Below are 226,297 nucleotides of genomic sequence, written 5' to 3' on the forward strand. Positions count from 1 at the left end.
GCGGGGTGGAGCAGCCCGGTAGCTCGTCAGGCTCATAACCTGAAGGTCGCAGGTTCAAATCCTGCCCCCGCAACCAAATCAAAAAAAGCCCCACTGCGAAAACGGTGGGGCTTTTGCGTGTGTGTGGAAACGGCTGGTCGGGGGGCATCCATGTTTGCACCAAAGAGGCAGGGGACGGAGGGTCAGTTCCTCATATGAGCCGCAGAGACCGTGACAGGGTCGTTGCCAGTGACATCCATATTTGTACCGGGAGATGGTGACCGATCGCAATCTGCTCTGCCGTAGTGATTTCGTCGCCAGAGCCGGAATAAACACGCGTGGTCCCTTCACTGTCGTTACAAGAAAAGCATCGGGATGAGAACTGCGGCAGGGTTCGTTGCTGTGGTGATCGAAATGCGCGGATGCGGGTCTTTTTTGAGCAGGCGATGGATTTCCCTTTCCATCAATTCAACAGCGTTGGTTTTCACATGGACATAGCTGCCCCAGTTCAAGTTGCTCTCGCCTGCAAAGCGTCCCATGAAGCAGGCAAACTGGCATCCGGTATACGGATTGATGGCGCCGTCTGCGCTTGGCACCTTGGTGCTGGCGACAATGGATTTTGCAATCGCTTCACGAATTTGCAGCACATGAAACTTGTCCCGTCGATTGGGTGGTGCCCAGCCCATGTCTGGGCTGGGATATACTTTGTGTTGGAGCACTAGAATTTTCCAGAGTTGTTCCACTCTTCAGGCGCCAGTATCTTCTCTTCCACGTCCCAGTGCTCGACGATCTTGCCCTTTTCAACCCGGAAAATGTCAAACACAGCAAAGTGACTTTGTCCGCGCTGAACATGGCTGAAACCAACCCCGAAATTCCCCTGGCCTATGATCTTGTGCACCTTGTGGTATTTCGGCTCAATACCCTGTTTTTTGAACTCTTCGACATGTTCAACAAGGCCTTGAATGCCGTCTTTCATGTTCGGTGTGTGTTGAAGGTAGGTCTCGGTCGAAATGAATTCCGGCACCCGTTCGAATCTGCGACCGACCAGTACTTCTTGCATGAAGGTCTCGATATGAGCTTTGTTGGCATCGGTCTTGTCGAGATCCTGAACCTCGGTAGGACCGTCGATCATAGTGCGGCCCGCCGGGTTTGCGCTTTCATAGGGCGCGATCACATCCCAGTGTTCGATCATGCGCCCCTGATCGTCTGTATCGAACAGATCAGCCGTGACCCACTGAGCCTCTCCATCGTTGAGATTTTGATAGACGTGAAGGAACACGTTTGACCCATCTTCGATCGCCCGAATAATCTGAATATCGCGAACCGGATTTCGCTCAAGAAACAGCCTGAAGAACTTTATGAACCCTTCCTTGCCATCGCCCACACCGGTTGAGTGCTGCGTGTAACGAGCGCCTGTATGCTTATCGAGGGCCTCTTGCGCATTTCCATCTCGAATGCCTTCGAGATAAAGCCCCTTAGCATGGGCGATTTTCTTGCTTTCAGCCATTCTGGCCCTCCTGACAGTATGGGGGATAAATCCGTCCGCCACATTAGAGTTTAGTCATTATGTAACCGTTCTATCCACCAATGCCTTTCAGTATTTTGTGTGATTGTCCTGAGAAGAAAATTAAACGGATTACATGGATATTGATTGATAAAGACCTATCAATAGTGGCGGTATGCTATGGAAGGATTGTTGCCAAAAAATAACATCGGGAAGCCTTTTGGTTTCATTCCATGACTTCATTTCAGATCCGGGTTTTGAGGTTCCCGTTCTTTGGGAAACGCCTGGTATTCTGGAAAATATGACATTGCTGAAAGAGGCGTATCCTGAACTGTCTGCTCCGGTACGTGATACCTGGCCAGGAGGGATGCTCAGTTCCTTATACCAAGCAGAGGGAGCGGGACAGGTCATTGCCTGCAAGCCTGAATGGAAAGACTGTTTCAGGGGGAGGATATGGGAAACAGACAGAAGTATTTGTTTCTCAGGAAATCAGGCCTTTGATTTGTGCTTCAAGCATGCCCCTGAGTTCTTTTTGAAAATCAAAAGCAAGAGTTTCAAGGCCCTTCAGTTTGGCAATTTGCCGAAGTTTGGCTTGCGGGCTGGCCATGGGCCACAAGCCCATGACGATAACTCCGGAAACGAAAGCAATCTGTCTTGCGATGTTATCGTCTGCGTCTTTTAAGGATGCCGCAATGGCGTCGACGATCATTTGGCTCTGCTCTAAACCGGACAGTTTGATGTCCCTGATGACTTCAAGATCAGTGTTCTGTTCAAGAATTGTCACGGATATGCTCAAGAGGTCACACAAGAGAGGATTTTGCTGATAGGCGGCACTCATTGCCTCGCAGAATTCGGGAATGGAAAGGGTTCTGCCCTCAATCCTGTTTTTAAATGCCTGTACGAACTGCTCAATCTCTTCGTGCATCAGGACCATCAGAATTTCTTCACGGCTGCTGAAATAACGATAGAGATTGGATTTGGTGATGTCAGCTCTGCGGCCCAGTTCATTGAGAGACCATCCCATAACACCAGACTCTGAACAGAGTTCGCGTGCTCTTGTCAGGATGTTGGCGCGGCGTTCAGCTTTTTGTTGGTCTTGACGCGCTCTTTGAAAGGCCATGCTGTATCTCTTGCGTTTGTTTCGCCATTTTATTCCGGTATCGAATGCTTTCCTAAAATACGTTCAGAATCAATCCTGGCAAGTTGATTTAAGCCGGTTTCATTGCGCTTTTGTTGTCCGGGTTAATCCGGTTAGCTCGCGACTGATGTCCATTAACCGGGCGACTTTCGAATCATCCAGTGCCAGTGGGTTCGGTGCCAGCAGCATATCTTCATAGATGAAGCATCCCGAACTGTTCCGGTATGCTTTGTCCAGTGAGGCGGTGACAATGCGTTCTGCGCCAACCCATGTTGGAGCCGCCAGGCCGCCAAAGAGCTGCATGAAAAGACGCTCAGGCCCTTTGGTGTAACGACCGATATTGCTTCGGATATAACCCGGATTCAAGCAGTTGATCGTGGCTGAGCTGTTGTGAAGGCGCCTTGCGACATCACGCCCGTGCATAATGAGACAAAGTTTTGCTTGGGCATAGGATGTAAGCAGTGACCATTTTTGCTTGAGTTGCAGGTCATCAAAATTGAGGTGGGCGACTTCTTGCGTTGCTGATGCCACGTGAAGAATGCAGGCTGAGGGGGTCATTTTGATACGGTCGAGTAACAGTTCAGTCAGAAGGAAAGGACCGAGGTAATTGACTGCGAAGTTCATCTCGTATCCATCAGAAGACATTGTGCGCTCTGGTGCATTGATGCCGGCACAATTGATGAGGTAGTCAATTTTTTCAAACTGATCCAGAGTTCTGTCTGCTGCCCGACGAACCTGGCTGAGTGAGTTCATGTCACAGCCCAGAAGGGACAGCTGCCCCTTGTAACCTTTGTCCGAAAGGGTATCTATGACGCCTTGTGTTTTTTCCGGGTTGCGTCCGAACAGACAGATATTTGCCCCCATTTCTGCAAAGCGTTCGACCGCTATTTTACCCATCCCGTCAGTGCCGCCTGTGAACAGCACGGTTTTTCCTGTCAGATCCTGATTGGGGAACCTGTCCGTTGTTTTGCGGGCAAGGAATGTATCCGGCAAGAATTTTCCGAAGGGGCGCTTCATGGGATTTCTCCAGGTCTTTGTTGTTTCCTGTAATCCTATATAAAACCATCGGTTCCTAATTAAAAGACCATTGGTTTATTAATGTGAAGACTGATTGTGAAAGATCAAACTTTTGGAAACGATTTCAAAGGGTAAGAGAAAAACAAAAAAGCTCTGTGATCATCAAATCGCAGAGCTTTTCACAGACAAACGGCAGAATGTGGAAAGATCAGTGTTGCAGGATCTGGCTCAGGAAGAGCCGGGTGCGTTCATGCCGGGGATTGTCGAAGAACTCTGCCGGTGTGTTCTCCTCGATCACCTGTCCGGCGTCCATGAAGATCACGCGATCCGCGACAGAGCGTGCGAAACCCATCTCGTGGGTCACACAGACCATGGTCATGCCGTCGTTGGCCAGTTCAATCATGGTGTCGAGCACTTCGGAGACCATTTCCGGATCAAGGGCAGAGGTCGGCTCGTCAAAGAGCATGACCCGGGGCTTCATGCAAAGGGACCGTGCAATGGCAACACGCTGCTGTTGACCGCCCGAGAGCTGTCCGGGGTACTTGTCGGCCTGTTCGGGGATGCGCACGCGTTCCAGATAGGTCATGGCGTTGGCGCGGGCTTCTGCCTCGGGGATGCCGCGGACCCAGACGGGGCCTGCCATGAGGTTCTGCAGAACGGTCATGTGCGGGAAAAGATTGAAGTGCTGGAAGACCATGCCGACATCCATGCGGACTTCGGCAATGTTCCTCATCTGGCGGTGCAGGCGGATGCCGTTGACGAGAATGTCGCCTTCCTGGTGGGCCTCCAGCCAGTTGAGTGTGCGGATCATGGTGGACTTGCCCGAACCGGAAGGACCACAGACCACGATCTTCTCGCCTTCGTAGACGGAGAGGTTTACATCGGTCAGCGCGCGATAGCTTCCGTACCACTTGCTGACATTCTTCATCTCGATAATCGGTGCAGCGCTGTTCATGATCAGTGACTCTTTGTGCGATAGAAACGTTCAATACGGCTCTGGATCAATTCCAGACAGATCGAGAGCAGCCAGTAGATCAGGGCGGCTGTGATCAGCATCTCCATGTGACGGAAGTCCTTGTTGCCGAGCGTCCGGGCCAGGAACATCAGCTCCCACACGCCGATGACAGAGACAAGTGAACTGTCCTTGAGCATGGCAATGAACTGGTTGCCGGTGGGCGGGATGATCAGCGGCATGGATTGCGGCAGGATCACGCGACGCATGGTCAGGCCGAAGCCGAAGCCCATGGAGCGCGCAGCCTCCCACTGTCCGCGGGAGATGGACTGGATGCCGGCGCGGAAGATTTCTGTCATGTAGGCGCCATAACAGAGTGTCAGCGCCAGAATGCCGGCAGGGACGGCATCAATGACATAGCCCAGTTGCGGCAATCCCAGATAGATCAGGTAAACCTGCATCAGCAGGGGAAGCCCGCGGAAGAAAGAGGTATAGAAGCTTGCAATACCGAAGGCAAAACCGTTGGAGGAGAGCTTGGCCACTGCGCCGATAATGGCAACGACGGAGGCCAGTGTGATCGAGATGGCCGAGACATAGAGCGTGGTGAAGACGCCCTGTGTGATCATGAACCAGACCTTGGAGCGGATGAACTCGAAGTTCAGATCAAAGCTGTAGAAGAAACCAAGGAACAGGAGGAACAGTTCGATCCACACGATCAGGATCTGGACAGGCAGCCGCAAAAAGGCAATGCCGGAAATGTTGGCGGTCAGCAGCACAGCCAGAACAAGGCCGGTGGCGAAATCGCCATAGAAACCTGCGGTTTCCGGATCTCCGATAACAGGGGACATGAAGTGGCCAACAAGCGTGTTGCCCAGGCCAAAAAAGGTCAGGAGCGCCGTGAAGCCCAGAAGCATCGCAAGGATGACAGGCGGGCGGTGTACGGCTGCTCCCGATTCAACGGTATCAGCATAAAGCATTTGAAAACCTGCAAAAAACGGTCCCGGTAGTCCTGCGACCACCGGGATCCCTATGGAACGAAGCCTTAATTGATCGAGGTATAGTCAATACCATACCATTTTTCGGACAGGGCCTTGAGGACGCCCTCGTCACGCATGTCGGCTACGATCCCGGCAAGTTTTTCGTTGAGTTCTGCATCACCCTTGTCGATCGCCAGAGCCAGCGGCTCGTAGAAAACAGGTGCTCCCAGAATTTCGATCGGATAGCCGGACTTCCGGGCTGCAAGGATCGCGGGCAGGGAGCCGACCATGGCATCCAGACGGACACCGTTGCCCAGGCGCAGATCGTCCAGTGCTGCAGTGCTGTCCTTGTAGGAGTTGATTTTCCCGTCAACCTGGTATTCGAAGGCAGGAACGCCCTGGGCATCGATTTGCAGGTCTTTCTGGAGGTAAAGCTCGAAGACAGAGGCTGTTGTTGCGCCGATGCGCTTGCCTGTCAGATCATCAAAGCTTTTGGCATCGCTGTCCTTGTGAATGGCGACAGCCGCAGGCGTGTAGTAGTAGACTGCCGGGAAGTCGAGGACTTCCGCACGGGTTGATGTGGGTGTCATGGAGCCCACGGACAGGTCCCAGCGGCCTCTCCAGTTTCCGGCCGTGATAATGTCCCAGGCCGGGGTGACAAACTCGACCTCGACGCCGAGGCGTTTGCCGATTTCACGGGCAACATCAACATCGAAACCGTCCATTTCGTTGTTGTCGTTCAAAAAGGACTGCGGTGCCCAGTTGGCATCGGTTGCAACGCGCAGAACGCCGTCGTCTGTGATGCGATCCAGTGTTTCACCGGCTGTAGCCGCACCGGAAAATGCTGTGGAAACAGCAACCGCCAAACCCGCAAGTGCGAACGTAATGGATTTCATTTGGACCTCCCTTCGTTTTTCTTTTCATCACAGTTTTTTTGTGTCTGTGTCCCCAAAGGCTAGGAGGCCTGTATGGATGTCGATAGACCAATTTGCGAATAGGTTGATGCTCTGAAGTGATCAACTTTCAAAAGCTTTTGTTGATTCATGCTCTTAGCCGGAAACGGGGTCGTGCTTTAATTTCACATCATTATGCATTTTTGTCATTGATTTTGTATCAGGCTTTGTCTGTGCTCTGTAGTGCTCCATTCGAAAATTCTGTTTTGTCCTGTCTGCAACCGGAATGATGTGATCCGGTTGTGCCGTACAGTATGCATGGTGCTTTGCGCTTTGAAAGCTTTTCTGATCCGGTGGGAAGCTGTTGTCATTTTAAAAAGGGTCGTCTTTTTCCGGCAAGGAGTCGTTCGGGCAAATTGATGATGAAATTCGATTGTGCTAGCGTTTGCGGACAGACAGGAAAACGGATGATCCATGCGCAGACGTATCCCCTCCATTACAGCATTGCTGTGCTTTGAAGCGGCTGCCCGAACCGAGAATTTCGGTCAGGCGGCCGAGCAGCTCAACATCACCCAGAGCGCATTGAGCCGACAGATCCAGACACTGGAAGGCTTTGTCGGGCAATCGCTTTTTACCCGTTCCAAGCAGCGGGTTCATCTGACAGCAACGGGATCGCTGCTCTTGTCAGAGCTTTCTCCGGTGCTGGAAACGCTGGAGATGACCATGCTGCGTGCGCAGACCCATGACAGTATGAAGGGGGCGCTGAACCTGGGAATCTATCCCACGCTGGGCAGCCGCTGGCTGATGCCGCGCCTGATGCGTTTACAGCATGATCAGACCGAGCTGACGATCAACACCATCACCTTTTTGAACAATGAACTGATCGATCCCAATCTGGTGGACATTGCCATTGCGCAGGGGGATCCGCCTTTCAAGGGGTTCGAGCACGAGCTTCTGATGCCTGAAAAGCTTGTGGTTGTGGGCAGTCCAACCCTCATGGACAGTGCGCTTGAGGACCCGATGGAGCTGTTGAACCACCGGATCCTTCAGCACAGTACCCGTCCTCTGTCCTGGGAAATCTGGATGGCCCAGCTGGGCATCACCCTGCCGCGCAAGATCATTGGCCCGATTTTCACCCAGTTCGAGATGTTGATTGATGCGGTTCGCGGGGGATATGGCATTGCCATTGTTCCCAAGGTCCTGATCCGCAGGGAGCTGGAGAGCGGGGAGCTGATCAGGGTGCACGATTTCGAGTGCCAGACCGAAAGCGCCTATTTTCTGCTGACCCCCAAGGTCAAGGCCGGAATTCCCCGTCTGGAACGCCTGAAACGCTGGCTTGTCTCCTCTGTTGAAGGAGACTGGCACTAGACCCGTGTGAGAGAGCTCCGGAGGGGACAGAAAAGGCTGAAGACAAGACCGGGGCAAAGAAAGGGCTTCCTGTCGCAGAAACAACAGGAAGCCAGTATCCCCGGAAAGGGAACAGGGAAACCTTCAGCGATAGAAATCCTCGAAGGCTTCTGTCGCAATCTGTAATCCGGCATCTGTCACGTCCCGGTGAAAGACCATGCGGATGGCAGGTTGCTGTCCGCCGATCAGGACGCCGCGTTCAGCCAGAGCCTGACGCAGAGGAGCATGTGTTCCCGGTTCGGGTGTGAAAAAGATCATGTTGGTCGCCTGCCTGACCTCTCCGCAGTCCAGTTCGCGCAGTCTTTGCGCCAGCTGTTCGGCGCGGCTGTGATCCTGTGCAAGGCTTGCAACATTGTGCTCCAGGGCATGGAGACCGGCGGCGGCGAGAATGCCGGACTGGCGCATGGCGCCCCCCAGGATTTTCCGGTTGCGGCGCGCCTTTTTCATCAGGACAGCCGGGCCGAGCAGAACAGAGCCCGCCGGTGTTCCCAGTCCCTTGGAGAGGCAGATTGAAAGCGTATCCGCAATCCCTGCCAGCTCCCGCTCGGGGCAGCCGAGGGCCGTAACTGCATTGAAGAAGCGCGCCCCGTCCAGATGCACAGCCAGGCCACCTGCGCGGGCGGCTTCTGCAGAGGCAGCAATCTGGTCCAGTGGAATGACCTGACCGCCGACGGTGTTTTCCAGACAGAGCAGGCGGCTGATGGCGTAGTGGGGATCGTCTTCCCGGATGCCGGCCCGGACGTCTTCGGCCCTGATGGCGCCATTGTCCTGAACAGCTGCGGGCACCATTGAAATTCCTGCCAGCACGGAGGCACCGGCGGCTTCATCGCAGTAGATATGGTAGTTCTGCCCGACGATCACTTCATCCCCGCGACCACAATGGGCCATCAGGGCTGCGAGATTGCTTTGCGTCCCCGTAGGAAAGAAAACAGCGGCTTCCTTGCCGAGGCGCGTGGCAAGCTGCTGTTCCAGAAGGTTGACGACGGGGTCTTCGCCATAGACGTCGTCCCCGACAGGCGCAGCAGCCATGGCTTCGCGCATGGCTGCATCAGGACGGGTCATGGTGTCGCTGCGCAGATCACAGTGAACCTCGGCCGCGCCCTGCGCTGACATCTGCCCGTAAAGGCTCATTATTCGGTGACCTGGTCGTAGGCCAGCGCGGCGACAATGTGGACGCGGCGTGTTTCGCCACCGTTGAGCGCTGTGTGATAGCCGCGGGTGTCCGTAAAGTAGACCGAGCCGTCAGCAGGCAGGTGTGTCACGTGGTGATTCACGATGAAGAGGGAACCGGGGTTGGAGATAACCGGAATGTGCAGGCGCGGCTCCGGGTCGCGGTGCCAGGAGTTGCAGTTGTACAGTCCCTTGGAAAGAACCCGTGTCCGGCCGATGGGAAAGCGCTTTGTCAGTTCCTCGTGGACATATTCGAAATAGGTTCCCTTGAATTTCGGATTGAATTCGGAAAAGTTGATTTCCGGGACAAGATCCTCGCGGGGTTCCTCGACATAGCGGTCATCCGCACGCAACCAGTAACGGCCGGAGAGATCGTTGGAGGTCCATTCGGTCTGTCCGGGGCGCTGGGTCAGGGGGAGCGCGGCAAAGCCGATATCCTGCAGGTCGCCCATAAAGGCTTCACGCTCCAGACATTCATCCAGAGCCTTGCGCAGCTCGTTGATGTCGAACTTCAGTTCCAGTTTCTGGATGCCGGGGCCGGGTACAAACTTTGAAACGGATTGGGAATCGACCTGTGTGTCCATCCATTTCTGCATGGCCAGAACATCAGGATCGTCGAGCAGTTCAGGGGTAAAGTCAGTGGCTTGCATGTTTGATCATCCCATTCGTTGAGCGCTGTTCAAGGCAGGAGCTTTTTGATGCTCCCGTGAGGAGGTCGCCCTTGTTTCCGGTCTTCCGGCCGGAATGCGGCCTTGTTGGAAACGAGGATAATCCCGTGACTTCCGGCGAGAAAAACGCTCATTACGCATTGCGTGATGAGCTCAGCGCATCAAGTGAGGGCTGTCTCTCCGGTGAAGATTTGGGGCGGGTCCGAAAGGAACTGACGGAGCGTTGTGGTCATGCGACACGGCAACAGGCATCACCTGCCCGAAAAAGAGCTTGCCTGTCGGGAGGATATCTTTTGGGATCAATGCCTTGAGATCGACAGGATCAGACTGCAGACTTCTGAATGATCTGTACTTGGTGCGTTCCGGCTTTTATCCTGTGAGCTGTTTTCCGGAAGTCAAAACAGGATCACTGCTCAAGAGGAGCGCGTATGTTCATTAAAAGAAAAGCATCGAAATGGCTTGAAGCCGGTTTGCTGACCAGTGAACAGGCCGCCCGGATTGTTGAATTCGAGAAAAACCGGGGATCGAACTATTTCACGCGGGGGCTTTATGCGCTCGGCGCCTTTTCCATTCTGGTTGGTGTCCTGTCTATTGTCGCAGCCAATTGGCAGGACATTCCGGCTGAGGCAAAGCTTTCCGTTCATCTTCTCGTGAACGCTGTTGTGGCAGGCTCTATCCCCTTTTTTGACAGACGGGGAAAGAGGCTGTCAGCGGAGCTGGCTGTGCTGGGGTTGACGGGGCTGACGCTGACACTGATTGCACTTATTTCCCAGGTCTTCCATCTGGATGGCCCAATGGCTTCAGCACTGCTGTTGTGGATGGGGATATCGACTCCTTTTGTGCTTGTTTACGGGCAAACCAGAGTCTCTTTGTTGCCATGGATCATCGGCTTTGTCGCAAGCCTGTTTGCAGGACTGGATGCCTATCTTCTGGAGGAGCTTGATCCATCCGGACAGCTTGTTGCAATGGTGGCAGTTGCAGGTTTTCTGCCTCTGGCTTTTCTTCAGTGCTCTGCTCTTCTTCCGGAAGGGAAACGCCCTGTCCTGTCGAATCTTCTGTCCATGACCGGGGTTTTGTTTGCCATTGCGATCCCGACAGTCGCCAGTGGCTGGTGGTATGAATACAGCCCCAGAGACGATATTGATTCCCTTGCAACGCAGCTTCTGGCTTTGGGTGCTCTGGGATTGGCCGGGCTGGCTGTGCTGTTTGTGCGGCTTTCTTCCAATGTGCGTCTGTTGCTTGCAGGCGGGTTGATTGTGGAGGCCCTGCCTCTGGTTTTCACCGGGTTTGAATCCGGTGTTTTCAGCGCCTTCTTTTTTGTCCTGTTCTGGATGTTCCTTGCTTTTCTTGCCAACAGGATCAGGAGCCATCTTCTGGTTCTGCTGGCTGTCGTTGTCATCGCGATCCGGATTTACGTGGTTTATCTGGAAGTGTTTGGCTCCCTGCTTGAAACAGGGTTCGGGCTTGTCCTCAGCGGTGTTCTTTTGCTGGTCATGGTCTGGGTTGTCTGCAAAGTCGGCAAAAGCATGTCCGGGCGTGGCAAGGAAGGGGAAGCGTCATGAAAGCGGTATTGAAAATCGTTACCCTGATCCTTCCGGTTCTGGTTCCGGGACTTTTGATCGGGGTTCACACCAGCAACAGGGAAGCGGGTCAGAACTGGCGCATTGCTGTGGAGGGATACGACCCGAGAGACCTGCTGCGGGGGCATTACCTGCAGTTCCGTTATGACTGGAACTGGGATGAAGTGCCGGGGAGCTCTTGCGAAGGCGATCACTGTGCCATTTGTCTGGAGGCTTCAAACGCTTCGGACAACAGAAATCCCAGAGCCTCCATGATGACGCTCGCTGAGGCGGAGCAGCAGTGCAAAAGTTTTGTTGCAGGGGCCTATCGCGAGGGAACCGGCTTCAGGATTGGCAACGGGCCGGGCCATGGTCTGAGGCGCTATTACATTCCCGAGGCCCGGGCAGAAGAACTCGATGAACTCCTGAGAAATGCAGAGGGCAGCTTTCATTCCTTCGAGGTTGGTCTGACGCTCGACGGGTCGGGACAGGCCGTTATGGACCAAATGTATCTCGACGGAATTCCGCTGGAAGAGTGGCTGGAACTCAATCCCTGAGCTTTGGGTAAATTCCGGGATCTGTTCCGGAATCTGTCCTCCGGGCAGGCTGTCGGGTGTGCCCGGAGGACAAACCTGCTTCATCAATGCTGTTTTTCTTCCTTCGGCACGTAAAAAGGGAAATAAAATCACATAAAATCCAAAAGCGACAAGTAAAACAAAGGCTTTTGTCCGGAATTACGGCCTGAATTTGCCGTTTATGTTCATTTTTATGACGCACAGAGAGAAGAAATTCGAAAAATCTGTCGCTGGTGTCAATAAAAGTGACGCAACAGCGGTGCGGTAACACGACGCAGATATAGACAATCCCCTCACTCTGAAACGAGCGAAAAGAACAAGGAGTGACTTTATGTCTGGTAATGCAGGGACAGCGATCCCAAAGCCGGGTTTTGGTCTGGCAATGGTCCCGATTGTGTTGACTTTGATCGTGCTGGGTATCCAGCTTTTCTATTTTGGTGACTTTACACCACATATTCCTTTGGCAATCGGTATTGCCATCACAGGCCTTGTCGGTCTGAAGCTGGGTCACAAGTGGCCCAACATTGAAGAAGGCGTTTTCCACGTCGTCTATGTGTCGCTGCAGTCGATCGGTATTCTGATCACTGTGGGGATGATCATCGGCGTGTGGATTGCCAGCGGAACCGTCCCGGCGCTGATCTACTACGGGCTGAAGCTGCTTTCACCGGAACTGTTCCTGGCCGCTGCGATGCTGATCTGTTCTGTTGTGTCGGTTTCTCTCGGGACATCCTGGGGCACTGTGGGAACGGTTGGTCTTGCGTTGATGGGGATTGGAGCAGGTTTTGACATTCCGATGTACTGGACTGCGGGTGCCGTTGTGTCCGGTGCTTTCTTCGGTGACAAGATTTCTCCCCTGTCCGATACGACAAACCTGGCGCCTGCTGTGACCGGAACCAATCTTTTCGATCACATCCGCAACATGCTGCCGACCACTGTGCCGTCCATGCTGATTGCCTTTGTGATCTATCTGGTTGTGGGCTTCACACTGATCGATGGCGATGGTGTGTCCTTCGAGCGGATCGAGGCCATTACCTCCAGCCTTGAAAACGAGTTCTGGATTTCACCGGTCATGCTGCTTCCGGCCCTGCTGGTGATTGTGCTGGCGGTCAGGAAACAGCCTCCGATCCCGTCGCTTTTTGCCGGTGCTGTCTTTGGCGGTATTCTGGCGATGGCTGCACAGGGTGCAACCCTGCACGAGACCTTCACCTATGCCAACAGCGGCTATTCCATCGAAACCGGTGTTTCCGAAATCGACAGCCTGCTGAATCGTGGTGGAATCCAGTCCATGATGTGGACCATTTCCCTGGTTCTGCTGGCTCTGGGTTTCGGTGGTGCCCTGGAACGCACACGCTGTCTGGAAGCGATCATCGAGGTGATCATGAAGCGCGTCCGCTCCTTTGCCGGTTTGCAGACCTCTGCCATCATGACCTCGGTTGCGACCAACACTGTTGCGGGTGATCCCTATCTCTCGATTGCCCTGCCGGGCCGCATGTTCGTGCCAATCTATCGCGGCAGCGGTTATTCACCCCTGAACCTGTCCCGTGCCATCGAGGAGGGGGGAACGCTTGTGTCTCCGCTGATCCCGTGGAATGCGGGCGGTGCCTTCGTGATCTCCGCGCTGGCACTGGGTGTGAGTGACGGCAATCTGGAAAACCTGCTGTACATCCCGCTGGCCTTTGCCTGCTGGCTGTCTCCGGTCATCGGTATCTTCTATGCCATGATCGGGGCCTTCTCCCCGAAGGCTTCCGAACAGGAAGTGAAGGACTGGGAAGAAGCAGGCGAGCCTGTCATCAAAATGGGTTAGGCTTTCAGGGCCTGATGTGAAAACTCTGTGCCGGGTGTGAAGGCATCCGGCACAGGGCAACAAAATATAAAAGATCTTTTCGGTATAGTGGACAGATGGAAGAGCGTAACTTCATAGCAAAGGGTGCGGCCTATTTTGCGGTGGACTATGATGGTCAGCCGCGGGATGTCTATTTCCTGCTGTTGCCCAAGCTCACCATGCTGGCGCTCAGCTCGGCTGTGGAGCCGTTGCGTGTGGCCAACCAGATCACCAACAAGGAGCTCTATCGCTGGTATCTCATGAGTGAGGACGGTGCGCCTGTAACCTGTTCCAACGGGATTTCCATTGCGCCTGATTCAGAGCTTCAGAACATTCCCAAGGACAGCAAGGCCTTCATCTGTTCCGGGGTCGAACCCTTTGAGAACATCAGCCCCCGCGTGATGGGCTGGGTCAACCGCCAGTATGTCTTTGGCCGGACGGTCGGCAGTATCTGTACCGGAGCCTTTACGCTCGCCAAGGCGGGTCTGCTGAACGACAAAACTTTCACCCTGCACTGGGAAAACCAGCCATCGTTCATGGAGTATTTTCCCGAGCTTCAGCCCACGGGAAGCCTCTATGAGATTGATGGCGAACTGATGACCTGTGGCGGGGGAAATGCGGCGCTGGACATGATGCTCCATATGATCGAGCAGGACCACGGCAAGGATCTGGCGACGGTGGTGTCCGACATGTGTATCCACTTCGGCAGCAGTGATCGCGAAACCTCCCAGCAGTCGGCCTATTCTGTGGCGATCAAGAGCGGCAACCAGCATCTGATCGGCGCGATGCAGTACATGCTCACCTCGATCGAGGACCCGGTGGAGATTCACGAAATTGCCGAACAGATTGATCTCTCCCGCCGCCAGATGGAGCGACTCTTCAAGCGCTATGTCGGCGTCTCGCCTGTGAAGTTCTATATCAAGCTGCGGGTCGAGCGGGCCTATGCCCTGCTGAACGAGACCTCCATGCCGATCCCCGAGATTGCCGCCGCGACCGGTTTCAACAGTGCTTCCCAGTTGGCCTTCCAGTTCAAGAAGCGCTTCGGCCTCTCCCCGACCCAGCTGCGTAAGGGGTGAGGGGTGTCGCTTTAACAGTTGAGTTTTGAGTGGTTACAGGTTTGAATTTGCATGTCTTTGCAATCAAACCGAAGAAATCCTCATGACTTCTGTTTCTCCTCGTATTCGTGATCTGGGTGTGGCGCTGGGCTTTTTGCCGACGGGACCGTTCAATGCCATTACCGATGTGCCGGGTGTTTCTGTCGGGCATGTTTCCCTGCGCGGAGAAGGCGTCTGCACGGGTGTGACCTCCATTCTGCACGGCCCGAGGGAGGAGCTGTGGCTCAGGGCCTGTTTCGGGGGTTCCCATGTTCTGAACGGTTATGGGCAGGTGGTGGGTCGCGACTGGCTGAGTGAAAGCGGCCTGGTCAACGGTCCGATCCTTCTGACCTCCTATTTCGGGGTGGGGGCGCTGCTGCAGGGGCTGAACGCGATCTGCCCGGATACTGCGGCGCATGGCTACACGCATCATCTGGTGGCGGAAACCTGGGATGGCTGGCTGAATGACCCTGCCTCCGGTGCCCTGCGCCCTGAACATGCGCCGGAGGTCATCGAGGCCGCAACGGCGGGTCCGGTTGCCGAGGGCTGTGTCGGTGGCGGTTCGGGCATGTGCACCTATGATTTCAAGGCGGGAATCGGAACCGCGTCCAGACGGGTGAGCCTGCTGGGGCAGGACTATACGCTGGGCGTTCTGGTGCAGTCGAATTTCGGGGACCGCCGCAATCTGGTGGTGGACGGCCTGCCGCTGGGGCGGGAGATCGGGGCTGATGCTGTTCCTGTTCCCGAACGCAAGAAGGTGCTGCCCAACGAGGATGGATCCATCATTATCGTGGTGGCGACTGACGCACCACTTTTGCCACAGCAGTGCACTGCGCTCAGCCGCCGTGCGACGCTTGGCCTGGCCCGCACCGGCGCCATGGCAAACAACGGCAGCGGTGATTTTGCCCTGGCCTTTTCAACAGGCAACAGGGTTGATGTTCTGGCAGAACAGCCCTGGCAGGATTTGCAGGCTTTGCCGCAACGCCAGCTTGATCCCCTGTTCCATGCGACCGTGGAAGCCACCGAGGAAGCCATTCTCAATGCCCTCTGCGCTGCAACTATAACCACAGGTTATAAAAATCGTACAGTCTATAACCTGCCGCATGATCTGGTGCGTGATGCCGTGGAGCGGCGGGGACAGGCTTTGCCCAGGTGATGGTTCGCCGGGACTGCAAGGTCTGCCCGCTGTACAGAACGATGCGCTTGAAACCGGTCTGGCCGCTGCGGATGTAACCCGTTCCATGTGTCTGGGTGAAGGCCAGTTCGAAGGAAAGGCCCATCCGAAGCTTCGCATTGTGACGAACCTCTATCCGGAAGGCCGGACCTTGTCCTGCTGGTGAGGTCAACAGGATTCTCGTGATGCTATCCTTCTGAAAAACAGACAGGAATCAACTGTACTTGAAAATGGAATATTATTCGAATAATATTCCATTTCTTCGAAACAGAGAGGGAACCATCATGGCTGTCAGGGAAAAAATGGCTGACCGGGAAGAGCGTTTGCTGGTCTCCGCCCGTGAGATGATCAGCCGGGACGGACTGTCCACATTGCGCATGCCGGATCTGGCCCGTGAATCCGGTGTTCCTGTTGGCACCCTCTATCGTCACTTTGCCAATCGGGATGATGTGGTCGCCGCGCTGGCTGATGCGGCTTTGAGCGTCCGGTTGCGGAAGCTGATGGCTGTTTGCGCGCTCTTTGAAAGGCCCGATGAGAGACTGCTGGCCGTGCTGCTGCTCGATTTCCTGTTCAATGTCTGGCACCCCGAGGCCTTTCACACGGAAGTGGCCTGTATGAATCCGGCCCTGTGGGAAGAGGCCTCGGCTTTGCGAAAGCGTCTCCATGAGGACAACAGTTCAAGGGTCAGTTCGCTCGTTCAGCAGAAGGTGGCTGATTTTCTGAGCTTTGAGGCAAGCCCGGAAGACACGCGCGAACAGGATGTCAGAGCGCTTTCGACCGGTGTCTGGGCCATGATCAGTGGTCTTTCACTCATCTGGTTGAGCGATCGTGTCAACAGCAGTCGGCCGGTTGGTGAAGCAGTTGCCTTCTGTCGCCCGCAACTGCTCGGTTTCCTGCGGGGCCATGCGCCTGACAGCGCGGCGCTGGCGGTTCCCTTTTTCGACACTGTTGCGAACACCATCCTGGACAGGCAGACGGAATGGAAATGGAAGGACTAGATGAAAATGAGAAAACTGATTGCAATTGTTGCTGTTTGCCTTGGATGGACCGGAGTTTTTCAAATGTCACTTGCTGCAGAAAACGGGCAGCCGAAAATCTACATGATGACGCTGCACACCGCCCAGTTTGACAGGATGAAGGACTTCTTTAACCGGACAATGGAAATGGACGTGATCTTTGAAAACGGAGAGTTTGCAGAGTTTTCGTCGCAAGGTCTCAGGCTTTCACTGGTGAGCCACAGCAGCCTGTCATCCTTTCTGAAGGCGGACGGCCTTTCGGGAAAGCGCGTCGGGTCAGGTGTAGGCATCGGCTTCGAGTATGAAACGGTTGAGGCCGTTGATGAAGCCTATGCAAGACTGATCGAAAGGGGAGCCGTTGCTGTTGCAGCACCGGAAGCCCAGGACTGGGGTGAGTACACGGCCTTTTTTGCCGATCCGGATGGGAACGTCCATGAGCTGGTTACGCCGTTGAAGTAGGCGCAATCCGACAGGGTTTCGAGTGCTCAGGCCTCGTGACGATTGCGCCAGAGTTCCCAGAGGAAGCGTGTTCTGACGCCGAGATCAAGGAAGGGTCTGGGGGGAAGGGAAGAAGGTTCTCCCAGGCTTTCCATGTCGGGGATCAGGGGATTGTCCTGTCCACAGGCGAGATCGGCAGCAAGGGTCCCGCCAAAGGTGCCTTTGGTGACACCGACTGCATTCTGACACACGGCGCTCCAGACGTTGTCTGCAATTTTGCCGAAGCCGGGTGCAGAATTTCGGGACAGGCAGACAAAACCGGCCCAGCTGTGTTCGATATCGACTGCGTTCAGCATGGGGAAGCGCTGGTCGAAAAGATGCTTGTGGCGGGCTTTGACAACGGCCTGCTGTTCTGCGGGAAAGCGTTGGGACGGGCAATAATCCAGTCCCTGTCTGATGACGATACGATAGTCGTTGGTGTAGCGCATGGTGATGCCGGCAAAGGCATTGGCGGGGGTCAGTCCCCAGGGTTTCTCAACGCCGAAGACGGCGCGCTCTGCTTCTGTCAGGGGGCGGGTGATGCTGGCGGTTGCAACGAGGTGAAGGAAGCGACTGGGGTAATAGCCAAAGCGTTCTGCAAAGCCGTTGGCAGCCATGATCATGCGCGGGGCACGCAGCTGGCCTTCTGCTGTTTCCAGACGGATGCCGTTGCTGTTTTCAAAGCGGATAACCGGCGAGTTTTCAAAGACCCTGACATTTTCCGGAAGACTGTCGGTCAAACCGCGGGTCAGGGCGGCGGGGTTCATCAGCCGTCCACCGGGCGTATAGACTGCTGCGGTGAAATGGGGGCTGCCCAGACGGCGGAGCAGTGCGTTGCCTTCAACCCATTCGTAAGGTTCGCCAAGGGCTTCAAGCTCGGCCACAAAGGGGCGGAGGACCTCTTCCACTCCCCTGGGGGAAACGGCGGTGTGATACTTGCCGTCTGCGGACCAGTCGCAGGCGATGCCGTGTGTCGAGACAGCCTTGTCCAGATCCGCAATGGCAGAGCGTGCGAGGCGCATAAAGCGGTGTGAGCCGTCCAGCTCATCCAGAGAGGACCCGACGTTGTGCGGCAGATCAATGGCAAAGCCGGAGTTGCGACCCGATGCATTTTCTCCGGCTGTTCCGGCGTCTATCAGGGCAATGCTCTGATGGGGGTTGAGGTCGGCCAGACGGCGTGCTGCTGCCAGACCGGCATAGCCTCCTCCCAGGACAATCCAGTCTGCTGACACCTGACCGCTCAAGGCGGGGTTGGGGCGGCGTTCCTCAAGGATGCGGCTCCAGCCATTGGTTCTGTCGTCCCTGGGCAGGCGATTGATTTTCATCTGTCCGGCTCTTTCCAGTTGGCGGGATGGATCGCATAGAACACCAGTGCCTCTTCTGACCGGTAGCGCAGCTCTGTTCCCCTGGGCAACCAGATGCAGTCCCCGCTTCCTGCAGTCAGTCTGTCCTCTCCGCAAAGCACTGTGAGCTGGCCTTCCAGTACCAGCAACATCTCGTCATAGCGGACAGTCCAGGGGATATCTGCACATTTGAACCGCGCGAAGCCCGACCCGAGTTCTGTTTTTTCTCCCGTGCCGCAGAGCTCTGCAATACGGGCCTGATCCCCGTATTCAAAGCGGGGCCGGAAGTCCAGATCGGCGAAGGAGAGAACTTTGGGACTGGTGTGAGACATCGATAATCCAGATAGGGTTTGACCAGAACCATACAGAGCTGTATTGAACAATACAACCCTGTATGGAGAATCGAAAATGCCAACACCGCGTAAAGCCAGACCCGTCCAGCTGACCAGGGAAGACTGGGTTGATGCCGCGATCGAGATGCTGATCCATGACGGGGTCGATGCCGTTCAGATCACAGGCCTGGCGCGTGCGCTGAAGATCACCCGCGGGAGTTTCTACTGGCACTTTGAAGCACGCGATGACCTTCTGGATGCGGTTGTCGAGGAGTGGCAGCGGCGCAACACGGGCGTGATACTCAGGGCACTGGAGAAGGCGGGAGATCTTGATGAAGGTCTGCTGGCCCTGTTTCAGATCTGGGTGGACCGGACAGACTTTGATCCAACCCTTGATCAGGCTGTGCGCGAGTGGGCGCGGCGTTCGGAGGCCCTGCTGGAAAAGGTCCGTATCGAAGACGACAACCGTGTTTCCGGCATGGCCGCCTTTCTGGAACAGCACGGCTTTGAGGCAACAGAAGCCTTTGTCAGGGCGCGGATTATCTACTTCACACAGGTGAGCTATTACGCACTGGGTGTCAGGGAACCCATGGCTGTGCGTTTGAGCTATCTGGATGCCTATTTCAAATCCTTTATCGGGCGGGCTCCCGCGGCGACTGCTGCGGAGGCTTTCATCAAAATGCAGGAGGGCAGGACGGAATGAGTGGCGCACGCAGAGGGGGCCGTCGCCTCCGACAGAAGAGCCAGACTGTCGCAGCCTTTGACAGCGCCTGGCGGCACTGGAAGAACATCTATCCTCCGATCTGCCAGTTTTCCGATGACGAGATCGAGGCCATTCATCGGGCTTCTTTGAAGGTGCTGTCCGATATCGGGATCAAGGTGCTTTCTCCGCTGGCACGGGACTTTTACGCCAGAGCCGGCATGACAGTCAGGGAAGAGATCGTCCACTTTGATCCTGATCTGGTTATGGAACTGATCGGGAAGGCGCCCGGACAGGTCACCATGAAAGCCCGTGGAGAGGACCGTGATGTTACCATTGGCCGGGGTCATGTCGGGGTCTGTACCACGGGCGGGACACCCAACTTTTCCGATCTGCAGCAGGGGCGCCAGCCGGGAACCCTGGCGGCTTTGGATGACTTTTGCAGGCTGGCGCAGTCCTTTGATGTGATTCACGTGATTGGCCCCTTTGTCGAAGCCCAGGATGTGCCCACGCATTTGCGTCACTATCACATGACGCGCTCTGTGGTGCGCTATACCGACAAGGTGCCCTTTGTCTTTTTCCGCGGGACCGAGGCCGTTGCGGATGCCTACGAAATCATCCGCCTGGCGAACGGCCTGTCACAGGAGGAGTTCAAGAACGCTCCGCGCAGCTACTCCATTGCCAACTCCAACTCGCCCCTGATTCTGGATGATCTGATGTGCAAGGGGATTATCGATGCGGCAAGGGCCGGGCAGTTGATGGTTCTGACACCCTTTACCCTGTCGGGGGCCATGGCACCTGTGTCAATCGCAGGTGCGCTGGTGCAGCAGAATGCCGAAGCTCTGGCAGGGCTCTGCCTGTCCCAGATTGTTTCACCGGGGGCGCCGGTCTGTTATGGCAGCTTTACCAGCAATGTCGATATGCGCACGGGATCACCGGCCTTTGGAACACCCGAATACACCAAGGCGGCCTTTGCCTCCGGTCAGCTGGCGCGGCGATATGATTTGCCTCTGCGCTCTTCCGGAGTAACGGCTTCCAATGCGCCGGATGCACAGGCGGCCTATGAAATGCAGATGTCCCTGTGGGGCGCTCTGATGGGGGGAACCAATCTTCTGATGCACGGGGCCGGATGGCTGGAAGGCGGGCTGACGGCTTCGGCAGAGAAGTTTGTGATGGATATCGAGATGCTCCAGATGTTTGCAGAGTTGTTCAAGCCCTTGAGTGCCTCCGTCGACGAACTGGCTCTGGATGCCATTCGCGACGTTGGCCACGGGGGGCATTTCTTTGGAACAGAACACACGCTGGCGCGCTTTGAAACGGCCTTTTACTCGCCCCTGCTGTCCGACTGGAGCAACTTTGAAAACTGGCAGGACAGGGGATCGGTGGATGCAACACAACGGGCGAACAGGATTTATCGGGAGACGCTTGAACGTTACGGGAACCCTGCCTTGCCCGAAGACCGTCTGGAGGCCATAGATGCCTTTATCGCAAAACGGACAGAGGAAGGTGGAGCCGATGTCCTGAAGTGATATCCGGACAGGATTCGCAAAAGAGGGCCCTGAAGCCGGAAATGAAACAGTGACTTGAAACAAAAGGGAAAAAGAGCGGTTATTTTGTGCCGGAATTGCGCTGTGTCATAGTTTTTGGACCAAGGTAAACAGGGGACAGAGCGATGGCGAAATCTGCAACAGAGCGGTTGAATGCCAAAAAGGACCACAAGGTTGTTGTTCTTGAAAATGACTTTGCCGGTGTGAAAAAGGGGCAGAAGCTCTTTGTGGCGACGCCGGGTATCATTGACAGCTACATTCGCAAAATTCCACGCGGGCAGACCCGGACGATTGAGCGGATGCGCAACGAGCTGGCCCGGAGATGGTCCTGCAGCGCAACCTGTCCTGTTTCTACCGCGATCTTTGTGCGCATTGCCGCACAGGCGGCGCTGGAGAAGCTGGAAGCGGGCTCACCCGAAAGCGGGATCACGCCCTTCTGGCGTCTGGTCGAGCCGGACAGCAAGATCGCCGGGAAGCTGGACGTTGACAGCGCATGGATTGCCATGAAGCGCGAGGCTGAACAAGGCTGAGAGCCTGTCAGTCTTCATGTTCAACGGGGTTTGCGTTCAGTTCGGTGAGCAGCTGCAGGATCTCTTCCTTCCAGCCATTGAGGACCTTCTGGCCCAGCTGGGACATGGGACGATAGGCCGGGGTCAGAATGCTGTAGGTGTAGGGCATGTCAAAGGCCAGGGGCCTGAAGACAACGTTGTCCCGGACGCTGTAAACATCCTGTGCGGCCACGACGGTGAGGGGATCAACAAGCGAAAAGCAGTGCCCTGCAGCCACAAACTGCAATAGAGGGACGAAGAACTGGGCGTCAATGGTCTTGTTGAAACGGGCCTGCTCTGTCTGAAAGACCTCCTGCGTTTTTACAAAAATCGGGTGCTGCGTTTTGAGAACCCCCATGGGCAGATTGTCGAGATCCCTGCAGGAGATTTCTGCTTTCCCGGCAAGGGGATGCTGTGCCGGAACAGCGCAGAAGCACTGCCCTGAAATCCTGTACTGTTTGTAGGAGGGGGCATCAGCCGCTTCACCAAAGTAGTCTGCAAAGCCGAAATCAATGCTCTGTGTGCTGGCAAGCTCCCTGATCTGGGGTGAGCCGCGGGAGGACAGGGAAATGCGGATGTCCGGGTTCTCGCTGATGACCTTGCTGACATAGCGGGGAAAGAGCGAGAAGGAAGGCCCCGGCATGGCGGCCAGATTCAGGGAACCCGACCGGGCATCCCGAAGGCTTTTCATTGTGTAGGACACGGCTGTCAGGCGGTCGAGAATCTCGTCGGCCTCGCTGAGCAGATAATGTGCTTCGGGAACGGGGATCAGTTGCCTGCCCTGTCTTTCAAACAGCTTGAGCCCAAGGTCCTCTTCCAGACCGCGGATGGCCAGACTGACGGCAGGTTGGGTTCTGTTGAGACTGTTCGCGGCCTGGGAAATCGATCCAGTGTTCATCACTTCTCTGAAGGCCATGAGCTGGTTGAGGTTCATCACACTTACCTATAAGAAAAACTTTAGTAATGGAAAAATAAATTAAATTGTTCTTATAATCAAATTCATTAAGCTGTCAGAAACGCTTTAAAAACGGGCGTCTTCAAACAGGGAGAAAAAACAATGAAATTCACATCAATTGCAGCCGCAGCTCTGGCTGCAACCATGCTCAGCGGTTCTGCTTTTGCGCAGGACCCGACCTTTTTCCGTATCGGGACGGGTGGTGCCGGGGGGACTTACTTCCCGATTGGCGGAACCATTGCCAACGGGATTTCTGCACCGCCCGGTTCCCGCCCCTGTGATCAGGGCGGCCAGTGTGGTGTACCCGGTCTGATTGCGATTGCGCAGTCCACGACAGCGTCCGTTTTCAACAATGCTGCCGTTCAGAACGGTGAGCTTGAAGCCGGTCTGGCCGCTGCGGATGTAACCCGTTCCATGTATCTGGGCGAGGGCAAGTTCGAAGGAAAGGCCCATCCGAAGCTTCGCATTGTGGCGAACCTCTATCCGGAAGACCTGCACCTTGTTCTGCCCAAGGGGAAAACGATCAGTGATCTCGGTGATCTGGAAGACAAGCGTGTGGGGATTGCCCAGGCCGGTTCCGGAACACAGGTTGCCGTGTTGCAGATGCTCGAAAAATGGGGCGTCACCCGTGACAACATGGACGAGGCCGAGCTGAACAACAGCCAGTCTGCAGAACGTCTGGCTGACGGTCAGCTGGATGCCTATTTCTATGCTGCGGGCTGGCCGGTTGCGGCCATGGTGCAACTGGCGTCCACGAAGGGGATGAACCTGCACTCCTTCTCTGACGAGGATCTGAAGAAAATCAACGAAGCTGTTCCGGCCTACATTCCATCCACGATCCCGGGTGGCGTTTATGAAGGCGTTGACCAGGACATCAGGACACCGGCTGTCAGTGCACTGCTGGTTGTGAGCTCCGATCTGTCCGAAGATCTGGTCTATGGCATCACCAAGGCCATGTGGAATGGCAATACACGCAAGCTGCTGGACAACGGCCATGCCAAAGGCAAGCAGATCACCGTTGAAACCGCACTGGATGGTGTGGGAGCCCTCGGTGTTCCCCTGCACCCGGGTGCAGAGCGCTTCTATCGTGAAGAAGGCCTCCTGAAATGATCCTTGTGAAGAAGACTTGTCTTCTTTGACTCGATGCGGTGCCTCCCTTGAGGCACCGCGTTCTCTTGCATGATGATGAAACAGGGATGTTCCCGATGAGCAGTGAGCCGAATTCCGGGCAGCGCGAGTTGTCTGCCGAAGAGCTTTCAGCAATTGAAGAAAAGTATGATGAAGGGGCTGCAACCCGGAAGGTTTCTCCGGCGCTGGGGCGCTTCCTGCGCTATGTCGCCCTGACCTTTGCGGCCTATCATTACCTGACGGCCGGCTTTTCCCTGCCTCCGGATCACTGGCACATGGGCTGGCATCTGACCGGGCTCTTTATCCTGACCTATGCTCTTTTCCCTGCCATCAAAACCAGAACGGCCTTTGATCTGAACACCGGGGCCCTGCGATTGGGAGGTGTTCCCTTTCTTGATCTGATCCTGATGATTCTGGGTGTCAGTGCCTCGCTCTATCTGGGACTGGCCTGGAATGGTCTTCCGGCTCTCGGGATCGAGGAACAGACCTTCCGGATGGGGAACCCCAACGGGTCCGATCTGATCTTTGGCTGTATCCTGATTCTGCTGGTGCTGGATATTGCGCGCCGGACGCTGGGCTGGGTGCTGCCGGGGATCATCTGCATCTTTATCGCCTATGCGCTGCTGGGACCGCTGTTTCCGGGTGTGCTGCAGCATCCGGGTGTGAAGTTCCGCACCTTTGTTTCCTCCATGTACTTCCCGCAGGAAGGCATCTTCGGGGTGACACTCTGGGTGGTGTCCACGATTGTCTTCCACTTCGTCCTGTTCGGGGTTGTTGCGCAGCGCACCGGGCTGGGACAGCTCTTTATCGACAACGCGACCATTCTTGCCGGGCGCTACACGGGCGGACCGGCCAAGGTTTCCGTTGTGTCGTCTGCCTTTTTCGGCACCATCTCCGGTTCCTCTGTGGCCAACACGGTCTCGACAGGAGCGCTGACCATCCCGAACATGAAGCGTCTGGGCTATCCGGGACACTTTGCGGGCGGGGTTGAGGCAGCGGCCTCTGCCGGTGGACAGATCACACCGCCGATCATGGGGGCAGCGGCCTTTATCATGGCCGAGTTTCTCGAGGTGCCTTACACCACCATTGTCATTGCCGCGATCTTTCCGGCCCTGCTGCACTACACAGGCGTTTTTGCCGTGGTGCATCTGATGGCGCGTCGTCTGGATCTCAAAGGAATTTCGAAGGAGATGCTGCCGCAGTTCCGGGAAGTCTGGAGCCAGGGCTGGGCCAACATCATCCCGCTGATCGGACTGCTGGTGGTGCTGTTCTCGGGCTACACGCCTTTCATGTCGGCCTTTTGCGGAATCTCGCTGGCAATTATCACGGGGATGGCGCGCATCAGAACGTCGGCGACGCTGGTCTATCCTGCGCTCTTTGCTGCCTTTGTGATCTGGAAATATCTCGGTGAGGGCTTTGATCTGCCGATGTCGCTTGTCCTGATTACAGGGGCTGTTCTGGCAACCTTTAACCCGCAGGAGCGGATCAGGCTGCCGGAAATGGCTGATGCCTTCGAGACAGGGGTGAAATACGCACTGGCCGTCGGCGCTGCCTCTGCTGCTGTCGGGATTGTCGTCGGGGTGATCAACACGACCGGCGTCGGTTTCCGGATCGGCTTCATGGTGACGCAGGGAGCGGCTGCGCTGGGTGGTGATCTGCACGGGCTCTTCAGCTTCGGCGGTTTTGAGCTTTTTGCCCTTGATGAACTGACGCTGTTCATCAGCCTGATCTTTATTGCCGTGGCCTGCATTCTGATGGGAGCAGGCATCCCGACAACCGCGCTTTACATCATGCTGGTTTCCGTTGCCCAGCCGGCGCTGGCCCAGTTGGGCATCCCCGCTATCGCGAGCCATATGTTTGTTCTCTATTACGGGGTTGTCGCAGAGATCACGCCACCGGTTTGTACCTCGGCCTATGCGGCCGCTGCCATTGCCAATTCCAACCCGTTCCGGACGGGCATTTCCGCCTTTACGCTCGGATTGGGCAAGGTCGTGGCTCCCATGGCCTTTGTCTACGCGCCTGTCCTGCTGTTTGTCTCGTCCACAGGTTTTGATCTGTGGGAGTTCACCTATGCTGCAACCAGCAGCATTCTGGGGGTGATTGCCCTGTCAGCAGCAGTCGTGGGGTACTGGCTGGCGCCGATGGGTCTTTTGTCGCGCATTCTGATGGGGCTGTCCGGTCTGATCTTTATTGCGCCATCGCTCGAAGCGGATCTTGTGGCCCTGCTTGTGGCTTCTCCCGTGATCCTCTTGCAGCTGATCTCCCGTTACAAAAACAGCGAGGCCCGTGTGGCGTAATCGCTTATCTGGAGAACGATTGTTATGACTGCTGATCGGGAACCGGACGTCATTGTTGTTGGCGGCGGTATCGTCGGAATCTGTTCTGCGCTCTCACTGGCGGAGGCTGGCCAGTCCGTTTTGCTTCTGGATCGGGACGAGCCGGGACAGGGGGCATCCTTTGGCAATGCCGGAGTGATTTCGCCCTGGTCTGTTGTGCCCCAGGGAATGCCGGGTCTGTGGAAAAGCATACCGGGAATGTTGCTCAACCCGGACGGGGCAGCCTCCATTGCCCCGCGGCATGCCCTGAATTACCTGCCCTGGCTGATGCGCTTTTTGAAGGATTCCGCGCCGGATCGCGTCCGGGAAATTTCCCGGGCCATGTTTCTGCTTTGCGGAGACAGCGTTGCCCTCTATCGGCACCATCTGCAGGGAACGGGACAGGAGCATCTGTTGCAGGACAGCATGTATGTTCATGCCTATCGCAATGTTGAAAGCGCCACGCTGAACAGTTTGGGGGCGCGCCTGCGTCAGGACAAGGGTGCCGAGCTGGAGGTCGTTGACGGGGCTGCCTTGCGGGAGATCGAACCGGCGATTTCTCCCGATTTCAGGGCGGCTGTTCTGATCAAGGGGCAGGCGAGAAGCCTTGATTCGGGACTGATCGGGAAAACTCTTGCCCGCAAACTGTCTGAAATGGGCGGAGAAATCAGACAGGTGAGCGTCGAGACCATTCAGCCGTCGGGTGAGGGCTGGCAGGTGATCACCAAGGGGGAAATCCTGAGTGCGGCAAAGGTTGTGGTCTCGGCCGGGGCCTGGTCGGCAAAACTGCTGGAGCCTCTTGGCATGAGACTGCCGCTGGCCTTTGAGCGCGGCTATCATGTTTCCTTTGAAGGGGCAGGTGTTGTGGTCAACAACACGGTGATGGATGCGGAAAGTCATGTTGTGGCGAATGACATGGCGTGTGGCCTTCGTCTGGCCGGGATTGCCGAGTTTGCGGGACCGGACACACCGCCGAATGAACGACGCATCAAAACCCTGGTCAGGAAGGCCCGCGCGCTCTTTCCGGCCATTCGAACCGAAAAAATGAGTGAGTGGATGGGTGTGCGTCCGTCTTTTCCGGACAGCTTGCCTGTGCTGGAACACTGCCCCGGTCACAAGGGGCTGTTTGCTGCCTTCGGTCACAGTCACTACGGCATGATGATGGCGCCGAGAACGGGTCAGCTGGTGGCCAATCTGGTGACAGGGAAAATCCCGAACGAGGATCTTTCCCCCTTTTCCAGCAGCCGGTTTTAAAAGGACCGACTGCTGATTTTCGGATGTGCCGAAATGGTCCGGAGCTGAGGAGGACCGGTTTTAGTAGGGCATAAAACCCTGAAACGGACGGCGAACACAGACGTCATGGGCCATGGTCGCCAGTGTTGTCAGATCAAAAACAGGACGTTTGACCAGGGCCTGGATCTTGTCAGCGAAGGGTGGCAGGTCGGTGCATTCCAGAACAATGGAACGGACTTCGGGCGTCTGATCGACAAGTTTCCTGGCGGCTTCAAGAACCTCGCTTTCGACCTTTGCCAGATCCATGGATGTGCGTTCGTTGCGAAGGATGACCGTCGCAAATTCCTCTGTATCATCCAGTCCCTGCACGGCGATGGGAATGCCCTGGGCTCCAACACCGGCGAGATGTTTTTCGGTCAGTGCATTGGCGCTGGCTGTCAGAACCCCGACCGGGGCAACGCCCCCCGACATGTGAAAGGCAAGAGGAACCTGAATCAGGCTCGATGAAAAAACCGGAATGTTCACTGCAGCGGCCAGTTCTTTCTGGAACATTGCAAGGAAGCCACAACTTCCGGTAATGGCACGGACGCCTTCTGATTCAAGGTGTCGTGCTGCTGCCAGAAAGGGCTCCAGCATATCCGGGGTCGGGTTGTTCAGAAGCTTTGGGACAGTGATGCCCCTGACCATTTCATAGAGGACAGAAAAGGGGAGGCTGGAGGGGTTCTTTATGTGCCCCGGTGGTTTGGGGAAATAACTCTCCAGACAGAGCACACCGATTGATGCGCCACAGATGTTTTGTCCTCCGGCCAGAATCATTTCAAATCTCCCGTTTTTTCAATCTTTCCATCGCAGGATTCGCCTGTCGAAACCTTGTAAAAATATCCTAGGACACGGGGCGGTTTTGACAAGGAAAAAGCCTCTGAAACCCGGTGCTTTTTGCCTGTTTTTTTCCTCTCCGCACAATTCCGGAAAAGAGGGGCAAGAGGACGTGTTTTTCAGTGCTGCTTTTCCTTCTGAAATTCCATGGAGAAAATCATCACTGACCCTGGTTTGAAGGTCTGTGAAAGAGTGAAAACGCTCCGGATTTTTCTGCGATTTAAAAGGAAAATACACGTTTTGCGTGTTATGTTTTGGGCAGTGTGACACGCACTCTCAGGCCCTGGGGTGTCTCGTTGATCAGCTCGATGCTGCCTTGCATGGAATGCACGATGGACTGTGCAATGCTCAGGCCGAGACCGCTGCCTCCCGTTTCCCTGTTTCGGGATTTTTCCAGTCTGAAGAAGGGTTTGAAAACCTCTTCCATGCTGTCTTCGGGGATGCCGGGTCCGCGATCTGTAATGTCGATTTCAATGCGGTCTGTTTCGATACTGACAAGGACCTTGGCCTGAAACCCGTACTTGATGGCGTTGGAAATCAGGTTGTCCAGGGCGCGCTTCAGGGCCTTGGGCCGTCCGATCATATGCCCCCGGAAGAGCTGGTCCAGTGGCAGGGATGACTGGTTTGCGCTGAAAACAGTCCCGGTGGTGTGCAGGGAGGGATACTTGACAGGCAGAAGGGTGACAGGTTCTCCGACATCGGAAAAATCATCGCAAATGCTCTCGATCAACGACAAAAGGTCATATGACTCGAGCGGTTCATCGGTCACATTCCCCCGCAGGAAATCGATGGACTCATTGAGCATTCCGAGCATGAGATCCAGATCCCCGAGGATCTTGTGGCGCAGGGTTCTGTCCTCGATCATCTCTGCACGCAGGCGCAGTTTGGTGGCCGGTGTGCGCAGGTCGTGAGAGATGGCTGTGAGCATGCGTGTCCGGTCTGCGACTGTTTCTGCCTTTTCCTGCTCCTGCCTGCGCAGCTGTGTGATGATGTTTCGGGCTTCGCGGGAAACAAGGGGAAGTTCGTCGGGGTCATCCGGACGAATGCCTTCGCCAAGCAGGCGGAAGGATCTTAAAAACCAGCGCGTGACAGTCAGATAGCTGGCCCCGATGGTGATCAGACCGATAAAGAGGATCAGGAACCACTCGACCTCGGTTGTCCGCTCGGTCCAGTGTGTCGGGCTTGAAATGCTGAGTGCCCGGCCATTGACCAGAACAATCAGATGTCCTTCAGAATCCTGTCTGACCAGGGCTGCAGAGAGGTGAGAGAGGGCGGAATGAAAGTTGGAGAGATCGTCCGAAGCCCGAAAAAGCGCTGTGCGCACCGGAGTGGCCGCGCTTGCAACCATGATGACGGGCAGGTCGGGCCGGAACTGGAAGCTCAAGAGTGCGTAGTCGGATTCAAAGGCCGTACGGACGGCCTTTTCATTCTCCAGATAGCGATAGCGAAGAGCATCACTGCCATTCCGGTTGAGAGCCTTGACCGTTTCGATGGGCGTTTGCGAATTGCGCAGCAGCAGCACAGCCCTTTCAATCGAAGAGGCAAAACTCCTGGCTTCAATGATATCCAGTCGGCGCTCCCCGATGGAGACAATGGCCAGAACGGTCAGCAGGAGAGCTGCTGTTCCGCAGATCAGCCCGAAGCTGACGACCCGTATGCGGATACGTGCGGGAAGGACAAGCAACAGAAGTTTTTGCAGGGGGGTGGGCTTTTTCATTTTGTGTAACGACTGATTGCAACTTTTTCCGTGAAGATGTAGCCCTGTCCCCGGACTGTCTTGATCAACTGCGGATTGCCCTTGTGGCCTTCCAGCTTCCTGCGCAGGCGGCTGATCTGGATATCAATGCTGCGATCAAAGGCAATGGCCTGTACGCCCCGGGTTGCGGATACGAGATCGTCGCGGGACAGCACCGTTTGGGGATGCTTGAGAAAGCTGCGCAGCAATGCAAATTCACCGGACGAGAGATTGACGATCACCTTTTCGGGGGAGCGCAATTCCATCCGGGCCTCGCTCAGTTGCCAGCCTGCAAAGCTGTAGGTCTGGTTCTGCTCGGGTTCCAGTTTTTCGGATGGTGCTGTCTGGGCATTGCCGGAAGCCCTGCGGAAAATGGCCTTGATCCGTGCCAGCAGCTCTCTGGGGTTGAAGGGTTTTTCGACATAGTCGTCTGCACCGACTTCCAGACCTGCAATCTTGTCGGCATCGTTTGTCACGGCTGTCAGCATGATCACGGGAGTATCGGAGGTTTCACGCAGCCTGCGACAGAGGGAAAGGCCGTCTTCTCCGGGAAGAATAACGTCGAGGATCACAAGGTCGATTGATGGAGTCTGTTCCAGAACGGAAAACATCTCGGACCCCGATCCGGCCACGGAAACCCGGTAGCCTCTCTGGGTGAGAAAGTCGGTCAAAAGCTCCCTGATGTCTGTGTCGTCATCCACGACAAGCAAGTGCGTCATTCTTTGGTCCCTAAAAAACAAACCTTTTCAAAGGATTGATTCTTTTTATCTTTTTTGTACTAATGTTTCAGAATTGTAACAGAAATCTCTGGTGAAATAATCTGTTACCCTATAGTTCTCGCTTTCTGTCTTCTTCCAATATTTAATTACATCGTCCGGGCGAATAAAAACAATAGCCCAAGTGCAGATTGATTTCTTGTCTGCGAAAGCTGATCCGTCTGCGACAGCTTTACATAAGATAATCTCAGGGAGACTTGGTAAAATGACCTCCAAGATCAAAGTACTTTCCGCTTCCACAGCGATCGCTGGAAGCCTGATGTTGTTTGCAGGCGCTGCGACAGCGCAGCCGCAGGCAGAGATCCTTCACTACTGGACGTCCGGCGGCGAGGCCAAGGCGGTTCAGGCGCTGAAGGAAGATTTCGAATCAAAGGGTGGCAAGTGGATTGACGCCCCTGTCGCCGGTGGTGGCGGTGATGCACAGGCGGCTGTTCTGCGCTCCCGCGTGCTGTCCGGCAACCCGCCGGCTGCTGTCCAGATCAAGGGGCCGAACATTCAGGAATGGGCCGAGGCCGGTGCCCTGGGTGATCTGACCGCTGTTGGTGAGGAGCAGAAGTGGGACGAGGTTCTGCCTCCGCTCCTGCAGGATATCGTCAAGCACGACGGCAAATATGTTGCGGTTCCTGTCAACATCCACCGCGTGGACTGGATCTGGGCAAATCCGAAAGCCCTGGAACAGGTTGGCGCAGAGCCACCAAAAACCTGGGACGAGTTCAATGCTGTTGCTGAAAAGCTGAAGGCAGCCGGTATCGTTCCGCTGGCGCATGGCGGTCAGCCATGGCAGGACGCGACGGTGTTTGAGACGGTTGCACTGGGCCTCGGCGGCGCAGAGTTCTTTAACGGTGCCTTTGTCGGGAAGGATCTGGATCTTGTCCGCTCTGACAAGATGAAGGAAATCTTTGACCAGATGCGCAAGATCCGCGGCTATGTTGATCCGGACTTCCCGGGACGCGACTGGAACCTTGCGACAGGCATGGTTGCAAGGGGCGAGGCCGGCATGCAGATCATGGGTGACTGGGCCAAGGGCGAGTTTGTTGCTGCAGGTCTGGAGCCGGGCAAGGACTTCCTGTGTTTCCCGACACCGTCCAACGGCGGTTACATTCTGAACTCCGACAGCTTTGCAATGTTCGAGGTTTCCGGTGAGGACAACGAAGCCGGACAGAAACTCCTGGCCGAGCTGATCCTCGGTGAGGACTTCCAGGAAACCTTCAATCTCTACAAGGGTTCCATCCCGGCGCGTCTGGGTGTGGATCGTACAAACTTCGATGCCTGTGCCATCAGGTCCATGGATGATTTGAAAGCCGCTTCGGATTCCGGAGAACTGGTTGGCTCTGTTGCCCACGAAATTGCTGCTGCGGGTGCCATTCGCGGTGCGGTTCTGGATGTGGTGACCGAGCACTTCAACTCTGACATGTCTTCAGACGATGCCGTTGAGCGTCTGGCCGAAGCGCTGGAACTGGCAGAGTAATATCCTCCTGAAAAATCGGGGAGGGCTTTTTGAGGCCCTCCCTTCTTCTTATCCGGCCTCAATTCCGATCTGCTGTTCTGTCTTGTGTCCATCCGATCCTGCTGCAGATCGGCATGAAAGGTGTGTCTCATGTCTGAAACGTCCAAGGAAACCGGCAAAGGCCTGTCCGACTGGCTGCGCTGGCAAATCCCCAAGATGGTCGTGGCGCCAACCTTTGCCCTGATTGTCTTCTTCGTTTACGGCTTTATTGCCTGGACGGGCTATGTGTCCCTGACCAAATCACGGATGCTGCCGAACTATTCCTTTGAAGGCTTCTACCAGTATATCCGCCTCTGGAAGATCTCCACCTGGTCGGTGGCGATGGAAAACCTGCTGATCTTTGGCGGGCTTTTTATCGGTATCTCCATTGTTCTGGGATGCCTGCTGGCTGTTGCGCTGGATCAGAAAATCCGCGCCGAGGGGGCCTTGCGGACGGTTTATCTCTATCCGATGGCCATTTCCCTGATTGTGACAGGGACAGCCTGGAAATGGATCCTCAATCCGGGGCTCGGACTTGAGCGTCTGGTGCAGTCCTGGGGCTGGGAGAGCTTTGAATTCAACTGGCTGATCAGCAATGAACTGGCGATCTATACCCTTGTGATTGCAGCGGTCTGGCAGTCGTCGGGCTTTGTGATGGCACTTTTCCTTGCGGCCTTGCGCGGGGTGGACAGCGAAATCATCAAGGCGGCCTATCTGGACGGGGCATCCCTGTCGCGGATCTATCTTGTGATTATTCTGCCAACCCTGCGCCCTGTTTTTCTGAGCAGCCTGTTCATTCTGGCGCATATGGCGGTCAAGAGCTTTGATCTCGTGGTTGCGCTGACAGGTGGCGGTCCCGGGAACAGCTCGATCCTGCCGGCGAATTTCATGTACGAAATGACCTTCCGGCGCAATCAGCTCGGCCTTGGCGCTGCCTCGGCCATGATGATGCTGGCAACGGTGATGGCGATTGTCATTCCCTATCTCTATTCCGAACTGAGGGAGCGTAAAAATGGCTGATATCAATGCGCTTCCCGGCTCGGGTTCCCTCTGGCGCACCCTTGGACGCGTCGGCCTCTACAGCCTTCTCTTCCTCTTTGCAGCCTACTATATCCTGCCCCTGATCGTGGTGGTCTCCACCTCGTTCAAGGATCTGGAGGAAATCCAGTCCGGTACACTCCTGTCCCTGCCGGCGGAAATCAATCTGGCAGCCTGGAGCTATGCCTGGAGCGAGGCCTGCATCGGGGTTTCCTGCGATGGTCTGAAGCCCTACTTCCTGAACTCGATCCAGATGACCATTCCGGCGGTTCTGATCTCGACCCTGATGGGGGCTCTGACAGGCTATGCCCTGACAAAGTTCCGCTTTCGCGGGGCCAACCTGGTCTTTGCACTGATTCTCTTCGGCTGTTTCATTCCCTTTCAGGTGGTGCTGCTGCCAATGGCGCAGTCCCTCGGGGTTCTGGGAATTGCCAACACGGTTCCGGGTCTGGTGCTGGTTCATATTGTTTACGGCCTGCCCTTTACCGTTCTGTTTTTCCGGAACTACTACATCAACATACCGGATGATCTGATCAAGGCCGCAACGATTGACGGAGCCGGGTTCTTCACGATCTTCTGGCGCATTCTGCTGCCCCTGTCGCCGCCCATCATTGTGGTGACAATCATCTGGCAGTTCACCCAGATCTGGAACGACTTCCTGTTCGGGGCGTCCTTTACAACAGGCGGCGGTCAGCCTGTGACCGTTGCGCTGAACAATCTGGTGAACACAACGACAGGTGTGAAGCGCTACAACGTGGATATGGCTGCAGCGCTGATCACAGCAATTCCGACACTGGTCGTCTATGTACTGGCCGGACGGTACTTTGTTCGGGGCCTGACAGCAGGCTCTGTGAAAGGGTAAGGAGTGGGAACATGGCGACCCTGACTATTCGCAATGCACAAAAATCCTACGGGAATATCGAGATTCTCAAAGGTATCGATCTGGATCTGGATGATGGTGAGTTTCTGGTGCTTCTGGGCCCGTCCGGCTGCGGAAAATCCACTCTGCTCAACATGATTGCAGGTCTGGAAACCATTTCCGGCGGAGAGGTTCTGATCAATGACCGGGTGGTGAACAATGTCCATCCCAAGGATCGCGATATTGCCATGGTGTTCCAGAGTTACGCGCTCTATCCCAACATGACGGTCGGGCGGAACATCGGCTTTGGCCTCGAGATGCGGAAGATGGAAAAGGAGGAGCGCAACCGTCGCATCGATGAAGCTGCGAAGATGCTCCAGATCGATCACCTGATGGATCGCAAACCTGCACAGCTTTCCGGTGGTCAGCGCCAGCGCGTGGCCATGGGGCGAGCCCTTGTGCGGGATCCCGAAATCTTCCTGTTTGACGAACCGCTGTCCAACCTTGATGCAAAGCTGCGTGTCGAGATGCGCACGGAGATCAAGAAACTGCACCAGCGGTTGAAGACGACAATGGTCTATGTGACACACGACCAGATCGAAGCCATGACCCTGGCGAGCCGTATTGCCATCCTGCGCAATGGTGAGGTCCAGCAGTTTGCATCCCCGCAGGAGGTCTATGAGCGTCCGGCCAATATCTATGTTGCGGGTTTTGTCGGCTCTCCGGCGATGAACTTTATCCCGGCAACCGTGGTCAATGAAGAGGGACGCTTTGGCGTGTCCTTCGAGCGTACAGCCCACGGCAATCGGGGTTCGGTCTATCTGCCCCTGCCGGAAGAGCACCAGGCCCTGGATGAGTGGGTGGGGCGCGAGGTGGTTCTGGGCATTCGCCCGGAAACGCTGACGCACCGCTCGGATGCAGAGATTGCCCTGAATCCCTGTCTGCAACCCTTTGAATGCCAGGTCGAGGTGCTTGAGCCAACGGGAGCGGATACCCTGACCTATATCGAGATGGGGGGAGAGGAAGTGATCGCGCGGGTAAACCCCTACAACGCATCCAGTCCGGGCGAAACCATGTCCTTTATGGTGGATATGGGCAAGGCGAGCCTCTTTGATCCGCGCACGGAGCAGCGGATCAACTGAAGTCCGAACAAAGGGAAGTCCGGTTCATTTCAGCCAGAGGCAATCCTGATAGTCGGTCACCATGTGCCACAGCAGGCCGATCGCGATCAGGCGGGTCGGTCTGAAGAACAGAAGAACGACATAGAGGCCTATGGCAATTTCGCTGTGCAGGGGATGAAAACCGATGCTGCAGCGGTTGGGATCAAACAGCGGGGTTGCCAGCAGGTGGTCAAGATCGACCAGCATGGTGGCGAGCAGGATCAGCCAGGCCTTTTTCCAGCTGTCCCGATAGAAGATCCATGCAAAGAGGCCGGGTACAAGAAAGTGCATGCCGTAATGCAGGGTTGGTCGAAGAAGATCTGCGAAATCCATGTGTTGTGTCAGTCCTGTGGACGGGGCTCCCCCGGAGGGAGCCCCGTTTCCTGTTATTTCACGCGCTTGAGTGTTTCGTATTCACCCCAGACTTCAAGGGTAATGTTCAGGGCTTCACCTGTACGATTACGCCAGAACCAGCCATGGCTGCCATCAAAATCAGCCTGAATGGTGCCTTCCTTGACCTTTACAGAGCCTTTTTCATAGTTGTGGTAGTCAATGGCCAGTGGCTGGGAATCGCCGTGGACATCAAAGTTGGTCTTGCCACCGTCGCTGACCCATTTGTAGGTGAGCTGCTCTCCTTCCTTCATGATGGCTTTGATTTCCACACCCTGATTGGGAGCCAGGCTGAAGGTCACTGTGTCGCGAACAGCCGGTTTCGCGGGGGCTTCAGGCTCTGCCGTTGCGGCCTGTGCTTTTGAGAGAAGTGATTCAACCTGTGCCGGCTGCGGGTTTTCCACGGTTGATGCCGGGGCTGTCGTCACTGGCAGAACCGGAGCCGTCCCCGCTGTGGCCGCAGCCTGTTCTGCGGCCTGATCGGCAGCCAGTTCCTCTGCGAGGGACACCTTGATTTCACCCATTTTCTTGAGACCAAGTACAGAGCCGACACCTGTTGGATCAATGCCGTATTCGGACGGCATGACAACGGTGACCAGCAGGACAAGCGATGTAACTGCTGCGATGATTGTGGATTTGATCAGGCTCTGGCTGGAGGGCAGGTCCTGATGAGATGGAATGTTGGAATTGTGCATTGTTTTGTTCCTGAAAAATCGTTTCTGTCTAGGAGATGATGTAGCCGGTGATCTGATAGCCCATCAGCAGGAAGCCCAGCATCATCATGAAGCTGTTGGCCGCGTAGGCATGACGGAGAAAGGTTCCGGATTTGCGCCAGTAGGTGATGGCGATCAGAATGACGGACAGGGCCAGAACCTGACCGATCTCAACACCGATGTTGAAGAAGATCAGATTGCCCAGCAGGCCATCGGGGGACAGCTCGTATTCGAGGATTTTTGTCGCCAGACCAAAGCCGTGGAACAGCCCGAAAACGAAAGTTGCCACACGGGTATCTGGCTGATAGCCAAACCAGCGCTGAAAGGCGCCCATGTTGTCGAGTGCCTTGTAGACAACCGAAAAGCCGATGATGGCGTCAATGATGTAGGCACTGATGCTGATATCCATCAGAACGCCTGACAGCAGGGTGATCACGTGCCCGACGGCAAAGAGCGTCACATAAAGGCCGACATCCCTGAGACGATAGAGGAAAAAGATAACGCCAAAGAGAAAGAGCAGGTGGTCATACCCGGTCATCATGTGTTTGGCACCAAGATAGATGAAGGGAATGGGCAGAACGCCTGTGACTTCCTGAATGTAGCCCTTGTCACCGGCTGTAACGCCGTGTGCAAAGGCCTCTGGTGAAAAGCCGAAGAAGACGGCCAGAGCGGCAAGCAGGACCGGCAGCAGCCATCCTGATCGCCTGAAAAGACGAGTGGTCATTGAAACCTCGATTTGAAACGTTGAGAAAGCCTGTAACCCGGCGCCTTTGTGTGAGAGGCGTCGAAGCTGTCAGGCAGAACGCATGCGGGGATGCGTAAGGGATCAAGCCTGACGGCTTAAATCCGCAATCTCTGCGTTTTCAGATAGAGGTCCTGTTGGGAGGGAAGAGAGGCAGACTCTTCAAAGACCGGATGTCCGGCCTGTGCCTGGCTGCCCGGGGCCGAAGAAAGCAGGGTTCCCAGAAGCAGGAGCTGCAGCTTGAAGACATCGGACTGGGATGTCTTGGAGCTTTTCTGGCTCTGAGCGGCGCTTTTTGAACTGAAGGTGTCCGAATAGAAAGCTTCGGCCACATTGACAATCGGATGGGGTTTTCCCTGTTCGGAAAAGACCGGGCTCAGATCGTGGCTGTGTTCGCCGTGAACATGGCCTGTGTTGCCAAGATGCTGGTCGTAAATGTTGTGCAGTGCATGATTCAGAGTGTGGTTGCCCATTGCTTCCGCACTGAGCGGAAACAGAAAGGCAAGCGCAATCAGAAGGTTCAGCAACTTTTTAAACATGCGGCCACTATGCATTCCTGAAAAAATTTTTCAAGAAGGATCTAGGCTGATTCTTTTGGCAAATTTAAGGCAAGGGCAGACACAAATCCCAGCAGGGCAGCAAAGAGCAGGGCGTCGGTATAGTTCCCCTGCATGTCAAAGAGAAAACCGGCCAGTGCCGGTCCTGCGAAGCCTGCGACGGCCCAGGCTGTAAAAACCTTTCCGAAGATCGCGGCGCTGTCCCTGCTGTTGTGTTCCCGGGACAAAAAGGCAGGGTAGCTGGTAACAGTTCCACCATAGACAAACCCTGCGAAAGACAGAACGGCGAGGGTCAGCAGGGGATCGGGAACGATGATCATGATGATCAGGGCTACTGAATTCAGCAGGGCGAGTGTTGCAGGGACACAGCGACCTTTCAGTCTGTCCTGAAGAATGCCGCAAAGAAAACTGCCTGCCAGATTGCTGCCTGCAACCAGCATGGGAACCGCCATGAACCACTCTTCTGCCAGTCCCAGACTCGCCGAAAGACCAACGGCGTGTCCCATGACCATCAAGCCGCTGGTCACAGCACAGCCAAAGGCAATCCACAGGAAGGCGATCTTTCTCAGACCAGCCGGAGTTCTGCAGGCTTCTGTTGTGCCTTGCTCTTTTGCATAGGCGAAGGACAGTGCACTTTCCTTCAACAGAAGGCAGGCCAGCAGGCCGGTGCACAGCAGCAGGGCCGCCGAGACCAGTTGCGCACTTTGCCAGCCGCCCAGTGAAAGGGCATGGGCAAACAGGGGCGGTGAAAGCAATGCACCTGTTGCGTAGACAGCGGTGATCATCCCCATGGCACTTCCCCCCTTGTTCGGGAACAGCTGTGCCGAGAATTGCAGGGCGAAGCCGTAGCCCAGACCGTTTGCAGCTCCGAAGAGCAGCCCGTAACCCAGCCAGACAGCCAAAAGATCGGAGGCAAGGGCCGCAAGCAGGCAACCGAGTGAAGCTGTGATCCCTGTGATCAGAGCAAGCACAGAAGAAGGCAGTGCATCATAAAACCGGGGGCCGAGAAGGACCGTTGCAGCCAGAACCACAAGGGCAAGGGAATAGCTCATGCTGGCCATTCCCCGGCTTGTGTTCATGCTCTCTTCCAGAGCAGGGAGCAGCACCGAGAAGGAATGAAGGGAACCCAGGGACAGGGAAAGCAGCAGCAGTGCGGTCATGGCGACCAGAGGCTTCCCCGTTTTTTCCTCTTCGGGATGCATGTTGCGGGCCTCGTTCATTTCCTTTTTCGGGAATCAATGAAGGCCTTGAGAGCGGCCTGTGTCTCTTCTGATCTGAAACAATCGGAGTCATAGGCTTCTTCCAGTGTCAGCACCGTGCTGAAATCGGCATCGGCAGCGGCGAGGAAGGAGCGCTTGATGTTGCGCAGCCCTGTTTTGGGGAAGGAAGCCATGCGCTCGGCCAGTTCCTGTGCTGTCGGGAGCAGGTCTCCGTCTTCGACGACACGGCTGACCAGTCCTACCCGCAGGCTTTCCCCTGCATCCAGCATATCGGTTGTCAGGGCCATATCCATGGCAACAGACAATCCGACCATGCGGGTCAGGAGCCATGTCAGTCCACCCGTCGGGCTGAAACCCATGTAGGCATCAGGCAGTCCAAGCTTCGCGGCCTTGCCTGCAATCCGCAGATCACACATCAGGGCGATTTCCAGTCCGCCTCCCAGAGCGAACCCGTTAATCGCTGCAATCATCGGCTTGTCCAGATCCTGGCTGATGCGCGCCAGCTCCTGATAGAGGGAGGCTGCGCGGGCGAAGTCCTCTTCGGACATCTGCTCCATGGCCTTGATATCTGCACCGGCGCTGAAGGCGCGCCCTGTCCCGGTGATGGTAACCGCACGGACCTCCGGGTTGCTTTTGGCGTCGGTCAGGATCCCGGCCAGCTTCTGCAGGTCGGGAATGTCAAAGGCATTCAGGGCTTCAGGACGGTTCAGGGTGATCCGGAGAACAGCATTGTGGATGTCTGTTTGAATGGTCATGGTTCTACTCCTGGGACTGATAGTTTCTGATAACGCGTTTTGTCTTGTGCTCGGATGCGATGGTTCCCTGTTCCACCAGTTCAACCCTGGTCGCAAAGCCTGCCTTGCGGGCAATGAGGATCTCGGTTTCGTGGGTGAGGTTCTGGTGACGTTCGCCCGGTGTCTCACGGCTGACTTCAACCTGCAGGCGCGGGGCGTAGTCGAAGGGTGGAGGGTTGTCGAGAATGATCCGGAACTCCCCGCTGAGCTCCGGGACGTCATGAAGGATTGTCTGAATGGAAGTCGGGAAGATATTGACTCCCTTGACCACGAACATGTCGTCACTGCGTCCGCGCGTGTGGAAGCGGAAGGAGGTCCGCCCGCAGGCGCATTTTTCGTTTTGGACCTCGACAAAGTCGTGACTGCGCAGGCGCAGCAGCGGCGAAGCTTTCCGGCGAATGGAGGTGTAGACCAGTTCACCCTTTTCACCATCGCGCATTGTTTTGACGGCGCCGGTATCGGGGTCGATCAGCTCGGCAATGACATAGCCGCCTCCGCAAAAGTGCATCCCGTTGTGATGCTCGCATTCGGCGCTCTGGCATCCCAGTTCGGCAATGCCGTAAAGATCGTGCGTGCTCATGCCCCAGGTCTGCTCGATCTTCTGGCGGTATCCCGGAACCTGAAGTCCGGCCTCGCCCGAGAAAAAGCCTTTCCTGATTCCGAGATCGCGTGGATTGATCCCGGCCTCGGCAGCGACCTCGGCAAGACGTACGGCGTAGGAGGGTGTGGAGTAGAGGCACTTGTCACCGGGCAGGTCTGCATACATCTCCAGCAGGGCGCGTGATTTCCCGACACTGTAAGCCATGATCGAGGCTCCCAGATGTTCAAAGGACATGTGATCCATAACGCCACCGGCATAGATCGAATAGTTGAAGCAGTTCAGGACCAGATCGCCGGGGCGGCATCCCAAAATCCAGAGAGCCCTTGCCCCCATTTCGTTGTAGGCGTGGATATCCTCGCGTGTCCAGCCGATGCGCATGGGTTTCCCGCTTGTTCCGCCTGTGCCGACAAGACGGACGATATCCTCCCTCGGCGCACACTGGTGCGGACCGATGAGAGCACCTGCCAGCTGTGTCTGTGCCAGATCCCGCTTTTCTGTGAAGGGAAGGGTCTCCAGCGCTTCGTGGCAGGTGATCCTGTCCGGAGAGATGCCTGCCTGATCGAATCTTTCGCGGTAAAAGGGCGAACTGTTGTAAAGGTAGGACATCTGTTCAGCCAGCAGAGGCGCCTCGAAGCGCTTCAGTTCTTCCGGCGGGAGTGTTTCGAGTTCTTCATCCCAGTAGAGGCGGTTCATCTGCAGGACTCTTTCAATCGTGTCAGGGGGCTTTCCTGCTTTCATTGTTGAAAGAAAAACCTTCCTTTGTGCAGATTGAAAAAAATCATGTTTTGCATACAATCAGCTTATGCAAAATCTTGTCCGTACTCTTCCTCCGCTCCGTTCCCTGCTGGCTTTTGAAGCCGCTGCACGCCTGGGCAGCTTTACCCGCGCAGCCCGCGAACTGCAGGTCAGCCAGCCGGCAATCAGCCGTCAGGTTCGCATGCTTGAGGATGATCTGAAAATCACGCTGTTCAGGCGCGAGCATCGCAAGGTCATTCTGACCGAAGCCGGACAGCACTATTACGAGGCCGTGGTCACAGGGTTCGATCTGATTGCCACCACCGGGCGGCAGCTGTCGGGTGCCGAAACCGCGAAAACGATCACCCTTTATGCGAACTACGGACTTGCGGCCTACTGGTTGATGCCGAAACTGGAAACACTGCAGGGAGCGCAACCTGATCTGTCACTGGCGGTTCAGACACTGGAGGATCAGAAAACCCTGTCGGACCAGGAGCCTGAAATTGCGATCCGCTTCGGAAACGGCAAGTGGAAAGACGGCGAGGCGCGTCTGCTTTTCGGGGAAAGGTGCTTTGCTGTCTGCAGCCCGGACTATCTGGAACGAAGCGCTCCCCTGACCTCTGCACAGGATTTGCTGCAGCATCGTCTGCTGCATGTTGCATCCGGCACTCAGCAATGGATGAGCTGGGAAAACTTCCTGAAGCATTGTGGTGTGGAAGGAGGGCAGCCAAAGGTTCTGTGGTTCAACAACTACACGCTGGCCTTGCAGGCTGCTCTGGCGGGACAGGGAATTGCCATTGGCTGGCAGAACATTGTTGACGAGTTTCTGGAGCGCGGCTGGCTGGTTGCACCGGTCCCGGATGAAATCGAGACCGGCAGCGGATACTATTCCGTGGTCAATCGCGATGTCTGGGAGTCGGAAGATCTGGAGTCTGTCATAAGCTGGCTGCATGGATAATCCCGTTATCCCAGCAGCCTTCCCTTGAGGTGAAATGCCGTGGCTCCGGCTTCGTAGAACAGTTCTTTTGCTTCCGGAAAACTTTCCCGATAGGGCGTCGCGCCGGCGGGCAGGGGCAGTGTGCTCTCATCACCGGAGAGAAGGGCTTCGGCCATAGCCTTGCCAAAGACAGTGCCCGGAGAAATGCCGCGACCGGAATAACCGTGAGCCATCAGGGCCCCGGGACCGATACGGGTGATTTTGGGAATGTGATCTCCCGTCATGGCGATCCGTCCACACCAGCCCTGTTCAAACGGGGTATCGGCAAGCATGGGATAGAGCTGTTTCAGCTTGTGCTGTGCCCAGCTTCTGTGGACGGTGCCTGTCGAACTGTCGAGATTGCCGATCCCGCCAAGGAGCAGACGTCCGGCAGCATCCAGCCTGAACGAGGACATGACTGTTGCCGTGTCCCAGCATCCTTCGCCGCCGGCCATGATCTGGCCTCTGAGGTTGTCACTCAGGGGGGCGGTCGCCATCTGGAAATAGTGAACCGGGCTGAAGGAGGGTGCCGGGATGTCGCCCTGTGCGGGGCTGTGATAGGCATTGGTCGCCATGATCAGTCTGTCTGCCCTGACAGACCCTTTTGCGCTTCGGGCAATCCAGTGGTTTCCATCGTGACGGATCGAGCTTGCCGGGCTGTCCTGATAGAGTTTTGCGCCCTTTGCCATTGCGGCCCTGGCCAGTCCGCGTACGAATCCCAGTGGCTGGATTGTGCCGGCGCGGGCGTCAAACAAGGCGCCATGGACAGCAGGCGAGCCTGTGCGTGCCCGTGCTTCCTCTCTGTTCAGAAGCCTGACGGGAGCCCCCATCTCCTGCAACTGGCTGAAGCGTTTTTCGAGATCCGTCATGCCCGAAGGCGCATGGGCGCAGTGCAGGGAGCCTGCCCGTGTTGCCTCACAGAGGATGGAGTTATCCTCTATAAGGTTGAAAACCAGATCGGGCCCTTGGCCCAGCGCTGTGTTGAGCTTCGTCCCGACCTCTTCCCCGAGGCTTTTGCGCACATCCTGCGGCGGCAGCCACAATCCCGCGTTGACGAGCCCGACATTGCGTCCCGACCCGCCAAAGCCAATGGACCGGGCTTCCAGCAGGGCAACCGAGGCTCCCTGACAGGTTGCGTGCCAGGCTGCGGACACACCGGTAAAGCCTCCGCCGACAATCAGAAGATTGACAGAAAGGTCATCGCAAAGTGCAGGCGCGGCAACCTGTTCCTGACAGCTCTCGTGCCAGAGATTGCCGTGGTTGCTGTCCTTGCTGTTTGGATTCGGGGAAAGCGTCATGTCAAAAGAGGGAGCACAGGCTCCCTCTCCCGGTTCATCAGGTGGTCAGATGTCGAACTTGATGCCCTGAGCCAGAGGCAGCTCGCGGGAATAGTTCACCGTGTTGGTCTGGCGACGCATGTAGCCTTTCCAGGCGTCAGAGCCACTCTCGCGGCCGCCGCCGGTCTCCTTCTCACCGCCGAAGGCTCCGCCGATTTCTGCACCGGACGGACCGATGTTGACATTTGCAATGCCGCAGTCCGAACCAACGGAAGACAAGAAGTATTCTGTCTCGCGGACGTCGGTGCTGAAGATACAGGAAGACAGCCCCTGAGGGACGTCGTTTTGCAGCGCGATGGCCTCGTCCAGATCCTCGTACTTGATCGCATAGAGGATTGGCGCGAAGGTTTCGTGATACATGATGTCTGTCTGGGACGGCATCTCGACAATGGCAGGGTGAACATAGGCTGCATCCGGATAGCTGTCTGCCATGGCCTTGCCGCCACCGTGAACGGTTCCGCCTTCTTTCTGTGCCTGTTCCAGAGAGCTGTGCATTGCATCGGCTGCGGCCTCATCGATCAGGGGGCCGATCAGGGTGCCGTTTGCAAGAGGATCACCGATTGGCAGCTTTTCATAGACAGACACAAGGCGTGGAATCAGCTTGTCATAGACATCCTTGTGGACAATCAGACGGCGCAGGGTGGTGCAACGCTGACCGGCTGTTCCAACCGCAGAGAAGACAATTGCACGAAGCGCCATTTCCAGATCGGCAGACGGAGCCACGATCATGGCGTTGTTGCCACCCAGTTCCAGAATGGTGCGCCCCAGACGCTTGGACATGTCGCCGGCAACGGCGCGTCCCATCGGAACAGAACCGGTTGCTGAAATGATGGGAACGTCTTTTGACGCTGTCAGGGCCTCGCCCAGGTCGCGGTCTCCGATCAGGACCTGGATCAGTCCGTCCGGTGCGTCATCGCCAAATTCTTTCATGGCGTCTTCACAGATTTTCTGAACGGCAAGACCGGTCAGCGGCGTCTTTTCCGATGGCTTCCAGATGACGGGATCGCCGCAGACAAGTGCAAGGGCGGCATTCCAGCACCAGGGAGCAACGGGGAAGTTGAACGCCGTAATGATCCCGCAGGTGCCCATCGGATGCCACGTTTCGCGCATGGAGTGACCCGGGCGTTCGGAGGCGATGGTCAGACCGTAAAGCTGACGGCTGAGGCCAACGGCAAAGTCACAGATATCGATCATCTCCTGCACTTCGCCAAGACCTTCCTGATAGATCTTCCCGCATTCCAGTGTGACCAGTCTGCCGAGGTTTTCCTTTTCACGGCGCAGGGCTTCCCCGAGGAGGCGAACAAGCTCGCCACGGCGCGGGGCAGGAACCTTGCGCCATTTCAGGAATGCGTCCCTGGCTTTGGCAATGGAGCTTTCTGTTTCAGCAAGGCTGTGTTCTGTCAGTGCTGCAATTTCACTGCCGTCAACAGGTGTGAAAACCTTCAGGCTTCCCCCTGTGGTTTGTGCTTCGCTCAAGCCGCAAGCGCGGAGAATGTCCTGGTGTGTCTGTGCCATGAGGCCTGCCTTTCAAAAGGAAAGTCATGCGAATGCTGCATGACCCGAGTTTCTGTTGATCAGCATAATTGCACCTTGAGTCATGAAAGGCTATTGATAGTCTGTCGAAAAGGTATGAGGAAAAATCATAATGCTGCCCCGTCGTTTCCTGCCCTCGCTTGCATCGCTTCTGGCACTGGAAGCTGTCGATCGCCTTGGAAGTGCCTCTGCAGCGGCGGAGGAACTGGCCCTGACGCAGGGTGCTGTCAGCAGACAGCTCAAGGCGCTGGAAGAACAGATGGGAGTGTCCCTGATCCGTCGCGATGCCATGCGTCTGCAACTGACCCCTTCAGCCCGGGAGTACGTGTCGGAGGTGCGCGAACTGTTGCAGCGTCTTGCACAGTCCTCGCTGAAACTGAAAGCCAATCCGACAGGGGGAGGCCTGACGCTTTCCATGCAGCCGGCGTTCGGGATGCACTGGCTGACGCCCCGCCTGAAATCCTTTGTGGGGCGCAATCCGGGTGTGTCGCTGAACCTGCAAACACACACCAATCCCTTTGACTTTGACAGCTCGGGCGTGACGGCTGCGATCCATTTCGGGTCCAGACACTGGAGTCCCCGGGACTGGGGGACACGGGAAAAGGCTGAACTGGATGTTCTGCCCCTGATGGCCAAACAGGTCATCCCGGTCTGTGCGCCTTCCCTGCTGAAACAGCCTGTCAGTGATCCCCTCGAGCTCACAAGACAGCCGCTCCTGCATCTCGATACCCATCCGGAATCGTGGGAGCAGTGGTTTGAACTACAGGGCTGTCCGGCGACCGATTTGAAGGGGATGCTGTTTGATCAGTCCTCAACCATGACCCAGGCAGCCATTCACGGTCTTGGTGTGGCTCTGATTGCCAGCTTTCTGGCAAAGGAGGAAATCGAGCAGGGACGCCTGATGCAGGCCTGTGAGGCCAGAACGGTTTCGCTGGGGCAATACTATCTGGTCTGGCCGAAACGCCACGGGGAAAACGCGGGACTGGTCCGCTTCAGGAGCTGGCTTCAGGACGAAATCCGGGACGGGAACAGCTAGTGGGGGCTTTCCTTGCCCCGTTTGGCCTGAATGCGCCCGGCCAGCCAGTGCAGGACGCTCAGCAGGGCAAAGATCAGCAGAACAGGGACAACCAGCCTCAGGTCCGCCAGCAGGGTTCCGTTAAAGGGCGGGCGACGGAAAACGGGGCCCAGAAAATCATAAAGCCATGCTGTCCCGGCAAGAAGGGGTGCTGTGATCACAAGGGCCAGAAGGTGGTCTTTCAGGCCCGGTTTTGGTTCTTCGCTCATGCCTGTTGGTCTTCCTTTACAGTCTTTGCAGGCTGCTGGTGTCGACAGCAAAAATCAGGATGTTGTCAAGGCGGGTGACCTCGCCTTCCAGACTGACAGAGACAGCGGTGCTGTCCAGCAGCCAGTCCTGTGGAAGCGGTTGTCCGCTTTGGTCTGCCAGCAGGAAAAAGACACTGCCATCCACCGGGGCGGTTGAAACAAAGACAGGGGGCGCGCCACCAATCAGACAGAGGTTTGCGCAGGCCTTGTGCGCGAGGCCCTGACCCGGTCGCATGGCACCCTGATAGCATTTGCCGTCACAGATCTCGCCGTTGAGTTTCCATCGGCCAAGGGGAACGGGATCAGCCGGAACAAAACTGTCTGCCGCCGGATTGACTTCACCCTGACTGGCGCGGAGCTTGATCTTGCCCCCGACCTGCAGCATGTCGATGTCGCCCCGCTTGATCAGGACACCTGAAGCCTCGGCTGCCAGTCCATTGAGAGGTTCCGCTCTTTTCTGGGCCCCTCTTTTGCCCTGACCGGCCAGCAACATGGTTCTGGGTTCCGGATGATCGGCATCCGCAGGCAGGCGCAGCAGGGGATAGGGATAGGCCTGAACCACGCCGGCCAGCTTCTGGGGCTGTCCCCAGACAAAACCGCCGTCACCGGGATTGTTGACGGTCGAGCTGATTGAAAGGGCTGCCCCGGCCGCAAGGCCAATGAGCAGGGCAGAGATCATCCAGAGAAAGGGGCGCAGCGCCTTGGGCGGTTTGGAAGCCCAGCCCATGAAAAAGGGTGCCTTGGCACCGGAGGGTTTGGCAGTGGGAGCACTCATGCTGTTGCAGCCTCCTCACCTGCCAGAAAATCGGCGGGAATGATCACGGGGTCAACGGCTGTTCCGGGTTCATTCGGGTTCTTGTCGACAAGAATGCGGTGCCCGTCCAGCTTCAGGTTATAGGTCGGCAGCTTTTCCGTGAAAGGCGCAGGTGCCCGACCTGTTGCCGGATCGTACTGGAAACCGTGCCATGGACAGGTCACGCAACCGAACTTGATCTGTCCTTCACCCAGCGGGCCGTTCTGGTGTGCGCAGACATTGGACAGCGCGGACAGCTTGCCCTTGCCATAGCGGAAGATTGCAATCTTGTCGCCTTCCGGCGGTGTGACAATGATGGCCTTGTTTTCAACGGTTTCGTCCAGAGTGCCTGCAAAGAGCCAGCGATCATCCTGCTGATCGGCCTGCGCGATGTCTTCGTCAATGGCGTGTTCCCGGCGGGCTGCAACCCAGTGCAGGAGTGAAACCGCCGTCACGCAGAGCCCGGCAACGAGGGCAAACACAGGATTTTTCGCGGTTTGCAGGTAGCCGAGACCAATGTGGAAAACCAGCGCGGCATAGGCAAAATAGATGCCCATGTGGATCTTCTTCCACAGAGGCGGGCCGAGAAAGGTCAGCCAGAAATCGTGGCTGGTCAGTGCCATCACCAGCATGACAAAAAGGGCAAAAATTCCGAAAACCTCAAAGGGGAAACCATGGAACTGGTCAAAGTTCGTGTTGGACCCGAGCAGGGCAACAAAGCGGTCTGTCGGGCTGAAGGCAAAGTACCAGCCCAGCACATATTCTGCGTGTACCAGCGCAATGGCACAGGTGATCACACCAAAGTGCCGGCGGTTGTAAAGCAGGGGCAGGAAGCGTGTGTCCAGTCTTGCCAGCGGACCGATACAGAGAATCATGCTGAGCATCAAAAAGGCGCAGGTTCCGAAGGCCTGCATGCGGATGATGGCTCCATCCAGGGGTTTGCTGACATCCTGGAAAGCCGGGGCAATATCCAGATAGCTGTAGATATAGAGCCCGGTCATAACCAGCAAAACAAGGTCATAGCCCAGTTTGCTGCGGTTCCAGATGACCGGTTCGAACTTTACACTCATGAGGGATTGCTGTCCTGCGCACTTGTTTCTTGTGTTTCTCTGGCTTTTTCGTCGAGCGGAATGGCCACGGCCTCAGGGGGTTGCTGACGGGTCAGGTAGAGACCCAGCAGGATCACCGGCAGGCTCAGGCCGAGGAGGGACCAGATTCTGTAGTGACCATTGCGGACTGTCCGTTTCAAGCTTCAGGCTCCCTTTTCGTCTTTGGCAAGAAGCCACCACCGCCAGAGCACCAGTGGCCAGATGAGCACAACCCCGGGGGCGACGAGAGGGCGGAAGAGGAAGACACCGCGGGCAGAGGGCACGACGCGATCAATCCCGTAGAGGAGAAAAATCACGGCAACGGCCAGTCCGGCCCAGCCATAGTATTCCAGAATCAGGACGATGGTTTCAGGCATGATGAAACTACAGAAAATAAAAGGTCTTTTGTGTGAGGAGTTTAACATGAAAAGCAGGGCAGAGATCATTTTTTTCAAAAAATGTGGTAAAAAATGAACCCCGGAAACGTGATGCCCGACAAAGCCTGTAACAGCAGCGTTGTGCTCCTGTGCGACAAACACAAGCAAGACAATGATGGAGTGTCCTCTCATGAATTCTTTCAGGCTTTTCGCGCTGAGTACTGCGCTTGTTTCCGGGGTTTCCCAGACAGCGGCACTTGCCGAGCAGGTTGGCCACGGCACGTCTGACATGGTCCGGTCCATACAGCTGGAGCTTCCTTCTGAGGCCGTGATTACCGTGCGGAACATGGCAGCGCAAAAACATGTGAACAGCGTACAGCTCGGGACAGTCGGCAATTCGGTTGATTTCACCTATTCCGGTGGGCTCAAGTGCAAGAACAAGAAAAAGGTGCTTCTTTCCAGCGTTGATGTCTATTACGGCCCGCTTTCCTTTGCGGCCAACAAGGCATTGAATACGGCCCTGACAAAACACAGTCAAACGGCCAGTGTGGCTGTTGAGGAAAACGGAATTGCCGAGTCCACACCGCCGGACAACTTCTCCGTTCCTCTCAGCAAGATTTCATCCGGCAGTCCGGTGATTGCGCTGAACCCTGTTGCTGAAATCCAGAAGAAGTTCAATGCGCATGTCCAGGGTGGAGGCTCTGCTGAAGAGTTCTATCAGAATGATCAGGAAGTCGTCGTGAAGCGCCCTCTGTCTCTGGGCGGAACCTGCGCCAAGGCCGGTATCTATAACGATTACAGTCTGAAAAACCATGAGTCAGGCTTTGATGTCGAGATGGCGTCAATCCGCATCCGTTACGAAGGAGATCCCGAGGTCACGGACAAGCCGTTGCTCAATGCCCAGATTCCACAGGGTGGCGGGCTGCCAAACGCCTATGACAACACGGACCCTGTTGACCAGCCTTTCAAGCTGGAGACAGCCGATTTTATCGCCGTACAGAACTACACCGGGAAATGTATTCCGGACAGCAATCCGAAAATCAATATCACCTTCCAGGCCAGCGGGGACATGAAGGGGATCGTTGACCTCTATGTGGTTGCAGAGAGCAACACCTACAATGATACCAACATGGAGTATGCGACGATCGGGGGGATCGCCAATGATCCGGGCAAGGGTCCCGGTTCGGTCTCCTTCTATTTCCCGCTCAGGGAAATTCTGCAATACGAGGATCTGGCCTATCTGGGGCAACCCAACAAAACCATCAGCCACAATATGCGGATCAAGGGGCGTTACCGCAATCAGGGCCTTGGCGAGACCATGTCGGAGCTGCAGGATTTTGGCACTGCTGTTTTCAAGCACCGCTGTATTCCGCAGGTGAACGCAGTGATCAATCAGGGCAACGGCATTCAGGGTTATGACAACAGCGGAACCGGTGAAACGACAAAACTGAAGGTTCTGCCGATTCAGAAAAACAGCGGAGTGCAGCTGAAAAAGCCGTCCCGCGCTGATGACAGCACGCCGGAAACGCCTGTTCTGAAAGTTGCTCCGCAAAGCACCGGATCAACGCGCACCAGGTCCACAAACTGAGCATCGGAAAAGTCAGAGACGCAGGAGATCGGCTTTCTCCTGTGTCTTTTTCTTTAAAAACAACATTCCAAATATAGGAAAATTGCTGTATTTCTGGGGAGCATAAGAGGAGCCAAAAATCTCTTATGTAAAAGCGGGGGCCAAATGAGTGGGAGTTTTTGTGCGGGGCGACTATACAGGCGCGGACGGGGAGGCCTTTTGGGCGTTGTCCTTTCGGTGTGCCTTGGTGCGAAGGTCTTTGCTGCCGGTTTGCCCGAGGCTCGTTTGTCCGAACCTGAAGAGCTGACGCAGCCTCTTCTGATCGAATTCTCTTCCGAACTTGATTTTTTCACGCTGGCGTCCCTTGCTGTCGAGGTTGACGGAGTGGATGTGACCTCCCTTCTTGAACTGGAGGGAAGCAATCTTGCCTACAAGCCGCTCAGAGACTTTGGTGGCGGGGAGCATCAGGTGCGTCTCTTCAGAATTCTGGAGGACGGTTCTTCAGAACTGGTCAGCGAGTGGACTTTTGTCCTGGAGGGGGCTCCGTCCGGGCAGGAGGCACCATCTGTCGGACCTGAAGCGCTGGAACAGAGTGATCCCGGGATTGCCCAGGCCGAGCAGTTTCTGCGTTCCGCCTATTTCCGGGCGGACACTCTGACTGAATTCAGTGCCCGTTTTGCCGACAACAATCTCGACAGTGATCCGGACAACGGCATCCTCTCGGGCGCCGGTGATCTGAACGCCGGTCTTGAGGCCGGGAACTGGACGGTTCAATCGCGTTTGAACTATCTGGTCCAGAGCGAGCAGGAGCTTTCCCTGACGGAACGAGCTGTGGACATCGGTGAATACGACATCTCGGCGCTCTATGACGGGGAGGCCGTTCGCGGTGGCGTTGTGCTGGGGCATCAGTCCGTTGGGCAGAACAGTCTGCTGATGTCTGATTTCTACAGGCGCGGTGGCTCTGTCAGGATCGGCGATGCACGCGGACGTCTGGAAGCCCGGGCCTTTGCCCTGAGCACGCGTTCCCTTGTCGGAGCACGGGATTTTACCGGATTGAATGACAGCAGGAACAGGGTGCAGGGTGGCCAGCTGACAGCCAGACCCTTCTCCTCCGAAGACAACCCGGATGCCTTGACCCTTACGGGCAGTTACTACCGGGGCGAGGGTGACGACAGCGGAGAGGGGTTGTCGAGTGGAATTGATACGCCTGAAGGACAGGGCTGGGGGCTGACCCTTGCCAAGGGCTTTAACAATCTCCAGACTCGTCTGAAGGCTGATTATGCCCTGACCCGCACAGATCTTGACGGCAATGCCGGCGCGGCGCCGGAAGACAGCGCCGAGGCAATCAGACTTCAGGCCAATCACCGCATTTTCGAGGAAGACCTGATCCTCAACGAGAGCAATTTCAACATCGAGACCGGGCTTGGATACGAAAGGGTGGACAGCTTTTTCAATTCCCTGGCCAATCCGGGGCTGGCTGTTGACCGCGATGCCGTGACGGCGAACGCGCTGTTCTACTGGGGCGCCTTTTCCGGCGGGTTGAACCTGCTGACGGAAACCAACAATGTTGACGATCTGGAAAGTCTCCCGACGGACAGGCTGAACACGATTGACGGGTCTTTGAACTATTCCTTCTCCCGTCAGGAAGATGATCTGGCGTGGCTGGGGACACCCTATCTCTTTGCTTCGGGTTTTCACTCGGACCTTTTCAGGGAAGAAACGCCTGCCGGATACACGGGGCCGGACACGGACCTTCAGTCCTCGTCTCTCTCCTTCGGGGGCGGTTCCAGCTATGAAGAATGGAACTGGTCTGCCTCCTACAGCGTTTCGCGTTTTGTGGACCAGACGAATGTCAGCAATGACACCCTCAGCAATCTTGCCGGTGTCTTTGCAGGCTGGCAGGTCAACGAGAGGCTCTATCTGAATTCCGGTATCCAGTTCGGCGTTCTGGAAGATCAGGACCTCGACCGTTACTCCTATACGACCAACATGAACATGGGATTTCGGGCAGAGCTGATACCTGATGTTCTCGACTGGGGGCTTGATTATAATTTGAACCTTGCAAACGGAAGTGGCGACTCAACAGATAGCCATATTCTGAACAGCGAGGTTGAATGGACCGTTCTTCCTCCTGAAACAAACCGCCCCGGCTTTGCCGTTGCATTGCAAGGGGCTCTGGAGGATTTCGATGAATCAACCGACACAAGCATCAATGAAACGGAGTATCAGCTTTTTGTTGTCCTCCGTGTCAAAGCGCCGTTCAGTGTTGGAGGATACTGAGATGCCGGTTCTCGCAAGCCTGAAACGTCTTGTTGTCCTGCTGGGGGTTTTTTGCCTTGCGGGTTTCCAGCAGGCCCATGCCACAGTGAACTCTGTCACCTCGACGCCTTCACCGATTGTTCTGCAGGTGCAGGGCAGCAACAGCGTCAGTGTGATCTGGCGTGTGAACAGAACGAACGCCAACTCCACGGGATCGCCGACGACGACTGAAATTGTTTCCTCCAACAGTGCAACCCTGATCATTGGCGGATCGGTTGTCGAGACCCTTGCGGGGACGATCTCCCAGGCCTCCACAACGCTGCCGGGTGCAGTGACGACTGTAATCTTTCAGGAGACCCTGACCTTCAATGCCGCTGTGGTGCGGCAGATCTTGAATGCAGCCCCCGGGACTGTTGTTGTGCAGCGGCTTTTCTCCGATACCCAGGGCGGGCCTGTCACGGCCCAGGCTGCTGTAACACCGGGAGCAGGCAACGCTGGTCCCCTGTCTGTTACGCGGGTTGATCTGAAGTTCGAGAACAATTCACGCACAGCGATAGCCCGCAAGGGTGATGTCCTGCGTGCCGTTGCCGAACTGAATTTCCGCAGCAGCGGCCTGTTGAATGCCGAGTGGCGGATTGTGGATCCGACAGCCAGTCAGGGTTCGGCCAGAGGGCGCATTCTCGAAGTCGTTCGTCGTCCGCTGGTCAGTTCCGGACAGGGCCGAAACCGTATCTTCAGCCCGCCTCTGCCCACGAGCAGGAATGGCCTCTATCTGCTGACCTTCTTTGTCGAGACCGAGGATGCTTCTGTGGAACTGCCGATTTTGCGTTATGTGGTTCTTGAAGGCTCCCGGGGCGAGGTCACGCGGGACATTGAAACCTTTACCCCGACAGCAGAAGCCCTGATCACGCCGGACACCGTGTTCAACTGGGAAGCTGTCGAGGATGCTGCGGTTTACCGGATCAGTCTCTTCCGCGATGGTGAGAAAAACAGGATCTCGGCGCGGGAGGTCACAGGACAGCAGATCAGGATGTCGCTGCAGGACTTTTCGCTGGAGGGTCTTGTTTCGGGACAGCGTTATGAATGGGTGCTTTCTGCCTATGACAGGAATGGCAATCTGATTGGTGCTTCTCCACGCACCGGATTCTTTGTGCGGTAGTAGTGGTCTGAAAAAGCAGGGCCTCCGGCTTTGCCATAAGGGGTATGAGTATGACAAAGCAGCGTGCGGATGAAGCAAGGGCGCGTGAGCTTTTGGAACAGATCAGCGAGGGCAGTGAAGCGGCCCTCGCTGACTTTTATCGTTTGTTCGAACGGAGCCTTTATCTTTTTGTTCTCTCGAAAATGAACGATTCCTTTGAAGCTGCCGACATAGTTAATGAGACCTTCATGGAGGTCTGGCGCAAGGCCGGATCATTCGAAGGACGCTCAAAAGTGTCAACCTGGCTATTTGGAATTGCCTATTTCAAGACTGTTGATCGCTTCCGCAAAAAGAAGGAAGTTCTGTTTGGCGAGGACGATCACAGGGAAGACCAGGCCGATGAAGGACCTGATGCGATGTCCTGTCTGATAGAGGCAGAGAATGCGCAGCATGTCAGGCATTGTCTGGATCAGCTCAAACCGGTGCAGAAGGCTGTGATGCATTTGGCTTTCTTCGAGGAAAAACCCTATTCTGAGATTGCGGTCGCACTGGATTGCCCTGAAAATACAGTCAAGACGCGGGTGTTCCACGCCAAGCAGGCGATGAAGCATTGCCTGTCACGGTTTATGGGAGCCGAGTGATGAGTGAGCCTACAAATCGAGACTACAGTGAAGAAGAGCTGGAGAAGCTCCTGCCTTTCTATGTTGCCGGTTCGTTGAGCGAGCAGGAGCATATGGCGGTTGAGCAGGCTTTGAACGAAAAGCCCGAATGGCGCGACGAGATCGTTGTGCTGGAACGTATCCGTGACGAGATCAACGAACGGAATGAATCCGTGCAGTCTCCCGGTGAGCTGGGACTGAAGCGCCTGCAAAGGGAATTGCAGAGCGAAAGACGTGCCGGTGTTTCTGTGCCCCAACCGGCAAATGATGAGCCGGGTCGGGCTGCTTCAGGTTCCTTTGTCTGGCGTATTGTTGCCATGGCGGCCTGTTTTGTTCTTGTCCTGCAGACAGCTTTTTTCCTGCCTCAGTCACCTTTCTATCGCGGAGATGAAGCCCGGGAGTCCCTTCAGACAGCCAGCCGGACAGGGGGAGCTCTGACGGCACAGGGTGTTCTGCTGCAAATTGCGTTCCAGCCAACAGCCGAGGAGGAGCAGATCCGGACCCTTCTGTTGTCTGTGGAGGGGCAGATTGTCGACGGTCCAACAGCACTGGGTTTTTATACTGTTGCAATTCCGAAGCGGGATGAAACGGTTCTGGAAAAGATCCTGGCCCGGAAAAATCTGGTTGAGACGGCATACTGGCACACCATCAACGGAGAGTGACCATGTTGAGCCTTGCACAAACCGGACGGTTGCTTTCCTCTCTGGTCAGGATCTTTGCTGTTGCCGCTGTGTTTCTTTGTCTGCTCGGGTCCGTGAGCAATGTGTCGGCCCAGCGGCCGCTTGATGCCAATGGCAATCCAATTCCGGATGCAAACGACAACAGGCCGAATCAACCTGATCCGGCAGCGGGACAGGATCAGGGAAGGCAGCCTGCTGTTCCTCCCCGTCCTGCTCCTGTAGCACGCCCTGCCCCCGGAGAGCCGCGCGATTTTGTAATCACGGGGACGCTGCCTGCCTGTTTTCAGCGGGGGGCCTCGCTGGTTTTCTCGGGCCGCGATCTGGACCAGCTGAGGGGGAAAAGCCTGTCGCTGCGATTCAAAAACCGGAAATCCTTTGAGCTGAGGCAGGACAGCGTTGCCAGCAATCTGCTGGTCACCCGTCTGCCGAACGCCTTCTGGACGGAAAAGCTGTCGGGCTATGCCAGTCTTCTTGTTGAAGGGGTTGCAACGCGCCATGGTCTGGATGTTGTCCTGTGTGATGAACAGGACAGACCCGCCGGAGAGCTGGTGATCCTGTTCGAGGGGAGCGCCGATTTTGGCAAGCTGCAGGCGGAGCTTCGGGATGATTTCGGCCTGCAGACGCTGAGTGCTGAATTCCTGGATATTCTCGAGCTGTCCCTGTTGCGGTTGAAAACGCCGGAGGGCTGGGACCTTCCGCAGTTGGAGGCTTTGAAAAAACGCTACCCCCGCGCGGTTGTTGATTTGAACGATGATCTTGAGGAAGCCGCACGGCCCCGTGTCTATTCGCGGAAGGTTCTGGGCTGGGATGAATCCTGTGCAGGCAATCTGACGGAACAGGACTGGACGAACTTTTCGGTTGCCGTGATCGATGGTGCTGTCAAAAGCAATCATCCGGCTTTCAAGGGGCAGCGGATTGTTCAGAGATCCTTTCTGGACAAGGTGGATCGGCCTGAAGAACAACACGGAACGGCGATTGCGTCCCTGTTGATCGGGGCCAATCCCGTTCAGGGTTATAACGGTTTGATTCGCGGGGTGACGCTCTATCAGGGGGTGGTGGTGCGCAAGTCCATTGCGGGTTTCAAAACCAAGGGCGGCGCGCGGGTCAGTGCGATTGTCCCTGCACTGAACTGGGCCTTGAAGCAGAAGGTTCGCCTGATCAATCTTTCGCTGGTGACCCAGAAGAACAACGGTGTTCTGTCCAAATCCGTGGGTCGGGCGGTGGCAAAGGGGGCACTGATCTTTGCGGCGGTTGGCAACAACAGACAGCGGGATCGTGATTTCTACCCGGCCGCACAGAACGGGGTTTTTGCCGTCTCTGCCATTGATGCGCTGAAGCGTCCCTATGCCTATGCCAATCAGGGAGGCTTTGTCGACTTTACGGCGCCGGGGGTGGACCTCTGGGTCGCGTCTGCCAAAGGAGGAGGCGTCTATTCCAGTGGAACATCCTTTGCCTCGCCACTGGCAATGGCCGTAGGGGCGCAGATGCTGTTGCGCAACCGGAAGCTGTCCCGCTCCCTGCTGTATCAGTTGATGAAGAGCCGCGTTGTTGATCTTGGCAAGGCCGGCAAGGACAACACCTTTGGCCTGGGACTGGTCACGCCCGGCTGCTAGTTGAGTTCTGTCGGGTCCTCGATGGGACGGGTTGTTGCCCTGAGGATCAGACGGGTTGAGACTTCCCTGTGTTCTCCCGGCAGGTCGGGGGTTTTTCGTCTGTCCAGAATGCGCTGGACAATCCAGTTGGCTGTTTCTTCCAGCGGATAGTGAATTGTCGAGAGAACATCCGGTGCGTGTCCGAGGCTGCGTGAGTTGTCAAACCCGACGACCGACAGTTCGTCCGGGACGCGAATGTGAAGCTTGCGCGCAGCCGTCAGGGCCATATAGGCCAGTGTGTCGTTCGCGCAGATCAGTCCGTCCATTCCGGCAGAGCGCAGTTTTCCCAGACCGGTCAGAATATGATCCGGACAATCCGGATGCGCGGTGTTGTAGCCGATCCGGCCCAGCAGGGTGAGGCCTGCTGCCTCCAGAGCCTTTTCGCAGGCCGCCTGTCGTTCGCTGTCAGAGGGCGGACGGTGTTCTGTTCCCAGATAGCCGATGGATTTGCACCCGCTCCGGATCAGAAATTCTGTTGCGGTCCGGACCGTTGAGCTGTCTGCCGCAATGGAATCAAGATTGACCGCTTTGGCCCGGCTGCCTGAAACGATCAGGGGAACCTGGTGACGCGCGTAACGTTCCAGTGTCTCCGGCCTCATGCTGCCCTGGGCAACGATTGTTGCGCAGACCTGGTAGTCCAGGGCTGTCATCAGGGCGTCATCGATCTTTCCGTCCTGCGGCTTGGGGATCAGGAGCAGTTGCAGACCCTCTTCGCTGAGCTTCTGGGCCAGCCGGTCCCGCAGGTGGGCTTCAAAGGTTGTCCGCAGGGTTCCGGTGATCAGGGCCACGAGGTTGATGTTGGTCTGTGTCAGGGCGCGGGCAAGGGCGTTCGGGCGATAACCAAGCTTGTCGGCGGCTTCGTAAACCTTTTTCTGCATGGTTTCGGATACAGAGGCGTTCTTGCTGAAGACCCGTGACACAGCGGCGGCAGAGACGCCTGCCTCGCGCGCAACATCCTTGATCGTAACCTTGCTCACAGTTTCAAACCTTTATGCAATTGTTTTCATTGAAAAGAAAACGTTTTCATGGATATGTTTTTCACGTTCTGGAGAGATTATCCCTTATATTTTATTGATAATAAAGAGAAATTTGGAAAAATGAATTGTAAGAAAATCTCTAATTTCCTGTAAAATCCCTGTAATCTTTCATCTGTAGCCTGTTTGTTGAAAGCGTTTTCATGCGCTTCGTTTTGATGTACACTCCCTGTTCAGGCGTCTTCGGAGGCGCTGGCAGGAGTGTGTTTTCCTTTGTCTCTCATTCCCGGGCGTTGCCCCCACAAATTGGAGAAATTCAATGCTTCGTTTTGTTACTGCTGCTGCGACAGCGGCTCTTCTGGCAAGTTCTGCGCATGCAGCGACCAACATCACCTGGTGGCACGCAATGGGCGGCAAACTTGGTGAAACCGTGAACACCATTGCAAGCGATTTCAATGGCTCCCAGTCTGCCTGTTCCATCGAAGCAATCTACAAGGGGTCCTACGAGGAAGCCCTGACAGCCGGTATTGCTGCTTTCCGTGCGGGCGAAGCACCAAACATCATCCAGATCTTTGAAGCCGGTTCCGCTTCCATCATCTATGCGAAGGGTGCGGCCTATCCTGTTGAAGACCTGATGACTGAAGCGGGTCACGATTTCGATTCCGAAGACTATATCGCAGGTATCCGGAACTTTTACACGGATCCGTCAGGCAAGATGATCGGTATGCCGTTCAACTCCTCCACTCCTGTTCTCTACTTCAACAAGGCTGCGCTGGAAAAGGCCGGTGTTGAAGCGCCAAAAACCTGGGAAGAGTTCGAAGCCATTGCGCCAAAGCTGGTTGAAGCCGGTTTCATTCCGCTGTCCCAGTCTCACACACCATGGATCTGGACTGAAAACTTCATGTCCCGTCATAACCTGCAGATTTCCGACAATGGCAACGGCTATGACGGTGCGTCCAAGGAACTGAAGTTCAAAAATGACGATCTGGTATTCCACTTCACAAAGGCGAAAGAGTGGAAGGACAAGGGCTGGTACGGTTACTACGGTTCCAAGTGGGGTGACAACCGCGTGCCGTTTGAAAAGGAAGAGGTCGCGATGTGGCTCGGTTCTTCCGGTTCCTTTGGCGGTTTGAAAACAACAGCCCAGTTTGATTTCGGCACAACATACCTGCCGTACTGGAACGAGATTGCCAAGCAGGACGGTGGCTACAACACCTTTATCGGCGGTGCTGCACTCTTTGCCTTCTCCGGGAAGTCTGAAGAAGAAAACAAGTGTTCAGCTGCGTTCTTCGAGCATCTCTCCTCTCCTGAAACACAGGTCTTCTGGCACAAGGAAACAGGATATGTTCCGATTACTTCTGCGGCCTATGACCTTGCGAAATCAGAAGGTTATTACGAGCAGGAGCCTGGTGCCGAAGTGGGTATCAAGCAGTTGAACCTGTCCGGTGGTGAGTGGACCCGTGGCTACCGTCTCGGTTTCTACCTGCAAATCCGTGAAGTGATGAACCAGCAGTTCGACAAGCTTTTCGCGGGTGAGACAACACCTGAAGCTGTTTTTGAAACTGTGGATGAGGAAGGCGGCAAGCTGCTGGCCCGCTTCGCAAAAAGCACCGGTCAGTAATCCCTGATCTTCAAGAGGCGGAGGCTCCTGTTCCAGGGGCCTCCTTCCCTGTATTCGGGCTGCCTGACGGGCACCTGTTCCATCAGCGTTTTCGGGGTGATTTCCCAAATGAAAAAGCAACTGTTCGGGCACTCCGTGGTGCCATACATTTTTATTGCCCCGCAGTTGGCAATTATTTCGATCTTTTTCCTCTGGCCTGCCGCCCAGTCAGTCCAGCTTTCTTTTTATCTGGAAGACCCCTGGGGGCTTGGCAGTACCTTTGTCTGGTTTGACAACTATATCGAGGCCCTGACCAGCGAGAGCTATTACAATTCAGCGCTCTTTACGGTGATCTTTTCCAGTTTTGTCGCTTTTTTCTCCATGGCAATTGCCCTCTTTCTCGCGGTTAAGGCCGACGTGGTCATCCGGGGGCAGGCCACCTACAAGGTGCTGCTGATCTGGGCCTATGCCGTGGCTCCGGCGGTTGCCGGCCTGATGGCTGTGTTCCTGTTCAACCAGCACCTCGGGCCTTTTTATGCCTTTTTCAATTTCTTCTGGGACTACGATCACAAGATCGACGCCTTTGATGCGACCTTTGTTCTGATTCTGGTTGCGGTCTGGAAGCAGGTGAGTGTGAACTTCGTCTATTTTCTGGCGGGCCTGCAGTCCATTCCCAAGGCGGTCAAGGAAGCTGCAGCCATTGACTGCAAGTCGGACACCAGACGGTTCTGGACAATTGTCTTTCCGCTTCTGGCACCGACGACCTTCTTCCTGCTGATCATCAACCTGACCTATGCGCTGTTTGAAACCTTCCCGATTATTGATGTCCTGACCCGCGGACGCCCCGGGGGAGAAACCAGAACCCTGGTCTACAAGGTGTATCAGGATGGTTTCCTCGGCGCCGATCTGGGCGGCAGTTCCGCGCAATCCGTTATTCTGATGATCATCGTCATGATCCTGACCATTATCCAGTTCCGCTATATTGAGCGGAAGATCCACTATTGAGGAGGCGAGTGATGTACAACAAACACAAAACCATCCTCAATCATGTCATTCTGATCCTCGGTATTGTCTTTCTGATGCTGCCGATCTGGATTGCCTTTGCCTCCAGCACGCACACTGCGGAGCACATTGCCCGCGAAGGTGTTCAGTTCTGGCTGGGGGACAACTTCTGGGGCACCTACAGCGGTCTGCTGAGCGGGGAGTCCGGACTCTTTGCCGAAACGGATGGCAACAGCGACCAGGTCAAGGGAGTCGGGGCAGGGATCATGCTCAAGAACTCCATCATTCTGGGGCTTGGCTTTGCGATAGGGAAGATTATCATTTCCATGACGGCCGCCTATGCGATTGTCTATTTCCGCTTTCCCCTCGGCAACTTCTTCTTCTGGATCATTTTCCTGACCCTGCTGCTGCCGCTGGAGGTCCGCATCATCCCGTCCTACGAGATTGTGGCCCAGCTGGGACTGCTGAACAGCTATACGGGGCTGATCCTGCCGCTGATTGCCTCTGCGACGGCAACCTTCTTCTTCCGGCAGTACTACAAGTCGATCCCGGATGAGCTTCTGGAGGCGGCACGTCTGGACAATGCAGGGCCTCTGCGTTTCTTCTGGGATATCCTTGTGCCCCTGTCGCGCACCATGATTGCCGCGATTTTCATCATCATGTTTGTCGTAGGCTGGAACCAGTACCTCTGGCCGATCCTGATGACCACTGACGAGAACCTCTACACCTTGCTGCTGGGGATCAAGAACGTCGTTAATGTCCTCGAGGAAGGCAAGATTCCTGCCTTTAACCGCGCCTTTGCCCTGTCGATTATTGCGATGCTGCCTCCGGTCATGATCGTGATCTTCTTCCAGCGCTGGTTCATCAAGGGACTGGTCGAGACCGAAAAATAACAGCCACCGAATGGCTTGAGGGATGCTGCTGGCAGCATCTGAACCCAACACTGTTTTTATAAGAGAAGTAAAATGGCGAAACTTGAACTGACATCGGTGGTCAAAACCTATCCAAACGGTCACGAGGCGGCCAAGGGTGTCAATGTGACAATTGAGGACGGCGAGTTTGCGGTCTTTGTCGGTCCCTCCGGGTGTGGAAAGTCCACGCTGCTGCGCATGATTGCGGGACTTGAGACTGTTACCGATGGTGAAATCCGTCTCGGGGATCGCGTGATCAACACGCTGGAGCCTGCGGATCGCGACATTGCGATGGTTTTCCAGAACTATGCGCTCTATCCGCACATGACAGTGCGCAAGAACCTGGCCTATGGCCTGATCAATCGCAGGTTTTCAAAGGAGGAGATCGAAAAGCGCGTGCAGGAAGCGGCGCGTCTGCTGCAGCTGGAAGAATATCTGGACCGTCGTCCGCAGCAGCTCTCTGGTGGTCAGCGCCAGCGTGTGGCCATGGGACGTGCGATTGTGCGGGAGCCGGAAGCCTTCCTGTTTGACGAGCCCCTGTCCAATCTGGATGCCAAGCTGCGCACCCAGATGCGCCTTGAAATCAAACGCCTCCAGAAGCGTCTGGGTGTGACGGCTGTCTACGTCACCCATGATCAGGTCGAAGCCATGACCATGGCCGATCGCATTGTGGTTCTCAATCACGGTCGTATCGAGCAGGTTGGCACCCCGCACGAGGTCTATCACAAACCGGCCTCGCTTTTTGTTGCGAGCTTCATTGGCTCTCCGTCGATGAACCTGATGGATGTTTCGGTCGGGAATGGTCAGGCGCTTTTTGGTGAAGGGCTGATGGTTCCGCTGTCACAGACCGTGTCCCAAAGCGAGGTGAAGCTTGGCGTTCGCCCGGAACGTCTGTCGCTGGAAGCAGCAGGCACAACGGCTGAAGGCCGGGTGAGCCTGCCTTTCTCTGTCAATCTGGTCGAGGAGCTGGGAGCAAACCGTCTGATCTATGGCCAGATCGGTGAGCACAGCGTCACGGTGAGCCAGAACAGTGATCTGCCCCTGCCGTCCGGTGAGGCTGTCGTGCTGTTCGATCCTGCCGACATTCATCTTTTTGATTCGCAAAGCGGCAACAGGATCTGAGGAGCGGGCATGTCTGATCTTTCCCCTATGAAATCCCGGCAGGATGATGCCTTTTTCTCCTATTCGGGTGCGATCAGCTCCGAAAGCTGCGAGGAGCTTCCGGTCCTGGCCCAGGAAGAGCGCATTGCGATCAGGGAGCTGGAAAAAACCTCTGCGGTTCACAGAAGAGCCATGGCGGATACTCCTGCGATGAGCCGTATCGAGCGCGGTGGCCGACAGGGACGACAGGAGACCCTGTCCGGTACAGGGTTCCGCGTTGCGGCCTGGAATCTGGAGCGTTGTCTTGATCCTGCAGGAAGTGCGGCAAAGCTGCGTTCGATCGGGGCTGATATTGTTCTGCTTTCCGAAATGGATTGTGGCATGGCCCGGACAGGGCAGCGTCATCCGACGCGGGAGATCGCCTTTGATCTGGGGATGACCTACGCCTATGGAGTCGAGTTTCTGGAACTGGGGCTTGGTGCAGAAACGGAACTGGCTTTTTGCGAGGACGATTTCAACAGCTGTGGCTGGCACGGCAATGCGATCTTGTCGAAGGTTCCACTGCAGCGTGTTCAGATGCTGCGCCTTGATGAGCACGGTCACTGGTTCTCGGGCCTGAGTGTGAACGGAGAGGATCCGTCCCAGGCACGTGTCGGGGGGCGAATGGCGCTCTTTGCAACGGTGGAGACTGATCGTGGAGAGGTGGTCGTGGTGTCGACACACCTTGAAAGCAATGGCGGCATTGCTCATCGCAATCACCAGATTTCCATGCTTATCAATCATCTGGAACACTATGCCGAAGGGCGCCCTGTTCTGATCGGCGGTGATCTCAACACGGGCAACCATCTGCCGGACTTTGACTGGAAACTGGAAATGCTGTTCCAGACAGCCGAAGAACGCGGTTATGACTGGTCGACCAATATGCGCGGGGCGACGACCCGTCCGTCACGCATTACCCTGACACAGGATGTTCCGAAGAAACTTGACTGGTTTGCCAGCAAGGGACTGCAGGGGCGCAATCCGGAGATTGTCGCGGCGCTGGATGCCCAGAACCAGCCCCTTTCCGATCACGAGATGATTACAGCGGTTTTTGAAGTGCCTGACAGCCTGTTTGGCTAGGGGAACAGTTCTCATCAGGTCCCGAGTTTTGAGAGAAAGGCAGCAGCATCCTCCTGAAGGGCCTGCTGCCTTTCCCCGCTCATGCGTGCCAGATTGCGGTAGGGCATTCCCAGCCTCGGATTGGCGGACAGCCTGTCCCTGTTCCGGATCAGAAAGTCCCAGTAGAGATAGTTGAAAGGGCAGGCTTCAGGGCCTGTCTTCTCCCTGACGCTGTAGCGGCATCCCTTGCAGTAGTTGGACATGCGGTCAATGTACTGCCCGCTGGAAGCGTAGGGCTTGCTCGCCATAATGCCCCCGTCGGCAAAGAGTGCCATGCCGCTCACATTGGGAAGCTCGACCCATTCAAAGGCGTCAGCATAGACGATCAGGAACCATTCGTTCACAGCATCGGGATGAAGGCCGGCCAGTAGGGAAAAGTTGCCGACAACCATCAGGCGCTGGATGTGGTGGGCATAGGCATTGCGGCCCGTTTCCGTGATGACCTGTTTCAGACAGTTCAAATCGGTTTGTGCGGTCCAGAAAAAATCCGGTAGCTCCCGTTTCGCATCAAGATGGTTGAGCGTTTTGTAATCCGGCATCTTGAGCCAGTAGAGACCCCGGACATACTCCCGCCAGCCTGCGATCTGGCGGATGAAACCCTCAACGGCGTTGAGAGGCGCAACATCGCGATGCAGGGCGTCTTCGGCTGCGCGTATACACTCCATGGGAGTGAGCAGGCCGACATTCAGATAAAAGCTGATGTGACTGTGGAACATCCAGGCTTCGCCTTCCAGCATTGCATCCTGAAAGTCTCCAAATAGTGACAATCTTTGGGATATGAACTCCTGCAGTACGATCAGGGCGCCTTTGCGTGTGGTGGCGAGGGAGAAGGGATGCAGATCACCAAAGTGATCCGCGAAGTGTCTTGTGACAAGGTCGAAAACTTCGGAGGTAATGTCGTCCGGCTCAAAGACGGTCGGGGTCGGGATGGAAAGGTTTTCCGGTGCGGACTTCCGGTTGTCTGAATCGTAGTTCCACTGTCCGCCCAGGGGGCTTTTACCATCCATCAGGATGTCGTAGCGCTTGCGGATATCCCTGTAAAAGTATTCCAGTCGAAGCTGCTTCCTGTCAGCAGCCCAGTTTGCAAACATCTGCGGACTGCAGAGAAAGCGATCATCCGGCAGAAGCGTAACGGGGAGTGAGTATTCCTCTTCCCACGACAGCACGTCCGATTTGACACGGTATTCCGACGGTTCGCACAGGCAGAGCGCCCGGGGTGCAAAATCGGCGATGGCCCGCGTGACTTCACCGTGAAAACTGCCGGTATTTCCGGGTTCATCGAGTGTCACATAGCGAACGGAAAATCCTCTGTCGCGCAGTTCCAGTGCGAAGTGACGCATGGCGGAGAAGAGGAAGGCGATTTTCTTTTTGTGGTGTCTGACGCTTGTGGCTTCGTCCCGCACTTCGCAGAGCATGACAAGATCCCGGTCGGGATCAGCCTGTTGCAGGGAGGAAATTTCGTGACTGAGATGATCCCCCATGATCAGAATCAGGGAGCGATAACCGCCCGGCCTCTGAGCAGGGCGCAGAGGGAAGGCAGAGGTTGCGGCTCTGTCTGCTTCCATCTTCAGGTACTCTTGCGCTTGATGGTGTCATAGGCGGCGAGGGCTTTCTGGCGGGATTTCCCCAGGTCGACGACAGGGTGGGGATAGTTCTGTCCCAGAGTGACACCGGCCATCTGCAGCTCCCCTGCCGGTGCTTCCCAGGGTTTGAAGAGCCATTTGTCCGGAACAGAGGCCAGTTCGGGAACAAACCTGCGGGTGTAGCGTCCGTCCGTGTCGAACTTTTCTCCCTGGGTTACAGCATTGAAAATCCGGAAATAGGGGGCTGCGTCAGCACCACACCCTGCAATCCATTGCCAGCTGGCGGAATTGTTGGCGTGATCGGCGTCGACCAGGGTGTCCCAGAACCATCTTTCGCCATGATGCCAGTGCAGCAGCAGATTCTTGACCAGAAAGGAGCCGACGATCATCCGCACTCTGTTGTGCATGTAGCCTGTTTGCCACAGCTCCCGCATGCCTGCGTCGACAATGGGAATGCCGGTCTGTCCCCGTTGCCAGGCCCTCAGAGCGGCAGGATTGTCTTCCCACGGAAAGGCATCGAACTGGCTTTGCAGGTTCTGTGTTTTCAGGGAAGGGTTGTAATGCAGCAAACTGTGGGAAAATTCCCGCCAGCCCAGTTCTGACTGGAAGTGATCCCGATCCCTCGCGCAATCGAGGACAGAACCCTGTGCCTCGGCTGCATACCAGACCTGATTGGGAGAGATTTCCCCGAAATGAAGGTAGGGGGAAAGCCGAGAAACGTTGGGACGTGATGGAATGTTGCGGTCTTCCTTGTACCCCTTGAGGCCTTTGTGAAGGAACTCCTGCAGGCGTGCGTGTGCGCCTTCCTCGCCTGCAATCCAGTGCTGCATCATGTCATGCCCCCAGCTTCGGGAGGGAAGCAGATTCAGAGCTGACAGCTCCAGACCTTCAGCCAGTTCCTGTCTGGCAAACAGCAGCTGTTCCGGTGCGGGTACGGGCGGTCTTGGTGCCTGGGCGGCGAGGCAACCCTTGCGATAGAAGGGGGTAAAAACCCTGTAGGGCGTGCCGTCGCCCTTGCTGATTTCCCAGGGTTCCCAGAGCAGATTGCCGTTCAGGCTGATGGCTTCGGTGCCCTGCTTTTTCAGGGTGGCCTTGATCTCTCTGTCGCGTTGCTGTCTCCAGGGTTCGTAGCAGCGTGTCCAGGTGATGCGTCCGGCACCTGTTTCCTGAACGAGGCTTTGCAGTATCTCTTCGGCCCTGCCCCTGAAAAGGCGAAGATGTCCTTTCAGGGAGCGATCCAGGGCGGCAAGGGAATGGTGAAGCCAGACGCGACTGGCAGCGCCCATTGCATCCGTGCCGGCGTTCTCGTCATCCAGAATAAAAACGGGAAGAAGTTCCCCGTCTTCGGCGGCCTTGCGAAGGGCGGGGTTGTCCTGAAGGCGGAGGTCCTGTCGGAACCAGTGAATATGAATCGGGCGTGTCATGAAACCTAAAGTGGCAGATCAAGTTGGGTGTTGTCTTGCTTTTTACGCGGTCTGGCTGTTTTTGGAGCAGAATTCTTTTTTTTGCGGGTGAGCCTTTCCGACGGGCGTTTTCTGCTGCCGTGTTTTTCGTAAATGGCCCGGGCCAGTTCCCGGTGCTCTGGCGTTTTGCGCAAACCGAAAAGCTTTTGTGCTGCAAAAAGGCGGGCCTGTTTTTCCCCGACTACAGGCAGGGGGTAATCGCCAATACGGTCGGGATGAAGCCAGGGCTGGTGAATGAAACTGTCCGGAATCCCTGACAGCTCCGGTACCCATTTGCGGATGAAAAGCCCTTCGGGATCATGATCCTGTGACTGTTTGACGGGGTTGTAGATGCGGATTGCATTGATTCCGGTTGTGGCGGATTGCATCTGGGCCTGGGAGTAATGGATTCCGGGTTCGTAATCGGTAAAAAGGCGCGCCAGATGCAGGGACGGTTCGCGCCAGTCCAGCCAGAGGTGATAGCTGGCAAAGCTCATCAGCATGGATCGCATGCGAAAATTCATCCAGCCCGTTGCCCGCAGGCAGCGCATGCAGGCGTCAATCATGGGATAGCCTGTCTGGCCTTCGCTCCAGGCTGTGAAGCGTTGAGCTGCTTTCGGGTCTGTTCCGGGGGAAGGCCGAAGATTGTCGTAGGCCGGATGCAGGTTTCTGAATTCCAGATCGGGTTCACTTTCCAGTTTCTGGATAAAATGGCAATGCCACCGCAGCCGGCCGGAGAAGGAGCGCATGGCTGAAGGCCAGCGGCCCCTGAAGCCCGGGGATGTTGAAAGGACCTCCCTTTGGCGCATTTCTGTTGCAGCGAGGATTTCGCGCATGGACAGAGTGCCAAAAGCCATGTGGGGTGACAGGCGGGAACAGGCTTCGGCTCCTTCAAGGGGGCCGGACATGGCGCGGGTATAGGGTTCGCCGCGGGTATAAAGAAAACTCTGCAGGAGAGACAGGGCTTCCTCGCGCCCGCCCTTTTGCCGGTCTGTGCAGTGATCACCGGTCAGTCCCAGCTCCTGCGGTGTCGGGAGACTGTCACTGGAAAAGGTCGGGATGCGAGGCAGAGGCTGCAAGGCGGAGGGCGGAAGAAATTCCTGCTGTCGCATGCGGGCTTCCCATCGGGATGCCCAGTGGTCCCGGTTGATGTCTCCGCGATCAACGCCCCACTGTCTGGGCTCGTTCCAGCGCAGTCCCTCGTTTCTCGCCCACTGCAGCACCGCCCTGTCGCGCTTGAAGGTCCAGCTGTTCCAGCTTTCCATGTGCGACCAGAGGCCCGCAACCTCGAAGCTGGAACCCCGCAGTTCATTGACGAGGGAAGAGAGGACGGAACAGGCATTCCCTGTTCTGATCACAAGGGGTTGCCCCAGGCGTGTCAGGTGTCTGTTGAGATCAGCGAGGCATTCCAGCAAAAAGAGATAGTGCCTTTGGCTCATGTCAGGCTGCTGCCAGAGTTCCGGCTCCAGAATATAGAGCGGCAGGACAGGGCCTTTGACAGCAGCACGCGTCAGGGCTTCGTGATCGTGAAGCCGCAGGTCCCGCTTGAACCAGACAATTTGCAGGCTCAAGGCGAGATCCTTTCCCCGTCCCATGCGAAAAGCTCTCCGCTGTCCTGCGGGGTAAGGGTCTCGAGAACCGAGAGCAGGCGGTCTGCAGAGTAGTCGGCTGTGAAGAGTTTTCCTTCCGGCACAGCCCCCTGAAAGGGTTTGGAAAGAGGGCTGTCCACTGTTCCCGGGTGCAGCCCGACGATAACGGCATTCTTGTTCCTGCGTCCCGTTTCAATGGCAGCGTTGCGGATCAGCATGTTCAGGGCCGCCTTGGAGGCGCGGTAGGCGTACCATCCCCCCAGCTGGTTGTCGCTGATGCTGCCCACGCGTGCCGAAAGCGCTGCGAAGACGGCTTTCTTCTGTCTGGGAAGCAGGGGGAGAAAATGCTTCATGATCAGGGCAGGGCCGAAAGTGTTGATCTGGAAAACCTTCAAAAAGGCATCCATATTCATGTCCCGAAGGGCTTTTTCTGGTTTGACATCCTCACTGTGCAGAATGCCTGCTGTTTCGAGAATCAGGTCGGGCGTCTGCTTGCGGGAGGCTATGGCGTCCCGTGCGAAACCCGCAGCCATTTCAATGGAGGCCTCATCTGTAAAATCGATTGCGATCTGCAGCAGGTTGTCGTGATGAAGATCAACAGGGCGCCTTGAAAAGCCCAGAACAGTCCAGCCCCTGTCCAGCAGCTGTTGTGTCATGGCCCGGCCTATGGTGCTGCTGAAACCGGCAATAATGGCAAGGGGAGCGTGTGTGTTCATGGACCTGATCCCGGATTGTCTTGTTTGTTCTCTCTACGTTCTCCCGGTGTTCTGCGGATCAGGTGATATGAAACTTTCTTGTGCCGTGTTCTTCCGCTAAAAAGGAAAAAAGACCTTTCAGCAACAAGAACAAGTCACTCGTGAAAAGCCCGGATCAAGCCCTTAAAACCATTGTTATTACCGAGAAAACATCCCAGAAAAAGGATGTGATGGCTGCGATTGGAAGTTCCTATGGGCAGGTTTATGCTGCCGAAGGCCATCTCTTGAGCCTGCAGGAGCCCCAGGCTGTGAACAAGGGGTGGGGCAAATGGGGGTATGATCTTCTCAAACCGGAGGATTTTTATCCAACCTGTCCGGTTCCGGATGCAAGCCCTTCTGCCATCAACAAGCTGCAGGCCATTGAAGGTGGACTGAAAACAGCCGAACGCGTGATTATTGCCACCGACTGTGACCGGGAGGGACAGTTGATCGGTGAAGAGCTTCTGCGCCATTTTCGCTATGGCGGTCTTGTGCAGCGGGCCATGTTCACGGCGCAGGATGAGAAAACCATCCGCGAGGCCTTTGACCGGCTCGAGGACAACGGAACCTATTTCAATCTGGGACAGGCGGCCATGGCCCGTCAGCAGGCGGATCAGGTTTACAATCTGTCCCTGACCCGTGCAGCAACTGTGGCGCTGAAACAGCCGGGGCAATACGGGGCGATCGGGATTGGACGGGTGAAAACGCCGACGCTGGCGCTGGTTTGTATCCGCGAAGAGGAAATCACCAGCTTCACGCCCCAGGATTATTATCATCTGGTAGCAACAGCGCAGACCGAAGTCGGTGCAGTCACACTGCGCCATGCGCCGAAAGAGCGCATTCTGGAACAGGAAAGGGCCGAGGCCCTTGCTGCGCAGGTCAGGGGGTTTGAAGGTCCTATCAAGGCCGAAAAGAAGACCAAGAAAACAAAACCGCCCAAGCTTCTGGATCTGCCCGAGCTGCAAAAGATCTGTTCGCGCCGCTGGGGCTGGACGGCTGACAAAACCCTGTCCGTTGCCCAGGAACTCTATGACGGGGATGGCAAGAAAATCCAGACCTACCCGCGTGCGGAATCCCGCTATCTTGCCGAGAACCAGATTGCCGATGTGCCGGAGATCATCGCAGGTTTGATCCAGCTGCCCCAGTTCAGCGCTCTTGATCTGGCAAACCCTGAAATCCGCAAGGGCAAAAGCGGGCACTTCTCGGATGAAGGGTTGAAGGGGGTTTCGCACCACGCGATCATTCCGAACAAGAACACCATGGATCGCCTGCCGATGATCTATCCGCGTCTTTCAGAGGATGAGCGGAAGATGTTTGATCTGGTTGCTGCGTCCTATCTGGCGATCCTGATGCCGGACTATGTCTATGAATCCACGACACTCTCCATGGACGTGAAGATCGAATCACAGAAGGAGCCCCTGGAATTCAAGATCACAGGCAACATCCCGAAGATTATGGGTTGGAAAGAGGTTTACAGCGAAAGCACCGAGAAAAAGGGTGAGGATGAAACCGAAGGCGAACTGCCCCCTGTCAACAACGGCACTGTCGGTAAACTTGACCCGGTTGAGCTGGATGCCAAGAAAACAAAGGCGCCTCCGCGTTTTAACGAGGGAACGCTGATTGATGCCATGCAGAACGCCTGGCGCTTTATTGATGACAGGGACCAGCAGGAGCGCTTGAAAGAAGCCAAGGGCATTGGAACGCCTGCAACACGGGCCAGCATCATCACCGGACTGAAACGCCAGAATTTTATCGCGCAAAGCGGCAAGCATATCGTGCCGACCGACCCGGGGATGACCCTTTTCAGAACCCTGAAACAGGCTGCACCGGAACTGGTTGATCCGGGTGTTACGGCTCTGTGGGAAATGAAGCTGGATGACATTCTGCTGGGGCATCAGACTGCGCGCAGTGTCTGGGACGAAATCGGTGATGAGACCCTGCGTCTGATCGGAATTCTGAGAGAACGCAGCGCAACGGCCCCAAAGATCGAGACCGGCGTTGCGGCCCCCAGGGGTGGCAAGGAAGGCGGCAAGGTCAGCAAGCCAACCGACAAGATGAAGGAAACAGCCTTTTCCATTGCCGCGCGCAAGGGATTGAGGCTGCCAAAGGGGCTGAACACGAATTTTGACACCTGCCGCGACTTTCTGGATGAGCACCTCTCGAAAAACAGTGAAGGCCCTTCTGTTGCTGCGCTTGAAAGAAAGGTGGCCAGTGGCTGGTTGCCGGGAATCTCTGCAAAACAGGCCGGAGCCTTTGTGGAAAGCTTTGGCCCGGAGGTTCTGAACTTCTGGAAGGCACCGGACGAAGAGCTGGAAGAAAAGCTCAAGTTCCTCAAGGGAGAGGATGGCAAGGGGCTGGGGGCGAAGAAGATCAAAAATCTTCTCGAGTGGTGCGCCGATCAGAAAAAGCTGGAGGCGCTCAGACAGAAGCTCGGGACACTGGGACTGCCTGTCCGTTATGCAGAACGCCTTGAGGTCCTGCTTGATGAGGGAGAGCTTGAAGCCAGTCCCTATGCCATGATTCTCAAGGCCGCAGGACCCGGTTTTGAGGAGGCCGACCGTCTCTGGAGCAGAAGTGAACAGGGTCAGGGCATTCCTCTGTCAGAGGCTGTTCCGCGTGCGGAAGCTGCGCTGGTTCACGCGCTCAGGCACATGGATGGTCCCCAGGCGGAAGAGAAGCTTTTTGCCTTGCTGGAGCGCCGTCTCGCTTTGTCGACAGGAGCGTTGAAAGCGGCTTTGGAACAGGGCTGCGAAAAGGGATGGCTTGTACAAACCAAAGCCGGGGTTGACTTGAAATCCCGTCAGGACGAGCAGTCCCGCGTGAAAAAAGCGGTCAGGCGTCTTGAAAAGGGCGCTCCGTCTGATTTCCCGTCCCTTGATCTGGGTAAAGCGGTCCCCTGGCTGGAAAAACAGCTGGAAACAAAGCTGTCGGAACAGGAAAACCGGTCTCTTTCCGCTTTGCTTGAAGGAGGAGGGACAGCCCTGTCCCGCGCTGCCTGTCACAGAGGTTCCCGAAGTGAACTGGTTCTGATGGCCGGAATGAAACTGCTGGCTGCCAAGAAGTACAAGCTGCGTCATCTGGCGGCCGGTGATGGCGAGGCCTCCCGTCTCTCCAAAGGGTATGACGAGGAGGTTGAATCCTTCCTTGAAGCACTGGGACGCAACAGCAAGGGCGACGGTTTCAGATTTGGGAGCCGCAAGCCTTTCGAGAATTGCGACTGTGCTGTTATCTGGTATCCCGAAGCCTCCGGAAAGGCATTGCTTGCCGCCCTGCTGGAGGCTGTTCCGACGGATGCAAGGGTTCTCCTTGCCGGAAAGGGGCCTGAAGGGTTTGAGCTGACACCGGTTGCGGGCTTCCCGGTCGTGGCTGAACAATCAAGCCTGAAGGATCAGGCTGTGGCCTTGCTTGAAAAGGGTGAGTCACTTGAGTCCCTGCCGGCGCCGGGGGAGGGCGACAATTTCTTTGTCATGCCTGTCCGTTCTGCACAGGATGGTTTTCCCAAGCTTGTGGAGATTGTCAAAAACCGGTTGCCTGCACGCCTCAAGGCTTTGGCTGGAGGCAAGGGAGCGGTTGATGTCCTGCGGGATATACGGATTGTTTCCGATCTGCCCCGTAAGAACCTGCCAGCCCTGAACCGTGCCCTGCAGGAGGCACTGACTCCTGAAAGGGAAACGGCTTTCAGGGATGTCCATGGCTGGCGTTTCCGGATCGGTGATCCCCTTCTGGTCCAGGAGGACTGGACCGAACTGATGCTGGCTGCGGGTGATCTGGGCTGGGTCAGGGATATTGATCATGAGGCCGAACGGCTGACCATTGCCTTCGGTTCGAAGAGCCGGACTGTTCCCTTTGCCCTGTGTGATCTGCTGGTCCCTGCTTTTGTGTTGCCACTTGAGCAGACAGCGCAGGCCTGTCGGGCTGCAGTTGTCCTGTCTTCGGGGCCGGAAACAGACGGGGATGCGGTCGCCGTTCTGGAAGCTGCAAGGGATATGGCTGTGCTGGTCAGGGGCTTCTCTCTGGTGTGAGGAGTTAAAATGATTTCTTTCTTTGGCCCTGTTCTGCAATGCGTTAAGCTGTCGGCCCTTCATGCTGACAGGATCAGCTGCTGTCTGTGAGACCCTTATTTTTATTCGGGGAGGAGTGTCGCCGGTGAGCTCAACATCAAAAAAAATGACGAAAAACTGTCTGGCTGTGGCCGGTCTTGCGCTATTGCCTGCACTGGCTTCGGCCGAGGAAGTGCGCGTGTACAACTGGTCGGACTACATTGATGAATCCATTCTGGAACAGTTCGAGCAGGAAACAGGCATCAAGGTCATCTATGACGTTTTTGATACCAATGAAACCCTTGAAACCAAGATGCTGACGGGTGGCAGTGGATATGATGTTGTGGTTCCGACGCACAACTTCCTGTCCCGCCAGATTCAGGCCGGTGTCTTTGCAAAGCTGGACCAGTCCCTGCTGCCCAACAGGGAAAATCTCTGGGAGGACATCAAGCAACGGGTCGAGCAGTTTGATCCGGGCAATAGCTATTCCGTGAACTACATGTGGGGAACGACAGGAATTGCAACGGTCAGCGAACTGGTCGATGCCCGCATGGAAGATGCACCGATTGATTCCTGGTCCATTCTTTTCAATCCGGAGATTGCCGCAAAATTCCAGGATTGCGGCATTCACGTTCTGGATGATCCGACCGAAATCATTCCGGCAGCGCTGATCTATCTGGGGCATGATGGCAACTCTCGCGATCCGAAGCATCTGGCCGAGGCAGAAGAACTGTTGCTGCAGATGCGTCCCTTTGTTCAGAAGTTCCATTCTTCCAATTATGTCACAGCTATTGCGGATGGTGACATCTGCGTTGCTGTTGGCTATTCCGGAGACGTTCTGCAGGCGCGGGATACGGCTGATGAAGCGGACAATGGCGTGACGGTTCAGTATCGCGTGCCGGTTGAGGGCAGCCAGATGTGGTTTGACCAGATGGCCATTCCGGCTGATGCTCCGAACAAGGAAGGGGCGCACAGGTTTATCAACTTTATCATGCGCCCGGAAATTGCGGCTGCAGCAACAAACTATGTGTACTATGCGAATGGTAACAAGGCATCCCAGCCGCTTCTTGAAGAGGATGTGATTACAGATCCTGCGATCTACCCGACAGAGGAAACGGTGGCCAATCTCTTTGTGCACAAACCCTATGACGCGAAGACCCTGCGCCGTGTCAACCGGATCTGGACCAGGGTTAAAACCGGCCAGTAAAGACATCGGCCAGTAAAAATACAGACCATTTACGGGCAGACCATCACCCCCGGTCCGGGCAGGGCAAGCTGTCAGCAGGACCGGGGGTGATGCGCAATCCGGGGTAAAACCGGTTCTCTCTGTCCTTCGATCTTTCAAAAAAAGGGGGAGCCGTCGCGGGCTGTCCCTTTTTTCCTGCGTGGCAGGTTACAGATCCGGTTCCGTTGCAGGTTTCTGTCCCGGTATTTTTCCCGGACCTGTATTCACAGAGGATATGCTACCCCTGTGTCTGATTTGTGGCAGGAACGTTGTTCTGAACGGCCCTGTCTCAGCTGTTTCGTACCGCTTCTGCGCGTTCTCTGGCTTTGCGCTGCTCGGCGCGCTTGGTCATGAGAGAGGCCGTGATCACCCCGCAGGAAATCAGCAGGATCATAATGGTCGACAGCGCATTGATTTCCGGTGTGACACCCAGACGGATCTGGCTGTAGATCTTGATGGGCAGGGTGGTCGCCGAGGGACCGGTGGTAAAGGAGGCGATCACCAGATCATCCAGAGAAAGCGTAAAGGACAGGAGCCAGGCCGAGACGATCGCGGGCAGGATGATGGGGAGCGTTACCGTCATAAAGGCACGCAAGGGTGTACAGCCCAGATCCATTGCCGCTTCCTCAATGGAGCGGTCAAAGCTGACCAGACGGGACGAGATCACCACAGAGGCATAGCACATGGAAAAGGTGATGTGTGCGAGAGTGATGGTGACAATGCCGCGATCAATGTTCAGGGCAACGAAGAACAGCAGCAGGGACAATCCTGTAATGACTTCGGGCATCACAAGCGGGGCATAGATCATCCCGCTAAAGAGTGTACGCCCGCGGAAAGGGCCGACACGTACAAGGACAAGCGCAGCCATGGTGCCCAGAACTGTGGCAAGGGTTGAGGACACAAAGGCAACCTGCAGCGTTACCCAGGCTGCATCCAGAAAGGCCTCGTTTGCAAGAACGGCACTGTACCATTTCGTGGAAAAGCCGCCCCAGACAGTAACCAGCCGTGATTCATTGAAGGAAAAGATCATCAGAATCAGAATGGGCAGATAGAGGAAGGCAAAGCCCAGAGTGAGAACCGTTGTGCTGAAAAGGCGGGAGCTTCGGGTGGTCACGAGAAAGCCTCCCCGCGTTTTTCCTGATGTCTCTGGAACAGCACGATCGGGACCACCAGGATCAGAAGCAGGATCACGGCGACGGCTGAAGCAACAGTCCAGTCCCGGTTCCCGAAGAACTCCACCCACATGACCTTGCCGATCATCAGGGTTTCCGAACCCCCCAGAAGATCGGGAATAACGAATTCCCCGATGGAAGGGATAAAGACCAGTGCGCATCCGGCGACAATGCCGGGAAGGGTCAGGGGCAGGGTGATGAGCCAGAAGCTCTTCCACGGCGGGCACCCCAGATCCGCTGCAGCTTCCAGCAGGGTGTGATCCAGTTTTTCCAGTGAGGCATAAAGCGGCAGGATCATAAAGGGCATGTAGGAATAGACGATGCCGATATAGACCGCGACATTGGTGCCCAGAATGTTGAGAGGTTCATCTGTGATCCCCGCCGACATCAGGATGAAATTCAGCAGGCCGTTGTTCTTCAGAATGCCGATCCAGGCATAGACACGGATCAGAAAGCTGGTCCAGAACGGCAGCATCATGAACATCAGCAAGGCCGGGCGCCACTGTTCCGGCGCACGGGCCATGGCATAGGCGACAGGATAGCCCACCAGCAGGGTCAACAGGGTGGCTGTCGCTGCAATCCGAAGGCTGGAGAGATAGGCGTTCAGATAAAGCGGATCTTCCGACAGCCAGAGGTAGTTCTCGAAATCCAGCTCCCTGAACAGGGACAGCAGGCCGGAAAAACCGTCACTCCAGTCAAAGGTCGGACTGTAGGGGGGAAGGGCAATGGCTGTGTCAGAAAGCGAGATTTTCAGAACAATGCCGAAAGGAGCGAGAAACAGAAGCAGGAGCCAGAAATATGGCGTGGCGATCAAAAGGCGTTTGCGCCAGTTCTGCTTCGCGGTTGCCGGAGGAAGGGGCTGTGTGTGATCAGACATTTCCGCCTCACTCCGCCAGAAAGACGCCTGCGGTTTCCCGCCACTGGAGCCAGACCCTGCTTTCCCATGTGATTTCATGGTTCGCGCGCTTGCGGTAATTGGCTGTCTGCGCCTTGATCATGGAGCCGTCAGCAAGCCTGACATGATAGGTGGAAATATTGCCGGTATAGGCAATGTCAAAGACCTCGCCCTGAACGGCATTGCCCTGCTCGGCTGTCTGATCCAGTGAAATGGCAACCTTTTCCGGGCGGATCGAAATCCAGCCTGTTGAACCCAGTGGCGGTCGCTGTGCCGTCTGGATGCGAATGTCCGGACAGCTGTCGGAAACCTGCAGAACAAGTCCCTGTTCCGTGTAGCCGCTCACCTTGCCTTCCAGCATGTTTACATCGCCGATAAAGTCGGCAACATAACGGTTGAGTGGATATTCATAGACCTCTGCCGGTGGACCGACCTGCTCGATTTTGCCTTCGTTCATAACGGCAATGCGCGATGATACGGTCATGGCCTCTTCCTGATCATGTGTGACAATCAGAAAGGTCATGTTGAGCTTTTCCTGAATGTTGACCAGCTCGAACTGTGTCTTTTCCCTCAGCTTTTTGTCCAGGGCTCCCAGGGGTTCGTCCAGCAGGAGCAGCTGCGGGCGCTTGGCGAGGGAGCGGGCAAGGGCAACCCGCTGTTTTTGCCCGCCGGAGAGCTGGTGAGGTTTGCGCCCGGCGAAGCGTTCAAGCTGAACAAGGGCCAGCATTTCATCGACGCGTTCCCTGATTTCTCTCTGGGGTAGTCCTTCCTGTTTCAGGCCGAAAGCAATGTTCTTTTCGACTGTGAGGTGCGGAAAGAGGGCGTAGGACTGGAACATCATGTTCACGGGGCGTTCGTGCGGGGGAATGTTCGAGATATCCTGCCCGTTGATCAGAATGCGGCCTTCCGAAGGTGTCTCAAAGCCTGCAAGCATCCGCATGATGGTCGTCTTCCCGCAACCGGATGGCCCCAGCAGGGCAAAGAACTCACCCTGATCAATTTCAAGATTCAGATTTTCAATGGCTGTGAAGTCACCAAAACGCTTGGTCACACCCTCAAAGCGGATCATTGAAGGCTTGGAAGCAGGATCGTTGTCAGTCAAGGCGGGATTACTTTCAGACAGGGGCGGGCAGAAGGTCAGATACGCAGGGCTGAATGAGGAGGTCCTATACAGGAAAGGTGACGATCAGATAACGGTTTTATAACATATTCCCGAAAGAATTTTCATCTGTTCAGTGACCTGCAGATTCCTGTAACATGATGAACTGACGTTTTTTATCTGATTTTAAAACTGGACAGACCATGACTCCCGATTACAGCACCTGGCCCTTCAATGTCATGCCGGGTGAAATCCCGACGGATCCGGAAGCCCTGCGCAGCTGGATGCGGGAGCGCGATATTGACGAGGTTGAGTGTCTGACCTGTGATCTGGCGGGGATCGCACGTGGCAAGGCCATGCCGGCCAACAAGTTTGCCGAGATGCGCAGCAATTATCTGCCGGTTTCCATCTATTATCAGTCCATTACCGGAGACTATGCCGATCTGGATCGGGATGACGAATGGACGGAGACAGACATGTGTCTGGTCCCGGTTCTGTCCACGTTGCGGACGGTTCCCTGGGCAAAGTATCCAACCCTGCAGGTGATCCATGACCTGCAGCATCAGGACGGAACACCTGTGGGGATGGCACCGCGCTCCGTACTCAAGCGGGTGGTGGACTGCTACCATGCCCTGGGGTTGAAACCGATTGTTGCCCCGGAGCTGGAGTTCTATCTGACCAAGAAGAATACGGACCCTGACTATCCGCTGGAACCGCCGGTGGGGCGTTCCGGACGCCAGTCTGTTGGCAAGCAGTCCTACTCCATGGCTGCGGTCGACGAGTATGAAATGGTCATCAACGACATTTATGACTTTGCTGAATCAATGGGGCTGGAGATTGACACAATCATTCAGGAGGGCGGGGCTGCCCAGCTGGAAATCAACCTGATTCACGGTGATCCTGTCGAGCTTGCGGATCAGGTCTTTGTCTTCAAGCGTCTCATCCGCGAAGCGGCGTTCCGTCAGGGCTGCTATGCGACCTTTATGGCAAAGCCCATGGATCACGAACCCGGCAGTGCCATGCACATTCACCAGAGCCTTGTTTCGCTGGAGACAGGCGAGAATGTGCTCTCTGACGGGGATGGCAAGCCCAGCGAGCTGTTCTATCAGTTTCTGGCCGGGCAGCAGAGCTATATTCCTGCGGCCATGTGTATCTTTGCACCCTATGTGAACTCCTATCGCCGGATGGTGATTGGCGGGGCTGCCCCGATCAATCTGGAATGGGGGCAGGACAACCGTTCTGTCGGTTTGCGCATTCCCCATTCGTCACCGGCAAACCGTCGTGTGGAAAATCGCGTGATCGGAGCGGACACAAACCCCTATCTGTCCATTGCGGCAAGTCTGGCTTGCGGGTATCTGGGAATTGTTGAAAAGCTCAAGCCGCGCAAGGAATGCACCGGCATTGCCTATGATGCAGACTACACGCTGCCCCGCTCCCTGCTGGAGGCCCTGAACCTTCTGGACGAATGTCCGGCGCTGGAAGAAACGCTCGGCAAGGATTTCACGGATGTCTACAAAATTATCAAGCGTCACGAGTTCGAGGAATTCATGGCTGTGATCTCTCCCTGGGAGAGAGAGCATCTTCTTCTGACAGTCTAGAAGGCAGAACAGAATCATGATGGCTGCCCAGAAGCGCAAGGGTTTGCTCTTTGCCAATGACCGGTTCGGGTATTATCCGGACTCCTTCTATGCTGCGACAGCGAACCTCCTGCCCGAGCAGCCTGTTTTGCAGGGGCATGAAACCTGCGATGTCTGCATCGTCGGGGCCGGTTATACGGGGCTTTCTGCTGCCCTGCATCTGGCCCGGCGCGGCTTCGCTGTCCGGGTGCTCGAGGCCCATCGTATCGGGTGGGGCGCTTCGGGTCGTAACGGGGGGCAACTGGGCTCGGGACAAAGGCTGGAACAGCATGAACTGGAAGATCTGGTTGGTGTCACCAGAGCGAGGGCCCTGTGGGATCTTTCCGAGGAATCCAAGGCTCTGGTCAAGGGGCTGATTGCTGAAGAGAAGATTGATTGCGCCTACAAACCGGGGGTCCTGCATGCCGATCACAAGGCGTCCTACAGTCGTTTTTCGCGGGATTATGTCGAGAAGCTGGAACGGGATTACGGCTATCAGCACCTTACTTTCCTCAATCGGGATGCCGTGGCTGAACAGCTGGGCGCGCAGGGGTATTTCAGCGGTGTTCTTGACCGTGATGCCGGGCATCTGAATCCTTTGAAATTCTGTCTTGGTCTGGGCAGGGCGGCGTTGAAGGCCGGAGCGGTCGTCCACGAGCGCTCTCCTGTTCTCGACTGGTCTTCTGTTTCCCTGCGGGGGGGAGAGCAGGGTTACAGGATTAAAACCCCGGAAGGCTCTGTTTCGGCCCGACATCTTGTTCTGGCCTGCAACGGTTATCTGGAGCGCCTGAACAGGGCTGTCGCGCGGCGGATCATGCCGATCAACAACTTTATCGTGGCAACGGAGCCCCTCGGGGAAGCTGTGGCACGATCGCTGATCCGTGATGATGTCGCCGTTGCCGATTCACGGTTTGTGATCAACTACTACCGCCTGAGTGAAGATCGCCGTTTGCTGTTCGGCGGTGGTGAAAATTACCGCTATCGCTTTCCGTCCGATATCAGAAGCTTCGTCAAAAAGCCCTTGCTGGAGGTCTATCCGCAACTGGAAGGGACCGGACTGGATTTTGGTTGGGGCGGAACACTCGGAATCACCCGCAACCGCATGCCCGTCTTCATGAAGCCGGAGCGGAATCTCTGGACGGCCTGTGGTTTTTCGGGGCACGGCCTGGGGATGGCGACACTGTCCGGGAAACTGCTGGCCGAGGCCATTGACGGGACAGAAAGCCGTTTTGATCTGATGGCTTCCGTCCCCAGTCCGGTCTTTCCCGGAGGAACGCTTTTGCGCTGGCCTCTTCTGGTGCTGGCAATGAGCTGGTTTGCCTTGAGGGACAGGCTCTGATCTGAAAGAATGGGTTTTTCAACGTTCAGGTTAAGCGGGTTGATGGCTGTGTTGCGGGTTTTGCTTGTTTTTGTTGCTTTTTTCATTGTCGGTTGCGCGGATCGGAAACTGGAGCAGGCTGGTGATGTCCGGCCACTGGAAGTGACGTGGGAGGTCTTGCCCTACAAGCTGTCCGGGACGATCAATCTGACAACGAAAGCCGTTTATATTTCCGATGAAAATGGCGGTCGTTGTGAGGCTTCGTCCAAACCGCTCACCGCTTCGACCGGTATCTGGTCCGTGGTCTGTGAAAATGGCAGGTCCGCAAAAGGAAACTATCAGGCCCTCGGGGCAGGAAAGGGGGCCAGAGGCTCCGGTTCTGATGATCAGGGCAACAGTGTTGATTACGTCATCGGTACGAAATAGAAACTGCTGTCTCTCTATGCTTCTTCGTTGAAGCGCTCGCGGAGCCAGTTCAGGAAGATGGCGACCTCTGAACGCGGGGCCAGGTTACCGGTGCTTTCAATCAGGTAGTGTCCCTGTTCCAGCACAACCGGGGGGCCAGACGTTACAACAGGTTCTCCCTTCTGTATCATGGTGTCTGCAAAGCGCTTCAGAACACAGGCCAGACCTGCCTTGAGCGTAACCATTTCAAAAGCGATGGCTGTGGTATCGACAACGAGCCTGGGACGGGAGCTGTCCAGATTGAGGGACTGTGCTGAGAAATAGCGCGCCCAGTGATCATCGAAGCCCAGAATGTGAATCAGCTGCTCTTCTTTGATGTCTTTCCAGTCAAAGGGCTGTCCGGCAGGCGCCAGATCGCCGTGGATGATGGGAACAATCGCTTCGGAACTGAGCTTCTCGCACCGGACACCCGGCCATTGACCGTGCCCGAAGCGGATCTCGATGTCATTGATTTCGTGGTCGGGAGCCTCGGTAAAGATACTGGTTGTGATCTTCAGTTTGATGTCGGGATGTTCCTGCCAGAAAGCGGGAAGCCTCGGGGCAAGCCAGAGCACCATGGTTGTAATGGGAAGCTTCAGATTGACTTCATTGCTGCCGGAAGGACCGAAGAGACCGTTTGTTGACAGGGTTAAATCGTTCAGCGCTCTCCTGATCGCAGGCAGGTAGGCTTCTGCTGCCTTGGTCAGGCGCAGGTTTCGCGGTTGCCTGTTGAAGAGTTTCTCGCCGAGCTGTGTTTCCAGAACCTTGATATGCAGGCTGACAGCAGCCTGGGTCATGCCAAGCTCCTGTGCGGCGGCTGTAAAGTTCAGGTGGCGGGCTGCTGCCTCGAAGGTCCGCAACACGTTCAGGTTTGGAAGTTTGCGCATGATCAACGATAAATAAATTGGGATATTATGGCCATTTTATATTGTTTTTATTGTTTTAAAAACTGTGAAAAATGAGAAGGGAGCTTTTCGGAAAACTGGAAAAAAGAAGGTCGTCATGTCAGAGATGCCGCTAGAGGAACCTGTGAAAAAACCGGCAAACAGGAAATGGAACTATGTGCCTGACCTGCCGCTGGATTATGCCCCTTACTGGCATTGGCCTCCAAAACCTGTAACCTTTCTGAAGTGGGTCTGGCAGAACTGGCTGCAGACATCAGATCGTTCGCTCTATGTGATTTTTGCCTTTGTTGTGGCCTTCTGGATGCAGCCTGTCACAGAGGCGCAGGCCCTGTTGAGACCGGACTGGATGGCGGCTGTTGTGGTGCGCAATGCTGTTGTTCTGAGCATTGTTGCCGGGGGCCTGCATTTCTGGTTTTACGGGATAGATGGACAGGGCAATGTGCTCAAATATGATCCGCGTCCGATCTCGAAGAAGCGCAACACGTTGTTCAGGCTCAACTATCAGGTCTGGGACAACATGTTCTATTCCCTGCTCAGCGGGGTGCCGATCGCTTCTGCATTCGAGATTTTCCTCAGATGGAACTACGCGCAGGATGCCTTGCCGACGGTGAGCTTTGCAGGAAATCCCTTCTGGTATGTTGCGCTTTTCCCCCTGCTGGCCTTGTGGCAGAGCTTCCATTTCTATGTTGTTCATCGCCTGTTGCACGTCCCGGCACTCTACAAAAGATTTCACGATGTTCATCACCGCAATATCAACCCCGGTCCCTGGTCCGGGATGTCGATGCACCCTGTAGAGCATCTCTTTTATTTCAGCAGTCTGTTGATTTTCCTGATTGTTCCGTCCGATCCGGTGCACATGCTGTTTTTGCTCTACTGGCAGATGCTGGGTGCGGCATCCTCCCACTCGGGCTATGAGGCGGTCTGGGTGAAAGACAAATCCCGCCTGTTGCTGGGAGCGTTCTTTCACCAGATGCATCACCGTTATTTTGAATGCAATTACGGGAACGGTGAAATGCCCTGGGACAAGTGGTTCGGGAGCTATCACGATGGTACTGAGGCAGGCGAGGCGATGATGAAAGAGCGCCGCAAGCGTTTGCGTGAAACAAAAGGCTGAAGCCCAAAAGCCCCGCAAGTCCGGCGGGGCTTTTTTCTGCCTACTTCAGAAGCTCTTCCTCAAAGGGAAAGCGGGAGAGCAGTTCGATGCCGTCTTCCCGGATCAGAACCTGCTGTTCCAGCTTGACGCCTTCCCTGCCGCCGTCCTCGCCAATGTAGCTTTCAACGCAGATGGTCATGCCGGGCAGCAGGACACCGTTGTATCCGGCATTCGGGAAGTCACCGTGGTGATAAAGGTAGGGGTATTCGCCCGTCAGCCCCACTCCGTGGGCGGAGAGATAGTAACGGTTCTTGTAGTATTTTTCCGGAATGTTCCAGGCTTCATCGGCATATTCCGCAAAGGTCATGCCGGGTCTGAGTATCTCCATGTTGTGGTGAACCTGTTCATAGGCGACCTTGTAGAGCGTGCGTTGCAACTCGGTCGGTTTGTCGGGACCGGCATGGAAGGTGCGGGAAAAATCGGCATAGTAGCCGTGGCATCCGACAACATCGGTGTCGAGGGCGACCAGCTCGTTTTCGCCGATGACATTGTGCGCGGTTTCCTGAAACCAGGGATTTGTGCGTTCCCCGGCGCTGAGCAGGCGGGTTTCAATGTAATCGCCGTTTTGTTCGATAACGGCCTGATGGAGAACAGACCAGAGTTCATTCTCTGTCAGGCCCGGTCGCAGGGCTTCTCTCAGGCGTTGAACGCCAACTTCGGTTGCGCGAAGGGAGGCACGCACACACTTCATTTCCTCTTCGGATTTGATGGCCCGTGCGCGTTCAACAGGTTCCTGGGCATCCACGATACGCAATCCCAGTTCCTTCAGGGCAATGGCTGTCCCGGCATTGAGGCGTTCGAGACCGACTGTTGCATGCTTTCTGGTCAGTTCAACGATCAGCGCGTTCATCTCCTGCGCCCAGGCCTTTTCCCGCTCGGCAATCAGTGGCCCTGCGGCAACGTAGCTGGCTGTTTTGGAAGCGCGCACCTCATCAATGGTTTCGAAGCCTTCAGCCAGATGTTCGCAGCCTGTAAACTCGAAGAGGATGGATCTGTTTGCCGTCAGCAAAAGGTAACGCGACGGAGCATTGCGCTGGCAGAAGATCTGCATGTTGCGTGCCCCTGTGGCATAGCGGATGTTGATCGGGTCGGACAGGATAACAGCATCAATGTTGCGTTTTGCCATCTCCTTGCGCACCTGTCCAAGGCGATAGAGGCGTACAGCACTCAGATCAATACCCTCGCTTTCAGGCGAGCGGTCCAGAAGGGCGAGTCCGTTCAGATCGCTGCGTTCGGCGTGCCAGTCAAAATTGGCCATGTCTCTCTCCGTCGATTTTGATTGCTTTTCCCTATTTTTCGTTATCTGTTATTTAAGTAAACTGTATAAAAAATCCTGTTTGAAATAACCAAAGGTTATGTATTGTGCGCAGAAAGAGCCTGCCTCCCCTGGACAGTCTGATCTTTTTTGAAGCAGCGGCCCGTCTGAACTCCTTTACCCTTGCGGCAGAGGAGCTTTTTGTGACGCAGGCCGCGGTCAGCAAGCGTATTCGCCAGCTGGAAGAGCATCTGGGATCTGCGTTGTTCAAGCGGATCGGGCGCAAGCTTTTCCTGACAGACCGTGGCGAGCTGTTGCGCGAAAAGGTTTCGATGGGGCTGGATTACTTCGACGCCGTTTTTTCGGAGTTTTCTGCCCGCCAGCAAACGCGGGTCAGCGTGGCCTCCAACTCTGCTGTCACGATGTTCTGGCTGATGCCCAGGGTAAAGGAGTTCAGCCTGTCAGAAGCCTCCTGCCAGATTGATCTGGGCAACACCGACAATCAGGAGGATCTGATTCAGGGCGACAATGATCTGATCGTGATTTACGACCGCAAGGGCGAGGTTCCGGGCTGGAACGCATCTTTGTTGTTTCCCGAGATTCTTGTTCCGGTTGTTCACCCGGATATCCTGAAAGCGGACAGCCGCCTGAAAGAGGCTCCCCTGCTGGATTACACGCGTCTGGCACCGGACTGGAGCAACTGGGGGAGTGTCCTTCCCCGGATGGATGCACCTGATCTGGTCCATCGACCAGTGGTCCGTTGCAGAAGCTTTGCGCACACGATCGGTGCGGCTGTTCGTGGAGAGGGTGTTGCCCTGGGAAGCCTGTATCTGTTGCATAACGAGCTGGCAAACGGGACGCTGACTGTCCTGGGAAATCAGCGTTACGAAACGGGTTTGAGCTATTATCTCTGTCACAGGGCGGGGCTTGCCCTGAGCGCCGAGAGCAGGACTTTTTGCGATTATCTTCTGACAGGTTTGTCTGCCTGAGCAGAGAGGCAGACCTGCAAAAGAAAAGCCCTGCTTTGGAGAGCAGGGCTTGCAAGGTTCCCGGTGTTTTGTGACCGGGAGGAAACAGGATCCGGTGTGCCGTCAGACCTTCCAGAAGCAGAAGGTCCCCCAGCACAGCGCCAGACCCAGTGGGGTCCAGAGCTGGGCATCCGTAAAGCCCAGCCATGCCAGAAAGATGTAGGTTGATCCCAGAAGAGCGATAAAAAGGCGGTCACCACGGGTTGTGGTCAGCCCGAGGACGCCCTTTCGTTCAGCCCCGCCAGGCTTGCGCACCTCGATAAAGGCAAGCAGGCCGATTGCGGAAAAGATACCGATAAAGAGTGCTGCTGTGGGCCAGGTCCAGGCCATCCAACTCAACATTATACCCTCCCCAGGGCAAAGCCCTTGGCGATGTAGTTACGCACAAAATAGATGACAATCGCGCCGGGGATGATTGTCAGAACCCCGGCAGCGGCCAGCAGCCCCAGTTCGAAACCGGCAGAGGACGAGGTCTTGGTCATCACTGCTGCAATCGGTTTGGCGGCAACGGCTGTCAGGGTCTTGGCCAGCAGCAGCTCCACCCAGGAGAACATGAAGCAGAAGAAGGCGGCGACACCGATCCCGGCCTTGATGGTCGGGACGAAGATCTTCAGGAAGAAGGCCGGGAAGGAATAGCCGTCAACATAGGCGGTCTCGTCCAGTTCCTTTGGAACGCCGCTCATGAAGCCCTCGAGGATCCAGACAGCCAGTGGAATGTTGAACAGGCAGTGTGCCAGTGCAACAGCCAGATGGGTGTCAAAGATGCCGACAGCCGAATAGAGCTGGAAGAAGGGCAGGGCAAAGACGGCGGCAGGTGCCATGCGGTTTGTCAGCAGCCAGAAGAAGAGGTGCTTGTCCCCGAGGAAACGATAGCGGGAGAAGGCATAGGCTGCCGGCAGGGCCGCTGCGAGCGAGATGATGGTGTTCAGGCTCACGTAGCCGATGGAGTTGATGTAACCCCAGTACCAGCTTGGGTCGGTGAAGATCACAGCGTAGTTCTCGATGGTCCAGGTCTGCGGGAACAGGGAGAAGCCACCCAGAATCTCGTTGGTGGTTTTGAAACTCATCGCCACCAGCCAGTAGATCGGCAGCAGCAGGAAGAGAATGTAGATGATCGGTACAAGCGCACGGGCTTTCATGGTTTCGGCCTCCTTATTGCGCGTCGTCTTTGGTCATGATGGTGTAGAACAACCAGGACACCAGCAGTGTCACGGCAAAATAGATCAGTGACATGGCCGCAGCCGGTCCCAGATCGAATTGCCCCAAGGCGGTCTTCACCAGATCAATGGACAGGAGTGTGGTCGAGTTGCCCGGGCCACCGCCTGTCAGGACGAAAGGTTCTGTGTAGATGTTGAAGCTGTCCATGAAGCGCAGCAGGACGGCAATGGTCAGAACGCGCTTCATTTTCGGCAGCTGGATGTAACGGAAAACCGCCCAGTTGGAGGCTCCGTCAATCTTTGCCGCCTGATAGTAGGCATCCGGAATGGAGATAATCCCGGCGTAGGACAGCAGCACAACCAGAGAGGTCCAGTGCCAGACATCCATCACGATGATGGTGATCCAGGCCGCCAGCGGACTGCGGGTCATGTTGTACTCAATCCCCAGAACCTCGTTGATGGTGTAACCGGCCAGACCGATATCCGGCAGGGTAAAGATATTCCACATCGCACCGACAACGTTCCATGGAATCAGAAGCGGCAAGGCCATCAGGACGAGACAGACCGGAACCCAGAAACCCTTGCGCGGCATGGCCAGTGCAATGGCAACGCCAAGGGGAATTTCGATCAGCAGGATCGTGATGGTGAACAAGGCCTGGCGACCAAGGGCACCGTGGAAGCGCTCGGAACGCAGAACCTGCTGGAACCAGTCGAGGCCCTGCCAGAAGAAGAGGTTGTCACCAAAGGTTTCCTGAACAGAGTAATTGACCACTGTCATCAGGGGAACCAGAGCGTTGAAGGCCACCAGAATCAGAACAGGCAGCACAAAGAACCAGGCTTTTTGATTCAGGGTTTTCATGCCTTTGCCTCCTCGGTTGCGATCCAGCCATCGGCATAGACGCGCGTGTATTCAGGCTGGAAGTGCAGTGTCACCTCGTCACCGGCGGCCGGCAGATCGCCTTCGGTAATGGCGTTGATGCGGTGTTCGCCGACAAGAACCTCGACCACGTTCTGGTGACCAAGATCGACGGCTTTGCGCACTGTGCCGCCCAGCGTGTTGCTGTCCCCGGCCTTGCCCAGAGAGACGTGTTCCGGGCGAATGCCGATTTCCGTTCTTGCGCTGTCTGGACTGGCTGCGAGATCGGCCCGGATCGGACCTTCCAGTTCCAGAGCCTGCTGGTTGAACAGGGCTTTTCCATCCAGAATTTCACACGGCAGGATGTTCATGCCGGGCGAGCCGATGAAGTGTCCGACAAAGGTGTGTGCCGGACGCTCGAACAGTTCGATCGGTGTGCCGACCTGAACCACTTCCCCCTCCTGCATAACCACGACCTGATCGGCAAAGGTCAGGGCCTCTGTCTGGTCGTGTGTCACATAGATCATGGTGACGTTGACTTTCTGGTGCAGTTCCTTGAGCTTGGAACGCAGCTTCCATTTCAGAAGCGGGTCAATCACTGTCAGCGGCTCGTCAAACATGATGACGTTGACGTCGTCACGAACGAGGCCGCGGCCCATGGAGATTTTCTGCTTGTTGTCCGGTGTCAGACCGGAGGCACGCTGGCTGAGCATGTCATCCAGCTCCAGCATGGTCGAGATTTCACGCACGCGCTGTTCAATCCGGTCTTCTGCGATACCGCGGTTGCGAAGCGGGAAGGCCAGATTGTCATAGACGGTCATGGTGTCGTAGATCACCGGAAACTGGAACACCTGCGCAATGTTGCGCTCGTCCGGTGCCAGACTGGTCACATCCTGATCGTTGAAGAGAATGCGTCCCTCGCTCGGGATCAGAAGGCCGGAGATAATGTTGAGAAGGGTAGACTTGCCACATCCGGATGGCCCGAGCAGAGCATAGGCCCCGCCGTCGGACCATTTCAGGTCCATCTGTTTCAGGGCATAGTCGGACTGCTTTTTGGGATTGGGCAGATAGCTGTGGCGAAGGCCGTCAAGCGTGATTTCAGCCATGAGCGCCTCCTGTTGCGGCGAGTGAGCCGTTTTGATCGAAATAGAAACACGCTGTTGGATCAAAGAAGAAGCTGTGCTTTTCGCCAACATTGTAGGGGTGAACGCCGGAGGCCAGGGAAACCCATGAAGAGTCCTGTCCCGGACGGAAGTGGGCAACAGAGTCGGAACCGGAAATCTCGGTGATCTCGACCACACCATCCAGCGCGACAGAGCAGCTTTCTGTTCTTGTCGGAACGACAAAGTGCGGGCGAATGGCAACAGTGTAGGTGCCGTCAGCCAGCGATGCCGATGAACCGGTTGCCTCCCATGTCACGGATGTACCCAGAGAAAAGCTGGTGCCTTTCTTGGTAACGGTCGCGCGGTTGATGGGAGGATCGGAAAAGACTTCTGCAGCCGTCAGATTCTGGGGCTTGCGGTAAACATCGCCGGTTGCGCCGCTTTGGGTGATGCGGCCTTCGTGCATCAGGATTGTCTGACCGCCCAGCATCAGGGCTTCTGCCGGTTCGGAGGTTGCGTAGACCACGATCGATCCCCGGTTTGCAAAGAGATCCGGAAGCTGGTCGCGCAGTTCTTCGCGCAGTTTGTAATCCAGGTTTGCAAGGGGCTCGTCGAGGAAAATGGCTGTGCTTTCCTTGACGATTGCACGGGCAAGCGCGCAACGCTGCTGCTGGCCGCCGGAGAGTTCCCCGGGCTTGCGTTCCAGCATGGGTTCCAGTTTCAGGATTTCCGCGGCTTCGTGGACGCGGGTTCTGATCTCGTCTTTCGGAATACCGGCAACGCGCAGAGGGGACGCGATGTTCTCGTAAACGGAAAGATGAGGGTAGTTGACAAAAAACTGGTGAACCAGCGCGATGTTGCGCTTTTGCGGGCTGATGCCGGTGACGTCCTGACCGTTCATCAGGACCTGGCCTTCTGTGGGCCTTTCCAGTCCGGCCAGGATTTTGATCAGGGTGCTCTTGCCGGCATTGGTTGCGCCCAGCAGCACATTGAAACCGCCTGGTTCCAGTTTGAGTGAAGTATCATAGATGTGGGTTTCGGACCCAACCTTGTGTGTGATGTTTTTTAGCTCTAACGCCATACCATGTCCTGCTGCTTGCGCTGCATTCCCTCGTTTTTCAATGTCAGACCTGCCGACGGTTTTCAGGCAAGCCGAACGAAAAAGCCGAGACCTCACGGGGAGGCCCCGGCTTTCATTATATCAGACTGTCAAAAGGGCTGATGATCAGTTGGACGCCCAGCGGGCAACCAGCTCGTCATAGTTGACGGTCTGGCCCTGTGGCTTTTCGTTGTCCAGTTTCGCTTTCGCGCCACCCTTGCCGAGCCATTCGGACGGATCCTTCGGCTCGTTCAGGCGTGGACCACAACCACCGTATACGTTCGCAGCCCTGTCAGCCGCTTCCATACGGGCCATGACCAGGTCCATTTCCTCGGCCAGACGGTCCATCGCTTCCTGCGGAGTAAAGGCACCGGAGTTTACGTCACCGATCTGCTGCCACCAGATTTGCGCCAGCTTTGGATAGTCAGGAACGTTGACGCCGGTCGGGGACCAGGCCACACGGTCAGGAGAACGATAGAATTCAACCAGACCACCCAGGTTCTCTGCACGTTCGGAGAAGGACTCGTGATTGACAGAGCTGTCACGGATAAAGGTCAGACCCACGTGGGACTTCTTCACGTCAACTGTTTTGGAAACAACAAACTGGGCGTAGAGCCAGGCTGCCTTTGCACGATCCAGCGGAGTGGATTTCAGGATTGTCCAGGAACCAACGTCCTGATAGCCAACCTTCTGGCCTTTTTCCCAGTAGGGACCGTGCGGGGATGGAGCCATGCGCCACAGTGGCTTGCCTGCCTCATCCACAGTGTTGTTGCCTTCAGATTTCGGCTTGACCATGTCAGCTGTAAAGGCTGTGTACCAGAAGATCTGCTGGGCAACGTTACCCTGGCTGAGAGCCGGCAGGGACTGGTAGAAGTCGAAGGATGCCGCACCGGGAGGAGCGTAGTTGCGCAGCCATTCGTCCCACTTGCGGATCGCATAGACCGCAGCCGGACCGTTGGCAGCACCACCGCGGCTTACAGAAGCACCGGCCGGGTTACAGGAACCCGCTTCCATGCGGATGCCCCACTCGTCGATCGGAACACCGTTCGGCTCACCCTTGGAACCGGCGCCGGCCATGGAAAGCCAGGCATCGGTCATACGCCAGCCGAGGTCAGGCGCGCGCTTGCCGTAATCCATGTGACCATAAATTGTCGTGCCGTCGATTTCCTTCACATCCTTGGAGAAGAACTCGGCAATGTCTTCGTAGGCAGACCAGTTTACCGGAACGCCCAGATCATAGCCGTACTTGTCCTTGAAGGCTTTTTGCAGGTCTTCGCGGTCAAACCAGTCCTTGCGGAACCAGTAGAGGTTCGCGAACTGCTGGTCCGGCAGCTGATAGAGATCGCCATCCGGTCCTGTGGTGAACTGGGTGCCCATGAAGTCACCCAGGTCCAGACCCGGGTTGGTGACGTCCTTGCCGTCGCCTGCCATGAAGTCTGTCAGGTTGTAGGCCAGCTGCAGACGGGAGTGCGTACCGATCAGATCGGAGTCATTCACGTAGGCATCATAGAGGTTACGCTTGGTTTGCATCTGTGTCTGGACAGCCTGCACAACCTCGCCTTCACCCAGAATCTGGTGGTTGACCTTGATGCCTGTGATTTCTTCGAACGCCTTGGTCAGAACTTCTGACTCGTAGCTGTGTGTTGGAATGCCTTCGGAAAGGACATTGATTTCCATACCTTTGAACGGCTCGGATGCATTGATGAACCATTGCATTTCGTTCAGCTGTTCATCCTTGGAGAGAGCGGATGGCTGGAATTCCTGATCAATCCATTTTTTCGCGGCTTCAACATCTGCCATAGCGGCAGGGGACAGAGCCAGAACAGCCATGGCGGCTGTGGCCCCGAGTAGATATTTTTTCATTGCGTGTCTCCCTGTGGGTCAGAGTCTTTCGCTCATTCGTTTTCATATATGAAAGACGGGAAGATGTTCACTTGATCATAAGTGAAAGTCAATAGAAAAGCTTGCAGGGCTTTTGGCAGAGACAGATTTTCATGATAAAAGACCAAAAACAGGGAGCCGGTATGGTCTTCAGGATGTTGAAATGAACATTCTTTGGATATTCTGATACAATCCGGAAACAGCAGTGTGGTGAACAGGGAAAGAAAACTTTATGGAGCTTACACAACGTCAGCTTGAAATACTAACGACAATTCGCGCTGATGGCAGTGTCGAGGTGGACAGGCTGGCGACGCATTACAATGTAACGACCCAGACAGTGCGTCGCGATCTTGCTGTCCTGTGCCAGCGGGGACTTGCCATGCGTACCCATGGTGGTGCGCGCCAGATGGTTTCTGTTTCCAACCAGGATTACTCGGAACGTCGTGTCCAGCAGATCGAAGAGAAAAAACGCATTGCGGAACTGGCTGCGGGTCTGATTCCCAACCGCTGCTCCGTGGCATTGAACATCGGCACGACAACCGAGCAGGTTGCCCTGGCCCTTTCCCGTCACGAGCAGCTGATTGTGCTGTCAAACAATGTAAACATTATCGCCTCTTTCTTCGGCTCGCAGGTCAAGGAGCTGATTCAGGTTGGCGGATCTGTCCGGCAGAGTGATGGCGCTGTTATTGGCGAGGAAGCTGTTTCCTTTATCTCGCGCTACAAGGTTGACTATGCAATCCTCGGGGCCTCTGCGCTGGATGAGGATGGCGATATTCTGGACTATGACGGACGCGAGGTTGCTGTTTCGCGTGCGATCATGGCCAATGCGCGGGTGAACATACTGGTTTGTGACAGCAGCAAGTTCGAGCGTTCTGCGCCTTACAAGATCTGCCATGCTGCAGATCTGGACTATATTATCATGGAGCAAACACCTCCTGCCGGCTTCCGCCAGATGGCCGAGGCAGGTGGTGCCAAGATCATCTGTCCCTAGAGCACCGGGTCTGTGTTTTTGTGAAAGTTCCTTCTGTGTTCAGGGCCGGGAGGCCCCGACAGCAGGCGTCCCGTGCAGGCAGCGAGGAATGACCGGAAAGCTCTCTGTCAGGTAATAGGCATAGGTGCCTCCGGGAAATTCCGGTGTTTTGGCAAAGCGACCATTGCAGTCATCCAGATCACCCGAGCCGTGCCTGTATTGATAATCGCGTGTAAAGGTACCGTCGTAATGGCCTCCGGGATTTCCCTCGTCCGAGGGGCGGTGCCCGCTTTTCAGGTTGTAGCTTGATGTCAGGGCAACAATGCCGGAGCTAGTGTCCTGTGGATCACTGAAGCCAAAGGCAGCGTAAATCGGAAAGCCGTCTGTGGCCCAGCCCACAATGGGCGAGTGTCTGTCCGCCCGGACATTCATGGCTTCCAGCAAAAGGGTGGGCAATCCGTGATAGTGATATTTTCCTGTCGGCTGAACGTGGGCATGGTTGTGATCCAGCCCCAGCTCTATGGCACCGGAAAGAGCCTCGTATTGCCAGCCGCTTCTCCTGTTCCCCTGAAAAAACTCGTCAGCACCCGGATCAAAGGGTACGCCGTTCACGGCCCAGCCAGGTTCGCGAATTGCTGTGGCGCGTTCCTTCCATTCGGGATTGAGTGGAATGCGGACAGAAATGCTCTGTTCTGAAATGCGGTTGGGATTTCCGGAATTCGGGAACTGCCCGGTCAGGTGATCGGGGATCGCGTTGGCCCTGATGATTCGCCAGTTTCCTTCGACATCCGAAAAGTAGCGGTTGTCCGTTGGGGGTTGCTCTGTGGCGGGAACAAGATCAGGGGTGCCATTGGACTGGACAATCCCGTGCTGCCGTCCCGTGCGAGCAATTCCGCCGGGACGGGGAGGATGATCATCAAGGCGTGCACCTCCTCTTGCCGGAACACAGACAAGTCGCTCTGTCCGCGGCGGGATCCGGCAGCGACCATCCATGGCACCACGCCCTGTCTGAAAAGAGCAGGCTGCGTTTGCGGATTTGTCAAAGCAGGCTTCAAAGGCTTCGTTCGGGGGCGGTCTGATCCCTTCCGGCCCTGCGGTCTGGGCAATGGCCCATGAAAAGGAGGCTGTCAGGATCGCGCCTGTCAGCAGGATCTTTTTGTTCAGAGACATTCCGTCCGCCTTTCCCTGTATCCTGTTCAAAACTGTCTGGAAACAGCAATATGTGAGGAATCATTCATGCACACTGTGGCAAAGGCAAGACCGATTTCTGCAAAAATGCACGCTGTCTGCTGGTCATGCTGTCCGCTGCCGGATATCCTTTTTGCTGATGAGGTTCAGTGCGTTGCGCAAGTTTGGTCTGTTCGGATTACCGGGCGAATGATGGGGTGAGGCATCGGATGAAAAAGGGAACGCTTGTTCTTTTTTGCGGCAAGATGGGCGCCGGAAAAACAACGAAGGCACGGGAGATTACTCTGGAAAGAGGAGCGGTGCTGCTGTCAGAAGACGAGTGGCTTGCAGCCCTCTATCCCGATCAGATCTCCACGCTGGCCGACTACTCCGCTTGTTCCGGATTGCTGAAAACCCCGATCCGGGCGCTGGTGCAATCCGTCCTGTCGGCGGGAGTTGATGTGGTGATGGACTTTCCGGCAAACACCCTGTCACAAAGGACCTGGCTGCGAAGCCTCTGCGCTGAAGTGGAGGCACCCCATGAGCTGTTTTACCTCGATTTTTCGGATGAACGTTGTCTTGCGCAGATCGCCAAACGACGTCTTGAGCAGCCGGACAGGGCAAAAACAGACACACCCGGGATGTTCCATCTGGTGACAGGTTATTTCGAGGAACCCTCACCGGAGGAAGGCTTTCATCTGATTCGTATTTCGGAAAAGGGGTGAGGCTTTTCCTGCACAGGGAGTGCCGGTTGGGAGGACGCCCGGAATGAGGATTGCGGTCATAAAGACCGCTTTTAAAAGGATGACCGTAAGGGCCAGATGACTCAGCTGGGCGGATTGGGGAAATTCCCTGCACTGATGTTTTGGGAAGGCAGCAGGGCACAGCGTTTTCACCCTCTTTTCCCGGATCGTGAAACAATAAGATGCTGAAAAGTATGGTGCGCCCGGCAGGATTCGAACCTGCGACCCCAGGATTAGGAATCCTGTGCTCTATCCTGCTGAGCTACGGGCGCTGACAAAGGTCTTGTTTAAGCCTTTATAATCTATCGTGTCCTGACATCAAGAGCGAGTTGGACTTTTCAATGCAAAAGCCAAATTGCATCTTTACCTCCCGCAGGCCTTGGGATATGGTCCGCATCATTGTCGGCGCCTGAAACAGGCGCCCTTAAGGCACCCGTAGCTCAGCTGGATAGAGCGTTGCCCTCCGAAGGCAAAGGCCACAGGTTCGAATCCTGTCGGGTGCGCCATTGCTTCCCTGAAAACCGGTTTGTTGTCTCCACTGTTTCTGACAGGAAAAGTCAGGGGTATGGTTTTCTGTGTCTTGAAGACACCAGTGAGGATGGACAAAAAAGTCGCAGGGGGTCGGGCATTGCCCATTTTGATGTGAGGCTTTAGGATCAGGGTCAAAAGAAAAACATCAAAAAGCAGGGGATATGTTCAGGGGGCACGCAGGTTTGATGGACTGTTCGCGGTTGCAGGGGAGCGATGCTGTGTCTGTGCGGACGGTGATGTCATGGCTGGTGGTGGCCGTCTTCTCGGCTGTGCTGGCGGGGTCAGGCTTCGCTCATCGCGTGGCTGTACCCGAATTCACGCCCGAACTTCTGGACTATCTTGAATCCGGCGGATCGCTTTCAGATATCTGTGGCCCTTTTGACTCCGAAGGCTCCCTGATCCTTTCGGAGTGTGAAGCCTGTCGACTGGCAGAGGCTGTCTGCCTTCCTCCGCCTGCTTTGGAGCCGGTTGCCGCCGTTTCCCCCTCTGTTTCCCTGATCTGGTATCCTGTTGCGACAGCGCGGACCGGACATGTATTAGAGCCATCCCGTGCGCCCAGGGCTCCGCCCTTTCTCTGAGTCTTTTTCTTTCGACCAGAAACAGATTGTCCGTTTTGAACGGCTCAATTCCTCGGAGAATTCCAATGAAACAGATTCGACTGCCGGGCCTGATGGCCCCTGTCGGTGACCTCTGTCTGCCGACAAACCCCGGTGTGTTCCCGACACCGTTTTCTTCTCATGCCAGTCCGCTGCACCATGCCTGCTTGCCTGCAGGGAGGGAGATGCGATGAAGGCGACACCCCATACTTCAACTGCCGGAGCGCAGGATGCGACTTCCAGCAGGTTCTATGTCGCGGCCTGGCGCTGGCATTTCTACACGGGCCTTTTTGTTGTTCCCTTCTTTGCCGTCCTTGCTGTGACGGGGCTGGCCCTGCTCTGGATTGCCTGGCTTGATGGCCGGGACGGAGAGCGCATTCCCGTCATTCCGCAGGAGCGTGCCCTGCCTGTCTCGCAGCAGGCCGAGGCTGCTCTGTCTGCTGTGCCGGATGGCCAGCTGGTGCAGTATGTTGCGCCCCGATCTGCTGATCTGGCTGCGATCTTCCGGGTCGATCAGGGTGAGGACGCGATCATGGTTGTCGTGGATCCCTTTACAGCACAGGTTCTGGAGAGCTTTCCGCGCCGGAGCGGCTGGTATGATTTTGCCGATGCCATTCACAGTGATCTCATGCTCGGTGTCGCGGGCGACCGCATGCTGGAGATTGCGGCCTCGCTTGGCATGGTTCTGATTGCCACAGGCCTTTACATGTGGTGGCCCAGAAACGGAGGATGGCGCGCAGTCCTTTTCCCTTCTCTTGTCCGGGGACGCTCCGGCTGGAAAGCCCTGCATGCCTCTGTCGGTCTCTGGTTGTCGCTTGTTCTGGTTTTCTTCCTGCTGTCCGGGCTGGCCTGGACCGGTGTCTGGGGTGGAAAGATGGTCCAGGCCTGGAGCCAGTTCCCGGTCGAGAAATGGGACAGCGTGCCCCTGTCGGATCAGACGCATGCCAGCCTGAACCACGAACGGCAGGAGGTTCCCTGGGCTCTCGCCCTGACACCTTTGCCGGCTTCTGGCAGTCTGGCGGGCCATGCTGTTCTGGAACCCGGAACACCGCTGGACCTTGATGCAATGGATAATCTGGCGCGCAGGGTCGGTTTTGACGGGCGCTATCAGTTGAATCTGCCCCAGGGCGCGACGGGGGTCTGGACCTTCAGCCGTGATTCCATGAGCATGGACAGCACGGACCCGACAATAGACCGGACCATGCATGTCGACCGGTACACAGGGCGTATTCTGGCTGATGTCCGTTATGAGGATTACTCTCTTGCAGGGCAGGCGATGGCTGTCGGCATTGCACTTCACATGGGCACACTGGGGCTCTGGAGTGTGCTGGCGAACACGGTTTTCTGCCTGTCCGTGCTGTTCCTTTGCATCAGTTCCGTTGTTCTGTGGTGGAAGCGCCGACCGGCTCGCCAATTTAGACTGGTGGCTCCACCCCTGCCGCGTGACCTGCCTCTGTGGAAGGGAGCTGTTCTGACCGGATTGCTGGTTTCCATGGCCTTTCCGCTTGCCGGACTGACGTTGCTTGCCGTCATGACACTGGACCTTCTGATTCTCTCAAGGGTTCCGGCCCTCCGCCGGGTTCTGAGCTAACCTTTCCCTGTGCGCAGCCTGTCAGGGTCTTTTCAGGCTGCGCGCAGATCGGAGCTGTGCAGGAGCGGCAAAGTGGCAATATTTGCCTTTCTGGTGGAGAAACATTACTGAAGAGTTTCAGTCTCTTGCAGGTTTTTCTGTGATTCATCCGGTGTGTGTCTGCTGTTGTCTCAAATGCCCCGTTTTTCAGAACGATACTTTATTTATTGACTCTAGGTAAAATAATTTTACCATTAGTAAATAAATAAAAATGCTGAGGTATCAATCCGGGAGGTTTGAAATGATTTCGTTTTTTGAAGGTGCATCTCCAGCTCTGTATAAATCCAAAACAACTCTGGCCGCGTTGGCGCTTGTCTGTTCATCAGCGGGGCTCCCGCTGGCGGCTTTTGCGGAGGAAGAGAGTTGCAGGATTGTGCGTATGGCCGAGCCGGGATGGACAGACCTGACGTACACGCAAGCCGTTGCGAGTGAAATTTTAACAGGCCTTGGATATGAAACAGACACGGATACGCTGGGACTGCCTGTTATTTATCAATCTCTGGAAAACAGGGATCTGGATATTTTTCTGGGCTATTGGGACCCGGCTATGGAGATTTATTACAAGGATTACAGAGAACGCGGCACTGTTGAGACCGTTAAAACGAACCTCGAAGGGGCGAAGTTCACTTTCGCTGTTCCCAAATATGTCCATGACGCGGGTGTGACAAGCATTGCTGATCTGAGCAAACACACCGGGAAGTTTGATCAGAAAATGTACGGAATGGAGCCTGGAAGTAACGATATTATGTTGCAAATCGTAGCGGATAACGCTTTTGGACTTGGAGACTGGGAAGTTATTGAGTCAAGCGAGCAGGGCATGTTGTCCCAGGTTAAGCGCGCGGCCCGTCGGGAAAACTGGATTGTTTTTGTGGGCTGGGCTCCCCATCCGATGAACACAAATCTCGAGATGGAATATCTGACAGATGGCGATGACTATTACGGACCAGACTTCGGGGGCGCGACTGTCCACACCCAGGTGCGAAAAGGCTACATGTCTGAATGCACCAATGTGGCCAGATTGCTTGAAAATCTTGTCTTTACGGTTGAGCTTGAAAGTGAAGGAATGGGATATCTGCTCGACGATGGCCTGTCCGCTGAAGAAGCAGCAAGAAAGAGTATTGCCAACAATCCGGAATTCCTTGATGCGTGGCTTGAAAACGTCCGGACCGCAGATGGACAGCCGGGTTTGGCTGCAGTGAAAGGTTACCTGTCAGAAAACTGATCCGCTTTGCCCCTGTTTCGGGGAACTTCCGCAAGGCCCTTTCATCGTGAAAGGGCCTTTTCTTTATTGCCTTCAAGACAATCAGAATTCCGGTTTTCTCTTGCCGGCGGTAAACCAGCCGCCAATCTCGTTTTCGTAGGCGAGGGCTGCTTTGAAAACAGAGCAGTCATCAAAGGTTTTGCCAACGATTTGTATTGCTGTAGGAACTCCGTTTGATGCAAAGCCGGATGGTACAGAAATTACCGGACAATAGTGTAACATGTTGAACTGATGTGTTAAAATCCATCCCCATTCCGGGTCGACATCAAGCCCGTTGATTTGTAATCCTTCTGAAGCAGTGTCGAGCTGGGCAGAAACAGCCGGAATGGCATTTGTCGGACAAACGAAGACATCATGGTCTTCCATAATAGCCCCGAAGCTTTGATACATCTCATGCTGGATGTCCCATGAGCGGGCAACATCGTCCATTGTTGTCTTGTTGAGGGCTTCGGCTGCAGCCAAGGCATAATCGGTCATCAAAGACGCATTTTCCCGAGCATGCCAGAGAGTTTGCCGACCATAATGCATTGCGTTGTACCAATGCATGGCGGCCTCGTCGCATCGTTGTGACCAGCCCAGATCAACCTCCCTGACTGTCGCTCCCAAAGAACGGAATGTTTCCAGAGCATTTAAGGTGTTCAGCTGAACGTCCCTGTCAATTGTTCGATAGCCGAGGTCCGGGGAAAAAGCGATGCGAAGGTCTTTGATGGATGAAGGAGAAAGAGGAAGAGTGATTTTTTCTCTGAGAGAGTCGTGATCGCGGGGATGAGGTCCTGAGACAATGTTTTGCATTAATGCGGCATCTGAGACCGAGCGTGTCATTGGGCCACAGTGGTTGTAGCGGTCGAAATTGGCTGGTGGACCATCAGGGTTTCGTCCGTGAGGTGGCTTGAAACCAATAACACCGCAGCTTGCTGCGGGAATGCGAACCGAGCCGCCAATGTCTGTCCCTGTCGCAAGAGGCGTGAAACCAGCCGCGAGTGCTGCTGCAGAACCTCCTGAAGAACCACCGGGACTATATGACCTGTTGAAGGGGTTCAGCGTGTTGCCCCACGCCTTTGTGTTGCAAACGCCTGATAAACAGAACTCTGGCGTTGTTGTTCGTGTATGGACAATTGCTCCGGCAGCTTCCAGCCTTTCAATCATGGGATCAGAACAGCTGTCAATGTTGTTCATTAACACAAGTGATCCGTGACTTGTTCTCTTGCCTTTGACGCGTTGGGCATCTTTGACTGCAACAGGCAAACCCTCAAGGGGCCTTGGCGCTTCTCCCTTTCCGCAATATCGGGCTTCAGCCATTCTGGCTTTGTCCAGAGCTTCATCGAAATAACTGTCTGTAAGCGCATTAATTTCCGGATTGACCTGTTCTATTCGCTCAATAAGCGATTGCAGCATTTCTACAGGAGAGAGCGTCTTTGCCTCGAAGTGTTCCAGCGCATCTGTTGCACTCATATAAAAAAGTTCGTTTGTCATTCCGATGATACCTTTGGAGGATGGCTTGCTGTTTGTCTGCAAGAATTTTTGACCATTGTCTTTTTAAATTTACCATTGGTCAATTTAAAACCGCCGTGGTAGCGTGCTCCAGCAAAAAACCTCTTGAACACAATAATCTGGAAAGACTGACCTTGGGACGTAAATCAATTGAAGTGCTCAGGCGCAAGGAGCTAACCGATGCAGCTTTTGAGGTGTTGTTCGAGACAGGAATCCGGGGGGCAACGCTGGAGAGGGTTGCCCGGAAAGCTGGCGTTTCCAAAGGTGTTCTGCTGCATTATTTCAAGGACAAGGATGCTGTTTTCGAGACAGTCCTCAGAAAATCGAATGCGCTGACAGGAGAGGGCGTGGCTCATTTGTTGCGTAGAAGTCAGTCACCCTGGGAGCGTTTGTATGCAATCGTTCTGGGAAACTTTTCCCCTGTCGTTTTTCAAAAGCAACTTTGCCATGCATGGATCTGTTTGTGCGCAGAAGTGCCGTACAACGAAAAGTATCAGCGCATCCAGACGGTAATCCATTCAAGAATGCGCAGTAACCTCTACAGCGCTTTGAGAACTGTCGTCGTTGAAGATCAGATTGAGCGGGTTGTCTTCAATATATCGACACTGATTGATGGCATTTGGTTGCGGGCAGGTTTGCAGACAAATGGGATGTCACGAACGAAAGCGTTACAGGAAATGCTTTTTGGCCTTGAGAAAATCCTTCCCGATGACCCCCGGACGACAGAGGAAAGAAAGCTGGCATATGAAAAGATGGAGATGATCAGCTCTATTATCTTCGAAGAAGGATAGGGCGCGTTCGTCAGCCTGCCTCTGTCTGGTCTTTCGGGGGATAGAGGGGCGGGAAAATACCCATGGTGCGTGCTGTGCGAATATCTGCGGCAAGATCGCGATCCGTGATCGAGAGCAGATCATCCAGATCGTTGATGACAAAATAGACCGGCTGGGGAATGTCGATACGATAGGATGTGCGCAGGATGTCCATGACATCGAAGGGACGCAGTTGGGGCAAGGAACTGCGGGCGTGCTCCAGCTCCGACACAGAGGAGGCCAGTCCCGAACCGAGGGCCTTGATTCCTCCGTCTTCCCGAATGAGCCCGAACTCGATTGTGAACCAGTAAAGCCTGATCAGCCAGGCGTGGTCCTCCTTGGGGACCTGAAGGCCGGCTTCGCCGATCTTGCGGCTGAAGTTCGCAAGCTGCGGGTGTGTGAGAAGGGGCGTATGGCCCAGCACTTCATGGAAAATATCCGGCTCTTCGATATAGTTGAAGTCTTCACGGCTGCGAATAAAGCTGGCTGCCGGGAAATGGCAGGAGGCCAGCATTCCGAAAAACTGCTTGAAGCCGATCAGGGCGGGGACGGGCTCAACACGCCACCCCGTCAGGGGCAGAAGCTTTTCGCTGATTTCCCTGCATTGGGGAATGCGGTTTCGGGGCAAGTCAAGTCTTTGCAGTCCTTCCAGATAGCGGCGGGACATATGTTCGTGAATGGGAGGAAGCTGGGCTTCCATCAGATCGGCCCAGACTGTGTCTTCTTCGGGGCTGTAGTGAATGTAGCCGTTGGCGTCCGGTTGCTTTGCGTTGTAGCTGGTCGATTTCATTGGCATCACCTCATTTAAAGGATATGCCAGTCTTTCGGGATTTTCTTTTCTTTCTGTTCCGGTTTTTACAGCTTTTGAGGTATAATTTCCTCATCAGAGACAGAAAACAGGTGATTTTTGCCCGAGTTTGATGAATTCGAACGGAAGATCCTCGCTCTTTTGCAGGAAAACTGCAGATACTCGGTTGCCGAGCTGGCAGAAAGGGTCGGGCTGTCGACGTCGCCCTGCTGGCGGCGTTTGAAACGTCTGGAAGAGATCGGGGTGATCAGGGGGCGTGTTGCCTTGCTGGATGCCAGGTCCATTGGGCTGAACGCAAGTGCCTATGTCAGGGTGTCGCTCATTGACCACAGCGCTGAATCAATCGACAGGTTTCTGAATTTTGTCGAGCACCAGCCGAATATTGTTGATTGCGCCACCATTACCGGAAATTCCGATTTCATGTTGAAGGTTGTTGCGGAAGATCCCGAGGATCTGGAGCGCTTTATGATGCGGGATCTCCTGGCGACAGGGTTGATCCGGGGCTCTTCCACCAACTTTATCCTGCGTCAGATCAAGAACCATTCAAAGCTGCCACTGCCAAAATCCTGAACTAGGGAGCTTTTGCCTTCATGGCCTGCAGAATTGTGTGGCACAGGCGGGCGGCAACCCTGGCCCCCCGGTTGTCCGTGTCATATTCCGGATTGAATTCGACGAGATCGGACAGCAGCCATTTTACATCTCTGGTCCCAAGATAGCGAATGATGTCCTCGAGCACCTCCAGCGGGACGCCATGGGCTGAGGGGGCGCTGACGGCAGGCATCTGCCAGTGGGGCAGAACATCCAGATCAAGTGTCAGATAGAGATAATCACAGTCCTGCAGAAAACTGTCGATTTCGGCAAAGACACTGTCCAGCAGGTGCGGGCGCACTGCGTGATCCGGCAGATAGCGGAAGCCCCAGTCCTCACAGCGCTTGAAGAGGGCTTTTGTGTTGCCTGTTTCGGAGATGCCAAGGCAGAGATAGCGCAGATCCTGTCCCTTTTCCTGCAACATTTCCCGGGCCTGATAGAAGGGCGTGCCGGAGGAAATTCCCTCGACACCGGGTTTGCGCAGATCGAAGTGTGCATCGAGATTGATGATGCCAATCCTGCTTTCCGGCTCAGTTCTGAGGTGTTCCAGCAAGCCCCTGACGGACCCGGCTGCGGTTTCATGTCCTCCACCCAGCACAATCACGCGCGGGGTCTGGCTGAGCATTGTGCTGATCCTGTCTCCCAGAGCCTTTTGGGCTGCTTCAAGGCTCGTCTGGCGGGCCCGGTCAACAGGGATGTCCCCACTGTCACAAACCGTTCCGCTTTCGTCATGCCAGGCAAGATTACAGAGGGCTTTACGGATGGCTTCAGGGCCTTTGGCCGCGCCGACCCTGCCCTTGTTGCGTTCCACACCCAGATCACAGGCAAAGCCGATCAGTGAGGCAACTGTTCCTTCAACAGGGGTCTGGGTGATGATCTGATGCCAGCGTTTGGCCAGATCGCCATCTTCGGGGTCCTGTCGTCCTGTCCAGTGGAAAGCAGAGGGCATGGTAAGGCGTGGTCCTGTCGGTTGGAGGAAGGGAGGCCCGGTTATCCTGAAGGATCATCGGGCCTCTGTCCTGCTGTATTCCGGAATGATGGCCTAGAGAATGGCCGGGAGGTTCAGCTCGTGCTCGCGGGCGCAGTCCTTTGCGATCTCGTATCCCGCATCGGCATGGCGCATCACACCGGTTGCAGGGTCATTCCAGAGAACGCGTTCGATGCGTTTGGAGGCTTCGTCTGTTCCATCGCAACAGATTACAACACCGGAGTGTTGGGAGAAGCCCATGCCGACGCCGCCGCCGTGATGCAGGCTGACCCATGTGGCTCCGGATGCGGTATTGAGCAGGGCGTTGAGCAGGGGCCAGTCGGAAACGGCATCGGAGCCGTCTTTCATGGACTCTGTCTCGCGGTTCGGGGAGGCAACTGATCCTGAATCAAGGTGATCCCGTCCGATGACGACAGGCGCGGAAAGCTCGCCGTTTTTGACCATCTCGTTGAAGGCCAGTCCCAGACGGTGGCGATCCCCCAGTCCGACCCAGCAGATGCGTGCTGGAAGGCCCTGAAACTCGATGCGCTCGGCGGCCATGTCGAGCCAGTTGTGCAGGTGCTTGTTGTCAGGCAGCAGTTCCCTGACCTTTGCGTCGGTCTTGCGGATGTCTTCCGGATCGCCGGACAGTGCGGCCCAGCGGAAGGGGCCGACACCGCGACAGAAGAGCGGACGAATGTAGGCCGGGACAAAGCCGGGGAAATCAAAGGCGTTTTCCAGCCCTTCCTCGAATGCCATCTGGCGAATGTTGTTGCCGTAGTCGACTGTCGGAATGTCCATTTTTGAAAAGGCAACCATGGCTTCAACCTGAACACGCATGGAAGCACGGGCTTCCTTTTCAACGCGTTTCGGATCGCTGCTCCGGCGCTCCAGCCACTCCGCCATGGTCCAGCCCTGCGGCAGGTACCCATTGATCGGATCGTGTGCGGAGGTCTGGTCTGTCACCAGATCAGGTTTGATGCCGCGTTTGACCAGCTCCGGATAGATGTCGGCTGCATTGCCCAGCAGGGCAACGGATTTTGCCTCGCCGGCAGCGGTCCATTTGTCGATCAGGGCCAGTGCCTCATCCAGACTGTCGGTTTTTTCATCTACATAGCGGGTGCGCAGGCGGAAATCGATGCTGTCAGGGTTGCATTCGACAGCCAGGCAGCAGGCACCGGCCATCACGGCTGCCAGAGGCTGTGCGCCGCCCATTCCGCCAAGGCCGCCAGTGAGGATCCATTTGCCTTTCAGGTTGCCGTCGTAATGCTGGCGCCCCGCCTCGACAAAGGTCTCGTAGGTGCCCTGAACAATGCCCTGCGAACCGATGTAGATCCAGGAGCCTGCTGTCATCTGGCCATACATCATCAGGCCGGCCTGATCGAGCTTGTTGAAATGATCCCAGTTCGCCCAGTGCGGGACGAGGTTGGAGTTTGCGATCAGAACGCGGGGGGCATCCGGATGTGTTCTGAACACGCCAACAGGCTTTCCGGACTGAACCAGCAGTGTCTGGTCTGCCTCAAGCTTGCGCAGTTCGTCTGCAATTTTGTCGAAGTCACTCCATGTTCGTGCACAGCGACCAATGCCGCCATAAACCACCAGTTCATTGGGGTTTTCAGCAACGGCCGGATCGAGGTTGTTCATCATCATGCGCAGCGGCGCTTCAGTCAGCCAGGATTTGGTGGAGATTTCCGTCCCCTTCGGGGCGCGGACTTCGCGGATGTTGTGGCGGGGATTGCTCATGTGTCTTGCTCCAGAGGGTTAGGCTTTTGCGTCCAGATGTGGCAGGAATTCCGGTGAAACGGCTGACAACAGGGTGCCACTGCCGATGAGGGTTCCGGCGGTTTCCAGTTCGGGAGCCATGTAGCGGTCTTCCCGGAGGGCCGGGATTTCTGTCCGGATTGCGTCGATGGCGGCTTGCAGGTGTGTGCTGGTTTTCAGGGGAGCCCTGAATTCAACACCCTGTGCGGCTGTCAGGGCTTCAATGCCCAGAATGCGCTCCAGATTTCCTGTCATGCGGAACAGGCGGCGTGCACCATGGCAGGCCATGGACACGTGATCTTCCTGGCTGGCGGAGGTCGGCGTTGAATCAACCGAGGCCGGGTGGGACATCTGCTTGTTTTCGGACATGAGGGCTGCCGAGGTGACCTCCGCGATCATCAGGCCTGAATTGAGACCGGGTTCCGGTGAGAGGAAGGCGGGCAGACCAAAGCTGAGAGCCGGGTCGACCAGAAGGGCAATGCGGCGCTGGGCAATGGACCCGATTTCGGAAACGGCAATGGCAATCTGGTCCGCAGCAAAGGCAACGGGTTCGGCATGGAAGTTGCCACCGGAAACGATGCGTCCGTCACTGAGAGTCAGTGGATTGTCCGTGACGGCATTGGCTTCGATTTCCAGCGTTGTTGCAGCGTGGCGCAGCAGATCGAGAACTGCACCCATCACCTGGGGCTGGCAGCGAATGCAATAGGGGTCCTGCACGCGGGTGTCATTTTCACGGTGTGTGTCGCGGATTTCCGAACCGTTCATCAGCTCGCGCAGGGTGGCTCCGGCCTCGATCTGTCCGCGATGTCCACGCAGGCTGTGGATGTCGGGATGGAAGGGGGCGGAAGACCCCATCGCAGCATCGGTGGAAAGCGCACCTGTGACCAGTGCGGAACGGGCACAGTTCCATGCCCTGAACAGGCCGGACAGGGCGAGTGCAGTAGAGGTCTGGGTGCCGTTGATGAGCGCAAGCCCTTCCTTGGGGCCGAGGATGACCTTCTCCAGTCCTGCCTTTTCAAGCGCCTGCGCACCACTCATGCGCTGCCCCTGATAAAAGGCTTCTCCTTCACCCATCATCACTGCGGCCATGTGAGCCAGTGGTGCCAGATCACCGGAAGCTCCAACCGAGCCCTGTTCGGGGATGACGGGAATAACGCCCTGCTCTGACATCTTTTCAAGCTGCTCAATCAGAACCCAGCGCACACCGGATGCTCCGCGTCCGAGAGAGAGGAGCTTCAATGCCATGATCAGCCGTACGGTTCCCTCGTCGAGCGGTTCGCCAACGCCACAGCAGTGGGAGAGGATCAGGTTGCGTTGCAGCGCAGCGGTGTCTTCGGGCGGAATCTTGATGTGTGCGAGTTTGCCAAAACCGGTGTTGACGCCATAGACGGCTTTTTCTCCGTTGGCAGCGGCTTCGATCAGTGCAGCACTTTTCTCGACGGCCTCCCTGAAAGAGCAGTCAACTCTGACGGCAGCTTTTTTGTGGAGAATTGTATCGAGATCCCGGAGAGAGGTTTGGCCGGGGGTGAGGGTCAGTGTCATGTCATGCGTCTCCATAGACACGTTTGATCAGGGGGTTAAAACCAATGCGGTACGCCAGTTCGCTGGGGTGTTCGACATCCCAGATGGCGAGGTTGGCCGTCTTGCCGGTTTCCAGCGTTCCTTCTGTTTCGCCCAGTCCGAGAGCGTCGGCAGCGTGTCGGGTGATGCCGCTCAGGGCTTCTTCCGGTGTGAAACGGAAAAGGGTACAGGCCATGTTCAGGGTCAGGAGCAGTGAGGTCAGGGGAGAGGAACCGGGATTGCAATCTGTTGCCAGAGCCATGGGCACGCCGGTTGCCCGAAGTTCCTCAACAGGCGGGAGCTGTTTTTCCCGGAGCGTATAGAACGCACCGGGAAGCAGGACGGCCACCATCCCGCTTTCCTTCATGGCTTGGACACCATCGGCCTGGAGATACTCAAGATGATCCGCGGAAAGTGCGTTGAAGGAGGAGGCGAGAACAGTGCCCTTGAGGTCCGAGAGCTGTTCAGCATGAATCTTTACTGGCAGTCCAAGTTCGCGCGCACATTCAAAGACCCGTTTGACCTGATCCGGTGAAAAGGCAATGCCTTCGCAAAAGGCGTCAACAGCATCCACGAGGCCTTCTGCAGCAGCCTGCTCCAGAGCCGGGAGGCAGACTTCCGAAATGTAGTCATCAGCTTTGTTGCTGTATTCGGCGGGAATGGCATGGGCACCCAGATAGGAGGTTTTGATTCTGACCTTCCTGAGTCTTTCAAGCTGACGCGCCGCACGCAGCATCTTCAGCTCGTCCCCGATTGTCAGGCCATAACCGGATTTGATTTCAACAGTTGTCACGCCCTCGGAAATCAGGTGATCAAGTCTTGGAAGTGCGGAGAGAACCAGCTCTTCCTCGCTTCGGGAGCGGGTGTGCCGGACTGTCGAGAGGATGCCCCCGCCAGCGCGAGCAACCTCTTCGTAGCTTGCACCTTCCAGACGCATTTCGAATTCGCGGGCGCGGTTTCCGCCGTGGACCAGATGCGTGTGGCAGTCGATCAGGCCGGGGGTGACCAGTTTGTTCCCCAGATCTTCCAGTTCGGCCTTTTCGCGAATTTCCGATGGGACCTCGTCTGTCTTTCCGATCCATTCGATCCGGCCCTCGTGCGTGGCAATTGCCGCTTCGCCAAGCAATCCGTAAGGAACGGAGCTGTTTTCGGCCATGGTTGCGATCTGTGCGTTTGTGTAGAGGCGGCGGCTCACCGGAGGACCCTTTCTTGATCTATGTATGATCATATGCTAATTATGTCTATACATAAAAGTCAAATGTAAAATCAATTGGCCTGTCCCGGCCTTTGTTGCAGAATGGAGCACTTCGCGGCGCCTCTGTTGCGAAATGCTTGTGTTTCAACTGTTTAGCCTGAAGAGATCTGTTTGTGAGCCAGCCCCGCCAGTCTTCCTTCCAGAAAATTCACGATGACCTGCTCGACAAGATCAAGTCCCGCCACTGGCAGCCGGGGGAAACGATTCCCGGCGAGGAAGCTCTGGCTGTGGAATACGGTTGCTCCCGCATGACAGTGAATCGCGCCATTCGGGAACTTGCTGACAAGGGGATCGTTGAACGCAGGAGGAAAGCGGGAACGCGGGTTGCGTCCCGCCCTGACCGTTCTGCAAAGATTTCGATTTCTGTTCTGCGCAGGGAAATCGAGGCGCGGGGGGCAAGCTACCGTTATGTGATTCTGGACAGGGAAGAGGTGGTACCGCCAGAGGGTATGCGTGCGAAACTTTCCCTGAAAAAGGGTGAACCGGCCCTGCACATCAGGTGTCTGCATTTTTCCGATGAACACCCCTACCAGTTCGAGGACAGATGGATCAATCCGGCCTGTGTTCCCGGGATCAGGGAGCAGGACTTCGAGACGATCAACCCCAATGAGTGGCTCATTGAAGCGGTGCCCTTTGCAGAAGCAGAGCATGTCTTTTCTGCACAGCTTGCGGATGAGCAGACAGCAGAACTTCTGGGCATTGCTTCAGGAGCACCGCTTTTTGTGATCGAGCGGCGAACCTGGCTGGGGGATGACACGATCACAACTGTAAAGCTCTGCCATCCGGGTGACAGCTTCAAGCTTTTCTCCAGAAGCTGAACGCGGGGGTATCACAGCTGGGGCATCACGCGAAAAAGGCAGGGAAGCCGGATGCTCCCCTGCCTTTCTTCTGGGTTCCGGTTTTCCCGGTCAGGCGTTTGTGACTTCGGTCAGGAAGCCGTCGACGGTCTGGCGCAGGCGTTCGGCCTCGGCCGAGACCTGACGGGATGATTTCTGCACCTCGTCAGAGGCCTGGGAGGTCTGCTCGACAGAGTTCGAGACGGTGCCCATACTGGAGGAAGCTGTTTGTGTTCCTTCCGAAGCCCTGTTGACGTTGGCGGAAATTTCGGCTGTCGCATTGCCCTGTTCCTCGACCGAGGCGGCAATAGCGGTTGTTGCCTGATTGACCTGTTCCATTCCCTCAACAATAGACTGGATTGCCCTTACGGCTTCTGTTGTCGAGCCCTGGATTTCAGCAATCTGCCCGGCAATCTCCTCGGTGGCCTTTCCGGTCTGGCTCGCGAGGGATTTGACTTCGGAGGCAACCACGGCAAAGCCCTTGCCGTACTCACCGGCGCGGGCGGCCTCGATCGTTGCATTGAGGGCAAGCAGGTTCGTCTGCTCGGCAATATCCTGAATCAGGTTTACAACATCGCCGATTTTCTGGGCGGCTTCGGCAAGTTTGCCGATCTTTTCGCTGGTGTCCCGGGTGGTTCCGGAAGTGGCATCCACGACTTTTGTCGTTTGCCCGACCTGGCGGGAAATTTCGGAAATGGACGCAGACAGTTCTTCTGTTGCGGCTGCCACGGCCTGCACCGAGGCCGATGCCTCGTTACTGGCAGAGGCTGCAGAAGTGGTCTGCTGGCTTGCTTCGGTTGCCAGGGAAGACATCTGGGTTGCCGTTTTCTGCATGGTGTCCATTTCCTGGGAGACCTGCCCCAGAAGGCCTTGTGCTGTCTCGCGGAAGCCGGCAATCAGGGATTCAACCTTGGTTGCCCGGGCAATGCGATCAGCCTGCTCGGCTTCGGACTTGGCAGCCATAACGCGGCGTTCTTCTTCCTTGTCTGCAAAGGATTTGACGGCGCGGGCCAGTTCACCGAGTTCGTCACTGCGGTTGAGATCCTTGCTTTCCCCGTCTGTGTCCAGGTCACCACGGGCCAGGCGGCTGATGCCGCCGGTCAGGGTCCGCAGAAGGTTGCCGGCATAGATGAAGAGCAGAACGGCGAAGGCGATGACAATAACGGTTACGACCAGAATAATGTTGGCGGCTGTCTCACCGGAAGAGATCACACCCTGCACGCTTTCGCGGCCAATGGAGCTGACCATGGAGGTCAACTGGGCAGAGGACGCGACCATGTTGAGACGCTCTTCTTCCGAGCTTGCCAGAATGGTCTGGAAGGCGGACTGGTTGTCACGGAAAGCGGCAACAACCGGATTCAGTTCATCGGCCAGTTTCTTGGGCAGCAGCAGGGAGGTTTGCTGAAGTGTGTTCAGCGCCTGCATGATGGCATCGGCTTCCTGCTGTGTTGGCCTGCTGAGGTAGGAGAAGAAGTTGCTGCTCAACCGGATGATCACGGACTGAACCGCGACAGTCGACTGATAGATGCGGCCAAGACTGTTGCGAAGCTTTTCGTTCTTGCGGACCGTTTGTTCCGCCTCGTTGATGATCTTTTCCTGCTGCTTGAGGATATTGGTTACAATCTTGCTGATTTTCTTGGAGGTGATTTTCGCCTGCAGCATTTCCGATTTTGCCTTGGGGGGCAGTTTCCCGTCGACAGGTTCGAAGCCCAGAAGCTTGGTGATACGCTTGTTGATGTTTTCCATGATCGGATTGAGGCCTGTCACAATGGTGACGGTCAGATCATCCAGCGGAAGACTCCAGATGTCCCCCAGACCGGCCTTGAGATTCTCATTGGCCTTCACAAGCTTTTTGTTGTTGTTTTTTGTCTGCTTCAGCTCGTACTGAAGCATGGCCAGCTCCAGCTGCTGGGCGAGGATGACAAGGTCCTTTGCCTTGGTGACAACGGTCTGTGCCATGGCCAGCTTGCGGCTTTCCTCGTTCAGCACGCGATCCGCGTCAGAAAGATCCTTCTGGATTTTGTCGGCTGTTTCCTGAACCAGAACATTGAGGCGGGCGACATCATCCAGAACCGCGTTGCTTCGCTTGTTGCGTTCCTGAAGATTCGAGGCATAGCTGTTTGAAGCGGCTTCAACCGTTGCAATGAGATCAAGCGCCTCGTCTTCGGTTGAGCCGGACACAAGGTCCTCGACACCGCTTTTGACTTTGGCGAGCTGTTCCAGATTGCGCTGCAGATCTTCGGGTGCCCCGCTTCTGAGAAGATCGCCCGTTGAAACGGAAAGCCCCTGCAGTTCGGAGATGAGAACAGTGGCCTTGTCACTGTCCTTGACGTCATCGACAATGGTTTTGGTGGTCAGGACACTGAAACCACCTTCGAGCAAGATCAGAAGTAGAATTAATCCAAAGCCTGCAAAGATACGGGCCTTAATAGATAGATTTTTTATCTGCTTCAGACGGGACAATTGGGAAAACACAGCGAAGCCTCCAGCCTGTGATTCGTTCTTTTTTCTGAATTTTCACGTGCAAGAGTGAATTTTTCTTTAAAATCCTCGCGATGGTCATCTCCGGAGCAGTACAGGAGAGTGGTTTTATTCTTCCGGAATTGTTTCTTGCAGTGCTTTGTTCTGTGAAGCTGGTTTTTGTGAAAATATTTCTCTGAAAATCTTTTGTTTATCATGGTTTTATACTGAAATGATCTGTCCGGAATAAATGGAGAATACTTTTGTGTTTTTGCGTATTGATTGCGCCAGATCATTTGAAAAAGGGAAAAAGTGGCCCAAGCTGGGATCAGTTTAGGACTGAACAGGACAAAGTTTCATGTTGCCACGAATCACCACGCAGCCTTCCATCATTCGGAGGATCGTTGTCGGAAAAAGTGTTGGTCTGGTTTTCGGAGCAATGGCCTATGCCTCGCTGTCATACCTTTTTGCGAACCCGGACGAGCTTCTGGGGATTGGACTGATCCTCTGGTATGTGACACTGGGAGGGGTCATTGGTATTTCTGGTGTTTTCAACCAGCACGCCATTCTGGTTTCCCCCATTCCCTGGTGGTTCCGTGCTCCGGTGATCGGGGGCTGGATGAACTTTGTGCTGACGTTCTTTACCTATCAGCAGATGGAAGCGGTGCTTGTCAGCCTTTTCGGCATTGAAAGCAAGCTCAGCAACCCCTTCTGGTTTGTCATGGAAGGGGCGGTTGTCGGTTTGCTGATCGGATTCTGTGCGACAAAGGCAGGCGGGGAAGGCAAGGAAACACTGGACGTCTGAGGACGCCAGAGCCTTTTCTCGGCCTTTCCCCGGATTTTACCCGGCGGTTTCAACTGCGGCCAGAAGCTCTTCGAGGCCTTCGTCCCGAATGCCCAGTTCGCGGAGGTGCTCGACAGTGTTGCGAATGTAGTCAACACAGGTTCCGCCTGTGCCTCTGCCCTGCAAGGCCAGGAAAACCAGCTCGTCCAGCTTGAGATTGCCTGCATACTGGTAATGGCGTCTGTCGGCAACAAAGGTTGCGCAGCGAACCTTTTCGCCACTGTCCAGAACCATGTCGCACCATCTGGGAAGGTAAACGCCCGTTACCAGTTCGCGCCTGAAGAGATAGTCCAGAGCAGGAACGGCCTGATCCGGCGTAACCCTGTAGCCCATTCCAAAGCAGCTGCCGCCTTCATCAAGCCCCAGAACCAGCCCGGGTTTTTCCGGAGTGCCGCGATAAACGTGAGACTGAATGCAGAAGGAACGGTGATAGTTCTGCAGGGTGGCGGGCCGGGACTGTGAAAAATCAAAGCCCGGATTCCACATCAGGGAACCATAGCCGAAAATCCAGATGTCGCTTGTCCCGTCCCACGGCAGGAGGTCGGGGTCATAACAATCCCGGATCAGAGGATTGTATTCTTCTTCTGATGTCTGGGGAGCATCGGTGCTCATGACACATCCTTGTCTGTGGTTTCCTCGATGACTTCAGGTTCGCGCGGGTCAAAGGTACCGGCCTGGTGGGCATCGACGATACCACGACGGATTTCGCGTGTCCGGGTAAAGAGATCCTGAAGGGTATCGCCTTCGCTGCGACGGATGGCTCTTTGCAGGGCGGTCAGGTCTTCCGTAAAGCGTTGCAGGATTTCCAGAACAGCGTCCCTGTTGGTCAGGAAGACATCGCGCCACATCACGGGATCGGAGGCTGCAATGCGGGTGAAGTCACGAAAACCACTGGCAGAGAACTTGATGACGTCAGCCTGATCGTCCTCTTCCAGATCTGTGGCTGTGCCAACGATTGTGTAGGCAATCAGGTGCGGCAGGTGAGAGGTCACGGCAAGAACCTTGTCGTGACGTTCCGGCGTCATGATCTCAACCATTGAGCCACAGGCTTCCCAGAGGCTTCTGATCCTGTTCAGGGCTGTGTCCGAGGCCTCCGCTGTTGGTGTCAGAATGCACCAGCGATTGACAAAGAGAGAGGCAAAACCGGCCTCCGGTCCGGACTGTTCTGTTCCGGCAATCGGGTGGCCGGGGACAAAGTCCACGCTGTCGGGCAGGTGTGGTTTGACGTCATTGACAACACTCTGTTTGACAGAGCCCACATCCGTCACGATTGCACCTGCCTTCAGGTGTTTTCCAAAGGTTTCAGCAAGGGGGCCATAGGTGCTGACAGGAGTGCAGAGAATCACAAGATCTGCATCCCTGACGGCATCAGCAGGGTTCTCGAAAGCTTCATCAACGATGCCGAGATCCAGTGCTGTCTTGCGGGTTTCTTCCTTGCGGGCGCAGGCCACAAGAGTATCTGCCAGTTTGTTTTCCCGCATGGCGCGAGCCAGGGAAGAGCCAATCAGCCCGATGCCGATCAGCGCAACTTTCTCGAAATGAACAGATGTCATTTGTCCGGAACCTTAATCCTTGAGCGTGCCGAGGAAGCGTTCAATCGCCTCGACCACAGCACGCATGTCTTCTTCTGTACCAATAGTGACCCGAATACAGTGTGCGAGGCCATAGCCCCCCATCGCGCGGATCAGAATGCCCTGTTCCTTCAGATAGGCAACAGCAGCGGTTGCCTTGTCTGCATCGTTGAAATCGATCAGGACAAAGTTTCCTTCCGAAGGATAGACCGTCAGGCCCAGACCACCAACCTGTTGATTGAACCATTGCTTCCAGCGGCTGTTGTGTTCTTTCGAGGAAACAACAAAGGCGCGATCGCGGATGGCCGCAGCACCTGCTGCCTGTGCAGAGAGGTTGACGTTGAAGGGACCGCGGACGCGATTGAGGACATCTGCGACGGCTTCGGGGCAATAGGCCCAGCCAATGCGCAGGGAAGCCAGTCCGTGGATCTTTGAAAAGGTCCGTGTCATCACAACGTTGTCAAATTCCTCGACAAGGTCGGAGCCGGTGACATAGTCCGGTGCCTCGACATATTCTGCATAGGCATCATCCAGAACCAGCAGGATGTCATCGCGCAGGCCGGCGTGCAGGCGGCGCAACTCATCTTCGTTCAGGTAGCTGCCTGTTGGATTGTTCGGGTTGGCAACAAAAACCAGTCTGGTTCTGTCTGTGACAGCTGCCAGAAGTGCGTCAATGTCGGTTTTGAGGCCCTTTTCCGGTGCCTTGACCGGAGTGGCACCGTTGGTGAGGGCGCCGATCGGATACATGAGGAACGAGTGCTCTGAATAGAGCACCTCGTCGCCAACACCGGCATAGGACTGAATCAGAAAGGCAATCAGCTCATCAGAACCGGCGCCACAGACGATACGATCCTTTTCAAGACCTTCCGTATCGGCAATGGCCTGCCGCAGAACATGGGCTCCACCGTCCGGATATCGATGCAATTGCGCCGCTGTTTCAACAAAGGCCTCACCGGCTTTTGCAGAAAAGCCAAGCGGGTTTTCGTTGGAGGCCAGGCGGATCACACGCTGTGCACCAGCTGCTTTTGATTCGCCGCCAACATAGGGAGCAATTTCGAGAATACCGGGTTGTGGTTGAAGAGCCATCTTCTCTGTCTTTCCAGTTGATCAAGAATTGAACGGGTCGCAACCGTCCAATTCCGCCAGCAAATTCTGGCAGAAATGTTTCCTTCGGGCTGTCCCAACAGTTTTGTACGCTGTTGATCAGGCCAGGGGTTCAGACGTCATGATGATGGGGCGCGGATAGGAACCGATCGAAACAATCCGGACGACGCGATCGGAATTCTGTTCCACGAGCTTTTTCAGACGATCATCATCATAACAGACGAAGCCATCCACTTCAAAAAGATATAGGCAGCGACCATCGCGACAACATTCCCCGATAATCACGGCTGTTTCAAGTCCGCTGTTGCCCATCAGACTCCGCAGGCTGGAACGGGAGAGACTTTCAAATGTCTCGAGAACAAGAAGCGTCTGATCGTCGCCGGTTTCCTCGACAGGGGTCGTGGCAACCATGACGGCATCCTGTCTTGCAGAAGGCGTCTTTGCGGTTCTGCAGAAAGGCAAACGGCCAACGATGTGAATATCCTCGTTGGCCTGATCGTGGCTTTTGTCTTTCGGGCGGGGCAGGACGAGCGTCCACCAGTCCTCGTCGGCTTTCTCGTCAGAACCCGGGAACGGCAGGACGCCTACGGCTGTTTCGCCGGTTGAAACAGACCGCAGAACGGTTTTGACGGTCTGGCCCCGCGAAGAGACTGTCTGGCGGCCAAAATGGTCTTCGGCCAGATCGAGACAGGTCTGATTGCTGTCCTTGCCGAGGGCTGAAACGGCGAAGTGCCCCTGCAGGCGTGTTGAACAGCCCAGAATTTCACGCCAGATCCGCACGAGGACGTTTGCCGGCATTCTGCCTTTGTGGCGGGAGACAAGGTTCTTGAGCATTGCTGCTTCCCGGCCGGGCCGGAAATAGACGGCATTGTCGCCTTTGAGTGCTCCAACCTGACCGGTGACTTCGAAGCGCTCAATCAGAAGGTCCTGAATGCCCTTGTCAATCCGGTCTATCTCTCCACGCAGTTTTTCTAGCTCTTTGTTGTTTGCCATCGTTGCCTGTCGGCCCTGTTTTTTTACTCTTGGTTCCCTTGCGCAACAGGCCTGTCCGGAAAAACAGTCATTTTGCGCCGGAATCGAGAGGATTCGTCTGTCTCACATGAATATTTCAGGAAAAGCAATAGCGTCTGCAATAGATAAAATCAAAGATAAAGACATCAATGTTCCGGAACAGACTTGCCTTGCAGTCATGGCTTTCTCTAATAAGCTGATTTGAGAAACAATGTTGCGTCAGTATATCGGGCAGACTCCCCCCTTGCATTCGGCAGTTCGCCCGTTAATCTGAAGCTCCGTAAAACCCGGCCCAAAAGAATCAATGGAATAAACCCGATGACCGAGACCCCTTCAGACAGAGAACAGGATATTGAAAAACCGACAGCGCCGGTTTCTTCTGTCATGTCTGATGATCAGGCAAAACCTGTTATTGCCATTCCGGGGTCCGAGGACACGCTGGATCTGCCGGGAAAGCTCTTTCAGCTGGAGAAACCGCTGGAACTCGACAGTGGTCTGGAGCTGACGCCTGTTGAAATCGCCTATCAGACCTACGGTCAGCTGAATGAAAGGCGCAACAATGCCATTCTGATTTGCCATGCACTGACCGGGGATCAGTTCGTTGCCGAGACCCATCCGATCACAGGCAAAAAGGGATGGTGGGATCTCATGGTCGGGCCGGGGCGTCCGATTGATACTGACAGGTATTTTGTCATCTGCAGCAATATCCTGAGCGGGTGCATGGGATCATCGGGTCCGGCAAGCAGGAAACCGGAGAGTGATCAGCCCTATGGACAGGAATTCCCCGTCGTAACAATCAATGACATGGTCAAGGCGCAAAAGGCACTGGTTGAGCATTTCGGTATCGAGAAGCTCTTTGCTGTTGTCGGCGGATCCATGGGCGGCATGCAGGCCCTGCAGTGGGCTGTCAGCTATCCGGACATGATGGAAGCTGTCGTGCCGATTGCCACAGCCCCCCGACACACCGCGCAGAACATTGCCTTCCATGAAATCGGGCGTCAGGCCATTATGGCCGACCCGGACTGGTGCCAGGGCAACTATCACCGCGAGGGCAAGACGCCGCGCGCAGGACTGTCTGTTGCGCGCATGACCGCGCACGTGACCTATCTGTCAGAAGCAGCGCTGCATCGCAAGTTTGGGCGGCGTCTGCAGGACCGCAAGTCCCTGACCTACGGCTTTGATGCGGATTTTCAGGTGGAAAGCTATCTGCGCTATCAGGGCTTTACCTTTGTGGATCGCTTTGATGCGAACACCTACCTCTATATTACGCGGGCCATGGATTATTTTGATCTGGCGGCAGAACATGACGGGCGTCTGGCCAATGCCTTCATGAACAGCCGGGCCCGTTTCTGTGTGGTGTCCTTTTCCAGTGACTGGCTTTTCCCGACCAGCGAGAGCAAGAGCCTTGTGCATGCGCTTTCTGCAACCGGTGCGGATGTCAGCTTTGTCGACATTGAAAGTGATGCGGGTCACGATGCCTTTTTGCTGGATGTTCCCGAATTCCGTGAAGCCATTCAGGGCTTCCTCGACAGTTGCTGGGCGAAGACGAATGCCTGAACGGCAAGCCTGACGCACGAACAGACAATTTCTAGTTTTGGATCGAACGATGACTGCCCCAGAAGAAAACCGTGTGACTGCGAATTCCGGCTCTGTAAAGCTGCGTCATGACATGCGTGCACTGTCTTCAATGATTGGCGATGGCAAGCGCATTCTCGACATCGGCTGTGGCGAGGGCGTCCTGCTGGAGCATCTGGTCCGTGACAAGGCTGCTGTTGCCAGGGGGCTTGAACTGTCACAGCAACTGGTCAACAAGGCAGTGGCCCGCGGACTGTCTGTTATTCAGGGCAATGCCGATACCGATCTGGTCTATTACCCGGATCAGTCCTTTGACTACGCCATCCTGTCCCAGACCCTCCAGGCGACCAACAACCCGCGGGCTGTCGTTGCCGAGCTGTTGCGTATTGGCAGGCGGGCTGTCGTTTCCTTTCCGAACTTCGGGCACTGGCGCGTGCGATTGTCCCTCGGGCTTTCAGGCCGTATGCCTGTCACAAAGTCGCTGTCCTACCAGTGGTACGAAACGCCGAACATCCACTTTTGCACGATCAAGGACTTCTTCGTGCTGTGCAGGGATATGGATGTGGTGATCGAACAGTTTGCCATTCTGGATGCACAGGGCAAACCGAGAAACCCGGCTCTGGCGAACCTGCTGGGACACCAGGCCATTTTTGTGCTCCGGAACCCCCGGAACAGCTAGGCGGATCCGGCATGACAAAAGGCGTGACACCTGACAGGGTTCACGCCTTTCTCTGTCTGGATGAACGGACTGTGATCACATGCCGATAAAGGGCTGGATCAGACGGGGAAGCAGACCCTTGAACTTGAGGTTGCCTTCTGTGGCAATCAGGCAAATGCAGGCCTCGCTCATGTCCGCAATCGGCTGGTGCTCGGTTTCGCCGTCAAGATCGGCAACATCACCACGCCGGAAGCGCCCGATCTCGTCCGTGTAGGAGCCTTTCAGCACCAGTGTAAGCTCTGTTCCGGAATGGGAGTGTTCCGAAATGGTTGTGCCCGGTGCAATGTGCAGCAGACGCAGAGTGCCGCTTTCCTCGTCAAAGCCGCCGATCGGATAGTGTTTGACGCCCGGAACCATCTGCTTCCATGGAAGATTGTCCAGATCATCGTGCGGAAGATACTGCAGCAGGGATGGTGGCGCGTTTGTCACAACCGGTGCGACCGGGAGGGAGGTCACGTTGGATGCTGCTTCGCCTGTCTCCCCGTCCTGAAGACGGAGCATGATGGAGTCAAAGCTGTCATCTGAGAGCGTTTCGGGCTTGAGCTGGTCAAGAAGGCAGCCGCCGATTTCCTCATGGCTGCGCAGTCGTTCGCGACAGGAACTGCAAAAAGACAGGTGCGCAGAGACAACAACCGAGAAGGCCGGGCTGAGAGTACCGGCAGCATAGGCAAAGAGCATTTCGTCTGTCAGGTGATGTCGGGGCGACATAACGACAGGAGCCTCCGGTTGTTTCTTGTGGTTGTGCAGTGTTCCGGACATCAGGCGTTCTCCAGAGCTGTCTTGAGTTTTCCGACAGCCAATCTTATGCGGGACTTTACGGTTCCCAGCGGGATGCCCAGGGCATCTGCGATCTGGGAATGGGACAGATCCCGGAAAAAACAAAGGTGGATGACTTCCATCTGTTCTTTTGACAGGTCTTTCAGCGCTTCCTTGATGCGAACGCGGTTTTCCTTCAGCTCGACAACTGTATCGCTCATCACCACCGGATCGGGCTGGGCTGACGGGTCGTTCCAGTCGGCGACCTGCCTGGCCTGTTTGCGCAGGACATCAATACGCAGGTTCCTGGCGATCGTAAAAATCCAGGTGCTGGGCCGTGCCTTTGCAGGGTCAAAAAGATGAGCTTTGCGCCAGAGGGCAACCATGGCTTCCTGCATGACTTCCTCTGCCTGTGAGGCATCCGAACCGGATTTCATCAGGTAGGCTTTCAGGCGCGGTCCAAAGTAGTCAAACAGGCGTTTGAAGGCCTGTGGATCACGACTGGCGGCAACTGCCTGTATGTCACTGGCATAGTCAGCACGAGGAGTTTCCACGTCAGGCATGGCTGCACTGCTTTCTGTCAAAATATTGTTTAACAGCATTGGATCATCCCGGGTTTATTTGTGTCTGTTACGACAGGGCATCCCGGGCCGATCACTGTTGATGAAAACTTTTCTTTTCCTGCAGAGATTGCGAACTCAAAACGGAAAATTCATAATAAACTCATGGGTATGATCCACCAAGAGCCGTGTTTCGTAAAGCCTTCAAAACCAACAGAGCAAGGAAAGGCTGATTTCGGTGAGACAATTTTCTTCGTCCCTATCAAGTGGAACCGGACAAAGCATTGCTGTCGTTGGTTCCGGCATTTCCGGTCTTTCCGCGGCATGGCTTCTGTCGCACAGCTGTTCTGTGACCCTCTATGAAAAGGATGACCGTCCAGGTGGTCACAGCAACACGGTCGAGACACCCGATGGTCCTGTCGATACGGGTTTTATTGTCTACAACGAGAAGAACTATCCGAATCTGACAGCCCTGTTCAATTACCTCGGAGTGCAAACGGACGCCTCAGACATGTCCTTTGGCGTCTCCGTTGATCGTGGCCGCATTGAATATGCCGGCCGGGACCTTGCAGGCCTTTTTGTGCAGAAAACCAACCTTCTCAGCCCGTCGTTCCTGCGCATGGTTTACGACATTCTGCGTTTCTATCGCGAGACGATGTCCGGCTTTCACTCGCCTGCCCTGTCCCGTAATCTTGAAGACATGACACTGGGCGATTTTCTGACTAGGCGGAATTACAGCCAGACCTTTATCAATCAGCATATTGTTCCGATGGGCGCGGCAATCTGGTCAACACCTGCTGAAAGGATGATGGAGTATCCGCTTCAATCCTTTGTAACCTTTTGTGCCAATCACGGTTTGTTGCAAACAAGGGATCGCCCCCAGTGGCGGACGGTCTCGGGCGGGAGCCGCAGCTATGTGAACAGATTGCTGGAGGCTTTTGAACAAAACGGCGGAAAAACGGTCCTCAACAGTCCGATCAGAACGGTGACAACGACAGAAAGCGGTGTGCGTCTGGAAACGCATACAGGACAGTCTTTCTCGCATGACCAGGTCGTACTTGCCTGTCATGGTGATCAGGCGCTTTCCATGATCGATCAGGCTACGGACGAGCAGAAAAACCTGCTTTCGGCCTTTTCCTATCAGCGCAACAGGGCGATCCTTCACACGGACAGCCGTTTGATGCCGAAACGCCGCAAGGCCTGGTGCAGCTGGAACTATCTGCATGACAGGAGGGCGGGGCAGGACAATCTCTGTGTGACCTACTGGATGAATTCACTGCAACGCATTCCTGCCCGGCAGGATTACTTTGTCACACTGAATCCGGACCAGATGCCCGAAGAGGGCTCAATTGTCCGTAGCTTTCTCTACGATCACCCCCTTTTCAACATGTCCGCCAACAGGGCGCAGAAGGATCTCTGGTCGATACAGGGGCAGAACGGGCTCTGGTTTTGCGGCAGCTATCTGGGCTATGGTTTCCATGAGGACGGCCTGCAGTCGGGGCTGGCTGTTGCCGAGGTTCTGGGGGCAACACAGCGTCCCTGGAAAGTGCGCAGGGACAGTGATCGCGTGAACCTGCCCCAAGAGTGGCTTGATCGCCTGCCGAGCTTTGCAGATGAAGGCCGAATCAAAGAGGCTGTGGCATGAACCCGGCCTCTTCCTTCAGATCCTCGCTCTTTACCGGTAAGGTCCTGCATCACCGCCACAGCCCCAGAAAGCACAAGTTGACCTACAGGGTTTTCAGTGCCCTGATTGATCTGGACGAGTTGCCTGAACTGGATAAAAGTCTTCGCCTTTTTGGCTGGAACCGTGGCGCGCTCCTGTCGTTCCATGACCGAGATTACGGGGAGGGAAGGACAGGGAAGCTCAAGGAAAGGGCTCACAGGCTCTGTCGGGAAGCCGGTATCTCCGGAACGCCGGGCCGGGTTGAACTGCTCTGCTATCCGCGTCTTTGGGGTTATGTCTTTAATCCCCTGTCTGTCTATCTGTGCTATGATGGCGGTGGTGCTCTGGTTGCCGTTATCTATGAAGTCAGCAACACCTTCGGGCAGAGACACAGCTATGTTTTCCCAGAACTTTCGGCGAAAAGCGGCGTGCTGGAGCCCCATGGCTGCCGAAAGGGATTTTATGTTTCTCCCTTTATGCCGATGGAAGCGGATTATGCTTTCCGCCTTTCCCTGCCGGAGACAGAGCACTTCAGTCCGGAGGACCGTCTGACCCTTGCCATTGCCCAGCGCTGCGATGCCGGAGACAGATTGAACGCTGTTTTCAGCGGTCAGCGCGTTCCTCTCAATGACAGGGAAATCGCGAAGACCGTTGTCGGAAACCCTGCGATGACCTTCAAGGTTATGGCAGGCATTCACTGGGAAGCCCTGAAGCTCTGGAAGAAAAAGCTTCCTCTTTATCCCAGACCCGAGCCTCCCCTTCGCAACTACACCATTGTCCGCACCCCCCAGACTGTTCCTGCCGTGCCCGCTGTTACCGGAAAGGATGAGATCCAATGAGCGACAACCTGCAATCCCGTCCTTCCGTGTCACCACTGGAAGGTGCTCTGGAGAGTATTCCGCTGCCCCACACACCTGATCTGGATAAGGGTCTGGGTTTCATGGAGCGGCAGGTTCTGAACTTCATGGCACATATCGAGGAGGGCTATCTGGTTCTCCATTTGCCCAATGGTCATTGCCACTGTTTTGGCGATCAGGAGGCCGATTTGCAGGCCGATATTACCTTTCACAGTCTGGTTGCCTTGCGTCGCAGCTTTTTCGGAGGAGACCTCGGGTTTGCCGAAAGCTATCTGAAAGGCGAGTGGAGCAGCAGCAATCTGAGTGACCTGCTTTTGCTGATGCTCCGTAACCTGCAGTACTTCAAGACACTTCCGCTTCTGGCAACCTTCCGCTCCAAGATTGCCCGTCTGCGCCATCTGATGAATGACAACTCCCTGCGTGGCAGTCGCCGCAATATTGCCTATCACTATGATCTGGGAAATGATTTCTACAGGCTGTGGCTTGATCCCACCATGACCTATTCCTCGGCTCTGTTCGGGCGGGAGGACCAGACACTGGAAGAAGCCCAGGACAACAAATACGATACCATTGCCGACTGGGCCGATCTTGATGAAAATTCCCGTGTTCTGGAGATCGGTTGCGGTTGGGGCGGTTTTGCCCGTCGCTGTCACCAGCAGTCTGGCAGCCGGATAACCGGATTGACCCTGTCCAGGGAACAGCTGGCCTTTGCCCGGCAAAAGGCTGCCGAGGCGGGTCTGGAGGACAGGCTGGAGTTCCGTCTGGAGGACTATCGCCATTGCCGGGGGCAATATGATGCGATTGTGTCCATTGAAATGTTCGAGGCTGTCGGGGAAAAACACTGGGAAAGCTATTTCACCACTCTCCATGATCGTTTGAAGACCGGTGGCAAGGCCGTGTTGCAGATCATCACGATTGCAGATGACCGCTATCCTGTTTATCGCAAGGGCACGGACTTTATTCAGCAGTACATTTTTCCGGGAGGCTTCCTCCCCAGTCCGTCCGTCCTGAGGGAACAGTTTGCGAAGTACGGTTTTCGTCTGGAACGGGAACATTTCTTCGGACAGGACTATGCCCGCACTCTTGCTGTCTGGCGTGAGGCCTTCCTCAGGGAATGGCCGGAACTGGAAAAGCAGGGCTTTGACGAGCGCTTCAAGCGCATGTGGCTTTATTATCTGAGCTATTGCGAGGCGGGCTTTGTTGAAGATTCCATCAATGTGGGATTGTTCAAAATTGTCAAAACCGGTTAGTCCTTTTATCATTGTTGCCTACGGTTTGCCCGCACTGGCTCTGAGCCTGCCCCTCATTCCCGGGCAGGTTCTGGTGCCCGCTTTCTATGCGGCGAACACAGCCGTGACGATTTCGACTGTGGGGCTGGTCCTTTTCCTGTCCCGTTGCCTGGATGTCCTGGGGGACCCGTTCATCGGATGGCTGGCGGACCGGGCCATGTCTGCCGGCAGGGGATTTCGGCGTCTTGTGGTCTTCGGGGCCGTCCTCAGTGGACTGTCCCTCTACATGCTTTTTGTGCCGGCTGAAAATGCAGGAGGCCTCTGGCTTTTTGGCTGGTCAGCCTTGCTTTTTACCGGCTGGTCGGCTGTACAGATTCCCTATACTGTCGCTTCTGCGCGCATCAGTGCACGCCGGACAGATCGCTTGCGGCTGAACGGTTCGCGGGAGCTGGTTGGTTTGCTGGGGCTGGTTGGTGCGGCCCTTTTTATCGGGTTGTGGCCCACTGAAACAGAGGCGGATCAGTTGCTCGGACTGGTTGTCATGACACTGTTCAGCGGGGCCTTTGGTCTTGTCATCTATTGCCTTTGCGTTCCTGTTCCGCAAGCCGGACACTCCCCGGCGCAGGGATACAGTCCGCTCAGGGTTTTCCGCTGGTTTGTTCGCCTGTGGCACGATGCTCCGGTAAGGGCGCTGGTTGGGGCCTGGCTTTTGAACGGCATGTCCAATGCCCTGGCTGCTTTTTGTTTTCCGCTCTATGTTCTTCTGGTGCTTGAAAGCTCCCTGCAGGATCGGGGACTTCTTCTTCTGGTCTATTTCCTGTGCGGTATAGCCTTTATTCCCCTGTGGGTCAGGCTGGCCGGGAAATGGGAGAAGCACAGAGTGTGGTGCTGGGCCATGCTGCTGGCCTGCGGAGCCTTTCTTTATGTGCCCCTGCTCTCGGGTGGTGACTTCCATGCTTTCCTGCTGATCTGCGTGATTACAGGTGCAGCGCTCGGGGCGGATCTGGTTCTGCCGCCCGCTCTTCAGGCTGATGTCAGTGATCATGACCGTCTGTCGGTAGGGCAGGATCGATCCGGGTTTCTTTTCTCTGTCTGGAGCATGGCGACCAAGCTTTCATATGGTCTGGCCGCAGGACTGGGTGCCCTGCTTCTGTCCTTTGCAGACATTTCCGAAAATGCTGCGAGTATTTCCGACAACGGAAAGATCCTGCTGTCTTTGATCTATGCCTTTGTTCCTGTCGTACTGAAAATATGGTCCGCCTCGATTATGTGGCGGTTCAATCTGACGAAAGAGGAAATGAAACGCATTCAGCAGGCGCTTTCCTGACGTTTTATCTCTTTTTTGAAAACGGGATGACTGAATCGTTCCGGACCATTGAAGGAGGCCGTGATGCGCCGCGTTTTCCTGTTTTTTGTTCCTCTTTTGCTGGTTCTGGCGGGATGCAGTTCGATGAAAGTCGAGGATTTCAAATCTGAGAAACCTGAGCTGGACCTCTTCGAATACTTCGAAGGGGAAACGGTTGCATGGGGATGGTTTGAGGACCGCTTTGGAACGGTCAAGCGTCAGTTCCGTGTTGATATCACGGGGACTGTCTCCAACAGTGCGCTGACGCTTGATGAGGATTTTTTCTATCGTGACGGGGAGCGATCCCAACGCGTCTGGACCATTACACGTGACGGAACAAACGGTTATATCGGAACAGCTGCGGACATTGTCGGTGAAGCCCGTGGAACGGTTTCAGGCAATGCCCTGAACTGGAAATACACACTTGCCCTTCCGGTCGGTGGCTCCGTCTATCATGTCGATTTCGACGACTGGATGTTCCTGCAAGATGGTGGTGTTCTGATGAACCGCGCCATTGTCACAAAATGGGGTTTTGAAGTCGGGCGTGTTTCCCTTGTCTTTCAAAAGCAGCAATCCCTGATCCAGGCAGCGCAATAGCTGCGCCCTACTGCCATGCAGGCATTTTGTCCTTCAGCGGGAAATCCGGCAGTCTTTGCATCAGGGTCTTCCTGATTTCAATCCACCATGTGCCCATGACAATTACGGCAATACCGATCAGGAAAACAGCAATGAGCGATCCTGTTGTTGCCAGATCCGTTGCGCCTTCCAGTGTGGTGCCCAGAACCGAGACAAAGTAGATCATTGCCGAAGTCAGGAATGATTTTCTGTCCATGATCAGTGACAGCAGGAAGGCCAGCGACAGAACAACCACAGCCCAGAGCATGCCTTCGAGCGAAGCGCCGGCCAGATCCAGCGCAATGGTGTGGACAAGAGCAGGCGCTGCGATGACATGGCACCAGAAGGCGAGGCGTGAGGGAGCTGTTTCGCGTTTCGGATCCCTGACGTCGTTCAGAATGCCGAAGAAAAGAGCAGCCAGCCCGATGATCGCAATGTAGAGATCTTCTCTGAAGGGGAAGCTTTCAGCAGCATCAATCACTATCAGGAAGCCGTTGAAGGTAACGGAGAGGGCAACCAGTCCTGCAGCCGCAATGGGAACAACACTGAAGGGAATGCGGGTCAGGTGATAGTGAAGCAGAATCAGCCCAAGCGCCGTGTAGGCCAGAACAATGAATTTCACATACAGCAGCAGATCACTTTTGTAGAGAACTGGCGTGTGAAGGGCCTCTTCCAGAAAGCCGAATCGCATGACAGCAGCTGAGACGAAAAAGGAATAGAGCAGGGTCAGAACAATCCCCGGGAAGACCATTTTCCGATTGTTGTAGTAAAAGCGCGCCAGAAAGAGGCTGAGAGCACCAAGCACAATTGGTGTTGCCGTTTCTATTGCTCCTCCAAGGGCAAAACTGAGCATGAACCCGCCCATCAGGAAAAAACCGAGTCCCAGAGAGATGAAGATTTCCGACAGTCCCTTGAAAACAACAAAGGGTTCGGTATCGCGGGAGCCGGGGTTCAGGCGACTGGCTTCAAAAGTCTGAATGGCCCTGCTCTGTTCATCCGTGATGAGGGAGGCGTCTTGCCACCGTTCAAGCTGCTGTTCCAGTTTTTCGCTCATGAACTGTCCTTTCCGGTCCTGCGCTCTGGGTAAACCGGAAAAAAGAACATTTCAAGGCAGATTGATATAACGGGGTTTAAACGGAGGCCTTGTTGGCAATCCACCTCAGAACAGGACCGATAAGCGGCAATCTTCCGTAAAAATGGACCGAGGCATCCCAATAGTCGTGATGACTGTGGATCAGACCTGTATGCCTGTCCTGCAGGATTTCCGAAAACCCTGTCACATCCATGGTTTCGAGAACCGGCACCTTTCCCCGGAACCGCCATTTGATAACCCAGTTCCGTTCGGAATCTGTTTCGTTCAAAGTTGTGATGGCGAGAATCTCAAAGGAGGGAGAACGGACATCCCGGCGGGTCTTGTCGAGGAGTTTACAGAAGGCTTCCTGTCCCTGAAGGGAATTGAATGGATCGATGAAGCGAAAATCCGTGCTTGTGTGCTGCGCGACGAGGGCGGGCAGTGCAGAAAGATCCTGTTCCCCGATATGGACAAAAAAATCCAGATAGGCCTGAAGCTCCTGTTCGAGTTCTGCCTCGTGTTTCATTCCGCTTTTTCCCCGGGTCTCAGTTTGCGGGTGATCCTGAAAAACAGACTATAGGGCAAAAGCCTGAGACACTTCAAAGTCCATGAGAGTCTTCTCGGGAAAGTGATTTCAAAAGCCTGACCCTTCAGGCCTTTGATAATGCGGGCAACAGCTTCGTCCACTGTCATCAGAAAAGGCATGGGGAAGGTATTTTCCCGTGTCATGGGAGTGTCGACAAAGCCGGGATTGATAACCTGAATGCGCACAGCGCTGCCCTGCAGTTCACCGCGCAGGCTTTCTGCATAGCTGATCAGACCGGCTTTCGTTGCCCCGTAAAAGCCCGCGTTGGGCAAACCGCGATAGCCCGCCACGGAGGCAACAAAGACCAGGGCGCGTTCCCTTGAGGGATCGGACAGCATTTTCGGCAAGAGCAAAGCAGCCAGCTGTGCAGGGCCCAGAAGATTGACCTCCAGATGCTGCTGCACCAGTTCCGGTGTGATGGCCTGCGTCGGAAGGGATTGATAAACTGCCGCGTTGATGATCACCAGATCGGGAAGTCCGCATTGTTTCTCAATCCTGTCCAGCTGCCTTTCCAGACTGGTTCTGTCTGCAAGATCGGCAACAAGAGGTGTGATGTTTGAGGCTTTTCCTGCAAGGTCCAGAAGAGGTTCTTTGCTTCTGGCAGAAACAAAAACCTCTTTGACATTTTCCGAGAGTTTGCGCGCAAGACCGCGCCCAATCCCGCTGCTGGCACCGATAATCCAGATTGTCGTGTCCTTGCCGAGTTCAAAGGGGATCATTGTTCCTGTCCGGTCGGTGCGCAAAGCCTGCAGCGATAGACAATTTCTGATCCGTCGCTTCCTTCAAAGCGCAGACCAACCCATCGTCCCCTGTCATCGTACCAGACCTCTGTGCGCAACTCTCCTGTATAGCGATAGCGGGTGGAGAGAACATCCTGACCATTAACGGGCAGGGGCTCCTGATCCTCCTTGAGGATTTCAACCGCATTGATGCTTCCTGTCAGGGTGTTAAATACTTCGCTTTGATTGAGAACGGCAACATTCCAGTGGTTTGTGGGGTAGATGGTGCCAGAGCTTGATCCCCGCCCGTTCCCGCCCTCGAAAACGAAGGTGCCATCCTGTTCCAGAAAACCCGAGTTTGCGGCAGTTTCCTCACTGTTTTCGCGAACCTGGGAGGAGATTGATGTCAGTCCGCGATCCTGTTCCCACAGGGCATCCGAGCGATAGCGATAGGTATAGACCGTCAGGCCAAGAAAGGTGATGTCCAGATCAAGCGCAGAAGACACTTGCAGTCTTTTTTGCTGACGACCCTCCAAGGGGGGAAGCCACTGGTATTCCATGCGGTGTTCGCCGACCGGTTCCCCGTTGCGGAAGACGTCATAGAAGGCCTGCGGACCGTAGAGGGCAACCGGGTCCTGAAAGGCCAGAGCCGAAGAGAGGCCGCCCAGACCGAAGAAGGCGACAGCGGCAAGTTTGAATGTCTTTAACAGGATCATGGAACAGCCCGCATTGATTGATGATGCGTGACTTTTTACGGCTCCGGCCCCTTACGGGATCACCGGGGTCAGACTTTGGAGATCTGGCGGATTCTGATTGCCGCCCTGTCCCCGCTATTAAAGGCGAAGTGATCACAGGTCCGACGCAGAACCCGGGCGAGGAGTGTTTGCCTGTTTCCGGGGCTGCCGATTTCTACTGCCACCAGAACCAGGGCAGGGTCCCGGGGAGCCGGGCGGACCCAGAGAATGTTGCCTTCAAGGCAGGCCGCACCCTTTTCTTTCCAGACCCTTTCCCCGCTGGTGCCTGCCGGTCGCAGCTCGACGTCCTTGGCAGAAACCGACAGTCGTATGGTGTCTCCTGCCTTGTGCGAATCTGCTCCGGACAAGGGCAGCCCGGAAAACTGTCCGGGAACATAAACCGGCTCATCAAGGATGCCCGGCAGGATGGCAACTTCGAGAAGACCGTAATCGCGATCTTCCTTGATGATACGCCCGCTCAGGAGAACTCCTGCATTTTCCCGGTAGGCCAGATGCTGATCCGGATTGATCAGGGCCTCGTTGACCGAACCGGAGTAGAGCACCTTTCCCTCGCGCATCAGGATCAGATCATCAGCGAGGGCCATGACTTCCTCAAGGGCATGGGTGACCAGTACCACAGGGCCGTCAATCATGGGCGCAAGACCCTTGAAGTATGGAAGCAGATCCTGACGGGCTTCGTGATCAAGGGCGGTCAGCGGCTCATCAAGCAGCAGGAGCTGGGGGCGGACAAGGAGGGCGCGCCCCAGGGCAACCCGCTGACGTTCCCCGCCTGAAAGCGTTCGGGTCGGCCTGCTCAGAAGAGGTTCAAGCTTGAGATAGGCAATGATCTCCTCTTCAAAGGCTTCGAGTTCCCGCGATGGCCCTTTGAACAGCCGGCCGATAATACTTTTGTTGTCCTGGCGCTCGGCACCAAAGAAAAGATTCCTGCGTACGGAGAGGTGCGTCAGCAGGCTGGATTCCTGAAAGACATAGCCCAGAGGGCGCTTGTGTGTCGGAAGAGGGGGATGTCCGGTGCCCTGCCATTGTTCCCCCTTGAAACGGACTGTGGATTGAGGGCTGTCTGTCAGACCAGCCAGAATGCGAAGGACACTGGTCTTGCCGCATCCTGACGGTCCGAAAAGCGCTGTCAGTCCTCTGGCATGCAGGCGGATGTCTGCAGCAAGGGGCAGGGTGCCCAGCTGATGGCGGATGGACGCTTCCAGTCCGAAGGTTTCTGAAGCTGCTGTTTCGGCTTTGGTTTTGGTCATATCCGGATTGAAGGCGAGAGTGTCAGCCATGTCGCGCGCCCTTTTTGAGGCGTTTTTCCAGCATCATCATACAGAGAATAACGACAAAGGAAAAAATGACCATCCCGCCGGAGAGCAAATGGGCTTGCCCCCATTCCAGAGCTTCGACGTGCTCGTAGATGGCGACCGAGAGAACCCGGGTTTCACCGGGAATATTGCCGCCAATCATCAGAACGACACCGAATTCACCCATGGTGTGGGCAAAGCCCAGGACAGCGCCGCTCAACAGCCCCGGACGGGCAAGGGGGAGGGCAACGGAAAAGAAGCTGTCGGTCGGGGAGGCTCTCAGAGTGGCTGCAACCTCAAGGGGTCTGCGCCCCAGAGCTTCAAAGGAAGCCCGGATTGGCTGGACAACAAAGGGAAGTGAATAGATGACGGACCCGATGATCAATCCTTCGAAGGTAAAGGGGAGTGACTGCCCGAACAGCTCGACAAGGAAGCTCCCGATAACCGAATTCGGGCTGAGAACCACCAGCAGATAAAAACCCAGAACTGTTGGTGGCAGGACCAGAGGCAGTGCAACCAGTGCGCCCACGGCGTCCTTCCACCAGCGGCGCGAACGGGCCAGCCACCATGCCAGCGGCGTGCCGAGAAGCATCAGCAGCAGGGTTGAAACGGCTGCCAGCTGAAGGGTCAGAAGCACGGTTTCGTATATGGAAGGAGTAAAGCTGTCGCTCATGTGCAGGGGTTCTTGGCGTGGTGACGGGACTTAGAGAGGGGGCAGATCGTAACCGGATTCCTGAAGTATGGCACGTGCTGTAGCGCTTTTCAAAAAGCCCATGAAATCCCGGGCTGCAGGATTGTCCTTACCCCTTTTGAGCAAAACGGCATCCTGATCAATCGGGTTGTGGAGTGATGCCGGAACGGGAATGTGTTCCTCCCCTTCTGCCAGTTGTGATTTCGCAACGAAACCGGCGGGAATGTTGCCGGATCGCACAAACTGCCAGGCTTGCACAACGGATTCACCCAGAACGCTTTTGGCGGAATGTTGGTCCCACAGGGCCAGGGATTGAAGGGTTTCCTGCGTGGCCAGTCCGTAAGGGGCCGTTCGCGGGTTCGCCATGGCAAATCTGGAGGCCTTTGAAAGAACGGTTTTCAGCGCCTCTTCAGGGGCGCTTTCAGCAGGCAGGGCCGTACCGATGAGTGCAAGACGTCCCCGGGCATAGGTGAAGTTTGTATCGGGAACTGCTGCACCGGCTTCCTGTGCCTTTCTCGGGCGTGAACGATCCGCAGACACGAAGACGTCATAGGGGCCACCATGAACAATCTGCGCGAGCAGTTTGCCGGAGGACCCGAGTGAAACTTCCAGTTCGTGTCCCGTTTGGGATTCGAAGGCTTCCTTGAGAGAAGGAACAAGGGCCGAGAGGTTGGCTGCGATTGCAACGCGCACGGTTGTGGGTTCCTGGGCAGCCTGTGCTGCCGGGCTAAGGCATAATGCAAGGCATAGCGCCAGAATATGCGTGATCCTGAACCCTTTGTTTCTCATAACCCACTGCCCTGAATGATCCGTCAGAAAGACTTGGTGATTCCGTAATCCAGATCAACTCATATTATGAAAAAGAGCAGGAAAACATGATTTGGGTCAGTTCCATGTCTTTATCTTCCGGATTCCTTTGTTCGTCAGGAAATGCTCTTAAGCAATGGGGGGGGGATGATTTTGTATCCGGCTTTTTCCGGAAACACCTGAATGCTGCCTTTTTGTCCCTGAGCGATTCAATCCGGAGCAATCTGCCGCAAGTGCCGCATCAGGACAGTTTCTTTCAGTCTGTTGAATCCAGGTCGTTATACTCGGCCTTTTTTCACGATTTCTGCGATGATTTGCGCGATCAGTTGACAGTCTTCCGAAGAAAAGGTCAGTGGCAGGCGCATGTCGAACAGTGTGGAGAGAATACAGTCTGTCTGTGGCAGGTTCTGACTGTCCAGATAGCGCCAGGAATGGTGCCCCGATGTAAAGCCTGCGGGTTCCTCTGCGCCGAACCATTTCAATTCGACACCTCTTTGAGCGCAAAGTTCAAGGAAGCGTTTGCAGTCCTCACTTTGATAGTCCGGAATGCGGAACTGGATGGAGGAGCCAACCATCTCTTCCTTTGCCGGGCGCTCAGGGAGAACGATGGCGGAGCAGTCCTTCAGGATCCCTGCCACCGTGTTGTAGTGTTCATTCCAGCGTTTGATGGAGCTTTCCAGATTTTGAAGCTGAGGGAGCAGGATGGAAGCTCTCAGGCTATCGAGCCGGGCCGAGCAGTTCGGTGTCTGGTAACGGAGGTCCTGAAAGGCTTCAGAAGCCGGTCCTGCGCCATGGCGTTCATACAGCATATAGCTGCCTGACAGGATTGTCGCCCGGGCCATGAATTCGGGATCACCAGAGGTCAGAAGTCCGCCTTCGCCTGAATTCATGTGCTTGTAAGTCTGGGTGGAGAAACAGCCGGCTAGTCCGAAGTTTCCGGAACGTTTGCCGTTCCACTTCGCTCCCATGGTGTGTGCGCAGTCCTCGATAACCACGATTCCGTTTGCATCGGCGATGGCCATGAGTCTGTCCATATCGCAGAGATGTCCCCGCATGTGCGATGCCAGCAGGACTCTGGCCCTGCCTGTTTGGGCTTTTTGTTCGAAGTCCCCCAGATCAAGGCGCAGATTCTCATCTGTTTCAACCAGAACGGCCCTTGCGCCCACGGCCGCAATTGCGCCGGGAACGGGGGCAAGGGTAAAGGCATTGGTCAGAATCTCGTCACCGGGTTTGACTCCCGCAGCTCGAAGCGCGATTTGCAGGGCCTGTCCGCCTGATGTTACCGCCAGGCAGAAGCGGGAGCCCTGCCATTTTGCATATTCTCTTTCAAGCCCGGCAACGCTTCCGGTTTCTCCCTCCGCAAGATTGTAGCGGTGGAGGCGACCGCTCCGCAGAACGGCGACGGCTGCTTCGATGGCGTCTTCGGGGATTGCTTCCTGTTGCGTGAAGCTGCCCTTGAAAATGGATTCAGACATGGCACTTCCTGTTCGGTTTTCTCGTCCCGTTATAATCCGGCAGGACTCTGTCTCTGGCTGAAGACAGCTCTGGAGAGACCGGTCTGTGGCAAGTATTTCCGAAGTGAAAAGTATCTTATAGAAGGGTCTCGACAACGCGATCCGGCGGCATGTGGCCGTCACAGAATGCCTTGATGTTGATGATAACCTTTTCCCCCATCGCATGGCGGCCTTCGATCGTTGCAGAGCCCATGTGCGGGATCAGCAGAACGTTCGGCAGTTCCTTGAGCTTCGGATTGATGGCGGGTTCCTGCTCGAAGACATCCAGTCCGGCCCCTGCAATGTCGTGACGCTCCAGCGCGCGAATCAGAGCCTTTTCCTCGATCACTTCCCCCCGGCTTGTGTTGACAAGAATGGTGGAGGGTTTGAGCAGCTTCAGACGGCGCTCGGAAAGCAGATGGAAAGTGGCTGGTGTGTGCGGACAGTTGACGGAGATGATATCCATGCGGGCCAGCATCTGGTCCAGGCTTTCCCAGTAGGTCGCCTCCAGCTCCTGTTCCAGCTTTTCCTGAACGCGTCTGCGGTTGTGATAGTGAATGGAAATGCCGAATCCCTTGGCCCGGCGGGCAATGGCAGTGCCGATCCGTCCCATGCCGATAATGCCCATGCGCTTGCCGTGAATCCGGTGGCCGAGCATTCCGGTCGGGCTCCAGCCCTGCCACTGGCCGGATTTGATCAGGGCCATGCCTTCGTTGATGCGGCGGGAAACCGAGAGAATCAGGGCCATGGCCATGTCGGCTGTGTCATCTGTCAAAACGCCGGGCGTGTTGGTGACTGTGATCTTCTTTTTGCGGCAGGCTCCCAGATCCATGTGGTCGACGCCTGTGCCGAAAGATGCGATGAGTTTCAGATTCTCACCGGCATGTTCCAGAAGCTCTGCATCAATGTCATCTGTCACAGTCGGAACCAGAATGTCGGCTTCCCTGACAGCCGCGATGAGCTGTTCTCTGGAAAAGGCCTCGTCTGTCAGGTTCAGTCGACAATCAAAGAGTTCCATCATTCGGGTTTCAATGGCATCCGGTAAACGGCGTGTCACGATCACCAATGGTTTTTTTTGAGTCATGAAAAGAACCTGTTGCGCTGTGGAGTTTCAAGGCAGCAAAGATGCTTCGGGAACCAGTATGCCCTTAATTAGCAGGATCAAGGAAGAGGGTCTAACGTTTTCAGCGATTGTCGTGAAACAGGGAGGTGAAAAGACAGATATTCGCTCTGGCAAGCAGCTGATTCTTGAACGCTTTCCATCTTTTGAGTACCTTCGCAAAAGTTTTTGGCTGGTGTTGTGTCAAATTTCACCAGTCTTTAACGGCCTCTCTGCGAAAAGGTTGGTTGCAAGGTCTTTTCATGTGGAAGGCCGTCAATGCCGGGGCAGGCCCGTTGCAGCAACAGGAATGAAGTTTTGAAGGTTTCGGCTTTTACAAAGGCGCACAGTGTCCGTTTGATCGGCTCTTTAGTTTTTGCATTGTTTCTGGTCTTCGGAGGGATTCTGTCCGGGATGGCTCCTGTCTGGGCTCAGTCCGGCAAGGTCGGGGCAAGTGGCCTGCCATTGCCGCGCTTTGTTTCCTTCAGGGCTGTTGAAGTCAACCTGCGCAGTGGTCCCGGTGTCCGCTATCCGATCCTCTGGGTTTTTCAGCGTCGGGGCCTTCCGGTTGAAATCGTCGACGAGTTTGATACCTGGCGACAGATCCGGGATGCCGGCGGGACAACGGGATGGGTGCATCAGTCCATGCTGCAGGGGCGTCGCTCCGTTCTGGTTCAGGGGCAGGGCGAACAGATTCTGCGCAAGCAACCCGGTCTCGGGGCTGCTCCGGTTGCGCGTCTGGAGCCGGGTGTTGTTGCCAGGCTGGATCACTGTACAGACGAGAACTGGTGCCGTGTGGAGGTTCAGTCCTTTTCAGGATGGCTTCCGCGGGACACCTTCTATGGGACCTATCAGAATGAAATCTATGAATAGTCGGCCTGCCGGAAACCCTGTCAGAGGCCTTGCCTGAAGTCCTGCCTTCATCACAGAGAGACGACAGCCTGTTTCGTTATGAACGGGATAATCAGAGCAGAATTATTCTGCAGCTTCGCTGAACGTTGCCTTCTGATCTTCGGCATCCACCATGTGAACGACAACCTCGATGCGGGAAATGCGTTTGCCTTCAGGGGCATCGGGAAGGCGGGAGAAGGTGATGGCTTCATTTGGAATGTCCATCAGTTCACCGGTCTTCTCGTCAAAAATGTGGTGGTGATCTCCGACATTGGTGTCGAAGTAGGAGCGACCGGCCTCAACCAGCACTTCTCTCAGCAAACCGGCATTATGGAATTGATGCAGTGTGTTGTAGACTGTTGCCAGAGACACACTGACCTGGGCATCCATCGCTTCGGCGTGAAGCTGCTCGGCTGAAACGTGGCGGTCGCCCTTGGCAAAAAGCAGACGTGCCAAGGCCAGCCTTTGCCGTGTCGGGCGCAGGTCTGCTGCCTTGAGCTGGTCAATAAGCTCTGTGTAGGGACGATTGCTGTTCATAGCTCCAATATAATCAACTTTCATCGGGGTTAAAGTAAAAAAGGAAAAATCCGGGACAAAAGGTCACTGATACTGTTCTTTTTCTTCCCTCGTTGCCTTTTGGATCAGAAGCTTCGGAGATCAGGCGGGAAGGACGTTTCACCAAAAACGGCTGGTTTTGGTGGATCTTTTCTTGCTTTTATATGTCTGTAACGGCAAAAGAGCATAATGAACGAGGTTCCATCTGCCTGTGACGCTTCATTGCAGGCTTTGGATGGAAGCAATAATGTCAGCTGTGGATACTGCCGGTAAAGACGGTCCGGATATCCCGGCAGACACCGAGGCAACAAATCGGGTTTGCCGGTTCTTCTTGTTTCTCGATCCCGGAGAGACCAGATAGGAGAACTGTTGGACCCACAAGAATGGTGGAAAAATCCTTGAGTGATCGTAAGAATAGTTACTCCTACGAAGATCTGTTGAGCTGTGGTCGTGGGGAGCTTTTTGGGCCTGGCAATGCTCAATTGCCACTGCCACCGATGCTGATGTTTGATAGCATCACAGAAATTACCGAGGATGGCGGGGAACACGGCAAGGGTCGTGTTGTTGCGGAGTTCGAAATTCGTGACGATCTCTGGTTCTTTGGTTGCCATTTTCAGGGTGATCCGGTGATGCCGGGTTGTCTGGGGCTGGATGCCCTGTGGCAGATGACAGGTTTCTTCCTGGGCTGGCTGGGCGCTCCCGGACGTGGTCGTGCTCTGGGCGTTGGCGAAGTCAAGCTCAAGGGCATGGTGACCCCTGCTGTCAGGAAAGTTGTTTACGAAGTTGACCTCAAGCGCGTTATCAATCGCAAGCTTGTTATGGGCGTTGCTGATGGCAAGATGTATGCTGATGGTGAACTGGTTTATGAAGTCAGCGACATGAAAGTTGGACTTTTCCAGTCTGACGAAGGTTAATAGACCGCCTGATTCCTATCGCGACAGAGCCTTGCCTCTGTCTTGGACATACTTTGCTTTTAGGCCCCCGCCAGTCTGCAGGCCTACAGGCAGAGAGACCCTGGCGTGCAGGGTCTTAGCAAAATAAAAGGACTATCTCTGATGCGTCGTGTCGTCGTCACTGGTCTGGGCATTGTCTCCAGTATCGGAAACAACAAGGAAGAGGTCACGGAATCCCTGAAAAACGGAACCTCTGGCATCGAGTATTGTGAAACCTACGCAGAGCTTGGCTTCCGCAGTCATGTGCATGGTTCCATCAATATTGATCTGGATGCTCTGGTTGATCGCAAGCTGCGACGCTTCATGGGTGATGGTGCAGCCTACAACTATGTCGCCATGAAAGAGGCGATCGCTGATTCCGGTCTGGGCGAGGACAAGGTGTCCGATGTTCGCACCGGTATTGTGATGGGCTCCGGCGGACCTTCCACATCCAATCAGGTGTCCGCTGTTGATATCACGCGGGAAAAGGGACCAAAGCGCGTCGGGCCTTACATGGTGCCGCGCTGCATGTCGTCCACGAATTCTGCAAACATTGCAACGGCCTTTAAAATCAAGGGAATGAGCTACACCATTTCCTCGGCCTGCTCGACCTCGGCCCACTGTGTCGGCAATGCTGCCGAACAGATCATGCTGGGCAAGCAGGACGTTATGTTCGCCGGTGGCGGTGAAGAGCTGCACTGGACACTGACGGTTCTGTTTGATGCGATGGGTGCCCTGTCCAGCAAGTACAATGACAACCCGACAAAGGCATCCCGTGCCTATGATGCGAATCGCGACGGCTTCGTGATTTCCGGTGGTGCCGGTGTTGTCGTGCTTGAGGATTACGAGCATGCAAAGGCACGCGGCGCGAAGATCTATGGTGAACTGGTTGGTTATGGTGCGACGTCTGATGGTGCCGACATGGTGGCACCGTCCGGTGAGGGTGCTGTCCGCTGCATGCAGATTGCGACAGATGGCCTGAACCGTGGTGAAATTGATTACATCAATGCGCATGGTACTTCCACTCCTGTTGGTGACGGCACAGAGCTGAACGCCATTCGTGAGGTCTTTGGAGGGGAAGAGAAAATTCCGTTCATTTCTTCCACCAAGTCGCTGACAGGTCACTCCCAGGGGGCCACAGGTGTTCAGGAAATTATCTATTCCCTGCTCATGATGAAGGAAAACTTCCTCTGTGCTTCTGCCAATATCGAAGAGCTGGATCCGGAAGCAGAGGGGATTCCGATCCTGCAGGAAAACAGGGAAATGCCTGTGAACTGCGTTATGTCGAATTCCTTTGGCTTTGGCGGCACAAATGCGACGCTCGTTTTCAGGCGTGTCGCGGACTAGAGCCGGGATTGACGCAGTAGTTTTGGAGATTCGAGGCCTTGAGACTTAACAGGAGAGGCCTTTGATCGGACGACCCGGAAGTGAGGGGCGCCGATTTTATGACAAGGTGATAGAGAAACAATGAAACCGGGAATGACCGCAGAATTGATGTCCGGAAAACGCGGCCTGATTATGGGGGTTGCAAACGACCATTCAATCGCATGGGGGATCGCTCAGGCTTTGCACAGCCAGGGCGCGGATCTGGCTTTTACCTATCAGGGTGACGCTTTCAAGAAGCGGGTTGAGCCGCTGGCTGAATCCCTTGGCAGCACCATGGTTCTGCCTTGCGATGTCGAAGATATGGACGCGCTGGACAAAACCTTCGATACACTCAGGGAAAGCTGGGGCACGATTGATTTTGTCGTTCATGCTGTGGCCTATTCCGACAAGGAAGAGCTCAAAGGTCGGTACGTTGATACAACGCGTGACAACTTCCGCCGCACCATGTCGATTTCCGCCTATTCCTTCACAGCGGTGGCAAAGCGTGCAGCCGAACTGATGCCTCACAGCGGCAGCCTGATCACCCTGACCTATCTGGGTGCCGAGCGTGTGACGCCAAATTACAACGTGATGGGAGTTGCCAAGGCCGCACTGGAAGCGTCAGTCCGCTATCTGGCGACAGACCTTGGTCCGCAGGGTGTCCGTGTGAACGCGATTTCCGCCGGTCCGATGCGGACTCTGGCCGGATCTGCGATTGCAGACGCGAAGTACACCTTTGGCTTTACACGGGATCATTCACCGCTGCGCCGCAATGTTCACCTGGAAGAGGTTGGCAATGCCGGACTGTATCTTCTGTCCGATCTGGCGGCGGGTGTGACAGGTGAAACGCACTATGTTGATGCCGGATACAACGCGATTGGCATTCCCTCTCCGAAGCGGGACTGACTTGTACTGGTGTCTTCGCAGAAAAAAGGCCGCGGTTGATCCTGCGGCCTTTTTCTGTTGCAGGTCGGGAGAGGGTTGTTACGTGCGGGACGACAGGCTTTCCAGCATGACAGCAGGGACATCGGTAATGATGCTGTCAACGCCCATGTCAAGCAGGGCGTGTGCCCGGGCTGTATCGTTCACAGTGTAGACGGCCACCTTGTAGCCCTCTTCCCTGATGCTCCGGACCTGATCGGCTGTCAGGGGTTCGTGCCAGGGATGAATGGCATAGCTGTTGATGGCTGCGGCCTTTTCCTTCCAGTCATCCGGCAGTTCCTCGACAAGGTAGCCCAGGCGCAGTTCCGGCATGATGTCCGAAATCTTTTTCAGGCAGCCCCAGTGGAACGAGCTGATCAGGGGCAGGGGTTTGTCATCGGGCCAGTGGGTCCTGATGCATTCGCAGACCGCAATGGCGGACAGTTCCTCTTCAGCAGGGGAGGAAATCGACTTGATCTCGATATTGCCCTGGAGGCCAAGCTCGGCAAAGAGCCTGATGGTCTCCTGCAGTGATGGCAGAGGCTCGTTGCGGAAGCTGTGATCAAACACGTGACCGATGTCCTGCCCCACAATGGCTGTGGCCGGATGTTCACGGATGATGACAGGGTTGTTGCCTGTGCGCTCGAGGGAGGCGTCATGGCAGGTTACCGGGATTTCATCGGCACTGAGGCGCACATCAAATTCAATCCACCTTGCCCCCTGTCGGGCAGCTTCGCGAAAGGCAGCAAGGCTGTTTTCGGGGCAGTCCTTTGACGCGCCGCGATGGGCCTGGATAAGGGGGAGCGGATCGTGTTCGGTCGAGGCGTTTGTCATGTGATCAAAGTATTAACAATTGTCTGCTAGGGTGGCGCGCTGTCGGGATGAAAAACTTTACTGTTACCTTTTCTTTACGCGAGGAAGGTTGGCAAGGAAAAAGACAGTTTTATGACGGTGAGCATATTCTGGCCTGTTCTGCTTGAGAAGTCTTGATTCGCCAGAGGGAGACTGTTAAAACCTCACTTGAATATAAAGCAATCGTTATGCGGTTTTCGCGAGCGCTTGTTGCCGGTCAATGGTTTTGGAACGGATCCGGAGCCCTTGGTCGTCCTGAAATCATCTGGAGCAAACGATGACAGAATTTACCGATTACAAAGTTGCGGATATTTCCCTGGCGGACTGGGGTCGCAAGGAAATTGTTATTGCTGAAACCGAAATGCCGGGCCTGATGGCGCTGCGTGAAGAGTACGGTGAGAGCAAGCCGCTTGCCGGTGCGCGTATTGCAGGCTGTCTGCACATGACAATTCAGACGGCTGTTCTGATGGAAACCCTGACGGCTCTGGGTGCAGAGATCCGCTGGTCTTCCTGTAACATCTTCTCTACCCAGGATCAGGCTGCTGCTGCAATGGCTGCTGCCAACATCCCGACTTTTGCCTGGAAAGGCGAGACCGAGGAAGAGTTCCTGTGGTGTATCGAGCAGACAATCACCGGTCCTGATGGCTGGCGCCCGAACATGATCCTGGATGATGGTGGCGATCTGACCATCATGATGCACGAGAAATTCCCGGAGCTTCTGGAAGATGTGCGTGGTCTGTCCGAGGAAACAACAACAGGCGTACACCGTCTGCACGAAATGGTTCGCGCCGGCACGCTGAAGGTTCCTGCCATCAACGTGAATGACTCTGTGACCAAGTCCAAGTTTGACAACAAGTACGGCTGTCGTGAGTCCCTGGTGGACGGTATCCGCCGTGCAACAGATGTCATGATGGCCGGCAAGGTTGCCGTTGTCGCCGGTTACGGTGATGTCGGCAAGGGCTCTGCTGAGTCCCTGCGCAGCCAGGGCTGCCGTGTTCTGGTGACAGAAATCGACCCGATCTGTGCGCTTCAGGCTGCCATGGAAGGCTATGAGGTCACCACCATGGAAGCGGCCGCACCACGTGGCGATATCTTCGTGACCACAACCGGCAACGTTGATGTGATCACAACAGAGCACATGGGGGCGATGAAGGATCGTGCCATTGTTTGCAACATTGGTCACTTCGATACAGAGATCCAGGTTGGCGGCCTGCGCAACTACGCATGGCACAACGTGAAGGACCAGGTTGACGAGATCGAGTTCCCGGATGGCAAGCGGATCATCCTGCTGGCAGAAGGCCGTCTGGTAAACCTTGGCTGTGCAACAGGTCACCCGAGCTTCGTTATGAGCGCAAGCTTCACCAACCAGGTGCTGGCCCAGATCGAACTGTGGCAGAATGCGTCCAGCTACGAAAACAAGGTTTATGTCCTGCCCAAGAAACTGGATGAAAAGGTTGCTGCACTGCACCTCGCAAAGGTTGGCGCTCAACTGACCCAGCTGAGCAAGCAGCAGGCGGATTACATCGGTGTCGGGCTCGAAGGTCCATTCAAATCAGACGAATACCGTTACTGATTTATGCAAAATTCCCTCGCGGGAGTTTCCTGATAAAGGGGAGAGCCTGGCTCTCCCCTTTTTGCTTTTGAAACCCAAGTGATTGTTTTCAAACCTAACTGCTTGTTCAGGAATGGCAAACAGTCTATCCTCTTAAGACTTTGTAAACCCTGTTCCGTTCTGTCTTGCCTGTGCAGTTGCTTTCAGGAACGGGACTTGTTCAGCAAGAGGTCCGGTTTTTGGCAGCCTTAACATCGCCCACTGTTCTGGCTTTGATGCTCAGCATGCTGTCGCTACTGGGTGCCGCCCTTGTTGTTTTTGCCTATCACCGGCGCCTCAGGCGCATGCGGGGGCGCTACAGTGATCTGCAGTCCCGCAGTGCCGATGCAATCGCGGCTCTCCATTCCGTTTCCCAGGGCTATGTGACCTTTCCGCGCTACGAGAATCATGAAGAGAGCCTGTTTCTCTGCAAGGCGAACAACCTCCTGCAGCATGAGTTCGGTCTGGATGAACAGGCCTGTGATTTTCAGGCCATTGCGATCAGCTTCAATGACCCGCAAAAACAGACGGTACTGCTTGATGCGGTCAGGGCCTTGCGTCTGAACGGAATGGCTTTCGACATGTCCATGTCTGCCAAGGGCCGCCGATATGAACTGAGAGGGCAACGGGTTCTGGAAAAGGCCATTCCGGAACTGGATGTCATCTGGTTTCATGATGTGACGGTTCAGCATCGCCTGATGAACAACGCAGAAGAACGTGCCGCCCGGATGTCCATGCTGCTCGACAGTCTGCCGCTGCCGGTCTGGATGCGGGACAGGGCCGGGACCCTGATTTACTGCAATCTCGATTATTCCAATGCCATCAATCTGGATCAGGATGAAATTCTTGCAACCGGTGCCGAGTTGCTGGGACGCAACAAGCAGAAGGAAGCCCGTTCCCTGACAGAGCGGGCCTTTACATCGGCTGATGGCAATTTTGTCTATGAAAATCATCATGTGATTGTGAATGGTGAGCGCCGCTTGCTCTGCATTGGCGAGACGAGGCTGAATCCGGATCTCGTTCTCGGTTTTGCACAGAACTACACGCCGTTTGAAGAGCTGAAGACCTCTTTGAGCCTGCATGAGAAATCCCAGTCCCAGCTGCTTGAGAATCTGGGAATTGCGATCTCCATCTTCGGTGCGGACATGCGTCTGGCCTTTTCAAACTCTGCCTATGCCAGCCTGTTTCATCTGTCAGAGGACTTTCTGGCCAGCAGGCCATCGCTCGGCGAGTTGCTGGACACGCTGAGAGAAAACAGGCGCCTGCCGGAATATGCAAACTTTCCGGAATTCAAGCGTCAGCGTCTGAGATCGTTCCAGACCCTGCTGGAGCCCGAGGAGGAGCTGCTGCACCTGCCGGATGGTTCGACCTTGCGTCTTGTGTCGTCGCCTCATTTCGAAGGCGGGGTGATCCAGGCCATTGAGGATGTGACCGATCGACTGGCGCTTGAACGGTCCTATAATACCCTGACCGAGGTGCAGCGCGAGACCATCGACAAGCTTTATGAGGCGGTTGCGGTTTACGGCGCGGACGGGCGTCTCAAACTTTTCAACCCCGCCTTCTGCGAGATCTGGGATCTGGAGGCAGAGTTTCTGCTCCGTGAACCCCACATTCGCGAGGTTCTCCAGAGAGGCAAGCACTTCTATGGGGACGAGAGCGAAACCGAGTGGAACCAGAAGCTGGAGCGGATGGTGACCCGGGTGCTTGAGGGTGGCCCGCGCAGCGGACGGATTGAACGCACGGACGGTCATGTCCTTGACTGGGCGCAGGTGATGCTTCCGGACGGTTCTGCCCTGCTGACCTTCCTGGATGTCACGGCTTCAACAGAGGTGGAAAGAGCCCTTCTGGACAAGAACGAGGCACTGGAAACGGCCGATCGCCTCAAGACTGAGTTTATTGCCAATATTTCCTATGAGCTGCGGACCCCGCTCAATGCGATTGTCGGCTTTGCGGAAATTCTCGACAATCAGTTCTTTGGAACGCTGAACGAGCGTCAGGCGGAATACAGTCAGGCGATTGTTGAGTCCTCCCAACGCCTGATGACCCTGATCAACGACATTCTTGATCTGGCGACCATTGAAGCAGGATATCTGCAGCTTGAATTGCGTCCGGTGCGGGTTCAGTCGATTTTCGACAGCCTGAAGACAATGGGACACGAGCGGGCGCGCAATCGGGGTGTCCTGCTGGTTCTGGACTGCTCCGAAGAGCTGGATGATGTGGTTCTCGACGAGCGTCGCGTGACCCAGGCGCTGTTCAATTTGATGGTCAATGCGCTGAAGTATTCCCAGCAGGGAGATCGCGTCGAGATCTCCGCCTTTGCAGATCGCAGCAACCCGAGAAATGAATCACTGGTTCTGCGTGTCCGGGATCAGGGAAGCGGTATTGCTCCGGAGGATCAGCAGCGCATTTTCGAAAAGTTCGAGCGTGGCAGCACAGAGAGCAAGCTGGCGGGTGCCGGACTGGGGCTTTCGCTGGTAAAAAGCCTTGTGGAACTGCACGGTGGCGCGGTAGAGCTGAAATCCGAACTGGGGCGTGGCACCACGGTGACCTGTCGTTTGCCGCTGGATAATATTCCCGAGGATTCAGAAGGCTTCAGGCCTGTTTCCAAGGCAGCAATCACGCCGGAGGGGCGCAGTGTGACCGACAATCTCCTGACGGCCCAGCAACAGGGAGAGGACGAGCAGCAGCATCCGCAAGAGGATGAAGCAGCAGGGCACAGTCTTTCTCTGGATGAAGACACGCTTTTAAAGGCGGCCAGAACCCTGATACAGGAGATGGAGGCTGCGGACGGCGCCAAAAAGGATCAAGAGGACAAGGAATGACGGGTGAGCCGGATGTGGCGAACGTGATCTTCAGGGCAGAACTGGAAGATCAGGAGGCCACGAGACGCTTTGCAAAGGATTTGGCCGGGTGTCTGAGTGCTGGCGATGTGGTTGCCTTGCAGGGCACACTCGGGGCTGGCAAGACCGCGATGAGCCGGGCTCTCGTCAATGCCTTGCCCCCTGCAGAGGGAGAACCCGGGCAGGAGGACGTACCAAGTCCGACCTTCACGCTTTTGCAGACCTATTACCGGGCGCCCTACTCGATCTGGCATTTTGATCTCTATCGCCTGAAAGAGCCTGAAGAAGCCTACGAGCTGGGTATTGAAGAGGCCTTTTCCGAAGGTGTCAGTCTGATTGAGTGGCCTGAACGCCTGGGGTATATTATGCCCCGTGCTGCTCTCTGGCTGACGCTGGATTTTCCGGAGGGCAACGAGAATGCGCGCCGGGTCACGCTTCATGCCGGCAGGCCGCGTCTGGCGGAACAGTGGAAAAGGAAGCTGGAAGCGATGCTGCACTGGCAGGCAGGGACTTGAAGAATTGTGGGCGGAAAAGTGTCTGAACAGGTAATCAGGAATGCCATGATTTTGGCAGCGGGGCATGGAACCCGCATGCGACCATTGACTGATGAAATGCCCAAACCCCTGATTCCGGTACTGGGAACGCCAATGCTGGAAGTGATCCTTGTCCAGCTTGCCCGGGCAGGGGTTGAAAAGGCTGTGGTCAACAGTTTCTATCTCGGGGAGCAGATTGTTGACTATATCAGGGACAGGGAGCAGCCGCGGACTGTCAGTTCACCCGAAGACGAACTGCTGGACACCGGGGGCGGAATCGTCAGGGCCTTGCCACATCTGGAGGATGATCCTTTCTATGTCATGAACGGGGACATGATCTGGCGGGATGATGGTGATCCTGCCCTGCAACGCCTTGCCCAGGCCTGGGACCCGGACAGAATGTCAGCCCTGCTTCTCCTGCAGCCGGTGGAAAAGGCGGAAGGCTATACAAGAGCAGGGGATTATTTCCTGCAGGAGGATGGCCGTTTGAAAGCGCGTGGTGATGCGCAGACAGCGCCCTATGTCTTTACCGGTTTGCGAATCATGACACCGGAGGCTTTCGAAAATTCTCCCGAAGGTGCCTTTTCCTGTGTTGAGACTTTCAACAAACTGATTGAGCAGGGGCGCCTTTATGGTCTTGTTCACGAAGGCAGCTGGTTCGATGTGGGAACGCCCGAAGGTCTGTCCCGGGTTGAAAGCTCCCTGCGTGCACAGGGTGTTGAAAGTCTGGTCTAGCGAGAGCCGGGGATTGCGTGTTTAATTTCGCTGCAGTGTGATGTGTTCCTGCAATTTTTTCCGGCTGATTTATCTGCGGGCGAAAGGGTCTGATGCCGTCTGTATTCTCAATATCGCATGAAGCGTCCTTCGTGGATGAACTGGCGCGGGGGCTGCTGGAGCGCTGGGGCAGCAACCCCCTGGAATTGGGATCGGCCCTGATTCTTCTGCCGACGCGCCGGGCCTGCCGTTCCCTGCAACATGCCTTTTTGAGGGCTTCCGGTGGGAAATCCCTGATTCTGCCACAACTGGTGCCGCTGGGTGATCTGGATGAGGAGGAATTGCTCTTCGGGGATGGTCTTTCCTTTGGAGAGGTCTATGGCGAGAACCTGCCACCAGCAATATCTGCCCTGCGCCGCCAGCTTTTGCTGAGCCATCCTGTGAGACAGTGGGCACAGACACAGGGCGAAAGCCTGCCGGATGATCAGGCCATTCGTCTGGCCGGGGAGCTGGGGCGTTTGCTGGATCAGGTTGAAACAGAGGGCGTTTCCCTTGATCGTCTGGCTGATCTTGTTCCCGAGGACTACGCCGAGCACTGGCAGCTGACACTGAAGTTTCTGGAAATTCTGACGCATTACTGGCCCGAAATCCAGAAGGACACCGGGGGGATGGGCGGCAAGGAGCGTCGTCGTTTGCTGCTGGAGGCCCAGGCACGGCAATGGCGCGAAACGCCACCGGCCTGTCCGGTGATCGTCGCCGGTTCTACGGGGTCGATCCCTGCGGCTGCGGCTGTGATTGCCGAGGTGGCGAGACTTCCGAAAGGGGAGGTCATTCTGCCCGGGCTGGATTTTGATGCGTCAGAGGAGGCCTGGCAGGCCATTACCCTTGATCCTTCACATCCCCAGCACGGACTGGCCCGTCTGCTTTTGCGTCTCGGACTCGAGAGGGAGGATGTGGGACTGTGGGTTCCTGCCGCGACTGCCGGGCTTTTCCCGGACAAGTCCCTTTCTGCGAGGGCCTCCCTGATTCACATGGCGTTGCGCCCGGCACGAAAGACAACAGACTGGTCCGCTTTTCTGGAGCAGAAGTCTGAACGTGATTTTGCGCAGGCCTTGCAGGACGTCGAACGCATTGACTGCCCGGGCCTTGCAGAGGAGGCTCTGTCCATCGCGCTGATCCTGCGTGGCGTTCTGGAGGACCCGGACAAGACTGCAGCCCTGATCACACCGGATCAGAATCTTGCGCGCCGGGTGGCCGCCGAGCTCAGACGCTGGGATCTTGAAATTGACAATTCGGCAGGACATCCGCTGCCTGAAACAGCCCCCGCGGTTTTCCTCCGTCTCTGTGCGGAAGCCGTTGTCAGCGGTTTTGCTCCCGTGCCGTTTCTTGCACTGCTCAAGCACCCTCTTGCAGCCTGTGGAATGGCTCCGGGGCGATTCCGTCGTCTGGTCCGGATGCTGGAGAAACAGTGTTTGCGGGGTGTGCGTCCTGCTGCCGGTCTTCAGAGCCTGCGCGAGGAACTGGAACAGAGGCGGGAGAAGGAACAGGAAGAGGCAGATGATCTTCTGGAGCTGCTCGTTCGGCTTTCCGGACTGTCTGAAGCTTTCAGCACTGTGCTGGATCAGCCGTCTTCAACGCTGGAGGACTTGCTGGTTGCCCATATCAGTTTCGCAGAGGGGCTGGCCTCTGCAGAGGATCAACCTGGTGCGGACCGCCTGTGGCTTGGCGAAAGCGGGTCAGCGGTTGCGGACTTTGTTTCCGACTTGCTGGAATCTTCCGATGATGCGCCTGAACTGAACAGCAGAAACTATCCGGATGTCTTTGCGGCCCTGATGGTGGGGCGGGCGGTGCGTCAGCGCTATGGTCTGCATCCCCGTCTGGCTATTCTGGGAACGATCGAGGCCCGGATGCAGCATGCTGATGTCGTTGTCCTCGGGGGGCTGAACGAAGGCACCTGGCCGGGCGAGGTCAAGCCCGGTCCCTGGATGAGCCGTCCGATGCGCAAGGATTTCGGACTGCCTCAGCCGGAGCAGGCAATCGGTCTGTCGGCGCAGGATTTCCTGCAGGCCTTTTGTGCCCCGAAGGTTTATCTGACCCGTTCCGAAAAGGTTGAGGGGACACCGACGGTTCCCTCGCGCTGGCTGCTCAGGCTGGAAGCCCTGCTGAAGGGTAAGGGGTGTCTGGATCTGCTGTTCTCCGAAGGTAACGGGAAAGCCGGAGACTGGCTGAACTGGGCTGCCGAACTGGACAAACCGGAGAAGAGAAACCAGATCGGTGCTCCGGCTCCCTGCCCGCCTGTTGCTGCGCGTCCGAGGAAGCTCTCTGTAACACGCATCGAAACCTGGATGCGTGATCCCTATGCCCTCTATGCCGATAAAATCCTGAATCTCAAAAAGCTGGACCCGCTGGATGCAGATCCCTCGGCTGCGGAAAAGGGCAGTTATATTCATGAGGCTCTGGAGCGTTTTGTCGAGGAGCGTGCCATTGAGGGCGAAGACCCACTCGGGCGCTTGATCGGGATTGGCGAAGAGGTCTTTGAACCGGTCCGCAACCGGCCTGCTCTCTGGTCCTTCTGGTGGCCCCGCTTTGTGCGTATTGCCGAGTGGTTTGTTGAGCAGGAACAGCAGCGCAGGCTTTCGCTTTCCGGATCGCTTGTTGAGGTTACCGGTGCCATGACCCTTGAGGGACCGGCCGGGGATTTTGTGCTGACAGCCAAGGCAGACCGTCTGGATCTGAGAGCGGAGGGGGGGGTGGAAATCCTCGATTACAAAACGGGGACACCGCCATCGTCTTCTGCGGTGCTGTCCGGCTTTGCCCCGCAACTGCCGCTAGAGGCTGCCCTGATGCGGGAAGGGGCGTTCCGCTCGAAAGAAGGGGATGCTGTTTTCCCGGATGAGGTTTTTGATTTGCAATACTGGAAACTCTCGGGAGGTGAGCCTGCCGGAAAGATTTCCAGGGCACTGGGCAGTCGCAGCAAGAAATCTGTCAGTGAGGTTGCGCAGGAGGCGCTGGAGGGATTGCAGGCCCTGATCGCCGCTTTTGACGATCCGGCGACTGTTTATCGGGCGCGTCCCCGTGCAGCCCACGCCCTGCGCTACAATGATTATGAACATCTGGCGCGGATCCGGGAATGGTCCGTCGGCGGGGAAGAGGGCGAGTAGCATGACAGAGGGTAAGGGCATGATACTTTCCGCTCGGTCTGTGGAAGAGGTTTTGAAACAGGCCACCCGTCAACAGCGCGAAGCCGCCGATCCGAAGGCCTCTGTCTGGGTTGGAGCTTCTGCAGGAACGGGAAAGACAAAGGTCCTGACAGATCGCGTTCTTACTCTTCTGTTGTCGGGCATGATGCCGGATCGCCTTTTGTGCCTGACCTTTACCAAGGCTGCTGCAGCGGAGATGTCGAACCGTCTGGCTTCACGACTGGCAGAGTGGGCGACGGCGCAGGAAAGCGATTTGAGAGAGGCTTTGCAGGGTTTGCTGGGAGAAGAGCCGTCCCGCTCGCAGATGCAGATCGCCCGCCAGCTTTTCGCCCGTGTGCTGGATACGCCGGGCGGCATGAAAATCCAGACCATTCACGCCTTTTGCCAATCGCTTCTGGGGCGATTCCCCCTTGAAGCAGGTGTGGCTCCGAACTTTCAGGTTCTGGATGATGCCAGAGCGGAAGAGCTTTTGCAGGATGCGATTGGCAGGGTGCTTTCCGGGCAGTCCCTGTTGTCTTCGGAAGAGGTGTCAGCCTGTCTGGCTGCACTCATTTCCTATACGCAGGAAGAGTCTTTCCGCGATCTTCTGAAGAACCTTTTGAGTGAGCGGGCGCGTCTGGCGCGGTTGCTGCGCATCACCAATGGACTGGAAGGCCTGCGCCAGCGCGTCTTTGAAGTGCTGGATGTTGATCCCCAGCTTTCTGAAAGTGCCTTGCTTCAGCTCTTCTGTTCGGAAGAGCGTGTGCCGCGAACCAGACTTGAGGCCTGTGCTTCAGCGCTGGAAGCCGGTGGAAAGACAGACAAAACACGGGCAGAAAGCTTGCGGAAATGGCTGTCGGCACCGGAGGAAAGGCGTGCGAACCTCTATGACAGCTACCGGTCTGTCTTCCTGACTGCGGATGGAGAGGCCAGGGCTGAGCGGACAATGGCCTCGAAGGGCGCAAGAGAGGCCATGCCAGATGTGCTGGAGGAACTCTACGATCTTGCGTCTGCGCTGTTGCGGTTCGAGGATCAGCGCCGGGCGGTGATCTCCGGTCATGCCACCCTGGCCCTTCTGACGCTGGGAGAAGCCATTCTCGGGAACTATGAGAAGAGCAAGCAGGCGCTTTCCCTGCTTGATTATGATGACCTGATTCTCAAAACCCGTGATCTCTTTGCCGGTGGAGCCGCAGCCTGGGTGATGTTCAAGCTGGATGGCGGTCTGGATCATATCCTGATCGACGAGGCGCAGGACACCAACCCCGAGCAGTGGGAGGTGATCCGGGCGCTGTGCGAGGAGTTCTTTGCTGGCGAGGGACGGGAGCGGAATATTCCGCCTGAACCGGAAACAGGTGGGCTGCTTGAAGAGCTTCCCCGGACGGTCTTCGTCGTGGGTGATGCCAAGCAGTCGATCTATTCCTTCCAGCGGGCTGATCCGGATGTTTTTGAACAGATGCAGCGTGAATTTCAGGCGCGAGTTGAAAGTGCTGCCGAACTCTGGAAACGGGTCAATTTGGCGGTCTCCTTCCGCTCGACCGCAGCCGTGCTCTCCGCCGTTGACGATATCTTTGCAGAGGAACCGGCCAGTGAGGGCGTCCTGTTTGCGGAAGACCGTCTCCATCACCAGCCCAAGCGACTGGGAGAAGCCGGGCAGGTCGAAGTCTGGCCACTGGTGCAAAGCGCAAAGGATCCCGCAGAAGAACCCTGGGCCCTTCCACTGGAGCGCTCGAAGGAGTTTTCTGCCCGGGCGCGTCTGGCGAGCATTCTGGCCAAGAGAATCTATGGCTGGACACGTGATCCGCAGCGCGGAGATGACCCGGACTGTCAGCTGCACTCGAAGGGACGCCGCATCGAGCCGGGGGATGTGCTGATACTGGTTCGCCGACGGAATGCCTTTGTTGATGAACTGATCCGCGAACTGAAAGAACTGGGTGTGCCGGTTGCAGGGATCGACAGGATGCAGTTGTCCCAGCAGATTTCGGTTATGGATCTTCTGGCGCTCGGGCGTTTCCTGTTGTTGCCGGATGATGACCTGACCCTTGCAGAGGTTCTGAAATCGCCTCTGATCGGCTGGGATGACGAGCTGCTCTTCCAGCTTGCGCACGGGCGCGGCAAGGGGATTACTCTCTGGTCAAGGTTGCGGGATGCCGTTCACAAGCCTCCCGAGGCGACGGATCGGCAACAGCGCGGAGAGATTGAAAGGGCCTATGCCTTTTTGATGGAACTGCTCTCCCTTGCCGATCAGGTGCCACCCTTTGAGCTTTATGCCCGTGTTCTGGGGCCTTTGAAGGGACGTGAACGACTTCTGGCCCGGCTCGGGCCCGATGCCGGTGATCCTCTGGAGGAGTTTGTGTCCCTGACCCTGCAATACGAGCAGGAAGACACGCCTTCGCTCCAGGGCTTCCTGAACTGGCTTGATACACGCGATGTTGAAATCAAGCGGGATCTGGAGCAGGGAAGCAATGCCGTGCGGATCATGACCGTGCACGGCTCGAAGGGCCTGCAGGCGCCAGTCGTGATTGCGCCGGATACAGCCGACATGCCCCAGGAGCGCGGGAATCTGTTCTGGCTGCGCGATGAAGACTATCTGCCGCTCTGGGCACCGAACAGAAATCTGGTGACGCGTCCTGTTGCCCAGGAAAAGAAAGCGCTGGGCGAGGATCGCATGCGCGAGTACCGCCGGTTGCTCTATGTGGCTCTGACACGTGCGGAAGATCGCCTGGTGATCTGTGGCTGGAGCAAGGCGGAGGAGGCAAAGGAGCTGTCCTGGTACGGTCTTTGTTACAATGCCCTTGCGGACAGCTGTGAAAGCATCAGCTTTTCCTTTCCCGAAGATCCTGCCAGTGCCTGGGAGGGAGAGGGGCTTTTGAGGCGGGTCGAGCAGACCCTGAGCGTTGAGCCTGTCAGCCAGACTGTTGCGCAGGATCCGTCAGGACAGCAGCAGATCCGGCTGCCTGTCTGGGCGGACAAACCGCCTGCTGCGGAGCCTGTTCCCCCCAAACCGCTTGTTCCGTCCCAGCCTCTTGAGGACGAACCGGCTGTTCGCTCTCCCCTTTTGCGTGGCGGGGAAAGAGCGCAACCGGTCAGAGGGGCAAGGCTACGGGCTTTTCAGCGGGGGCGTTTGGTTCACCGGTTGCTCCAGAGCCTTCCGGATATTGATCAGGACAGGTGGGAGCAGACAGCCCTGCGCTTTCTCTCTTCGCCCCTGCATGGTCTGGACGCAGAAGAGGCGATGGCGCTGTCCCGGGAGACGTTGCAGGTTTTGAGGCATCCGGATTTTGCAGAGTTCTTCGGGCCGGACAGCCGGGCGGAAGTTCCCCTGACAGGTCTTGTTTATCAGGAGGATGGGCGCGTTGATGTGATCTCCGGTCAGGTGGATCGCCTGCTTGTCCAGCCGGATCGCGTTGTTGTGCTGGATTTCAAGACCAATCGCCCGCCGCCGCAACAGGCCGGGGATGTCCAGCCGGTCTACCTGCGGCAGTTGGCCCTGTACAAGCGGGTTTTGATGGATCTTTATCCGGGGCGAAGGATTGAATGTTGTCTGGTTTGGACAGATGAGACCCGAATTATGCCGATTCCGGACGATTTGATGACGCCCTTTTTGTCCGGAACACGATAATATTTCTTAATTGTTTATTAAAAACAGTGTTTTGTCGGGATCGGTTGCTTTTTCTTTTCGGGGAATGCAAGCTGTCATCGAGTGCACAGGGCAGTCTTGACCTTTTCAGGGAGGCTGCCTAAATAGTGCATATGTCCACGTTCGTTGTGTGAGACTGGGTTATACCACACAAATGTGGAGTAAAAAGAAAGGTGAATGGATATGAGCGCAATTGCTGCTGTAAGTGATGCATCCTTTGAGAACGACGTTCTGAAGGCTTCCGGTCCGGTTCTGGTGGACTTTTGGGCAGAATGGTGCGGCCCTTGTAAAATGATTGCTCCGGTTCTGGATGAACTGGCGCAGGAAATGGGCGATACCTTGTCCATTGCCAAGGTGAACATTGACGAGAACCCTGCGACACCTCAACAATACGGTGTGCGCGGTATCCCGACACTGCTGCTTTTCAATGATGGCGAGCTGGTGGCCACAAAGGTTGGCGCGATCACCAAAGGTCAGCTGACAGACTGGGTGAACGGTTCTCTGGCTTGATTGAGCCACGGAAATTTTTGACGAAGGCTTCACTGTTCAGGCAGTGGAGCCTTTGTTTTTAAGAATTGCTTAAGAAATGCCGGGCAGGATGACAGCATGGATATTCGTTCACGCAAAACCGGACCACAGTCATCAGGTGTTCAGGGACGCCCGTCCCAGGGACAGTCGGGGAAATCCGTTTCAACCCTGAGTTCCCTGCTTCAGACAGCGGGCCTGCCAAAGGAATTGCCGCCCGTAGAGGCTGCGACCGAAGAGCTTTCGCTTGACCAGCTGGATTACCGCACGATCAAACCCTTCAAAGGGGATCTCCGGGCGCCGGGGGTCAAGGAACATCTGACCCGTCTGTTTGATCTGGCCCGCCGCATTGCCCTGTCCGGGCGCATTATGCGTCGTGGCAGCTTTCTTGACCTGACGCTTTAGACCGGAACAGGTCGGAATTTGGCTTGCAAGCCTTTCGAGGGCTTGCCAAACTGCCCGCATGAGCAAGCCGCAAGATTATGATCCCGGAGACAATTTCAGCCGTCGTGTGCCCTGCGGGGATGATCGCGAGCGTCTTGTGTGTGACACCTGCGATTTTGTGGCCTATGAAAATCCCAAGATGGTTGTGGGTTCGGTGGTGACCTGGGAAGACAGGGTGCTGCTGGTCAAACGGGCGATTGAACCCCGTCTGGGATACTGGACGCTTCCTGCAGGCTTTATGGAGCTCAACGAAACTGTCGAGGAAGGGGCCAAGCGTGAAGCCTGGGAAGAAGCCCGCGCCAGAGTGAGCTTTGATCAGGTCCTGGCCATCTATTCCATTCCCCGGATCAGCCAGACGCAAGTGATCTACAGGGGCGTTCTGACCGATCCGGCTGTTGAGCCGGGGCCGGAAAGCCAGGAAGTGGGCCTGTTTTCATGGGATGAAATTCCCTGGGAGGATCTGGCCTTTCCGACTGTTCACTGGGCCTTGAGGCAGTTTGACCGCGTCCGCGAGCAGAAGGGTTTTGCACCTTTCGGGAATGAAGAGGATGGCAGCAGCTAGCCGCAGATATAGCTCGGCGTTTCTGTGGATTGTCCTGATGGTCTTCGGGTTGAAAGAAGCCTGCTCCCAGCCTCTCCGCTCTGTTCATATCCGGTCTGTTTCCGAAAACCACGAGTTGATGCAAGACGACGGGAAAAGTCTTCTCCTGCAATCGTTGGAACTGCCGACAAGGGAGAGTTGCAGGCTTCACGAGGAGCTTTGCCCTCTTGTCGATCAACTGGAGCAGTATTTCAGAAACAGCCTTGTTGGCCGATCCCTGGTCATCCGCAAGGTGGATGCCTATGCCCGGAACCGGTATGGCCTGCCGCTTTTACAGCTGGAAGAACTGGATGGCCGGTGGGTGCAGCAGCACTTGCTGGAGCAGGGACTGGCACGCTTGCGCGGAGGGGAGCAGATGACGGCAGATGAAACTGTGATGCTGCGCAAGGCGGAAAAGAGTGCGCGACAGGCCGGGAGGGGAATCTGGGGAACAGAATTCGGAGCCGTGAAATCAGCTGATGACCCCGGGAAGCTCTGGCCCTTTTTAAACAGCTTTCAGCTTGTTGAGGGAACCCTGCAAAAAGCGGCTTACAGGGGAGATTGGCTTTATCTCAATTTCGGATCTGACTGGAGAGAGGATTTCACGGTTGCCATTCATCACAATGATCTGTCCGCACAAGACTGGTCGCAGCTCATTGATGATCTCTGGCGTCGGAGAAAGCTTTCTGTTGAGGGGCGCTATACCGTGAGGGTCCGGGGAGTCCTGAGCCTCTGGAATGGTCCTGTAATTGTTGTGGCACATCCGAAAGAGATTGAGCTGTCCGATGTGCCTTAGTTTGTCCATATGATCACGGTAAACAGGCTTTTTAAAGGCTCTGTGATGATTTCAAGCTTTGATATAAACTGTAATTGTTATTGACTGATCGGGCACCCCTTGATGCTGTTGACTTCTTTTTTTGATCATTTGAATTCCCGTTCCCTGTTTGCAGCAGTCCTGTTGCTTGGTGCCGTTGCCCTGACCGGCTGTTCCACGTCTGATGCGACAGGCCGCAGCTTTTTCAATGGCGGATTGACTCCCGAAAAGGAACAGGCTGTAGGACGGGAACAGCATCCCCAGATTATCGAGGAATTTGGCGGTATCTACGACGAGGACCCCGAATTGACCCGTTATGTCAATTCGCTGGGGCAGTTTCTTGCGCAGACATCCGAGACGCCAAACCAGAAATTCACCTTCACGATTCTGGACAGCCCTGTTGTGAACGCCTTTGCGCTTCCGGGTGGCTATGTTTATGTGACCCGGGGCCTGATGGCTTTGGCGAACAATGAGGCAGAACTGGCCGGGGTGATTGCGCACGAGATTGGTCATGTCACAGCAAGGCATTCTGCAGAGCGTTATGGTTCGCAGGTTCTGGCGCAGGTGCTTTCTGCCGGTGTGGGAATTCTCACGCGGAGCGGAGAGGCGGCAAGAGCCGCGAGTACTGCCGGTGGTCTGGCGGTCAAAAGCTTCTCCCGGGATCAGGAGTTTGAAGCGGATCTTCTGGGAGTCCGTTATCTCAGCCGGGCCCGTTTTGATCCGGAAGGCATGGGAAGCTTTTTGGGGCAACTGCAGGCCAACAGTGTTCTGGACGCAAGGATTGCGGGCGTTGATCCTGCCGAGCGGGAAGGGTCGGACATTACCCGGACCCACCCCAGAACAGCGGATCGTATTCAGCGGGCCATTTCTGAAGCAGGCACAAAGGCTGTGAGTGATCCGATTGTCGGCCGGGATGTCTATCTGAAAAAGATTGATGGCATGCTTTATGGTGATGCTGAAGATCAGGGCTATGTTCGTGACGAAACCTTTTCCCACAAGGAACTGGGGATTACCTTCACGGTTCCTGAAGGGTTCCGTCTGATCAATTCGCCTCGCAGAGTCATTGCCGAAGGGCCGGACAAGGCCGTTATCGTTTTTGATTCGGCAAATCGTAAAGTCAAAAGCTCTCTCTATGACTATCTGGTTTATGACTGGGGCAAGGATGTGGATCTGGACGGTATTGAAGCCATCACGGTCAACGGCCTTGAAGGCTACACGGCTTCGACCCGCGTCAAGGGGCGCGACTTCAGGCTGGTTGTTATCAGGATGCCCAATGAAGCCGTTTATCGTTTCCGCATGATCACCCAGGGGCCGCAAACCTACGAGCTGTCGGAAGAACTCCGCAGAACGACTTACAGTTTCAGGGCGCTGACGGCGCGTGAAAAGGCTGCTCTCAAACCCTTGCGAATTCGCCTGCGGACCATCAGGCCGGGTGATACAATCAACAGTCTGGTTGCCAGAATGGATGTCCGGCACTATGCGCGGGAGCGTTTCCTCGTCATCAACGACCTGCCGGAAAATGCGGTTCTTGAAACAGGTCAACTTGTAAAACTTATTCAGGAATAAGATCATGGTGCACATGGACAAGGCGATCGACTTACCGGGCGGAAACAGTGAACCGTCCTTGCTGAGGCGTCTGGCCGGTTTTGACAAGACAGGGGTGTGGCGCCCTTCCATTGCCGCGTTCCTGTCTTTCGGGTTTGGCGTCTTTGTCTTTTTTGCCCTGGCTCTTGTCTGGTGGGTTTCATTTGATGCGGCACGGGACAACACGAATGTGCTGACCAAGCGCGTGATCAAAACCAGTTTGCAACTGGTTCAGGAAAATGTGGAAGATTTTCTGGAGCTGTCGGAAAATCAGGCGACCTATCTGGTGTACCTGATGGAAAGCAAGCAACTTGATCCGGACAATGAAAAGGAAACGCTGAAGGTCATCACGGGTGCAATGGCTGGTACTCCCTGGGTTTCAGGGGTTGCGCTCTTCCGGGAAAAGGGCAACGTAACCTACGCGGCCTGGCAGGAGTACGCCTATCTTTCTGCACAGCAAAGTGTTCCCCCCGAACTGCTGGATGGTGGCGACAGCGAGAAAAACCACGCCGAGATGAAAGAGGTTACAGAGCCTGTCTGGCAAGGTGTTTCCTGGCTGGAAAAACTGAAGAAGCCCAATCTGATTGTGCAGATGCCTGTGCGGATTGATGGCAAGTATTACGGATTTGTCGGTGTTGCCATCGGTATTGAAGGGCTGTCCCAGTATATCAGGGAAATAGACGATTCCCTGGGGGTTGAGTCCTTTGTTCTTGTAAACAGGAAATCCCTTCTGGCACACGGCTCCATGGCCAGGCTGGACAGCTATGAACTGTCCCATGAAAAGGTCCTGCCGCTTCTGGCAGACGTTCAGGAGGCGGATGTTGCCGGTTTCTGGGAGCGTGAGGGTCGGGATATTCACGGCTTCTTTGAAGATGACAACCCTTCCGGTCGTGTTGTCGAGGTGGATGGCGAAGAGATCTACTATTTCTTCAGCAGCAAGCAGGATTACGGGTTTGATCGTATCACCTATGCCATTTTCCACCCGCAGGACGAGATTTCCGATCTCTACGAGCGCCTGATCTATTCGGCGGTTGCTGCCGGTGCTGTGATGGTTGTCACACTCCTGGCGCTTTTCTGGATTGGCCGCAGTATGGCCCGCCCCCTGCTGCGCCTGACCGAGAACTCCGAGAAGCTGGCCCGTTTTGATCTGGAGAAGGCAGAGCGTCTGCCCGGAACCTTTTTCAAGGAACTGAATGTGGCCAGTCAGTCCTACAATTCCATGCTGTCGGGCCTCCACTGGTTCGGCTCCTATGTTCCGAAGAAGCTGGTTGCACAGATCATCGGAGCCGGAGAGAACGGGATTGTATCCACTGAAAAGCGGGTTTCCATTCTCTTTACGGATATTGTCGGGTTTACATCGCTGAGCGAGTCGATGTCTCCTTCCGAAGTGGCGGACATGCTCAATGAGCACTTCAATGCCCTGGGGCAATGTATCGAGGATCAGGAAGGCGTCATCGACAAGTATATCGGTGATTCGGTTATGGCGTTCTGGGGCGCTCCGGGTGATCAGGACGATCACGCCCTGCGTGCCTGTCAGGCGGCCCTGAACATTGCCTCTGCGCTTGAGGCCATAAACGTGCAGAGGCTTGAACGTGGCTTGCCCGCCATCCGGATCAGGATCGGAGTGAACAGCGGGACAGTGATTGCGGGCAATATCGGTGCTGACTGGCGGGTCAACTACACCCTGATTGGTGACAGCGTCAACGCCGCCCAGCGTATTGAAGCGCTGGCCAAGGAACTGCTTCCGGAGAGTGGAGATGCGGCAACGATCATCGTGTCTGCAGAAACCGCAGCCCAGATAGATGCAAGCAAACTGGGGGGCAGACTCAGGGATCTTGGGGCGCACAGATTGCGCGGACGTGAAGAACAGACAGAGCTTTACCAGCTTCAGGTTGACTAGAACGCAGGCGTGGTCAGGTCTCGAGGATTTCTGTCACCTGTCCGTCAGGCAGAAGACAGGCGGCCATGAGTTTGCCGTCCTCGAAACCGCATCCACCATCCAGGGTAAGGGTGTGGTCCGTTTGCTCGAAACCGAGATGATCGGGATCAAAGCCTCTGACAATCCGTTTGAAAGGCCCGTAGGGTGACTGGATGCGATTGAAGGCCTTGCCTGCCCACCAGAAATTGTCTTTCTGATTGTTCAGTGGCTTTGCTGTGTCCAGTCCGCAGTTCACAAAGAGGATTTCCCCCGCATTCGGCGGAGCGGGATTGTACTGAAGGGTTTCCTGTTCGCCTTTGGGAAGGGCGTTCGGGGATCCTGTAAAGGCGGCCCGTTTCAGCGTACCGAAAAGCTCGTAGTGGCCCGGGTGCTGTTTCATGGCCCGGCGCAGGGTGTTGGTCCATTTGGTGAGCTGAATTGCGCCTGTACGTGTTGTGTGCAGACCTTCTTCGGGGCTGAGACCATAGGCTTTCAGTGTTTCGCCCACTCCCTGCGAGAGCATCCATTCGAGGATGTCCTTCGGGTTCGGGGCAAACTGGAGCTGCATGAGCTTTTGCCACATTTCCTCCTGGGCACCGCGCAGGTAGACAATGTCTTCCGGTCTGGCCTGAAAGCGCGCAAGAAAATAGCTGCGATAGGCAACCAGCTCGTTGAATGTGCGAAGGATGAAGGGGCCTCTGCCCATCATGTTGCCGAGGTAAATCAGACGATCACCCTGACGCAGTCGCGGTTCAAGTGCGTCGTGGATCTGGCGGAGTTTCTCGATTTCTCCATGCACTGACCCGACAGCCCAGATTCTCTGGCTGTGTGTCAGTACGGAAAATTTCTGTCGGTCGCTCATGAGAACGGCCGCGCCCCCTCTGGTTGCTGGCCCGCTGTTTTGATTGTTTTGTTCCGGGCGGTGGTGGAGTTGTGCCTGATCGTCACTTATCAGTTCTAATATGGCACAAGAAAGGCGTGGTGTTGAGAGAACAACGATCCACGCCTTGCTTTCGGGAAAAACCAATCAGGCCGCAGCCAGCATTTCTTCCAGTTTGATTGCTGCAGAATTCTCGTCGATCTCTTCAAGAGCAGCCAGTTCGCGTGCCAGACGCTCCAGCGCGGCCTGGTACATCTGGCGTTCGCTGAAGGACTGCTCCGGCTGATCGGAAGCGCGGTGCAGATCGCGAACAACCTCGGCAATGGAAACGGGGTCGCCGGAGTTGATCTTGGCTTCGTATTCCTGTGCGCGACGGCTCCACATGGTGCGCTTGGCGCGGGAGCGACCTTTGAGAGTGGTCATGGCGTCGTCCATCAGTTTGCGGCTGGACAGCTTGCGCAGACCGGATTGTGCCGCGCGTTCCAGTGGCAGGCGCAGTGTCATGCGATCCTGCTCAAAACGAACCACCAGCAGAGTCAGTGTCAGACCCGAGATTTCCTGGGTTTCGATGCCTTCAACGCGGCCAACGCCGTGTGTTGGATAGACAACGTAGTCACCTGCTGCGTAGTCTTCAGTGTGCTTTGCCATAACGTACCATCTCTTCCTGTGCTTTCCGCACGGAGCGAAAAGCTTCAATTGCCATGGCGCAGATGCTTTCAGGAGCTGCAAAATCCCTTTGCGGGAGAGGCGTATAGCAGCTATGCAAAGTGCGCATGGCGATGTCACCAAAACGTAACGACCCCAGATCCTCTGTTTTGCAAAGGACTTGGGGGTCATATCTAAGCTTTTGAAAGGAAACGCTTTTCAGGAGGTATCCTGAGATAAAGCAAGGCCGTTTCCTTCAGGGCCTTATGTGAAGAATATAGCCTAGTTTACGTAAAATTTCAATCTATCTGTAACGGAATTGTAGTAAAGCGATCGTGATCGGAAAGAGGCGGGCAAATAGAAGTTCCTAACACGGTCTTCCGGAGGCGAATCAGGCCAGATGAATATTGGGAACCCTGGCGACGATTTGCTTCAGGTCACCTTCGGGGAGATTGTCTGTAACGAGGTGGTCCATGGTTGCGATGGTTCCAAGGCTGACAAGTCCCGACTTGTAGAATTTGGACGAGTCGAAGGCGAGGATGGTTTCCTTGGCCTGTTCCATGGCGACCAGGGCGTTTGAAACCTCCCAGTGATCGTCGTCACACATGTCCCCGTTTTCCTCGACCCCCGTGACAGACAGAATGCAGTAGTCAAAGCGGAAACGTCTGATGAAGTCTGCTGTTGCGCTCCCCATAACCGAACCGTCGCTGTGTCTGAGGAAACCGCCGGAAATGGCGACGGTGAAATCTGTTCTGTCCTTGAGCTGCATGGCTGCACCAAGGCTGTAGGTGACAATCTTGAGGTCCTTGCGAACCTGCAGGGCGGCCGCAATGGCCTCGCAGGTTGTGCCTGCATCGAGAAAGAGCGAAGCCCCGTCCGGAATCAGACTGGCGACCTTGATTGCAATGCGTTGCTTGTTGTCCTGTGACTGAAAGCGTCTCAGCAGATACTGTTCCTTGTCGAGGCCGTTGACAAATGCAGCGCCTCCGTGGGTTTTGCGCAGTCTGTTGTCCTGGTCCAGCTCATGGATGTCCCGGCGGATGGTTTGTTCCGAAACCGAGAGCTCCCGTGCCATGTCCTCGATTTTTTCGTAACCACTTGCCTTGAGTATGTTGAGAAGTTGCTCTTGTCTGATCTGCTTTTTTGACTGGGACACGCTTGGCTTCTTTCAGTTGACTGGCTTATCAAGGCTTGTTAGCGCAGGACCGGCGTTTCGCGAGTGTTTTTTCATCCTGCTTCTTTTGGAACTCATAAATACCTGAAATTCCGCTTTTTTTAAAGTCTGTAAGATTTTTTTGAGCGAAAGTTCACAAAACAGAAACAAAAATGATCAAAAAACGTCACTAAATGTAAAATAGTTTACATTTTCTTTTTGAGGATATAGAGTGCTTCCAATGGCACTAAGTCCAAGAACAAAACGCGAGCCATTCTTTATTGCTGGGAGCAAAAAATGTCTGACATTTCTTTCAAAATGAATCGCCGTTCCTTCCTGGGACACGCTGGTGCAGCAGGGGCTGCTGTGGCCGGCTCGACACTGATCACCGGTCCTGCCTTTTCTGCGGGTACGCCGAAAAAGGGCGGAAACTTCATCATGGGCCTCAAGGGCGGTGAGAGCACAAACTCTCTTGATCCGGCCCTGTCCACCAGCCACGTGACCTATCAGGCCGTTCGCGCCTATTCCGAGACGCTGCTGAACGTTGGCCAGGATGGATCTTCCCTGGAGTATCGCCTTGCTGAAAGCTTCGAGCCTGCAAATGGCGGTCAAACCTGGCACTTCAAGATTCGCAAGGGCGTCAAGTTCCACAATGGTCAGGAACTGACAGCGAATGACGTTCTGAAAACCATGGAGCGTCACTCCAACGACGAGACCAAGTCCGGTGCTCTGGGTGTGATGCGTGGTATCGAATCCATGTCTGTTGACGGCGATATCTTTACAGTCAACCTGACAACACCAAACGCTGATTTGCCTCACCTGCTGACAGATTATCACCTCGGCATCCAGCCGAACGGTGGTTTTGACAACCCTGCAGAAGGTGTCGGTACAGGTCCTTACCGTGTGGTTGCCGAAGAGCCCGGCGTCCGTTACGCCTTTGAGAAGTTTGATGATTACTGGGATGATTCCCGCGGTCACTACGACAAGCACGAGATCATCGTGATCAACGACGATGCAGCACGTGCTGCTGCGCTTCAGTCCGGTCAGGTTCAATGTATCAACATCGTTCCGCCAAAGACTGCGAAGCTTTTCTCCCGCGCGCCGAACGTCAAGATCGAAACCACATCCGGCAAGGGTCACTACATCTTTGTGATGCACACAGACACTGCTCCTTTCGACAACAAGGATCTGCGTCTGGCCCTGAAATATGCTGTAAACCGTGCCGAGCTGGTTCAGAAGGTGCTGTCCGGTTATGGCGAGGTTGGCAATGACACGCCGATCAACTCTGCCTACAACCTTTACGATGACAGCCTGCCACAGCGTGAATTCGATCTTGAAAAGGCTGCTGAACACTACAAGAAGTCCGGCCATGACGGTTCCCCGATCGTTCTGCACGTTTCCGACGTTGCCTTCGCCGGTGCTCTGGATGCAGCGCAGCTGTTCCAGCAATCTGCCCAGGCTGCAGGCATTCCGCTGGAGCTGAAGCGCGAGCCTGCCGATGGTTACTGGTCCGAAGTCTGGAACAAGAAGCCGTTCTGTGCCTCTTACTGGGGTGGTCGTGCCGTTCAGGATCTGATGTGGTCTGTTGGTTACCTGTCCACAGCGGACTGGAACGACACAAACTTCAACAACCCGGAATTTGACGAACTTCTGCTGGAAGCCCGTGCCGAGCTGGATCAGGCAAAACGCAAGGAAATCTATGCGAAGATGGCCCGTATCGTGAACGAGGAAGGTGGCATCATCAACCCGATGTTCAACCAGTTCATCGATGGTCTTGCTCAGAACGTCACAGGCTGGCATTCGAACCCGAATGGTAACCTGATGAACGGCTTCATCGCGTCCTTGACCTGGTTCGAATAAGACTTCGAATAAACCCGGAGGAGATGTCGTGCCTCGTCATCTTGTAAAACTTGTTGCCCAGCGCATTGCGCTGGGCATCCTCTTGCTTTTCGCATCTTCAGTTCTGATTTTTGCCGGAACGCAGATTCTTCCTGGCGATGTTGCCCAGTCCATTCTGGGGCAATCCGCAACACCGGAAGCTCTTGCCAACCTCAGAAAGGAACTGGGGCTGAATGAGCCTGCTATCAGTCGTTACCTCAGCTGGCTTGGCGGGGTTTTGCAGGGCGATCTCGGGACGGCACTCAGCAATGGCGCCAGTATTACGGATTCCATCCTGAAGCGTCTGGACAATACGCTGTTTCTGGCTTTCTGGGCGGCCCTGTTTTCCGTGCCGCTCTCTATCTTCCTGGGGCTGATCTCGGTTCTGTACCGGAACAAATGGCCGGACCGCTTGATCTCCGCGGTATCCCTGTCCACCATTTCCGTGCCGGAATTCATTATCGGCTACGTCATTCTCTTCGTGCTGGCGGTTCAGCTGCAATGGCTGCCCTCTGTGTCCCTGATCACCAATGACATGGGCTTTTTCGAGAAGCTGGGTGCGATCCTGATGCCGGTGATCGTGCTGACCTTCGTCGTCATGGCGCACATGATGCGGATGACACGTGCGGCGATCCTCAATGTCATGGAATCGGCCTACATCGAGACAGCCGAACTGAAGGGTCTGTCTGCATTCAACGTGATCTTTTCCCACGCCTTCCCGAACGCGATCTCTCCGATTGTCAATGTCGTGATGCTCAACCTGGCCTATCTGGTTGTCGGCGTTGTTGTCGTCGAGGTGGTCTTCGTCTATCCGGGAATGGGGCAGTATCTGGTTGATCACGTGTCCAAGCGGGATATTCCGGTTGTTCAGAGTGCCGGACTGATCTTCGCTTCGGTTTACATCACAATGAACATGCTGGCGGATATCATCGCCATTGTTGCAAACCCAAGATTGAGGCACCCGAAATGAAGCGCATTCCACTGAGTGCCCTGATTGGGCTGTTCATCACATCTCTTTTCCTGTTGTCAGCGATCTTTGCCGACTTCCTGGCGCCCTATGGAGTTGCCGAAGTTGTCGGCGATGTCTGGGAGCCTGCTTCCGACAGGTTCCTGCTGGGAACAGACAGTATTGGCCGTGATCTGCTGAGCCGCATGATCTATGGCGGTCAGGTTACGATCTTTGTGGCCCTGACCGCCACGGCGCTGTCCTTTTCGCTGGGGACAAGCCTTGCGCTGATTGCCGTTGTTGTCGGTGGCTGGTTTGACATGGCGCTGTCGCGTTTCATTGATCTGATCATGTCCATTCCGACCCTGATCTTTGCTCTGGTTGTTCTCTCTGTCGTACCGGCAAATCTTGTCACCCTGATTCTGGTCATGGGACTGCTGGATGTGACACGGGTTTACAGGCTGGCGCGCGCTGTGGCTGTTGATATCAATGTCATGGACTATGTCGAGGCCGCGCGTCTCAGGGGCGAGCAGACGGTCTGGATCGTCTTCCGCGAGATCCTGCCAAACGCCCTGTCACCGCTGGTGGCAGAGCTTGGCCTGCGCTTTATCTTTATGGTGCTCTTCCTTTCCACACTCTCTTTCCTTGGTCTGGGTATTCAGCCGCCGGCTGCCGACTGGGGCGGGATTGTAAAGGAGAACAAGGAAGGTCTGATTTACGGTATTTCGGCAGCTTTGATCCCTGCGATTGCAATTGCTGCCCTGGCAATTTCCGTCAATCTGGTGGCGGACTGGGTTCTGTCCAAAACGACGAGCCTGAAGGGAGGCCGCAATGGATAAGCAGCAGGACAATCTGTTGATTGATGTGCGTGGACTCAAGATCGCGGCACGGATTGAAATCCCGGGCGAGAAAACCGAGTTCAAGGAAATTGTTCACGGCGTCGATTTCACGCTGCAAAAAGGCAAGGTTCTGGGTCTGATCGGTGAATCCGGTGCGGGCAAGTCCACAATCGGTCTGTCTGCTCTGGCCTATGGCCGGGGTTCTGTCGAGATCACGGGCGGTGAAGTCTGGGTTGGCGGGCAGAACATCCTGTCTTTCGGGCTGGGGGAACTGCGTTCTTTCCGCGGTCAGCGTGTGACCTATGTCTCTCAGTCAGCGGCAGCTTCGTTCAACCCCTCCAAGCGTCTGATGGATCAGGTGACCGAGACCTGTCTGCGTCATAAGCTCTGTTCACGGGAAGAGGCCGAAAAGCGTGCTGTGGTCCTGTTCAAGCGTCTGGGCTTGCCGGATGCGGAAAACTTCGGGAATCGCTATCCTCACCAGGTTTCCGGCGGTCAGCTTCAGCGCGCCATGACAGCCATGGCCCTTTGTCCGCAACCCGATCTGGTGATCTTTGACGAGCCGACAACCGCGCTGGATGTGACAACCCAGATCGATGTTCTGGCTGCGATCAAGGATGCCATTCACGAGACAGGTGTCGGTGCGCTCTATATTACGCACGATCTCGCTGTTGTCGCACAGGTTTCCGATGACATCATGGTTCTGCGTCATGGCAACATGGTTGAATACGGCACGACAGAGCAGATCATTCACAGACCGGAGCAGGACTATACCAGAGCCCTGGTCTCCGTTCGCTCACACATTGCAGAGGAAAAGCCCGAAAGCGGCGATGTTCTCCTGAGCATCGAGGGGGTCTGTGCCCGTTATCCGGGGCTGCCTGATGATATCCTGCGCGATGTCAATATCGAGCTGGAAGCAGGACATACCCTTGCTGTGGTTGGCGAGTCCGGTTCGGGCAAGTCCACTCTGGCAAGGGTGATCACCGGGCTGCTGCCTCCGCGTGAGGGGCGTGTCCTTTTTGATGGCAAGCCTCTGACGCCATCCCTGAAAGAACGCAGCAAGACCGATTTGCGTGAACTTCAGATGATTTACCAGATGGCTGATGTGGCGATGAATCCGCGTCAGACAATCGAAACGATCATCGGACGCCCGGTCGAGTTCTATTTCGGTCTCAAGGGTGAGGAAAAGCGCAGACGCGTTATTGAACTGCTGGATGAGATCGAACTGGGGAAGGATTTCCTGGACCGCTATCCCGCAGAACTGTCCGGCGGACAGAAGCAGCGTGTCTGTATCGCGAGGGCCCTGGCTGCCAAACCGCGCATGATCATCTGTGACGAGGTGACTTCAGCACTGGACCCGCTGGTGGCCGAGGGCATCCTGAAACTCCTTCAGGATCTGCAGGAGATTGAAAAGGTCAGTTACCTTTTCATCACGCATGATCTGGCAACAGTACGCGCGATTGCTGATTCGATTGCGGTTATGTACAAGGGTAAGGTCGTTCGATACGGTCAGAAGTCGAAAGTGCTTTCTCCACCCTTTGACGACTACACCGATCTGTTGCTGTCCTCTGTTCCCGAGATGGAGCAGGGATGGCTGGAAAAGGCAATCTCCCATCGAAAAATTGCAAGTGCGGGGCACTGATGAAAAACAAACTCTTGCTCATCGTTCTGGACGGGGTTCCATGGCACAACTGGCGAACTCTTTTTGGTAATCTGGAAGGCTGGGTCGACAGTGGCGAAGCGCGTGTCTGGAAGATGCGTTCCGTTCTGCCGTCCATTTCGGCTTCCTGTTATGCGTCCATTCACACCGGCGTTGTGCCTGCTGTTCACGGCTCAACAGGCAATGCAAATGTCTTCAGGCTTTCTGTGCCGGACATCTTCTCGCAGGTGCGTGCTTCCGGTGGAGTGACCGGTGCTGTGACGCATTCTTTCTGGTCCGAGTTCTTTAACCGTGCACCATTCGATCCGGTGCGCGATATCGAATACGACGAGCCGGAAAGCGGGACCATCAACCATGGTCGCTTCCACACCATGTCCGGTTACGGGCACGACAACCAGATGACACCGTCTGATGCGGATCTCTTCGCAACCCTGACCATGCTGACAGAGCGCTTTGGTCTGGATTACGGAATTCTCCACACCTGTACGCTTGATTCCATGGGCCACCGTTTTAGACACGAGTGCGAGGCGATGGACCAGGCGATTTTCAGAATGGACGAGCAACTGGCGCCTTACATCACACGCTGGAGAAAAGCCGGCTACGAGGTGATTGTGACGGCCGACCATGGTCAGAATGACCGCGGGCACCACGGTGGCCGTCAGGACACGCAGCAGGACTTTGCCCTGTACTACTTTGGTGAAGGCAAAAGCCTGATTTCCGAAGACACCCTGCTGGATCAGGTTCAGCTGGCTCCGACGGTGCTCAACCTCATGGGGGCTGAAATCCCTGAAACTATGAAGGGTGCGCCTTTCCTGGGATAACAGGGAAGGCGAGGGGCAGATCCCTGATTCCCGCATTTGGATTGATCGAATGACTGAAACGCTTGGACCTATCAAGGCTGTTCTTTTTGACAAGGATGGCACGCTTTTCTCCTTTAACGAGACCTGGTCTGTTTTCTGTGTGCGGTTGCTGGACGAACTGGTGGGGGATGACCGTCCCCTGCGTCGCAAGCTGGCAGAGGCCTGTGGATTTGATGAGGAAAACAACGCTTTTCTGGCAGGATCACTGGTCGTTGCCGGAGCTGCGGATGACCTCTGCAAGACCTGGTCGGACCTGCTGGATGGTGTCAGTGCGCAAGAGGTTGATCTGAAATGTCAGGAAATCCTGAAGGATCTGCCTCTTGCACCTGTCGGTGACCTCTCTGGCATCCTCAAAAGTCTTCAGTTCCAGGGACTGCGTCTTGGCGTTGCGACCAATGATCTGGAGGCGGGGGCCGTCATCCAGTTGAAGCAGAGTGCAACCTCGGAATACTTTGACTTCGTGTGTGGTTGCGATTCCGGTTTCGGCAGCAAGCCGGGGTCCGGAATGGTGGATGCCTTTTGCGAAAAGTTTGCGCTTCAACCCGGTGACATTGCCTTCGTCGGTGACTCTGTTCACGACATGGAGTGTGGTGTGAATGCCGGCGTGGGCCTGAAGGTTGGTGTTCTGACCGGTCCTGCAACGCGTGAAGAACTGAACGGGCATGCAGATGTCGTGCTGGGCTCTATCGCCGAGCTGCCCGACTATCTGTCTGCACGCTAGAAACGGAGTCCCCCTTCTGGTGAAAAGACTTGACCAGTGGGGGGCAATCGTCTAGAAAACCCCAGATTTTGAAACAGTTTCTTTCCGCCGGGAAAGAGTCTGCCTGATCTGAATTGCGAGTTTTAAAGGCACCAAGGTGCTCCGCCAGTCCACGAGTTTCGTGCGCTGGCGTTTTGTGCATTGGGCCCTGGACAATCAAAACAAGGGAATCGTCCATGTTTGAGTCATTGCAGGAGCGTCTGGGTTCAGTCTTTGAAGGGCTGACAAAGCGCGGGAGCCTCAGCGAAGCGGATGTTACATCTGCCCTGCGCGAGGTCCGTGTTGCCTTGCTTGAAGCTGATGTGGCCCTGCCGGTTGTCAAGGACTTCGTGGAGAAGGTCAAGGAAGAGGCGGTTGATCAGAAGGTTCTGAAATCCATCACGCCGGGGCAGATGGTCATCAAGATCGTCAATGACAAACTGACCGAGATGCTGGGGTCGCAGGCATCGGGCCTGAACCTTTCTGTTACGCCTCCGGCTGTTGTGATGATGGTGGGCTTGCAGGGGTCCGGTAAAACGACCTCCACGGCAAAGATTTCCAAGCGCCTGACTGAAAAGGAACGCAAGAAGGTCCTGATGGCGTCTCTGGACGTGCGTCGCCCTGCCGCTCAGCAGCAGCTTCAGGTGCTGGGTCTGCAAACCGGCGTCCGCACACTGAACATTGTGCCTGGTGAGCAGCCTGTTGCCATTGCCAAGCGTGCGGTACAGACGGCTGCGCTGGAAGGCTTCGATGTTGTCATGCTTGACACCGCGGGTCGTCTGGCAATTGACGAGGAGCTTATGGCCGAGGTCGTCGCTGTTCGCGATGCATCAAAGCCGACCGAGACCCTGCTTGTTGCCGATGCCATGACAGGTCAGGATGCTGTGACTGTTGCAGAGACCTTCAACGAGAAGGTTGGTCTGAGCGGTATTGTGATGACCCGTATGGATGGTGATGCGCGCGGTGGTGCTGCTCTTTCCATGCGCGCTGTAACCGGCTGTCCGATCAAGCTGATGGGTGTTGGCGAGAAGCTGGAAGAGCTTGAGGACTTCCACCCGGACCGTGTTGCGTCCCGTATTCTGGGGATGGGGGATGTTGTTTCCCTGGTCGAGAAAGCGGCAGAGCATTTCGAGGAAGAGGAAGCCGAGAAGCTCGCACGCAAGATGCAGAAGGGCACCTTTGATCTGAACGATCTGGCAGCCCAACTGAAACAGATGCAGAAAATGGGCGGTCTGAACAGCCTGATGGGCATGCTTCCGGGCATGAATTCGGCCATGATGAAGAAGGTGAAGGAAGCCAAGCCGGATGACAGGATCATCACGCGCCAGCTGGCCATTATCTCTTCCATGACACCGAAGGAGCGCGAGAAGCCGGAGATTATCAAGGCCAAGCGCAAAATCCGCATTGCCAATGGCTGTGGCCTCGCCGTGCAGGATGTCAACAAGCTGCTGAAACAGCATCAGGAAGCATCCCGCATGATGAAAAAGGTTCAGAAGATGGGCAAGAAGGGCATGGCGCGCGGTGGCCTGCAGGGTCTTCTTCCCCCGGGCTTCGGCGGTTTCCCGAAGTAAGGAATTCCCGGTTTTGCGACCGGGTACTGATCAGGGCTCTGACGGTTTGACGAGCTTTGAAACTCTAGAGTAAGTCCGTTCCCGCAAGGGTTCGATTTTGGTGAAGTGCTGATCCGGATTTTCCGACAGCATGTTTAAAGAGAACAGACGGTTCTTTCCGGCTGTTCGTATGACAACAAGGAACTGATATGGCAGTTAAAATTCGCCTTGCACGCGGTGGTACGAAAAAACGTCCATACTACCGCATTGTTGTTGCCGATGTTCGCGCTCCACGTGATGGTCGCTTCATCGAAAAAATCGGTGCATACAACCCGATGGTTCCAAAGGACCATCCCGAGCGTCTCGTTCTGGACGAAGAGCGCGCGAAATACTGGGTTGGCACTGGTGCGCAACCAACTGATCGTGTTGCTCGCTTCCTGGGTGATCTGGGTATCACCGAAGCGCGTCGCATCCCGAACCAGACCAAGAAAAACCAGTTGAAAGCGAAAGCGAAAGAGCGACTGGAAGAGAAGCGTCTGGCTGCTGAAGAAGCTGCTGCTGCCGCTGCCGAAGCTGCTGCAGAAACCTCTGCTGAAGCAGAAGGTGCGGCTGAGTAATATTCGAACCTTTCGCGTTTGTAGACTTTTAAGACGGCCCCGACCATGGTCATGGAAACAACACATAAGGCAGATCTCATCTGTGTGGCTGCAGTTGCAGGAGCGCACGGCGTGCGTGGCCTCGTCAAACTGAAGACCTTCACGGAGTTTGCTGAAGACGTTGCCTCCTATGGTCCTTTGCTCGACGACAAGGGAAAAATCTTTGACGTCGAATTCAGAGGAGTGGTGAAGGGCGCGGTTCTGGCGCAGCTTTCGGGGGTTTCTGATCGCAATCAGGCCCAGGAAATGCGGGGAACCAAACTGTTCGTTGAACGCGCACTCCTTCCCGAACTGGAAGAGGAGGATGAGTTCTATGCGCACGATCTGGTGGGACTTCCGGTGCAAGATCCGGAAGGCGGCGATCTTGGTAAGGTTGTTGCAGTCCATAATTTCGGCGCCGGAGACATCCTTGAATTCGGCAAGGGAAAGAAAACCGAGATGATCAGCTTTACCCAAAGCTATGTTCCTGAAGTCGACCTTGAGGGCGGACATGTCATTGTCCGGATGCCCGATGTGGTCCTGGCGCAGGGAAAGGCCGAAGAGGTTGAACATCCCGAAGATTCTGACGGGAGTGCTTGAATGTCAGGCAGGACGCCCGACAGTGTTGGCGAGAAGGAAAGCGGGCCTTGGCACGCCACTTTGCTGACACTCATGCCGGAAATGTTTCCAGGAACCCTGGGGCATTCGCTGGCGGGTCGCGCGCTTGAAAAGGGGATCTGGTCACTGGACACTGTTCAGATCAGGGACTTTGCGACTGACAGGCATCGCACCGTGGACGATACGCCCTTTGGCGGTGGTGCAGGGATGGTGATGCGGCCTGATGTTCTGGATCGGGCTCTGGCGTCTGTGGAGGATCGGCAAGGTCCGGTTCTGTACATGTCGCCACGAGGACGGGTTCTGGATCAGGGCTTTGCGAAAGAGTTGGCAGATGGTCCCGGGGTAACGATCCTTTGCGGTCGCTACGAAGGGGTTGATCAGCGGGTTCTGGATGCGCGTTCAGTGGTTGAGGTTTCTATCGGGGATTACATCCTTTCCGGTGGGGAACTGGCAGCCACAGTGCTTATGGATACGGTGGTGCGCTTGCTGCCGGGGGTCATGGGCAATCAGGAGTCTGCAAGCGAGGAATCGTTTGAAACGGGTTTGCTGGAATACCCGATCTACACCCGCCCGGCTGAATGGGAGGGGCGCGATGTTCCGGAGGTTTTACAGTCCGGACATCATGCAAGGATCAGGGAATGGAGGCAGGCCCGAGCCGAGGAATTGACCAGACAGCGCAGGCCCGATTTGTGGCAGGCCTGGCTGGACCAACAGAAGATTACCAAACAGGGCCATTAGGTCCGGCTAACTATGACCCGCAAGGGTTTTAACAGACGGGCCACCGGCCCCTAGAAAATGGTAGAGGATAAAACAATGAATGTAATCGAGAAGCTGGAAGCGGATCAGATTGCCAAGCTGACAGACGGCAAGTCTATCCCTGAGTTTGGCCCGGGCGATACTCTGCGTGTCAACGTGAAGGTCGTTGAGGGTTCCCGTGAGCGTGTTCAGGCTTACGAGGGCGTTTGTATCGCTCGCAAGAATGCTGGCCTGAACTCCTCTTTCACTGTTCGCAAGATCTCTTACGGTGAAGGTGTGGAGCGTGTATTCCCGCTCTACAGCCCGCGTGTTGACTCCATCGAACTGATCCGTCGTGGTGATGTTCGTCGTTCCAAGCTGTACTACCTGCGTGACCGTCGTGGTAAGTCTGCTCGTATCGCCGAGAAGACAACCGGTTACAAAGGCAAGCTGTCTGCTGCAGAGCGCAAGAAGAAGTAACGACTTCCTTTTTCCTGCAGGAAAACGAAAAGCCCGCCTGTCTCAGGCGGGCTTTTTCATTGGGGGGAAGGGACGGTTTTTGCTCAAAACGGTGTCATTGCTGTCAGTCAGGGCAGCCCTGCTGTCTTTTTGGTATCCCTGATCTTGATCAGGTTGTCTGTTTCGAGGCCGGGCGTCTTTCCGTGATCCAGAGCTCTGCTGTTCTGGACCTCTTCGAGACTTCTCAGCGGCTTTTGCAGGTATGGACTTGAGGTGGTCTTGTTGCTCATCATTTCCCCCTTGTAAACGCTGAGCCTGAAGCCTGTTTTTGTGTGGGAAACATAATGCACAAAATATAAAAGATTTCAACTATAGGAATGTTGATAATTCTGCCCTGAACAAGGTGGAATGTGTGTGTTTTTCCCGGAATTTTTTTACATAACATTGAAATAAAAGGGATTTTATTTCATGTGTTTCTTCTCCGCTTCCCTTTCTTTTCCATTGAAGGTTGTTGTTTTTCAGAGGATTAATTCAACATCTGTTATTTGTCACGGGTTTGGTGTACAATCGGTATCCCTTTTGGCCATGTCGGGTCCCTCCAAGAGCACCCGAAAGCTGTACAGAGCAGATGAAAAGGTTGGCGGAGACTGACCGAAGGCTCTGACGTGATGAAACAAGACAGATTGTGTTGCAATGCCATTGGGGGCACGGGCTCGATTTTCACAATTGGTCTCCCTTCCTGTCGAGGAGGAGGTGAAGTATGAGGTTCCTGTATATCGAGGATCATCCCATCAACGCGAAACTGATGCGCGGTTTTGTCGAGAGCATCTGGGGACTGGATCTGGATGTGGCCGAGACGGCTGAAGAAGGACTGGCCCGTATAGGCGAGACAGATTACGATCTCGTCTTCATTGACATCAATCTGCCCGGGAAGAGTGGTCTGGATGTGATTCATGTGATCAGGGGGAATGACAATCTGAAAGGTTTGCCCCTGATTGTTGTTTCTGCTGATACAACGCGCTCCCTGGTGAGCGAGGTTCACAATCTGGGGGTGGCATACCTCAGCAAGCCGATTGATGCCCTGCGCTTGCAAACGATGACGGAAGAAGCCCTGCTGAAAAGCGGAACCCTTCATTGATTGTATTATGATGCCGGGGTGATTGGCCTTTGGCCCTTGACCTCCGGCAGAAAAGTTCCAATATCGATAAAGCGGATGCCTTTGTCAGGATCCGTCAATTGTCGAGTCAGCGCCTCTGTGGGCTGACACCAGGTTTTCCCTTGCTCTTGAAGAGGAGGTGTTATGTCACGTTTGTCTCTTTTCAGCAGTCCCCTGCTGCTTGGTTTTGAGCAGTTCGAGCAGGCCATAGACAGGGCCTCAAAAAGCACGGACAGCTATCCCCCCTACAATGTCGAGAAAATCAGCGAACACCAGTTGCGGATCACGCTGGCCGTTGCCGGTTTCTCCATGGACGATCTCTCTGTTCAGCTGGAACAGAACCAGTTGGTTGTGAAGGGGAAAATGCAAAATGACGAGAGCAGGATCTTCCTGCATCGCGGTATCGGCGGGCGTCAGTTCCGCAAGGCTTTCATTCTGGCTGACGGCATTGAAGTTGTTGGTGCATCGATGGACAACGGTCTGTTGCACATTGATTTGGAGCAACCCCTGAACGAAGCAGAAGTCAAGACGATCAAGATCGAATCCCGCCAGAGTCCCAAAGACTCCGGACGCCTTCTAGAAGGCTGATCTGTAAGGGTTTTTAAGTTTTTTGTTAAAAAAGAGAAAGTGTCAGTTCTTCGTTAATGACTTTTGGGCTAGGCTCATAGCCTGAAAGCGGAACCTGACGCTTCGAATGGAGATGAAACATGAACGCGCACAAGTTTTTTGAGCATTCGGCCCTGTCCGAACAGGACATGATGCAACTCGGTGTTGAAGCTGTTGCCTATGTGCGCCCTGTCGAGGAGGACGGCGAAGAGCTTTATGGCATCTTCGCTGCCGATGGAACCCAGATTGCCAGTGTTGAAAATCGTGACATTGCCTTTGCCACGATCCTGCAAAACGATCTGTCGCCTCTGAGTGTTCACTGATCACCACTTTGTTTGAGTGATATCAAAACGAAAAACGGCCCCGACAGCTTAAGAGCTTCGGGGCCGTTTTGTCTCTTCAGGATGAGCACTGCTGCTGTCAGGCTGCCTCGGATGTTCCGCCTTCGGTTGCCAAAACAGCATAAAGACCATCTTCGGTTTCGGAACCGCGAAGCTTTTTGCAGGTCTCCGGGTTTCTCAGAAGGCGGGAAACCCGGGCCAGAGCCTTGAGGTGTTCCGCACCTGAATCATCCGGTGCCAGAAGCAGGCAGATGAGGTCGACAGGCTGGCCGTCAATCGAATCAAATTCGACCGGGCGATCCAGACGCGCAAAGAGACCATGAAGACGATCCAGTCCCGGGATCTTGCCGTGTGGGATCGCGATCCCCTGGCCGATACCCGTGGTGCCCAGCTTTTCCCTTTCAATGAGAATCTGGAGGATCGCCCGCTTGTCCTCACCGCTGATTTCCGCGGCGCGTTTCGCCAGTTCCTGGAGTGCCTGCTTCTTGCCGGAAACTCGCAGTGAGGCAATCACTCCTTCGGGTGTGATGAGGTCAGTAACTTCCATGGTCAACTTTGCTGCTTTGTCAGATCACGCTTTGCTTTCAGCCGGATCGACCCAACCAATGTTTCCATCTGCACGACGGTAGATCATGTTGAGCCCGCCATGTGAGCTGTTGTGGAAGAGCATTGCTGGCAAATCTTCCAGATCGAGGCGCATCACGGCGATTGAAACCGACATGGTCGGAATTTCCGTGGGCATCTCTGCCACAACAAGGGGGGCTGTGTCCAGTTCTTCTTCAGCGTCATCACTGTGATCGGCTTCGCCCGCGAGAATATAGTGCTGGGCGTTGATGGCTTCACGCCCGCCTTCGGGCTTGTGATCGCGAAGTTTTCTCTTGTGACGGCGCAGGCGTTTGGACAGGCGTTCGGCTGCGAGATCAAAGGCCGGATAAGGTTCACCGGCTTCGCCGTTGGCCTCCAGCCGGATACCCTTGCTGACATGGGCAACAACTGTTGCGCGGTAGAGGTAGGCATCTTTTGTGAGGGTGACATCGACTTCGAGTGCGTCACCGAAATATTTGTTCAGAATAACAGAAAGAGACTCTTCAATATGAGTGCGCAGCGCGTCACCGACGTCGAGCTGCTTGCCTTTTACGGACAGCTGCATTTGCTTTCCCTATTATTATTTATGGAATGTGTGTGTCATGTGCAGAGGGCCTTTGTGCCGTCTGTCAGTGTACATTTAGAACGATCCAGGTCGTTGCCAACTCAAGCGAATTGCTTCCGGTTGGAGCCATTTGGAGACTGTCATGAGAACCTCCTTTAAATGTATATGACATTTTTACTGTAGCACAGAGTTGGGCAAAATTAAGGGCTTTTGCATACCAAAAAGTCGCATTCGGGAAGAATGCGACAAAAAGTTCATTTAAAATATTGATTTATAATGAAAATAAAGTGGTCAGAGCTGGAAGGCCTTTTCTTTCCGGCGCTGGCTGGAAGACCCGATTCCAATTGCTTCCCGGTATTTCGCAACAGTCCTTCTGGCGATGTCGATGCCCTCTGCTTTCAGGAGCTTGACCAGGGCGTCATCAGACAGGGGTTTCTTGGCGGGTTCCTCGTCAATGAGAGCCTTGATACGGGCTTTGACCGACTCTGCAGAGTGGGCGTCACCGTTTGCTCCTCCGACAGAAGAGGTAAAGAAGTACTTGAGCTCGAAGGTGCCGCGTGGCGTGACCAGATATTTGTTGGATGTGACGCGGCTTACTGTTGATTCGTGCATTTCAATGGCTTCGGCGACATCCTTCAGAGTCAGGGGCCTGAGGGCCTGAACCCCTTTTTTGAGGAAGCCGTCCTGCATGCGGACGATCTCGCTTGAAACCTTGAGGATTGTTGTGGCGCGCTGGTGGAGCGCCTTCACCAGCCAGTTGGCTGTCTGGTACTGCTCGCTGAGATAGGAGAGTTCATCCTTTTTCAGGTCGCGTGACTGGACATGGTTGTAATAGCCGGTGTTGACCAGAACCTTCGGCAGGGCTTCCGTGTTGAGTTCAATGTGCCATCCGCCCTTGTTGTCCGGCTTGACCAGCACATCCGGGATGATGGGCTCTACCGTGACGGTTTCAAAGGACTGACAGGGGCGCGGGTTCAGATTCCTGATCTCGGTGATCATGTCGGCAATGTCTTCCTGATCGGCCTTGCAGGCTTTCATCAGGCCTTTGAGATCACGATTGGCCAGCAGCTCGAGATGATCCAGGAAGGTCTCCATCATTGGATCGAGGCGGTTCTGCTCACGCAGCTGCAAAGACAGGCATTCCCGCAGATCCCGGGCAAAAACACCAATGGGGTCGAAGCGCTGCAGTTTTTCCAGAACGGCTTCAACCTGCTCTTCCGGGCAATTGAGCTGCCAGGCAATTTCGGCCAGTGGTGTGCTGAGGTAGCCGCTGTCATCCAGCTGCTCGATCAGGTGCGCACCGATGAGGCGCTCCTGCGTTGCCTCAATCTCGACCCCGAGCTGTTGCAGCAGGTGTTCGCGCAGGGTCAGTTCGGACGTCAGACGGTTTTCCAGCGAGTTGCTTTCATCGTCAAAACGGGTGTTGCCACCGGGACCCCAGTTGGAAAAGGCGGTGTCACTCTCTCCCCATTTGTTGTCCGGGCTTTCGTCGTAGTAGCTGTCGTAGTCTGTATCCAGGGGGCTGGAGTTGTTGTCCGGCAGGGTGTCCGAAGCCTGGAGGTCCATGCTGTCCGGCTGGGAGCTCGCTCCTGCTTCATCACCGGAAAAGGCTGTGTTGTCTGCGGTGGAGGGCTGGGGGCCGTCTGTGGACGGTTCTGCGCTGATCAGGTCGGAGGAACTGGCGCTGCCTGCCTGATTCTCGGTGTTTCCGAGGCCTGTTCCATCGTCGCGATCCAGCAGGGGGTTTTGCTCCAGCTCCTTTTCAACAAAGGATGCCAGCTCCATGTTGGACAGTTGCAGCAGTTTGATTGCCTGCTGCAATTGCGGAGTCATGACAAGGGCCTGACTTTGACGGAGTTCTAAGCGTGGAGTTATTGCCATGTCTGGTAGTGTTACAGACTAAATCTTTCACCGAGGTAAACGCGACGCACATCATCGTTATTTACAATGTCATCCGGCTGCCCTTCCATCAGGACTGTGCCATCGTGGATAATATAGGCTCTGTCAACAATATCCAGTGTTTCACGAACATTGTGATCCGTAATCAGAACGCCGATCCCGCGATCTTTCAGATGGGTCACCAGTTCACGAATGTCGCCAACCGCAATGGGATCAATTCCGGCAAAGGGTTCATCCAGCAGAATGAATTCCGGGTCGGACGCAAGAGCGCGGGCAATTTCAACACGGCGTCTTTCACCGCCGGAAAGGGCGACAGCAGGGGTTTTGCGCAGGTGCGTGATGGAAAACTCGGCCAGAAGGGATTCCAGCTTTGCCTCCCGCTTGCTTTTGACGGGTTCCACAACCTCCAGAATGGAGCGAATGTTCTGCTCGACATTCAGACCGCGGAAAATGGATGCTTCCTGCGGGAGGTATCCGATGCCCATGCGGGCACGGCGGTACATGGGCAGGCCGGTGATGTCGACATTGTCCAGGGTCACCCATCCGGAATCGGGATTGATCAGACCGGTGATGATGTAGAAGCTGGTTGTCTTGCCGGCACCGTTGGGACCCAGAAGGCCGACGACTTCCCCGCGCTGGACACTCATAGAGACATCGCGCAGAACAGGGCGTTTCTTGAAGCTTTTCCCGAGGCTCAGTGCTGAAAGCCCCGTGTTCTGGGCCGGGTTGTCCTGAACAAGGCGCGGGCCTGCGGATTCATCGCCTGTGGCGCTGTTGTCGTCCGGCGCAGAAGAATTGGAAAAGGCGTTGTCTTCAGTCATTCTCTATCCTGCTAATGTCCCTGTTGCCAGGAAGGCGGGGTCAGGGCTGCTTTGGTTCTTCCGGCGCGTTCTTTTTGGGGATGATCAACCCCTGGACGGGTGCGTTGCCTGATGAAATCAGACGACTTACGCCTGTTGCCAGATTGACTTCACCACGATCTCCGTTGAGCTGGTTGTCACCCTGGGTAATCTTGACATTGCCATCAAGGGTCGCGAGCTCCTTCTTGACGAAGTAGACGCCTCTATTGCCTGTCGCATACTCGGTGTTGCTGGAAATGCGCACGTCATTGAAAGCATCCACGCGATCCAGTTCAAGCTTGTCGGAGCCCGAGTTGTTGGCAAAGTTGGCCGAGATGATCTGCGCATAAACCCGTTTGTCCTCGCGGGTTACGATTGCGTCTCCGCGCGCAACGGCCAGCTGTCTGCCTTCCCAGTACTCAAGGGAATCCCGCGCTGTGATTACGTCACCGCCACTGACAATGCGGAGGTCGTTTCCGGTCAGAACCATAACCTGCTGATGAATATCGTAGACACCGTGATCGCCAAAGGCCTCGCGCCCGGGGGACTTGATGATGACAGAACCGACAGCATCAATGCGGTAGATTTCCGTACCACCTTCAGCATCCTGTTTGTAGTGCGCGACCAGACGGTCCGCAAAGACTTCCAGATCGCCCTGGGCTGCACGGGCGTCTCCGTTGGCAATGTATTGCTGTTCATCCCGGCGCCATTCAATTCCGTCAGAGGCGTTGATCTGCAGGGGCTCATCACCCGTTGCTCCCAGAGATGCGGATTGTGCGCCTGCATCGGAAGAGGCAAGGGAAAGGCCCATAAAGGCAACAAGCATCAGGAGTGAAGTCTGGAATCGCAAGGAAGAGGTCATGTGCCGCCGCTGTGACAAAAATCTGTTCTGTATTATTTTGTAAGGCCTTTGCCCTCGCCGGGCAAGATAATCAGTTCAGCTGCACCGGTAAAACGGATGACTTCGCCTTTTCTCTCGATTTCAAAGCCTTCTGATTCGATCTGGCCGGCCGGACCGTGACCCGTTACAGGGGTTTGACCATAGGCATAACCGCCGGGGAGGTCGAAGTTGGCGTCTGTGGTCTGAATCGTGAAGCCTTCGTTCTGGAAGATTTCAACATTGCCGTTGAGATTGAGGAGCCTCTGAACCTTGTCGTAGAGGCCGTTTTCCGCTGTCAGTGCCAGCCAGGTGCCGTCGTTCATGTTCAGATCGGCTTTCGGCGATGTCAGGAAAATCTCGCTTTCCCTGTCCCTGGACTGTTCTGCGAGGTCGGCTGAAAGCGTGTAGGGCTGATTGTTGTCATCAAGTCCCAGGAATTCGGGATTGAGGGCACTGAAGGTATCGGGGATGTTTTCAAGCAGGGCACTGTCACCAAACTTGAGGGTTTGTTTGACTTCGGCTTCCAGCTGGGGCCAGATCACGAAATAGCCGACCAGGGCAAGGGCTGAAAGGGGAAGCAGGAACTTGGCAAGAGACACAAAAATGCTGTATGCGCTCCAAAATTTTACAATCTTGGGCGCCTGGAAACTGCCACTGAACGCAGAGGCTTTGGGTGCTGCGTTGTTTCCCATTTTGTTTTTCCCGAGTTCCATGTCTTTCAGAGCTTTTAAAAACCTGTTTCCCTGATTTAGTTCAATCCGGCGCGCAGACAATCATGAATGTGAATGATGCCTGCCGGACAGTTGTCATCATCTGTCACAAAAAGACTGGTGATGGAGCGTTCATTCATAATGCCGAGGGCTTCTGCTGCCAGGGCATCTGCAGAAATGCTTCTCGGGTTTGCGGTCATGATATCGCTTGCAGACTGATCAAGCAAAGATTTGTCCATATGACGACGCAAATCGCCATCTGTGATGATGCCGACAAGCTCGCCCTTTTGCCCCTGGACACCAATACAGCCAAAGGCGCAGCTGGTCATGGACAGCAGCACTTCGCTCATGGCCGCGCCCGGCTGGCAAAGGGGGATGCTCTCTCCGGAATGCATGATGTCCCGGACACGCACGAGCTGTTTGCCCAGTGAACCGCCCGGGTGGAAGACCTTGAAGTCTGTTGCCTTGAACTGCTTGCACTCCAGAAGGGCAATGGCCAGGGCATCGCCGAGGACCAGTGTCATTGTGGTTGAAGTCGTCGGGGCAAGCCCCAGCGGACAGCCTTCCGGTTCGGGCGGGAGTATCAGGGCGATATCTGCCGTTTTCGCAAGGGCCGAGCCGGCACCGCTCGTAATGGCGATCAGGGGAATGGAATAACGGCGTGTGTAGGTCAGCAGATCGGTCAGTTCAGCTGTGTTGCCGGAGTTGGACAGGGCAAGAACAGCGTCATCCTGTGTGATCATGCCCAGATCGCCGTGACTGGCCTCGCCCGGGTGAACAAAATAGGCTGGCGTACCGGTTGAAGCCATCGTTGCGGCGATCTTCTTGCCGATATGCCCGCTCTTGCCCATGCCGCTGACAATGACGCGCCCCCTGATTTGCATCAGGGTTTCAACTGCGGATTCAAAGTCACCGTTCAGGCTGTCCCGCAGGGCCAGAAGCGCGTTGCCTTCCGTCTTGATCAGGCGCTGTGCAGACTCCAGTGCAGTGATGGTCTTTTCTTGTGCCGGTGCGTTCATGGCAGGAGGTCCAAAACAGTGATCAATCAGGAGTGCGCAAAAATGTCGATATCGTTCCAGCCGATAAGATCCAGATGGGCACGCATGGGCAGAAAGTCAAAGCAGGTTTGTGCTTCTGTTGTGCGATTCTCGCGTTCGAGGCGCTGGTTCAGGATCTCGCGCAACTGATGCAGATAGAGAACATCCGATGCGGCGTATTGCAGCTGTTCCGGCTTCAGCTCCGTACTTCCCCAGTCTGATGACTGCTGTTGCTTGGAGATATCGATGCCCAGCAGTTCGCGACAAAGTTCCTTCAAACCGTGACGGTCCGTGTAGGTGCGCACCATCTTCGAGGCGATTTTTGTACAGTATACCGGGGCACAGGTGACCCCGAGGTAACGTTCGATGGCTGCGAGATCAAAGCGTGCAAAGTGGAAAATCTTGGTCACGTCCGGATTGGTCATCAGGCGGCGCAGGTTCGGAGCATCGAAGTTGCCATCCCTGAACTGGACCAGATGGCAGACGCCGTCTCCGGCTGAAAGCTGCAGAAGGCAGAGCCGGTCGCGTGACAGATTCAGTCCCATTGTTTCAGAGTCAATTGCGACGGAGGTCCCAAAATCCAGACCGTCAGGAATGTCTGTTTGGTGAAGATGAATTTCAGGAGTGTTGCTCACGTCGATTTTCCCGTACGCCAAGTTTCGAACAATGCTAAACTGATCTGATCCTATCTTCTTGATCGTAAAGTTTTTTATAAAAACAAAACGCTGGTAGTCTTTGATGTGTCCAGCTCAGAGGGGATCAAGTCCGTTCCGATCCTATCACTATCAGAGCGGGGAGAGCATGACCAGATGAGAATCTGGGCTTTTCTGTGGCTTTGTGTTGGGGGCTGGTACAGCAAACATCCGCTCGGAAAGGTGAAACCCGATGGTCGCTTTGACATCTTCAGCAGTCGCATCCCAGAATCCCGTTATCAATCCCGTTACAGGGCAGAAGGCAGGCGAAGGTCGCACAGTCGTTGTTTTCGGTGGTTCGGGCTTCATAGGGCGCTATCTGGTCCCGCTGCTGGCACGCGACGGCTGGGCCGTCCGGGTTGCGGTCAGAAGCCCGGAAAAGGCCGCCTTTCTGAAAACTGCGGGTGATGTTGGCCAGATTTCTCCGCTGGCCTGTGATCTTTCAAAGCCCGAGATGATTGCCCGGGCTGTTTCCGGCGCTGATGTGGTTGTGAACCTTGTCGGTATCCTTTTCGAAAGCGGGTCGCAGACATTTTCCGCATTGCAGGAGCAGGGACCCGGGCGTATCGCCAGTGCTGCCAGGGCATCCGGTGTCTCCCGTTTTGTCCAGATGTCTGCCATCGGCGCAGATCCTGATTCAGGTGCCCTCTATGCCAGCAGCAAGGGGAGAGGGGAGCAGGCCGTGCATGATGTCTATCCCGATGCATCCATTGTACGTCCCAGCGTTGTGTTTGGTCGCGAAGACGGCTTTTACAACCGTTTTGCAGATATGCTGCCGGTCTCGCCATTTCTGCCGCTTGTCGGAGGCGGGAAAACCCTGTTTCAGCCGGTTTTCGTCGGTGATGTTGCTGAAGCCTTGCGCCGTTGTGTGAACCATCCGGAATGCTGTGGAGGGAAAACCTATGAACTGGGTGGTCCGGATGTCTGGAGTTTCAGAGCGTGCCTTGAATACCTGCTGAGAGTAACGGGCAAGCGCCGTCTGCTTTTGAACCTGCCCTTTTCCGTTGCGAAAATGCAGGCGTTTTTTATGGAGTTTCTTCCGGTGCCGCCCCTGACGCGGGATCAGGTCACGATGCTGCACTCCGACAATGTGGTTTCTCCCGATGCCCCTGATCTGGAAGATTTGGGGATTGCGCCGACTTCCATGCAAGCAATTGTTCCTGAATACATTTGCAGGTAAATGACGGACTTTAAAAGACAGGATACCCTGCGCTTTTGAAGACTCGGTTGAGAGTGCTTTGCAGGACCTCTCCGGACGGTTATAGTCCCGGCCATGAGAATTCTATACCACCTTCCTCTTGATCCCGGTTGCCGTCTTGTTCGCATTCTGATGCGTGAAAAGGCGCTCGACTTTGAAATGTATGCCGAAAAGGTTTGGGAACGCCGCTCGGAATTCCTGACTCTCAATCCTGCCGGTGAAGTACCGGTTCTGATTGACGAGGGGGATCAGGTTGTCTGTGGCAGTGCGATGGTCATTACCGAGTACCTGGAGGAAGTCTGTCCGGAACCCGGATTTCTGGGGCACACGGCTGCTGAACGTGCAGAAGTGCGTCGCCTTATGTCGTGGTTTGACGACAAATTCCGACGTGAAGTGACTGTTAATTTGGTTGATGAAAAGCTGATGAAGCGTTTTCTCGGTCTGGGGGAACCCAATTCGGCTGCCATTCGGGCCGGGCATGCCAACATCCATTATCATCTGGATTACATCGGGTGGCTTTGCGACCGTCGCACCTGGCTGGCCGGAGATGACCTGTCCCTTGCTGATATCACGGCAGCAGCCCATCTTTCAGCGCTGGATTATCTGGGGGATGTTCCCTGGAAGGATCACCCCGGTGCAAAGGACTGGTATGCGCGCTTCAAGTCGCGGCCTTCAATGCGGGATGTTCTGGCTGACCTGATTCCCGGTGCGCCACCTTCCAAACATTACAGCGATCTGGATTTCTAGCCTTATTCGGCTTTCAGATCCATGCGTTCGAGGTTGATCTGTGCGGCGTCAGCAGCGGGTGTGCCCAGACCGATATCCAGAACCCTGAGCCAGTCTGCGCGTGCCTGGTCGTTGTTGCCGGAGAGCCTTTGCACAATCCCGCGCTCCAGAAGCGCTTCCAGATTGTCCGGGTTGCGTTGCAGGGCGGCATTGGCATCGGACAGGGCGTTGGCATTCTGCCCCGCGAACCGCCAGGCCGTTGCTCTAAAGGCGAGAATATCATCCCTTTGCGGGGCGAGAGTGTGTGCCCTGTTGAGGTCTTCCAGAGCCTCGTTAAAGCGTCCAAGTTCAGCAAGAACCTCTGCGCGATCAACAAAGAAATCGGGCTGGCTCTGGTCCAGATCGATTGCAGCCTTCTGAACAGCGTAGGCGCGATCAAGATCACCGTGCAGCATCCACCCTCTTCCGGCCTGATGGAGAATTTGTGCGCGAAGAAGGGTGTCTTCTGTTTTGATGGTTTGTGCCAGACCTTCCAGGCGGCTGGCAGCAGCATCGTAAATTTCGAGCCCGAACAGGGCTTGTGCGGCGCAGTGTTCAGCCGGGTAGCCGCCCCCCTTGGAAGCCCAGGCAAGAGCGGCCTCGAAGGCCGTTTCAGGGCGCTTTTCAATCAGGGAAATACAGGCTTCATACTGATAGGCGTGATCAATCTGTTCTGCCTGTGCTGCCGGAAGCAGGAAAAGTGCAAGGGAAGCAAGAGATGTCAGGGTGGTGAGTTTTTTGACAGAAGACATGTGATCGTTTTGCTGCTGGGAAAGGTAAGACCATTTTGAACTAGTTGCGCAATACGGCCCTTTTGAGGCGATAGTGCCGCAGGGGTGATATTCTGTTGCACGAAGGCTTTGCGCAACCTATTTGAGAACAGTCCACAGTCCACAGTCCACAGTCCACAGTCCACAGTCCACAGTCCACAGTCCACAGTCCACAGTCCACAGTCCACAGTCCACAGTCCACAGTCCACAGTCCACAGTCCACAGTCCACAGTCCACAGGTTGAATTCCTCATGTCCAACAAGCTCTTCTGTTTCGGTTATGGCTATTCCGCACTGGAACTGGCGAAACGCCTCAGGGAAAGGGGCTGGGCCATTTCCGGCACGATCCGTCCGTCTTCCGAAGGCGCTGGCGAGAAGGCCGGGAGGCTCCGGGCGCTGGGGTATGAAGTGCATTTCCTCGACCATGCAACCGCGCTTGATGATCCTGCAGAGATACTGGGAGATGTGACCCATATCGTGGTTTCGACCCCGCCGGGGACGGAAGGGGATGTGGCCCTTGCGCTTCATCGCACGGATATTGCCGCGATGAAGAAACTGCAATGGCTGGGTTATCTCTCGACAACCGGAGTTTACGGGACACGGGATGGCGGAACTGTGACGGAGGAGGATCCGCTCCATCCTTCCATGCCGCGCAGTCAGGCGCGTGCGGATGCCGAGGCTGCGTGGATGCAGCTCCGGAAGGACAGCTCTGTGCCGGTTCATCTTTTCCGCCTTGCCGGGATCTACGGACCGGGGCGCAATGTGTTGCGCAAGATCAGGGCCGGGAAGGTGGAGCAGCGTATTGATCGGCCCGGACAGGTTTTCAGCCGCATTCATGTCGAGGACATTGCAACGGTTCTGGAGGCTTCAATCCGCAAGCCTCGTCCCGGCGGTATCTACAATGTCTGTGATGATGCGCCCGAGGAACCTTCGATTGTCACAGAGTATGCCTGCAGGCTTCTGGGTGCGCCTGTTCCGGAGCTGGTGCCTTTTGAGCAGGCTGAAATGTCGCCAATGGCGCAGACCTTCTGGAATGACAACAAGCGTGTCGACAACAGCCTGATCAAGACCGAGCTTGGCGTTGAATTGCGTTACCCGGACTACCAGACCGGTTTTCAGGCTCTGCTGTCGACCCTTTAGAGGGTGAGCAACCAGCGCAGCGCAAAGAAGAAGGCCATGCCACCGGCAATTGCTGTCAAAAGGTCCTTTCGCCAGAGACCAAGCAGCAATGTCAAGATGCCTGCAATCAGATAGGGATTGTCGTAACTGAAGTTGATCTGTCCCTCCTTTGAAATCAGAAGGGCCGGAACAACAATTGCCGTCAGGACGGCAGGCGGGATAAATCCGAGGGCATCCTTGATGCTGGTCGAAAAGCGAACCCTGTCCGCCCGGGCAAAGAGCGCGTAGCGTACGCCGAAGGTGACGAGGGTCATTCCCAGAACCATCAGGATTTCTTCAAGGGCTGTCATTGATCAGGACTCCTCTTTCCGGCTTTGTTGGCGCTGGTGCAGGCTTCCATCCATGCGCTGGCGGATCTTGAGCAGGGTAAAGCCGACAGCAATCCCGCTGATGGCTGCGATCATCAGGCCCAGTTTGTTGGGGAAATCAAGGGCGACGATGGCAATCACACCGGATGTGATGATGCAGGCCCAGACCGGGCTGGAGGGCTTTCTGGTCAGGTAGGGCGGAATCATTGCAGTGAAGGTGGCGACCATGGCAAAGTCCAGTCCCCAGCTTGCAATGTCGGGGAAGAGCTGACCCAGTGTCAGGCCGAGGAAGGTACAAAGGGACCAGTTGCTGTACATCGCCAGGCTGGAGCCAAGCTGGAAGTAGGGCAATTCCCTTTTGGCCCAGTCATCGCTGCGTTTCATGAGCTGATCGTTGACCGTTGCATAGGTTTCATCCGTGAGAAAGAAAGCCAGGGCAATCCTCCAGCGATGCGAAAGGTTCTTGAAGCGCTCCACCAGAGCTGCTGCATAGAGAATGTGCCGCAGGTTGACGACAAAGGTCGTCAGGATGATGACGGGCACTGATGCGCCGGCTGTGATCAGGCCGATGGCGACAATTTGCGAGGCTCCGCCATAGACGAAGACGGACAGCCCCATGATGGCCCAGAATGACAGTCCCGCCTGATCGGCCAGGGTGCCGAAAATCACGCCAAAGGGAATCGCCCCCAGAATAACAGGGAAGGTCAGTTTTGCCCCTTCCAGCATGGCAGCAATCTTCAGGTTCCTGCCGAGCGGCTGCTGCTCTTCCATGGCGCCGGGGGAGCGGGACAGTTCAGGCATGGTCATAATCAAGTTCCATATAGAGATTGCAGCGACTGGAGGAACAGAGGCCGGAAGGGGGTGGACAGGTCCTGAAACCGGTCCTCTCATAAAGGCGCAAGGCGGATTTCAGACTGCTGTTGCTTTCGAGGAAGACGGTTCTTGCACCAAGCTGTCTTGCCTCGCCCAGGGATTTCAGAAGAAGCTTTCTTCCGGTTCCTGTCCCCCTGTAGTCCGGGGCCACCGTGAGTTTCGCAATTTCATAGCGATCGTCAGGGTGGGCGATCAGGCAACAGGTTCCAACGATCCGCTCTTTGTTCTGTGCCAGAAAGATGGCTCCACCGGTGGCGAGGATAGTGGCTTCAGGGTTTTCGAGGCGTTTTTCGTCCTGTTCGGTTATTTCGCCCGGGAAAAGCGCGTGGAGATAACGTGTGTTGATGTCCCTGAAGGCCGTTCTGTGATCGGAAGACCACCCGATGATCCGGGTTTCTGCCTTCTGCTCTGCTGATTCAAGGCGATCCAGTGTCCGGGACGACAGGCTTTGTTCGGAGAGGAAGTCTTCCAGCTCTGTCATCTGTTGCAGGAAATTTCCTCCGTCTGAACGCTTCTGCGCTTCTGTCAGGGCTTCCCTGAGACATTGTTTGAGGGAATTCCAGATCGGCTGCAGCTCGGGAATGGTTTTCTCGGCCTTCGGGCTGAGAAAAAGTCGTTGCCTGCGTTCGTCCCTGGGGTCGGAAACCTTCTCCAGCCAGCCTTCGGAGACCATCCGGGTTGCCATTTTGCTGACAAAGGGATGGCTGACACCCAGCTGTGCGGCTGCATCTGTTACCGTGACAGGGCCATTGGTGTGGATCAGGTAAAACAGGGAGAAGAAACCGGGGGAAAGTGCAATGTCCCTGGCGTCATAGACGACCTGGACTTCGGCCATGAGCAGATCGCTCAGGCGCTTGGTCCGTGTCCCCAAAACCAGCTCTTCAAAAACACGCATCTGATCCATGGTAAGCACTCGTTCCCATATCCGTTACCTGATTACATTTATGGGGAAGTGTCCACGCTTTGCAAGCTTTTTCAAAAGATGGGTGCCTTATTGGTGCAGCATGCCCGTCAGCAGGGATTTCAGCCTTTCCAGATCCTCTTCCCTGGACAGGCTGTGGTCGCCGTCCTTGATCAGGGTGACCTGGACGTCAGTGCTGCGCAGGGCTTCAACAATCCTCGGTGCATAGTCCCAGGGAACGGGTTTGTCCTGCATGCCCTGAAGCAGGTGGACCGGGCAGTCTATCGGAAGCTTCCTGTTCAGCAGGAGATGCTGACGGCCGTCTTCAATCAGCTTGAGTGTGATGGGATAGGGATCGCCGTAGTCGGAAGGCTGGTGGTAAACGCCTTCGTTCAGCAGGGCATCCTTCGCATCCTGATCAAATTTCTCCCACATCAGTTCCTGGGTGAAATCCGGTGCTGCTGCGATTCCGATCAGGCTGTGAATCCTGTCGGCCCGCTGGAGGGCGATGTTCAGCATGATCCACCCGCCCATTGACGAACCAATGAGAATCAGGGGGCCTTCTGTCAGTTCATCGACAATGGTCAGGGCATCCTCTGTCCATCTGCTGATGGTACCATCAACAAATCTGCCGCTGGATTGTCCGTGCCCGAGGTAGTCAAACCGCACATAGCCAAAGCCCTCATCCCTGGCCAGCTGTTCCAGAAAGGTTGCTTTCGAACCTTCCATGTCCGACATGAAGCCACCCAGGAACACGACGGTGGGCTTTTCTTTTCCGGATGCAGCTTCTGTTTTGACGTACGCGAGTTGTTCGCCATCCTGTCTTTCGAGAAAATCAGGTGTTCCGGAGGGGATTTGTGTCATTGGTTCGAGGCTCTGAAAACGGTTTGGAAAAAAATCTCTCAAACTTTAACGGTGGAATAGCAGATTGTCTTGTTATAATAGCATAATTTGTCTATTCCGGTTGAGGGCTGACTGTTTTGTCCGGGTTGGCCGTATTACGAAGATTGATGGATTATATCTTGAGCGCTGAACACGAAAACCCTGCAGTTACAAAAGAACAGCCTTCCGGGCTTCGCTCTCTGCGTGCCGTTGCCGGGCAGGATCTGCAGGGCTTGCCAACGCTCAAGACGGATGACGGTAAAGCTCTTTGTGTGCTTCAGGTTGTGCCTGCCATGGAAACCGGCGGGGTGGAACGTGGCACGATGGATATCGCCCGTGCCATTCTCGCTGCGGGCGGGCGGGCAATTGTTGCCAGCTCCGGCGGGGTTCTGGCGCAGCGCCTGAAGCTGATTGGCGCCGAACATGTGGAACTGCCACTGCAATCGAAGAATCCCTATGTGATGTGGCGCAACGTTCAGCGTCTGAAAAAGCTGATTGTCCGGGAAAATGTTCATGTTGTGCACGCCCGTTCACGCGCGCCGGCCTGGTCGGCCCTTCAGGCAGCGCGGGAATGCCAGGTGCCTTTCGTGACAACGGTGCATGCGCCTTATAATATCGAGAACGGGCTGAAGCGGTTCTACAATTCCGTGATGACGAAGGGGGATCGTGTGATCTCGATTTCCCATTTCGTCAATGAATACATCAACCGGAACTACGTCGTGGACCCCGAACGGATCCGTATCATTCATCGCGGCATTGATGTGGATGCCTTTAATCCCGATACCGTTTCCCAGGAGCGGGTGATCATGCTGGCCAACAAGTGGCGTTTGCCTGACGGGGTGCCGCTTTTGATGTTGCCCGGGCGTCTGACCCGCTGGAAAGGGCAGCGCCTGATGCTGGATGCGCTGCGGGAGCTGGGAGATCGTGATTACTGTTGCGTTTTTGTCGGTTCGGATCAGGGGCGCAAGGCCTACAGCCAGGAACTGATGCAAACCATCAGGGACTACGGACTGGGCGAAAAGGTTTTTATCACTGACGTCTGCGATGACATGCCGGCGGCCTACATGTTGTCGGATATTGTGGTTTCGCCATCAACGGATCCGGAAGGATTTGGGCGTGTCGTCAGCGAAGGGCAGGCCATGGGGCGTGCTGTTGTTGCGTCCGATCATGGCGGTGCCCGCGAGCAGCTGTTGCCGGATGTGACAGGCTTCCTGTTTGAAAACAGAGATGTAAAAGCTTTTGCCTCTGCTCTGGACAAGGCCTTGTCCCTGAATGAGGAACAGCGTCAATCCCTTGCTGTCGCGGGAAAACAGCGCGTGGTCGAGAACTTTTCCAAAGGACAGATGAACAGAAAAACCCTCTCTGTTTATCGCGAGGTTGCCGCCGAATACGGAATCGGTACTTTCCTGAAGCAGGATTCCTGACAAACTCGGGGCTGGCGCTTGACAGAGCCGGTAAAGCCCTTAAAGTCAGCCTTGTTGGCCCCCTTTGAAACAAGCGGGGCTTTTCTGCATGAAACACCAAAGTCTGCCCCGGGCAGGCTGTATTTTTGAAAGTTATGAAGGATCATGGTTGCAATCACTCTGCCTGATGGCAGTAAACGTGAATTTGATGGCCCGGTTACAGGTCATCAATTGGCTGAATCCATTGGCGCGCGCCTTGCCAAAGACGCGCTTGCCGTTGTCGTTGACGGTGTTCTGAAAGACACCTCCGAGCCAATCACGACCGATGCAACCGTTGAGATTGTTACCCGCAAGCACGAAGAGGCAGCCCCTTTGCTGCGCCACGACTGTGCGCACGTTATGGCTGAGGCCGTTCAGGAGCTCTTCCCCGGGACTCAGGTGACATTCGGTCCTTCGACCGAGACAGGTTTCTATTACGACTTTGCCCGTGACGAGCCGTTTTCTTCGGATGATCTTGAGAAGATCGAAGCGAAGATGCACGAAATCATTGCGCGGAACGAACCGTTCAGGCGTCAGGTCTGGGACCGCGCCGAGGCCAAGGCCTTTTTCGAGGGCAAGGGCGAAAAGTACAAGGCTGAGCACATTGACAACATTCCGGGTGATGAGGATCTGTCCATCTACACCCAGGGTGAGTGGCTGGACCTCTGCCGTGGCCCGCATGCTCCTTCTACCGGACATATCGGGAAGGCTTTCAAGCTTCTGAAAGTATCGGGTGCTTACTGGCGCGGCGATGCCAACAATGATCAGTTGCAGCGTATCTACGGAACCTGCTGGACCAGCGAGAAAGAGCTGAAGGCCTATCTCACCATGCTGGAAGAGGCTGAAAAGCGTGACCACCGTCGCCTGGGCAAGGACCTCGGCCTGTTCCACCTTCAGGAAGAGGCTGTCGGTTCTGTTTTCTGGCATCCAAAGGGCTGGGCGCTTTATCGTGGTCTGGAAGACTACATGCGAAAAACCCTGGACAAGGCCGGTTATCAGGAGGTTCGCACACCTCAACTGATTGACCGCTCCCTGTGGGAAAAATCAGGTCACTGGGAAAAGTTCCGCGAGGGAATGTTCATTGCCGAGTCTGACAATGATCGCATTCTCGCGGTCAAGCCGATGAACTGCCCGGGGCATGTTCAGATCTTCCGTCAGGGGCAAACCTCCTACCGCGATCTTCCCATTCGCATGGCCGAATTCGGAAACTGTCATCGCAACGAGCCTTCCGGTGCCTTGCATGGTCTGATGCGTGTCAGAAACTTTGTGCAGGATGATGCACATATCTTCTGTACGGAAGACCAGATCAACAGTGAAACAGTGATTTTCTGTGATCTCCTCAAGTCCGTTTACAAGGATCTGGGCTTTGAAGAGATTGTCGTGAAGTTCTCTGATCGCCCGGAAAAACGTGCGGGAACAGATGAAACCTGGGATCGTGCGGAAGAAGCTCTGAGAGATGCTGTTGCCGAAGCAGGGCTCGAGTACAGCGCAAACCCCGGCGAAGGTGCCTTTTACGGGCCAAAGCTGGAGTTCGTTCTGCGCGATGCGATCGGCCGTGACTGGCAGTGCGGAACCCTGCAGGTTGACTTTATCCTGCCTGAGCGTCTGGATGCCTCCTACATCGGCGAGGACGACAAGCGTCATCGTCCGGTTATGCTGCACCGGGCAATTCTGGGGTCTTTCGAGCGTTTCCTTGCCATCCTGATCGAGCAGTATGCCGGCAAGTTTCCACTCTGGCTGGCGCCGGTCCAGATTGTCGTCGCTTCCGTGACAACCGATGCCAACGATTATGCCCAGGAGGTTATGGACAAACTGAAAGCCGCCGGCCTTCGTGTCCAGTGTGATCTGCGGAACGAGAAAATCGGCTACAAGGTGCGGGAGCACTCTGTGCAGAAGGTTCCTGTTATTTTGGCTGTCGGGCGTCGCGAAGCTGAAGAGCAGACTGTGGCGGTGCGTCGTCTGGGCAGCAAGGAGCAGACTGTCATGTCACTGACGGATGCTCTGGTTGCGCTGACTGACGAGGGCACGTCACCAGCTGAAAAAGTGTAATTTTAAGTTTTTGGCAGGGAAGGTTGTGTAAATAACCTTCCCTGTTCCTTTGCTCTTTGTGTATTCAGGCTTGCTCTTGTAGAAAAGATCAGTAAATATGCACAGCAGTAAAGATGAATGGCTTTTTTCCTGAAAAATGCCATACTGTTGTTGGTGATCTGTTGGGTTGAAATGAAGGCCGCCGGATCATTGAGCGAAACCAGTAGAGGGAGTGCAGACAATATCTCGCCCACCAATGAATAAACCCCCGCAACAAGATGGACCGCGGGTGAATGAACGAATTTCTATCCCGAAAGTGCGTCTGATTGATGCCGAAGGGGAACAGCTTGGAATCTTCGCGACGAAAGAAGCCCTGAACCGTGCCTATGATGCCGGTCTGGATCTTGTCGAAATTTCTCCGAATGCAGAGCCACCTGTCTGTAAGATTATGGACTATGGCCGCTATCGTTACGAGAATCAGAAGAAAAAGGCTGAAGCGCGCAAAAAGCAAAAGATCGTCGAGATCAAGGAGCTCAAGGTACGTCCGAACATCGATACACACGATTACGATGTCAAGATGAAGTCCGCGCACAAGTTCATTGGTTCCGGCGACAAGGTAAAGGTCACCATGCGCTTCCGTGGTCGTGAGATCACACACCAGGAAATCGGTCTTGAGGTTCTCAAGCGAATTGCTGCTGATCTCGAGGAAATTGCAAAGGTGGAGACCCACCCGCGCATCGAGGGACGGCAGATGACAATGGTTCTGGCACCGAGATAGTGCCAATTTGAATATCTGATAAAAACAGGGCCTTTAACAGGCCCTGTTTTTTTGCTTTGAATCCTGTTACAGAGTTCTCATGAACAAGAAAAAAATTGCCTATTTTGTCACGGAAGACTGGGCCTTTCTTTGCCATCGCCTGCCTATGGCGGAGGCTGCCCGGGATGCGGGCTATGAAGTCAGTGTTATTGCCAATGACACCGGGCAGGCACAGCTTATCCGTGACAAGGGATTCGAGTTTATTGCCTTGCCAGCCAAACGTGGTTCAAACAATCCGATGGGATTGTTCCTGACCCTGTTCCGTATTGTCAGCATCCTGAAGAAGCTGAAACCGGATCTCGTACATAATGTTGCAATCAAACCAATTCTTCTTGTGGGTCTGGCTTCGTTTTTTTCTCCGAAATCTCTTTATTTGCAAGCTGTTACCGGGCTGGGGACAGCTTTTCTGGGCAAGGGTTTGAAGGCCAGTGTTCTCCAGTTTGTTATCAGGAATATTCTGAAGATTCTTGCAGGAAGCAAAAGAAATTACTTTTTGCTGCAAAATGAAGATGACCTGAATTATTTGAAAACCCTCAATATTCTGAGGGAAGACAGAACCTTTATCATTCGGGGATCAGGGATTGATGTTCAGCGTTTTGCGGTCATGCCGGAACCCGAAACGGAGGATGGCTCTGTTCGTCTCGGGTTCGTTGGCCGGATGCTGATCGACAAGGGGGTGCGTGAGCTTCGTCAGGCCTTTCGTGATGCGAAAGCCGGAGGCTCAAAGATCGAGCTGGTTCTGGCCGGGCGTCCTGATCCTGAAAACCCGAGCAGCCTGTCTCTTGAAGAAATGGAAGAATGGGCGCGTGAGGACGGTGTTTCATGGCTTGGACATCTGGAGGATGTTCGGGACCTGTGGGCACAGGTCCATATTGCCGTTTTGCCCTCCTATCGGGAAGGATTGCCGCGATCCCTGCTGGAAGCAGCAGCTTGTGGCCGGGCAATTGTTGCGACGGATGTTCCGGGATGCCGTGAAATTGCGCATCATGGTCTGAATGCCCTGACTGTGCCGCTCAAGGAGGTGAAACCCCTGGCAGAGGCTTTTGAAAAACTGGCAGAAGACCCGGAGCTCAGAAAGGAATTTGCCGAGGCGTCCCGAAATATGGTCTTGTCTGATCTGTCAGCAGAAGCTGTCGGAAAGGCATTGATCGCGCTTTATGTTCAAATCCTCGCAGAGCATGCAGGAGACCGGGCATGAAATACAACGATCTTGGAACAACAGGGTTGAAGGTTTCCGAACTGGGGCTCGGTTGCGCAGGCTATTGGGGATTTCCTGTTTTTAGTGAGGAGAAAGCGCTTTCGCTGGTGCATCAGGCTGCAGAAAAAGGTGTGACCTTTTTTGACACAGGATCAAGCTATTCCGGTGGGCATTCGGAGCCCAGACTCGGGAGAGCACTGAAATCAATAGGCGACAGGGAAAAGCTTGTTATAAGCACCAAGATTGGCACCGTTATGAACAGGCGCTTTCTGACGAAGGATTTCAGCCCTGATGCGCTGTTGAAGCAGCTTGAACAGAGCCGCCGTAATCTGGATATGGACTGCCTTCCTGTTGTGATGCTCCATTTGCCCTCTCTGAATGATCTCAACAACCAGACCTATGATTTTATGGAAGAGGTTAAAAGCAGGGGCTGGGTGAGATGTTTTGGCGCCTCGTGTGATGGAGAGGTACTGGATAAGGTCCTGAATGCAGACAGGTTTGACTGCGTTATGATGGATTATAACCTTTTGAACCAGGCACCCATTCGCCAGGTTCACGAAGCCAGGGAAAAGGGGATTGGAGTTCTGCTGAAATCCCCTCTGGCGCACACGCTTTACAGCAACAGGGTCTTCAGGATCAGATCTCTGGCTGACTTCTGGTATTTTTTGAGGGTTCTTAAAAATTACCGGCCGTATTTCTATAAAGGGCTCAAGTATCGTTTTGTGAACAATCAGGACAACCTGACAGGACATGAAATCGCGCTTTTGTTTGCGCTGAAATCCATGGCGAGTTCAGCTGTTGTCGGCACAACCAGAATTGAGAGTCTTGAAGCAAACCTGAGAGCCCTGGGCAGGGAGTTGCCACAGGATCTTTACGAGCGCCTGCTGGATTAATGCCAGCAATCAGGTTCTGTTTTCCTGCTTTTGCCACTCTGCCAGCATGAGAAGGGTCCAGAGCTTGTCTCCGGCGTCCGTGTGTCCTGAGAGCTGCTTTTTCCAGATCTGATGGATCCTGTTGCTGTTCATGCCAAAGGCGCCGTGCCAGTCTGTCTCGGTCAGGAGGCTGTTGGCCCAATCCCTGAGGTCGTTTCTGAGCCATTGATTGATCGGGATGGCAAAGCCCTGTTTGGGGCGCTCCACGAGCTCTCTTGGAACGTGTTTGTACAGGATCTCGCGGGTGACCCGTTTGCCCGTTCCCTTTTGCAGATGGACAGCTGTGTCGATCTGCCAGGCCTTTTCGATAACCCGGTGGTCGAGGAAGGGCACGCGAACCTCCAGCGCATGGGCCATGGAAGCCCTGTCCACCTTGGTCAGAATGTCGTCTGGCAGATAGGTGACCGTGTCCAGATACTGGAAAAGGGCCTCATCCCGGGAAAAGTGGAGATCGCCGATTGCATTCGTACCTGCAGGCTGTTCGGGCAGAAGATCGTCCCACTGGGTGACAATGGCATCGTAGGCAGCGCCGGAACCGGAAGCCGCAAGAGCGCGTCCTGTCTTCAGCAGACGGCGACCAATGTCCATCTGTCGGGCCTTTGTCCTGCCGAAAGCAACAGAAGCCAGATTGTTCGCTATGGAAGGAGGCGTATGCGACAGGGCTCTTGCTCCGAGCCTGACCAGCGCGGAAGGAAACCTGTTTTGAAACTGCTGAATTCTCTCAAGATGAAGATAGCGGTTGTAGCCTGCAAAAACCTCGTCTCCCCCGTCCCCTGAAAGGGCAACGGTAACGTGTTCCCGGGTCAGCCGGCTCAGAAGTTTTGTCGGAATCTGTGAGGAGTCAGCAAAGGGTTCGTCATAGACCTTCATCAGGCCTGAAACTTCAGAGAGCAGGTCCTGTTCGGTGACATAAAGCTCTGTGTGCTCTGTGCCCAGATGCTGCGCAATCAGCTTTGCGTGTTCAGCCTCGTTGTAACCTTCCTGGTCAAAACCGATGGAAAAGGTGCGAACGGGTCGAGTGCTGTTTTTTTGCATCAGCGCTGTGATCAGACTGGAATCAAGCCCGCCGGAAAGGAAGGCCCCCAGCTCGACATCGGCAATCATCCGTTTTTGAACAGCATCTTCAAGAATTGGCTCAATGGCCCTGACGGCTTCATCCAGAGTTACAATTTTATCGGAATTACCGGTGTGGCGCACAACCTCCTTCATGGACCAGAAAGGGGTTTCCTGACAGGAGCCATCACTGTTGAAGCTCAGAATCGTACCGGGGGTCTGTTTTTGAATGCCACGGTAGATCGAGTGGGGGGCGGGGATATAGCCGAGTTTCAGATAGTTTGCGATTGCATCTGTGTTGAGTGCGCGGGAGCAGCCTGTGTAATGTAGCAGACTTTTGAGCTCCGAGCCAAAGGTGATCAGACCCTGTTGGTTGCTCCAGTACAGGGGTTTGATGCCCAGTCTGTCCCGCACCAGAAAGAAGCGCTTGTCACGATCATCCCACAGGGCAAAGGCGAACTGGCCAATGAAATGCGTGACAGCCTTTTCCAGACCAAGCCGGGCAATGGCGAGAAGCATGACCTCGGTGTCGGAGTGACCACGCAGTTCCTTTTGCTCAACCTGCAGGGTTTCCAGGATTTCCAGCCTGTTGAAAACCTCTCCGTTAAAGGCCATCCAGTAACGGCCACAGGCGGACTGCATGGGCTGTTGGCCGGACGGGGAGAGATCCTGAATGGCAAGCCGGGTGTGTCCCAGCCCGCATTTTCTGTCGTCGGAGATCCAGTGGGCATGTGCATCAGGCCCTCTGTGCAGAAGGGAGTCTGTCGCCTGCGCAAGATCCTGCTGCAGCACTGCCGGGCTTTGATGATTGGAAGCTGTAACAAGGAAACCGGTGATGCCGCACATGGAAAATAATCGTCCTGTGAAATGACTTTTGTTTCTATCTATCTGCTTGAGGGCGGGGCTGACAACTCAATTCAGAGGATCAGGCCCCTTTCCTGACACGATAGAACACGGCATAGAGGACAGGAACAACGCCCAGTGTCAGAACGGTGCCCACACCGAGACCGAAGGCCATGGCGTTTGCCATGCCATAGAACAGTGCATCCTGTGAAACGATCAGCGGCATCAGACCCAGAATGGTTGTGATCGTGGTCATGACAATGGGACGAAGTCTCATCACACAGGCGTTGATGACAGCGTTGTAGGGGCTGTTTCCATCTGCCAGTTCGATGTCGATCCGGTCGATCAGGACAATGGCGTTGTTGATGATAATGCCGGCCAGAGAATAGAGGCCAAGTGTGACCATGAAGCCAAAGGGCGATCCCATCACGAAGAGACCGACTGCTGCGCCGATCAGAACCAGCGGGATGGTCAGGACGATAATCAGTGGTTTGCGGTAGGAATTGAACTGGGCAACCAGCAGGATCAGGATGACGCCGATCACCAGCGGAATGGAAGCCGAGAGTGCTTCCTGTGCACCGGCCGATTCCGCAATGACGCCGTCATATTCGATCCAGTGACCGGGGGGCAGGTCTTCCGCAAGCTTCTGGACATAGGGATCAAGGCCTGCTTTCAGGTCCTCGGCCGTTTGCAGCAGGTTCTTGCCCTCGACCGTAACAGTGCGGAACATGTTCTCGCGCTGGATCTTTGCAAACTCGTTGTTGGGCTCGAAGTCGGCGATCTGGAACAGCGGCACGTTCACATCCCGGGAAGACGAATAGACGTTCATGGTCCGCATGCGATCAATATTGAAACGCTCGGCGGCTTCAGCGCGCATGACAATGGGGATGATATCGTCGCCGTCCCGGAACTCGGTGACCTCTACGCCGGAAAAGTAATTCTGCATGGAGTTGGCAATATCGCGGGAGGTGACACCGGCGCGTCTGGCCCGTTGCTGGTCAACGTTGACGATGACATTTGTAACCCGGTTTTCCCAGTTGTTGTGAATGTCAATGGTGCCGGGGATCTGCCGCATCAGGGCTTCGAGCTCTTTGGCCTTGCTGTAAATAACATCTGCATCGGGGCCACGAACCTGGATTTCCAGCTTGCTGGCATCGCTTGGCCCGAGGAACATGCGGGTGGTGCGGATGAACATGTCCGGGAACTGTTCGATAAAGCCAACACGCAGGGCATCAAGCGTTGCGTCCATGTTTTCCGAAGCGTCAATGTTCAGAACAATGAAGCCTGTGTTGCTGGCGGGATCACCGGGTGACAGGGACAGCACAAAGCGCGGACCGCCATAACCGACATAGCCCGAGTAGGACAGAATGTGCGGGAAGGCCTCGCGATCATCCAGGAAAGCGAAGATGTCACGCATTCTGCGGTCCGTTGTGCGCGCAGAGGTGTTTGTGGGCAGTTCGGCATAGACCAGCAGCTGTGTTCTGTCGGAGTCCGGGAAAAACTGCTTGGGGACAATGCCCATCAGCCAGCCCGAACCGATCAGCAGGGCGAGCATCAGGGACAGGAAGACTGTTTTGTTGCGCAATGCCCAGTGGAGGAACACCGTGTAGGGAGCATAGAGCCTGCTCATAAAGTCTTTCGGCTGTGCTTCTTTCTGCTCTCCGTCCCTGAGCGGTTTTACCTTCATGAAGCTGTGGCAGAGGCTTGGCGTTACACAGAGGGCCAGAACCCATGATGTCAGCAGGGCAATCATGACGATCAGGGAGATGGAACGGGTGTATTCACCGGCAACGTGATCGGCGAGCATCAGCGGCAGGAAAACGAGGATGGTGGTCAGGGAGGAAATGAGCAGGGGAACCGCCATTTCCCGGCCACAGTCCCGCAGGGCATCGTCACGGGACTGCCCTTCTTCCAGCCTGCGTTTGAAATCCTCGGCAATAACAATGCCGTTGTCGACCAGCAGACCCAGCGAAATGATCAGGGTTGCCAGACTCATTCTTTCCAGCGCGAGATCAAACACGTTCATCAGTGCAAGCGTGACCAGCATCACAAAGGGAACGATTGTTCCCACGATCAGGCCCGTGCGCAGGCCGAGGAACAGCATGACGACGACCAGAACGATCACAAGGGTCTGGACGACAGAACTGGACACACCATTGATTGTCTGGTCGACCTGTTCGGCCTGATAGGTGGCGATGTTCAGTTCCATCCCGACCGGAAGTGTGGCCTCAACCGTGCGGATGGTTTCCACCATGCGCGGAGAGAACTCCAGAACATTGAAGTTGTCCAGCAGGGATATGGCAAAGATGATGGCCTGCTTGCCATTGTAATAGGACGCCTGGTTGGGAGGATCAATATAGGTGCGGGTAATGGTGACAATGTCGGAAAGGGGGATGACCTCATCGCCTTCTCCGTCCTGTCCGGGAATGGGGATCAGGGTCGAGCCGATATCATTGATGGTGACGAAGTTGCCGGACGGTTCCACGATAAAGGTCTTGGCGCCGGTATCAATGCTGCCGCCGGGCTGGATGATGTTCTGGTTGCTCAGGGTGTTCAGAAGCTGATCCGGTGTGATTCCCAGTTGCGCCAGTTTGGCGTTGGACATTTCCAGAAAGATGCGTTCGTCCTGTACTCCCAGAATGTCGATTTTCTTGGTTCCGGCCACACCGTAGAGCACGTCGCGCACATGTTTGGCCATATCGTACAGAAGTGCCATTTCGTAATCATCACCGGTCAGGGCCAGTGTGATGACGGCAACATCACCGAATTCATCATTCACGACAGAGGAGCGCGTTCCTTCGGGAAGCTCGGCCTGGGCTTCCTGAACCTTGTTGCGCAGATCCTGCCAGATGGCATCAAGGTCAAAGAACTGGTCCTGGATTTCCACTGTGATTGTCGAACGGCCAATGGAAGAGGTCGACAGCACTTCCTCGACTTCGGGGATCTTGCGAATGGCCCGTTCCAGCTTTTTGGTGATCAGCTCTTCGACCCGTTCAGCTGAAAGCCCCGGATAGTCGGTGATGACCTTTGCTGTGCGAATGGTGATGCTGGGGTCTTCCTTTGCAGGAAGGGTAAAGAAACTGACCGCACCGAAAACCAGAAGAATGAGGAGAATCATGTAGACCAGTTTGCGGTACTGGAAAGCGATTTGTGTCATGTTCATGAGGACCTGCCGGGTGAGCTTGATCTGAAAGGAGGATTAGTTGAAGACCTTTGGCCCAACGCCCAGAAGAGTTACCTTCTGTCCGTCATGGAGGTATTCGACGCCTGCTGTGGCGATGACATCTCCTTCCTTCAGTCCCTTTCCGACAAGAACCTGGTTGTTCAAAACGTTTTCAGTCTGTACAGCTTGTCTTCTGACTGTTTTTGCCTCTGCATCATAGATAAAGACATAGGCATTGCCGTCCTCTCCGGCGAGCAGGGCCGTGGGGGGTACGCGGAAGGCTTTTCCGCTTCGTCCCGTGCGGCCTTCCCCGAGGAACTTGAAGTCAATCTCGGCGCTCATGCCTGCGCGCAGCCGGTCGTCGGCATCAGCCAGAAGAAGTGTGACCGGAAAGGCATTGGCCTGTGTGGCCTGTGTTCCGATCTCTGTGATGCGTCCGTTGAGCGCAAGGCCGGGCAGCGCCGGGAAACGCACGGCATAGCTCTGGTTCTGCTGGAGCTTGCCGATCAGGGTCTCCGGCACGGTTGCAGAAACCTCCAGACCTTCCTTGCCTTCGATGATCAGAACGGTTTGTCCCGCTGTAATCTGTTGTGAAGGCTCTGCCAGACGTGAGGAGATCTTGCCGTCATAGGGTGCACGCAGGGCTGTATCGGTCAGATCTTTCTGTGACAGCTCCAGCTGAGCCTGGGCAATATCGACAGAACTCTGGGCTGTATCCAGCGCGGCCTGTGCATTGTCCAGGGAGGCCTTTGCAACCCAGCCCTTGGAAAAGAGATCCTGCTGGCGGTTGTATTCATTGCGAGCTTCCGTCAGGCGGGCGCGTGCTTCCTGAAGCTGCCCCTCGGAGGCGCGGGAGCTGAGCTCGTAACTGCTTTGATCCAGTTCTGCGAGCACCTGCCCCTTGGTCACGGTGTCTCCCAGATTGACATCAATGGATTCAATCTTTCCGGCTACCTGAAAGGACAGGTCGGCATTCTCTGCCGCCACGAGAATGCCCGAAATTCGCCGGAGCTGTTCAAACTCTGTCTCCGCGATCTCAATCCACGCAATTGGCCTCGGTGGAAACTCGACCACCTGTTTTTCTTCCTTGCAGGCAGTGAGCAAAATCAGAGATGACAGGGAGAAAAATTTGAGAGCGGATACCGGATTATTGTTCTTCTTGGGCATCTTGCTAGCCTTTGGTTGTATTGGTTTCTGATTTCCCATTATGACGTGAAATCTGCGAGAAGAGAACAGGTCTTGTTTTCTGTTGAAGGATATTTGTTCCGGAAAACGCGTCAGCTCATTATTTTTTGCTGAAAACGAGTGAAAGCATTTTCCAGTGAAAAACTTTGGGGAAGATAAATTCCATCTTCGGTTTTTCCCTGCTTTGAAGCCAAATGGTTGAGGCTTGCTGTAAAGTCTTTGTCAAAGTCTGCAATCGTGAGCTGTTCGGGTTTGCTCATGAGCTTCCTGATGTCTTCAACGCCTCCTGACTCCGGTGTCGCTACACAGTGAAGGCCGCACACGAGAGCTTCGAGCAGGGCGTTGGGCATGCCCTCCCATCTGGAAGGCATGGCAAAAATGTCTGCTGCCTTGTAGTAGGCCCAGGGGTTGCTGACCTGTCCGTGAAACTTGACGCGATGGGATTGTCCCAGTTGACTGACACGCTGAACGAGTTTCTCTTTTTGGGGACCGTCCCCGAGGAAATGGAACTCAAGTTCCGAAGAGAGGTCTGGCAGGGTTTCAACGAAACGGTCAAAACCTTTCTGTTCAACCATCCGGCCAGAGAGAACCACTTTTTTCAGGGTGTTGCCCCTGTTCGGAAAAGGTGCTTCCCCTGTCGCATTTTTCAGGATTTTATCAACGTCAACAGGGTTGTAGAACAGGCAAAGCTGTTCTGATCGTGCGAGCTGCAGATCGCTGAATTCCTGTTGCATTTTTTCGGAGGTGACAAAAATAAAGTCTGCCCGCCTGTAGAGAGACTGATAGAGCGTCCTGGTAAAGGTGGGGACTTTTGCCTTCGCGAAAATGGCGCTTGGCAGATTGGCTTCGCGTACAACAAGCCTGTGGTCAAAGGTCAAAAACGGCCTGAGAAACAGAAGCGCCAGATTGACATAGCCGATTGTTGAAAATATCGCATCCGGCTTTTGTCGTTGCAGCGTACGGTAAAGTTCCGGAACAGCGCGAAGCAATCTGTTTTTTCCCAGGCGAACAACATTTATCTCCGGATCAATATCGTCAAGTTCGTCCCGGCGATCGCCAACCAGCAACAGAGTGACTGCAAGTCCCTTGCGGACCGAGAGATTCATCAGGGTCAGAGCGACCCGTTGGGCTCCTCCCCGTGAGAGATCCGGCAGGACGAATGTGATTCTTGAAGTCCCGCAGTCTGTCATCTGACGCATTTCCCGGCAGCGAGCTCTTTCCAGACTTCAAGAAGTTTTCTGCCCTGTTTTTCACTGTTGCACAGCTTTTCTATTCTTGTGGCTGCTGTTCGGGACAGGGAAGACAGGCGCTGTTCATCGTTCTGCAACCCAGTCAGCAGATCTGCAAGTTCCTTTGCATCAAAGTCCTCAAAGAGAAACCCTGTTTTCCCGGTCTCGATAAACTTGTCATAGGTGCCAAAAGAAATTGCCGGGCGCCCGTATTGCAGGGCTTCCAGTATGTCCCGTCCCCATGGATTGGCCTCCCGGGTTGGCTTTATCAGAATGTGACTGTTTCGAAGAATCTGTTCGGGATCCGGAATGTGTCCCGGAAAATCAAAATATGCTTCGACTCCCATCGCCTTTGCGTAGTCGGACAGATCCCCGCCTTTCCGGGAAATCTCCCCCAACAGGCCCGGTAGGGAGTTTGACAGCGACATGTTGCCGGCGACCGTGAAGCGAACAGACGGGTTGTTTTGCCGCTTCAGTTCAACGGCAATTTCGACCAGGCGATCAAGGCCTCTCATCCATGAGTAGTTCGAGACACAGCAAACCCTCAGAAAACCATCTCTGATGGATGGCAGGGGGGACAGATTTTCCGGTGGACGGACAATGTTGTAAATTACCGTACCCTGCTTGATTTCAGGATTGAGGTTGCTCCAGTGCCGCTGTTCGTTTTCGGTAATATAAACCAGCCTGTCCACACAGGCGTCGACCCGTTTGGCCTGCAGGCGTGAAAAGAGACTTACAGGCGGTTGCGTGCGGATGTGCATGGAAATTCCGGCCCGTGTGCGTTTCCCGAGCCATTTCGCCAGATGATGAAGGCTTTCATGATTGAGGTGAATGATGTCAAAGGACTGCGCGGCCTTTTCAAGCCTTCTCAGGAATTCTCCTGCCCTGATGGTGTCACAGCCAAACATCAGATATTGAAAAAGGTTACGTGAAGGTCGTTCAACAGAAGTGATCTTCGGCAGAAGCGGATGCACTTCCGTTTTGACATTCAGTCTGGCGTAACGCTCCTGGATCGGGCCTTTTTTCTTGCACCAGACTTCTATTTCGACATTGTCCTGTCGTTCGGAGATGGCTTTGACGGATTCAAAAAGGCTTCTGGAAGAGCCGCCATATCCGCCTTCAATATCCAGGCAAAGAACGCGGAGTTTTTTCATTTTATCATTGTCTTTGTTTCTTGGAGCCCGATATGGAACAGGCTGTCCAGAACGGAAAGCCCCGGCGTGAAATCGCTTTGACCCTGATTGTAGGGAGCTGCTTTGAAAGAGCTGTATTGCAGAGTGATGTTGTTGCTTTCAAAGAGATCTTCGGATTGATAGTTCTGCCCTCCCTTGCCGGATAGATAGGAGGCATTGTCAGAGAGTGTTTTTATGATATTCACCAGTCTGACATCGGATTCACCCTTGTCGTAGTTCAGCGATGATGCCTTGACGGTTGGTGTCTCCAGTTCCAGAATTCTGCACAGCCCCTGTATGAGCTGAATGTTGATTTCAGCAAGGTTGTCCGCATCAACCGAGTGATAGATCTGCTCTGTTTCAGGCCACATCTCCTTAAAAAAGGGAGCCTGCCTGTAGTAGTTCTTCAATGTCGACAGATGGCTTTCTATCCAGTTGGCCCTGGCGGGTTGCACGGCATGGACCGGATCGCCAAAACTGTAGGATACCGGAAGGGTCAGCCATTTTCTGCCACCTGGAGACAGGACTTCAACCCTGTTGATATAGCTGTTCTTGCTGAATTGGACATCGTCAAGAAAAACAAAAAGATCACTCTTTGCGATCTTGTGAAAGTAACCAAGCCACGGGGAATAGTTTGGCTGGTGAATCGCTATAACAGTTCTTTGCATCTTGCTGATATCGTTCTACCGGGAAGAGGAAAGGGCTTCGAGTATCGCGGTTTGCTCACTGTCGCTTAAATAGGCATGTACCGGAATACTGATCACTTTCCGGCTGAGCTCCTCGCTGACGGGCAGGCTGCCTGCGCCATGGCCATACTGACCATAGGCGGGTTGCAGATGCATTGGCTTTGGATAGTATATCGCATATGGAATGTTCTGTTTTTCCAGATTGCGGATGGTTTCTTCCCGGTTCTCGCAGACCAGAGTATACTGGGCAAAGGCGTTCAGGGCGCTCAGGGCATTTGCCTGGGCTTTGAAGCCTGAACCCAGCTCCCGGGAATAACGGCTGGCAATCCGGTTTCTGCGCTGGATTTCCTGATCCAGTAGCTTCAGCTTTTCGAGCAGAATGGCTGCCTGAATGGTATCAAGGCGGCTGTTGAGCCCGACGCGAACATTGTCATATTTGTTTTGCCCTTTTCCGTGAACACGAATGGAACGAATGGTTTCATTGAGAAGCGGGCAGTCTGTCAGAATAGCTCCACCGTCTCCAAAACATCCAAGAGGCTTTGCGGGAAAGAAGCTCGTCGTTGTGATGTCTGCAAGCGTTCCGACCTTCTGGCCGTTCCCGCTTGCGCCACCAAAACTCTGTGCGGCATCTGCGATAAGCCTGAGACTGTACTGATCGGCGATTGTCTGCAGGCTGGTATAATCGGCTGGCAGACCAAAGAGATCCACTGCGATGATCGCCTTTAGACGTTCCGCTTCCTGTTCTTTTGAGAGGGCCAGAATCTTTCTTTCAAGATCTGCGGGGCAAAGGTTGAAACTGTTCTCGTCAACATCGACGAAAACGGGCGTTGCGCCCAAAACGAGAATACACTCTGCTGTTGCTGTGAAGGTAAAGGAAGGAACGAAGACAAAATCACCGGGCTTCACATCAAGGGCCATCAGGGCAATTTGAAGGGCGTCGCTGCCATTGGCAACTGTGATGCAGTGCTGTGCACCGGTATAGTCACAAAGCTGCTGTTCCAGCTGCCTGACTTCAGGGCCCATGATGTATTGGCCATGATCAAGAACCTTCCGGATGGCTTCATCAATGTCGTGCCTGATTGGCGAGAGCTGGGAGTCCAGATCAATCAGTTTGATATGTTCTTTTGTCATGCTGGATTTCGTTTCCCGTTTAATCAGGTGTATAGCTCAGGCAGTTCAGGGCCAGTTGTTCCTTGTATTCAGCGTGTCTTCCGGCCACCAGCCTGTTGAGTTTTTCCTGGGGAGAGGAGCCTTCAAACACCCACCAGATCGGATGGGTCAGAAGCTGCAGTGCTGTCCCCTGTTTCAGGGCCTCATGATCCAGAGGATGCCCGTGTCGCCATTCTCCGCGTGAATCAGAACAATAGCCCATCTCAGAGAAATAGCGGGGTTGATAACTGTGAATGCGATCGGCAAGTTTGTGAGGATTGTTCAGGAATTCCTGTGCAGGCCGGTGAAAGGAAATGGAGTTTACCGTGCGGCCTGTTAATCCTTCAAGCCGGGCACATTCCTTTCTGGCTTCCTGATCCAGTGTGTCAGAATCTCCCGGATAGATACTGGCGTCAAAATGGAGATCAACATTATGTCCCAAATTGCCGATTTGTTTGAGCAGGGCAACATTTTCTGCTGTGAAAGCATTGTAGAGCGATGAGGTCAGCAGGACATAGTAGGTGCTTTTGATGCTCAGGGAATGCTCGAGTTCGGCCATTTCAAGAGCAGCCGCAATATCCATATCAATGTCGTGGCGAAGGATGATGTGTTTTTGTTCAGGCCTGGCCGTGTGAAAATCGACAAAGCAGTAGCCCGTATCTGACAAGGCAGTCAGAATGTCTTTGTATTCATTGAGATTCATCAGGCGATGTCCTTTTCCCGGGTCCATTGCAGTACCGTCAGAGCCTGCATGATAAACTTTGTATGATCCCTTCGTCCGCTCGTGTGCTCTTCAGCAATTTTCTCAAGACCGGAAGCATGAAACAGACCCAGCCCTGTTGCATTCTCAAGCTCGGGCAGGACTGCAAGAAAGGCCTTGCCCTTCTCTGTACGTCTGAAAAAATTACTCCAGGACATCCAGGATCCTCCTGTATCAAGGCCGTCTCCGTTTCTGCGGGGATCAGACTGCAGTCTGATTTTGCGCATTGCAGCTCTGTAGTAGGAATAGCCAATATGGCTCCAGGGGGAGGCTGCTGCACGATACATTGTATTGGCATCGGGAAGTTCCATGAGGTCCGGGGCCAGCTTTTGCATGGCTCTGATCATGACACTCTTGCCAATTCTCCATTCGGGCGGCATGGAGAGATAGAGATCCAGAAGTTCTGAATCATGCGAGATATTCCTGAAATCCATGTGGGGAGACATGGCATAGTAATCACTGTTGGTCGTGTAGTGGCACAGGCTTTCAAGAGCGATGGCATCATACGCATTTTCAAGGCGGCCATTGAGTTCGAAACTGTGACACAGACTGTGTGAGCGCTCCCTGATGTATTCCTCCCATTTCGGCTGACGGGAAGGCTGGACGAAAAGAGAGCGTGAATAACCGGGGATCTGTGTCTTTGCACTGAAGAGTACATCCGCAGGGGTTGTGCCTTCAATATTTCCCAGCGAAGGAAGCGCAGTTACGCTTCGGCCCAGCTTCAGGCTTCTTTTGGGGAGGAGAATCCCCCGGAAAAGAACATCCAGACCATGGCCGGAAAAAACCCAGTCTGTTGTTTCCGATATATCCCTGTAGGTGCCAAAAAGATTGCTTGGTCCGGGGAAAAGACAATCCGTCGCTTTGCTGTAAGCGCTCATGGACCCAACAAGCTGATCAATGTCTGTCCTGTGAAAGTGAAACCCGGCTCCGGCCTGGTTTGAGACTTTTTCTGCCAGACGGATCTCGTCGTTTTCCTGCATGCCGACCGAAAGGCAGGGCAGTATTTTTCCAGCATTTCGGGTCGCGGCCAGAACGGTTCTGGAATCAAGCCCTCCCGACATGAAAAGCCTGGCTCTTCCAGGGGCATTCAAACGACGTCTGGCTGCCCTGTTGACGGCTTCCGCGATTGCTTCGGACATTTGCTCCTGACTGAGTGAAGTCGTACTCCAGCACAGGGGCCTTGTCTTTTGAACCAGCAGCCTGTCAGTGGAAATCTGAAGATAATCGCCACCGGAAAGTTTGGAGATCCCTTTCCAGATCGTCCTGTTTCCAAAGGGTTTGCTGTTTGTGAACAGCTCCATTATCCCTTCTTCGTCCATGACAAGCTGTGAAGCAATCTCTGTGGGAAAGGCATTCACACGACTGCTGACAGCAAAACCGTTCTTGAAAGAGACGGCATAGAGTGTCCGGGTGCCCAGGCGATCACTGTAGAGATGTGCAGTGTTCTCTTCATGGTCATAAAGGCAGATGGCAAAGGAGCCGTTCAGGCTGCAGATGTCTGTATGCCTTTTTTGCAGATGAAGTTTCAGGATATATGCGGCCAGATCGGCTTTCAGGCCTGTTTCATCATAGATTTCACCGTCAACAAGCACGCTGAACCGATCCTGCAGAGGCGGCAGGTGCGTTTGTGTGTCTGCATTGATCACTCCGAAAGCAGCGCTTTTCCTTTCGTTTGTTCGGACAGGAAAGGAAAGCTGCTCTGATGCAGACATTCTGGAAAGGGAGCTTTGCACCGTCCGGTGTGCATCCGCCGTACCGGAAATGAGAAAGAGGCCTTGCATGTGGACTTTGCTTTAAATGATTTGCCGGACGACAGTGAAAGCTTCGGCAGCTTTGACGCCAACATCTGTTCCGCAAACCCTTGTTCTTGCTTCAAGAGCTTCCAGAGAGCGCGTATGCGGGAAATCCCTCATCTCGACAGCGTAGGCTTTCAGGGCTTCCATTTTTCTGTCAAGTTGCCGGGTGATGTCCACGAACAGGTTTGGAGAGAAGCGATGGGCCGACGCTTCTGCCGACCAGTTCGTTGCAGAGGCAATTTCTGCGGACAGTATTGTCTTCACGCAATGTCCCGGTTGTGGTCGACAGGCGGTCATCACGGCGCGAAATGTACGCTGGTGGTCGATATTCAGGTCGCATGAGCTGTGAGTGATGATCAGTTCGGGCTGGTATCTGGCGACAACGCTTTCTACGTGTCTGGTGATGTCCAGAAGCGGGACGCTGTCCATGGCGTTGTCCGGAAAACCGGCAAAATCGATGCTTGCAGAACCAACAATTCTGTTGGCTTTTTGAGCCATTTCCTCGCGTTCGGATTTCAGGTCTGCTGAGGAGTTTGCCCTGGCTCCGATACCATCGGTCATAAAGGCAACATGGACGTTTGTTCCCTGTTCGCTCAAACGCGCCATTGTCCCGCCGCAACCGAGGATTTCGTCATCAGCATGGGCAACGATGACACAGGCTGTTTTGATTCCTGTAAAGGCCATGGTTTTCTTATCCGGTAGTTCTGAGCGTTAAAAAGTCGATGGTTTCCTGTTCCAGAATAAAACCCAGTTTCCGGAAAAGCGAGAGAGAAGCTGTATTTGTTGTCCTGACTTCCGCAACAAAGGTCAGGGTTGCAGGAGCATGGAGCTTCCGGAGCCTTTGCATGCCGGCATTCAGGGCCTTGCAGGCCAGATCACGTCCCCGGAACGTCTTTTCAATATAAATATCAATGACAAATGATGCACTCTGCTCGCCCTGTTTCTGAAAGCGCATCTGACCGACAGGTTGATCCTGATCCAGAATGATGAAGAGATGGATATTGTCTGTCCCAAGAACGGACTGCAGCCAGTGTTTGTGATCAGATTCGGGAATGGTTCGAGCCGTCAGCTTCTTGTTTGAAAGGCTTTCCGGGCTGTTCACCCATTCCAGGAGCTTTTCCCAGTCACCAAATACAGCTTCCCGTATTTCCATCAGGAACTCTTTCTGACCTGGAAGGTGGGCTGTATCAGTTCACCCCGCAGGAATGTGTCAGGTTTTTTGCTGTCAACGGCAGTCCTCAGAGTTTGCAGGGCCTTTTCAAATCTTGAGATTGTCTCGTCTGTTATCTCGGGAGCTGTGTGAGCCCAGGAGAGATTGAATGAAGCGTTCAGCAGAATTCCGTTTGCATTCAGTTCCTGTCGCAAAAGTGTTTTGAAAAGAGCGTCCTCTGTTTCCAGTCCCTGGGCTTTGAGCAAGGGCCACCAGTCTTCAGCATAAACTGACAGGTTGTTCTGGAAGCCGTATTGCCTGAAAAGCGCATTGAGCTTTTCTTTCAGCAGTTTGCCGCAAGCCGAGATTTGTGACGTCACATCGTATTTGATCAACTTGTCAATTGTGGCGCAAGCCGCTGCAAGTGACAGGGTTTCTCCTCCAAAGGTGCCCGAGAAGAAAATATCCTCCATCAGGCGCATGATCCTTTTCTGTCCGACAACGGCAGAAATCGGCATGCCGTTTGCCATGGCCTTTCCGAAACAGGACAGATCGGGTGTCACATTGTAAACGTGCTGTGCGCCGCGGACATCAATGCGGAAGCCGGTGATGATCTCATCAAAGATCAGAACTGTGCCCGAATGGTCACAGAGATCCCGAAGATGCTGAAGATAGCCTTCCGGAGGAGGCACTGCACCACAAGGTTCAAGGATGATGGCAGCAATCTGATCGCCTTCGGACGTGAAAAGGTCGCGGGCTTTTTCGAAGTCCCCAAAATCAAGCCTGAGAGAGAGCTCCTGAACACTTGCGGGTACTCCGAGATTGCGGGTGGTCGTTCCAATGTACCAGTCGTGCCATCCGTGGTAGCCGCACACGACAACCTTGTCCCGTCCCGTGTAGGCTCTTGCCAGTCTGATCGCAGCCGAAGTGGCATCAGAACCGTTTTTGCCAAAGCGGACCTGTTCGGCAGAGGGGATCAGCTCAACAAGCTTTTCCGCAAGTCTGAATTCAAGGTCCGAGGGAAGGGAGAAGGTTATGCCCTTTTCAAGCTGACGGTGGATGGCCGCATCAATATCCGGATCGCCGTATCCGAGAACGTTGGGGAGCAGGCCCATAACGTAATCAATGTAGCTGTTGCCATCGATGTCGAAAACCCGGGCACCTTTTCCGCTGTCAAGGAAAAGGGGGCCTGCACCTTTGGAAACCTGCTGATAGCTTTTGCTGAAAGTCTGACTCGCCAGAGGGATGATTCTTTCAACCCTTTCAAAAAGCGAATTGGATTGCTCATAGCGGCGGGGCAGATTGCTCCGGTTTGAACGCCCGGCATCCTGTCCGGTTTCGAGATCGGCCAGTGCGCTCGTTCTGGATTTGATGTCCCGGTTGTAGTGCAGAAGGTCGGGATTGGCAATCAGGCATGAGAGACCGTCTTCCCATGAGAAGCCTTCCGGCAGAAGCGGGAGAAAACGTTGCAGGAAGCAGAGGTCTTCCTCGGTATCCAGTGTCCAGCGCAGATGGGAAAAATCACTTTTGTGTTTGAGATGACCAACGCGAAAGTCTCCGGTCATTTCCCGCGGGAAGAAGCCGGTTCTCAAATAAGGTGTTACATGCTCGCGGAAGCGCTGGCTTGTTACCTTTTCATGAGCCTCTTCAAGAGCCTTGAACGAAAGGACCTCGACATCCAGCCCATCCGGGTAGGTTCTGAGAAGGGCGTTGGAGTAGTAGTCATAGGCACCGGTTTCAAAGTCGGAGACAGCCTGATCAATCAGACCGGGGTCAATGGCAGGGCAATCGGCGGTCAATCTGACAAGCGTTGTTGCTTCCAGTGCCTTTGCTGCCTTGTAAAACCTGTCCAGAACATCGGTTTCGCTGCCGCAGAAAACAGGGATTTCAAGGGCTTTACAGGCTTCGACAATCGCCTGGTCTGCGGGTTCCTCGCTTGTAGCAACACAAATCTGATCCAGTTTCCGTGCGTTCTTTACACGTGCGACCATGTAAGCCAGGACGGACTGGCCATTTGTGATTTCCCTGAGGACCTTGCCAGGAAGTCTGGATGACCCCATCCGGGCCTGAATTATTGCAACAGTTTTCATGAGAAAAACCTGTAAAGGGTTTCGCCGACAGTTTCCGATATAGCCCGCTGTGCGTCATGATTTTTACAAACAGCAGGTGACGACATGGGTGTTTTTCGAACTATTTTCTTGCGATTGCTGTGTAGGAATAGAAGTGCTGGCCGAAGTCGGGCTGTGCATTTTCCAGTGGTTCGTTTTTCAAGAGCGATATCATATCATCAAAAAGAGACGCCCCGGCCATCAGGGAGACAGAAAGGCTCCCGCTTGCTCTTGGATTAATTTCCAGCAAGGCAGGCTTGCCATCTCTGGTGGTCATGAAATCAATGTCAAAGAGCCAGCTTGCGTTCAGTTCTCTTACGACCCTTTGTCCCATCTCAATCAGCGCATGATCCTCTGTCAGTATGAAGCCTTCGTTGGGGACAATATGATTCACACGTTTCCTGGGTATTAACGCATGGCTTGTCCCTTGCCAGGCGAGGATGTCAAGATCATATCCGGGACCTTGCAAACACTCCATGACGAGTTGGGTGTCGGTGTTGTAGTTGTGGAGGTAATTTTCACGGAAAAGCCTGAAATTCGTGTGAATTTCCCTGCTGTTAGGAAAGAGCCTTGTTTCTGTTAAGGCATTATCAATGAGTATTGTTCCCCGCCCGCCCCTGGCACAGGGCTCCTTCACGACCGCTTTTCCTGTTTCCGAAATTGTCAGTTCAATTTTTTCCAGTATGTCATCCTGACTTCTGGTTTCGTGCCACAGAGGCAAATCGATACCAATTTCCTGAAGCTTTTTGTAGGTTGATATCTTGTTGGAAAAAATATCCAGCAGCTCAAAGTCATTACAGGCAACAACTGTTCCTGCAGCTTCGAGAGTTTCCTTGTGCTTTGCCAAGCACAGCGCTTCTTCATCGGCGCACGGGAAAATCAGATCTGCGTGCTCGTTTCTGCAGATTTGTTCAATACTTTCCAGATAATCAGGGGAATTGCCACTGGGTACAGTATAAAAAGCATCGCATAAATTCCTGGCAGACGGGTTTTCAAAACAATCCGTTCCAATGATTCTGAAGGAATGTCTGGAGCTTTGTTTGATAAGACGGATAAATTGAGTTGATAAAGCTCCACCAATACAGGTGATAATAATTGTTTTAATATTCATCATTAAATTGTGTCCTGCAAAATGGCGTCGAGAGCTTTCATGTCTCGCCGAAGAGGTTGTCCGAGAATGTCATGATACATGGAAGCGTTGAGTGGAGCGGCGCTCTGTTCGTTCAGGCGGAAAAAGAGGATGTCTTCTTCCTGAAGAATATGACCCTTTCTCAAATCGGTCGCAACGACCATGTAGCGGCTCATCTGGTCACGCATTTTTGCTGTCTCTTCAGAAAGGACCTTGTCGTGAGAGCCCATAATTCTTTCGGTTTGGCGAATGGTCCCGGTCATGCATGCGAATTCTTTGGGCTCAAGAGAAAGACGGTGGTCAAATTCCGGCAGGTTCTTATCAAGTGTAAAGTGTTTCTCGATCATAACAGCACCAGCAGCGACCGAGAGGCTGGCTGCCGTTATTCCTGCGCTGTGATCTGAAAAACCGACGGGCAGTGCAAAGCGCTTTTCCATCCAGGAAATGCTTGCGAGGTTCAGATCCTTGTCCTCTGCAGGGTACAGGGACGTACACTGGAACAGAGCAACCTGATCATTTCCAGTGGATTTTACAGTGTTCAGGGCCGCCTCAATGTTGTCTTCATCTGCCATACCTGTAGACATCAGAACAGGTTTGGAAAAGGATGCTGTTTTTTCAATAACAGGGAGGCAGCTTAGCAGGCCACTTGAAATCTTGAAGCCGGAGGGGTCAAGTTTGCTGATCCATTCCAGGGTCTTGAAATCTCCGGCAGTGGTGAAGGGCTCCATCCCGAGTTCTCTTGCATATTCGAACATTCGGGCGGTTTCTTCCCGCGACAGAACGGCTCTGCTGAAGAGTTCATAGCTGTAGGTGTCTTTGGCGTAGTTTCGCTCGGGATCAACTGTCTGCAACTTGATGGAATTGGCTCCGGCTGCAGCTGCTTCCTCAATCATTCTGGCGCAGGTTTCAACAGAACCTTCGTGATTGATGCCGATTTCTGCAATCACGAAAACAGGATGCTCTTTGCCAATCGGAGTTTTGCCGAACCAGAGTGTCATTTTGATGCGTTTCCTGTTTTGCCGTGTTCCTGCATAAGACTTCTTAACCACTTGTAGCCGTTTGCTCCAGCATTATAGCTGTGCAGTCCCATAAATTCCCTTTTGAACAGGTCGTGCTGTGCTTTGCTGTCTTGCCAAAGCCCTTGAATGTTCTCAATGTCCTGCTGAAGAAATGAAAGCAGTGAGCGATGAAAGTCGGGAGCCAGACTGTCAAAATAAAAACCGCTTTCAAGAAAGTAGTTTCTGGCCTGACTGTTCAGGCGAAATCCTTCGTGGGGTGAATCAATATAAATGACTGGCAAGCCTGCCAAAAGGCACCAACTGAGGGTGCTGCTTGCGCCGACAGTCATGACAGCCTGATAGTCACGCAGCATAAAACGCAGGTCTTTGCCTGTTTGAAGAACACGGATGTTCTCGTGTTGCCGGGCCTGTTCTATCAGGGGATTTGCATCCGCATATCTTGATACGGGATAGGGTTTGTAGAAAAAGGTGTGCGCACTTTTGGACAGAACCTTGTCAAAGAGCTCCTTTTCCCTGATTACATTTTGAACATCACTCTGGAAAACGCCTCCGTTGAAAAAGTATCCTGTCAGGTTCATGGCTGATGGATAAACTATTCCTCTGGCGTGTGGTTTGGGCTTGGTTTTTTTGGTGTAGGAGACAAGATCCGAAGGAGCACCCAGGGCAACAGTGCTGGTTGTTTTCGGGGATCTCTTGAACGGGTTCGTGTTGCTTGTCTTTTCTGATTCCCTGGCAATGGCGCCAAAGTATTCCGGTATTACGTTCTCGTAATTGATCTGGTTTTGCCGGTTTGCCAGTACTTCTCGCGTAATCCCGTGCTGAAATCCTGCAAAGACAACGTTTTGTTCAAGGCTGCACCTGAAAAGAGCTTCAGCAAAACCGGACCACGGGAAGTTCGCAAGTATGAGACTGTTTCCGGAAGAGTTGAAAGCGTTCCGGGAGTTGCTCAGATAGACTTCGATTTCCTGTGCGAAAAGTTTTCTCAGGTTTTGCAGGGTCAAATCCGCTATCTCGGGGGCAACAAGGAGTGCAAGTCTTCCCTTTGCAAGGGAGGCGATGGACTCCATGGCCCTGTCTGCAAGCTCGCCTGCTTTCGAGCCCGGGATCTTTTGATCAGGACGCGCAAGTTCTTTTACTTTGAAACCGCGTAGCAGAAACTCAACGCCGATATCGCGCAGCAGTTCATTGTAGCGGGAGACATAGACGGTCCCGGACGAGAGTTTTTCAGGGATGATTCTGGAAAGCTTGCGACCCGCGAACCAGACCAGATGTCTCCAGCCTTCCACTTGAAGGCGTTCGAAAAGCTCTTTGGGGGTTTTCCTGTGAGCAGGTAATCTGGATTTTACTGTGACGGGAATGGTTATAACGTGAGCTTCAGGATTGTTTTGCAGAAGGTAAAGCCACGGCGGAGCAGGAGTTGACTGTCCGCCTGTGTCTACAATCAGGCAGGGTTCCGTCAAATCCCCAGATTGTACGAACGCAGATTTAATGATATCAATCTGCCACAACCAGATTTGCTGTGTGAAGGTTCGCGACAGAAAGGAAAGCGTGCTGTCAGAGTCCAGAACCTTGAAGCAGGTTTGACAGAAATCGTCGATACCCAGATAAAATTCCTGCATCTTCTGTGGATCAATCCGGTCATCAAGCAGGGTTGTGTTGTAAGAGTTTTCCTGATGCAGGATCGGGGAACGGCACAGGATTTCTGCATTTGCCGGCAAACCGTTTTCAAAGCAGCGTTCAAGGGCTTCTCTGCTCTCACAAAAAACCTTTTGAAAGGCCGAGAGGTCATCGCCGAATTTGATTTTTTTCATTATCTGTTGGTCTTCAGAACTGTTTTCAATGCGTCTGAAATATAGAAGACGTCTTCACTGGACAACTGGGGATACATCGGAATGGACAGGGTGCGGTTGTAATAGGTTTCAGCCCCCTCGAGAAAAGGATAGTTTCGCTTGCGATACCAGGGTTGCCTGTAAAGTGGTATGTAGTGAACCTGGGTACCGACACCTTTGGCTTTCAGGGCGTTCATTACCTCTGTCCGGCTTCTGCCAAGCTGTTCGAAATCTATTTTGACAGGGTAGAGGTGCCAGGCGTGCTGTGAGGAATCATCGGGCCTTTCCGGGCATTCCAGATAAGGAGTTCCGGCGAGTTCCTGCTCGTAAAGACGGGCAATCTCACGCCGTTTGCGGTTGGCTTCGTCCAGGCGTTTGAGCTGGCTGATGCCCAGAGCAGCCTCCATTTCGGGCAGGCGCATGTTAAATGATGGCGCATGCATTTCATAATACCATGGTGCTCCGGCTTCCGGTGCGTGATCCCAATCTTCCGGATTTCTGGTCATGCCATGATTTCGAAGAAGCCTCATTTTCTCCATCAGTTCACGGTTTCTGGAGATGCAGGCACCTCCTTCTCCGAGGCTCAGATGCTTGATTGCATGGAAGCTGAAGACTGCGACATCACTGAAGCGGGAGGAACCAAGATATGATCTTGAACCGTCAGATGTCCTTACCGTTGCGCCCAGACCGTGACAGGCGTCCTCTATGACGAAGCAGTTGTGCTCTTTTGCTACCCGGCAGATTTCTTCAAGTTCACCAGCCTGTCCGCCAAGGTGGACGACAGTGATGGCCCTGATGGGAATGCTGGAGTGTTTGAGTGCTTTTTCAACTGTTTCTGCTGTTAACAGGCCCGTATCAGGATCAACATCGGCAAGCGCGACAGGAGCATTCAGCATGAGTGCTGCACTGGCTGAAGCCAGGAAGGTGACAGGGGTGGTCAGAAGACCTGCTTCCGGGCCCAGACCAAGGGCGGAATAGGCAATCCACAGGGCGGATGTCCCGTTGTTGCAGGCCAGAGCCTGACAATCATCCCCGAGGTAACGGGCAAGATCGTTTTCAAACCCGGTCAGCTTTGGCCCCTGGGTCAGAAAATCGGAATGCAATGCCTCCAGAACAGCGTCCTGATCTTCCTGGGTGATGTGCTGGCGACTGTAAGGGTAGAACATGTCTTGGTTTCTTTTCCGTGTCAGGTTGGGCCGTTTTCCAGGAGCGCGCTTGCAAGTCGTTTTGCCCCATCTGAATCCAGTGTTTTAATCCCGCTTTCCGACATCCTGTTCAGGCTTGAAGGATCGAGCAGCATTTCTTCCAGCGCGTGCTTCAACTGATCAGGATCCTTTCCGGAAAAGCTTTTTATCAAACCCAGTTCTTCTGCTTCATGGATCAGCCGGTTTTGATTGTCTATCTGCCTGATAACAAGGGCTGGAAGGCCGTTTGCGATACGTTCAAGCATTGAGACTCCTCCTGTCCCGACAGCTATATCATGGGCCTGGTAGAGGGCTTCCATGCTTTCGGGGGCGATCAACAGCTCTGCATCGGGAAGTTCGCTTGCCGTTTTTCTGACTTCTTCTATATGAGGCGCTGCTGTACCAAGAACAACTGTAACCTTGCAGGAGACAGCGAGCTTTTTTACAGCCTGAAGCACTGCTGCGCTCAGGTTGATGCTGTCACGATACCCTGCCGAGACCAGTATTGACTGTGGCCTCTGGCGGTCAGAAAAAACGCGTTTTCGGGGAGTGGTTGCTATTGGCAGCAAGACAAATTCGGCCCCGTCAAGAACAAGGCGGGAATTTTGATCCTTTGAGCTGTTTTCTGAAATGAGTGACTGGCGAATGAACCGATCTGCGGGCAGATCATGCTGCCCAAAGTCATCAAAGACTGACAGCGTGCTTAGGGTTTTGATTGCTGAGAGTTCGTGTGGTGCAACATTGTAGTGATCAATCACAACGTGACAGTTTTTTGTTGCCCTGCATTGTGCAACCAGCTTCCCTGAGGAGAAATGGTCGTTTTCCTCCGTGACTTGAAGATTGCCCATGCCTGTCAGAATGCCTTTCCAGGGGCTTTCGGCATGAAGTGCCCCCGGATCAACAAAAACCTGACAGCTTTGCCCTTGCCTGAGAAGTTCCTCCACCAGCTTGAGAGAGCGGCGCATGTGACCGCCTCCGGATTCCGGACGACTTGCTATTCGGAAAAGCCAGTGTGTCATTTTCTATATTTTGATTGATTCAATGAGCGCGGCGATTTCGTCATGGCTCATCCACCAGTCGTTGGAACCGCTGTCATATTCGAAGGCTTTGTCGACGGGTTTGCCGTGAGCTTCGATTTTCTTCTGGAAATCTTCTGTATTCCACCAGTGCAGTGTGGGTTGAAGGATATAGTAATCCCCCATGTCGATTGCATTGCGGGACTCTTCCATCGGAATCATCACTTCATGCAGCTTTTCACCCGGGCGAATGCCGATAACTTTATAGGTTGCATTGGGATGGAAGTGAGAGAGGGTATCAACAATCTTCACACTTGGCAGTTTGGGAATGAAAATCTCTCCTCCTTCCATTGTAGACATAGCCAGGTTTACAAGTTGAACGCCGTCAGCCAAGCTGATGACAAAACGTGTCATGCCTTCATGTGTAATGGGGAAGACAGTTTCTCCTTCTTGGGCCAACTTTTTAAAGAATGGTATTACGCTGCCTCTTGATCCTGCAACATTACCATAGCGGACGACGGAAAAACGCGTCTTTGTTTTTCCTGACAGATTGTTTCCTGCTATAAAAAGTCTGTCAGAACACAGTTTTGTTGCGCCATATAAATTAATTGGGTTGGCTGCTTTGTCTGTCGAGAGTGCGACGACGCGTTTTACACCGTTTTCAATGGCTGCATCAATGACATTCTGGGCGCCAATAACATTGGTTGCGATGCACTCTGTAGGATTATACTCGGCAGCTGTTACATGCTTCATAGCTGCTGCATGTACGATTAAGTCTACCCCGTTGCAGGCTCGAACTAAACGATCCTTATCCCTTACATCCCCGATGAAATATCTAATGGGATAGAGATCTTCGGGGAACTGTTGAGCCATTTCATATTGTTTGAGCTCGTCGCGTGAGAAAACAATAACTTTTTTTGGTTTGGCATAGTTCAGAATGGTACCAATAAATTTTTTACCAAAAGAGCCTGTTGCCCCAGTCACAAGAACGGACTTGTTATGATAAATGTCATAAAAAGTGTCGGTAAGCTGCATTAAGGAGTCCTTTAGCTTTTAATTTCAAGATGCTATTAATCTAATTTCGATTTTACTTAAACACTTTTATAAAAGGCCCTGTGAGATTTTGCAGCATCTAGTCTCTCTTGTGGTGTGTAAAAGCGGTCTCCCGGCTGAATTTTATGTATTATATTATTACCGTTTTCATCTGTAACATTTTGAATAATAATGCTTTCTTTTGTGCCGGTTGATACAAGTAACCAATTTTTGTTAACGCGTTTTATAAGCCCGCTCATAAAGGGATGATCGTTTGGCTCGCCGCCATGGATTTGAGCAGATTTGATATGTACGAGATTCCCGTTGTGATAAGTGCAGGCGCCGCAATATGGTTCATCAAAAGCATTAATAAAACGATATAAATCTATTGCATCATTAGACCAGTCTATTGCCCCGTGCACTTTTGCATTTAAGCGGGGATTGTAGTGCCCAATATAATCAGGCTGTTGGTAAAGTGAAAATATTTTACCGGAGATAATTTCTTCTAAAAGGTTCTTGCAGAAAAGTGCCAGTCCCTTTTTATAAAATTCTTCATATTCAATTGGCCTAATACAATTGGGTGGGAAGAGACTCTCTGAAGATTTAATGATAGGACCTGTATCAATTCCTTCATCAATTAGGTGTGCAAGATGAAGGCATATTTTGTCTCCCCGCATTATTCTCCAAGAAAATCCTCCGCCTCCTGCATCAAAAGGGAGTCTACTACCGTGAAAATTTACAAGATTGTTTTTAAAGAAATTTTGGATATCTGTCTTTTTGAAAATCCATCGAGCACCAAAACTTAAAAAAAGAGTTGTCTTTAACTCATGATTTTTCTCAATGTGTTCTTTGAATGAAGAGTCAATTTTCTCAAAAACTTTGATTGGTAATCTTTGTTTTTCTTTAAAAAAATCTATTTGAGCCGGGCTGGTAATAATTTCAGTTTTGAGGTTTTTTCTTTCACACCATTGTAACAAGTCATCCATAATAGAAGAGTAACCTATTAAAAGGACACTTTGGAGTGATGGCATTGTAAATTTGTCTGGCATCATATTTCATTTTCCTTTCAGGTTGCTACCATTTGCGGGGATCCACTAGATCATCTGAAAGTGCATAACTTTTCCAGTGAAAATTCTTTAGGCCAGGCACAACGGATGTGGTGATCCGTTCCAGTTGCTGGAGGGTGTGCACACCGAATACAACTTCGTCGATCAAACCGCTGTTTCCGACAAAGGCCATGCAGGCCTCTTCAGGAGTGGAAAAGTTCTCATGAAGCTGTTGGACCATGTGGCTGGCTTCCCTGAAAAAGGGAGGCAATTCAGATGGACTGGTGAGGAGAAGGCCCTGAAGAAAGACGGAGCGTGCCTGGGTCGTGATATCCAGTTTCTTCAGCTTTTCCAGATGTCCGGAGTGTACAAGACGTTGATCCGCAATACTGATCGGGAGCTGGATGACATCCGGTCGGAACATCTCGAGAACGGTGTCAATGTCATCGGCATCATAGACGGAGACACCGATCCGTTTGGCGAGCCCTTTGTCTTTGAGTGATTGCAGGCATCTGATCAGGCTTCCCCCCGCTGTGCCCTTTAGCTGTGTGACGCTGTGAACGAGAAAGCTTTCAACCTCTGAAGCTTGCAGGGCTCTCAGGGAGTTGGAGAACTGCTCTTCGAGCTGTTCCGGAGCAAGGTCGAACTGCCCGCCAAAGGTTTTTGTCTGCAGGGCAAAGGAGTGAACGGCATTGAACTGACCCAGCCTTGTTTCCGATGTACCGTAGGCGGGAGAGGTGTCCAGCATGTCAATGCCTGCTTTTGCGGCCTGTTTCAGAAGGCTCTGCAGAGTGGTATCGTCCACATGATCATCTGTCCGGGTGACCCCGTAAGGAAGACCAAACTGTGCTGTTCCCAGTATAAGCTTCATTGGTATTCCGCTGATTGTCTTGTGTTGTGGCGCTGGTGTTCCAGAATTTCACCGTTCTCCATGATGACAGTTTCATCAACGCCCTGGATCGTTGTGTCCCTGTGCGTAATGATCAGCACGAGAGCTCCGTTGCTGTGAGCATACTGGCGAATAGCCTGTGTGACTTTCTGTTCGGAAAGGGGATCAAGTGCACTGGTTGGCTCGTCAAGTATAAGCAGGGGGCTTTTCTTGAGGAAACAGCGGGCAAGGGCGAGGCGCTGTTTCTGCCCTCCGGAGAGATTGCCGCCCCCTTCTTCAAGGAGGGTCTCGTATTGCCCGGGAAGTTCCCGGATGAAATGATCGGCATAGGCCATGCGGGCGGCCTCTGTGATTGCCTGATCATCTGCCTCGCGATTTGAAATGCAAATGTTGTCTCTTACAGAGCCTTTAAAGAGGAAAGGTTCCTGGGCTGAGTAGGATACAATCTGGCGGATTGTTTCCTGTCTTTCCGCCGGGATGTTCTGCCCGTCAAAAACAAGGTCACCGCTTTGTGGTGTGATCAGTCCCGACAGAATATCCACAAGGGTGGATTTTCCTGCTCCGGAGCTGCCGGTTATGGCGATCACCCGCCCCATCTCAAATGTCGCGCTGATGTTTTTGAGGACCTGCCGCTGTCCTTCACCATAGGCGTAGCAGACTGACTTTACATCAATGGCTTTTGTCAGGGCTATCGGCGTGCCTGCCTGTGCCGTATTGTCACGATTGGTGTCACAGTTCTCCAGTTCCTTTTTCAGGGTCTCCAGACTGACGATGTGCTTCGTCAGGCCCTGCTGCTGCTTTGCAAAAGCCTGTGCGGCAGGAGCCAGCCTCAACAGGATCAGGGCGAAGAGCGTGATGGTGTTGATCGTCATGTCCAGAAAGGTCACGGAAACATAGAGGAAAGCCATCATGACAGCAGCAATTGTCGGAGCCATGACAAGGGGAATCTTGGCTCCGTTTTTGACGAGATCAACCTTCAGAGTGGCAAAGTTTTCCGAGATGCCTCTCAATTGTTCTGTCTGTTGCTGTTGCAGACTGAAAATCTTCACGGTTCTAAAAGCCTGATAGGCTTCTGTCAGGAAGGCAGCAAAGATCGTTCTGTAGGAAACAATCTGGTTTGAGACCTCTCTGGTTTTTCTGACATAGACCTGTACGACAAGGAGCAGGCCTCCCAGCATCAAGATGGCCAGACCACTGGAAAGAGGTGCAGTGACTACAATCAGGGCAATATAGATTGCGAAGGTAACAATGTAGCGGGCAAAGCGAATGTAGCCTGTCAGGACCAGTGCTGCTGCCTCGGTCTGGTGATCCAGCAGATTGATGAACCTGCCGCTGCCGAGCTGTTCAATAAAACCCAGCCTGGAAGATTGGATGAACTGGTAGCTTTTGATTCTCAGATCTTTTTGAAGAGCTGTTTCGGTCTTTGACAGCTTGATAAGATACCAATAATCGAAAATCTGACGAAGCAGGACGGCGATCAGCACAAGGCTGGTGAGGGTCAGGAGATCGACAGGAAGAGACAGGAACTCGAAAAAGCGGATCGCGTTTGACCAGAAGCTGTTGTCGCTGGAAAGCTGCTCCAGATCTCCCTCTGCTGCAATAAAATCCAGAACAGGAAGAATCAACCCCAGTCCCAGGGCTTCAAAAAAGACACCTGCAACACTCAGACACAGCAGCAGGGCAACAAGCCTGCCGGACAGCCTGCCGTGCTCTTTCAGGAATGAATAGTTTTGTTTTGGTTTCATTTGAGGGCCCCATTTTTAGTAAAATATGAGACTTGGATTAGATCTGTGCGGTGCCCTTCAAAAAGGAATTGCCCAAAGCGGCGACTTTCTTCCTTCATTCCGCTTTTGGCAAAGATACGTTGCATTCCGAGGTTGGTTGCCATGGTGCCTGCTGAAATTTTTTCAACGTCTGTTTGCTCTTCAAGAAAAGACATGACTGTGGTCCAGGCTTCAAGCCCGATACCTTGCCCCCATGTTTCCCGGGCTCCAATGATTATGCCGATATCGGCAACCTTGTTCGGGAGATCAACAATTGCGTTAATATTACCGATGTGAGCGTTGCTGTCCTTGAATTCAATGGCCCAGAAATAATCAGGTCCCTGAAGAAATCTGTCTCTATATCTGGTGCAGCTTTCTATGGTGTGGGAGGTATGTCTGTTTTCGCTGTAGCGAACCGTTTCAGGATCGTTGAGCCACTGGACGTATTGTTCGTTTAAATGCCGATCTGAAAACGGGCAAAGCTTCAAACGTTTGCTTTCAAGAACAGGAGTATTGAAAAGAGACATTTTATTTTCCTGCAGAAGCCGTTCTGGTTTGGCTTAGGAGCTTGATGAAGTAAGCAGCTATGGCTTTGGTTTCTTCCCACTCCACAGGTTTAGGTAAGGCCTTCCCCATAATGAGACCTTCATCTTCGATCGGGGTCCCCAGGCTTTTAAGGGCTTCCTGAAAAGCTGTTCCGCTGGAAATGAAAGCCGGATTGGGTTTTCCTTTAGTAAAATCCGGATCCATGAAAGCTGATCGGGTTTCCTCATAGCTTCTGGCTATTTTAACGTGAGGCAGAAAGTGTCCGTGGAAATGGGGATGGAACGAGAGTACAGGATTTCCCTCCACAGCGGCCTGGAAACCTACTGTGCTGTTGATTGTTGCAATCACATGAGCTCTCTTCGCCAACTCCTCACCACTTTCCAGAATGTTGGCTTTCATGATGTTTGGATATCTCTGCACACGCTCCCAAAAACCTTCAGGCCGGCGTGCCGTGAAACCGGGGTGTTCCTTTACAATGATACGCCAGTTCGAGGGAATAGTTTTGGCAAGCCAGTCCAGACAGGTTAACTGGTTGTCTGTCATGGCTGATTCTGCCATGAGGCTTGATTCAGGCTCCACATGGAGAGGAAAGAAAACGTAAGGCCTGTCGAGGGATTTCATCACAACGGGATTACTGAGTTCCTTCGCCCAGGCTTTTCGTAACAGCCATGCTTCCTTCAGGCGGTCAGAGAGAAGATAATTGCCATAGCTGTATTGCCTTTTGTGGTAGATGTCTCCGGCTTTCCTGCGCAGTGCTTTGTACCAGATACGCAAGACATGTTTATAGCTTGCATTGCGCTGAGCATTGGCAAGGGCTTTTTTAACACGGTCGTTTCGTTCCAGCTCGGAAACGGCTGGAGCTTCGGCAGAATTGCCCGAAACAATGTCCTGGGCGCCAAGTCTCTGGTTATAACTTTCCTCAAGATCGTAAGGTGTGTAGGCCTTGTCTTTTGCCCAACACAGAGCATTTCCTGCTCTGGAGAGTACTGGTGCCATCAATGGAATGTTTGAGGCCTTGCAAACATCAATCGCTGCTGTGGAGACAATATTCCCGATGATGGAGATCAGGGCAATTGGTTTGTGCTCATCTACTTTGGCAGAAAGCTGTGTGATCAGTCTTTCTGCAATATCAATACTTTGATCGTAGTCTGTGCTTATCCCGTAGTGAGAGCGCATGTACTCTGCGCCCGTGACGAAGCTTTTCCCCAGATGCCGGTCAGAGCGGACAATCTCTGTCAGGGGAACTCCGAGCCTTTTTTCAATCGTCTGCACGCGTTTGTGAAAATCGTCGTCTAAAAAGCTGCTTTTGGGGCGAGGGATAAGTGTTTTTTTCAGGTCGATAATTTCCACAAAGTCGCTTTCGTGGAAATCGCGTTTTTCCATGCCGGTCATTGACAACTTGAAATCGTTGACAAACAGGACAGTTTCTATGCCGTGTTCCTGCTTTAATGTGCGTGCAAAACGTCCCATTAGAGAGGAAAAGGCACCTGAATGAATCATAAAGATTTTGGATTGACTGAACATTAATTTGTTTCTGCCCGGTTCTGGATCTGGTTTTCGATAAATTTAATTCGTTTGGAGGTAAATGAAGAAGCATTTCCTTCTTGCATCAGGGCTTTATAGTACTCAAGTGCAGCGGCAATATCCTGTTCGCACCTTATGCCGAAAAACAGTGAGTTGGCTTTTTCTCTGTTTGGCATTTGCGGGAGTCTCTTGGGTTTTTCTGCTTCAAACTCTAAACCTGATCCCAGAAAATCTGACCGTGTTCTTGTGGGGCCAGACCAATCTTCTCCATTCGGAAGCAGTTGGTTGTGGTAAAGATTTGAAAGATTATCCTCCAGAAGGCTGAGCATTTCGATCTCGGCTCGTATTCTGAGTTCTTCTGCTGAGAAATTTCGGACTGCAAATTGTCGTGTTCCCAAAATTTTTCCTGCGTCTACTTTGGGAGTCATGAAATGCAGCGTGCAGCCAAAATGCGATGCTTTTGCTTCCTGTGCCCAATAGTGAGGATCCCGACCAGGAAATAGGGGAGTGCCCGGATGAAAATTATAGGCCCTGCTTGCTTTGTTCAGAATGCGAGGAGGGACAACGACACCTGTCGAAAAGCCAACAATAACTGCTCCCTGGGTGATTTTTTCTTCCAATTCTTGGAGACTGCTTACTGCGAAGCTTTTCAGCCCTGCTTCTTCTGCAAGAAAGTTCATTGTGTCCACAAGACCTGTTCTCGTGAGGAAAATCAACATTGTATAATTTGCTTTATTACGTCGGACAGCTGGGGTCCGTTTGGGTGTTTGATGTGGGGGGAGGCGCCGAGCAGTTCTGTTTTTATGGCTTCCTTGCTGCTGGCAGAGCTGATCTGGCACAGTCCGGCCTCGTCAAGGAGTGTCCGGTCGGCGGGATCAGGCAGTATCGCAAAGGTCCTTGTACCCAGCAGCATTGCTTCATGCAGCAGAATACTGGTCAGACCAATACAGAGATCTGCTGCAAAAACCGCTTCGTAGGGACTTCCGCCCTTACTGAACTGATCGGTTTCTGCTTGATAGGGGGAAAACTCTTCCAGAATGTTTTTGGGGTGAAGACGGACGACGACGAAACTCTCCGGGACAGCTGCAGTGCGGGCATCAAGCAGCTCTTCCAGCGCAATGAGGGTTCTTTCTGTTGTGCCGCCGCGCCCTTTAAGCAAAAAGTGTTCATTCAGGCTGTAGCGTTCGCTTTCCAGTCCATCCGATAGCTCTGCAATAAAGAGGATCACGGTTTGCTCTTCCGTTGCATCCGGAAAAACCCTGCGCCGTATCCTGTCCTTGCCCTGACTTTCCAGTTGCTGGCGCAGAGTTGAAAGACGAGAGATAACAGGGTGTTCACACAGAGCGATCCGGTTAGAAGGCACGCCAAGTTCGTTAAAGCGATCGGCAGTTTCCCTTGATGGCAGGATCAGAAGATCCGGGAGGTATTGCAAGGGGTTTGTTGAATGACCTTTAAAACGATGCGCTGCTGCTGCCGGTCCATCGACAAAGCCAGCTGTGGCAATGTTCTTCTTTTGGCAGATCTCGGTCATCCTGAAGGTAAAGGTTTCCCGGTTTTCTGCGGTGCCCAGCAAGACAAGGTCGTACTGCTCCAGGCGGGCGGTTGCTTCTTCAGCCGTACAGTAAGGGATTGATGCTGATTCCAGTTTTTCGCATGCAAATCCCTGGGCACAGAAATCCAGTTTGAAAGAACTGCTGTCAAGTTGTTCCGGCAGGTCTGTCACGAAATTTACAGCTCCGGGGTCCTCGACACAGATCAGAATTTTCCGGACATCAGACAGCAATGATCGTACCGCCTTTTCTTGCTGACAGGAGCGCCTGGTTGAGCAGTTTTTCCTTGCGGAGTGCTGCAGAAGCGGGGCTGAGAAGGCCGGCGTCGGGGTCTGTCACAGACTGATAGAGGTTGTCATAAAGGCTGGTGAGAGCTCCGAGTGTTGAAAAGGGAAGCGTGGTCATCTGATCCCAGGCAATCTCGTGAGCATTGTCGAGTGTTCTGTTCTCTGAAACCGGGAAGAAGTAGCTGTTAAAGCATTCCTGGGCGAAGCTGATGCGGCCTCTGGTCCCCCAGAGATCAAGGCTGACTTCACGATAATGTTCAAAGTCGAGAGGCTGCAGGGTGATGACAGCACCGGAAGCCAGTGTCAGAGCCAGAGACAGTCTGTAATCGCCCGGGATCGGTGAATGTTCAAGCCTTTCAGCTTCTGAAAGCGCCTGGACTGCCTGGATCGGGCCGAGCAGGAATTGTATAAAGTCAACAAGATGGGAGCCGTTGTTGAACAGTCCATTACCATAGAGAGCAAAGCCGGTCTGGAAAGTTCCAATTCGTTTTTCCAGTTCTGAACCTTGAGCCAAAGCCAGATAATCCTTTACCCCCCGACGCCAGAAGTTGACCTGAACCTGAATGTTACGACTTTCGCACTGATCAAGAAAATGTTCTGCCAGATCCAGGTCGGGGCCAAGTGGTTTTTCAAGCATGATGGCTTTGAGGTTCGGGAATGTATCCAGAAGGCTCTGACGGGTGTGGGCAGGAGAGGTGATCACAGCAGCTTCGTAGCTTTCCTTGTCCGGAACACTGTCGAGTGAGCTGTGACAATGGGGGATCGCATACACACCTTGCGCTCTTTCAAGAGCGTGAGGATCAGGGTCAACCACGCAATCCCAGCTAAAACGGGGTGTTTTTTGCAAGGCCAGAGCATGGCACGGCTCGCCGTGAAGACGCAGCATGTGGGGATCTTCCCCAAGACTGTCAGCTATTGCACCAAAACCTGTAATCAGGGTTCTCATACTAGGGTCTTACAGACTTTTCTTCGCAGGAGGAATTGATTTCAAGAAGATCAGGATGGTTGTCCAGATAGGGGATAAGATCCTCCAGATCAAAGTCGGTTCGTCCAAGCTCTCTGCCGAGGTCACGGTAAATCCCCCGAAGCAGTTCGAGGTCTTCCGGATAATCCAGAACCAGCCTGTAGTCAGGACGTTTCCATGCAGATGGAGCGACAAGGTTGATCACGTTATAGATTTCCGGATTTTCGTAGAAATACAGGGAAACATGTTCCCTGACAGCGGGATCTGTAATGGTTTCGGCAACTTTTTCGAGCGCTGTGAACCTGAAAACCTGAACATCAATTCCGTTCGGGTAGCTTTCGTGGCGGATCGTGCTGACGACATCACAATCGTTTTGCAGGAATGTTTCGACCCCCAGATCAAGCACTTGCGGGCTAATGAGCGGGCAATCTCCACACAGTTCCACAACAATATCCGTTTCGAGTGTTCTGTGGGCCTGAACAACGCGGTCAAGCACGTCCTCTTCACTCCCCCGAAAGACGTGAATGTCGTTTTTGCGGGCCCATTCGGCGATGGGATCATCGTTGGAGCTGTCCGTTGTCGCAATGATCAGATCGTCAATTTTCTGGCTGCGCCTGATACGTTCGATCATGTGTCCAAGAGCCGGGCGCCCGGCAATATCCATAAGGACTTTGCCGGGCAGGCGGGAGGCGCCCATACGTGCTTCGATACTCGCTATGACACGACTCATGGAAGTTTGACATCCTTCAACTGGTCGAGATTGTCATAAACCTTGAGAACCGCTGCGATCAGGTCGTCAATCTGTTCGTCGGACACTGAGTAGTTCGGTGGCTGGAACTGGATGATCTCGTTCTCGTAAAGACGCTCTGCAACAGGGCACAGGCCTTTTGTGTATTGGCGATCGGTCAGGGTAAAGGGAAATCCATCCCGTCCCATTGCGATGCGTTTCTGGAAAAGAGGCAGCATATAAATGGGCTCGATATAGCCGGTTTCATTTTCGAAGCCTTCTGCGAGCAGGGCCTTGCTGAGAACATCGCGTGGAACGCCGGTCCGGCTTTCATCGTAACGCACAGTCCACATGTAGTAGTTATGACGTGTGTCTTCGCGCTCCTCGGGGACCGTCCAGCCGGGGAGGTGTCTGGTTGCCGCGCTCAGACGCTTTGCAATGCGTTCACGATACTGGACATGGGCTTCAATGTCGGAAAGCTGTGTCCGGGCGACGGCAGCTGAGAGTTCTGTCATACGCAAATTCAGGCCAAAGCAGTTCACGAGATCATCGCAACCATAATCCAGTGCAACGTTCTCTCCGTGGTTTCTGATGAGTGCCATGCGATCTGCCAGATTGTCATCCTGTGTGACGCAGATACCGCCTTCTCCGGAGTGGATGTGCTTGTGATAGTTCAGGCTGAAAATGCCAATGTCCCCCCAC

Annotated in this window: 209 protein-coding genes, 2 tRNA genes and 1 pseudogene (1 of these 212 cut by a window edge); 95 read left to right on the forward strand and 117 right to left on the reverse strand. The window is 54.7% G+C overall.

Translation table 11 applies throughout. The features are described 5' to 3' along the window. Positions 1 to 335 precede the first annotated feature (335 nt). The 8 genes and pseudogenes from AAAH10_RS11880 to AAAH10_RS11910 all read right to left on the reverse strand — a co-directional run bounded on the left by AAAH10_RS11880 (position 336) and on the right by AAAH10_RS11910 (position 6,463). Positions 336 to 626, reverse strand: a complete 291-nt coding sequence (locus AAAH10_RS11880; protein WP_343563805.1) for a radical SAM family protein — start codon at positions 624 to 626, stop codon at positions 336 to 338. Positions 627 to 697: 71 nt separating this feature from the next. Next, a complete protein-coding gene (locus AAAH10_RS11885) occupies positions 698 to 1,486 on the reverse strand; it encodes a nuclear transport factor 2 family protein (protein ID WP_343563807.1) in 789 nt (262 codons plus the stop codon). Positions 1,487 to 1,964: 478 nt separating this feature from the next. Beyond that, a complete protein-coding gene (locus AAAH10_RS11890) occupies positions 1,965 to 2,408 on the reverse strand; it encodes a hypothetical protein (protein ID WP_343563809.1) in 444 nt (147 codons plus the stop codon). Positions 2,409 to 2,429: 21 nt separating this feature from the next. Next, positions 2,430 to 2,603, reverse strand: a pseudogene (locus AAAH10_RS16545) (TetR/AcrR family transcriptional regulator); the annotation flags it as partial. 99 nt (positions 2,604 to 2,702) lie between these two features. Beyond that, positions 2,703 to 3,545 carry an SDR family NAD(P)-dependent oxidoreductase gene (locus AAAH10_RS11895; RefSeq protein WP_343563811.1) on the reverse strand — a complete coding sequence of 281 codons (843 nt, stop codon included), beginning with the start codon at positions 3,543 to 3,545 and terminating at the stop codon, positions 2,703 to 2,705. A gap of 301 nt (positions 3,546 to 3,846) precedes the next feature. Then, on the reverse strand, positions 3,847 to 4,593 hold the full coding sequence (locus tag AAAH10_RS11900) for an amino acid ABC transporter ATP-binding protein (RefSeq protein WP_343563812.1): 747 nt from the start codon (positions 4,591 to 4,593) through the stop codon (positions 3,847 to 3,849). Between the two features lie 2 nt (positions 4,594 to 4,595). Further along, positions 4,596 to 5,567 (reverse strand): amino acid ABC transporter permease, encoded by a 972-nt coding sequence (locus AAAH10_RS11905; protein ID WP_343563814.1) that lies wholly within the window; start codon positions 5,565 to 5,567, stop codon positions 4,596 to 4,598. Positions 5,568 to 5,632: 65 nt separating this feature from the next. After that, a complete protein-coding gene (locus AAAH10_RS11910) occupies positions 5,633 to 6,463 on the reverse strand; it encodes a transporter substrate-binding domain-containing protein (protein ID WP_343563816.1) in 831 nt (276 codons plus the stop codon). Between the two features lie 471 nt (positions 6,464 to 6,934). Between AAAH10_RS11910 and AAAH10_RS11915 the strand changes: the two genes are divergently transcribed. Beyond that, positions 6,935 to 7,828 carry a LysR substrate-binding domain-containing protein gene (locus AAAH10_RS11915; protein ID WP_343563818.1) on the forward strand — a complete coding sequence of 298 codons (894 nt, stop codon included), beginning with the start codon at positions 6,935 to 6,937 and terminating at the stop codon, positions 7,826 to 7,828. A gap of 123 nt (positions 7,829 to 7,951) precedes the next feature. Here the strand turns inward: AAAH10_RS11915 and ltaE are convergent, their stop codons facing one another. Beyond that, positions 7,952 to 8,998 (reverse strand): low-specificity L-threonine aldolase, encoded by a 1,047-nt coding sequence (ltaE, locus tag AAAH10_RS11920; RefSeq protein WP_343563820.1) that lies wholly within the window; start codon positions 8,996 to 8,998, stop codon positions 7,952 to 7,954. Then, on the reverse strand, positions 8,998 to 9,687 hold the full coding sequence (locus AAAH10_RS11925) for a hypothetical protein (protein ID WP_343563822.1): 690 nt from the start codon (positions 9,685 to 9,687) through the stop codon (positions 8,998 to 9,000). The genes ltaE and AAAH10_RS11925 overlap by 1 nt, the downstream gene beginning before the upstream one ends. Before the next feature lie 446 nt (positions 9,688 to 10,133). On the opposite strand from AAAH10_RS11925, the gene AAAH10_RS11930 reads away from it, so the two are divergent. The 8 genes from AAAH10_RS11930 (at position 10,134) to AAAH10_RS11965 (ending at position 17,404) form a co-directional block, all read left to right on the forward strand. Further along, a complete protein-coding gene (locus tag AAAH10_RS11930) occupies positions 10,134 to 11,267 on the forward strand; it encodes a DUF2157 domain-containing protein (RefSeq protein ID WP_343563824.1) in 1,134 nt (377 codons plus the stop codon). Beyond that, a complete protein-coding gene (locus tag AAAH10_RS11935; RefSeq protein ID WP_343563826.1) occupies positions 11,264 to 11,821 on the forward strand; it encodes a GDYXXLXY domain-containing protein in 558 nt (185 codons plus the stop codon). The genes AAAH10_RS11930 and AAAH10_RS11935 overlap by 4 nt, the downstream gene beginning before the upstream one ends. Before the next feature lie 349 nt (positions 11,822 to 12,170). Further along, positions 12,171 to 13,643, forward strand: coding sequence for a Na+/H+ antiporter NhaC (gene nhaC, locus AAAH10_RS11940; RefSeq protein ID WP_343563827.1), 1,473 nt, complete (start codon positions 12,171 to 12,173; stop codon positions 13,641 to 13,643). Between the two features lie 95 nt (positions 13,644 to 13,738). After that, positions 13,739 to 14,737, forward strand: a complete 999-nt coding sequence (locus AAAH10_RS11945; RefSeq protein WP_343563829.1) for a GlxA family transcriptional regulator — start codon at positions 13,739 to 13,741, stop codon at positions 14,735 to 14,737. A gap of 82 nt (positions 14,738 to 14,819) precedes the next feature. Further along, a complete protein-coding gene (locus AAAH10_RS11950; RefSeq protein WP_343563831.1) occupies positions 14,820 to 15,911 on the forward strand; it encodes a P1 family peptidase in 1,092 nt (363 codons plus the stop codon). Then, complete coding sequence (locus AAAH10_RS11955; protein ID WP_343563833.1) at positions 15,874 to 16,095, forward strand: hypothetical protein; 222 nt, start codon at positions 15,874 to 15,876, stop codon at positions 16,093 to 16,095. Before AAAH10_RS11950 ends, AAAH10_RS11955 begins: the two co-directional genes overlap by 38 nt. 118 nt (positions 16,096 to 16,213) lie before the next feature. Beyond that, complete coding sequence (locus AAAH10_RS11960; RefSeq protein ID WP_343563835.1) at positions 16,214 to 16,927, forward strand: TetR/AcrR family transcriptional regulator; 714 nt, start codon at positions 16,214 to 16,216, stop codon at positions 16,925 to 16,927. 63 nt (positions 16,928 to 16,990) lie between these two features. Further along, entirely contained in the window at positions 16,991 to 17,404 is a 414-nt protein-coding gene (locus AAAH10_RS11965) for a VOC family protein (protein ID WP_343563837.1), read from the forward strand. Between the two features lie 26 nt (positions 17,405 to 17,430). On the opposite strand, the gene AAAH10_RS11970 is transcribed toward AAAH10_RS11965, so the two are convergent. Both AAAH10_RS11970 and AAAH10_RS11975 read right to left on the reverse strand, forming a co-directional pair. Then, the gene (locus AAAH10_RS11970; RefSeq protein ID WP_343563839.1) at positions 17,431 to 18,747 is read right to left on the reverse strand and encodes an NAD(P)/FAD-dependent oxidoreductase; all 1,317 of its coding nucleotides are present in this window, start codon (positions 18,745 to 18,747) and stop codon (positions 17,431 to 17,433) included. Further along, positions 18,744 to 19,097: a EutQ-related cupin domain-containing protein gene (locus AAAH10_RS11975; RefSeq protein ID WP_343563840.1), complete on the reverse strand. Its 354-nt coding sequence runs from the start codon at positions 19,095 to 19,097 to the stop codon at positions 18,744 to 18,746. The genes AAAH10_RS11970 and AAAH10_RS11975 overlap by 4 nt, the downstream gene beginning before the upstream one ends. Positions 19,098 to 19,173: 76 nt before the next feature. On the opposite strand from AAAH10_RS11975, the gene AAAH10_RS11980 reads away from it, so the two are divergent. The 3 genes from AAAH10_RS11980 to AAAH10_RS11990 all read left to right on the forward strand — a co-directional run bounded on the left by AAAH10_RS11980 (position 19,174) and on the right by AAAH10_RS11990 (position 21,874). Next, positions 19,174 to 19,800, forward strand: coding sequence for a TetR/AcrR family transcriptional regulator (locus tag AAAH10_RS11980; RefSeq protein WP_343563841.1), 627 nt, complete (start codon positions 19,174 to 19,176; stop codon positions 19,798 to 19,800). Next, positions 19,797 to 21,326 carry a trimethylamine methyltransferase family protein gene (locus AAAH10_RS11985; protein WP_343563842.1) on the forward strand — a complete coding sequence of 510 codons (1,530 nt, stop codon included), beginning with the start codon at positions 19,797 to 19,799 and terminating at the stop codon, positions 21,324 to 21,326. The genes AAAH10_RS11980 and AAAH10_RS11985 overlap by 4 nt, the downstream gene beginning before the upstream one ends. 143 nt (positions 21,327 to 21,469) lie before the next feature. Further along, positions 21,470 to 21,874 (forward strand): hypothetical protein, encoded by a 405-nt coding sequence (locus AAAH10_RS11990; RefSeq protein WP_343563843.1) that lies wholly within the window; start codon positions 21,470 to 21,472, stop codon positions 21,872 to 21,874. A gap of 7 nt (positions 21,875 to 21,881) precedes the next feature. Here AAAH10_RS11990 and AAAH10_RS11995 read toward each other — a convergent pair whose 3' ends face one another. Further along, a complete protein-coding gene (locus AAAH10_RS11995) occupies positions 21,882 to 22,826 on the reverse strand; it encodes a LysR family transcriptional regulator (RefSeq protein ID WP_343563844.1) in 945 nt (314 codons plus the stop codon). A 123-nt stretch (positions 22,827 to 22,949) separates the two neighbouring features. On the opposite strand from AAAH10_RS11995, the gene AAAH10_RS12000 reads away from it, so the two are divergent. The 3 genes from AAAH10_RS12000 to AAAH10_RS12010 all read left to right on the forward strand — a co-directional run bounded on the left by AAAH10_RS12000 (position 22,950) and on the right by AAAH10_RS12010 (position 27,544). Next, entirely contained in the window at positions 22,950 to 23,957 is a 1,008-nt protein-coding gene (locus tag AAAH10_RS12000) for a TAXI family TRAP transporter solute-binding subunit (RefSeq protein ID WP_343563845.1), read from the forward strand. 95 nt (positions 23,958 to 24,052) lie between these two features. After that, positions 24,053 to 26,272: a TRAP transporter permease gene (locus AAAH10_RS12005; RefSeq protein ID WP_343563847.1), complete on the forward strand. Its 2,220-nt coding sequence runs from the start codon at positions 24,053 to 24,055 to the stop codon at positions 26,270 to 26,272. A gap of 24 nt (positions 26,273 to 26,296) precedes the next feature. Beyond that, the gene (locus tag AAAH10_RS12010; protein WP_343563849.1) at positions 26,297 to 27,544 is read left to right on the forward strand and encodes an NAD(P)/FAD-dependent oxidoreductase; all 1,248 of its coding nucleotides are present in this window, start codon (positions 26,297 to 26,299) and stop codon (positions 27,542 to 27,544) included. Between the two features lie 60 nt (positions 27,545 to 27,604). On the opposite strand, the gene AAAH10_RS12015 is transcribed toward AAAH10_RS12010, so the two are convergent. The 3 genes from AAAH10_RS12015 to AAAH10_RS12025 form a co-directional block, all read right to left on the reverse strand. Beyond that, entirely contained in the window at positions 27,605 to 28,339 is a 735-nt protein-coding gene (locus AAAH10_RS12015; RefSeq protein WP_343563851.1) for an aspartate/glutamate racemase family protein, read from the reverse strand. Between the two features lie 307 nt (positions 28,340 to 28,646). Next, complete coding sequence (locus AAAH10_RS12020; protein ID WP_343563853.1) at positions 28,647 to 30,116, reverse strand: sensor histidine kinase; 1,470 nt, start codon at positions 30,114 to 30,116, stop codon at positions 28,647 to 28,649. Then, the gene (locus AAAH10_RS12025) at positions 30,113 to 30,853 is read right to left on the reverse strand and encodes a response regulator (RefSeq protein WP_343563855.1); all 741 of its coding nucleotides are present in this window, start codon (positions 30,851 to 30,853) and stop codon (positions 30,113 to 30,115) included. Before AAAH10_RS12025 ends, AAAH10_RS12020 begins: the two co-directional genes overlap by 4 nt. A gap of 262 nt (positions 30,854 to 31,115) precedes the next feature. Here AAAH10_RS12025 and AAAH10_RS12030 point away from each other — a divergent pair, with 262 nt between their 5' ends. The 4 genes from AAAH10_RS12030 (at position 31,116) to AAAH10_RS12045 (ending at position 35,435) form a co-directional block, all read left to right on the forward strand. Further along, positions 31,116 to 32,378 (forward strand): ABC transporter substrate-binding protein, encoded by a 1,263-nt coding sequence (locus AAAH10_RS12030; RefSeq protein ID WP_343563857.1) that lies wholly within the window; start codon positions 31,116 to 31,118, stop codon positions 32,376 to 32,378. Positions 32,379 to 32,507: 129 nt separating this feature from the next. Continuing rightward, the gene (locus AAAH10_RS12035; protein ID WP_343563859.1) at positions 32,508 to 33,416 is read left to right on the forward strand and encodes a carbohydrate ABC transporter permease; all 909 of its coding nucleotides are present in this window, start codon (positions 32,508 to 32,510) and stop codon (positions 33,414 to 33,416) included. After that, on the forward strand, positions 33,409 to 34,296 hold the full coding sequence (locus AAAH10_RS12040) for a carbohydrate ABC transporter permease (RefSeq protein WP_343563860.1): 888 nt from the start codon (positions 33,409 to 33,411) through the stop codon (positions 34,294 to 34,296). The genes AAAH10_RS12035 and AAAH10_RS12040 overlap by 8 nt, the downstream gene beginning before the upstream one ends. Positions 34,297 to 34,307: 11 nt before the next feature. Beyond that, the gene (locus AAAH10_RS12045; protein ID WP_343563861.1) at positions 34,308 to 35,435 is read left to right on the forward strand and encodes an ABC transporter ATP-binding protein; all 1,128 of its coding nucleotides are present in this window, start codon (positions 34,308 to 34,310) and stop codon (positions 35,433 to 35,435) included. A gap of 24 nt (positions 35,436 to 35,459) precedes the next feature. Here the strand turns inward: AAAH10_RS12045 and AAAH10_RS12050 are convergent, their stop codons facing one another. The 7 genes from AAAH10_RS12050 to AAAH10_RS12080 form a co-directional block, all read right to left on the reverse strand. Beyond that, positions 35,460 to 35,786: a DUF6122 family protein gene (locus AAAH10_RS12050; RefSeq protein ID WP_343563863.1), complete on the reverse strand. Its 327-nt coding sequence runs from the start codon at positions 35,784 to 35,786 to the stop codon at positions 35,460 to 35,462. 53 nt (positions 35,787 to 35,839) lie between these two features. After that, positions 35,840 to 36,538 (reverse strand): hypothetical protein, encoded by a 699-nt coding sequence (locus tag AAAH10_RS12055; RefSeq protein WP_343563865.1) that lies wholly within the window; start codon positions 36,536 to 36,538, stop codon positions 35,840 to 35,842. A 28-nt stretch (positions 36,539 to 36,566) separates the two neighbouring features. Then, the gene (locus AAAH10_RS12060) at positions 36,567 to 37,280 is read right to left on the reverse strand and encodes a HupE/UreJ family protein (protein WP_343563867.1); all 714 of its coding nucleotides are present in this window, start codon (positions 37,278 to 37,280) and stop codon (positions 36,567 to 36,569) included. A gap of 116 nt (positions 37,281 to 37,396) precedes the next feature. Further along, on the reverse strand, positions 37,397 to 37,837 hold the full coding sequence (locus AAAH10_RS12065) for a hypothetical protein (RefSeq protein ID WP_343563869.1): 441 nt from the start codon (positions 37,835 to 37,837) through the stop codon (positions 37,397 to 37,399). Between the two features lie 41 nt (positions 37,838 to 37,878). Beyond that, entirely contained in the window at positions 37,879 to 39,075 is a 1,197-nt protein-coding gene (locus tag AAAH10_RS12070; protein ID WP_343563871.1) for an MFS transporter, read from the reverse strand. Continuing rightward, positions 39,072 to 39,830 carry an enoyl-CoA hydratase/isomerase family protein gene (locus tag AAAH10_RS12075; RefSeq protein ID WP_343563873.1) on the reverse strand — a complete coding sequence of 253 codons (759 nt, stop codon included), beginning with the start codon at positions 39,828 to 39,830 and terminating at the stop codon, positions 39,072 to 39,074. Before AAAH10_RS12075 ends, AAAH10_RS12070 begins: the two co-directional genes overlap by 4 nt. Before the next feature lie 4 nt (positions 39,831 to 39,834). Beyond that, entirely contained in the window at positions 39,835 to 41,163 is a 1,329-nt protein-coding gene (locus tag AAAH10_RS12080; RefSeq protein WP_343563875.1) for a phenylacetate--CoA ligase family protein, read from the reverse strand. A 109-nt stretch (positions 41,164 to 41,272) separates the two neighbouring features. Here AAAH10_RS12080 and AAAH10_RS12085 point away from each other — a divergent pair, with 109 nt between their 5' ends. After that, positions 41,273 to 42,163: a LysR substrate-binding domain-containing protein gene (locus tag AAAH10_RS12085; protein WP_343563877.1), complete on the forward strand. Its 891-nt coding sequence runs from the start codon at positions 41,273 to 41,275 to the stop codon at positions 42,161 to 42,163. Positions 42,164 to 42,168: 5 nt separating this feature from the next. Here the strand turns inward: AAAH10_RS12085 and AAAH10_RS12090 are convergent, their stop codons facing one another. Further along, the gene (locus tag AAAH10_RS12090) at positions 42,169 to 43,479 is read right to left on the reverse strand and encodes an NAD(P)/FAD-dependent oxidoreductase (protein ID WP_343563879.1); all 1,311 of its coding nucleotides are present in this window, start codon (positions 43,477 to 43,479) and stop codon (positions 42,169 to 42,171) included. A gap of 45 nt (positions 43,480 to 43,524) precedes the next feature. Further along, positions 43,525 to 45,033 (reverse strand): L-piperidine-6-carboxylate dehydrogenase, encoded by a 1,509-nt coding sequence (amaB, locus tag AAAH10_RS12095; protein WP_343563881.1) that lies wholly within the window; start codon positions 45,031 to 45,033, stop codon positions 43,525 to 43,527. A gap of 130 nt (positions 45,034 to 45,163) precedes the next feature. On the opposite strand from amaB, the gene AAAH10_RS12100 reads away from it, so the two are divergent. After that, positions 45,164 to 46,087, forward strand: a complete 924-nt coding sequence (locus AAAH10_RS12100) for a LysR substrate-binding domain-containing protein (protein WP_343563883.1) — start codon at positions 45,164 to 45,166, stop codon at positions 46,085 to 46,087. Here the strand turns inward: AAAH10_RS12100 and AAAH10_RS12105 are convergent. The 5 genes from AAAH10_RS12105 to AAAH10_RS12125 are packed head-to-tail and all read right to left on the reverse strand — an operon-like array spanning position 46,084 to position 48,632. Further along, positions 46,084 to 46,335, reverse strand: coding sequence for a hypothetical protein (locus AAAH10_RS12105; RefSeq protein WP_343563885.1), 252 nt, complete (start codon positions 46,333 to 46,335; stop codon positions 46,084 to 46,086). The two genes, AAAH10_RS12100 and AAAH10_RS12105, sit on opposite strands and share 4 nt — an antisense overlap. Positions 46,336 to 46,351: 16 nt before the next feature. Beyond that, the gene (locus AAAH10_RS12110) at positions 46,352 to 47,149 is read right to left on the reverse strand and encodes a hypothetical protein (RefSeq protein ID WP_343563887.1); all 798 of its coding nucleotides are present in this window, start codon (positions 47,147 to 47,149) and stop codon (positions 46,352 to 46,354) included. Further along, entirely contained in the window at positions 47,146 to 48,237 is a 1,092-nt protein-coding gene (locus AAAH10_RS12115; RefSeq protein WP_343563889.1) for a Rieske 2Fe-2S domain-containing protein, read from the reverse strand. Before AAAH10_RS12115 ends, AAAH10_RS12110 begins: the two co-directional genes overlap by 4 nt. After that, positions 48,234 to 48,416 carry a hypothetical protein gene (locus tag AAAH10_RS12120; protein ID WP_343563891.1) on the reverse strand — a complete coding sequence of 61 codons (183 nt, stop codon included), beginning with the start codon at positions 48,414 to 48,416 and terminating at the stop codon, positions 48,234 to 48,236. Before AAAH10_RS12120 ends, AAAH10_RS12115 begins: the two co-directional genes overlap by 4 nt. A 3-nt stretch (positions 48,417 to 48,419) precedes the next feature. Next, on the reverse strand, positions 48,420 to 48,632 hold the full coding sequence (locus tag AAAH10_RS12125) for a hypothetical protein (protein ID WP_343563893.1): 213 nt from the start codon (positions 48,630 to 48,632) through the stop codon (positions 48,420 to 48,422). A gap of 190 nt (positions 48,633 to 48,822) precedes the next feature. Here AAAH10_RS12125 and AAAH10_RS12130 point away from each other — a divergent pair, with 190 nt between their 5' ends. From AAAH10_RS12130 to AAAH10_RS12155, 6 genes are all read left to right on the forward strand, one after another. Next, entirely contained in the window at positions 48,823 to 50,220 is a 1,398-nt protein-coding gene (locus AAAH10_RS12130; protein ID WP_343563895.1) for a hypothetical protein, read from the forward strand. A gap of 198 nt (positions 50,221 to 50,418) precedes the next feature. Beyond that, positions 50,419 to 52,479: a hypothetical protein gene (locus tag AAAH10_RS12135; protein ID WP_343563897.1), complete on the forward strand. Its 2,061-nt coding sequence runs from the start codon at positions 50,419 to 50,421 to the stop codon at positions 52,477 to 52,479. A 1-nt stretch (position 52,480) separates the two neighbouring features. After that, the gene (locus AAAH10_RS12140; protein WP_343563900.1) at positions 52,481 to 53,617 is read left to right on the forward strand and encodes a hypothetical protein; all 1,137 of its coding nucleotides are present in this window, start codon (positions 52,481 to 52,483) and stop codon (positions 53,615 to 53,617) included. Between the two features lie 50 nt (positions 53,618 to 53,667). Next, entirely contained in the window at positions 53,668 to 54,237 is a 570-nt protein-coding gene (locus AAAH10_RS12145) for an RNA polymerase sigma factor (protein ID WP_343563902.1), read from the forward strand. Further along, a complete protein-coding gene (locus tag AAAH10_RS12150) occupies positions 54,237 to 54,917 on the forward strand; it encodes a hypothetical protein (RefSeq protein ID WP_343563904.1) in 681 nt (226 codons plus the stop codon). Before AAAH10_RS12145 ends, AAAH10_RS12150 begins: the two co-directional genes overlap by 1 nt. Before the next feature lie 2 nt (positions 54,918 to 54,919). Continuing rightward, complete coding sequence (locus AAAH10_RS12155) at positions 54,920 to 56,548, forward strand: S8 family serine peptidase (RefSeq protein ID WP_343563906.1); 1,629 nt, start codon at positions 54,920 to 54,922, stop codon at positions 56,546 to 56,548. On the opposite strand, the gene AAAH10_RS12160 is transcribed toward AAAH10_RS12155, so the two are convergent. Further along, entirely contained in the window at positions 56,545 to 57,564 is a 1,020-nt protein-coding gene (locus tag AAAH10_RS12160; protein ID WP_343563909.1) for a LacI family DNA-binding transcriptional regulator, read from the reverse strand. The two genes, AAAH10_RS12155 and AAAH10_RS12160, sit on opposite strands and share 4 nt — an antisense overlap. A gap of 316 nt (positions 57,565 to 57,880) precedes the next feature. Here AAAH10_RS12160 and AAAH10_RS12165 point away from each other — a divergent pair, with 316 nt between their 5' ends. From AAAH10_RS12165 to AAAH10_RS12185, 5 genes are all read left to right on the forward strand, one after another. Next, positions 57,881 to 59,182 (forward strand): extracellular solute-binding protein, encoded by a 1,302-nt coding sequence (locus AAAH10_RS12165; protein WP_343563911.1) that lies wholly within the window; start codon positions 57,881 to 57,883, stop codon positions 59,180 to 59,182. A gap of 108 nt (positions 59,183 to 59,290) precedes the next feature. Next, positions 59,291 to 60,166, forward strand: a complete 876-nt coding sequence (locus AAAH10_RS12170) for an ABC transporter permease subunit (RefSeq protein WP_343563913.1) — start codon at positions 59,291 to 59,293, stop codon at positions 60,164 to 60,166. A gap of 11 nt (positions 60,167 to 60,177) precedes the next feature. Continuing rightward, the gene (ugpE, locus tag AAAH10_RS12175; RefSeq protein WP_343563915.1) at positions 60,178 to 61,056 is read left to right on the forward strand and encodes a sn-glycerol-3-phosphate ABC transporter permease UgpE; all 879 of its coding nucleotides are present in this window, start codon (positions 60,178 to 60,180) and stop codon (positions 61,054 to 61,056) included. Between the two features lie 72 nt (positions 61,057 to 61,128). Next, positions 61,129 to 62,196: an ABC transporter ATP-binding protein gene (locus AAAH10_RS12180; protein WP_343563917.1), complete on the forward strand. Its 1,068-nt coding sequence runs from the start codon at positions 61,129 to 61,131 to the stop codon at positions 62,194 to 62,196. A gap of 9 nt (positions 62,197 to 62,205) precedes the next feature. Next, positions 62,206 to 63,294: an endonuclease/exonuclease/phosphatase family protein gene (locus AAAH10_RS12185; RefSeq protein WP_343563919.1), complete on the forward strand. Its 1,089-nt coding sequence runs from the start codon at positions 62,206 to 62,208 to the stop codon at positions 63,292 to 63,294. A gap of 14 nt (positions 63,295 to 63,308) precedes the next feature. Here AAAH10_RS12185 and AAAH10_RS12190 read toward each other — a convergent pair whose 3' ends face one another. From AAAH10_RS12190 to AAAH10_RS12205, 4 genes are read right to left on the reverse strand one after another with little or no spacing between them, the layout of a single operon-like run. After that, positions 63,309 to 64,898, reverse strand: coding sequence for a cryptochrome/photolyase family protein (locus tag AAAH10_RS12190; RefSeq protein WP_343563921.1), 1,590 nt, complete (start codon positions 64,896 to 64,898; stop codon positions 63,309 to 63,311). A gap of 2 nt (positions 64,899 to 64,900) precedes the next feature. Beyond that, the gene (locus AAAH10_RS12195; RefSeq protein WP_343563923.1) at positions 64,901 to 66,340 is read right to left on the reverse strand and encodes a cryptochrome/photolyase family protein; all 1,440 of its coding nucleotides are present in this window, start codon (positions 66,338 to 66,340) and stop codon (positions 64,901 to 64,903) included. 5 nt (positions 66,341 to 66,345) lie between these two features. Further along, entirely contained in the window at positions 66,346 to 67,953 is a 1,608-nt protein-coding gene (locus tag AAAH10_RS12200) for an FAD-binding domain-containing protein (RefSeq protein ID WP_343563926.1), read from the reverse strand. Continuing rightward, entirely contained in the window at positions 67,926 to 68,663 is a 738-nt protein-coding gene (locus tag AAAH10_RS12205; protein ID WP_343563928.1) for an SDR family NAD(P)-dependent oxidoreductase, read from the reverse strand. Before AAAH10_RS12205 ends, AAAH10_RS12200 begins: the two co-directional genes overlap by 28 nt. A gap of 140 nt (positions 68,664 to 68,803) precedes the next feature. Here AAAH10_RS12205 and AAAH10_RS12210 point away from each other — a divergent pair, with 140 nt between their 5' ends. Both AAAH10_RS12210 and AAAH10_RS12215 read left to right on the forward strand, forming a co-directional pair. Beyond that, positions 68,804 to 72,703, forward strand: coding sequence for a DNA topoisomerase (locus AAAH10_RS12210; RefSeq protein WP_343563930.1), 3,900 nt, complete (start codon positions 68,804 to 68,806; stop codon positions 72,701 to 72,703). 145 nt (positions 72,704 to 72,848) lie between these two features. Continuing rightward, entirely contained in the window at positions 72,849 to 73,928 is a 1,080-nt protein-coding gene (locus AAAH10_RS12215; protein ID WP_343563931.1) for a polyamine ABC transporter substrate-binding protein, read from the forward strand. Positions 73,929 to 74,235: 307 nt separating this feature from the next. On the opposite strand, the gene AAAH10_RS12220 is transcribed toward AAAH10_RS12215, so the two are convergent. Genes AAAH10_RS12220 through AAAH10_RS12230 form a run of 3 tightly spaced genes read right to left on the reverse strand, consistent with a single transcriptional unit; the run spans position 74,236 to position 77,115 of the window. Then, entirely contained in the window at positions 74,236 to 75,060 is an 825-nt protein-coding gene (locus AAAH10_RS12220) for an ABC transporter permease (RefSeq protein ID WP_343563933.1), read from the reverse strand. Further along, positions 75,057 to 75,995 carry an ABC transporter permease subunit gene (locus AAAH10_RS12225; RefSeq protein WP_343563934.1) on the reverse strand — a complete coding sequence of 313 codons (939 nt, stop codon included), beginning with the start codon at positions 75,993 to 75,995 and terminating at the stop codon, positions 75,057 to 75,059. The genes AAAH10_RS12220 and AAAH10_RS12225 overlap by 4 nt, the downstream gene beginning before the upstream one ends. Positions 75,996 to 76,002: 7 nt before the next feature. Continuing rightward, a complete protein-coding gene (locus tag AAAH10_RS12230) occupies positions 76,003 to 77,115 on the reverse strand; it encodes an ABC transporter ATP-binding protein (RefSeq protein WP_343563936.1) in 1,113 nt (370 codons plus the stop codon). 200 nt (positions 77,116 to 77,315) lie between these two features. On the opposite strand from AAAH10_RS12230, the gene AAAH10_RS12235 reads away from it, so the two are divergent. Genes AAAH10_RS12235 through AAAH10_RS12245 form a run of 3 tightly spaced genes read left to right on the forward strand, consistent with a single transcriptional unit; the run spans position 77,316 to position 80,472 of the window. After that, positions 77,316 to 78,710 carry a glutamine synthetase family protein gene (locus AAAH10_RS12235; RefSeq protein WP_343563938.1) on the forward strand — a complete coding sequence of 465 codons (1,395 nt, stop codon included), beginning with the start codon at positions 77,316 to 77,318 and terminating at the stop codon, positions 78,708 to 78,710. 16 nt (positions 78,711 to 78,726) lie between these two features. After that, on the forward strand, positions 78,727 to 80,067 hold the full coding sequence (locus AAAH10_RS12240; protein WP_343563940.1) for an NAD(P)/FAD-dependent oxidoreductase: 1,341 nt from the start codon (positions 78,727 to 78,729) through the stop codon (positions 80,065 to 80,067). A gap of 42 nt (positions 80,068 to 80,109) precedes the next feature. Continuing rightward, entirely contained in the window at positions 80,110 to 80,472 is a 363-nt protein-coding gene (locus AAAH10_RS12245; protein ID WP_343563942.1) for a hypothetical protein, read from the forward strand. A gap of 14 nt (positions 80,473 to 80,486) precedes the next feature. Here the strand turns inward: AAAH10_RS12245 and AAAH10_RS12250 are convergent, their stop codons facing one another. Next, the gene (locus AAAH10_RS12250; RefSeq protein ID WP_343563944.1) at positions 80,487 to 81,377 is read right to left on the reverse strand and encodes a LysR family transcriptional regulator; all 891 of its coding nucleotides are present in this window, start codon (positions 81,375 to 81,377) and stop codon (positions 80,487 to 80,489) included. Positions 81,378 to 81,492: 115 nt separating this feature from the next. Here AAAH10_RS12250 and AAAH10_RS12255 point away from each other — a divergent pair, with 115 nt between their 5' ends. Then, on the forward strand, positions 81,493 to 82,509 hold the full coding sequence (locus tag AAAH10_RS12255; RefSeq protein WP_343563946.1) for a sterol desaturase family protein: 1,017 nt from the start codon (positions 81,493 to 81,495) through the stop codon (positions 82,507 to 82,509). 40 nt (positions 82,510 to 82,549) lie between these two features. Here the strand turns inward: AAAH10_RS12255 and AAAH10_RS12260 are convergent, their stop codons facing one another. After that, positions 82,550 to 83,806 (reverse strand): M24 family metallopeptidase, encoded by a 1,257-nt coding sequence (locus AAAH10_RS12260; RefSeq protein ID WP_343563948.1) that lies wholly within the window; start codon positions 83,804 to 83,806, stop codon positions 82,550 to 82,552. A gap of 104 nt (positions 83,807 to 83,910) precedes the next feature. On the opposite strand from AAAH10_RS12260, the gene AAAH10_RS12265 reads away from it, so the two are divergent. Continuing rightward, complete coding sequence (locus tag AAAH10_RS12265; RefSeq protein WP_343563951.1) at positions 83,911 to 84,792, forward strand: LysR family transcriptional regulator; 882 nt, start codon at positions 83,911 to 83,913, stop codon at positions 84,790 to 84,792. A gap of 102 nt (positions 84,793 to 84,894) precedes the next feature. Here the strand turns inward: AAAH10_RS12265 and AAAH10_RS12270 are convergent, their stop codons facing one another. The 6 genes from AAAH10_RS12270 to AAAH10_RS12295 form a co-directional block, all read right to left on the reverse strand. Next, positions 84,895 to 85,173 carry a DUF2160 domain-containing protein gene (locus tag AAAH10_RS12270; RefSeq protein ID WP_343563953.1) on the reverse strand — a complete coding sequence of 93 codons (279 nt, stop codon included), beginning with the start codon at positions 85,171 to 85,173 and terminating at the stop codon, positions 84,895 to 84,897. Beyond that, positions 85,173 to 85,970: a carbohydrate ABC transporter permease gene (locus tag AAAH10_RS12275; RefSeq protein ID WP_343563956.1), complete on the reverse strand. Its 798-nt coding sequence runs from the start codon at positions 85,968 to 85,970 to the stop codon at positions 85,173 to 85,175. Before AAAH10_RS12275 ends, AAAH10_RS12270 begins: the two co-directional genes overlap by 1 nt. 13 nt (positions 85,971 to 85,983) lie before the next feature. Continuing rightward, a complete protein-coding gene (locus AAAH10_RS12280) occupies positions 85,984 to 86,847 on the reverse strand; it encodes a carbohydrate ABC transporter permease (RefSeq protein ID WP_343563958.1) in 864 nt (287 codons plus the stop codon). Then, complete coding sequence (locus AAAH10_RS12285) at positions 86,844 to 87,950, reverse strand: ABC transporter ATP-binding protein (RefSeq protein ID WP_343563959.1); 1,107 nt, start codon at positions 87,948 to 87,950, stop codon at positions 86,844 to 86,846. Before AAAH10_RS12285 ends, AAAH10_RS12280 begins: the two co-directional genes overlap by 4 nt. Continuing rightward, positions 87,943 to 89,028: an ABC transporter ATP-binding protein gene (locus tag AAAH10_RS12290; RefSeq protein ID WP_343563960.1), complete on the reverse strand. Its 1,086-nt coding sequence runs from the start codon at positions 89,026 to 89,028 to the stop codon at positions 87,943 to 87,945. The genes AAAH10_RS12285 and AAAH10_RS12290 overlap by 8 nt, the downstream gene beginning before the upstream one ends. Before the next feature lie 144 nt (positions 89,029 to 89,172). Further along, positions 89,173 to 90,909, reverse strand: a complete 1,737-nt coding sequence (locus AAAH10_RS12295) for an ABC transporter substrate-binding protein (RefSeq protein WP_343563962.1) — start codon at positions 90,907 to 90,909, stop codon at positions 89,173 to 89,175. A gap of 250 nt (positions 90,910 to 91,159) precedes the next feature. On the opposite strand from AAAH10_RS12295, the gene AAAH10_RS12300 reads away from it, so the two are divergent. Beyond that, on the forward strand, positions 91,160 to 91,918 hold the full coding sequence (locus AAAH10_RS12300; protein ID WP_343563964.1) for a DeoR/GlpR family DNA-binding transcription regulator: 759 nt from the start codon (positions 91,160 to 91,162) through the stop codon (positions 91,916 to 91,918). 39 nt (positions 91,919 to 91,957) lie between these two features. Here AAAH10_RS12300 and AAAH10_RS12305 read toward each other — a convergent pair whose 3' ends face one another. Beyond that, positions 91,958 to 93,067, reverse strand: a complete 1,110-nt coding sequence (locus tag AAAH10_RS12305; RefSeq protein WP_343563966.1) for a YHYH protein — start codon at positions 93,065 to 93,067, stop codon at positions 91,958 to 91,960. Positions 93,068 to 93,294: 227 nt separating this feature from the next. Here AAAH10_RS12305 and AAAH10_RS12310 point away from each other — a divergent pair, with 227 nt between their 5' ends. Then, positions 93,295 to 93,789: a P-loop nucleotide/nucleoside kinase family protein gene (locus tag AAAH10_RS12310; protein ID WP_343563968.1), complete on the forward strand. Its 495-nt coding sequence runs from the start codon at positions 93,295 to 93,297 to the stop codon at positions 93,787 to 93,789. 213 nt (positions 93,790 to 94,002) lie between these two features. On the opposite strand, the gene AAAH10_RS12315 is transcribed toward AAAH10_RS12310, so the two are convergent. Next, a tRNA-Arg gene (locus AAAH10_RS12315) sits at positions 94,003 to 94,079 on the reverse strand. A 157-nt stretch (positions 94,080 to 94,236) separates the two neighbouring features. Between AAAH10_RS12315 and AAAH10_RS12320 the strand changes: the two genes are divergently transcribed. The 4 genes from AAAH10_RS12320 (at position 94,237) to choX (ending at position 97,786) form a co-directional block, all read left to right on the forward strand. Further along, positions 94,237 to 94,313 (forward strand) — tRNA-Arg (locus AAAH10_RS12320). Positions 94,314 to 94,556: 243 nt separating this feature from the next. Further along, entirely contained in the window at positions 94,557 to 94,916 is a 360-nt protein-coding gene (locus AAAH10_RS12325) for a hypothetical protein (RefSeq protein ID WP_343563970.1), read from the forward strand. A gap of 208 nt (positions 94,917 to 95,124) precedes the next feature. Next, positions 95,125 to 96,525 (forward strand): PepSY-associated TM helix domain-containing protein, encoded by a 1,401-nt coding sequence (locus tag AAAH10_RS12330; RefSeq protein ID WP_343563972.1) that lies wholly within the window; start codon positions 95,125 to 95,127, stop codon positions 96,523 to 96,525. A 280-nt stretch (positions 96,526 to 96,805) separates the two neighbouring features. Then, the gene (gene choX / locus AAAH10_RS12335; protein ID WP_343563974.1) at positions 96,806 to 97,786 is read left to right on the forward strand and encodes a choline ABC transporter substrate-binding protein; all 981 of its coding nucleotides are present in this window, start codon (positions 96,806 to 96,808) and stop codon (positions 97,784 to 97,786) included. Between the two features lie 81 nt (positions 97,787 to 97,867). Here the strand turns inward: choX and AAAH10_RS12340 are convergent, their stop codons facing one another. Then, on the reverse strand, positions 97,868 to 99,298 hold the full coding sequence (locus AAAH10_RS12340) for an amidase (RefSeq protein WP_343563976.1): 1,431 nt from the start codon (positions 99,296 to 99,298) through the stop codon (positions 97,868 to 97,870). 32 nt (positions 99,299 to 99,330) lie between these two features. On the opposite strand from AAAH10_RS12340, the gene betI reads away from it, so the two are divergent. Then, on the forward strand, positions 99,331 to 100,107 hold the full coding sequence (betI, locus tag AAAH10_RS12345) for a transcriptional regulator BetI (protein ID WP_343563978.1): 777 nt from the start codon (positions 99,331 to 99,333) through the stop codon (positions 100,105 to 100,107). A 10-nt stretch (positions 100,108 to 100,117) separates the two neighbouring features. On the opposite strand, the gene AAAH10_RS12350 is transcribed toward betI, so the two are convergent. Further along, entirely contained in the window at positions 100,118 to 100,915 is a 798-nt protein-coding gene (locus AAAH10_RS12350; protein ID WP_343563980.1) for a phenylalanine 4-monooxygenase, read from the reverse strand. Between the two features lie 117 nt (positions 100,916 to 101,032). Between AAAH10_RS12350 and AAAH10_RS12355 the strand changes: the two genes are divergently transcribed. Beyond that, on the forward strand, positions 101,033 to 101,503 hold the full coding sequence (locus AAAH10_RS12355) for an Lrp/AsnC family transcriptional regulator (RefSeq protein ID WP_343563982.1): 471 nt from the start codon (positions 101,033 to 101,035) through the stop codon (positions 101,501 to 101,503). A 1-nt stretch (position 101,504) separates the two neighbouring features. On the opposite strand, the gene hutG is transcribed toward AAAH10_RS12355, so the two are convergent. From hutG to hutI, 4 genes are all read right to left on the reverse strand, one after another. Then, the gene (hutG, locus tag AAAH10_RS12360; RefSeq protein ID WP_343563984.1) at positions 101,505 to 102,470 is read right to left on the reverse strand and encodes a formimidoylglutamase; all 966 of its coding nucleotides are present in this window, start codon (positions 102,468 to 102,470) and stop codon (positions 101,505 to 101,507) included. A 93-nt stretch (positions 102,471 to 102,563) separates the two neighbouring features. Continuing rightward, positions 102,564 to 104,231, reverse strand: a complete 1,668-nt coding sequence (gene hutU / locus AAAH10_RS12365; protein WP_343563986.1) for a urocanate hydratase — start codon at positions 104,229 to 104,231, stop codon at positions 102,564 to 102,566. Between the two features lie 18 nt (positions 104,232 to 104,249). Beyond that, on the reverse strand, positions 104,250 to 105,791 hold the full coding sequence (hutH, locus tag AAAH10_RS12370; protein ID WP_343563988.1) for a histidine ammonia-lyase: 1,542 nt from the start codon (positions 105,789 to 105,791) through the stop codon (positions 104,250 to 104,252). 1 nt (position 105,792) lies between these two features. Next, entirely contained in the window at positions 105,793 to 106,965 is a 1,173-nt protein-coding gene (gene hutI / locus AAAH10_RS12375) for an imidazolonepropionase (protein WP_343564299.1), read from the reverse strand. A 212-nt stretch (positions 106,966 to 107,177) separates the two neighbouring features. On the opposite strand from hutI, the gene hutC reads away from it, so the two are divergent. Then, the gene (hutC, locus tag AAAH10_RS12380; protein WP_343563990.1) at positions 107,178 to 107,882 is read left to right on the forward strand and encodes a histidine utilization transcriptional repressor HutC; all 705 of its coding nucleotides are present in this window, start codon (positions 107,178 to 107,180) and stop codon (positions 107,880 to 107,882) included. A gap of 90 nt (positions 107,883 to 107,972) precedes the next feature. Here the strand turns inward: hutC and AAAH10_RS12385 are convergent, their stop codons facing one another. Then, positions 107,973 to 110,282, reverse strand: coding sequence for a methyl-accepting chemotaxis protein (locus tag AAAH10_RS12385; RefSeq protein WP_343563993.1), 2,310 nt, complete (start codon positions 110,280 to 110,282; stop codon positions 107,973 to 107,975). 436 nt (positions 110,283 to 110,718) lie between these two features. Here AAAH10_RS12385 and AAAH10_RS12390 point away from each other — a divergent pair, with 436 nt between their 5' ends. After that, positions 110,719 to 111,165 carry a hypothetical protein gene (locus AAAH10_RS12390; RefSeq protein WP_343563995.1) on the forward strand — a complete coding sequence of 149 codons (447 nt, stop codon included), beginning with the start codon at positions 110,719 to 110,721 and terminating at the stop codon, positions 111,163 to 111,165. A gap of 36 nt (positions 111,166 to 111,201) precedes the next feature. On the opposite strand, the gene AAAH10_RS12395 is transcribed toward AAAH10_RS12390, so the two are convergent. From AAAH10_RS12395 to AAAH10_RS12410, 4 genes are all read right to left on the reverse strand, one after another. Further along, the gene (locus AAAH10_RS12395) at positions 111,202 to 111,816 is read right to left on the reverse strand and encodes a gamma-glutamylcyclotransferase (RefSeq protein WP_343563997.1); all 615 of its coding nucleotides are present in this window, start codon (positions 111,814 to 111,816) and stop codon (positions 111,202 to 111,204) included. After that, positions 111,813 to 112,757, reverse strand: a complete 945-nt coding sequence (locus AAAH10_RS12400; protein WP_343563999.1) for a prephenate/arogenate dehydrogenase family protein — start codon at positions 112,755 to 112,757, stop codon at positions 111,813 to 111,815. The genes AAAH10_RS12395 and AAAH10_RS12400 overlap by 4 nt, the downstream gene beginning before the upstream one ends. A 12-nt stretch (positions 112,758 to 112,769) precedes the next feature. Next, positions 112,770 to 113,861: a histidinol-phosphate transaminase gene (gene hisC, locus AAAH10_RS12405; protein WP_343564001.1), complete on the reverse strand. Its 1,092-nt coding sequence runs from the start codon at positions 113,859 to 113,861 to the stop codon at positions 112,770 to 112,772. Positions 113,862 to 113,978: 117 nt separating this feature from the next. Beyond that, positions 113,979 to 114,872, reverse strand: a complete 894-nt coding sequence (locus AAAH10_RS12410; RefSeq protein WP_343564003.1) for a chorismate mutase — start codon at positions 114,870 to 114,872, stop codon at positions 113,979 to 113,981. 336 nt (positions 114,873 to 115,208) lie between these two features. On the opposite strand from AAAH10_RS12410, the gene metX reads away from it, so the two are divergent. Both metX and metW read left to right on the forward strand, forming a co-directional pair. Next, entirely contained in the window at positions 115,209 to 116,447 is a 1,239-nt protein-coding gene (gene metX / locus AAAH10_RS12415; protein ID WP_343564004.1) for a homoserine O-acetyltransferase MetX, read from the forward strand. A 49-nt stretch (positions 116,448 to 116,496) separates the two neighbouring features. After that, the gene (gene metW, locus AAAH10_RS12420) at positions 116,497 to 117,144 is read left to right on the forward strand and encodes a methionine biosynthesis protein MetW (protein WP_343564005.1); all 648 of its coding nucleotides are present in this window, start codon (positions 116,497 to 116,499) and stop codon (positions 117,142 to 117,144) included. 75 nt (positions 117,145 to 117,219) lie between these two features. Here the strand turns inward: metW and AAAH10_RS12425 are convergent, their stop codons facing one another. Beyond that, entirely contained in the window at positions 117,220 to 117,942 is a 723-nt protein-coding gene (locus tag AAAH10_RS12425) for a ChrR family anti-sigma-E factor (RefSeq protein WP_343564007.1), read from the reverse strand. Then, positions 117,942 to 118,541 (reverse strand): sigma-70 family RNA polymerase sigma factor, encoded by a 600-nt coding sequence (locus tag AAAH10_RS12430; RefSeq protein ID WP_343564009.1) that lies wholly within the window; start codon positions 118,539 to 118,541, stop codon positions 117,942 to 117,944. The genes AAAH10_RS12425 and AAAH10_RS12430 overlap by 1 nt, the downstream gene beginning before the upstream one ends. Positions 118,542 to 118,737: 196 nt before the next feature. Here AAAH10_RS12430 and AAAH10_RS12435 point away from each other — a divergent pair, with 196 nt between their 5' ends. From AAAH10_RS12435 to AAAH10_RS12455, 5 genes are all read left to right on the forward strand, one after another. Then, on the forward strand, positions 118,738 to 120,144 hold the full coding sequence (locus tag AAAH10_RS12435; RefSeq protein ID WP_343564011.1) for an NAD(P)/FAD-dependent oxidoreductase: 1,407 nt from the start codon (positions 118,738 to 118,740) through the stop codon (positions 120,142 to 120,144). Continuing rightward, on the forward strand, positions 120,141 to 121,001 hold the full coding sequence (locus AAAH10_RS12440; RefSeq protein ID WP_343564013.1) for a DUF1365 domain-containing protein: 861 nt from the start codon (positions 120,141 to 120,143) through the stop codon (positions 120,999 to 121,001). The genes AAAH10_RS12435 and AAAH10_RS12440 overlap by 4 nt, the downstream gene beginning before the upstream one ends. After that, positions 120,998 to 122,269: a class I SAM-dependent methyltransferase gene (locus AAAH10_RS12445; RefSeq protein WP_343564015.1), complete on the forward strand. Its 1,272-nt coding sequence runs from the start codon at positions 120,998 to 121,000 to the stop codon at positions 122,267 to 122,269. The genes AAAH10_RS12440 and AAAH10_RS12445 overlap by 4 nt, the downstream gene beginning before the upstream one ends. Beyond that, complete coding sequence (locus AAAH10_RS12450) at positions 122,253 to 123,575, forward strand: MFS transporter (protein ID WP_343564017.1); 1,323 nt, start codon at positions 122,253 to 122,255, stop codon at positions 123,573 to 123,575. The genes AAAH10_RS12445 and AAAH10_RS12450 overlap by 17 nt, the downstream gene beginning before the upstream one ends. Positions 123,576 to 123,638: 63 nt before the next feature. After that, on the forward strand, positions 123,639 to 124,190 hold the full coding sequence (locus AAAH10_RS12455; protein WP_343564019.1) for a DUF3833 domain-containing protein: 552 nt from the start codon (positions 123,639 to 123,641) through the stop codon (positions 124,188 to 124,190). Positions 124,191 to 124,197: 7 nt separating this feature from the next. Here AAAH10_RS12455 and AAAH10_RS12460 read toward each other — a convergent pair whose 3' ends face one another. The 9 genes from AAAH10_RS12460 to AAAH10_RS12500 all read right to left on the reverse strand — a co-directional run bounded on the left by AAAH10_RS12460 (position 124,198) and on the right by AAAH10_RS12500 (position 132,707). Then, entirely contained in the window at positions 124,198 to 125,262 is a 1,065-nt protein-coding gene (locus AAAH10_RS12460; protein WP_343564021.1) for a hypothetical protein, read from the reverse strand. 76 nt (positions 125,263 to 125,338) lie between these two features. Further along, positions 125,339 to 125,806, reverse strand: coding sequence for a nuclear transport factor 2 family protein (locus tag AAAH10_RS12465; protein ID WP_343564023.1), 468 nt, complete (start codon positions 125,804 to 125,806; stop codon positions 125,339 to 125,341). Continuing rightward, entirely contained in the window at positions 125,803 to 126,585 is a 783-nt protein-coding gene (locus tag AAAH10_RS12470) for an SDR family NAD(P)-dependent oxidoreductase (protein WP_343564025.1), read from the reverse strand. The genes AAAH10_RS12465 and AAAH10_RS12470 overlap by 4 nt, the downstream gene beginning before the upstream one ends. After that, positions 126,582 to 127,301: a DUF6134 family protein gene (locus AAAH10_RS12475; RefSeq protein ID WP_343564027.1), complete on the reverse strand. Its 720-nt coding sequence runs from the start codon at positions 127,299 to 127,301 to the stop codon at positions 126,582 to 126,584. Before AAAH10_RS12475 ends, AAAH10_RS12470 begins: the two co-directional genes overlap by 4 nt. A gap of 68 nt (positions 127,302 to 127,369) precedes the next feature. Next, positions 127,370 to 128,617, reverse strand: a complete 1,248-nt coding sequence (locus tag AAAH10_RS12480; protein ID WP_343564029.1) for an ATP-binding cassette domain-containing protein — start codon at positions 128,615 to 128,617, stop codon at positions 127,370 to 127,372. After that, positions 128,610 to 129,305 carry a molybdate ABC transporter permease subunit gene (gene modB, locus AAAH10_RS12485; protein ID WP_343564031.1) on the reverse strand — a complete coding sequence of 232 codons (696 nt, stop codon included), beginning with the start codon at positions 129,303 to 129,305 and terminating at the stop codon, positions 128,610 to 128,612. The genes AAAH10_RS12480 and modB overlap by 8 nt, the downstream gene beginning before the upstream one ends. A 30-nt stretch (positions 129,306 to 129,335) precedes the next feature. After that, positions 129,336 to 130,112, reverse strand: coding sequence for a molybdate ABC transporter substrate-binding protein (gene modA / locus AAAH10_RS12490; RefSeq protein ID WP_343564033.1), 777 nt, complete (start codon positions 130,110 to 130,112; stop codon positions 129,336 to 129,338). Positions 130,113 to 130,408: 296 nt separating this feature from the next. After that, entirely contained in the window at positions 130,409 to 131,605 is a 1,197-nt protein-coding gene (locus AAAH10_RS12495; RefSeq protein ID WP_343564035.1) for a DegT/DnrJ/EryC1/StrS family aminotransferase, read from the reverse strand. 115 nt (positions 131,606 to 131,720) lie between these two features. Beyond that, positions 131,721 to 132,707: a 2-hydroxyacid dehydrogenase gene (locus AAAH10_RS12500; protein ID WP_343564037.1), complete on the reverse strand. Its 987-nt coding sequence runs from the start codon at positions 132,705 to 132,707 to the stop codon at positions 131,721 to 131,723. 58 nt (positions 132,708 to 132,765) lie between these two features. Between AAAH10_RS12500 and AAAH10_RS12505 the strand changes: the two genes are divergently transcribed. Continuing rightward, positions 132,766 to 133,044, forward strand: a complete 279-nt coding sequence (locus AAAH10_RS12505) for a hypothetical protein (protein ID WP_343564040.1) — start codon at positions 132,766 to 132,768, stop codon at positions 133,042 to 133,044. A gap of 92 nt (positions 133,045 to 133,136) precedes the next feature. Beyond that, the gene (locus AAAH10_RS12510; RefSeq protein WP_343564042.1) at positions 133,137 to 133,595 is read left to right on the forward strand and encodes an SH3 domain-containing protein; all 459 of its coding nucleotides are present in this window, start codon (positions 133,137 to 133,139) and stop codon (positions 133,593 to 133,595) included. 102 nt (positions 133,596 to 133,697) lie between these two features. Here the strand turns inward: AAAH10_RS12510 and irrA are convergent, their stop codons facing one another. After that, positions 133,698 to 134,150: an iron response transcriptional regulator IrrA gene (gene irrA / locus AAAH10_RS12515; protein WP_343564044.1), complete on the reverse strand. Its 453-nt coding sequence runs from the start codon at positions 134,148 to 134,150 to the stop codon at positions 133,698 to 133,700. A 416-nt stretch (positions 134,151 to 134,566) separates the two neighbouring features. On the opposite strand from irrA, the gene fabA reads away from it, so the two are divergent. From fabA to fabI, 3 genes are all read left to right on the forward strand, one after another. Continuing rightward, the gene (fabA, locus tag AAAH10_RS12520; RefSeq protein WP_442490273.1) at positions 134,567 to 135,082 is read left to right on the forward strand and encodes a 3-hydroxyacyl-[acyl-carrier-protein] dehydratase FabA; all 516 of its coding nucleotides are present in this window, start codon (positions 134,567 to 134,569) and stop codon (positions 135,080 to 135,082) included. A 141-nt stretch (positions 135,083 to 135,223) separates the two neighbouring features. Continuing rightward, positions 135,224 to 136,447, forward strand: a complete 1,224-nt coding sequence (gene fabB / locus AAAH10_RS12525; protein WP_343564048.1) for a beta-ketoacyl-ACP synthase I — start codon at positions 135,224 to 135,226, stop codon at positions 136,445 to 136,447. 132 nt (positions 136,448 to 136,579) lie between these two features. Continuing rightward, a complete protein-coding gene (gene fabI, locus AAAH10_RS12530) occupies positions 136,580 to 137,371 on the forward strand; it encodes an enoyl-ACP reductase FabI (protein WP_343564050.1) in 792 nt (263 codons plus the stop codon). Between the two features lie 78 nt (positions 137,372 to 137,449). On the opposite strand, the gene AAAH10_RS12535 is transcribed toward fabI, so the two are convergent. Beyond that, positions 137,450 to 138,220, reverse strand: a complete 771-nt coding sequence (locus AAAH10_RS12535; protein ID WP_343564053.1) for a glycerophosphodiester phosphodiesterase family protein — start codon at positions 138,218 to 138,220, stop codon at positions 137,450 to 137,452. A 295-nt stretch (positions 138,221 to 138,515) separates the two neighbouring features. On the opposite strand from AAAH10_RS12535, the gene ahcY reads away from it, so the two are divergent. The 12 genes from ahcY to AAAH10_RS12595 all read left to right on the forward strand — a co-directional run bounded on the left by ahcY (position 138,516) and on the right by AAAH10_RS12595 (position 156,579). Next, on the forward strand, positions 138,516 to 139,811 hold the full coding sequence (ahcY, locus tag AAAH10_RS12540; protein ID WP_343564055.1) for an adenosylhomocysteinase: 1,296 nt from the start codon (positions 138,516 to 138,518) through the stop codon (positions 139,809 to 139,811). A gap of 218 nt (positions 139,812 to 140,029) precedes the next feature. Then, a complete protein-coding gene (locus AAAH10_RS12545) occupies positions 140,030 to 142,651 on the forward strand; it encodes an ATP-binding protein (protein WP_343564057.1) in 2,622 nt (873 codons plus the stop codon). Next, positions 142,648 to 143,184: a tRNA (adenosine(37)-N6)-threonylcarbamoyltransferase complex ATPase subunit type 1 TsaE gene (tsaE, locus tag AAAH10_RS12550; protein WP_343564059.1), complete on the forward strand. Its 537-nt coding sequence runs from the start codon at positions 142,648 to 142,650 to the stop codon at positions 143,182 to 143,184. Before AAAH10_RS12545 ends, tsaE begins: the two co-directional genes overlap by 4 nt. Before the next feature lie 45 nt (positions 143,185 to 143,229). Next, complete coding sequence (locus tag AAAH10_RS12555; RefSeq protein ID WP_343564061.1) at positions 143,230 to 143,937, forward strand: nucleotidyltransferase family protein; 708 nt, start codon at positions 143,230 to 143,232, stop codon at positions 143,935 to 143,937. A gap of 92 nt (positions 143,938 to 144,029) precedes the next feature. Further along, the gene (addB, locus tag AAAH10_RS12560; protein ID WP_343564063.1) at positions 144,030 to 147,077 is read left to right on the forward strand and encodes a double-strand break repair protein AddB; all 3,048 of its coding nucleotides are present in this window, start codon (positions 144,030 to 144,032) and stop codon (positions 147,075 to 147,077) included. Position 147,078: 1 nt separating this feature from the next. Then, entirely contained in the window at positions 147,079 to 150,714 is a 3,636-nt protein-coding gene (gene addA / locus AAAH10_RS12565; RefSeq protein ID WP_343564065.1) for a double-strand break repair helicase AddA, read from the forward strand. 201 nt (positions 150,715 to 150,915) lie between these two features. Further along, positions 150,916 to 151,242 carry a thioredoxin TrxA gene (gene trxA / locus AAAH10_RS12570; protein ID WP_343564301.1) on the forward strand — a complete coding sequence of 109 codons (327 nt, stop codon included), beginning with the start codon at positions 150,916 to 150,918 and terminating at the stop codon, positions 151,240 to 151,242. 96 nt (positions 151,243 to 151,338) lie between these two features. Continuing rightward, positions 151,339 to 151,662, forward strand: a complete 324-nt coding sequence (locus tag AAAH10_RS12575) for a hypothetical protein (protein ID WP_343564068.1) — start codon at positions 151,339 to 151,341, stop codon at positions 151,660 to 151,662. Between the two features lie 58 nt (positions 151,663 to 151,720). After that, positions 151,721 to 152,263: an NUDIX hydrolase gene (locus tag AAAH10_RS12580; protein ID WP_343564070.1), complete on the forward strand. Its 543-nt coding sequence runs from the start codon at positions 151,721 to 151,723 to the stop codon at positions 152,261 to 152,263. Next, positions 152,250 to 153,077, forward strand: coding sequence for a thermonuclease family protein (locus AAAH10_RS12585; protein WP_343564072.1), 828 nt, complete (start codon positions 152,250 to 152,252; stop codon positions 153,075 to 153,077). The genes AAAH10_RS12580 and AAAH10_RS12585 overlap by 14 nt, the downstream gene beginning before the upstream one ends. A gap of 102 nt (positions 153,078 to 153,179) precedes the next feature. Beyond that, the gene (locus tag AAAH10_RS12590) at positions 153,180 to 154,661 is read left to right on the forward strand and encodes a M48 family metalloprotease (protein WP_343564074.1); all 1,482 of its coding nucleotides are present in this window, start codon (positions 153,180 to 153,182) and stop codon (positions 154,659 to 154,661) included. 4 nt (positions 154,662 to 154,665) lie between these two features. Continuing rightward, entirely contained in the window at positions 154,666 to 156,579 is a 1,914-nt protein-coding gene (locus AAAH10_RS12595) for an adenylate/guanylate cyclase domain-containing protein (protein WP_343564076.1), read from the forward strand. A gap of 13 nt (positions 156,580 to 156,592) precedes the next feature. On the opposite strand, the gene AAAH10_RS12600 is transcribed toward AAAH10_RS12595, so the two are convergent. The 3 genes from AAAH10_RS12600 to AAAH10_RS12610 all read right to left on the reverse strand — a co-directional run bounded on the left by AAAH10_RS12600 (position 156,593) and on the right by AAAH10_RS12610 (position 159,278). Then, entirely contained in the window at positions 156,593 to 157,459 is an 867-nt protein-coding gene (locus AAAH10_RS12600) for a hypothetical protein (RefSeq protein WP_343564078.1), read from the reverse strand. 165 nt (positions 157,460 to 157,624) lie between these two features. Continuing rightward, on the reverse strand, positions 157,625 to 158,125 hold the full coding sequence (locus AAAH10_RS12605) for a CarD family transcriptional regulator (RefSeq protein WP_343564080.1): 501 nt from the start codon (positions 158,123 to 158,125) through the stop codon (positions 157,625 to 157,627). A gap of 388 nt (positions 158,126 to 158,513) precedes the next feature. Next, positions 158,514 to 159,278 (reverse strand): DeoR/GlpR family DNA-binding transcription regulator, encoded by a 765-nt coding sequence (locus AAAH10_RS12610; protein ID WP_343564082.1) that lies wholly within the window; start codon positions 159,276 to 159,278, stop codon positions 158,514 to 158,516. 294 nt (positions 159,279 to 159,572) lie between these two features. On the opposite strand from AAAH10_RS12610, the gene AAAH10_RS12615 reads away from it, so the two are divergent. From AAAH10_RS12615 to rplS, 11 genes are all read left to right on the forward strand, one after another. Further along, positions 159,573 to 161,135 (forward strand): ABC transporter substrate-binding protein, encoded by a 1,563-nt coding sequence (locus tag AAAH10_RS12615; RefSeq protein ID WP_343564084.1) that lies wholly within the window; start codon positions 159,573 to 159,575, stop codon positions 161,133 to 161,135. A gap of 28 nt (positions 161,136 to 161,163) precedes the next feature. Continuing rightward, complete coding sequence (locus AAAH10_RS12620) at positions 161,164 to 162,123, forward strand: ABC transporter permease (protein ID WP_343564087.1); 960 nt, start codon at positions 161,164 to 161,166, stop codon at positions 162,121 to 162,123. Continuing rightward, complete coding sequence (locus AAAH10_RS12625; protein WP_343564089.1) at positions 162,120 to 162,938, forward strand: ABC transporter permease; 819 nt, start codon at positions 162,120 to 162,122, stop codon at positions 162,936 to 162,938. The genes AAAH10_RS12620 and AAAH10_RS12625 overlap by 4 nt, the downstream gene beginning before the upstream one ends. Next, a complete protein-coding gene (locus AAAH10_RS12630; protein WP_343564091.1) occupies positions 162,931 to 164,580 on the forward strand; it encodes an ABC transporter ATP-binding protein in 1,650 nt (549 codons plus the stop codon). The genes AAAH10_RS12625 and AAAH10_RS12630 overlap by 8 nt, the downstream gene beginning before the upstream one ends. After that, the gene (locus AAAH10_RS12635; protein ID WP_343564093.1) at positions 164,580 to 165,419 is read left to right on the forward strand and encodes an alkaline phosphatase family protein; all 840 of its coding nucleotides are present in this window, start codon (positions 164,580 to 164,582) and stop codon (positions 165,417 to 165,419) included. Before AAAH10_RS12630 ends, AAAH10_RS12635 begins: the two co-directional genes overlap by 1 nt. Before the next feature lie 49 nt (positions 165,420 to 165,468). Continuing rightward, complete coding sequence (locus tag AAAH10_RS12640; protein ID WP_343564096.1) at positions 165,469 to 166,179, forward strand: HAD family hydrolase; 711 nt, start codon at positions 165,469 to 165,471, stop codon at positions 166,177 to 166,179. A gap of 215 nt (positions 166,180 to 166,394) precedes the next feature. Further along, positions 166,395 to 167,768, forward strand: a complete 1,374-nt coding sequence (gene ffh, locus AAAH10_RS12645) for a signal recognition particle protein (protein ID WP_343564098.1) — start codon at positions 166,395 to 166,397, stop codon at positions 167,766 to 167,768. A gap of 188 nt (positions 167,769 to 167,956) precedes the next feature. Further along, positions 167,957 to 168,364, forward strand: a complete 408-nt coding sequence (gene rpsP, locus AAAH10_RS12650) for a 30S ribosomal protein S16 (RefSeq protein ID WP_343564100.1) — start codon at positions 167,957 to 167,959, stop codon at positions 168,362 to 168,364. Between the two features lie 51 nt (positions 168,365 to 168,415). Further along, complete coding sequence (gene rimM / locus AAAH10_RS12655; RefSeq protein WP_343564102.1) at positions 168,416 to 168,982, forward strand: ribosome maturation factor RimM; 567 nt, start codon at positions 168,416 to 168,418, stop codon at positions 168,980 to 168,982. Continuing rightward, positions 168,983 to 169,738, forward strand: coding sequence for a tRNA (guanosine(37)-N1)-methyltransferase TrmD (gene trmD / locus AAAH10_RS12660; protein ID WP_343564104.1), 756 nt, complete (start codon positions 168,983 to 168,985; stop codon positions 169,736 to 169,738). A 75-nt stretch (positions 169,739 to 169,813) separates the two neighbouring features. Next, the gene (gene rplS / locus AAAH10_RS12665) at positions 169,814 to 170,215 is read left to right on the forward strand and encodes a 50S ribosomal protein L19 (RefSeq protein WP_343564106.1); all 402 of its coding nucleotides are present in this window, start codon (positions 169,814 to 169,816) and stop codon (positions 170,213 to 170,215) included. A 107-nt stretch (positions 170,216 to 170,322) separates the two neighbouring features. Here the strand turns inward: rplS and AAAH10_RS12670 are convergent, their stop codons facing one another. Further along, on the reverse strand, positions 170,323 to 170,484 hold the full coding sequence (locus AAAH10_RS12670; RefSeq protein WP_343564108.1) for a hypothetical protein: 162 nt from the start codon (positions 170,482 to 170,484) through the stop codon (positions 170,323 to 170,325). 470 nt (positions 170,485 to 170,954) lie between these two features. Between AAAH10_RS12670 and AAAH10_RS12675 the strand changes: the two genes are divergently transcribed. The 3 genes from AAAH10_RS12675 to AAAH10_RS12685 all read left to right on the forward strand — a co-directional run bounded on the left by AAAH10_RS12675 (position 170,955) and on the right by AAAH10_RS12685 (position 172,279). Beyond that, complete coding sequence (locus AAAH10_RS12675; protein ID WP_343564110.1) at positions 170,955 to 171,332, forward strand: response regulator; 378 nt, start codon at positions 170,955 to 170,957, stop codon at positions 171,330 to 171,332. Between the two features lie 162 nt (positions 171,333 to 171,494). Next, complete coding sequence (locus AAAH10_RS12680) at positions 171,495 to 171,938, forward strand: Hsp20 family protein (protein ID WP_343564112.1); 444 nt, start codon at positions 171,495 to 171,497, stop codon at positions 171,936 to 171,938. 119 nt (positions 171,939 to 172,057) lie between these two features. Beyond that, positions 172,058 to 172,279, forward strand: a complete 222-nt coding sequence (locus tag AAAH10_RS12685) for a DUF1150 family protein (RefSeq protein WP_343564114.1) — start codon at positions 172,058 to 172,060, stop codon at positions 172,277 to 172,279. A 97-nt stretch (positions 172,280 to 172,376) separates the two neighbouring features. Here AAAH10_RS12685 and ptsN read toward each other — a convergent pair whose 3' ends face one another. The 8 genes from ptsN to AAAH10_RS12725 all read right to left on the reverse strand — a co-directional run bounded on the left by ptsN (position 172,377) and on the right by AAAH10_RS12725 (position 179,447). Then, entirely contained in the window at positions 172,377 to 172,844 is a 468-nt protein-coding gene (gene ptsN, locus AAAH10_RS12690; protein ID WP_343564117.1) for a PTS IIA-like nitrogen regulatory protein PtsN, read from the reverse strand. Between the two features lie 24 nt (positions 172,845 to 172,868). Next, positions 172,869 to 173,447 carry a ribosome hibernation-promoting factor, HPF/YfiA family gene (hpf, locus tag AAAH10_RS12695; protein ID WP_343564120.1) on the reverse strand — a complete coding sequence of 193 codons (579 nt, stop codon included), beginning with the start codon at positions 173,445 to 173,447 and terminating at the stop codon, positions 172,869 to 172,871. A gap of 291 nt (positions 173,448 to 173,738) precedes the next feature. Beyond that, entirely contained in the window at positions 173,739 to 175,328 is a 1,590-nt protein-coding gene (rpoN, locus tag AAAH10_RS12700; protein WP_343564122.1) for an RNA polymerase factor sigma-54, read from the reverse strand. Between the two features lie 11 nt (positions 175,329 to 175,339). Continuing rightward, positions 175,340 to 176,167 (reverse strand): LPS export ABC transporter ATP-binding protein, encoded by an 828-nt coding sequence (gene lptB / locus AAAH10_RS12705; RefSeq protein WP_343564124.1) that lies wholly within the window; start codon positions 176,165 to 176,167, stop codon positions 175,340 to 175,342. A 40-nt stretch (positions 176,168 to 176,207) separates the two neighbouring features. After that, entirely contained in the window at positions 176,208 to 177,047 is an 840-nt protein-coding gene (locus AAAH10_RS12710; protein WP_343564126.1) for an LptA/OstA family protein, read from the reverse strand. 32 nt (positions 177,048 to 177,079) lie between these two features. Next, positions 177,080 to 177,757 (reverse strand): LPS export ABC transporter periplasmic protein LptC, encoded by a 678-nt coding sequence (lptC, locus tag AAAH10_RS12715; RefSeq protein ID WP_343564128.1) that lies wholly within the window; start codon positions 177,755 to 177,757, stop codon positions 177,080 to 177,082. Positions 177,758 to 177,813: 56 nt separating this feature from the next. Further along, positions 177,814 to 178,794: a KpsF/GutQ family sugar-phosphate isomerase gene (locus AAAH10_RS12720; RefSeq protein ID WP_343564130.1), complete on the reverse strand. Its 981-nt coding sequence runs from the start codon at positions 178,792 to 178,794 to the stop codon at positions 177,814 to 177,816. Positions 178,795 to 178,820: 26 nt separating this feature from the next. Then, on the reverse strand, positions 178,821 to 179,447 hold the full coding sequence (locus AAAH10_RS12725) for a ribonuclease D (protein WP_442490274.1): 627 nt from the start codon (positions 179,445 to 179,447) through the stop codon (positions 178,821 to 178,823). Between the two features lie 250 nt (positions 179,448 to 179,697). Here AAAH10_RS12725 and AAAH10_RS12730 point away from each other — a divergent pair, with 250 nt between their 5' ends. Both AAAH10_RS12730 and AAAH10_RS12735 read left to right on the forward strand, forming a co-directional pair. Continuing rightward, entirely contained in the window at positions 179,698 to 180,684 is a 987-nt protein-coding gene (locus tag AAAH10_RS12730; protein ID WP_343564132.1) for a complex I NDUFA9 subunit family protein, read from the forward strand. Positions 180,685 to 180,777: 93 nt separating this feature from the next. After that, positions 180,778 to 181,449 carry a glutathione S-transferase family protein gene (locus AAAH10_RS12735; protein WP_343564134.1) on the forward strand — a complete coding sequence of 224 codons (672 nt, stop codon included), beginning with the start codon at positions 180,778 to 180,780 and terminating at the stop codon, positions 181,447 to 181,449. Positions 181,450 to 181,451: 2 nt separating this feature from the next. Here AAAH10_RS12735 and AAAH10_RS12740 read toward each other — a convergent pair whose 3' ends face one another. Continuing rightward, positions 181,452 to 182,219: a BTAD domain-containing putative transcriptional regulator gene (locus AAAH10_RS12740; RefSeq protein ID WP_343564136.1), complete on the reverse strand. Its 768-nt coding sequence runs from the start codon at positions 182,217 to 182,219 to the stop codon at positions 181,452 to 181,454. 269 nt (positions 182,220 to 182,488) lie between these two features. Between AAAH10_RS12740 and AAAH10_RS12745 the strand changes: the two genes are divergently transcribed. Then, complete coding sequence (locus AAAH10_RS12745; RefSeq protein ID WP_343564138.1) at positions 182,489 to 183,376, forward strand: SDR family oxidoreductase; 888 nt, start codon at positions 182,489 to 182,491, stop codon at positions 183,374 to 183,376. On the opposite strand, the gene AAAH10_RS12750 is transcribed toward AAAH10_RS12745, so the two are convergent. The 4 genes from AAAH10_RS12750 to AAAH10_RS12765 form a co-directional block, all read right to left on the reverse strand. After that, the gene (locus tag AAAH10_RS12750; RefSeq protein WP_343564140.1) at positions 183,373 to 183,705 is read right to left on the reverse strand and encodes an AzlD domain-containing protein; all 333 of its coding nucleotides are present in this window, start codon (positions 183,703 to 183,705) and stop codon (positions 183,373 to 183,375) included. The genes AAAH10_RS12745 and AAAH10_RS12750 overlap by 4 nt on opposite strands. Positions 183,706 to 183,708: 3 nt before the next feature. Then, on the reverse strand, positions 183,709 to 184,530 hold the full coding sequence (locus AAAH10_RS12755) for an AzlC family ABC transporter permease (RefSeq protein WP_343564142.1): 822 nt from the start codon (positions 184,528 to 184,530) through the stop codon (positions 183,709 to 183,711). Further along, entirely contained in the window at positions 184,517 to 185,500 is a 984-nt protein-coding gene (locus AAAH10_RS12760; RefSeq protein WP_343564144.1) for a bifunctional helix-turn-helix transcriptional regulator/GNAT family N-acetyltransferase, read from the reverse strand. The genes AAAH10_RS12755 and AAAH10_RS12760 overlap by 14 nt, the downstream gene beginning before the upstream one ends. 87 nt (positions 185,501 to 185,587) lie before the next feature. Further along, positions 185,588 to 186,361, reverse strand: coding sequence for an alpha/beta fold hydrolase (locus AAAH10_RS12765; protein WP_343564146.1), 774 nt, complete (start codon positions 186,359 to 186,361; stop codon positions 185,588 to 185,590). Positions 186,362 to 186,519: 158 nt separating this feature from the next. Here AAAH10_RS12765 and AAAH10_RS12770 point away from each other — a divergent pair, with 158 nt between their 5' ends. The 5 genes from AAAH10_RS12770 (at position 186,520) to AAAH10_RS12790 (ending at position 192,757) form a co-directional block, all read left to right on the forward strand. Further along, a complete protein-coding gene (locus AAAH10_RS12770; protein WP_343564148.1) occupies positions 186,520 to 187,803 on the forward strand; it encodes a glycosyltransferase family 4 protein in 1,284 nt (427 codons plus the stop codon). Between the two features lie 144 nt (positions 187,804 to 187,947). After that, positions 187,948 to 189,870 carry a threonine--tRNA ligase gene (gene thrS / locus AAAH10_RS12775; protein ID WP_343564150.1) on the forward strand — a complete coding sequence of 641 codons (1,923 nt, stop codon included), beginning with the start codon at positions 187,948 to 187,950 and terminating at the stop codon, positions 189,868 to 189,870. Between the two features lie 235 nt (positions 189,871 to 190,105). Further along, a complete protein-coding gene (gene infC / locus AAAH10_RS12780; protein WP_343564152.1) occupies positions 190,106 to 190,627 on the forward strand; it encodes a translation initiation factor IF-3 in 522 nt (173 codons plus the stop codon). 79 nt (positions 190,628 to 190,706) lie between these two features. Further along, on the forward strand, positions 190,707 to 191,864 hold the full coding sequence (locus AAAH10_RS12785) for a glycosyltransferase family 4 protein (protein WP_343564154.1): 1,158 nt from the start codon (positions 190,707 to 190,709) through the stop codon (positions 191,862 to 191,864). Continuing rightward, positions 191,861 to 192,757 (forward strand): aldo/keto reductase, encoded by an 897-nt coding sequence (locus AAAH10_RS12790; RefSeq protein ID WP_343564156.1) that lies wholly within the window; start codon positions 191,861 to 191,863, stop codon positions 192,755 to 192,757. Before AAAH10_RS12785 ends, AAAH10_RS12790 begins: the two co-directional genes overlap by 4 nt. 9 nt (positions 192,758 to 192,766) lie before the next feature. On the opposite strand, the gene asnB is transcribed toward AAAH10_RS12790, so the two are convergent. The 28 genes from asnB to AAAH10_RS12930 all read right to left on the reverse strand — a co-directional run. Next, positions 192,767 to 194,695 (reverse strand): asparagine synthase (glutamine-hydrolyzing), encoded by a 1,929-nt coding sequence (gene asnB / locus AAAH10_RS12795; protein WP_343564158.1) that lies wholly within the window; start codon positions 194,693 to 194,695, stop codon positions 192,767 to 192,769. 79 nt (positions 194,696 to 194,774) lie between these two features. Next, positions 194,775 to 197,855 carry an efflux RND transporter permease subunit gene (locus AAAH10_RS12800; protein WP_343564160.1) on the reverse strand — a complete coding sequence of 1,027 codons (3,081 nt, stop codon included), beginning with the start codon at positions 197,853 to 197,855 and terminating at the stop codon, positions 194,775 to 194,777. Between the two features lie 36 nt (positions 197,856 to 197,891). Continuing rightward, positions 197,892 to 198,929, reverse strand: a complete 1,038-nt coding sequence (locus AAAH10_RS12805) for an efflux RND transporter periplasmic adaptor subunit (RefSeq protein WP_343564162.1) — start codon at positions 198,927 to 198,929, stop codon at positions 197,892 to 197,894. A 203-nt stretch (positions 198,930 to 199,132) separates the two neighbouring features. Then, a complete protein-coding gene (locus AAAH10_RS12810; RefSeq protein WP_343564164.1) occupies positions 199,133 to 200,239 on the reverse strand; it encodes a glycosyltransferase in 1,107 nt (368 codons plus the stop codon). After that, the gene (locus AAAH10_RS12815) at positions 200,227 to 201,423 is read right to left on the reverse strand and encodes a glycosyltransferase family 4 protein (RefSeq protein WP_343564166.1); all 1,197 of its coding nucleotides are present in this window, start codon (positions 201,421 to 201,423) and stop codon (positions 200,227 to 200,229) included. The genes AAAH10_RS12810 and AAAH10_RS12815 overlap by 13 nt, the downstream gene beginning before the upstream one ends. Then, entirely contained in the window at positions 201,420 to 202,109 is a 690-nt protein-coding gene (locus tag AAAH10_RS12820; RefSeq protein ID WP_343564169.1) for a WbqC family protein, read from the reverse strand. The genes AAAH10_RS12815 and AAAH10_RS12820 overlap by 4 nt, the downstream gene beginning before the upstream one ends. A gap of 15 nt (positions 202,110 to 202,124) precedes the next feature. Then, positions 202,125 to 203,258 (reverse strand): DegT/DnrJ/EryC1/StrS family aminotransferase, encoded by a 1,134-nt coding sequence (locus AAAH10_RS12825; protein ID WP_343564171.1) that lies wholly within the window; start codon positions 203,256 to 203,258, stop codon positions 202,125 to 202,127. Between the two features lie 19 nt (positions 203,259 to 203,277). Then, the gene (locus AAAH10_RS12830) at positions 203,278 to 203,979 is read right to left on the reverse strand and encodes a polysaccharide deacetylase family protein (protein ID WP_343564173.1); all 702 of its coding nucleotides are present in this window, start codon (positions 203,977 to 203,979) and stop codon (positions 203,278 to 203,280) included. Then, positions 203,979 to 205,817 (reverse strand): asparagine synthase-related protein, encoded by a 1,839-nt coding sequence (locus AAAH10_RS12835; RefSeq protein WP_343564175.1) that lies wholly within the window; start codon positions 205,815 to 205,817, stop codon positions 203,979 to 203,981. Before AAAH10_RS12835 ends, AAAH10_RS12830 begins: the two co-directional genes overlap by 1 nt. A 12-nt stretch (positions 205,818 to 205,829) precedes the next feature. Beyond that, the gene (locus AAAH10_RS12840; RefSeq protein ID WP_343564178.1) at positions 205,830 to 206,516 is read right to left on the reverse strand and encodes a PIG-L deacetylase family protein; all 687 of its coding nucleotides are present in this window, start codon (positions 206,514 to 206,516) and stop codon (positions 205,830 to 205,832) included. Between the two features lie 7 nt (positions 206,517 to 206,523). Beyond that, positions 206,524 to 206,985 carry a GNAT family N-acetyltransferase gene (locus tag AAAH10_RS12845; protein WP_343564180.1) on the reverse strand — a complete coding sequence of 154 codons (462 nt, stop codon included), beginning with the start codon at positions 206,983 to 206,985 and terminating at the stop codon, positions 206,524 to 206,526. Then, complete coding sequence (locus AAAH10_RS12850; protein WP_343564182.1) at positions 206,985 to 209,072, reverse strand: aminotransferase class III-fold pyridoxal phosphate-dependent enzyme; 2,088 nt, start codon at positions 209,070 to 209,072, stop codon at positions 206,985 to 206,987. Before AAAH10_RS12850 ends, AAAH10_RS12845 begins: the two co-directional genes overlap by 1 nt. A gap of 100 nt (positions 209,073 to 209,172) precedes the next feature. Beyond that, positions 209,173 to 210,204, reverse strand: coding sequence for an ATP-grasp domain-containing protein (locus AAAH10_RS12855; RefSeq protein WP_343564184.1), 1,032 nt, complete (start codon positions 210,202 to 210,204; stop codon positions 209,173 to 209,175). Beyond that, entirely contained in the window at positions 210,204 to 211,217 is a 1,014-nt protein-coding gene (locus AAAH10_RS12860) for an N-acetylneuraminate synthase family protein (protein WP_343564186.1), read from the reverse strand. Before AAAH10_RS12860 ends, AAAH10_RS12855 begins: the two co-directional genes overlap by 1 nt. Beyond that, positions 211,214 to 213,049, reverse strand: coding sequence for a hypothetical protein (locus AAAH10_RS12865; protein ID WP_343564187.1), 1,836 nt, complete (start codon positions 213,047 to 213,049; stop codon positions 211,214 to 211,216). Before AAAH10_RS12865 ends, AAAH10_RS12860 begins: the two co-directional genes overlap by 4 nt. Next, positions 213,049 to 214,233 carry a DegT/DnrJ/EryC1/StrS family aminotransferase gene (locus tag AAAH10_RS12870; RefSeq protein ID WP_343564189.1) on the reverse strand — a complete coding sequence of 395 codons (1,185 nt, stop codon included), beginning with the start codon at positions 214,231 to 214,233 and terminating at the stop codon, positions 213,049 to 213,051. The genes AAAH10_RS12865 and AAAH10_RS12870 overlap by 1 nt, the downstream gene beginning before the upstream one ends. Before the next feature lie 20 nt (positions 214,234 to 214,253). Further along, the gene (locus AAAH10_RS12875; protein ID WP_343564192.1) at positions 214,254 to 215,270 is read right to left on the reverse strand and encodes a hypothetical protein; all 1,017 of its coding nucleotides are present in this window, start codon (positions 215,268 to 215,270) and stop codon (positions 214,254 to 214,256) included. 3 nt (positions 215,271 to 215,273) lie between these two features. Then, positions 215,274 to 216,302: a UDP-N-acetylglucosamine 4,6-dehydratase (inverting) gene (pseB, locus tag AAAH10_RS12880; protein WP_343564193.1), complete on the reverse strand. Its 1,029-nt coding sequence runs from the start codon at positions 216,300 to 216,302 to the stop codon at positions 215,274 to 215,276. A gap of 56 nt (positions 216,303 to 216,358) precedes the next feature. After that, positions 216,359 to 217,351, reverse strand: a complete 993-nt coding sequence (locus AAAH10_RS12885) for a hypothetical protein (RefSeq protein ID WP_343564195.1) — start codon at positions 217,349 to 217,351, stop codon at positions 216,359 to 216,361. A gap of 22 nt (positions 217,352 to 217,373) precedes the next feature. Continuing rightward, positions 217,374 to 218,216: an aldo/keto reductase gene (locus AAAH10_RS12890; protein ID WP_343564197.1), complete on the reverse strand. Its 843-nt coding sequence runs from the start codon at positions 218,214 to 218,216 to the stop codon at positions 217,374 to 217,376. Next, on the reverse strand, positions 218,213 to 219,979 hold the full coding sequence (locus AAAH10_RS12895) for an ABC transporter ATP-binding protein (protein WP_343564199.1): 1,767 nt from the start codon (positions 219,977 to 219,979) through the stop codon (positions 218,213 to 218,215). The genes AAAH10_RS12890 and AAAH10_RS12895 overlap by 4 nt, the downstream gene beginning before the upstream one ends. Further along, positions 219,976 to 220,524: a GNAT family N-acetyltransferase gene (locus AAAH10_RS12900; protein WP_343564201.1), complete on the reverse strand. Its 549-nt coding sequence runs from the start codon at positions 220,522 to 220,524 to the stop codon at positions 219,976 to 219,978. The genes AAAH10_RS12895 and AAAH10_RS12900 overlap by 4 nt, the downstream gene beginning before the upstream one ends. A gap of 1 nt (position 220,525) precedes the next feature. Next, positions 220,526 to 222,013 carry a capsular polysaccharide export protein, LipB/KpsS family gene (locus AAAH10_RS12905; RefSeq protein ID WP_343564203.1) on the reverse strand — a complete coding sequence of 496 codons (1,488 nt, stop codon included), beginning with the start codon at positions 222,011 to 222,013 and terminating at the stop codon, positions 220,526 to 220,528. A 53-nt stretch (positions 222,014 to 222,066) separates the two neighbouring features. Beyond that, positions 222,067 to 222,747 carry a formyltransferase family protein gene (locus tag AAAH10_RS12910; protein ID WP_343564204.1) on the reverse strand — a complete coding sequence of 227 codons (681 nt, stop codon included), beginning with the start codon at positions 222,745 to 222,747 and terminating at the stop codon, positions 222,067 to 222,069. 32 nt (positions 222,748 to 222,779) lie between these two features. After that, the gene (locus AAAH10_RS12915; protein ID WP_343564206.1) at positions 222,780 to 223,850 is read right to left on the reverse strand and encodes a glycosyltransferase family protein; all 1,071 of its coding nucleotides are present in this window, start codon (positions 223,848 to 223,850) and stop codon (positions 222,780 to 222,782) included. Beyond that, positions 223,840 to 224,850, reverse strand: a complete 1,011-nt coding sequence (locus tag AAAH10_RS12920; protein WP_343564208.1) for a Gfo/Idh/MocA family oxidoreductase — start codon at positions 224,848 to 224,850, stop codon at positions 223,840 to 223,842. Before AAAH10_RS12920 ends, AAAH10_RS12915 begins: the two co-directional genes overlap by 11 nt. A 1-nt stretch (position 224,851) precedes the next feature. After that, positions 224,852 to 225,598, reverse strand: a complete 747-nt coding sequence (locus AAAH10_RS12925; RefSeq protein ID WP_343564210.1) for a cytidylyltransferase domain-containing protein — start codon at positions 225,596 to 225,598, stop codon at positions 224,852 to 224,854. Next, positions 225,595 to 226,297, reverse strand: partial view of a DegT/DnrJ/EryC1/StrS family aminotransferase gene (locus AAAH10_RS12930; RefSeq protein WP_343564212.1) — the 3' portion only. Its footprint extends 575 nt past the window's final position; the window shows 703 of its 1,278 coding nt (coding positions 576–1,278); its start codon lies beyond the right edge, outside the window — the gene reads right to left on this strand; the stop codon is at positions 225,595 to 225,597. The genes AAAH10_RS12925 and AAAH10_RS12930 overlap by 4 nt, the downstream gene beginning before the upstream one ends.

The organism is Carbonatibacter coralli (assembly GCF_039592655.1).
GTDB classification, from domain to species: domain Bacteria; phylum Pseudomonadota; class Alphaproteobacteria; order Kiloniellales; family Kiloniellaceae; genus Carbonatibacter; species Carbonatibacter coralli.

Excerpts from the sequence above, each read along its gene's own strand:
- AAAH10_RS11885 (WP_343563807.1), bottom strand. The coding sequence starts at position 1,486 with ATGGCTGAAAGCAAGAAAATCGCCCATGCTAAGGGGCTTTATCTCGAA.
- AAAH10_RS11890 (WP_343563809.1), bottom strand. The coding sequence starts at position 2,408 with ATGCACGAAGAGATTGAGCAGTTCGTACAGGCATTTAAAAACAGGATT.
- AAAH10_RS11900 (WP_343563812.1), bottom strand. The coding sequence starts at position 4,593 with ATGAACAGCGCTGCACCGATTATCGAGATGAAGAATGTCAGCAAGTGG.
- AAAH10_RS11905 (WP_343563814.1), bottom strand. The coding sequence starts at position 5,567 with ATGCTTTATGCTGATACCGTTGAATCGGGAGCAGCCGTACACCGCCCG.
- AAAH10_RS11910 (WP_343563816.1), bottom strand. The coding sequence starts at position 6,463 with ATGAAATCCATTACGTTCGCACTTGCGGGTTTGGCGGTTGCTGTTTCC.
- AAAH10_RS11915 (WP_343563818.1), top strand. The coding sequence starts at position 6,935 with ATGCGCAGACGTATCCCCTCCATTACAGCATTGCTGTGCTTTGAAGCG.
- ltaE (WP_343563820.1), bottom strand. The coding sequence starts at position 8,998 with ATGAGCCTTTACGGGCAGATGTCAGCGCAGGGCGCGGCCGAGGTTCAC.
- AAAH10_RS11925 (WP_343563822.1), bottom strand. The coding sequence starts at position 9,687 with ATGCAAGCCACTGACTTTACCCCTGAACTGCTCGACGATCCTGATGTT.
- AAAH10_RS11930 (WP_343563824.1), top strand. The coding sequence starts at position 10,134 with ATGTTCATTAAAAGAAAAGCATCGAAATGGCTTGAAGCCGGTTTGCTG.
- AAAH10_RS11935 (WP_343563826.1), top strand. The coding sequence starts at position 11,264 with ATGAAAGCGGTATTGAAAATCGTTACCCTGATCCTTCCGGTTCTGGTT.
- nhaC (WP_343563827.1), top strand. The coding sequence starts at position 12,171 with ATGTCTGGTAATGCAGGGACAGCGATCCCAAAGCCGGGTTTTGGTCTG.
- AAAH10_RS11945 (WP_343563829.1), top strand. The coding sequence starts at position 13,739 with ATGGAAGAGCGTAACTTCATAGCAAAGGGTGCGGCCTATTTTGCGGTG.
- AAAH10_RS11950 (WP_343563831.1), top strand. The coding sequence starts at position 14,820 with ATGACTTCTGTTTCTCCTCGTATTCGTGATCTGGGTGTGGCGCTGGGC.
- AAAH10_RS11955 (WP_343563833.1), top strand. The coding sequence starts at position 15,874 with ATGCCGTGGAGCGGCGGGGACAGGCTTTGCCCAGGTGATGGTTCGCCG.
- AAAH10_RS11960 (WP_343563835.1), top strand. The coding sequence starts at position 16,214 with ATGGCTGTCAGGGAAAAAATGGCTGACCGGGAAGAGCGTTTGCTGGTC.
- AAAH10_RS11965 (WP_343563837.1), top strand. The coding sequence starts at position 16,991 with ATGTCACTTGCTGCAGAAAACGGGCAGCCGAAAATCTACATGATGACG.
- AAAH10_RS11970 (WP_343563839.1), bottom strand. The coding sequence starts at position 18,747 with ATGAAAATCAATCGCCTGCCCAGGGACGACAGAACCAATGGCTGGAGC.
- AAAH10_RS11975 (WP_343563840.1), bottom strand. The coding sequence starts at position 19,097 with ATGTCTCACACCAGTCCCAAAGTTCTCTCCTTCGCCGATCTGGACTTC.
- AAAH10_RS11980 (WP_343563841.1), top strand. The coding sequence starts at position 19,174 with ATGCCAACACCGCGTAAAGCCAGACCCGTCCAGCTGACCAGGGAAGAC.
- AAAH10_RS11985 (WP_343563842.1), top strand. The coding sequence starts at position 19,797 with ATGAGTGGCGCACGCAGAGGGGGCCGTCGCCTCCGACAGAAGAGCCAG.
- AAAH10_RS11990 (WP_343563843.1), top strand. The coding sequence starts at position 21,470 with ATGGCGAAATCTGCAACAGAGCGGTTGAATGCCAAAAAGGACCACAAG.
- AAAH10_RS11995 (WP_343563844.1), bottom strand. The coding sequence starts at position 22,826 with ATGAACCTCAACCAGCTCATGGCCTTCAGAGAAGTGATGAACACTGGA.
- AAAH10_RS12000 (WP_343563845.1), top strand. The coding sequence starts at position 22,950 with ATGAAATTCACATCAATTGCAGCCGCAGCTCTGGCTGCAACCATGCTC.
- AAAH10_RS12005 (WP_343563847.1), top strand. The coding sequence starts at position 24,053 with ATGAGCAGTGAGCCGAATTCCGGGCAGCGCGAGTTGTCTGCCGAAGAG.
- AAAH10_RS12010 (WP_343563849.1), top strand. The coding sequence starts at position 26,297 with ATGACTGCTGATCGGGAACCGGACGTCATTGTTGTTGGCGGCGGTATC.
- AAAH10_RS12015 (WP_343563851.1), bottom strand. The coding sequence starts at position 28,339 with ATGATTCTGGCCGGAGGACAAAACATCTGTGGCGCATCAATCGGTGTG.
- AAAH10_RS12020 (WP_343563853.1), bottom strand. The coding sequence starts at position 30,116 with ATGAAAAAGCCCACCCCCCTGCAAAAACTTCTGTTGCTTGTCCTTCCC.
- AAAH10_RS12025 (WP_343563855.1), bottom strand. The coding sequence starts at position 30,853 with ATGACGCACTTGCTTGTCGTGGATGACGACACAGACATCAGGGAGCTT.
- AAAH10_RS12030 (WP_343563857.1), top strand. The coding sequence starts at position 31,116 with ATGACCTCCAAGATCAAAGTACTTTCCGCTTCCACAGCGATCGCTGGA.
- AAAH10_RS12035 (WP_343563859.1), top strand. The coding sequence starts at position 32,508 with ATGTCTGAAACGTCCAAGGAAACCGGCAAAGGCCTGTCCGACTGGCTG.
- AAAH10_RS12040 (WP_343563860.1), top strand. The coding sequence starts at position 33,409 with ATGGCTGATATCAATGCGCTTCCCGGCTCGGGTTCCCTCTGGCGCACC.
- AAAH10_RS12045 (WP_343563861.1), top strand. The coding sequence starts at position 34,308 with ATGGCGACCCTGACTATTCGCAATGCACAAAAATCCTACGGGAATATC.
- AAAH10_RS12050 (WP_343563863.1), bottom strand. The coding sequence starts at position 35,786 with ATGGATTTCGCAGATCTTCTTCGACCAACCCTGCATTACGGCATGCAC.
- AAAH10_RS12055 (WP_343563865.1), bottom strand. The coding sequence starts at position 36,538 with ATGCACAATTCCAACATTCCATCTCATCAGGACCTGCCCTCCAGCCAG.
- AAAH10_RS12060 (WP_343563867.1), bottom strand. The coding sequence starts at position 37,280 with ATGACCACTCGTCTTTTCAGGCGATCAGGATGGCTGCTGCCGGTCCTG.
- AAAH10_RS12065 (WP_343563869.1), bottom strand. The coding sequence starts at position 37,837 with ATGTTTAAAAAGTTGCTGAACCTTCTGATTGCGCTTGCCTTTCTGTTT.
- AAAH10_RS12070 (WP_343563871.1), bottom strand. The coding sequence starts at position 39,075 with ATGAACGAGGCCCGCAACATGCATCCCGAAGAGGAAAAAACGGGGAAG.
- AAAH10_RS12075 (WP_343563873.1), bottom strand. The coding sequence starts at position 39,830 with ATGACCATTCAAACAGACATCCACAATGCTGTTCTCCGGATCACCCTG.
- AAAH10_RS12080 (WP_343563875.1), bottom strand. The coding sequence starts at position 41,163 with ATGAACCGCCTCTACTGGGATGAAGAACTCGAAACACTCCCGCCGGAA.
- AAAH10_RS12085 (WP_343563877.1), top strand. The coding sequence starts at position 41,273 with ATGCAAAATCTTGTCCGTACTCTTCCTCCGCTCCGTTCCCTGCTGGCT.
- AAAH10_RS12090 (WP_343563879.1), bottom strand. The coding sequence starts at position 43,479 with ATGACGCTTTCCCCGAATCCAAACAGCAAGGACAGCAACCACGGCAAT.
- amaB (WP_343563881.1), bottom strand. The coding sequence starts at position 45,033 with ATGGCACAGACACACCAGGACATTCTCCGCGCTTGCGGCTTGAGCGAA.
- AAAH10_RS12100 (WP_343563883.1), top strand. The coding sequence starts at position 45,164 with ATGCTGCCCCGTCGTTTCCTGCCCTCGCTTGCATCGCTTCTGGCACTG.
- AAAH10_RS12105 (WP_343563885.1), bottom strand. The coding sequence starts at position 46,335 with ATGAGCGAAGAACCAAAACCGGGCCTGAAAGACCACCTTCTGGCCCTT.
- AAAH10_RS12110 (WP_343563887.1), bottom strand. The coding sequence starts at position 47,149 with ATGAGTGCTCCCACTGCCAAACCCTCCGGTGCCAAGGCACCCTTTTTC.
- AAAH10_RS12115 (WP_343563889.1), bottom strand. The coding sequence starts at position 48,237 with ATGAGTGTAAAGTTCGAACCGGTCATCTGGAACCGCAGCAAACTGGGC.
- AAAH10_RS12125 (WP_343563893.1), bottom strand. The coding sequence starts at position 48,632 with ATGCCTGAAACCATCGTCCTGATTCTGGAATACTATGGCTGGGCCGGA.
- AAAH10_RS12130 (WP_343563895.1), top strand. The coding sequence starts at position 48,823 with ATGAATTCTTTCAGGCTTTTCGCGCTGAGTACTGCGCTTGTTTCCGGG.
- AAAH10_RS12140 (WP_343563900.1), top strand. The coding sequence starts at position 52,481 with ATGCCGGTTCTCGCAAGCCTGAAACGTCTTGTTGTCCTGCTGGGGGTT.
- AAAH10_RS12145 (WP_343563902.1), top strand. The coding sequence starts at position 53,668 with ATGACAAAGCAGCGTGCGGATGAAGCAAGGGCGCGTGAGCTTTTGGAA.
- AAAH10_RS12150 (WP_343563904.1), top strand. The coding sequence starts at position 54,237 with ATGAGTGAGCCTACAAATCGAGACTACAGTGAAGAAGAGCTGGAGAAG.
- AAAH10_RS12155 (WP_343563906.1), top strand. The coding sequence starts at position 54,920 with ATGTTGAGCCTTGCACAAACCGGACGGTTGCTTTCCTCTCTGGTCAGG.
- AAAH10_RS12165 (WP_343563911.1), top strand. The coding sequence starts at position 57,881 with ATGCTTCGTTTTGTTACTGCTGCTGCGACAGCGGCTCTTCTGGCAAGT.
- AAAH10_RS12170 (WP_343563913.1), top strand. The coding sequence starts at position 59,291 with ATGAAAAAGCAACTGTTCGGGCACTCCGTGGTGCCATACATTTTTATT.
- ugpE (WP_343563915.1), top strand. The coding sequence starts at position 60,178 with ATGTACAACAAACACAAAACCATCCTCAATCATGTCATTCTGATCCTC.
- AAAH10_RS12180 (WP_343563917.1), top strand. The coding sequence starts at position 61,129 with ATGGCGAAACTTGAACTGACATCGGTGGTCAAAACCTATCCAAACGGT.
- AAAH10_RS12185 (WP_343563919.1), top strand. The coding sequence starts at position 62,206 with ATGTCTGATCTTTCCCCTATGAAATCCCGGCAGGATGATGCCTTTTTC.
- AAAH10_RS12190 (WP_343563921.1), bottom strand. The coding sequence starts at position 64,898 with ATGGAAGCAGACAGAGCCGCAACCTCTGCCTTCCCTCTGCGCCCTGCT.
- AAAH10_RS12195 (WP_343563923.1), bottom strand. The coding sequence starts at position 66,340 with ATGACACGCCCGATTCATATTCACTGGTTCCGACAGGACCTCCGCCTT.
- AAAH10_RS12200 (WP_343563926.1), bottom strand. The coding sequence starts at position 67,953 with ATGGGACGGGGAAAGGATCTCGCCTTGAGCCTGCAAATTGTCTGGTTC.
- AAAH10_RS12205 (WP_343563928.1), bottom strand. The coding sequence starts at position 68,663 with ATGAACACACACGCTCCCCTTGCCATTATTGCCGGTTTCAGCAGCACC.
- AAAH10_RS12215 (WP_343563931.1), top strand. The coding sequence starts at position 72,849 with ATGACGAAAAACTGTCTGGCTGTGGCCGGTCTTGCGCTATTGCCTGCA.
- AAAH10_RS12225 (WP_343563934.1), bottom strand. The coding sequence starts at position 75,995 with ATGTCTGATCACACACAGCCCCTTCCTCCGGCAACCGCGAAGCAGAAC.
- AAAH10_RS12235 (WP_343563938.1), top strand. The coding sequence starts at position 77,316 with ATGACTCCCGATTACAGCACCTGGCCCTTCAATGTCATGCCGGGTGAA.
- AAAH10_RS12240 (WP_343563940.1), top strand. The coding sequence starts at position 78,727 with ATGATGGCTGCCCAGAAGCGCAAGGGTTTGCTCTTTGCCAATGACCGG.
- AAAH10_RS12245 (WP_343563942.1), top strand. The coding sequence starts at position 80,110 with ATGGCTGTGTTGCGGGTTTTGCTTGTTTTTGTTGCTTTTTTCATTGTC.
- AAAH10_RS12250 (WP_343563944.1), bottom strand. The coding sequence starts at position 81,377 with ATGCGCAAACTTCCAAACCTGAACGTGTTGCGGACCTTCGAGGCAGCA.
- AAAH10_RS12255 (WP_343563946.1), top strand. The coding sequence starts at position 81,493 with ATGTCAGAGATGCCGCTAGAGGAACCTGTGAAAAAACCGGCAAACAGG.
- AAAH10_RS12260 (WP_343563948.1), bottom strand. The coding sequence starts at position 83,806 with ATGGCCAATTTTGACTGGCACGCCGAACGCAGCGATCTGAACGGACTC.
- AAAH10_RS12270 (WP_343563953.1), bottom strand. The coding sequence starts at position 85,173 with ATGTTGAGTTGGATGGCCTGGACCTGGCCCACAGCAGCACTCTTTATC.
- AAAH10_RS12275 (WP_343563956.1), bottom strand. The coding sequence starts at position 85,970 with ATGAAAGCCCGTGCGCTTGTACCGATCATCTACATTCTCTTCCTGCTG.
- AAAH10_RS12280 (WP_343563958.1), bottom strand. The coding sequence starts at position 86,847 with ATGAAAACCCTGAATCAAAAAGCCTGGTTCTTTGTGCTGCCTGTTCTG.
- AAAH10_RS12285 (WP_343563959.1), bottom strand. The coding sequence starts at position 87,950 with ATGGCTGAAATCACGCTTGACGGCCTTCGCCACAGCTATCTGCCCAAT.
- AAAH10_RS12290 (WP_343563960.1), bottom strand. The coding sequence starts at position 89,028 with ATGGCGTTAGAGCTAAAAAACATCACACACAAGGTTGGGTCCGAAACC.
- AAAH10_RS12295 (WP_343563962.1), bottom strand. The coding sequence starts at position 90,909 with ATGAAAAAATATCTACTCGGGGCCACAGCCGCCATGGCTGTTCTGGCT.
- AAAH10_RS12300 (WP_343563964.1), top strand. The coding sequence starts at position 91,160 with ATGGAGCTTACACAACGTCAGCTTGAAATACTAACGACAATTCGCGCT.
- AAAH10_RS12305 (WP_343563966.1), bottom strand. The coding sequence starts at position 93,067 with ATGTCTCTGAACAAAAAGATCCTGCTGACAGGCGCGATCCTGACAGCC.
- AAAH10_RS12310 (WP_343563968.1), top strand. The coding sequence starts at position 93,295 with ATGAAAAAGGGAACGCTTGTTCTTTTTTGCGGCAAGATGGGCGCCGGA.
- AAAH10_RS12330 (WP_343563972.1), top strand. The coding sequence starts at position 95,125 with ATGAAGGCGACACCCCATACTTCAACTGCCGGAGCGCAGGATGCGACT.
- choX (WP_343563974.1), top strand. The coding sequence starts at position 96,806 with ATGATTTCGTTTTTTGAAGGTGCATCTCCAGCTCTGTATAAATCCAAA.
- AAAH10_RS12340 (WP_343563976.1), bottom strand. The coding sequence starts at position 99,298 with ATGACAAACGAACTTTTTTATATGAGTGCAACAGATGCGCTGGAACAC.
- AAAH10_RS12350 (WP_343563980.1), bottom strand. The coding sequence starts at position 100,915 with ATGAAATCGACCAGCTACAACGCAAAGCAACCGGACGCCAACGGCTAC.
- hutG (WP_343563984.1), bottom strand. The coding sequence starts at position 102,470 with ATGCCCTCTGCTTTCCACTGGACAGGACGACAGGACCCCGAAGATGGC.
- hutU (WP_343563986.1), bottom strand. The coding sequence starts at position 104,231 with ATGAGCAATCCCCGCCACAACATCCGCGAAGTCCGCGCCCCGAAGGGG.
- hutH (WP_343563988.1), bottom strand. The coding sequence starts at position 105,791 with ATGACACTGACCCTCACCCCCGGCCAAACCTCTCTCCGGGATCTCGAT.
- hutI (WP_343564299.1), bottom strand. The coding sequence starts at position 106,965 with ATGGCCGAAAACAGCTCCGTTCCTTACGGATTGCTTGGCGAAGCGGCA.
- AAAH10_RS12390 (WP_343563995.1), top strand. The coding sequence starts at position 110,719 with ATGTTGCCACGAATCACCACGCAGCCTTCCATCATTCGGAGGATCGTT.
- AAAH10_RS12395 (WP_343563997.1), bottom strand. The coding sequence starts at position 111,816 with ATGAGCACCGATGCTCCCCAGACATCAGAAGAAGAATACAATCCTCTG.
- AAAH10_RS12400 (WP_343563999.1), bottom strand. The coding sequence starts at position 112,757 with ATGACATCTGTTCATTTCGAGAAAGTTGCGCTGATCGGCATCGGGCTG.
- hisC (WP_343564001.1), bottom strand. The coding sequence starts at position 113,861 with ATGGCTCTTCAACCACAACCCGGTATTCTCGAAATTGCTCCCTATGTT.
- AAAH10_RS12410 (WP_343564003.1), bottom strand. The coding sequence starts at position 114,872 with ATGGCAAACAACAAAGAGCTAGAAAAACTGCGTGGAGAGATAGACCGG.
- metX (WP_343564004.1), top strand. The coding sequence starts at position 115,209 with ATGACCGAGACCCCTTCAGACAGAGAACAGGATATTGAAAAACCGACA.
- metW (WP_343564005.1), top strand. The coding sequence starts at position 116,497 with ATGACTGCCCCAGAAGAAAACCGTGTGACTGCGAATTCCGGCTCTGTA.
- AAAH10_RS12425 (WP_343564007.1), bottom strand. The coding sequence starts at position 117,942 with ATGTCCGGAACACTGCACAACCACAAGAAACAACCGGAGGCTCCTGTC.
- AAAH10_RS12430 (WP_343564009.1), bottom strand. The coding sequence starts at position 118,541 with ATGCTGTTAAACAATATTTTGACAGAAAGCAGTGCAGCCATGCCTGAC.
- AAAH10_RS12440 (WP_343564013.1), top strand. The coding sequence starts at position 120,141 with ATGAACCCGGCCTCTTCCTTCAGATCCTCGCTCTTTACCGGTAAGGTC.
- AAAH10_RS12445 (WP_343564015.1), top strand. The coding sequence starts at position 120,998 with ATGAGCGACAACCTGCAATCCCGTCCTTCCGTGTCACCACTGGAAGGT.
- AAAH10_RS12455 (WP_343564019.1), top strand. The coding sequence starts at position 123,639 with ATGCGCCGCGTTTTCCTGTTTTTTGTTCCTCTTTTGCTGGTTCTGGCG.
- AAAH10_RS12460 (WP_343564021.1), bottom strand. The coding sequence starts at position 125,262 with ATGAGCGAAAAACTGGAACAGCAGCTTGAACGGTGGCAAGACGCCTCC.
- AAAH10_RS12465 (WP_343564023.1), bottom strand. The coding sequence starts at position 125,806 with ATGAAACACGAGGCAGAACTCGAACAGGAGCTTCAGGCCTATCTGGAT.
- AAAH10_RS12470 (WP_343564025.1), bottom strand. The coding sequence starts at position 126,585 with ATGATCCCCTTTGAACTCGGCAAGGACACGACAATCTGGATTATCGGT.
- AAAH10_RS12475 (WP_343564027.1), bottom strand. The coding sequence starts at position 127,301 with ATGATCCTGTTAAAGACATTCAAACTTGCCGCTGTCGCCTTCTTCGGT.
- AAAH10_RS12480 (WP_343564029.1), bottom strand. The coding sequence starts at position 128,617 with ATGGCTGACACTCTCGCCTTCAATCCGGATATGACCAAAACCAAAGCC.
- modB (WP_343564031.1), bottom strand. The coding sequence starts at position 129,305 with ATGAGCGACAGCTTTACTCCTTCCATATACGAAACCGTGCTTCTGACC.
- modA (WP_343564033.1), bottom strand. The coding sequence starts at position 130,112 with ATGAGAAACAAAGGGTTCAGGATCACGCATATTCTGGCGCTATGCCTT.
- AAAH10_RS12495 (WP_343564035.1), bottom strand. The coding sequence starts at position 131,605 with ATGTCTGAATCCATTTTCAAGGGCAGCTTCACGCAACAGGAAGCAATC.
- AAAH10_RS12500 (WP_343564037.1), bottom strand. The coding sequence starts at position 132,707 with ATGACTCAAAAAAAACCATTGGTGATCGTGACACGCCGTTTACCGGAT.
- AAAH10_RS12505 (WP_343564040.1), top strand. The coding sequence starts at position 132,766 with ATGCCCTTAATTAGCAGGATCAAGGAAGAGGGTCTAACGTTTTCAGCG.
- AAAH10_RS12510 (WP_343564042.1), top strand. The coding sequence starts at position 133,137 with ATGGCTCCTGTCTGGGCTCAGTCCGGCAAGGTCGGGGCAAGTGGCCTG.
- irrA (WP_343564044.1), bottom strand. The coding sequence starts at position 134,150 with ATGAACAGCAATCGTCCCTACACAGAGCTTATTGACCAGCTCAAGGCA.
- fabB (WP_343564048.1), top strand. The coding sequence starts at position 135,224 with ATGCGTCGTGTCGTCGTCACTGGTCTGGGCATTGTCTCCAGTATCGGA.
- fabI (WP_343564050.1), top strand. The coding sequence starts at position 136,580 with ATGACCGCAGAATTGATGTCCGGAAAACGCGGCCTGATTATGGGGGTT.
- AAAH10_RS12535 (WP_343564053.1), bottom strand. The coding sequence starts at position 138,220 with ATGACAAACGCCTCGACCGAACACGATCCGCTCCCCCTTATCCAGGCC.
- ahcY (WP_343564055.1), top strand. The coding sequence starts at position 138,516 with ATGACAGAATTTACCGATTACAAAGTTGCGGATATTTCCCTGGCGGAC.
- tsaE (WP_343564059.1), top strand. The coding sequence starts at position 142,648 with ATGACGGGTGAGCCGGATGTGGCGAACGTGATCTTCAGGGCAGAACTG.
- AAAH10_RS12555 (WP_343564061.1), top strand. The coding sequence starts at position 143,230 with ATGATTTTGGCAGCGGGGCATGGAACCCGCATGCGACCATTGACTGAT.
- addB (WP_343564063.1), top strand. The coding sequence starts at position 144,030 with ATGCCGTCTGTATTCTCAATATCGCATGAAGCGTCCTTCGTGGATGAA.
- addA (WP_343564065.1), top strand. The coding sequence starts at position 147,079 with ATGACAGAGGGTAAGGGCATGATACTTTCCGCTCGGTCTGTGGAAGAG.
- trxA (WP_343564301.1), top strand. The coding sequence starts at position 150,916 with ATGAGCGCAATTGCTGCTGTAAGTGATGCATCCTTTGAGAACGACGTT.
- AAAH10_RS12575 (WP_343564068.1), top strand. The coding sequence starts at position 151,339 with ATGGATATTCGTTCACGCAAAACCGGACCACAGTCATCAGGTGTTCAG.
- AAAH10_RS12580 (WP_343564070.1), top strand. The coding sequence starts at position 151,721 with ATGAGCAAGCCGCAAGATTATGATCCCGGAGACAATTTCAGCCGTCGT.
- AAAH10_RS12585 (WP_343564072.1), top strand. The coding sequence starts at position 152,250 with ATGGCAGCAGCTAGCCGCAGATATAGCTCGGCGTTTCTGTGGATTGTC.
- AAAH10_RS12590 (WP_343564074.1), top strand. The coding sequence starts at position 153,180 with ATGCTGTTGACTTCTTTTTTTGATCATTTGAATTCCCGTTCCCTGTTT.
- AAAH10_RS12595 (WP_343564076.1), top strand. The coding sequence starts at position 154,666 with ATGGTGCACATGGACAAGGCGATCGACTTACCGGGCGGAAACAGTGAA.
- AAAH10_RS12600 (WP_343564078.1), bottom strand. The coding sequence starts at position 157,459 with ATGAGCGACCGACAGAAATTTTCCGTACTGACACACAGCCAGAGAATC.
- AAAH10_RS12605 (WP_343564080.1), bottom strand. The coding sequence starts at position 158,125 with ATGGCAAAGCACACTGAAGACTACGCAGCAGGTGACTACGTTGTCTAT.
- AAAH10_RS12615 (WP_343564084.1), top strand. The coding sequence starts at position 159,573 with ATGTCTGACATTTCTTTCAAAATGAATCGCCGTTCCTTCCTGGGACAC.
- AAAH10_RS12625 (WP_343564089.1), top strand. The coding sequence starts at position 162,120 with ATGAAGCGCATTCCACTGAGTGCCCTGATTGGGCTGTTCATCACATCT.
- AAAH10_RS12630 (WP_343564091.1), top strand. The coding sequence starts at position 162,931 with ATGGATAAGCAGCAGGACAATCTGTTGATTGATGTGCGTGGACTCAAG.
- AAAH10_RS12635 (WP_343564093.1), top strand. The coding sequence starts at position 164,580 with ATGAAAAACAAACTCTTGCTCATCGTTCTGGACGGGGTTCCATGGCAC.
- AAAH10_RS12640 (WP_343564096.1), top strand. The coding sequence starts at position 165,469 with ATGACTGAAACGCTTGGACCTATCAAGGCTGTTCTTTTTGACAAGGAT.
- ffh (WP_343564098.1), top strand. The coding sequence starts at position 166,395 with ATGTTTGAGTCATTGCAGGAGCGTCTGGGTTCAGTCTTTGAAGGGCTG.
- rpsP (WP_343564100.1), top strand. The coding sequence starts at position 167,957 with ATGGCAGTTAAAATTCGCCTTGCACGCGGTGGTACGAAAAAACGTCCA.
- rimM (WP_343564102.1), top strand. The coding sequence starts at position 168,416 with ATGGAAACAACACATAAGGCAGATCTCATCTGTGTGGCTGCAGTTGCA.
- trmD (WP_343564104.1), top strand. The coding sequence starts at position 168,983 with ATGTCAGGCAGGACGCCCGACAGTGTTGGCGAGAAGGAAAGCGGGCCT.
- rplS (WP_343564106.1), top strand. The coding sequence starts at position 169,814 with ATGAATGTAATCGAGAAGCTGGAAGCGGATCAGATTGCCAAGCTGACA.
- AAAH10_RS12670 (WP_343564108.1), bottom strand. The coding sequence starts at position 170,484 with ATGAGCAACAAGACCACCTCAAGTCCATACCTGCAAAAGCCGCTGAGA.
- AAAH10_RS12675 (WP_343564110.1), top strand. The coding sequence starts at position 170,955 with ATGAGGTTCCTGTATATCGAGGATCATCCCATCAACGCGAAACTGATG.
- AAAH10_RS12680 (WP_343564112.1), top strand. The coding sequence starts at position 171,495 with ATGTCACGTTTGTCTCTTTTCAGCAGTCCCCTGCTGCTTGGTTTTGAG.
- AAAH10_RS12685 (WP_343564114.1), top strand. The coding sequence starts at position 172,058 with ATGAACGCGCACAAGTTTTTTGAGCATTCGGCCCTGTCCGAACAGGAC.
- ptsN (WP_343564117.1), bottom strand. The coding sequence starts at position 172,844 with ATGGAAGTTACTGACCTCATCACACCCGAAGGAGTGATTGCCTCACTG.
- hpf (WP_343564120.1), bottom strand. The coding sequence starts at position 173,447 with ATGCAGCTGTCCGTAAAAGGCAAGCAGCTCGACGTCGGTGACGCGCTG.
- rpoN (WP_343564122.1), bottom strand. The coding sequence starts at position 175,328 with ATGGCAATAACTCCACGCTTAGAACTCCGTCAAAGTCAGGCCCTTGTC.
- lptB (WP_343564124.1), bottom strand. The coding sequence starts at position 176,167 with ATGACTGAAGACAACGCCTTTTCCAATTCTTCTGCGCCGGACGACAAC.
- AAAH10_RS12710 (WP_343564126.1), bottom strand. The coding sequence starts at position 177,047 with ATGACCTCTTCCTTGCGATTCCAGACTTCACTCCTGATGCTTGTTGCC.
- lptC (WP_343564128.1), bottom strand. The coding sequence starts at position 177,757 with ATGGGAAACAACGCAGCACCCAAAGCCTCTGCGTTCAGTGGCAGTTTC.
- AAAH10_RS12720 (WP_343564130.1), bottom strand. The coding sequence starts at position 178,794 with ATGAACGCACCGGCACAAGAAAAGACCATCACTGCACTGGAGTCTGCA.
- AAAH10_RS12730 (WP_343564132.1), top strand. The coding sequence starts at position 179,698 with ATGGTCGCTTTGACATCTTCAGCAGTCGCATCCCAGAATCCCGTTATC.
- AAAH10_RS12735 (WP_343564134.1), top strand. The coding sequence starts at position 180,778 with ATGAGAATTCTATACCACCTTCCTCTTGATCCCGGTTGCCGTCTTGTT.
- AAAH10_RS12740 (WP_343564136.1), bottom strand. The coding sequence starts at position 182,219 with ATGTCTTCTGTCAAAAAACTCACCACCCTGACATCTCTTGCTTCCCTT.
- AAAH10_RS12745 (WP_343564138.1), top strand. The coding sequence starts at position 182,489 with ATGTCCAACAAGCTCTTCTGTTTCGGTTATGGCTATTCCGCACTGGAA.
- AAAH10_RS12750 (WP_343564140.1), bottom strand. The coding sequence starts at position 183,705 with ATGACAGCCCTTGAAGAAATCCTGATGGTTCTGGGAATGACCCTCGTC.
- AAAH10_RS12755 (WP_343564142.1), bottom strand. The coding sequence starts at position 184,530 with ATGACCATGCCTGAACTGTCCCGCTCCCCCGGCGCCATGGAAGAGCAG.
- AAAH10_RS12760 (WP_343564144.1), bottom strand. The coding sequence starts at position 185,500 with ATGGATCAGATGCGTGTTTTTGAAGAGCTGGTTTTGGGGACACGGACC.
- AAAH10_RS12765 (WP_343564146.1), bottom strand. The coding sequence starts at position 186,361 with ATGACACAAATCCCCTCCGGAACACCTGATTTTCTCGAAAGACAGGAT.
- thrS (WP_343564150.1), top strand. The coding sequence starts at position 187,948 with ATGGTTGCAATCACTCTGCCTGATGGCAGTAAACGTGAATTTGATGGC.
- infC (WP_343564152.1), top strand. The coding sequence starts at position 190,106 with ATGAATAAACCCCCGCAACAAGATGGACCGCGGGTGAATGAACGAATT.
- AAAH10_RS12785 (WP_343564154.1), top strand. The coding sequence starts at position 190,707 with ATGAACAAGAAAAAAATTGCCTATTTTGTCACGGAAGACTGGGCCTTT.
- AAAH10_RS12790 (WP_343564156.1), top strand. The coding sequence starts at position 191,861 with ATGAAATACAACGATCTTGGAACAACAGGGTTGAAGGTTTCCGAACTG.
- asnB (WP_343564158.1), bottom strand. The coding sequence starts at position 194,695 with ATGTGCGGCATCACCGGTTTCCTTGTTACAGCTTCCAATCATCAAAGC.
- AAAH10_RS12800 (WP_343564160.1), bottom strand. The coding sequence starts at position 197,855 with ATGAACATGACACAAATCGCTTTCCAGTACCGCAAACTGGTCTACATG.
- AAAH10_RS12810 (WP_343564164.1), bottom strand. The coding sequence starts at position 200,239 with ATGCGTCAGATGACAGACTGCGGGACTTCAAGAATCACATTCGTCCTG.
- AAAH10_RS12815 (WP_343564166.1), bottom strand. The coding sequence starts at position 201,423 with ATGAAAAAACTCCGCGTTCTTTGCCTGGATATTGAAGGCGGATATGGC.
- AAAH10_RS12820 (WP_343564169.1), bottom strand. The coding sequence starts at position 202,109 with ATGCAAAGAACTGTTATAGCGATTCACCAGCCAAACTATTCCCCGTGG.
- AAAH10_RS12825 (WP_343564171.1), bottom strand. The coding sequence starts at position 203,258 with ATGACAAAAGAACATATCAAACTGATTGATCTGGACTCCCAGCTCTCG.
- AAAH10_RS12830 (WP_343564173.1), bottom strand. The coding sequence starts at position 203,979 with ATGAATCTCAATGAATACAAAGACATTCTGACTGCCTTGTCAGATACG.
- AAAH10_RS12835 (WP_343564175.1), bottom strand. The coding sequence starts at position 205,817 with ATGCAAGGCCTCTTTCTCATTTCCGGTACGGCGGATGCACACCGGACG.
- AAAH10_RS12840 (WP_343564178.1), bottom strand. The coding sequence starts at position 206,516 with ATGGCCTTTACAGGAATCAAAACAGCCTGTGTCATCGTTGCCCATGCT.
- AAAH10_RS12845 (WP_343564180.1), bottom strand. The coding sequence starts at position 206,985 with ATGGAAATACGGGAAGCTGTATTTGGTGACTGGGAAAAGCTCCTGGAA.
- AAAH10_RS12850 (WP_343564182.1), bottom strand. The coding sequence starts at position 209,072 with ATGAAAACTGTTGCAATAATTCAGGCCCGGATGGGGTCATCCAGACTT.
- AAAH10_RS12855 (WP_343564184.1), bottom strand. The coding sequence starts at position 210,204 with ATGATGAATATTAAAACAATTATTATCACCTGTATTGGTGGAGCTTTA.
- AAAH10_RS12860 (WP_343564186.1), bottom strand. The coding sequence starts at position 211,217 with ATGACACTCTGGTTCGGCAAAACTCCGATTGGCAAAGAGCATCCTGTT.
- AAAH10_RS12865 (WP_343564187.1), bottom strand. The coding sequence starts at position 213,049 with ATGAAAAAAATCAAATTCGGCGATGACCTCTCGGCCTTTCAAAAGGTT.
- AAAH10_RS12870 (WP_343564189.1), bottom strand. The coding sequence starts at position 214,233 with ATGTTCTACCCTTACAGTCGCCAGCACATCACCCAGGAAGATCAGGAC.
- AAAH10_RS12875 (WP_343564192.1), bottom strand. The coding sequence starts at position 215,270 with ATGACACACTGGCTTTTCCGAATAGCAAGTCGTCCGGAATCCGGAGGC.
- pseB (WP_343564193.1), bottom strand. The coding sequence starts at position 216,302 with ATGCAGCTTACCGACACTTTTTATGACATTTATCATAACAAGTCCGTT.
- AAAH10_RS12885 (WP_343564195.1), bottom strand. The coding sequence starts at position 217,351 with ATGATGCCAGACAAATTTACAATGCCATCACTCCAAAGTGTCCTTTTA.
- AAAH10_RS12890 (WP_343564197.1), bottom strand. The coding sequence starts at position 218,216 with ATGAAGCTTATACTGGGAACAGCACAGTTTGGTCTTCCTTACGGGGTC.
- AAAH10_RS12895 (WP_343564199.1), bottom strand. The coding sequence starts at position 219,979 with ATGAAACCAAAACAAAACTATTCATTCCTGAAAGAGCACGGCAGGCTG.
- AAAH10_RS12900 (WP_343564201.1), bottom strand. The coding sequence starts at position 220,524 with ATGTCTCTTTTCAATACTCCTGTTCTTGAAAGCAAACGTTTGAAGCTT.
- AAAH10_RS12905 (WP_343564203.1), bottom strand. The coding sequence starts at position 222,013 with ATGGGACGTTTTGCACGCACATTAAAGCAGGAACACGGCATAGAAACT.
- AAAH10_RS12910 (WP_343564204.1), bottom strand. The coding sequence starts at position 222,747 with ATGAACTTTCTTGCAGAAGAAGCAGGGCTGAAAAGCTTCGCAGTAAGC.
- AAAH10_RS12920 (WP_343564208.1), bottom strand. The coding sequence starts at position 224,850 with ATGAGAACCCTGATTACAGGTTTTGGTGCAATAGCTGACAGTCTTGGG.
- AAAH10_RS12925 (WP_343564210.1), bottom strand. The coding sequence starts at position 225,598 with ATGAGTCGTGTCATAGCGAGTATCGAAGCACGTATGGGCGCCTCCCGC.